We start from the raw sequence: 226320 nt of genomic DNA, 5'->3' as shown, positions 1-226320 counted from the left end.
CGAGCACCTGCCGGTCGCGGAGCTCGCGGCGGCCGGTGTCCGGGTCTGCAATGCTGCGGGCACCGCGGCCGGCGAGATCGCCGAGTTCGTGCTGGCCCGGATCCTGGCCGACGCCAAACGGCTGGCACAGGCGCGGGACGCGCAGGCCGAGCGGACCTGGCGTCCGGTCTACGGCGAGGGTCTGCGCGGCGCCGAGCTGCTGCTGGTCGGGTTCGGTGCGATCAACCGGGCGGTCGCCGACCTGGCGGGCGCCTTCGGGATGACGGTCCGGGTGGCCCGCCGCACGCCGGCGGCGGACCCGCTGCCCGGGGTGGCCGACCAGCGTGGCCTGGGGGAGCTGGCGGGCCTGCTGGCCGGTGCCCGCTACGTCGTCTGTGCGCTGCCCGACGTACCGGGCACCACGCACCTGCTGGACGCCGCGATGATCGACGCGCTTCCCGACGGCGCGCTGCTGGTCAACGTCGGGCGGGGCAGCGTGCTCGACGAGAGCGCGCTGGCCGAGGCCTGCGCGTCGGGCCGGATCCGGGCGGCCCTCGACGTCGCGACCGTCGAGCCGCTGCCGCCGTCGAGTCCGCTGTGGAGTACGCCGGGCATCGCGATCTCCGCCCACTGCGCCAGCGTCCCGGCGCGGGCCCTCGCGCGGGCCGGCGACCTGTTCGCCACGAACCTGTGCCGTCTCCGCGACGGCGTCCCCCTCATCAACCAGGTCGCCGGTCCCACCGGCGCGGTCAAGGAGTTCGCATGACGACGTCCCCCAGCGGTGTGGAGGCCTACCGGCTCGGCCGGACCTACGAGGTGATGCCGATCCCGATGGTGCCCGATCGCTGCGTCGAGGTGCCTGCGGGCGCCCTCACCTTCATCGTGGAGTCCCGCAACCTGTCCGACGAGGCGATCAACGCGAACGCCCTCGACCGCGGGCGGCCGGACCAGACGGTGGACACCGGGATAGACGACGGCGGCGCCTGCATCCACGTCGTCGGCACGGCCGACGGGTTGGAGTGGCTGCGCTTCGACTGCTTCGACAACGAGCCCCACTACCACTACGTGCGTCACGGGGAGCAGGCCAACCAGGTGGTCCGGTTCGACCAGTTCGCCGAGGGCGACCCCCAGGCGTGGACCCTCGAGCGCCTGCGCACCCGGCTGCCCGCGATGCTGCGCTACGCCGGGGCGGGCGACCTCGCGGACGCCGTGGCCGCTGCCGACCTCACCGGTGCGGTCGACGAGGTGGCGAGCGTGCTGGACCGGCTGGGTGCCTCATGATTTTCTTTTGGAACTTTAGATAGAAATTTTGGGCCTCTAGTGTTCGAAACGACCGTTCGGAGGCGGAAAAACCTTTAAAAGATCCATGGGATCTGTTGCTTTCGAGAATCGCAAAGTCCTACTCTCGGGACGTGGCGCCCGTCACAGGTTGACGGGGCGTCGGCCGGGCCCGCGACCATTCCGGGCCGGTCATCGACGAGCACTGCGCCGCGGCGCAGGACACACAGAAGGGTGGAGACGTGACGCGCAGACTTGGAGTGAGCCGGGTGACGAGGCGGGCGGCGATGGCGGTCGCCGCCGTCGGGCTCCTGGTGCCGCTGGCCGCGTGCGGCTCGGGCTCGTCGAAGGACGCCGGTGGCAACGGCGGCGGCCCGAGTGCGGACCCCTCGACCTACGACCGGACCGCGACCATCAGGGTCGGCACGCCGTCCCCGTTCTCCGCCCTCGACCCGGCCAAGCAGGCCAACATCGGCGAGAACACCTACACCTTCCTGATCTACGACACCCTGACCCAGATGGACGCGGACTACCAGGTGCAGCCGATGCTCGCCACCTCCTGGGAGTTCGCCGCGGACGGGTCCAGCCTCACCCTGAAGCTCCGCGACGACGTCACCTTCAACGACGGCGCGGCGTTCGACGCCGAGGTCGTCAAGACCAACATCGAGCGCGGCAAGACGATGGAGGGCAGCAGCCTGGTCGCGGCCCTGGCGCCGATCGACCGGGTCGTGGTCGAGGACCCGTACACCGTCCGGCTCGACCTGGTGCCCGGACTGGGCGCCGACCTGCCGGCCACCTTCGCCCTCAACGCCGGGATGATGGTCAGCCCCAAGGCCCTCGCCGAGCGCGCCGACGAGCTCGCCCTCGACCCCGGTACCGCCGGCTCCGGTCCCTACGTGCCGGTCGAGGTCAAGACCGGTGAGCAGGTGACCTTCGAGCGCAGCGACGACTACTGGAACGAGGACACGGCGTACGCCGCGACGCTGGTCGTGCGCACCGTGGCCGATCAGGCGGCGCGCCTCAACGGCGTGCAGACCGGCGCCCTCGACGTGGCCCAGATCTCCGGCTCGGCGCCGGTCCAGGAGGCGCTCGCCCTCGTGGAGCGGGGAGCTGTGCAGGGCGACAAGATCGCCCAGATCACCCCGGTGATCCTGATGGTCAACGCCGAGCGCGGTGACCTGGCCAAGCCCGAGGTGCGTGAGGCCATCGGGCTCGCCGTCAACCGCACCGAGATCGTCGAAGGCCTGTTCTCGGGCAACGCGAGCCCCGCGACCCAGTTCTATCCCGAGGACTACTGGGCCGCCGATCCCGATCTCGCCGCTCCGGAGCCCGATCTCGAGGCCGCCAAGGCGCTCGTCGAGAAGGCCGGTGGCGCCGAGATCAGCATCGCAGCGGCCACCGGGAGCACCGCCGAGCCGGTGGCCCAGGCGCTGCAGACCCAGCTCGGAGCGGTCGGGATCGAGGTCGACCTGCAGTCCATCCCGTTCGCGCAGATCGACGAGATGTACCGGCGCGGCGAGCTCGACGCCCAGGTCATCAACGCCTCGCCGGCCCCCGACCCCGCCTCGACCCTCTCCTACTACGTGACCGACGGCTTCGCCGCGGCGCGTGGTTTCGGTGACGTCCTCGGCACCCTGCCGGCCGAGGCCGCCGACCCGACGAAGTCTCTCGACGAGCGCGCCGCGAAGTACCGGGAGATCTGGAAGGTGATGGCGGACAACGACATGTGGACGCCGATCGTGCGCGGCGAGCAGGTCTGGGTCCGCTCGGAGAAGATCGCCAACGTCCCGAACCTGCCCTGGGTGCGCAGTGGCTTCCCCAGCTACCGCAACGTCGCGATGGTCAAGTGATCGGGCTCGTGCCGAGGAGCTGAGTCCCCGATGACCCGTTATGCCCTGCGCCGACTCGCCGTCGCGCTGCCGATCCTGGTGGCGGTCACCTTCTGTGTGTTCGTGCTCGTCGACCTCGCGCCCGGTGACCCCGCGGCGGCGATCGCCGGCGAGCACCCCACGGCGGAGCGGATCGCCGAGATCCGGGCGAGTCTCGGCCTCGACGAGCCCCTGCTCCAGAGGTACGGCTCATGGCTGCTCGACGCACTCCAGGCCAATCTGGGGTCGTCCCTGGCGAACGGACAGGCGGTCACCGATGCCATCGGTGACCGCCTGCCGGCGACGCTCTCCCTCGTCGTCGTCGCCATGCTCATCACCCTGCTCCTCGGACTGGCGGCCGGCCTGGCCGCCGCCCTCCGGCACGGCCGGATGATCGACCGCGCGATCACGGCGGTCGCGTCGGCGGCCATCGCGCTCCCACCGTTCTGGGTGGCGCTGGTGCTGGTCATGCTGTTCTCGGTGCAGGCGCGGTGGCTGCCCGCCATCGGCTACCAGCCGCTCTCGGCAGGCCTGTGGCCCTGGCTGTCCCATCTGATCCTGCCGGCGACGGCGCTGTCGCTGCTGCCGATGGCCGAGGTCGCCCTGCAGTTCCGCCAGGCGATGGTCACGGTGCTGCGGCAGGACTACATCACCAATGCCGAGGCGCGCGGTCTGACCCGGCCTCGGGTGCTCGGCAAGCACGCCGCGAAGAACGCCGCCGTCCCGGTCACGACCGTCTTCGCCTACCGATTCGCCCAGGTGCTCGGCGGGACCGTGGCGATCGAGAGCGTCTTCGACCTCCCGGGCATCGGCCGGCTCGCCGTGACCAGCGTGCTCAACCGCGACATCCCGGTCCTGCTGGGGCTGGTCGCCTTCACCACACTGATCGTCCTGGTCATCAACCTGCTGGTCGACATCTCCTACGGCTACTTCAACCCCAAGGTCCGCACATGAGCCAGACGTCAGCGCCGTCGCGCCCGCGACCCGGGAGGATGGGCCGGGCGGCCGCGGCCGCCCGCAGGGAGCCGTTGGCGACGGTCGCCCTCCTCTACCTGGTCCTGATCGTCCTGGGTGCCGTGCTCGCCCCGGTGCTTGCGACGCACGACCCCGACGCCCAGCAGCTGATGCAGCGCTTCCAGCCGTGGTCGGGCGAGCACTGGTTCGGCACCGACGACTACGGCCGGGACGTGTTCAGCCGGCTCGTCTACGGCTCGCGGGTCACCCTCCAGGCCGCCCTGGTGGCGGTCGGGGTGAGCGTGCTGATCGGCGTCCCGGCGGGCCTGCTGGCCGGGTTCCGCCGCGGTCTTCTCGACGCCGCGCTGTCGCGCGTGTTCGACGGCCTGATGAGCATCCCCGGGCTGATCCTCGCGCTCACCATCGTCGCCGTCCTGGGGCCGGGCCTCACCAAGGCGATGACCGCAGTGGGCCTGATCTTCGCGCCGCAGTTCTTCCGGGTGACGCGCGCGGCGACCCACGAGGTCATGGGCGAGACCTATATCGAGTCGTCGATCGCCATCGGCTGCCCGCCGGCCCGGGTGGTGCTGCGGCATGTGCTGCCCAACGTGGTCCCGGCGATCCTGGTCCAGGTCTCGGTCGCACTCGGCGTCGCGGTCAGCGCGGAGGCCAGTCTGAGCTTCCTGGGCCTCGGCGTTGAGGCGCCCACGGCGAGCTGGGGGTCGATGCTGAGCACGGCCGCCCAGACGATGACGTTGGCGCCCAACCTGGTCTGGCTGCCGGGGCTCCTCATCTTCACCGTCGTCTTGTCCTTCACCCTCGTGGGTGAGGGGATCCGCAGGTCGCTGGCCGCGACCGGAAGGAAGGTCGTCGATGAGTGACCCGACCCAGCCCTCCCCGCCCCTGCTCGAGGTGGAGGGCCTCACCGTGGAGTACCGCACCGGGAGGTCTTGGACGCGGGTCGTCGAGGACGTCAGCTTCACCCTGGACCGTGGTGAGACCCTCGCCCTCGTGGGGGAGTCGGGCTCGGGCAAGACCGTCTCCGCCACCGCTGTCCTGGGTCTCGCCGGTCGCAAGGGCGGCCGGATCGCCGAGGGCTCGATCCGGTTCCGGGGGCGCGAGCTGGTCGGCCTGCCCGAGCGCGAGCTGCGGCGGCTGCGCGGCCGTGAGGTCGCGATGATCTTCCAGAACCCCATGCGCAGCCTCAACCCGGCCTACACCGCCGGCGAGCAGGTCGCGGAGGTGGCCCGGGTGCACCTCGGCCTGGGCCGCCGGGCCGCCTGGGACAAGGCGGTCGAGATGCTCGACGCCGTCGGCATCCCCGAGCCGGAGCGCCGCAGCCGGGACTACCCGCACCAGTTCAGCGGTGGGATGGCGCAGCGGCTGGCCATCGCCGCGGCGCTGTGCAGCAGTCCCTCACTGCTCATCGCCGACGAGCCCACGACCGCCCTCGACGTCACGGTGCAGGCCCGGGTCCTGGAGCTGCTGCGCGACATCCAGCGGGAGACCGAGCTCGCGGTGCTGTTCATCAGTCACGACCTCGGCGTCGTCGCTGAGGTCGCGGACCGCGTCGCCGTGATGTACGCCGGCGAGGTCGTCGAGCACGGCGCGATCGAGGAGCTCTTCCTCGTGCCGCGCCATCCCTACACCGAGGGACTGCTGGGCTCCATCCCCGTCCTGGGGAGCGGTGAGCCGCTGCGGTCGATCCCGGGCACCATCCCGCCCGCCGGGTCGCACGGCGAGGAGTGCCGCTTCGCGCCGCGGTGCGCGCACGCGCAGCCGGTCGCCTGCGCCGTCGGCCATCCCGGTCTGTCGGTGGCCGGCGCGGGGCGAGACGTCCGGTGCCACCGGGCCACGGACCTGCAGCTGGAGGGGATCGCGCGATGACGACGCTGCTCGAGGTACGGGACCTCGGCAAGACCTTCTCCCGCAACCGTCGGCTGATCGGCCGCCCGGCACCCGTCCAGCCGGCCGTCGACGGGGTCTCCTTCACGGTGGCCCAGGGCCGCTCGATCGCCGTGGTGGGCGAGTCGGGTGCCGGCAAGTCCACTGTCGGGCGCCTGGTGCTCCGGCTGATCGAGCCGGACCGGGGCTCGATCACGTTCGACGGGATCGACCTGCGCCGCCAGTCCGCGGCGCGGATGCGCGAGCTGCGGCGGCGTATGCAGATGGTGTTCCAGGATCCCTACAGCTGCCTCAACCCCCGGATGACCATCGCCGACTCGGTCGCCGAGCCGCTGGTCGTCCACGAGCTCGGCTCCGCCGAGGAGCGCACGCGTCGGGCCGCCGAGATGCTGGACCGGGTCGGGCTGACCGCCCGCTTCGGGCGACGGCACCCCGCCGAGCTCTCGGGCGGGCAGCTGCAGCGGGTCGCCATCGCACGCGCGCTGATCGTCGAGCCGGACTTCGTGGTCTGCGACGAGCCGACCGCCGCGCTCGACGTCTCCGTCCAGGCCCAGGTGCTGGAGCTCCTCGCGTCGATGCAACGCGAGCTCGGGCTGGCCCTGCTCTTCATCACCCATCACCTCGCGCTCGTGGAGGTGATCGCGGACGACGTCCTCGTGATGAGGAGCGGTCGCGTCGTGGAGCAGGGGCCCGTGGCGCAGGTGCTGCGCGATCCTGCCGAGACCTACACCCGCGACCTGTTGGCCGCCGTACCGACACCGGTGCCCCGGGCGCTGCGCGGATGACCGATCACCCACCGAAGAGACGAGCGAAGGAGTCGACATGACGATGGACGTGGTCAGCTTCACCACGATGGACGACGCGACCCCCGAGGAGATCAAGCTGATCGCCCGCGAGGCGGCGCGGCACCGGACGGAGAACCTGGTGCCCAACCTGGTGAGGCAGCTCGAGGCGATGCAGGGTCACACCTACGGCTATCGCGTCGATCGCTACACCCACTCGCTGCAGAGCGCCACGCGGGCGCATCGGGAAGGGGCGCGGATCGACCTGGTCGTCGCGGCGTTGCTGCACGACATCGGCGACGACCTGTCGCCCGACAACCACAGCGAGGTCGCGGCCGCCATCCTGCGGCCCTTCCTCGACGAGGAGTCCGTGTGGGTCGTCAAGCACCACGGCGTCTTCCAGACCTACCACTACGGCGCGGCGATGGGGATCCCGACCGACAGCCGCGAGCGCTACCGCGACTCGCCGTACTTCGACACCTGCGCGCACTTCTGCGCGGCCTGGGACGCGCCCTCCTTCGACCCCGACTACGACACCCTGCCGCTGAGCTTCTTCCTCCCGATGCTGCAGGAGGTCTTCTCCCGAGAGCCCCACGCCTGGGGGGACCCGGCGATCGAGGGGAACGGCCCCGCCGATTGAGGGGCCGCGGTCCCGGGCCCCGCGGCACCGCCGCGCCGAGGGAGCCCGGGACTCACGAGGACGCGGCGATGAAGCGGGAGCGCACGGAGGCGGGGGAGACGAGGATCTCCCCGTCCTGGGGGCTCGGGTAGTTCTGCGACACCTCGAGGTGCCGCAGGGACGTCGCCCGGGCGCCGGCCGCGTCGCCGGCGGCGATCTGGTCGATCAGGACGCGGTGCTCCTCGAGCGCGTGCATGCGCTGGTCGCGGGGGATCGTGGAGGTGTCCCCGTCACGGCTCGCCCAGGCCGACTCGTGCGAGCTCCACAGGGACTCCAGTGCGCCCGCCAGGACCGAGAGCGAGTGGTTGCCGCACAGGTCGACGATGGCCTCGTGGAACAGGCGGGACAGCGCGGTGACCTCGACGAGGTTGTCCACGACCTTGACGCTGCGCTCGTGCAGGCGCAGCAGTACCGGCACGACCTCGCGGTCGCGGTCCTCGCGCAGGGCGCACGCCTCCGCGCACGCAGGCTCGACGGCCCGGATGGCGGCGGCGACGTCGGTCACGTCGACGCGACGGCCGGACAGCACCAGCCCGAGGCTGTAGGCGACGTGCTCGGCGTCGGGCCGGTGGACCACGGCTCCCCCGATCGCCCCGCGGCGCACCGTGATGAGCCCTTCGGCCTCCAGCACGCGCACCGCCTCGCGGAAGGTGGGCTTGCTGACGCCGTAGTGCAGGCGCAGGGTCTCCTCGACCGGCAGCTCGGTGGCGTCGGACAGGTCGCCGACCAGCAGCCGGGTCCGGAGGTCGTCGGCGATCTGCTCGGCCAGGCGGGCGAAGCGGACGCCGCCGCCGGGACGCGCGCCGCCGGGGCCGGCCGGGCTCACGACGTCGCCTCGTCGAACCAGTCCCACTGCCAGGGGACGATGGTCTCCAGGAAGCCGTGGAAGGCGACCTGGCCCGGCAGCGAGAGCGGCGGCCGCAGGCGCGGGGCATGCTCCCCGGAGCGGATCCGGTCGAGGACGACCGCGGGCGGGTCGACCTCGGTCCGGGCCACGATCAGGCGGATGGTCCGGTCCTCGGCGGTGCCCTGTGCCGCCTCGCGCGAAGCCCAGGTCGCCGGCGCCAGCGACGCGTCGCTCTGCAGGCACCAGACCCCGCCCACGCCGGGCACGGCGGCGAGCGCCGGCACCAGCTCGTCCAGCTCCCAGGCGAAGCGCGGGTGCAGGTCCGTGCGGGACCGGCCCGCGGGCAGGGACGTCGCGATCAGCACCAGCCCGGTGCCGGGGCGGTGGACCAGCCCGCGCTCGTTCATCCGGACGCCCGATGGCGCCGCGGCCCCGACGAGCCGGAAGAAGTCCATGTACGCGCGGTCGACGAGGGCCACGTCCGGCCGCCGGCCCTCACGGAAGGACTGCTCGGCGAAGTCGGCCCAGGTGCCGATGGCCGGGCCGTGCGGCTCGTCGAACCAGTAGAGCGTGGCGTAGTGGAAGTCGGCGAACTCGCCCCGGCGTACCGCCTGGTGTGCGGCCGCCGGCGGCAGCACGAAGCGCTCGCCCCAGGCCACGCCCCGCAGCGCGCGGTTCTCGGGCAGGTGGTCCAACTGGTGCCACTCGTTGACCGCCCGGTGCAGCACCGGCGAGCGGGCCCGGGACAGGCTGAGGAAGGCGATCTGCGGTGCGGGAAGCATCTAGCCCCTTCTCGACGTCCAATGTTATGGAAGATCTACATGAGTTGGGTGGCTCCTGGCAAGGCCGCGGTGCAGGTGCCGCGGCGGCTGACGAAGGGAGGGTCGAATAATCTTCATAAAGATCTTGATCTACGCGCTGCGGCTCTCTAAGTTGTGTCTGTCGCCACGACGAGGTGCGGGCAGGTCCCGCGGAGACGGAGCAGGAACGTGAAGAGCGAGGTCGCGAGCGGTCCGCTCGCGGAGATCCGCGCCGCCTTCGGCGGTCTCGGGGGGTGGGAGGCGGGGCAGGGCCCGGCCCTCGTGCTGCTGCACGGCTTCGCCCCCGGCGCCGACGGGCGCAGCGAGTTCACCGGTCAGGTCGAGGCGTTCGCCCGCGGCCGGCGAGTGCTCCTGCTGGACCTGCCCGGGTTCGGCGCCTCGGCGGAGGTCCCGATCGCCGACGACTACACCGGCGATGCCGTCCAGCGCCTCGGCCTCACCCTCCGCTCGCTCGGCGTCGACCGTGCCGACGTCCTCGGCCACTCGCTGGGTGGCTGGGTCGCGCTGCGCGCCGCCCTCGACGCCCCTGAGCTCGTCGACCGGCTGGTCCTGGCGGCGCCGGGCACGCTCGTCGTCGGCGACGACGGTCTCCGCGACAGCGAGGGTGTCCGCAAGCTGTCCGCCTTCCTGGCCCGGCCGACGGCGATGACCATGCTGGAGTGGCTGGAGACGCAGTTCGCGGACTCCGGGGCGATCACCGACGCGCTGGTCGAGAGCGAGCTCGCCCGCGCGGTGCAGCCGGGAGCGATCGCACGCCTGCGTGCGGTGCGGCGCAGCTTCGAGGCGGCCGAGAGCGACCCACCGCTGTGGAGCCAGTCGCGCCGGGTCCGCCAGCGAGCGCTGCTGCTGTGGGGACGCGAGAACGCGGACTTCCCACTCGACAGCATCCTGCACGGCGCCCGGCGCGTGCCCCACGGCGACCTGCACGTGATGGCGGGCTGCGCGCAGCGCGCCCACCAGGAGGACCCCGACAGGTTCAACCAGCTGGTCGGCCAGTTCCTGGCCAGCTGACGTCGGGGCGCCGCCCCGCACCCCACGCGATCAACCCGATCGACCCGATCAACCAGAGAGGTCAGGCATGGCAAGCATCGAAGAGCTCACGAAGGACACGAGCTTCACCAACGCGGTGAAGGGCAAGGTCACCTTCCTGCCGGAGCCGGACAAGGCCGACCGCGGGTTCCCGATGATCTCGGTCGACGACCACATGGTCGAGCCGCCCGACACCTTCGAGGGCAGGATGCCGGCCAAGTTCGCCGAGCAGGCCCCCCGCGTGGTCGACAAGGACGGCGCCGACGTCTGGGTGTACGACGGCAAGGAGCTGCCCAATGTCGGCTTCAACGCCGTGGTGGGCCGGCCGATCGACGAGTGGAGCTTCGAGCCCGCCCGCTTCACCGACATGCGACGGGGTGCTTGGGACATCGACCACCGGATCAAGGACATGGACCTGTCCGGTGTCTACGCGTCGCTGTGCTTCCCCTCGTTCCTCGCCGGCTTCGGCGGGGTCCGCCTGCAGCAGACGACCAAGGACCCGGAGCTCGCGCTGGCGGCGGTGCGTGCCTGGAACCAGTGGAACATCGAGGCCTGGTCGGGCGCGTACCCGGACCGGATGATCCCGTGCCAGCTGCCCTTCATGCTCGACCCCGAGGTCGGCGCCCAGGAGATCTACAAGAACGCCGAGCGCGGCTTCAAGGCCGTCACCTTCTCCGAGGCCCCGCACCTGCAGGGGTTCCCGTCGATGCACAGCGGACACTGGGACCCGATCATGCGGGCCTGCGCGGAGACCGGGACCGTCGTCAACCTGCACATCGGCTCCTCGGGCACCTCGCCCTCGACGTCGGCGGACGCCCCGCCGGACGTGGTCGGCGTGCTGTTCTTCGCCTACGCGATCCACGCCACCGTCGACTGGCTCTACTCCCGCCTGCCGGTCCGCTTCCCCGACCTCAAGATCTGCATGTCCGAGGGCGGCATCGGCTGGGTGCCGGCCCTGCTCGACCGACTCGACCACATGTCGACGTACCACGAGATGTACGGCACCTGGGACGGCATCGAGCTGACGCCCGCCGAGGTGCTCCAGCGCAACTTCTACTTCTGCGCGGTCGAGGACCCGTCGTCCTTCGCCCTCATCGACCGGATCGGCGTCGACCACGTCATGGTGGAGGAGGACTACCCCCACTCCGACTCGCTGTGGCCCCGGACGCAGGCGGTCGTGGCCGACTCCGTCGGCGGACTGCCCGCCGAGCAGATCCGCAAGGTGACCTGGGAGAACGCCTCACGGCTCTACCGGCACCCCGTGCCGGAGTCCGTGATCGCGGACCCCAACTCCTTCTGAGCGGGATCGGCCCCATCGACCCGGCGCATCTGAACGTCTGAGAAGCGCCGACCCGGCGCATCTGAACATCTGAGAAGCGCCGACCCGGCGCGTTTGAACGCGCCGGGTCGACGTTCCGGGTTACAGGGCCGGCACCTTCGCCTCCTCGGCGCTCGGTGGCTCGCCGACCGTCGTGCCCCCGCGGTCCAGCCTGCTCGGCCACCAGATCCGCCCGCCCAGGTCGAGGTTGATCGCCGTCACCAGGACCGAGCGGACGATCATGGTGTCGAGCAGCACGCCCAGCGCGACCGTCGTACCGAGTTGGAGGGTGAAGGTCATCGGCATGGTGCCGAGCATCGCGAAGGTCGCCGCCAGCACCAGTCCGGCCGAGGTGATCACGCCCCCTGTCGAGGACAACGCGATCAGCGATCCCCTGCGGGTGCCGCGGATCGCGGCCTCCTCCCGGACCCGGGTCATCAGGAAGATGTTGTAGTCGATGCCGAGGGCGACCAGGAACACGAAGGCGAACAGGGGGAAGCCCGGATCGGTGTGCTCACGGCCGTAGAGCAGGTCGAAGACCAGACCGGAGATGCCGAGGGCGGCGCCGAAGGACAGGATCACGGTGCCGACCAGGATGACCGGGGAGAGCACCGAGCGGAGCAGCCCGATCAGGATCAGCAGCACCGCGCCCAGCACGATCGGGATGATCACCTTGTTGTCCCGGGCCGACGCCTCCATGACATCGACGGTCACCGCCGACATGCCGGTGGTCAGCGCCTCGGCGTCCGGTACGCCGTGGACCGCCTCCCGCACGTCGTGGACCGCGTCGAAGGCGGCGTCGGAGTAGGGATCGCTGCGAAGGTCCGCGACGATGAGCGCGGTGCCGTCCAGACTGGCGACCTGGACCGGCGTCGCGATGCCCTCGACGCGGGACATCGCCGTGATCACCCGGTCGGCCCGGTCCGCCTTCGCCACGACCTGGATCGGCGTACTCGCATCGACCAGGCCGTGGTCGACCAGGATCGTCTGGCCCGTGACCGAGTCCTGGTCCTGGGTGTACTGCTCGTCGCTCGGGATGCCGCCGGTGTCGAGACGCAGGAACCCGAGGCAGAGGACGGCGAGCGCGGCGGCGGTGCCGACCCAGACGATCCGCGGACGCGGGGCGATGCCCCGCCCGACCTTCGCCCACAGGCCTGACGCGGTCGGCTCGGCGGTGCCGAAGTGGGGCACGAACGGCCAGAACACCCAGCGTCCGCAGATCACCAGCAGCGCCGGGAGCAGGGTCACCATGACGACGAAGGTGACCGCGATGCCCACCGCGTTGGCGGGACCCATGCCGGCGGTCGAGTTGAGGTCGGCGAACATCAGGCACAGCAGGCCGACGACGACCGTCGCGGCGCTGGCCAGGATCGCCGGTGCGGCGCGGTGCAGGGCGAACGCCATCGCCTCGTGGCGGTCCTGGTGGCGGCGCAGCTCCTCCCGGTAGCGGGCGACGAGGAGTAGCGCGTAGTCGGTCCCCGCGCCGATCACCAGCACGGTCAGGATGAACTGGGTCTGCCCGTTGACGGTGAGACCGGTGTGCTTGGCGAGGAAGTAGAGCAGGCCCATGGACGCGCCGAGTCCGACCACCGCGCTGATGATCGGCAGCAGCCACAGCACCGGGCTGCGGTAGGTCACCAGCAGGATCAGGATGACCACACCCAGGGTGATCATCAGCAGGTTGCTGTCACCCGAGGAGAAGATCGTCGCGGCGTCGGCGCTCTGACCGCCGGCGCCGGCGAGATAGGACTCGACGCCGTCGATCGCGATGATCTTGTCGATCTCGGGCTTGAGATCGGGGAGCTCCTCCCACAGCTCGTCGCCGAAGTTGAGAGTGAACTCGAGCTTGGCCACCTGCCCGTCGGCGGAGACGAAGGGCACCGGTACGCCGGCCGCCGCCGCCCCTGCGGGCGTGATCACGTCGCTGACGCCGTCGATCTTCGCGATCTCGACGGCGTCCTCCTCGATGGCGGCGAGGTCGGAGTCGGTGAGCCCGGCCGCGCGGTAGTAGACGACCGTCGTGCCGACGTCGTACGGGTCCTGGAAGGCCTCGAGCTTCTCGAAGGCCCGGGTCGACTCGGCGCTCTCGGGCAGCCAGGACTCGGTCTCGTTGTTCTGGACGTCGATCAGCTTCCCGGCGAACGAGCCGAGGCCGCCGGCGATCAGGACGACCGCGATGAGCACGATCCACTTCGTGACGGGGCCGGTCAGCGTGCCGGCGATCTGACGGTGCATGGTGGTCACACTTCTCCGGTGGGTGGGAGGGACGGCATCGGGATTCCTCCGGGTCTGACCCTGAGATCGCCCCTGATTCATCGTGGAGCGGGAACTCTTTGCCGTCATCGGAAGTCTGCGCCGACCACCAGACACACGACGACCCCGAAATGTGACATTTCGGGGTCGTCGTGGAACAGGACGTCAGAGGCCGAGGAACCGCCCGATGATCTCCTTCTGGATCTCGGTCGTGCCGCCGTAGATCGTCTGGATGCGGGTGTCGGCGTAGGCCCGCGCGATGGGGTACTCCAACATGTAGCCGTAGCCGCCGTGCATCTGCACGCCCTGGTCGACGATCTTCTTCTGCAGCTCGGTGGTCCACCATTTCGCCATCGACGCCAGCGCGGTGTCGACCTCGCCCTTGTTGAGCTGCTCGATGCAGTGGTTGACGAACACCCGGGCGATATAGGCCTCGGTCGCCATCTCGGCGAGCGTGAACCGGGTGTTCTGGAACTTCCCGATCGGCTTGCCGAACGCCTCCCGGCTCTTCACGTAGTCGAGGGTGAGGTCGAGGACGTGCTCGATGGCGGCGATCGCGATGCAGGCGATCGAGACCCGCTCCTGCGGGAGGTTCTGCATCAGGTAGATGAAGCCTTGGCCCTCCTCGCCCAGCAGGTTGGTCTTCGGCACCATGACGTTGTCGAAGCTGAGCTCGGCGGTGTCCTGCGCCTTGAGGCCCAGCTTGTCGAGGTTGGTGCCGCGGGTGAACCCGGCCATGCCCTCCTCGACCACGAGCAGGCTGATCCCGTGGGCGCCGGCCTCCGGGTTGGTCTTCGCCACGACGATGACGAGGTCGGACAGGATGCCGTTGCTGATGAACGTCTTCGACCCGTTGAGGACGTAGTGGTCGCCCTTGTCGACGGCCGTGGTGCGGATGCCCTGGAGATCCGACCCCGCGCCGGGCTCGGTCATCGCGATGGCGGTGATCGTCTCGCCGGTGACGGTGCCGGGCAGCCAGCGCGCCTTCTGCTCGTCGTTCCCGATGGCGATGAGGTACGGGACGATGATGTCGGTGTGGACCGCGAACCCGGGGCCGCTGGCACCGACCCGGGCGCACTCCTCGGCGACGATCGCGTTGTAGCGGAAGTCCTTGATGCCGAGGCCGCCGTACTCCTCGGGCACCTCGAAGCTGAGGATGCCGGCCTCGCCGGCCTTGCGCCACACCTCGCGGCTGACGACGCCGTCCTTCTCCCACTGCGCGTGGTGGGGGACGACCTCGCGCTCCATGAAGGCGCGGACGGTCGCGCGGAAGTCCTCGTGCTCGGTCTCGTAGATGCTGGGACGCTCGGGCATCAGCTCACCCACTCCTTGATCTGTGCGATGGTCGCGGCGGGGTCGTCGCTCGCGGGCGACACGGACAGATTGGTGACGCCGGACTCGCGGAACGCGGCGATCCGCTCCTGGACGTACGACGCGGGGCCGACCAGGTTGCCGGCCTCGAGCCACTCGAGGGGCACGAGGGCTTCGGCCTCCTTCTTCTTGCCCGAGAGGTAGAGGTCCTGGATCTCCTTGGCCTCCTTCTCGAAGCCGTACTCGCAGGCCAGCTGGTTGTAGAAGTTCTTGTCGCGCGCGCCCATGCCGCCGACGTAAAGGGCGTAGAGCGGGCGCATGAAGTCGAGCAGTGCCTTGGTCTCGGGCCCCTCGCCGATGGCGACCATGCCACCCGCGGAGATCTGCAGCGGGCCGAGGTCTGCCGAGCGCTTCGCGGCGCCGCGGGCCAGCGCCTCGCCCCAGACGCCCTGGGCCTTCTCGGGGTAGTAGAGGAAGGGCAGCCAGCCGTCGGCGACCTCGGCGGTCATCGCGACGTTCTTGTCGCCCAGCGCCGCCACCCACAGCGGCAGGTCGGCGCGCTCGGGGCGGTTGAGCAGCTTGAGCGGCTTGCCGAGGCCGAGGCCCTGGCCCTCCGGGAGGGGCACCTGGACGGTCTTGCCCTGGTAGTCGAGGCGCTCGCCGCGCAGGCCGGCGCGGAGCACCTCGATCACCTCGCGGGTGCGGGTCAGCGGGCGGTCGTACGGCAGGCCGTGGAAGCCCTCGATCACCTGCGGGCCGGAGGCGCCGAGACCGATGACCGCGCGACCGCCGGACACGTTGTCGAGGCCGGCCGCGGTCTGCAGCAGGGCGCCCGGGGTCCGGGAGTAGACGTTGAGGATGCCGGCGCCGATCTCGACGGTCTCGGTCTTCGCGGCGAGGTAGCCCATCAGGGTGGGGGCGTCGAAACCGTAGGGCTCCGCGACCCAGATGGTGTCGAGTCCGGCCTTCTCCAGGGCGACGACCTGGTCGGCCGAGGCGCGCGGGTTGCCCGCGTAGACGAGGGGCATCGACAGCTTCATGAAAGTCCCTTCCGGCCTCCCGGCCACGGTGACGTGCATCGGCGGCGCATCGCCGACAGCACAACTGTGACAGTAATACTGTCACAATGTCCATGGCCGCGGCGATGAGACCCGGCCCGGCGGGGTTCGCCGCCGTGATAGGAGGGAGCGTGACTTCTTCAGACACCCCCGACCGCTACACCGTCGCCGTCATCGGCGGCACCGGACCGCAGGGCAAGGGCCTGGGCTACCGTTTCGCCCGCCACGGCCACGACATCGTCCTCGGCTCGCGCGCAGCCGAGAAGGCCGAGGCGGTCGCCGCCGAGGTGACCTCGCGCCTGGCCGAGGTGGCCGGTGCGGGCACCGCCCGGGGCGCGGCCAACGCCGACGCCATCGCCGCTGCGGACGTCGTCCTCCTCGCCGTCCCCTACGACGGCCATGACGAACTCGTCGCCGCCCTCGCGGCCGACGGCGCACTCGACGGCAAGACCGTCATCTCCTGCGTCAACCCGCTCGCCTTCGACAAGCGCGGCGCCCACGGCCAGGTCATCGACGGCGGCGAGGGTTCGGCTGCCGAGTCCGCGGCGCGGATCGCCCCCGAGGCGACCGTGGTCGGCGCCTTCCACAACGTCGCCGCCCCCGCCCTGTGGGGCGAGGACGAGTTCCTCGACGAGGACGTCATCGTCGTGGGCGACTCCGTCGAGGGCAAGCAGGTCGCCATCGATCTCGCCGCCTCCGTGACCGGCCGGCCCGGCGTCGACGGCGGCAAGCTCCGCCTCGCCCGCGTCCTCGAGCCCTTCACCGCCGTGCTGATCTCGATCAACCGGAAGTACAAGACCCATTCGGGCATCCGGGTCACCGGTCTCGACCACTAAGGGGTGCGCGGGCCGCTTGTAACTAAGGGTTACAGCGCGAATTTCGCTGCAACAACGCCCGGGTAGTAGCAACAGCGCCCTGGTAGATGTCCGGGCCGCGGGCCCTGTGGTCGCCCATGAGGTGGCGTGGCCGATTCCGTTGGCCGTGTGACGGGTCCGGCCCGCCGGGCGCATCTACCCGGGCGTTGTTGCTACTACCTTGGCGTTGTTGCACCCGAAATCGTGCTGTAACCCTTAGTTACAAGAACGGGCGGCGTCAGCCGGCCAGGCCCGCCACGATCTCGGCCCCGGGGAGCCTCGGGAACAGGTCGCCGGGGACGAGGAGCTTCGAGCGGCGCAGCCCCGAGCCGATCACGGCGAACCCCATCTCCGGGACCCGCGCATCGACCAGCAGCCGCCAGCCGGCAGGCAGCCCGACCGGCGTGATGCCGCCGTACTCCATCCCGGACTCGGCCACTGCCCGGTCGAGCGGGAGGAACGACGGCTTGCGGACGTCGAGGAGTCGTTTCACGGTGTGGTTGACGTCGGCGCGGGTGTCGGCGCGCACCAGGCACGCGGCGATCCGCTCCTCGCCCTCCCGCTTGCCCGCGACCAGGACGCAGTTGGCGCCGGCGGCCATCGGCACGTCGTACGCCGCGCTCATCGCGGCCGTGTCGGCCAGCTCGGGATCGATCTCGACGACGGCGATCCGCTCCGCGCCCGGCCAGGCACCCAGGGCGGCCGCGACCGGAGGGGCCACCAGGTGCGGGTGGTCGAGGGCGACCAGTGAGGTCAGCCCGGTCAGGCTGGGGATGCCGGGCAGCGTCACTGCCAGCCTCGCAGCTGGTGCCCGTCCCAGCCGGTCTGGTCCGCGTCGTCGTCGCGGCGCCGGCCGCGCAGCACCGAAGCGAGCAGGCCGGCGGCACCGGCGACCAGCCACGGCAGGCCCATCAGCCAGCCGGCCTCCTCCAGCTCCACGGTGTCGCTGGTGACCAGCGCCCACACGACCACCAGGCCCGTGAAGGCGACGCCCATGACCAGATGACCGGTGTTGACCGTGTGCCAGCCGGTACGGCGCTCGCGGGCGCCGTCCGCGGCGGGCTGCTCGCGGGGGTACTCGGCGATGGGGTCGTCGTGGTCGTTCGTCGGGTGGCTCATGCTGCGCTCCGGAACTCGATCTGGCCGAGGTCGAGGTCGGCGTCGATGGTCAGGGTGGGGTCGCCGGCGACGGTGCCGTTGTCACCGCGGAAGTCGTCGCTCGTCGTCTTGCCGAACATGGAGACCTCGCCGGCGTCGATGGTCGCCCTGGCCTCGACGTTGAGACCGTTCTCGGGCACCAGGACCAGGATGTGGCCGACACCGAGCTCGAGGCTGAGGGTCTGGTCGTCGAGCTGATCCAGGTCGCGGATGTCGCGCAGGTCGATGAGGATCTCGCCGACCCCGAGGTCGTAGGAGCGGTCGAGGTCGGCGGCCTGCTGCAGCACCGGCTTGACCTGCCCCATCGCCAGGTTGCCGGTCACCGACGTCACCGCCGTGGCGGCCGCGGCGATCAGGCCGACCAGGATCAGCCCCCCGGCCCGGCCGTAGAACGCGCCGACGAGGAGCATCAGGCCGGTCACGCCCAGCACCGTGGCGGGGTATGCCGAGGGCTCGATGTCGACGCCCGCGAGGCGGAGGGTGACCAGGATGCCCACGCCGAGGGCCGCGAGCCCCAGCGTGAACGGGAAGAGCAGCGGGCCACGGCGCCGCGGGTCGCGCGGCCGGCGCGGCGCGGGCGGGGGACCGGGGCGGTACCCCGGGTAGCCCGAGTACCCCGGGTGGCCGGTGCCGCCCGCGGCAGGGCCGTCCGGCGGCGGGACGGGCGGTCCGCCCCGTAGCCAGGGATGGGTCGGGCCGCTCGGCTTGATCGCCTGCTTGCCGCCCAGCACCACGATCAGCACGAGTCCGGCGAGGAGCAGCGGCCACGGGAAGTCCGGGCCGCCGACGGTGTCGCCGACCACCGACGCGACGGTGATGATCCCGCCGACGATGAGGGCTGCCGTGCGCACGCCCTCGTCGACGCGGATCACCGTGTCCTCGGTGCCCTCCTCGGGCACGAACAGCCAGCACACGCCGTACAGGATGAGGCCGCCGCCGCCGAAGAAGGTGAGCACCACGAAGGCGATCCGCACGAGGAGCGGGTCGATGTCGAGGTGCCGCGCGACACCGGCCGCCACGCCGGCGACCTTCCGGTCGTCGCGGCTGCGGCGGATCCGGGCCAGGTCGCGGACCTCGTCGCGGGTCACGCGGGGGCCGTGGTCGCCCGGTTCCGGATCCCGGCCCGGACGCTCGCTGTCGGTCGGTGCGTTCATGTGATCCAGCATGGTGGCACAACCGGGCCCGGACCATCGGGGACAGCCCTGATCCGTGCCGCCGCCCCGGGGTGGGGCATCAGGGTCAGCTCAGGGTGCTTCCCCCTGCTCGCGTGCCTCGCGCTGTGTGACGATGGAGCCATCATGAGCACCGCCGCGACCACTCCGCTGCCGCCGCCCGGCGCACCCGCGCCCCAGGACGCGGGCACGGCCAGGGACGTCCGGCGGGCCTGGCGCGACCTGCGCGACCCGATGATCGGCGGCGTCGCCGCCGGGCTGGCCGCGCACCTCGGTGTGTCGGTCCGGATCGTCCGGGCGGCCTTCGTCATCACCACGGTCATCGGCGGCTTCGGTGTCCTCACCTACGCCGCCCTGTGGGCGCTGCTGCCCGCCGGCCCGCCGCCCGAGCTGCTGGCGCCCGGCCTCGCGAGCGCGTCGCGCGACGGCCGCCGCCCCGGCCGCTCCCGGCGCTTCTCCGACATCGGCCCGATCGTCACGCTCGCCGTCCTCGGCGTGGGCGCGATCTTCGCCACCGAGGCCGTCCTCGGCACCGGCTGGTGGGTCTGGCCCCTGGGCATCGCCGTGGTCGGCGTCGCCCTGCTGTGGCGGCAGGCCGACGAGGCGCAGCGCGAGCGCTGGCTCGACGCGACCGACCGGGTCGACCCGGTGCGGGTGTTCCTCGGCGGGGGCGGCTGGGCCGCCTGGGCCCGGATCGCGGCCGGCGTCGGCCTGGTCGTGGTCGCGCTCGTCCTCTTCACCCTGCGCGACGGCTCGCTGAGCGTGGCCCGCGACGCCGTCATCGCCGTACTGCTGGCCCTCGGCGGACTCGTGATCGTGCTCGGGCCGCTGGTCTACCGGCTGCTCACCGAGCTCAGTGACGAGCGGGCGGAGCGGGTCCGCACCCAGGAGCGCGCCGACGTGGCCGCCCACCTCCACGACTCGGTGCTGCAGACCCTGGCCCTGATCCAGAAGAATCCCGCCGACGCCACCCGCCTCGCGCGCGCCCAGGAGCGCGACCTGAGGGCCTGGCTCTACGCCGGCGAGTCGATGGACGAGGCCACGGTGGCCAGTGCGCTGCGGGCCGCCGCCGCCGAGATCGAGGACGCCTACGGCATCACCGTCGACGTGGTCGCGGTCGGCGACTGCGACTACGACGAGTCCGCCCGCCCGATCGTGCAGGCCGCGCGGGAGGCGACCACCAACGCCGCCAAGCACGCTGGGGTCCCGCGCGTCGATGTGTACGCCGAGATCACCGCGGCCGGGATCGACGTCTTCGTGCGCGACCGCGGCGCCGGCTTCGACCCGGACGCCACCCCGGAGGACCGGCTCGGCGTACGACGCAGCATCATCGACCGCATGGAGCGCCACGGCGGCCGGGCCGAGGTCCGGTCCGCTCCCGGCGAGGGCACGGAGATCCGGCTGCACCTCGACCACACTCCCGACCCGTCGAAGACCAAGGAGACCCATGAGTGACCCGGTGCGCGTGGTGGTCGTCGACGACCACGCCATGTTCCGCCGCGGTGTCAGTGCCGAGCTCGGTGCCACGGGCGCCGGCCGGGTCGAGGTCGTGGCCGAGGCCGCCGACGTCGACGAGGCCGTCGCGGCGGTGCAGGAGCACCGGCCCGACGTCGTCCTGCTCGACGTGCACCTGCCCGGCGGGGGCGGTGTCGAGGTGATCCGCCGGGTCAAGGACGGCGATGTGCGCTTCCTCGCGCTGTCGGTCTCCGACGCTGCCGAGGACGTCATCGGCACGGTTCGCGGGGGCGCCCGCGGCTATGTCACCAAGACCATCACCGGTCCCGAGCTGGTCGACGCGATCGCACGGGTGGCCGACGGGGATGCCGTCTTCTCGCCGCGGCTGGCCGGCTTCGTGCTCGACGCCTTCGCCGGCGCGGGTCTCTCCGCCGACCTCGCGAGCGTCGACGAGGACCTCGACCGGCTGACCGAGCGGGAGCGGGAGGTGATGCGACTGATCGCCCGCGGCTACTCCTACAAGGAGGTCGCCAAGGAGCTGTTCATCTCCATCAAGACCGTCGAGACCCACATGTCCTCGGTGCTGCGCAAGCTCCAACTGTCCTCGCGGCACGAGCTGACGCGGTGGGCATCGGACCGCCGGCTGCTGTGAGGCGGGTCGCCGCCCTCCTCGCGGCGACGCTGCTGCTCGCCGGGTGCGCCGAAGGGCCGACGGCCGAGCCTCCGGCGGACCCGTCCGCCCCGTCGAGCCCCCCGTCGGCGGGTCCGCGGCCCACCCCGAGCGACCCCGGTCCGGCGTACTCCGAGTGGGAGCTCGGCGTCCACGTCCTGCCCCGCACCCCCGACGGGTACGGCGAGATCCGGCCGACCCCGAAGCCGCTGCGGCACCGGCTGTTCCCGACGACGGACCTGCTGCCGCCGCCCGTCGACGGCGAGTTCCACGCGGACGTCGGCCCGGTCACCGAGGCGATCCGGGAGCGGATGGGGGAGACCTGGTCGCCGGCATGCCCGGTGGGGCTGGCCGACCTGGCGTATGTCACCGTCACCTTCCGCGGCTTCGACGGCGCGGCGCACACCGGCGAGCTGGTGCTCGCGGCGGCGGAGGCCGACGACGTGGTCTCGGTGTTCCGGGCGCTGTTCGCCGCCGGCTACCCGATCGAGGAGATGCGGCTGCCGACCACCGCCGACCTGGAGGCCGAGCCGACCGGCGACGGCAACGACACCGCCGCGCTGGTCTGCCGGGCCGCCCGCGGCCAGACCTCGTGGTCGGCCCACGCCTACGGCCTGGCGATCGACGTCAACCCGTTCCTCAACCCGTACCACAAGGGCGACGTCGTGCTGCCCGAGCGCGCGTCGGCGTACCTCGACCGAGCCCGGACCCAGCCCGGCATCATCCACGCCGGCGACCTGGTGGTCCGGGAGTTCGCCCGGATCGGCTGGAGCTGGGGCGGGTCGTGGAGCTCGCTGAAGGACTATCAGCACTTCTCGGCGACCGGTCGCTGAAAGGCCGGGCGCACCGCATAGAGTGCGCGCATGGAGACCCTGCGCCTGATCCTGCTCATCCTCCACATCCTCGGCTTCGCGGCCCTGATCGGTGGACTGCTGGCGCAGGCCGGCCCCGGCGACAAGAAGGTCACCGGGGTCATGCGCGACGGCGTCGGTACGGCGTTCCTCGCCGGGCTGCTGCTCGTGGGCGTGCTCGAGGGCGGCGACGACCCGGTCAACCACGCGAAGGTGGGCGTCAAGCTCGCCATCGGCCTGGTGCTCCTGGTCCTGGTGATGGCCAACATGCGCAAGGCGAGGATCCCCAACGGCCTGTGGGCCGGTCTGCTGGTCCTCGCGATCGCCGAGGTCTGCATCGCCGTGCTCTGGTCGCCGGTCCACAGCAGCTGATCGCGGGGTCGGCGGTTCAACTACCGAATTCGTCGTGCACGGCGGCGTTTCACGACAATTCTGGTAGGTGCGTGACGCCACCAGCCACGCCGTCGGAGCGGAGCCGTAGGCTGGCCGGAGCATGATCGACTCCGCAACGCCTCCGGCCCTCACCGCAGAAGCCCTCCTCGAGGGACTCAACGACCCCCAGCGCGAGGCCGTGCGACACGAGGGCGCGCCGCTGCTCGTCGTCGCCGGTGCGGGCTCGGGCAAGACCCGGGTGCTGACCCGGCGGATCGCGTGGACCATCGCCGTGCGCAAGGCGCACCCCGGCTCGATCCTGGCGATCACCTTCACCAACAAGGCCGCCGCAGAGATGAAGGAGCGGGTGGCCGAGCTGATCGGCAACCGCGCCCGGATCATGTGGGTGAGCACGTTCCACTCCGCGTGCGTGCGGATCTTGCGCAAGGAGGTCGAGCACCTCGGCTACGAGCGGCTCAAGTCGAACTTCTCGATCTACGACACCGCTGATCAGAAGCGCCTGATCCAGCTGGTCTGCAGCGACCTCGACCTCGACCCCCGCAAGTTCCAGCCGGGGCCGGTGCTGCACTGGATCAGCAACCAGAAGAACGAGCTGCGCGAGCCCGACGAGGTCGCGGCCGAGGCCAAGAACTCGATCGACGAGACGTACGCCGCGGCGTACACCTCCTATCAGCGACGGCTGCGCGAGGCCAACGCGATGGACTTCGACGACCTGATCATGGAGACGGTCCGACTGTTCCAGCTCAAGCCGGAGGTCCGCGAGACCTACCGGCGGCGGTTCCGGCACCTCCTGGTCGACGAGTACCAGGACACCAACCACGCGCAGTACGCCCTCATCCACCAGCTCTGCGGCCAGGACCTCGAGGAGCACGACCCGACCACCCTCGACGGGCTGCCCGCCCACCGGGTGCCGCCAGCCGAGCTGATGGTCGTCGGCGACGCGGACCAGTCGATCTACGCCTTCCGGGGCGCCGACATCCGCAACATCATGGACTTCGAGAAGGACTTCCCGGACGCGCGCACCGTCCTGCTCGAGCAGAACTACCGCTCCACGCAGACCATCCTCACCGCGGCCAACGCGGTCATCGAGCGCAACGAGAGCCGCAAGCCCAAGCGGCTGTGGTCCGACGCCGGCGACGGCGAGAAGATCGTCGGGTACGTCGCCGACGACGAGCACGACGAGGCGCGGTTCGTCTCCGGGGAGATCGACAGGCTCACCGACGACCGACAGCTGGGCCTGCGCCCCTCCGACGTGGCGGTGTTCTACCGCACCAACGCCCAGTCCCGGGTGTTCGAGGAGATCTTCGTCCGCACCGGCATGCCCTACAAGGTCGTCGGCGGGACCCGCTTCTACGACCGCAAGGAGATCCGCGACGCGCTGGCCTACCTGCGGGTGCTGGTCAACCCCGACGACCAGGTCTCCCTGCGCCGCATCGTCAACACCCCGCGCCGCGGGATCGGCCAGCGGGCCGAGGCCGCCATCGGGGCCTTCGCCGAGCGGGAGCGGATCACCTACTGGGAGGCGCTCCAGCGCGCCGGAGAGGCTCCCGGCCTGGCCACGCGCAGCCAGACCAGCATCGAGTCGTTCGTGAAGCTGCTGCAGGAGCTGCAGCAGATGGTCGAGGCCCGCGAGCGGCCCGACGTGATCCTCGAGACCGTGCTCGACCGATCCGGCTACCTCGTCACCCTCGAGAACTCCGACGACATGCAGGACGAGACCCGGCTGGAGTACCTCGCCGAGCTCGTCGCCGTGGCCCGCGAGTTCGCCGAGGACCCGGTCGCCGGCCCGTCGGCCGACCCCTCCGACGTCGACGCCGGCATCCTCGAGCCCGGTCTCGCCGACTTCCTCGAGCGGGTCGCCCTCGTCGCCGACGCCGACCAGATCCCCGATGCGCCGGACGACGACCCGGACGCCCCCGAGGACCAGGGCGTCGTCACGTTGATGACCCTCCACACCGCCAAGGGCCTGGAGTTCCCGGTCGTCTTCCTCACCGGCATGGAGGACGGCGTGTTCCCGCACTCGCGCGCCCTCGGCGACCGCCCGGAGCTCGAGGAGGAGCGACGGCTGGCGTACGTCGGCATCACCCGCGCCCGCCAGCGGCTCTACGTCTCGCGCGCCATGGTCCGCTCCGCCTGGGGCGCCCCCGCCATGAATCCCGGCTCCCGCTTCCTCGGCGAGCTCCCCGTCGACCTCGTCGACTGGCGCCGCACCGAGGCCGACCAGACCCGCTGGTCGCGGCCGTCGTACGACTCCGGGCGCTCGGGCGGCCCCGGGGGTGCGGGCGACTACGCCGGCAACCGCTTCGGCCAGCCGACCGCCGCCGGTCGTCGCAACTTCAGCTCCGCCGCCGCCCGCGCCGACGCCGCCTCCAAGTCCAAGCCGTCGCGCCCCATCCCCGTCCTCGCCCCCGGTGACAAGGTCACCCACGACTCGTTCGGCCTCGGCACCGTCGTCTCGGTCGAGGGCGCCGCGGAGAAGTCCGTCGCGTCGATCGACTTCGGCTCCGACGGCGTCAAGCGGCTGCTGCTCCGCTACGCGCCGGTGGAGAAGCTGTAGGTCAGCCGATCTTCTCGAGTGACCTGACGCGTCGCTGGAGTTGGTGCGCGTAAGCGGAGTTCAAGTGATCCTCCAGCCGTGGACCGAACGCCAGCGCCGCGGCCAGGGTCACTGTGACCCAGATCGAGGTGTAGTTGGTCGTCGCTGTGGCAATCAGGGCCAAGGCCCAGAGGGGAACGAAGAGCAGGACGATGCCGACGCTCAAACCCGAGACCCGGCGACCGACCCTGACCTGCTCCACCTTGCGCCTGACCCGCCAACTCCACGTGGCGAGGATGAGCGCGGTGAGGATGGCGTCGACGACAGCGAGATTGCCGACCCATCGATCCCAATGGTCCACGCCCGCAACCAGGTCGGCCGCGACCATGGGGAGGAGAACGACGGGTGCCGCGAGTAGACCGATCCGCCAAGGAAAGGTGCGACGACGGTTGGGTGGATACCGTGCAGTCCGGTCGATGCTGTCGTACCAGGCCTGACGTACCCGCTCGGTCCCTAGATGGGTCCGCCAAGCCCGGTGTTGCGATGCCTCGATCCGCTCCTCGGCGGATGCGGCCAGGCCGGCGAGCAGGAGGCCAGATAGTGCAGCCGTCGCTGCGCCGGCCACGCCGTCGGCAGTGCTCCAGTCTGATGCGAAGGCGGCCAGCCAACACGCGATCGATCCGACCAGGCAGGCGGCCAGTGCAAGGCCATCAAGCATCAGCCGGTTGACGATCGCCGGGCCGCGCGCCCGGTCCCTCTCCATGGCGGTCAGCACGGTCGCGACGAACAGGGTGATCAGAGCGGCCGATGTCCCGAGGGCGATCGCGATGGTCGCCGTCGATGAAAGAGACCACGCGGGGACGTCTTCGGACGAATAGGAGAACATCGTGCGGTCGGCGCGCGCATCCTCGTCCAGCAACCACACATAGCGCACCGACGAGATGAGGAACGCCACTAGGCAGGCAATCATGGGTGTGCCGATGACGGCGACCCACGTCGCCGCCCACCGGCGCTTCAGAGCGCGGTCCAACTCGACGAGGTCGGCGTCGGTCAATGGCCCTGCGTCGGTCACCCGGTCATCCTCGCCGAGCGCCTCGGACGGCGCTGGAGAACGATGATGCTGAAGCTACGGCGTGATGCCGTGCTGGCGCAGCGCGGCGTCGGGGTCGACCGGGTCGCCACCGCCGGGGCGGACCTCCAGGTGGAGGTGCGGGCCGGTGACGTTGCCGGTGCTGCCGACGTACCCGAGCAGGTCGCCGGTGCGGACGGTGTCGCCGGCGGAGACGTTGAAGGCGCTCTGGTGGCAGAACCAGAGCTCGGTGCCGTCCTCGAGGGTGAGCACCGTCTTGTTGCCGTAGGCGCCGTCGTAGCCGGCGGAGGTGACCGTGCCGTTGGTGATGGCGCGGATCGGGGTGCCGCTGGGGGCGGCGAAGTCGAGGCCGGTGTGGTAGCTGGACCACAGGCCGTACTCGCCGAAGGTGGCGGTCAGGCGGTAGCTGGCGAGTGGCAGCATCCACTTGTTCAGCACGATCTCGGCGGACATCTTCTCGGCGTCGGCGGCCAGGCTGGTGAGAGCGGTGTTCCGCTTGGCGGCGGAGCGCTCCGCCTCGGCGACGATGTCGGAGCCGGCGGCCTGGGCGATCGCGTCGCGATCGGAGTCGCGGCTCACGGTCTGCGCGCGGTCGCCGACCGCGGCGCTGCCGAAGGAGCCGGTGAGGGCGTTGGGGGAGGTGAGGCGGTCGGTCGCGGAGGCCAGCTGCGGGTCGGCCGAGGCGACGACGCCGCCGACCGCGACCGCGATCGTGGCGACCCCGACGGCGACGGGCAGTGTGGGCAGGCCGCGGAACAGCGGGCCGCGGGCACCGGCGTGCCGGACGGCGCGACGCTTGCCGGCGGGCTGGATCGCGCGCAGCGTCGTCGAGGAGTCGGACAGGCCGTCGGCCAGCGGGATGTCGCGCAGCGCGGGGAGCTCGACGGTGGGCATCCGGTCGAGGGTGCGTGCGGGGGTCACCGCCTCGACAGCCAGGGTCGGCTCGCTGATCGTGGCCGCCGGCTCGACGACCGGACGGGCGACGGGGACGACGGGCGCGATCGTGGCGGCCGGCAGGACCGGGGCGGGTGTCGCAGCCGGCTCGGCAACCCGGGCGACCCGCTTGCCGACGTACGTCGAGGGGGTCTCCTCGGTGACGCGGCGCGCGGCGCGCTTGCCGACGTAGCCGGGAGAGCTGGGGGAGGGGGAGCCGAGGGTCGTTTCCGGGCGCGGCGCGGTGTGGTCCGCTCGGTGGTTACCCATCGACTGCTGACTCCTTGGGGGGACGTTCGTGCAGGCGCATCTCACCTTGGTGTCCGGCCGGCGACGCCCCGAGCAGACCCCGGCCGAGGTGGCTGTCGGGTGACAGCCGGGTGAAACGTGCGTGCCGACGATAGCCGATGCCGGCACGGCCTCGAAATCGTACGTCCCGCCCCTGGGGATACGCAGGAGAACGCCGCAACCGGTGTCCACCGCCGCGACGCCCTCTCCGGACATGCCACGGCGAGCGCGTGAGCCCGGTCACGTCGGGACCCGTGAGCGGCTCGCGGACTCGTCCTACTCGTGGGTCAGGACTATCGTGCCCGGGGGTGTGCCGCTGTGCGCACCGAACCTCTGACCAAGACGTGAGGACGTATCAGTGGACCTGATGGAGTACCAAGCGAAGGAGCTCTTCGCTAAGCACGGCGTGGCCACCACCCTCGGCACGGTCGTCGAGACCGCCGAGGAGGCGCGGGCGGCGGCGGAGCAGATCGGCGGGGTGACCGTCATCAAGGCGCAGGTCAAGGCCGGCGGTCGCGGCAAGGCCGGCGGCGTCAAGCTCGCCAAGACGGCCGACGAGGCCTTCGAGCACGCCTCCAACATCCTCGGCATGGAGATCAAGGGCCTGACGGTCAACCGCGTCCTGGTCACCCCGGCCACCCCGCCGGAGGAGGAGTACTACTTCTCGTTCCTGCTGGACCGGTCCAACCGCCAGTACCTCTGCATCGCGTCGGTCGAGGGTGGTGTCGAGATCGAGGAGGTCGCGAAGACCAACCCCGACGCCGTCAAGAAGATCGGCATCGACCCGGGCCAGGGCGTCGACGCGGCCAAGGCTCGCGAGATCGCCACCGAGGCGAAGTTCCCCGAGCCCGTCTTCGAGCAGGCCGTGAAGATGATCGAGGACCTCTACAAGGTCTTCGTCGAAGAGGACGCCACCCTCGTCGAGGTCAACCCGCTCGCCCGCCTCGCCGGCGACAAGCTCGAGGCGCTCGACGGCAAGGTGTCGCTCGACGACAACGCCTCCGAGGTCCGCCACCCCGACCACGAGGAGTTCGAGATCCGCGAGGAGGCCGACCCGCTCGAGGCGAAGGCCAAGGACCTCGGTCTCAACTACGTCAAGCTCGACGGCCAGGTCGGCATCATCGGCAACGGCGCGGGTCTCGTGATGAGCACCCTCGACGTCGTCGCGTACGCCGGCGAGAACCACGGCGGCGTCAAGCCCGCCAACTTCCTCGACATTGGTGGCGGCGCCAACGCGCAGGTCATGGCCAACGGCCTCGACGTGATCCTCAACGACGAGCAGGTCAAGTCGGTCTTCGTCAACGTCTTCGGCGGCATCACCGCATGCGACGAGGTCGCCAACGGGATCAAGGGCGCCCTCGAGCTCCTCGGCGACAAGGCCACCAAGCCGCTGGTCGTCCGCCTCGACGGCAACAATGTCGAGCAGGGTCGCGCGATCCTCAACGAGCTGAACCACCCGCTCGTGACCCAGGTCGACACCATGGACGGCGCGGCCGACAAGGCCGCCGAGCTTGCCCACACCAGCGGCACGGTCGCCTGAGATAGAGAGCAGAGAACATGAGCATCTACCTCAACAAGGACAGCAGGATCATCGTCCAGGGCATCACCGGCGGCATGGGTGCCAAGCACACCGCCCTGATGCTCGACTCCGGCGCGACCATCGTCGGCGGCGTCAACTCGCGCAAGGCCGGCACCACGGTCACCCACAAGGACGCCAGCGGCGCCGACGTGGAGCTGCCCGTCTTCGGTACCGTCGCGGAGGCGATGAAGGAGACCGGCGCCAACGTGTCGGTGCTCTTCGTCCCGCCGGCGTTCACCAAGGACGCCGCGATCGAGGCCATCGACGCGGAGATGCCGCTGATCGTGGTCATCACCGAGGGCGTCCCGGTCCAGGACACGGCCGAGGTCTGGTCCTACCTGCAGGGTAAGTCCACGCGGATGATCGGCCCGAACTGCCCCGGCATCATCACGCCGGGCGAGTCGCTGGCCGGCATCACGCCGCACACCATCGCGGGCAAGGGCCCGGTCGGTCTCGTGTCGAAGTCGGGCACGCTGACCTACCAGATGATGTACGAGCTGCGTGACTTCGGCTTCTCGACCGCCATCGGCATCGGCGGCGACCCGATCGTCGGCACGACGCACATCGACGCGCTCCAGGCCTTCGAGGAGGACCCGGAGACCAAGGTGATCGTGATGATCGGCGAGATCGGCGGCGACGCCGAGGAGCGGGCTGCCGACTACATCAAGGCCAACATCACCAAGCCGGTCGTCGGCTACGTCGCGGGCTTCACCGCCCCCGAGGGTAAGACCATGGGTCACGCCGGCGCCATCGTGTCCGGCTCCGCGGGCACCGCCCAGGCGAAGAAGGACGCGCTCGAGGCCGTCGGCGTCAAGGTCGGCAAGACGCCGTCCGAGACCGCCGCGCTGGCCCGGGAGATCCTCCAGGCGCTCTGAGTCGCTGAGCGACACGAAGGCCCGCCATCCCCCCGAGGGATGGCGGGCCTTCGTACGTCGTGGGCGGTCGCAGCCCTAGAACCTCGGTGTGGTCGAGTGGGGCGCGCGCCAGGTCTCGACCTCGGCCTTGGTCGCCTGGTGGGCGCGCTCGATCGCCGCGGCCTGGCGGCCGTGGCGGCTGGCCCAGGTCCACAGGGCGCCCGCGGCGACGACGACGGCGATCACGATCAACCAGGTCATGGGCCGATGATGCGCCACCGCGGAGGTTTCGGCAAGGCCTCTTCCTGAGACGGGCCGGCTCAGCAGCCGGCATCGGCGAAGGCGCACATCGCCTCGACGACCTGCGCGGCGTCCGCCGTGATCGCGTCGACGACCTCCTGCTCGCGGCCCTGGGGGTTGCCCGCGTGGCCGCCGCGGGTCTCGAGGAGCACCGCCCGCCCGACCCGGACGACGAGCGTCGTGTCGCCGAAGGGAGTGGGTCCACCGGCGGTCTGCTGCCAGCCCAGCACGGCCTGGGCCTCGTCGCCCGTCGCCACCTCCCGGACCTCCCAGCGCTGGGTCGTGCCGTCCTCCTCGACCGGTCCCTCCGGGCAGTTGCGGTAGACCCGGAGGAACGCCGCGACGGCGTCGACCGCGTCGTCCTCGGTCGGGTACGTCGTGAGCTGGCGGTTGCGGACGTCCTCGACGTCGACCCACTGGGCGGAGAGCCGGTCGGACCGCGGCGGGCTCGGCGGCACCACGCCGCAGGCCGGCAGCACGATCGGGTCGAGCCCGCGCAGGGGTCCGGTGAGGGGCTCCTGGCTGTCGCTGCCGGTCGCCGGCCAGCCCGCGGCCAGCGGGAACTCGTCGGCGATCCTGGTGCCGGGCACCGTCGTGGGGTCGAAGGGCTCCTCGGAGCCCGGCTGGAGCCGGTCGGCCGCCACCGGCAGCATCCGCTCGACGGGCGTCCCGTCGACGAAGTCGTAGTCCTGGCCGACGATCACCGCGTCGAGGACGGCGATCCGGCTGCCGACCCGGACGATGCCGGTCTCGCCGAGATAGGCCTCCTGGCCGCTGGGGTCGATGTCCTCCGCCGGACCGGCCTGGATGTCGGTGACCTGTGCCTCGCTGTCCTCCAGGCCGACGTCGACCGGACGTGGCCCGAAGCCGCGGGGCACGGAGCCGGGAGCGGGGTCGGCGCAGTTCGCGATGAACCGGGCGATCGCGTCGTAGGCGGCCGACGCGCTGGCGACGTCCGGGAACTGGCCGATCGACTCGCGGAAGCCGTCGCCCTCGACGGCGATGGACGGCTCCAGGGTGTTGCGGAGCTCGAAGTCGCGCCACCGCGTGGAGGTCGCGCCGAAGTCGGAGAGGTTCTTGCGCTCGCAGAACCGGAACGCCGCGGTCCCGTCCTCAGGAGCGATCTGGAACCAGTCGGCTCCGTCGCTGTGGACGGTGTCGTCGTCGGTCAGCAGGTCGTGCTCGCCGAGCGGGGCGGCGGGGTCCCTGGTGACCAGGTCCCGGTCGCCGCCGTCGCCGCCGAGCGCGAGGATCGGGGTGAGGACGGCGGCGACCGCGAGGGCGGCGCCGCCCATGACGAGCGCCGTACGCCGGTGGCGGATCTGGTCGCCACGGCGGCGCACGTCGGCGGCAGCGAGCGGCATGTCTCCTCCTGCGCGTCCGAGATCGGCCCGGAACCGCGTGAGGTCGTCGATGGGGTCGTGTCCCGACTGGTCAGGCATGGGTCGCGCCTCCTCCCGTGAGGCCGGGCTCCTCGGTGAGGAGGGCGGCGAGCGCCGCCCGCCCCCGGCTCAGCCGGGCCTTGATCGTTCCCTCCGGTACGCCGACCTCGGCCGCGACCTGCTGGACCGGGAGATCGGCGATGTGGTGGAGGACCAGCGCCTGGCGCTGGGCCTCGGGCAGCCGGCGCAGCGCGGCGACGAGCGCCACGTGGGACTCGTCGACCGCGGCGGCGACGCCGTGGTGCTGCAGTGCCCGATCGGGGGACCGCTCGCCGCGCTTGCGGCGACGCCAGCGGCTCACGGCGAGCCGGTAGGCGGTGGTGCGGACCCACGCCTCGGGGTGGTCGGCGCGGTTCAGCCGGCGCCGGTGCGCCCAGGCCCGGGCGAAGGCCTCCTGCGTGCAGTCGGTGGCCTCGTCCAGGTCGCCGATCATCGCGTAGACCTGTCCGGCCACCCGGCGGAACGAGGCCGCGTAGAACTCGTCGAACTCGTGCGCGTCCACGCCGACCTCCTCTCGTGTCGTTCCGCTCGTGCGGACTCTCGAGGGGGATACGCCGGAGGGCCGTGCCCGGTTGCACGGGATCCGGAGGAAGTTCTGTCTTCCGTCAGCTCGGATCGTACGGAGCGGCGCGGGCCAGCCGTTCGAGGGCGCGCTGGGCCACGGCGACGAAGTCCTCGTTGGCGATGCGCGCCTTGGGGGAGGCCACATAGGCCAGGACCGAGACGGCCGTGCCCTGACGCAGCACGGCGACGTCGTACTCGACGGTCCGGTCGCCGGGCAGTGCCGTGCTGAGCCGCCAGGCGGTGAGTGCCTGCTTGCCCTGGTCGGTGGCGACGAGCTCCTCGACCTCGGTGCCGGCGGTGGCGTCGAGGTCCGGGCAGGCGGCCATCTGCTCGCGGAAGCGGGTGACGAAGCCGCCGGCCGCCGGACCGGGCAGGGCGCCGACGGTCTGGGTGAGGCCGACCTGCGGCGGCAGCTTGGCCCCGCTGAACACGAAGGTCCGGAACTCGTTGGCCTGGAAGGCCCGGTTGCGGAACTTGCCGTACAGGTGCACCGTGTCGCAGCCGATCGCGCCGACGTCGATCCGGTCCTCGGTCAGCTTGGCCGCCGGGGTGCCGACCCAGGGGCCCGGGTCGGGCGTGATCGGCGGGAGATCGATCTCCGAGAGCATCCACGGCGTCGACCCGGCCGGGTACGCCGCCCGCGGGGTCGGCTTCGGGTTCGGGTCCGCGCAGGCGCCCGCATCGGGCAGCGTGCACAGCCGGCCGACCGCGGTGGCCAGCAGGCGGGCGACGCCGGCCCGGTTGGCCCTGGCCGGCGGCGTGGTGGTGCTCAGCGCGGTCACCGTCGTGAGCAGGCCGGTGCGGGCGACGCCGACGACATGGGTCGTCGCGTCGGTGCGGGAGCGGAGCACGAACAGCGCGGACTGGTCGCCGACGCCGGGCAGGTCGGCGGTGCTGACCAGCTGCACCCGCGGCACGGTGGACTCGTCCTCGTCGGGCGAGGGACAGGTCGCGAACCAGCGCCGGGTGTGCCGGTAGGTGCGTGCGGCGCGCTCCTCGGAGGAGGACGCCTCGGCGACCTGGACGACACTGCGCGGGCTCTGGGCCTTGGAGCCGTCGCGGAAGGTGCGGACCCAGGCGGCGGTGCCCTGCGGGTCGGCGTACCGGGTCGGCTGGCAGGGGAGCACCAGGCCGTTGCCGGAGGAGTTGTCGGTGGTGGTGCCCTGGGTCCAGCCGCGACCGGTCACGGCCTGCTGGACGGCGTCGACCGGGACCAAGGTGGTGTCGGGCAGGGTGCTGATCGCCGGTCCGGCGGGGGCCGGGCCGGTCGCGGCCGGCGGGGCCTCGCGGTCGAGGGTCGGCCGGACGCCGGCGCTGTCGGTGGCCACGGCGCCGCCCGCGACGAGGGCGACCACGGCTGCGGCGCCGCCGATCACGGTGTGCGCGCGCCGCCGGGCCGCGCCGGCGCGGCGGATGATCGTCACCCGCGGCCAGGTCACCGAGCGGATCGCGTCGGAGAGCGCGTTGAGCGCGAGGGGGATCGCGGAGGTGGGGATCGCCAGGGCGGTGGCGAACTGCGCGGCACCCTGCTGCAGCTCCCGCTCGGCGGCCTCGGCCGGCAGCCCGATCTCCTGGGCCATCTCCTCCATGGTGACCGCGGCGAGCTGGGTCAGCAGCAGCGCCTTGCGCTGGACCACCGGCAGCGCGCCGAGCGCGTCGAGCGTGCGGCGGGTCTCCTCGTCGAGGTCCTTCTTGCGGTGCCACGGGCGGGTGCTGCTGCGCCGCAGCGCCTTGCGCCAGGCATCGGGACGGACGGCGGACTCGGGATCGGCGAGCCGGCCGGTCTTGCGCCAGTGGTGCCAGGACACGACGAACGCCTCCCGGACCGCGCCGCGGGCGACGGCCAGGTCGCCGGTGAGGGCGAAGGTCTGCAGCAGCAGCCGGTCGCGGGCGTCGCGGTAGAAGGAGTCGAAGCTGCTCATCAGGTCCGCGCTGCTGACGTAGGCGGACCGGTGCGGCTCGGTGCTGGGGGTCACCTGGTCCTCTGCGGTCATGGCCGCACCACCGTACGCCGAGGGTGGTGCCGGCCCCCAAACCGCCCGGCCCGGCATCAGCCGATTCTTCACTATCAGCATCCAGTAACATCACTTGGATCGATCGACAGGGAGATGTCGATCCACGGAGAGGGGTGCGCGGTGGCGCGTGGCAGGAGCGGCGAGCTGCGGGCGTCGCTGGCGCTCAGCGACTGGGCGCTCACCGGGCTCGACGATCCCGCGACGGTGCCCGCGCCGCGGCGCCCGGCGCTGACCCCGACCCCCACGCCGGCCTTCACCCGCACGGTGGAGCGGCCCAACGTGCTGCTGGTCACCGTGGACGACCTGGCCACGATCGACATGCCCTACCTGCCCCGGGTCCGCCGGCTGATGGAGCGGGGCGGCGTCGCCTTCGCCGACGCCCTGGCGCCCACCCCGCTGTGCGCGCCCTCGCGGGCCTCGCTGCTCAGCGGTCAGTACGCCCACAACCACGGGGCGCGCACCGTCAGCGGACTGCAGGGCGGCTACTCCGCGTTCTCCCACCACGACACCCTCGCCACGGCCCTGCAGGGCGCCGGCTACGACACCCTGTTCACCGGCAAGTTCATCAACGGCTACGGCGAGAACGGCACCGCCCACGAGGTCCCCGAGGGCTGGACCGACTGGCGGGCGACGGTCGACCCCTCGACGTACCGCTTCTTCGGGCCGCGGATGAACGTCAACGGTGTCGTCGGGAGATCGAAGGGCTACACCACCGATGTGATGACGGCGCACGCGCAGGAGATGATCAGCGCCGACCGCGACGGCCGCCCCTGGTTCGCCTGGGTCAACTACGTCGCGCCGCACGTCGGCTTCCCCGGCGGCAAGGACGACCCGAAGCGGCTCTTCCCCGGCACGCCGGCCGGCGAGCTCAAGACGACGGTGCCCGCCCCGAAGGACCGCGGCCGCTACCGCAAGGTGCCGCTCCCCCTGGTGCCCAGCTCGTTCCCCGACGGCGACCCGACCGTGCCCGCGCACGCGCCGGCCAACGCCCACCGGTTCGACGCACTGCAGAAGCGGGCGCTGAACATCGTCTACCAGCGGCGGATCGAGGCGGCCCGGGGCCTGGACCGGGCGATGGCCAAGCTGTTCCGCACCCTGCGCCGCACCGGGCAACTGGACCGCACGCTGGTCGTGTTCCACTCCGACAACGGCTACGCCATCGGGCCGCACAACATGAACGGCAAGCGGTTCCACTACGACGAGTCGCTGCGCGTCCCCCTCTACATGCGCGGTCCCGGCCTGCCGCGGGGCGTCGTGGTGCCCACGGCGGTCACGGTGCCCGACCTCACCGCGACCATCCTCGCGGCGACCGGCGTCACCCCGCCCCGACCGCTCGACGGCGTCGACGTGCTGCCCTGGATCGGCGCGCCGCCCCAGGTGCGCGTGGTGCCCATCTCCGCCTGGATGGGACGGGGCGAGGAGCGCCGGGCCCGGCGCGTCTACTCCGGCGTCCGCGTCGGCACCTGGACCTATGTCGAATACCGCCGCGGTGGCGCCGAGCTCTACGACCGCAGCCGCGACCCCTACGAGATCCAGAACCTCGCCGACGACCCCGCCCACGCACCGGTGCGCGCCGCGCTCGCCTCGCTCAACGCGCGCTACCGCGCCAGCGGCGGGGCGAGCGCACCGAACCAGCTGTACGCCGCCGAGCAGCTGGTCCGCTGAGACGCCTGGATCTCGGCGTGGCAGCCCGGTCCGGCCGCTCATCCGCGTGAAGATGGACGGACCATGACGTCGCTGCAGAGCCCACCGGCACGCCGTACCGGACCCGGACGCTCCGGGTCCGCCTCGGACGCCGACCTGCGCCGCCAGCTGGCCACCACCCGCCCGCTGGTGCCGACCGCCGGCATCGGCGGCGTGATCGCGGCGGGGGCCCCGCTGCTGGTCTGCATGGCCGTGGCCGTCGTCGGCTGGTTCCTCACCGACGCCGGCGGGGAGGGCGCCCCGAGCGGCGCGCTGCGGGTCGGCGCCCACGGCTGGCTGATGGCCCACGGCTCGACGGTCGCCGTCGAGGGCATCCGGATCACCGCGATGCCGCTCGGGCTCACCCTGCTGTGCGCCTGGGTGGTCTGGCGGGTCGGCCACCGGGTCGGCGAGTCGGTCTCCGGCCACGGCCCCGACGCCGACCGGATCGCCGACGGCGCGCGCGACCTCACCGTCCCGTACGCCGCCGGGCTGTTCACCGTCACCTACGCGGTCGTCGGGGTCCTCGCCGCCTCGGTCGCGGCCACCGCGGCGTCCGGCCCGGACCCGGCCCGGGTCGTGCTCTGGTCGGTCCTGCTCGGTCTCGGCGTCGGGGGACCGGCGATCGCCTTCGGCTCGGGGCGTGCGGCGATCTGGCTGCCCGTCGTCCCCCCAGCCGTGCGCGACGTCGCCCTCGTCGCTCGCCGGATCCTCACCCGCTGGGCGCTGATCTGCCTGGTCGCCCTCGTGGCCGCGCTGGTCCTGGACTTCTCCACGGCCGCCAACGTCGTCTCGCAGCTGCACGCCGACGCCGGTGCGGTGCTGCTGATGGTCGCGCTGACCCTGCTCCTGCTGCCCAACGCCCTCCTCTTCGGCAGCGCCTACCTCCTCGGCCCCGGCTTCACCGTCGGCACCGGCACGACCGTGTCGACGACCGCGGTCGTGCTCGGGCCGCTGCCGATGTTCCCGCTGCTCGCCGCGCTGCCCGACCAGGGCAACCAGCCGTGGTGGACCGACTGGCTGATGCTCGCGCCCGTCCTGCTCGCCGCGCTGGTCGCCGGACAGGTGCAGCGAGACCGACCCGTGCTCGCCTGGGACCGGGCCGCGATCCGCGGCTGCGCCGGCGGCATCACGGCGGGCGTGGCGCTCGCGGCCCTGACCGTGTTCGCCGGCGGCGCCGTCGGCCCCGGCCGGATGCAGGACGTCGGGCCCTACACCTTCGACGTGCTACTGCACGCGATCACGTCGTTCGGCATCGGCGGGGTGGCCGGCGCGCTGGTCGTGTGCTGGTGGCAGCGCGACAGCGACGGCCGGGTCCGCGGGGCGCTGCGCGCCGTCCGTGCCCGGCTGCCGCGTCGTTCCTGAGCGCCGGGACGCCCTAGAATCCCGGCGTGCCCGCTCGCCCTCGTCTCGTCGTCCTCGTGTCGGGCTCCGGCACCAACCTGCAGGCGCTGATCGACGCCTGTGCCGACCCGGCGTACGGCGCCCGCGTGGTCGCGGTCGGCGCCGACCGCGAGGACATCGAGGGCCTGGCCCGCGCGGAGCGCGCCGGCATCCCCACCTTCGTCGCGAAGGTCGGCGACTACAGCAGTCGGGGCTACTGGGACCGCGCCCTGGCCGACAAGGTGGCCGCCTTCGAGCCCGACCTGGTCGTGCTCGCCGGATTCATGAAGCTGGTGGGGGAGAAGTTCCTGGACCGCTTCGGCGGCCTGACCGTCAACACCCACCCGGCGCTGTCGCCGTCGTTCCCGGGGATGCGTGGCCCGGCGGAGGCGCTGGAGTACGGCGTGAAGGTCACCGGTGCGACGCTCTTCGTCGTCGACGCCGGGGTCGACACCGGCGCGATCGTGGCCCAGACCGTCGTCCCGGTGGAGGACGACGACGACGTCGAGAGCCTGCACGAGCGGATCAAGGTCGCCGAGCGGGCGATGCTCGTCGAGTCGGTCGGCCGGATGGCCCGGGAGGGGTTCACGGTCGACGGCCGGCGGGTTCGGCTGGGAGGCTGAACCTCACCTAGACTGACGCCACACGACTGGCGCAGGTGGGCCACCACCAGGGAGTGACGAGTCGGCATCGACCGCCTGGGTGCCCTCATCGAGATCGACCGACCGATCCCATGAGGAGACAACCATGACCGACCGGATCCAGATCAAGCGCGCACTGGTCTCCGTCTTCGACAAGACCGGCCTGGACGACCTCGTCCGCGGCCTGCACGAGGCCGGCGTCGAGCTGGTGTCCACGGGCGGCTCGGCCGCCCTCATCGAGTCGCTCGGCCTGTCCGTGACCAGGGTCGAGGACCTGACCGGCTTCCCGGAGTGCCTCGACGGCCGGGTCAAGACGCTGCACCCACGGGTGCACGCCGGCATCCTCGCCGACCGGCGCCTGCCCGACCATGTCGCGCAGCTCGCGGAGCTCGAGGTCGCCCCCTTCGACCTGGTCGTGGTCAACCTCTACCCCTTCGCCGCCACCGTCGCCTCCGGCGCCGGCATCGACGACTGCATCGAGAAGATCGACATCGGCGGCCCCTCGATGGTGCGCGCTGCCGCGAAGAACCACCCGTCCGTCGCCATCGTCACCGACGGCGCCGACTACGCCGCGGCCCTCGCCGCGGCGCAGGCCGGCGGCTTCACCTACGACGAGCGCAAGGCGCTGGCCGCCAAGGCGTTCGTGCACACCGCCACCTACGACGTCCAGGTCGCCTCCTGGATGGGCTCGGTCCTCACCGACTCCTCGGTCGAGGACGGGGCGAGCACCGGCTTCCCGGCCTGGATCGGCGGCACCTGGGACAAGGCGGCCGTGCTCCGCTACGGCGAGAACCCGCACCAGCCCGCCGCGCTCTACCGCTCCGGCTACGTCGATGCCGGCAACGGAGGCCTGGCGGCGGCCGAGCAGCTGCACGGCAAGGAGATGTCCTACAACAACTACGTCGACACCGACGCGGCCCGCCGCGCGGCGTACGACCACGGCGACCTGCCGACCGTGGCGATCATCAAGCACGCCAACCCCTGCGGCATCGCGGTCGGCGCCGATGTCGCCGGGGCCCACCGCCGTGCCCACGAGTGCGACCCGGTCTCGGCCTTCGGCGGAGTGATCGCCACCAACGTCCCCGTCTCGGTCGAGATGGCCCGCCAGGTCGCCGAGATCTTCACCGAGGTCATCGTCGCGCCCGGATACGACGACGGCGCGGTCGAGGTGCTGCAGGGCAAGAAGAACATCCGCATCCTGGTCGCCGAGCCGCTGGCGCCCGGCGGCGTGGAGACCCGCCCGATCAGTGGCGGGCTGCTGATGCAGCACACGGACCGGTTCCAGGCCGAGGGCGACGACCCCGCGAACTGGACGCTGGCGACCGGCGAGGCCGCCGACGACGCCACCCTCGCCGACCTCGCCTTCGCCTGGCGCTCGGTCCGCGCGGCCAAGTCCAATGCGATCCTGCTGGCCAAGGACGGCGGCGCGGTCGGCATCGGCATGGGCCAGGTCAACCGGGTCGACTCCTGCCGGCTGGCGGTCGAGCGCGCCAACACCCTGGTCGAGGGGCAGGAGCGGGCCCGCGGCTCGGTCGCGGCGTCCGACGCGTTCTTCCCGTTCGCCGACGGTCCGGGCATCCTCATCGACGCCGGCGTGAAGGCGATCGTGCAGCCGGGCGGCTCGGTGCGCGACGAGGAGACCATCGCGGCCTGCCGGGCGGCCGGGGTGACCATGTACTTCACCGGCACCCGCCACTTCTTCCACTAAGTCGATGGCGCGAGCGTGTCGCCTGTCGGCGAGAGCCGCACGGGCGCTCGCTGCGCTCGGCCCGCGGACCCTCGCCGACGCGGCTTCGCCGCGGGCGACACGCTGCCGCGCGCGGTTGGCTTGGGCGGATGGTGACGTGTGCGTGGCGGCAAGACAGACGGCTCGCGGAATGACTGTCGCGCCCCTCCGCTCCGTCGCTCGGCGTTCCCCACGACAGCCGGTGCGCTCCGTCGGCGTCGCTTCCCGCGATGACCGCCACGCATGCTCGCCAGCCGCGGCCCGCGTCTGCTGAAACCCCATCTGGAAGGATCATCCCGTGACTGCACGAAAGCTGGACGGCAACGCGACGGCGGCCGCGATCAAGGACGAGCTCCGCCTCCGGATCGAGAAGCTGCGTGAGCAGGGGATCACCCCCGGCCTCGGCACGGTGCTGGTGGGCGACGACCCCGGCTCGCGCTGGTACGTCAACGGCAAGCACAAGGACTGCGCCGAGGTCGGCATCGCCTCGATCCGGGTCGACCTGCCCGAGGTCGCCACCCAGGAGGAGATCGAGGAGGCGGTGGCCGGCCTCAACGCCGACCCCGACTGCACCGGCTACATCGTCCAGCTCCCGCTGCCGCGCGGTCGCGACGAGAACCGGGTCCTCGGGCTGATCGACCCGGCCAAGGACGCCGACGGCCTGCACCCGACCAACCTCGGGTGGCTGGTCCTCGGCAACGAGGCGCCGCTGCCGTGCACGCCGTACGGCATCGTCGAGCTGCTGCGCCGCCACGACGTACCGATCGCGGGGGCCGAGGTGGTCGTGGTCGGGCGGGGCATCACCGTCGGCCGCCCGCTCGGGCTGCTGCTCACCCGGCGCAGCGAGAACGCCACCGTCACGCTGTGCCACACCGGCACCGTCGACTTGGCCGCCCATGTGCGCAAGGCCGACATCGTCGTCGCGGCGGCCGGCGTGCCCGGCATCGTCACCGGCGACATGGTCAAGCCGGGCGCGGCCGTCCTCGACGTCGGGGTGAGCCGGGTCGACGGCAAGATCGCCGGCGACGTGGCCGCCGACGTTTGGGAGACCGCGGGCTGGGTGTCCCCGAACCCCGGCGGCGTGGGCCCGATGACCCGCGCGATGCTCCTCGCCAACGTGGTGTCGATGGCCGAGAAGGCAGCATCGACCATGGGGGAAGCGCTCACCAGGAAGGCAGCGCGCTGAGCGAGGAGACCCCGGAGGTGCCCGAGAGCACCGAGAGCACCGAGAGCCGTGACGCGGCGGAGGCCGCCGACCAGGAGCCGCGCCGGTACCCCTCGACGATCGGGGGCGCCTGCTATATCGCGGTGCTGCTCGTGGTCGGTGCCGGGCTGGTCGTCGCGGCAGCCTCGGACTGGCGGGTCGGCCTGCGGATCGTCTCCGGTGGCCTGGCGGTGGCCGGCGTGCTGCGCCTGGTGCTGCCGGAGCGGGACGCCGGCATGCTGGCGGTGCGCCACCGGCTCCTCGACGTCGCGATCCTGGTGGCCGTCGCGGCCGTGCTCGTCCTGCTTGCCGGGACGATCCCGGAACAGAGCTGACCGGCCGGCACCGGCCGGGTACGACGAAGGGCCGGTGCGCTGCACCGGCCCTTCGTCGTACGCGGGTGGGTCAGATGAGGCCCAGCTCGGTGACCGCGGCCTTCTCGTCGGCGAGCTCGGCGACGGACGCGTCGATCCTGCCGCGCGAGAAGTCGTCGATCTCGAGGCCCTGGACGATGCTCCAGTCGCCGTTCGAGGTGGTGACCGGGAACGAGGAGACCAGGCCCTCGGGGACGCCGTAGGAGCCGTCGGAGACGACCGCCATCGAGACCCAGTCGCCGGCCGGGGTGCCGCTCAGCCAGTCACGGGCGGCGTCGCAGGTCGCCGAGGCGGCGGAGGCGGCGGAGGAGGCGCCCCGCGCGTCGATGATGGCGGCGCCGCGCTTGGCGACGGTGGGGATGAAGGTGTCGGCGATCCAGGCCTGGTCCGCGACGACCTCGGCAGCGTTCTTGCCGGCGATCTCGGCGTGGAAGATGTCGGGGTACTGAGTGGCCGAGTGGTTGCCCCAGATCGTCATCTTCGTGATGTCGGTGACGGCGGCGCCGGTCTTGGCGGCCAGCTGCGAGATCGCCCGGTTGTGGTCGAGGCGGGTCAGCGCCGAGAACCGGTCGTTGGGGATGTCGGGTGCGTTGCTCGCGGCGATCAGCGCGTTGGTGTTGGCCGGGTTGCCGGTCACGCCGATGCGCACGTCGTCGGCGGCCACCTTGTTGAGCGCCTTGCCCTGGGCGGTGAAGATCGCGCCGTTGGCGGAGAGCAGGTCGCCACGCTCCATGCCGGGGCCGCGCGGGCGCGCGCCGACGAGGAGGGCGAGGTTGACGCCGTCGAAGATCTTCTCCGGGTCGGCACCGATCTCGACACCGGCGAGGTTCGGGAACGCGCAGTCGTCGAGCTCCATGACGACGCCCTCGAGCGCCTTGAGCGCGGGCTCGATCTCGAGCAGGCGCAGCTCGACGGGACGGTCGCCGGCGATCGCGCCACTGGCGATGCGGAAGAGCAGGCTGTAGCCGATCTGGCCGGCCGCGCCGGTCACGGCCACCTTGAGCGGGGTGGTGCTCACTGGGTCTCCTTCAAGGAACTCGATGGACTCCCGCGACGCTAGCAGCGCCCGGCCCGGCGCGGGCATCCGGGCGCTCCTGCGAGACGATGGCGCCATGCGGACACGTGTCCCCGCCGCGATCGCGGCCGGCCTCCTGGCGCTCACCGGCGCCCTCACCGCCTGCGGCTCCGGGTCCGCGCCCAGCCCGCCGTCGGGTGTCGACGGGCTGGTCGTCCCGACGCCGGACCCCGAGCCGGCCGACTTCGTCGCCGCGATCGACAACCCCTGGCTCCCGCTGGCGCCCGGCACCCGCTGGGAGTACGCCGACGAGGCGACCGGGCAGCCGGCGCTGGTCCTGACCGTCGAGGCCGGACCCGAGGTCGCCGGCATCGCCACGACGACCCTGGTCCGTACGCCGGCCGAGGGCGCCGAGGTCCGCGACCACTACGCGCAGGACCGGGCCGGCAACGTGTGGTGGCTGGGTCGCGTCGGCGCCTGGCAGGCCGGTGTCTCCGGTGCGCAGGCGGGCCTGGCCATGCCGGCCCGGCCGCGCTTCGGCGACGGCTTCCGCACGGCGCTCGCGCCCGGCGCGTCCGAGGTCGCCACCGTCCGGGCGCTGGGCGAGGAGGTCACGGTGCCGCTGGCGACGTACGACCGCACCCTCGAGCTCGAGGTCGCGGACGCCGCGGGGGAGAGCCGCACCGAGGTCTACGCGCGGGGCGTGGGCCTGGTCCGGACGGACAGGCTGGCGCTGGTCGGCGTCGAGGAGCCCCGCTAGCGCCGCGACCGGGCCAGGTCCTGCGGCTGGTTCTCGGCGATCCAGGCGTCGATGCGGCCCCACCAGTCGAACAGCCACGCGATCCGTTCGGCGCGGTCGACCGGGATCTCGGTCCGCGGCACGCGCCACCAGCCCATCAGGAGCCGTTTGTCCATCGGCAGCTCGTGCCACAGGCTGCCGAGGGTGTCCAAGTGGTCCAGGCCGGTGTGCGCGACGAGCAGCACGTCGGCGGTCGGCGCGGCGTCGAGCGCGGCGAGGACGCCGCCGGGCTGCGGAGCGAGGACGTGGGCCATCGCCTCGGCCTGCAGCGCCATGGCTTCGCGGCCCGAGCCACGCAGCCGGTCGATCGCGCGGCTGCGGCGGCCCGGGGTGAAGTTGCCGCCCTCGGGGAAGATCACGAAGGCGTCGTTCTCGTCGAGGTTGCTGGCGAGCTCGCCGATCTCCGCCACCAGGTCGCGTCCCCGGCCCTTGGCGATGAAGGTGCTCGGCAGCCGCGACAGCATCACGCCCAGCGCCGGGTCCCAGGCCAGCATCGCCTTCAGCACGATCCTCGGCTCGCGGTGGTACCAGTGCATGAGCGCGTACATGATCGAGAACGAGTCGCCGACCCCGGCGTGCCGGCAGAACACGAGCAGGGGCTGGCCGGGGAACGCGTCGGGGGTGGGGCCGACGGTCTCGATCTTCAGCCGCAGCACGCGCCGGGCCTCCCGGAAGAACACCACGAGGTACCACCGCACCAGGCGGTAGTGGGCGCGCTCGAACCACGGCCGGCGCAGCAGGAGCCCGCAGCCCGACCCGACCCACAGCCCGAACGCCGCGACGAGGACCAGGGACTCCAGGGTCACGTGCAGCACGGCGATCCACAGCAGCCGGACCGGTCGCAGCCAGCCGGGGACGAACGCCGACATCACCCCGGCCACGACCAGCGTCACAGGCAGGGTCGCCCACAGCCACAGGGCCAGCAGGATGGTCAGCGGGGCGACCACGAACCGCTGGAGGGCCCACGCGGTCGTGGGGCTCATCGGGACTGCTCGTCGAGATGGGCGGCGCTGGCGGCGTACGCCGCATCGACCCTGCGGAGCACGGCCGAGGCGTCGCGGTAGGACGTCACCCGGTCGTCGGACTCGGTGACCGCCGACGGCAGCAGGTGGACCCGTACGCCGGGCGGGAGCTGGCTCATCTCGCGATGGAAGCGGTGTCGGCGCGCGATCTCGAAGGACACCCGAGCAACCTCCCACGGGCGGCGCGGCGGCGACAGGGGACGCTCGATCCGGCCGACCTGCAGCACGTAGATCCGCTCCGCGCCGAGCTCGACGGCGCGCCCCACCGGAACCGAGTTGACGATGCCGCCGTCGAGGAAGTGCTCACCGTCGATCTCGGCGGGCGGCAGCAGGCCGGGGACGGCCGCGGACGCGATCACCGCCGGCACGACCGGCCCGTGGGGTGAACCAGTGCTCGGCCGCCCGTTCGATACTGGCCGCGCAGCACTGGAAGGTGATCGGCAGGTCGGCGAAGGTGAGCTCGCCGAAGAGTGCCTCCAGCCGGTCGCGCAAGGCTCGCGACGAGTGCAGGTGGGTGCCCGTGCGGACCGCCCGGCCCAGTTGTTTCCACGCCGGGTCGGCGTACACGTCGTTGCTCTCGGCCACGTCGCGCCACAGGTCCAGCAGCCGGGGGACGCACGCTGCCGTGGGATCGGCGGCGACGACCAGGCCGTTGAGCGCGCCGACCGACGTGCCCACCACGAGGTCGGGGACGATCTCGCGCTCGAACAGCGCGCGGAGCATCCCCACCTCGACGGCACCCAGCAGGCCGCCGCCGCCCAGGACGAACGCGGTGCGTGCCATCGGACGTCCCCCTGTCCGGCCTGGTAACACGTCGTCCACCCGACTGGTCGCCGGCTCTCAGCGGAGTTCGCCCCGATGCGGGGCTCCCTGCGCTGACGACCGCCGGGTGGTCGGGTGGACGGCGTGTTACTGCGTCACTGCGGCGGGCGGACCTGGGTCTGGTCGCTCGACGGGGGAGCCCACCCGCCCTGCTGGGGCGCCTGGGGCGCCTGCGGGGCCTGGGGCGCCTGCGGATCGGGGGCGGGGGCGGCCGGGGCGGCCGGGGCGGCCGGCTGCTGCTGGGCCGGGATCCACTGCTGGGCGGCGGGGTCCCACTGCCAGCCGTCCTGGATGATCGGCTGTGCCTGCTGGGCCTGCGGCTGCTGGGCGTAGCCCTGCTGCTGGTAGCCCTGCTGACCGAAGCCCTGCTGCTGGTTCCACTGCTGGGTGAAGGCCGGGTCGGAGGAGCCGCCGGCGCCGAAGTTCAGCCCGGAGCCGGCCACCGGGTCGGCGCCGTGGCCGAAGACCAGCGGGTAGAGCAGGCCGGCGACCGCGCCGCCGACGAGCGGGGCGACGATGAAGAGCCAGAGCTGGACGATCGCGTCGCTGCCGGAGAAGAAGGCCACGCCGATGGACCGGGCCGGGTTGACCGACGTACCGGTCGCGGGGATGGCCACGAAGTGGATCGCCGCCAGGGTCAGGCCGATCGTCAGCGGCGCCATGGCCGCGACCGCGCGGTTGCGCTCGTCGGTCGTGCCGAGGATGACCGTGACGAAGATGAAGGTCAGGATGATCTCGATGAGCAGGGCGCCGAGCAGCTCGACGCCGCCGTGGTCGCCGAAGCCGTTGGAGCCGAGCGGCTCGCCGAAGTCCCACCCGAAGTCGCTGGAGACCGCCGTCAGCGCGAGCAGCAGGCCGCCGACGAGGCCGCCGACGATCTGCGCGACGCTGTAGAGGCCGGCGTCCTTCCACGAGATCCGGCCGCCGAGCGCGGCACCCACGGAGACGGCGGGGTTGAAGTGACCGCCCGAGACCCGCCCGAAGGTGTAGGCCATCGCCACGATCGCGATGCCGAACGACAGGCCGATGGAGGTGATGGCGAACAGGCCGGAGAGCCCGGTCGTGTCGCTCGCGGCGTTGCTGAAGATGACCACGGAGCCACACCCGATGAACACGAGGACCGCCGTGCCGAGGGCCTCGGCGGCGATCTTCTGGATCAGGGTGGACGGTGCGGGTGCTTCCACTGCTGTGTCAGTCATGGACGTGACCTTCTCCTCGGTAGGACTCCCGAAAACCAGCCGGGTTACACAGGCCAGCCTAGTCATTACTGTGGCCACCGAAAGGGACCCGAGCCCCACCATCAGGTATCTTGACGTCAAGAATCCCATCACCGGCCCCAGGAGTGACGCCCGGACATGTCGAGCATCATCTACACCCACACCGACGAGGCGCCGCTGCTCGCGACGTACTCCTTCCTGCCGATCGTCGAGGCCTTCGCCGCCAAGGCCGGCGTCGCCTTCGAGACGCGCGACATCTCCGTCGCCGCACGCATCCTCGCCCAGTTCGGCCTCGCCGACGACGCGCTGACCGAGCTCGGCGAGCTCGCCAAGACGCCCGAGGCGAACATCATCAAGCTGCCCAACATCTCCGCCTCCATCCCGCAGCTCAAGGCCGCGATCAAGGAGCTGCAGGAGCAGGGCTTCGCCGTCCCGGACTACCCCGAGGCGCCGGCGACCGACGAGGAGAAGGAGATCCGGGCCAAGTACGACAAGGTCAAGGGCTCCGCGGTCAACCCGGTCCTGCGCGAGGGCAACTCCGACCGCCGCGCGCCCGCGTCGGTCAAGAACTACGCCAAGACCCACCCCCACACCAACAAGCCGTTCGCCGACGGGTCCAAGACCAACGTCGCGACCATGGACGCCCACGACTTCGCGAGCAACGAGAAGTCCGTGACGATGGCGCAGGACGACGTCCTGTCGATCGTGCTCGAGACCGAGGCCGGCGAGAGCATCGTGCTCAAGGACGGGCTCAAGGTGCTCGCCGGCGAGATCATCGACGGCACCAAGATGGACGCCGCCGCGCTCCAGGCCTTCCTCACGAACGCGCTGGCCGAGGCCAAGGCCCAGGACGTGCTGTTCTCGGTCCACCTCAAGGCCACGATGATGAAGGTCTCCGACCCGATCATCTTCGGCCACGTGGTCAAGGCCTACTTCGCCGACGTCTTCGCCCAGTACGGCGAGCAGCTCGCCGCCGCGGGTCTCTCGGCCAACGACGGCCTCGGCGCGATCCTGGCAGGCCTCGACAAGCTCGACAACGGCGCGGAGATCAACGCCGCCTTCGAGGCCGCGCTCGCCGCCGGTCCGCGGCTGTCCTACGTCAACTCCGACAAGGGCATCACCAACCTGCACGTCCCCTCCGACGTCATCGTCGACGCGTCGATGCCGGCGCTGGTCCGCAACGGCGGCCGCCTGTGGGGCGTCGACGGCGGCGAGGACGACACCCTCGCGGTCATCCCCGACTCGTCGTACGCCGGCGTCTACCAGGCCGTCATCGACGACGTGAAGAAGAACGGACCGCTCGACCCGGCCACGATCGGCACCGTGCCCAACGTCGGCCTGATGGCGCAGGCGGCCGAGGAGTACGGCTCGCACGACAAGACCTTCGAGATCGCCCAGGCCGGCACCGTCCGCGTGCTCGCCGGCAACGGCGACGTGCTCATCGAGCACGACGTCGCGGCCGGCGACATCTGGCGCGCCTGCCAGACCAAGGACATCCCGGTCCAGGACTGGGTCAAGCTGGCCGTCACCCGGGCCCGAGCCTCGCAGACCCCAGCCATCTTCTGGCTCAACGAGTCGCGCGCCCACGACGCCGAGCTGATCAAGAAGGTCAACGCCTACCTGCCCGAGCACGACACGTCCGGCCTCACGATCGAGATCCTGGCGCCGACCCTCGCGACGGCGTACTCGCTGGAGCGGATGCGCAAGGGCGAGGACACCATCTCGGTGACCGGCAACGTGCTGCGCGACTACAACACCGACCTGTTCCCGATCCTCGAGCTCGGTACGTCGGCCAAGATGCTCTCCGTCGTCCCGCTGATCGCCGGTGGTGGCCTCTTCGAGACCGGCGCGGGCGGCTCGGCGCCGAAGCACGTGCAGCAGCTCGTCGAGGAGAACTACCTGCGCTGGGACAGCCTGGGCGAGTTCTTCGCGCTCGTCCCCTCGCTGGAGAAGTACGCCGAGCAGGCCGGCGCCCCCGCGGCGCAGGTGCTGGCCGACGCGCTCGACCGCGCCACCGGCACCTTCCTCAACGAGGACCGCTCGCCGGGCCGCAAGCTCGGGACGACCGACAACCGCGGCTCGCACTTCTACCTCGCGCTCTACTGGGCCGAGGAGCTGGCCGCGCAGACCGAGGACGCCACGCTCGCCGCCGCGTTCCAGCCGCTGGCCGAGACGCTGCGGGCCAACGAGGCGACGATCGCCGAGGAGCTCATCGCCGTCCAGGGCAGCCCCGCCGACATCGGCGGCTACTACCGTCCGGACGCCGAGAAGACCTCGGCCGTGATGCGGCCGAGCGCCACGCTCAACGAGGCGCTCGCCGGGTTCTGATCGCCCGCTGCGCACGTCGACCCGTCCGGCTCACGTCCGGGCGGGTCGTCGCGTTCCCGGGGCGGCGCGGGAGCCTAGTCCGACCAGACTAAGTCCGGTACCGTGGAGGCATGTCCACCGTCAACATCCACGAGGCCAAGACGCATCTCTCGCGCCTGTTGGAGCAGGTCGAGCGGGGCGAGGTCGTCACCATCGCGCGTGCGGGCAAGCCCATCGCCGACCTCGTGCCGCACGTTCGCGCTGACATCGTCTTCGGTGCACTGGCCGGTCGGCTCGTCTACGACGACGCTGCCTTCGACGACGTGGACGACGAGGTCGCCGCGCTCTTCGACATCGCATGAGCGACCTCCTGCTCGACACCCACGTCGTCCTGTGGCTGCTCGACGACAGTCCGCGGCTCGGACCTGATGCGCGCAGGCGCATCCAGCACGCCCGACGGGTGCACATCTCGGCCGCCAGCGCCTGGGAGGTCGCGATCAAGAGCTCGTTGGGCAAGCTGGCCGTCCCCGACGACTTCGCCGAGGTCGTCTCTGCGTCGGGGCTCCACGACCTGCCGGTCACGCAGGAGCACGCACTGCGTGCGGACCACGCCGGGATGCCGCACCGCGATCCGTTCGACACGATGCTCGTCGCCCAGGCCAGGGCCGAGCGGCTGACCCTGCTCACGGCCGACGCCAAGATCCTCGACGCCTGGGACGATGCGGTCGATGCCCGTCGATGAGTCGCCGCTGCCGGCCGCGGTCCGCACCTCGCTGCGGGCCGCGGCCGACGCCTCCCTCGCGCCCGGCCAGCAGGCGTACATGAAGTCGGCGATGCCCTTCCTGGGCGTGCGGGTGCCGGACGTGCGCCGGCTGGTCCGCACGCTGGTCCGTGACCTCGGGATCGCCGACCCGGCCGAGCTCACGACGGCCGCCCGCGAGCTGTGGGACGACGCGACCCACCGCGAGGAGAGGTACGCCGCGGCTGCGCTGCTCGGCCTGCGGCCGCTGAAGGGCGACCTCGCGCTGGTGCCCTTCCACGAGCACGTCGCGCGCACGGGCGCCTGGTGGGACCACGTCGACGAGGCGGCGCACCGGATCGCGGACCTGCACGACGCCCACCCCGAGGAGACCGCCCGGATCGTGCTGCGCTGGTCGACCGACGACTTCCTGTGGGTACGCCGGCTGGCGATCCTCAGCCAGCTCGGCCGCAGGGACCGGGTCGACCGCGACCTGCTCACCACCTTGATCGAGCCGAATCTGGCCGACCCGGACTTCTTCATCCGCAAGGCGATCGGCTGGTCGCTGCGCGAGGTGGCCCGGCTGCACCCGGACTGGGTCCGCGCCTACGCCGACGGCCACGACCTGAGCCCGCTGAGCCGACGTGAGGCCCTCAAGCACCTCTGACCGGATCTTCCGGGCAGGCAGGCCCGCGAACCGCAAGATATTCAGAGGCGAACTGTCGGTGCCGGAACATACGCTGGTCCACGATGACCAGCACGCTGACCCGCACCGTGACCACCGACCGGCCCACCGTCAGCGGCGACCCGGCGCGGCGCGTCGACTGGCGCCGCCTGCGCACCCCGGCCGCGGGCTTCGCCGTGGGAGCGGTCGCGCTGGCGGCGCTCGGTCAGGCTCTCGGCACGGTCGTCGCCGGCCGGATCGCCGACCACCCGACCCAGACCCTGGTCGGGTGGCTCGCGTTCTTCGTGGTCGGCGCCGCGGTGGTCGACACCGCCGGCCGGGTGGTGTGGGCCGGGCAGGTCGACCGGGCCGAGGGCCGGCTGCGCGGCGACCTGCTCAGCGCCGCGCTCCAGCAGCCGCTGGCCCATCTCACCGAGCAGGCCGTCGGCGAGGTCCTCGACCGGGTCGACGACGACACCCACGAGGTCGGCACCCTGCTGCGCCAGCAGATCTGGATGGCGATGCGCACCGGATTCGCGTCGATCCCGATGTGGCTGGTGGCGGGATTCACCTGGTGGCCGGCCTTCCTGCTGTTCCCGGTCGTCGGTGCCATCACGGTCTGGGTGATGCGTCCGGCGCTGGTCGAGATCGCCCGCCGCAAGGTGATCGAGGAGGCGGCCTGGACCGACCACGCCGCCGCGCTCGAGGAGGGCGTCGCCGGTCGCGACGACCTGCGCACGAGCCTGGGCCAGGCGTTCGCCGTGCGCCGCCTGGCACGCCTCTCGGCCGACGTCCACGAGAAGTTCCGCCGGGTGCTGATGATCGAGGCGCGACTGGCGATCAAGGTCGGCCTGCTGCTCCACGGCCTGCTGGCCGCCATCGCGCTCTCCGGCGTCGCGCTGGTCAGCGGCGACCACCTGGGGGTGGCGCGCCTGGTGACGCTGTTCCTGGTCACCACGATCTTCGTCGGCCAGATCAACAACCTGGCCCACCAGCTCCCCGACATCCAGGCGGGGCTCGGCGCGGTGCTGCGGCTGCGTCAGCTGCTCGCGGTCGAGGCGGAGCCCGAGGGCGGCGCGTCCGTCCCGTCGGGTGCGCTGGACCTGCGCATCCGCCACCTCGACTTCTCCTACCTCGAGGGCTCGTTCGCGCTCGAGGACGTCACGCTGTACGTCGAGTCCGGCCACACCCTCGCCCTCGTCGGGCGCACCGGCTCGGGCAAGTCCACGCTGGCGTCGCTGCTGTCGCGCGCCGAGGAGCCGCCGCCGGGGACCATCTTCCTCGGCGGTGCCGACATCACGACGCTCGACCTCCACGAGCTGCGTCGGCGGGTCGGGGTCGTCACCCAGCGCACCGAGATCCTCGCCGGCACGCTCGCCGACAACATCACCCTGTTCGCCGCCGTCCCGCGCGAGGAGGTCGAGGCAGCCGTCGAGGAGCTCGGCCTCACCGACTGGGTGGCGGGCCTGCCCGACGGCCTCGACACCCTCCTCGGCCCCGGCGGCACGACGCTGTCCGCGGGGGAGGAGCAGCTGGTCGCCTTCGCCCGGCTGCTGGTCCGCCACGTCCAGGTCGTCGTCCTCGACGAGGCCACCGCGCGGATGGACCCGGTCACCGAGGCACGGGTCGTGGCCGCCGCCGACCGCCTGATCAGCGGCCGCACCGGCATCCTGGTCGCCCACCGGCTCAGCACGATCGAGCGGGCCGAGGCCGTGGCCGTGCTCGACCACGGCCGGGTCATCCAGCACGGACCGCGCGACGAGCTCGCCCGCGTCGACGGGCCGTTCCGTCGGCTGCTCGCCGCCAGCGACACCGACGGCTTCGCCGACGCCGAGGTCGACGCGGCCGCGACCGGCACGGCCGTCGGCGGTCGCCGCCGCACCGGCACGCCCCCCGAGCGTCCCGAGGTCGGCGCCGGCTCGAGCCTCGCCCGCGGCACCTGGAACGCCTTCTGGGTGCGCCCCTGGTGGGGCGCCTGGTCGGTGATCCTGTTCCTCGGCGGCACGATCTTCGCGCCGCTCGGCGCCATCACCGGCTTCGTGTGGGGCCGCGTCGTCGAACGGCTCGGCGCGGGGGAGTCGGTCACCGCCCTGATGGCGGTGCTGGTCGGCACCCTGCTGATCGCGCCCTTCCTGCTGGCCGACGCCTTCCGCCGCTACCCGCGCTGGTGGATCGAGGTCATGCTCCGGGTCCGGATGGCGGTGCTGGCCGGCCAGATCCGCGGCCACCGGCTGCCGCGCACGCCTCCCGGCGAGGTCGTGGCCCGCTCGATGGACGCCGACCGCTACGCCCGGTACGCCGACCGCTGGGTCGACTTCGTCAACGGCCTGCTCATCGCCGCCATCACCATGCTGGCCGGCGGCACCTGGCTGGCCGGCGGCATCCTGCTGATCGTGATGGCGACCAGCGCGCTCGCCTCCTCGCTCGGTCGTCCGATCGCGGGCCGCTCGGCGGCGCGCTCCTCCGCGGCCCGGGCCCGGTTCGGCCGCGCGGTCGTGTCGGCGGTGGAGTCGGCCCGCACGGTCAAGCTCGCCGGCCGCACGCCCCAGATCCACGCCCACCTGCGCCGGGTGGACGACGGCCGGGTCGAGGCGGCGGTGTTCGAGCACCGGGTGCAGGCGGTCCTCGACGGCGTCCCCATCGTGATGGTGCAGGTCGGCGTCGTCGCCGCCTGGGCGCTCTACCTGTGGGACGTCTGGGGACTGGCCACCGCGCTGCTGGTCGCGACCGCGGTCAACGGCTTCGACTGGTTCGGCCGGGTGGCCGGCGCCGTGGTCACCGAGGCGCCCGGCACCCGCGCTTGGCAGCGGGCCACCGCGCGGTTCGCCGGCGGCACCGACCTGATGACCCTGCCCGCCGGCGTCGACCTGGTGACCGGCGACGCGCCGGAGCCCACCGCGGTGACCCGGGTCCCGCTCGAGCGCCTCGAGCTCGCCGGCTACACCGCGGTCCACGACGACGGCACCATCGGTGCGGCCGGTGTCGACCTCGTCGTCGAGCGCGGCGAGCTGGTCCTGCTGGTCGGCCAGGTCGGCTCCGGGAAGTCCAGCCTGCTGTCGTCGCTGGCCGGCCTGATCGACCACCGCGGCGCGCTGCGCTGGAACGGCCACGACGTCGCCGACCCGGAGGCCTTCCTGCGGCCCGCGCAGGTCGCCCATGTCGCGCAGGTGCCGCGGGTGCTCTCCGGGACCTTCGCCGACAACATCCTGCTCGGCCACGACCGGCAGATCACCCAACCGGTCGAGACCGCCCGGATGGCCGAGGACGTCGCCGACGCCGGCGGTCCCGACGCCGTGGTGGGCCACCGCGGAGTGCGCCTGTCGGGCGGCCAGGTCCAGCGGCTGGCACTGGCCCGGGCCCTGGCGGCCGACGCCGAGCTGCTGCTCGCCGACGACGTCTCCAGCGCCCTCGACGCGGCGACCGAGATCGAGTTGTGGGCGGCGCTGCGCGAGCGGCACACCACGGTGATCGGTGCGACCTCCAAGCGCGCGGCGCTGGCCCAGGCCGACCGGGTCGTCGTCCTCGTCGATGGCGCGGTCGCCGCCGTCGGGCCGTGGGCGGACCTCGCCGGCGACTGGGGTCACCTCGCGGGCTGACCCCCGGGCCCCGGACCCGCTGTTTTCGGTTCAACTACCGAATTTGTCGTGAACAGGCGCCGACAGCGACGAACTCGGTAGTTGAACCGCGGACACCGGCCCCCGCGAGCCGGCGAGAGACATCCGACGTCCTGGAATAGACCGCGGTGCCGCCCGGTTACGATCCCCCGTGACCTCCTCGCCGACGACGACCCCGACCGAGGGGCGCCCGGCGGTGTCCCACCACCGACCCGCGCTGGCGATCCTGGCGCTCGCGGTCGGCGGGTTCACCATCGGCACCACCGAGTTCATGACGATGGGCGTCCTGCCCGAGATCGCGCATGGCGTCGAGGTGTCGGTGCCGAGCGCCGGCCACGTCATCTCGGCCTACGCGCTCGGTGTCGTGGTCGGCGTACCGATCCTGGCCTTCTTCGGCGCCGCCCTCCCGCGCCGGGGGATGCTCGTGGGCCTGATGGCCGCGTACGCCGCGTTCAACCTGCTCAGCGCCCTGGCGCCGAGCTACGAGGTGCTCGCGGTCGCGCGCTTCCTCGACGGCCTGCCGCACGGCGCCTACTTCGGCGTCGCGAGCCTGGTCGCGGCCAGCCTGGTCGTCCCCGAGCGCCGGGGCCGGGCCGTCGCGAGCGTGATGCTCGGCCTCTCGGTCGCCAATGTCGTCGGCGTCCCTCTGGCCACCTTCCTCGGCCAGCAGGTCGGCTGGCGCTCGACGTACCTCCTCGGCGGCCTGCTCGCGCTCGCCACCGCGGCGATGGTGCTGGCGGCGGTCCCGTCCATCCCCGGCGACTCCGAGGCCAGTGGTCGCAAGGAGGCCCGGGAGTTCTTCGGCAGCCTCCAGGTCTGGCTGACCATGGCGGTCGGCGCCGTGGGCTTCGGCGGCATGTTCGCGGTCTACTCCTACATCGCCAAGACGGTCACCGTCGTCGGCGGGCTCGAGCGCGGCACAGTGCCCTTCTTCGTGCTCGCGCTGGGGCTGGGCATGGTCGCCGGCACCTGGGCGGCCGGCGAGCTCGCCGCCTGGTCGGTCTACCGCAGCCTGCTGCTCGCCGGCGTCGGCGGCATCGTGCTGATGCTCGTCTACTACGCCGCGGCGCCGCACGGCTGGCTGTTGCTGCCCGTGGCCTTCCTGGTCACCGCCACCGGCTCGGTGCTGGTCGTCAACCTGCAGCTGCGCCTGATGGACGTCGCCGGCAATGCCGTCACCCTCGGCGCGGCGATGAACCATGCGGCGCTCAACATCGCCAACGCCCTCGGCGCCTGGCTCGGCGGCCTGGTCATCGCCGGCGGCCACGGCTACCGCGCGCCCGCGCTGGTCGGCGCCGCCCTCGCCGCGGTCGGTACGGCGATCCTGGTCGTCTCGGCGCTCACGCACCGCCGGACGGCCTCTCCGCGTCGTCCCTGACGCGGGTGCTGTGGAATCGCCGATTCCACAGCACCCATGTCCGGTACGACGACCCACCGGCCCGTCGTGCAGCGGGGGCTTTACGGACCGCTCCCGCTGCCTGAGAGAATCGCTCCCATGTCCGCCACCACCGAGCACCCGCCCGTGCCGGAGACCGCCCAGCCGGCCGTGCCCGAGGGGACCGCGCGCCCGCGCGTCCTCTCCGGCATCCAGCCGACGTCGGACTCCTTCCACCTCGGCAACTACGTCGGCGCGGTGCGGCAGTGGGTGGACCTGCAGCACGACCACCAGCCCTTCTTCTTCATCGCCGACATGCACGCGCTCACCGTCGACTGGGACCCCAAGGTGCTGCGTGAGCGCACCCTGCGCAGCGCCGCCCAGCTGCTGGCGGCCGGGGTCGACCCGGCGAAGTCGGCGGTCTTCGTGCAGAGTCACGTGCCCGCCCACGCGCAGCTGGCCTGGGTGCTCAACGGTCTGACCGGCTTCGGCGAGGCCCGGCGGATGACCCAGTTCAAGGACAAGTCGGCCAAGGGCGGTGAGGGCGCGGCGAGTGTCGGACTGTTCGCCTACCCGGTCCTCATGGCCGCCGACATCCTCGCCTACCGCCCCCACTACGTGCCGGTCGGCGAGGACCAGCGCCAGCACCTCGAGCTGACCCGGGACCTCGCGCAGCGGTTCAACAGCCGGTTCAAGAAGACCTTCCGGCTGCCCGAGCCCTACATCCTCAAGGCCACCGCGAAGCTCTACGACCTGCAGGAGCCGACCCGGAAGATGTCGAAGTCGGGCTCGGCGCCCGCGGGCATCATCGAGATGCTCGACGACCCCAGGATCACCGCGAAGAAGATCCGCTCCGCGGTCACCGACTCCGGCACCGAGATCCGCTTCGACCAGGACGAGAAGCCGGGCGTGAGCAACCTGCTGACGATCTACTCCGCGCTGACCGGCGAGAGCATCGCGGCGCTCGAGGAGCAGTACGCCGGCAGGATGTACGGCGATCTCAAGAAGGACCTCGCCGAGGTGGTGGTCGGGTTCGTCACCCCGTTCCGAGACCGCACTCTCGAGCTCCTCGACAACCAGGACCACCTGATGCAGGTGCTCGCCCAGGGGGCGGAGACCGCCGGAGCCGTCGCGGAGAGCACCCTGCGCGACGTCTATCAGCGCGTCGGGTTCGTGGCACCGGCGGAGCGTCGTACGGAGGCCGGCTGATGCCGGTGATCGGCGTCGCCATCGCCATCCCCGAGCCCTGGGCCGCGGAGCTGGTCGCCTACCGCCACCGGATCGGGGACCCGACCGCCCAGGGCGTCCCGAGCCACATCACCCTCATCCCGCCCACCGAGGTGACCGGCGCGCTCGCCGAGATCGAGGCGCATCTGGCCGCCGCGGCGACCGGGATCGCGCCCTTCCGGGTGCACCTGCGCGGAACGGGTACCTTCCGGCCCGTGTCGCCCGTGGTGTTCGTCAGTCTCGCGGAGGGGATCTCCCAGTGCGAGCAGCTCGCCGACGCCGTACGACGGGGGCCGCTCGCCGTCGAGCTGCACTTCCCGTACCACCCGCACGTCACGATCGCCCACCACCTCGACGACCCGACCCTCGACCGGGCGTTCGCCGAGCTCGCCGAGTTCGAGTGTGCCTTCGACGTCACCGACTTCCACCTGTACGTCCACCACGAGCAGGAGGGCTGGCGCTCGACGCGCATCTTCCCCCTGTCCTGACGGAACGGAGGCGCCATGACCCCGGTCGAACGCGCCAAGGCCATGATCGCCCGGCTCCGCGAGCGCTACCCGGCGGTGGACCACGCCGTGCGCACCCAGGAGCTCTACAGCGGGGTCCAGGGCAGCCAGCAGGCCGGCGGGGTCACCTACTTCGGCTTCCTGTCGGTGTTCCCGATCCTGGCGCTCGCGTTCTTCGTCGTCGGCTGGGTGGCCCAGGTCTTCCCCGACGCGCAGGACGCGCTGGTCGACGCGATCGACGCCGTGCTCCCGGGACTCGTCGGCGAGGGCACCGGGCAGGTGCGCCTCGCCGACGTCCAGGACGCGGCCGGGACCGTCGGCATCATCGGCCTGGTCGGCGTGCTCTACGCGGGGCTCGGTTGGCTCTCGTCCCTGCAGGCGGCCCTCGCCGTACTCTTCGAGCTGCCGGAGCGGCTGCGTCCCAACTTCGTCGTCGGCAAGCTCCGCGACCTGGTCACCCTCACCGTCCTGGGAGTGGTGCTGCTGCTCAGCGTCGTCGCGTCCGGCGTGCTCACCCGCACCTCCCGCGCCGTCCTCGACCTGCTCGGCGTGGGCGCCGAGCTCGGGTGGCTGGTGGCGGTGATCGCGGTCGGACTGGGCCTGGCGGCCTCGGCGCTGCTGTTCTTCCTGATGTTCCGCCTGCTCGCCCGACCGCCCCTGCCGGACCGCGCGCTGTGGTCAGGAGCGATGCTGGGGGCGGTGGGCTTCGAGGTGCTCAAGCAGCTCTCCGGCCTGCTGTTGTCCGGCACCCGCGGCCAGCCGGCCTTCCAGGCGTTCGGTATCGCGTTGATCCTGCTGGTCTGGATCAACTACTTCTCCCGGGTCATCCTGTACGCCGCCGCGTGGGCCCGCACCAGCCCGGCGGTCGAGCGCCCGCCGGTCCCCGTGCCGGCCGCCGCGGCGATCGCCGCGGCCGTCGCGCCGGAGCCCGGGCGGACGCCCGAACCGTCGCCCGCGCCCCGACTGCCGGGCCTCGCGACCTTCGCCGCCGGGGGCCTGGTTGGGGCGCTGCTCACAGCCGCGGGCCGGCGCCGACGGCCGCGGCGGGCGCGCGTGGAGGGGTCTGGGAGACTGTCGAGGTGAAGTTCGAGCGCAAGCACGCCCTCCTGCTCCTCGCCGTCGCCGCGTGGAACGTCTTCTCCTTCGGCAACTTCGCCAAGAACCTCTACCAGGCCTACGACGCTGGTGAGGACCGGGCCACCGGCTACTGGGTCGCCCACACCGTGCTGATCGTCGTCAACTTCGTGATCGCGGGCCTGCTCGGCACCCTGGGCTGGAAGGCACTGCGGGCCTCGAAGGACGCCTGAGCCTCGGCTGCGCCCGCCCCGACCTGGAGACCCTCTGATGACCACCGGACCCGTCGCCCGCGCGCAGGCGCGGGCCCGACGCTTCCGGCAGGTCCGGGGCACCGCCGCCGGCTGTGTGGCGGCCTTCGGCGCGCTCGTCGCCCACGTCGTTGCCGGTGGCTCGGTGGAGCCGGTCCCGGGTCTGGTGGTCACTGCCGTCGTGGTGCCGATGAGCATCGTGCTGACCCCCGGCAACGCGGTGGGTCTGCCGCGGATCGCCGCGACCGCGCTCGTCGCCCAGGTCCTCGGTCACCTCTGCCTCATGCTTGCGCCGTCCGGCGCTCCGGCGCACGCGCACGGCCACGCGCCTGGCGGCGCGGAGGGCCCGGTGCTGCCGACCCCGGCGATGCTGGCACTGCACGCGCTCGTCGCGCTGGTCACCATCGTGATCGCGGCCGGGCTCGACCGGGCCGCGCTCGACGTCGTCCGGGCCGCGGCCGGGTGGTTGCTGCCGCTGCTGCTCCCCGTGGCGCTCCCGACCATCGGCTACCGGGCCCGTGCGTCGCGCCGGGTCCGGCGGCTGCGCGGCCGGTTCGCGACCCGGCCGGGGCGGCCGCGGGCGCCGCCGTCGGCAGCGGTCGTCCTCAGCCCCTCCTGCGCGATGCGCTGACCGCTCCGGTGGCGCGCATGCGCTCCCTCGCGCGCCACGGCGCGCCCACCGAACGGAAGACAACGTGAAGAAGTACCTCGCGGCGGCCCTGACCGCCGCCCTCCTGCCCGCCCTCGCCGCCTGTGGCGGCGCCGACGACACCGGCGACACCGGCGACACCGCCACGGCGGGCGAGGCCGGCACCGCACCGGGCACCAGCGGCGGCCCGGCCGCCGGGGGCACCGCCGCCGACCGGCTGACCGTCACCGACCCGTGGGTCAAGGCGGCGCCCGACGGCATGACCGCCGCCTTCGGCACCCTGGCCAACACCGGGACCACCGACCTGACGGTGGTCAGCGCCGACACCGACCTCGCCGCGTCGACCGAGCTCCACGAGACGGTCGAGAACGAGGACGGCTCGATGGCGATGCGGCCCAAGGAGGGCGGTTTCGTCATCCCCGCGGGCGGCAGTCTGATGCTGCAGCCCGGCGGCGACCACCTCATGCTGATGGGCCTGACCGGGCCGGCCGAGCCCGGCACGACGCTGACCCTGACGCTGACGCTCGATGACGGCTCGACCACGACGATGGAGGCCACCGTCAAGGCCTTCGACGGTGCCGACGAGCAGTACCAGAACGGCGGCGAGCACTGATGTCCGGCGGTCCCCGGTGGGACCGCCGGCGCGTCCTCCGCACCGGCGCCGCCGCCTTCGGCGGCGCCGGGGTCGGGTGGAGCGGGTCCGCCCTCGTGGCGAACGGCTCCGCCGTCGCGGCGCCGACGGAGGGGCCGGCCCGCGTGGTCGCCCCGTCCGCCGGTGCGGAGACCGTGCCGGTGGTCGGCATCCATCAGGCCGGCGTCGACACCCACCCCCAGGCCCACCTGGCCCTGGTCGGCTGGCGGCTGCGGGCGGGCATCGACGCGATCGGGCTGTCCCGGATGATGCGACTGCTCAGCGACGACGCCGCCCGCCTGACCACCGGCACGGCCGCGCTGGCGGACACCGAGCCCGAGCTGGCCGCCCACCCGGCGAGGCTCACCGTGACCTTCGGCTTCGGGCCGCGGGTGCTGAACGAGCTGGTCCCTGTCGCCCGTCGGCCCCAGCTCGAGGAGCTGCCCGCGTTCGGCCGCGACCGGCTCGACCCGCGCTGGGGGCAGACCGACGTGGTCGCGCAGATCTGCAGCGACGACCCGACCACGCTGGCCCATGCCCGACGGATGCTGGTCAAGGACGCCCGTACCTTCGCCGAGGTGGGCTGGATCCAGTCCGGCTTCCGTACGGCGCGCGGCACCGTCCCCGACGGCACCACCATGCGCAACCTGATGGGCCAGGTCGACGGCACGGTCAACCCGGCCCCGGCCGAGCCGGACTTCGACACGCTGGTCTGGGCCGGGGGTGACCGGGGCGACTCAGGGTTCGCGGGCGGCACCTTCCTCGTGGTCCGGCGGATCCGGATGCAGCTCGAGAAATGGGACCGGGTGGACCGGGTCGGCCGCGAGGTCGTGGTCGGCCGGCGGCTCGACAGCGGCGCGCCGCTGACGGGGGAGCGGGAGTTCGACGAGCCCGACTTCGCCGCGACGGACCGCTTCGGCTTCCCGGTGATCGACCCGGCCAGCCACGTCGCCCGGGCTCGCAGCACCGACCCGGCCGAGCGCTTCCTGCGGCGGGCGTACAACTACACCGAGCCGGACCCGGGCCGCAGCGGCGGGGAGGACAGCGGACTCGTCTTCCTGGCCTTCGCCGCGGACCCCGCGCGACAGTTCGTCCCGGTCCAGCGCCGGCTCGACGAGCTCGACCGGCTCAATGACTGGGTCGTCACCATCGGCTCGGCCGTCTACGCCGTCCCGCCCGCGGCGCCGGAGGGCGGCTACGTCGGCCAGCAGCTGCTGGAGGGCACCGGCACCACCCAGGGGGAGGACACATGAGGAGCAGGCACGCGATCGTCGCGGCATCGATGGCGCTGGCCGCCGTCCTGGGGGCGGGCTGGAGCCTGCCCGCCGCGGCGCACGCGTCGCTGGTCGCCAGCGACCCGGCGGCGGGGCAGCGGTTCGACCGGCTGCCCGCCGGGGTCCGGCTCGAGTTCAGCGAGCCGATCAGTGCGCCGGCGTACGTCGTGGTCACCGCGCCCGACGGGTCCCGGGCCGACCAGGGCGAGGCCAGGATCGACGGGGGAGTGGTGAGCGTCGACCTCGGGGGCACGGCCCCGGAGGGCAGCTACGGGCTGGCCTTCCGGGTGGTCTCCGAGGACGGGCACCCGGTCACCGGTCGGATCGCCTTCGTCGTGGGCGACGGGCCGCTCGACGAGGCCGTGCCGTCGCCGACGCGCTCGGCGGAGCCGGCGCCGCCGTCCGCCGACGGCGATGCTCCCGCCCGTGGCGACCAGAACGAGGGAGCCGGTGGGGACGACGGCGGCCTCTCGCTGGGCCAGGTCCAGGTCGGCGTCGCCGTGGCGCTGTTCGCCGTCGCCGGCGGGCTGCTGCTGTGGAGCCGCCGGAGGTCCCGGTGAGTGACACCGCCGCCCGCCGGGGCCGCGGCCTGGCGCCGGTCGGGGCCGCGCTGACCCTGGCCGCCGCGGTCGCCTTCGTCGTCCTCGTGGCCGGCGGTGGCGCGCCCCAGGAGCCGATCCCCGGCCTGCCCGACCCGGGCCGGCTGACCGGCTGGGGACTGCCCGCCCTGCGCCTGGTGGCCGACGTGCTCGCGGTGGTCGTCGTCGCCGGCCTCCTCGTCGCGCCGCTCACCATGCGCCGCCCGGAGGCCGAGCTCGGCGGGACCGCCTTCCGGGCGCTGGTGCCGGTGCGCCGGCTGGCGGCCGCCTGGTGCGCGGTCGCGCTGGCGCAGGTCGTGCTGACCTACTCCGACCAGTTCGCCATCCCGGTGGCCGACATCCGCTGGCGTGAGCTGCACGGCTTCGCCACCGGCGTCGACCAGCCGCGGGCGCTGTTGGCCCAGGCGGTGCTCCTGGCGGTGCTGGCGCTCGCCGCCCGTTGGGTGCTCACCTCCCGGGGGGTGCTCGTCCTCCTCGGCCTCGCGCTGGTCGCCGTCGTGCCGCCGATCCTGACCGGGCACGCGTCCTCGGCCGGCAACCACGATGCCGCGATCGTCGCGATGGTGGTCCACGTCGTCACGGCGGTGGTCTGGATCGCCGGCCTGCTGGCGCTGTGGTGGCATCTCGCCGTCGCGGCCAAGGTGCGCGACCGCGCACTGCGCCGCTTCTCCGCACTCGCGGCCTGGTGCCTGGGGCTGACCGCGGTCTCGGGCGTGGTGAGCGCCTGGGTGCGGCTCGAGCGGCCGGCCGACCTGCTGTCGGCGTACGGCGCCGGGGTGCTGGTCAAGACCGCCGTCATCGTCGTCGCCGGCCTGATCGGGCTGACCCTGCGCCGCCGTGTCGTCGCGAGCGCGGCCCCGGACTGGGTGGTGCTGCTGCGGCTCACCGGACTCGAGCTGCTGGTGATGGCCGTCGCCGTGGGTGCCGGCGTCGGACTCAGCCGGACACCGCCCCCGGCGCCCGAGGACCTCTACACCTCACTCGCCGAGGGCCTCCTCGGTGGCCCGGTCCCGCCTGCCCCGACGCTGGGCCGGCTGCTGTGGTCGTTCACCCCGTCCGGCCTCGGCTTCCTCGTCGTCGGCCTCGGCGCCGCTGCCTATATCGCGGGGATCCGCGCCCTGCGCCGCCGCGGCGACCGCTGGCCGGTCGGCCGCACGATCGCCTGGTTCGGCGGGCTGGCCGTGGTCGGCTACGCCACCCTCGGCGGACTCGGCAGCTACGCCGGCGTCATGTTCAGCGCGCACATGGCCGCGCACATGGCGCTGTCGATGGTCGCGCCGATCCTGCTCGTCTCGGGCCGCCCGATCCAGCTCGCCCTGCGTGCGCTGCCCGGCAGCGACGTCCCCGGCGGCACCGGGCCGCGTCAGCTGCTGGCGGCCGCCCTCGACTCGCGCGTCGCGCGCCTCGTGCTGCATCCGGTGACCGCCGCGGTGCTGCTGGTCGGCAGCCTCTACGTCGTCTACTTCAGCAGCTTGTTCGACGTACTGATGCGCAACCACCTCGGCCACCTCGCCATGGAGCTGCACTTCCTGCTGGCGGGACTGGTGTTCTTCGAGGTGCTCGTCGGCGACCGGCCCGGCGCCGGCACGTCGTACGTCGGCCGGCTGATGCTGCTGCTGGTCACCATGCCCTTCCACGCGTTCTTCTCGATCAGCGTGATGAGCTCGGAACGGGTGATCGGCGGGGAGTACTTCCGGCTGCTCGACGTTCCCTATGTCACCAGCCTGTCCGACGACCAGCACCTCGCGGGTGCCATGAACTGGGCGCTCGGGGAAGTGCCGATGGTGATGGTCATCGTCGTCCTCGTCATCCAGTGGTGGCGCGACGACCAGCGCGAGGCCCGGCGCCGTGACCGCGCGGCCGACCGCGACGGCGACGCGGAGCTGACGGCGTACAACGAGATGCTGCGGCGAGCCTCCGGCCGGTCATAGCCGACCCGTCGCATCTGCACGCGAAAAACACGCCGACCCGTCGCGTTCAAACGCGACGGGTCGGCGCCTGGTGGGCGTTCAGATGCGCCGGGTCGGTCAGTGACCGTTCTTGAGCGCGGTGCGCAGGTCCTTGTTCAGCTGGGAGATCACGTCGAGCGGGATCTCCTTCGGGCAGGCCGCGGCGCACTCGCCGATGTTGGTGCAGCCGCCGAAGCCCTCGTGGTCGTGCTGGCCGACCATGTCCACGACCCGGGTCCAGCGCTCCGGCTGGCCCTGCGGCAGCTCGCCGAGGTGGGTGATCTTGGCGCCCAGGAAGAGCGACGCGGAGCCGTTGGGGCAGGCCGCCACGCAGGCCCCGCAGCCGATGCAGGTCGCCACGTTGAACGCGCGCATCGCCTTGTCGCGGGGGACCGGCGCGGCGTTGGCCTCCGGGGCCGAGCCGGTGTTGGCCGAGATGAACCCGCCGGACTGGATGATCCGGTCGAAGGCCGAGCGGTCCACGACCAGGTCCTTGATGACCGGGAAGGGCTCGGCTCGCCACGGCTCGATGGTGATCGTGTCGCCGTCGTTGAACGAGCGCATGTGGAGCTGGCAGGTCGTGGTGACCTCCGGGCCGTGGGCCTCGCCGTTGATCATCAGCGAGCACATGCCGCAGATGCCCTCGCGGCAGTCGGAGTCGAACGCGACGGGCTCCTCGCCCTTCTCGTTCAGCTGCTCGTTGAGGATGTCGAGCATCTCCAGGAAGCTCATGTCCTGCGAGATGCCCGAGACCTGGTAGGTGTGGATGCCGCCCTTGTCGTTCGGCCCGCTCTGGCGCCAGATCTTCAGGGTCAGGTTCATGCTGTCCGCGCTCACTTGTAGCTCCGCTGCTTCATCTCGATGGCGGTGTAGATCAGGTCTTCCTTGTGCAGGACCGGCTGGCCGCCCTCGAGCGAGTCACCGCCCCACTCCCAGGCCGCCACGTAGGCGAACTCGTCGTCGTGACGCAGCGCCTCGCCGTCCTCGGTCTGCGACTCGCCCCGGAAGTGGCCGCCGCAGGACTCGCGCCGGTTGAGGGCGTCGATGCACATGAGCTCGCCGAGCTCGATGAAGTCGGCCACGCGCCCGGCCTTCTCCAGGCTCTGGTTGAGGGTGTCGGCCGAGCCGAGGACCTTCAGGTTGCTCCAGAAGTCGGCCTTGAGCTCGCGGATGAGGTCGATGGCCTTGCGCAGGCCCTCCTCGGTCCGCTCCATCCCGCAGTACTCCCACATGATGTTGCCGAGCTCCTTGTGGTAGCTGTCGGCCGAGCGGGTGCCGTTGATGGAGAGGAACCTCGCGATCCGGTCCTCGACGTCCTTCTTCGCCTCGACGACGGCCGGGTGCGACTCGTCGATCTTCTCGAACGGGCCGTCGGCGAGGTAGTCGCGGATGGTGTTCGGGAGGACGAAGTAGCCGTCGGCCAGGCCCTGCATCAGGGCGGAGGCCCCGAGCCGGTTGGCGCCGTGGTCGGAGAAGTTGGCCTCGCCGGAGACGAACAGGCCGGGGATGTTCGACTGCAGGTGGTAGTCCACCCACAGGCCGCCCATCACGTAGTGCACGGCGGGGTAGATCCGCATGGGGACCTGGTACGGGTTCTCGCCCGTGATCCGCTCGTACATGTCGAAGAGGTTGTCGTACTTCTCGCGGACCGCGTCCTCGCCGAGGCGCTTGATCGCGTCGCTGAAGTCGAGGTACACGCCGCGGCGGAAGTCGCCGACCATCGGGCCGACGCCGCGGCCCTCGTCGCACATGTACTTGGCGGCCCGGGAGGCGATGTCGCGGGGGACCAGGTTGCCGAAGGACGGGTAGATCCGCTCCAGGTAGTAGTCGCGGTCCTCCTCGGGGATGTCCCGCGGGTCCTTGTCGCAGTCCTCCTTCTTCTTCGGCACCCAGATCCGGCCGTCGTTGCGCAGCGACTCCGACATCAGGGTCAGCTTCGACTGGTGGTCGCCGGAGACCGGGATGCAGGTCGGGTGGATCTGCGTGTAGCAGGGGTTGGCCATGTAGGCGCCCTTGCGGTGCGCGCGCCACGCGGCGGTGACGTTGGAGCCCATCGCGTTGGTGGAGAGGAAGAAGACGTTGCCGTAGCCGCCGGTCGCGAGCACCACGACGTCGGCGAGGTGGGTCTCGATCTCGCCGGTGACCATGTCGCGGGCGATGATGCCGCGGGCCTTCCCGTCGACGATGACCAGCTCGAGCATCTCGTGGCGGGTGAACTGCTCGACGGTGCCGGCGGCGACCTGGCGCTCCATGGCCTGGTAGGCGCCGATGAGCAGCTGCTGACCCGTCTGGCCGCGGGCGTAGAAGGTCCGCGAGACCTGGACGCCGCCGAAGGAGCGGTTGTCGAGGAGACCGCCGTACTCACGGGCGAACGGGACGCCCTGGGCGACGCACTGGTCGATGATGTTGGCGGAGACCTCGGCGAGGCGGTAGACGTTCGACTCGCGCGAGCGGTAGTCGCCGCCCTTGACCGTGTCGTAGAAGAGGCGGAACGTCGAGTCGCCGTCCTCCTTGTAGTTCTTGGCCGCGTTGATGCCGCCCTGGGCGGCGATCGAGTGCGCCCGGCGCGGGGAGTCCTGGTAACAGAAGGACTTCACGTTGTAGCCGGCCTCGCCGAGCGTCGCGGCGGCGGCGCCGCCGGCCAGGCCGGTGCCGACGATGATCACGTCGAGCTTGCGGCGGTTGGCCGGGTTGACCAGGCGGTTCTCGAACTTGCGGGTGGTCCAGCGCTCGGCGATCGGGCCCACGGGGGCGACCGGGTCGACGACGTTCTCGCCGAGCGTGTAGTAGCCGTGCGCGTCGTCGGACTTCTGAACGGAGGGCTCGTTGAGCGGCGTGAGGCCAATGTGTTGGTGGGTGCCCATGGGAGAGGTCCTTACTTCTCGATGATGCCGACGAGGACGGACAGCGGGACCAGCGAGAAGCCGCCGGCGATCACGATCGCGACGATCCAGCCGGTCGCCCGGGCCCGGGCGCGGGACACCGCCGAGTTGGTGAGGCCGAGCGTCTGCAGCGAGCTGAACGTGCCGTGGTGCAGGTGGAGGCCGAGCGCGATCATCGCGAGCAGGTAGACGAGCGTCATCCACCAGGTGTCGAACGTGTCGACGAGGAGGGCGTAGGGGTTCTCGCCGCCGGTCTCGCCGTTGCTGGGGTTGACCTTGACGATCGTGAAGTTGAGCAGGTGCCACACGATGAAGACCAGCAGCGTGACGCCGCCCCAGCGCATGGTGCGCGAGGAGAGCGACGAGCCGTTGTTCTTCTTGGCGACGTACTTCACCGGCCGGGCCTTGCTCGCCCGGGCCGCGAGGACGGCGGCGCACGCGATGTGGACGACGACGGCGACGATCAGGCCCACGCGCATGATCCACAGGAAGCCCTCGTGCGGGAGCATCGGCTCGCCGAGCTCGCGCAGGTGGTGCGCGTACTCGTTGAACGCCGACTCGCCGGCGAAGGCCTTGAGGTTGCCGTACATGTGCCCCAGGACGAAGGCGATGAACAGCAGGCCGCTCACGGCCATGAGCATTTTCAGGGCGATGGTCGTGCGCGCTGCACGGCTGCCCTTCACCAGTTGGGGACGCGTCGTCGTTGCCACGGGGGGCCACGCTACTCCCGCTACCGGGCAGTAGGTGACCGGGATCATGTGAGATACGCACGTAAGGCGACCCTTACCCGGTATTCCGGGAGGTCGCTCAGGCGTCGTCGGCGGCGCCGTCGAGGAAGTCGGTGGTCGGGACGAAGTAGAGGCTGCCGGTGGTCGCGGTGGAGAAGTCGAGGACCCGGTCGTGATTGCCGGGCGGCCGGCCGACGAACATGTTCTCCAGCATCTGCTCGACCACGCCGGGATCGCGGGCGTAGCCGATGAAGAAGGTGCCGTACTCCGCCGCGCCGACCCGGCCGAAGGGCATGTTGTCGCGCAGGATGGCCAGCTCGTCGCCGTTCGCGTCGACCAGGGTGTTGAGCGCCACGTGGGAGTTCGCGGGCTTCACCTCGTCGGCGAGCTCGACGTCGGCGAGCTTGGTCCGGCCGATCGCCCGTTCCTGCTCCTCGACGGGCAGGGCGTTCCAGCCGGCCAGGTCATGGAGGTACTTCTGGGTGACGACATAGCTCCCGCCGGCGTACGCCGCGTCCTCGTCGCCGATGAGCACGGCCGCCGCCTTCTCGGCGCCCTCGGGGTTCTCGGTGCCGTCGACGAAGCCGAGCATGTCGCGCTGGTCGAACGAGCGGAACCCGTGCACCTCGTCGACGACGCGGGCCACGCCGGCGAGCCGCTCGGTGAGGTGCTGGGCGAGCTCGAAGCACAGGTCCATCCGGTGCGCCCGCAGGTGGACGAAGAGATCGCCGGGGGTGGCCGGGGCGCGGTGCCGGTCGCCGGTGACCTCGCGGAAGGGGTGCAGCCCCGCAGGCCGGGGCGCGGTGAAGAGCCGATCCCAGGCGTGGGCGCCGATGCCGACGACGCAGGTCAGCTCGCCCTCGGGGATCCGGAACCCGACCGAGCGGCGCAGCCCGCTCACGTCGGCGAGCAGCGCGCGGACCGTGGTCGCGACATCGGCGTGCCGGCCGGCCGTGCTGGCGTGGAGCGTGTAGGTCAAGAAGATGGCCGCCTCGGTGAGGGGGGCGAGCACGGCCTGGGGGACGGGGATCGGCGTCGGATCGGGCATCGGTCCTCCGGTACGGCGTGGGCGGGCCTCGATCCTCATGCATCGCCGCGGCCGCCACCAGCCCTGAGGGGATCGGACCCGTGCCGGACCGCCCCGACCGACGGCCGCCGTTTGACGCCGCCGCGGGGGCACGGGATTCTGCAGGGGTGAGCAGGAAGCGGCCGGACGTGGACCCCCAGGACGATCTCGACGTGACGCCGCCGAAGACGTACGCCGCCGGCGTACCCGCGGTCGCGCACGCGATGGAGTACGCGCTGGCCCAGGCCGGGCCGAAGCGCACCCTGCTCTCCCTGCTCAGCCTCAACCAGGCCGAGGGCATCGACTGCCCGGGCTGTGCCTGGCCCGACCCGCAGCACCGGCACAAGAACGAGTACTGCGAGAACGGCGCCAAGCACGTCAGCGACGAGGCGACCACCCGGCGGGTGACCCGGGAGTTCTTCGCCGAGCACTCGGTGGCCGAGCTCGGCGCCGCGTCCGACATGTGGCTCAACCACCAGGGCCGGCTGACCGAGCCGATGGTCAAGCGGCCGGGCGCGACCCACTACGAGCCGATCGGCTGGGACGAGGCGTTCGGCCTCGTCGCCGACGAGCTCAACGGTCTGGGCTCGCCCGACGAGGCGATGTTCTACACCTCGGGGCGGCTCAACAACGAGGCCGCCTTCCTGCTCCAGCTCTTCGCCCGTGCGTACGGCACCAACAACCTGCCCGACTGCTCGAACATGTGTCACGAGTCGAGCGGTTCCGGCTTGGGGGAGACGCTCGGCATCGGCAAGGGCAGCGTCTCGCTCGACGACATCCACGAGTCCGACCTGGTGTTCGTCGTGGGCCAGAACCCCGGCACCAACCATCCCCGGATGCTCTCGGCGCTCGAGGAGACCAAGCGCAACGGCGGCCGGGTGATCGCGGTCAATCCGCTGCCCGAGGCCGGGCTGATCCGCTTCAAGAACCCGCAGAAGCCACGCGGCGTCGTCGGTCGCGGCACCGAGATCGCCGACCTGTTCCTCAAGATCCGGCCGGGCGGCGACCTCGCGCTCTTCCAGATGCTCAACCGACTGCTCCTCGAGGCCGAGGACGTCGCGCCGGGCACCGTGCTCGACCACGAGTTCATCGCCGCCCACACCATCGGCTACGACGACTTCGCGGCGCACACCCGCACCGTCACGTGGGAGCACGTGCTGGAGGCGACCGGGTTGACCCGCGAGGAGATCGAGGCCGTCCACCGCGAGGTCCTCGGCGCCCGCAAGGTCATCGTGTGCTGGGCGATGGGCCTGACCCAGCACCGCCACGGCGTGCCGACGATCCGCGAGATCGTCAGCTTCCTGATGCTGCGCGGCAACCTCGGCCGCCCCGGCGCGGGCGTGTGCCCGGTCCGTGGCCACAGCAACGTCCAGGGCGATCGCACCATGGGCATCTGGGAGCGGGTGCCCGACTCCTTCCTCGACGCCCTGGCCGCGGAGTTCGACTTCACTCCGCCGCGCGCGCACGGCTACGACTCGGTCGCCGGCGTCCGGGCGATGCGCGACGGCAGGGCCAGCGTCTTCGTCGGCGTCGCCGGCAACTTCGTGCGCGCGATGTCCGACAGCGACGTCACCGAGGCCGCACTGCGCAGCTGCCGGCTGACCGTGCAGATCTCGACCAAGCTCAACCGCTCGCACACGGTGTGCGGCGACACGGCGCTCATCCTGCCGACGCTCGGGCGCAGCGACCGCGACGTCCAGGCGACCGGCGAGCAGTTCGTGACCGTCGAGGACTCGATGAGCGAGGTGCACCAGTCCCGCGGCCGGCTCGAGCCCGCCTCGCCGCACCTGCTGAGTGAGGTCGCGATCATCGGCCGGCTGGCCCGTCGCACCCTGGGGGAGGGCGGCGCCGTCCCGTGGGAGGACTTCGAGGCCGACTACGCCCTGGTTCGCGACCGGATCGCCCGGGTGGTGCCCGGGTTCGCCGACTTCAACGCGCGGGTCGCCGTCCCCGGCGGCTTCCGGCTGCCCAACCCGGTCAACGAGGGCCGCTTCCCGACGCCGAGCGGCAAGGCCGTCTTCACCTGCAACGAGCTCGACATGATCACGGCGCCGAAGGGCCACCTGGTGCTGCAGAGCCTGCGCTCGCACGACCAGTGGAACACCATCCCCTACGCCATGAACGACCGCTACCGCGGCATCCACGACGCCCGTCGCATCGTCATGGTCAACCCCGACGACCTCGCCGAGCTCGGCATCGCCGACCGCGACCTGGTCGACATCGTGAGCATCTGGACCGACGGCACGGAGCGGCGCGCGGAGGGCTTCCGGGCGGTCGCCTATCCGGCGGCCCGCGGCTCGGCCGCGGCGTACTACCCGGAGACCAACGTCCTGGTGCCCCTCGACAGCGTCGCCGAGATCAGCAACACCCCGACCTCGAAGGGGGTCATCGTCCGTCTGGAGCCGGTGCCCGCCGGCTGAGGGCCGGGGGAGCGGGACCGGGCGGATGGACGGCGTGCACCACGACCCGGCGCGGCGGCCGCGGCTGGTCACGACCGCGTTGCCGCGCCTGCTCGGCGCGCTGGCCGCGGGAGTCCTCGTGGGCCTGCTCGGCGCGCTGGCGTCCCTCCAGTTGGGTGTACTGGCCGGCATCGCGGCCGCCGGCGCGGTGTACGTCGGGTTCGGCTGGGTGGTGCTGTGGCCGATGGACGCGGCGACCACCCGGGCCAATGTCACCCACGAGGACCTGCGGCCCCGGGTCGCGGAGGTGGTGGTCGCGGGCGCGGCGCTGGCCGGGCTCTTCGGCGTCGTCATGCTGCTACTGGCCGACGCCGGCAGCGCCCGCGACACGGCCGCCGCGCTGGCGCTGGCCGGGGTGGTGACGGCGTGGGCGTCCCTGCACTTCATGTACGCCACCCGCTACGCGCACCTGTACTACGGAGGAGAGCATGGTGGCATCGACTTCAACTCCGCCGAGGAGCCGGCGTTCCGCGACTTCCTCTACTTCAGCTACAACCTCGGCATGACCTACCAGGTCTCCGACACCGCGGTGCGGAGCTCGGCGATCCGGGCCGTCGTGCTGCGCCACTGCCTGATCGCCTACTTCTTCGGCGCGGCGATCATCGCGACCACGATCAACCTCGTCGTCGGCATCGTCGCCACCTAGGTAGCGCGGTCCAGGTGTTCTGACCACGGACGTGAGGTACGCCGGGCCGTCGGTCTCAGATGTCGTCGAACGATCCGCCACGCCCCCTGCCGGACGCGAACCGCCCCGCTCCGGCGACGCCGTCCGCGGCGAGCGACGCCAGGCCGATGGCGAGCTCGTGGCGCAGGGCCGACTCCTCGGTGTCCGACCACTGGGCGCGCGCCGAGCGGCGGTCGCCGCGCAGGCAGGTCTGCGGCATCCGCGCGATCTCGTGGGCGAGCGCCACCGCCGCCTCGCGCGCGGTCCCGGCGGGGACGACCCGGTTGACCAGGCCGAGGTCGAGCGCCTCGCGGGCGTCGACGGGCCGTCCGGTGAGGATCAGGTCCATGGCCCGGCCGTGCCCGATCAGCCGCGGGAGCCGGATGGTGCCGCCGTCGATGAGCGGCACCCCCCAGCGGCGGCAGAACACGCCGAGCGTGGTGGTCTCGTCGGCCACGCGCAGGTCGCACCAGACCGCGAGCTCCAGGCCGCCCGCCACGGCGTGTCCGTGGAGCGCGGCGATGACCGGCTTGTCGAGGTCCATCCGGGTCGGTCCCATCGGACCGTCGCCCTCGGGCGAGACCCGGTTGGATCGCTCGGTGCCGACGGACTTGAGGTCGGCACCGGCGCAGAAGGACGGTCCGTCGCCGGCCAGGACGGCGACCTTGGCGTCGGACGCCTCGAACTCCCGGAACGCGGCGGCCAGCTCGGCCGCCATCGGCCCGTCCACGGCGTTGTGCCGCTCGGGCCGGGCCAGCACGATGGTGGTGACGTCGCCGTCGGTCTCGATCCGGATGTCGTTCATCGGGTGCCCTCCCACAGCGGCTCGCGCAGGGCGCGGCGCAGGATCTTCCCGACCGCGGACTTCGGGACGGCGTCGACGAAGCGGACCGACTTGGGCGCCTTGTGCGCGGCGATCTGACCGCGGACATGGTCGATCAGCTCCTCCTCGGTGGCACTCGCGCCGGGGCGCAGCGCGACGAAGGCGGTGACCGCCTCGACCCACTTGTCGTCGGGCGCTCCGACCACGGCGCACTCGGCGACGGCGGGATGCGAGGCGAGGGCGTCCTCGACCTCGCGCGGATACACGTTGTAGCCGCCGGTGATGATCATGTCGCTGGTGCGGTCGACCAGGTGCAGATAGCCGCGGGCGTCGAAGCGGGCCAGGTCGCGGGTGCGCAGCCAGCCGTCGCCCGTCGTCGTCTGTGCGTTGAGCTCGTCGGCCTCGTAGTAGCCCTGCATCCGGAACGGTGCCCGGAGCGCGATCTCGCCGATCTCGCCTGGGGCGACGTCGTGGCCGTCCTCGTCGAGCAGTCGCAGGTCGACGTCCGAGGCGGGGAGCCCGCAGGCGCCCCACAGCGTCTCGTCGGCGTGGGCGTGCTCGTCGAGTACCGCGATGCACAGCGGCGCCTCGGTCTGACCGTAGTACTGGCTCAGGATCGGCCCGAACGCCTCGATCGAGCGCCGCAGCACGGGCTGCGGCATCGGGCTCGCGCCGTAGATCACCTTCCGCAGCGACGACAGGTCGGCGCCGTCGAGGGCGCCGGAGCCGTGGAGCATCGCGAACATGGTCGGGACCAGGTTGATCTCCGTGGCGCGGTAGGTCGCGATCGCCTCGACGAACGCCGCCGGCTCGAAGCCCGGAAGGATGGCGGAGGCGCCGCCGCGCACCCAGTACGGCAGCACGAAGGTGCCGCTCGCGTGGATGAGGGAGGCCGCGTGCAGCATCACCGAGTCGGGCTGGGGGTCGAGCAGGTTGGCGAGGATGTTGGTGCAGATGGCGCCGTAGTTGCCCTGGGTGTGCACGACGGCCTTGAGCCTGCCGGTGGTGCCGGACGTGTAGAGCAGCAGGGTCGGGTCGTCGGCGGCGAGGGCGACGTCGGGCTCGCCGACCGGTCCGTCGGCCGCGACGAGCAGCTCGTCCAATGCGAGGGCACGCAGCCCGGGGATCCGCTCCGCGAGCTCGGCGGCGCGGCCGGCCAGCGCGGCGTCGGCGATCACGACATCGGTGTGCGACCCGGTCAGCATGTCGGCGTGCTCGTCGAGGGAGAGGCGCGCGTTGAGCGGGACCCGCACGATCCCGGCCTTGATGGCGGCGAACTCCATCGGCACCGAGTCGAGACCGTTGTTGACCAGCAGCGCCACATGGGTGCCCTTGCCGATGCCGTGGGCGGCGAGCCGGTGGGCGATCAGGTTGGCCCGCTGGTCGACCTCGGCGAAGGTCAGCGACTCCGCCCCGAAGTGGACGGCGGTGCGGTCGGGGAAGGCGGCGGCGCCGCGTCGGACCAGGCTGGCGGCCAAGGCCATGAGAGCTCCTCTGGGGTCGAACCGAGAAACAGACCATATAGTCGGTTTCATGCCTGCGAGGATTCTGCCCGTGGAACCGGTACGACGTCAATCGCGGGCCGTGCGGACCCGGGAGCAGATCCTGGCGGCCGCGGTCGAGGTGATGGTTCGGCACGGCTATGCCGGGCTGACCATGCAGCGCGTCCAGACCCAGGCCGAGGTCACCCGCGGTGCGCTCACCCACCACTTCTCGTCGATGCGCGAGCTGGCCGTCGCGGCCGTCGACTACGTCGCCGCCGCGCAGGGCGCCGAGATCCAGGAGGCGGCGGGGGACGCCGGCCCGGACCGGCTGGTCGCGGTGCTGCACGAGGTGACCCGCCGGCCGACCTATGTCGCCGGGCTCGAGCTGTGGGTGGCCGCGCGGACCGACCCCGAGCTGCGCGCGGCGCTGCGCCCCGGTGCGCGGCTGCTCGGCCGTCAGCTGCGCGAGCAGCTGGTCCCGGTCGTCGGTGAGCTCGACGACGAGCGGCTCGAGGTGTTCGTCGACGGACTGCTCTCGCTGCTGCGCGGGCTGGCGATCGGCGGAGTGCTGCGCGACCGGCCGGCGCTGGAGCAGGCGGTGCTCCGGTCGTGGGTGGAGGCGTTCGGTCAGGCGACCACCGGCGCCGGTGCCGGGTAGGCGGCCGCGACCAGCTCGTCCACCGCGTCCACCCAGGTACGCCGCAGCGCCCGCTCCCGTCCCGCGGCACCCAGCAGCTGGCGGTGCGGGTCGGCAGCCACCGATGCCACGGCCCGGGCCAGGTCGCGGGAGTCCGCGGCGTCGTACAGGACGCCGGTCTCGAGGTGGCCGACGACGTCCCGAGCGCCGCCGCACCGCGGCGCGACGACGGGGACGCCGGCCGCGCCCGCCGCGCGCAGGGTGTGGCAGTCGGTCTCGTGCTCGCCGGGGTGCACCAGCAGGTCCAGGGTCGGCATCGCGATGGTGAGGTCACCGATGCCGAGGGGCCCGGTGAACCGGGCGTGCGGCAGGCGCCGCGTCAGCCACTCGCGCTCGGGGCCGGCGCCGATCACCACCACGCGGATGCCGGGGAGCGCGGCGAGGGCCGCCAGTCGGCGGACGCCGGCGCTCTTGTGCAGGCCGCCGACGTAGCCGACCACGACCCGGTGGTCGCCGGACCTCGCCCGCGACCAGGACCGGTGCAGCCAGGGGTCGCGCAGGGTCGGGGTGAAGGCGAGCGGATCGACGCCCGGCTCCCAGCATCCCGCGTCGACCCCGAGCTCGGCGGCCCGGTCGACCATCCACGGCGAGGTGACCAGGACCCGGTCGGCGCGCTCGGCGACCTTCGCCCGCCAGTAGTCCGCGGCGAGGTCGAGGACCGGCGACTGCTCGACGACGAGGGTCGGCACGCCGGCGCGCCCGGCGTGCTTGAGCGCCTTGCGGCCGACCGCACGGGGGGAGTGGACCTGGACCAGGTCGGGCGCGAAGCCCTCGATCGCCTCCCGGACCTGCGCGCCGGTCGGCTCCAGCGGGCGGACCCGGATCACGTCGCAGCCGCGATAGCTGGCGAGGCCGGGGCCGGGCGCGACGATGCGTACGGTGTGACCCCGGTCGACCAGCCGGTCGGCGGTCGCCTTCAGGGTCGTGGTGGTGCAGTCGGGTGCCGGGTAGAACGACTCGGTGGCCAAGACGATCCGCATGGCCCCACGGTGGATCGCCGAGGTGGCGGTCGTTGGCCGGGCAGGTGGCGGCGGGATGAACGCTGCGCGTGCGGACGGCGCGGCCGGCCGGTCCCGCGGGGTCGGCCTACGGCTCGGCGTCCTCCTTGGCGAGCTCGACGACGGCCTTGGCCTCCTTGTCCAGATCCTTCTCGATCGCCGCGTCGGTGGCCTTGAAGTCGGAGAGGATGAGCAGGCACCGCTCGCCGACGCTGTGCATCTCGTCGGCATTGCTCGTGAGCAGGGTCGCGACGAGGTCGACGAGACCGCTGAAGGACGCGTAGTGCCCGTGGCTCAGGCCGTGCGGGCCGGTGATGTCGCGCGACCAGACGCCCTGCTCGGGAGCCCCGGCGATCTTCGTCGCGAGGCCGCGGCAGTGGTCGCCGATCGCCTCGTAGCGTCCGGAGATCTTGCGCAGCGCGTCGTCGGTGACCACGATGTCGACGGTGTTGCCGTTGCTGTCCTTGTAGATGCCGTCGGCGCCCGCCGTCAGGAATTCCTCGGGGTTCTTCAGGTCGAAGGACGTCGTGATGACGCGGTTCTTCCCGGCCGGTTGCGAGGCTGTCTCGACGGCGCTGCTGGCACAGTCGGCGAACGCCAGCTCGGTGCTCTCGACATCGGTGATCAGGTCGACGACGGCCTGCCAGAACGAGTCGCTGAGCGCCTGGTACGACGACCCGTCGAGCGAGTAGTCGTGCGGCGGTGGCTCCGGCGGGAGGAAGCCCTTGACGATGCCGCCGAGCGTGGTGGCCTTGCCGATCACGGTGGCCACCCCCTTCGGGATGGACAGCAGGCCGCTGGCGTCGGCGACGGACTTCACCACGTCGAAGATCTCGCCCGCGCTGACCTCGTTGCCCTCGGAGTAGGCGTGGAAGTCCTTCGCGGCGCCGTCGATGAGCTTGTGGAAGTCGCGGTGGAAGCGGGCCCAGACCTGGGCCTCGCCGGCCACGAGCACGCCCGCGACGACGGCCAGCGCATGCTGACCGGTCATCACGTCCGAGATCCGGTCGGCGCCGTACACCTGGCGGAGCCGGACCATGGCCACGCCGTTGAGGTCGCTCAGCTCGTTGCCGATCTCCGCGATGTACTGGGGGACCAGCTCGTCGCCGACCTCGATCGTCGTGGCCGGGCCGGAGCCGGTGGTGCGCACCTCGCCGGTGACCGACAGATGCTGGATGACGTGCTGGAGGACCGCGATCTGGTCGTCGAAGTCGTCGGGGCGGGGCGCCTCCATCATCGGTGTCAGGTAGGTGTCCACCGACTGCTTGATCGGCTCGTAGACCTGGCCCACCGCGTCGAAGTAGTCGAAGCCGAGATCCGGGTCGCCGCCGATCAGCCCGCCGTCCTCGGTCCAGTGTCCACCCGGGTAGCTCACGTAGAGGCGCTTGGCCTGGTGGTTGATGGTGGGGCGCGGCGTGATGATCTCGAAGCGCCCCTCCTTGCACGAGCCGTCGACGACGTTCGGGACGGCCCGGCGCATGTAGGCGTCGATCATCGCCTCGATCAGGGTGTCCTTGAGGCTCGAGTCGACGTAGGTCACGCTCGTCTCGTAGTTGGCGAAGTCGGGTTCGTCCGCGGCCATGGCGAGGCCTCGCAATCCGGGGTCGGGCGCGTGTCAGCGCTTGAGGGAGAAGGTCTGGTCGATGCCGAAGGGGACCGTGGCCGGTCCGTCCGTCGCCGTCGAGGAGCGCACCGCGGTCATCGGCGCGGTGACGTGCAGGCTCAGGTCCGGGGGCTCGGCGGGGGAGTCGAACACCCAGGTGCCGCGCCAGGTGGTCGCGGCCGGGTCGGGCGCACGGGGCGTGCGGACGGCCTCGTCGCCGTCGAGCGAGACGGTGACGGGCTCCCGCTCGACCCGGTAGCGGCCCCCCGTGGGGAGCCACCGGAGCCGGCGCGGCGCCGTGACGAGGACGTCGACGGTGCTCCAGACCCGCCCCTCCTCGGCCCAACCGAGGTCGGGGAGGTACGGCGTGCGGGTGAGCGGCTCGATCCGGCAGTAGATCGAGTCGTGGCCGGCGTCGAGGGAGCGGGCGCCGTCGGTCGTCCGGGCGTCGCAGCGCTCGCCGGGGCCGTAGGAGACCGGCCCGTCGGGGTAGAGGGCCGCCGCGCGGCCCGGGGCGACGTCCTCGGTCGCCATGGCGGCGGTCTGGGTCTGGTCCTCGTAGGTCACCTCGACCGCGAGGTCCCCGCCGTCGCCGGCGACGACGGCGATGAGCGAGCCCTCCGGGAGCCGGCCGGAGTCGACGGCACCGTGCAGGTCGACGTCCTGCTCACCGAGCTCGGTGCGCTCACCGCCGGCGCTCAGGGCGAGCGAGAAGACCGCCGGGTAGCCCAGCAGGTCGTCGTAGGAGAGGGAGGGGCGGAAGCTCCACACGACGGGGACGATCGCCGCGTCGCCGGCCGCCCGGACGGAGCCGTCGCCGTCCCTGCCGACGCGCCGGGCCGCGATCTCGTCGAGGGGTGCCCCGGAGCCGAGCCGGACGGTGCCGATCGGCAGCTGCACCTCGACCTCGTGCTCCGGCGCCGTGCCGGACGTGCCTTCGGCGACGAAGCCGGGATCGAGGGAGTCGCCACCGAGCCGGACGACGACGAGGGCGACGCCGGCTGCGATCGCCAGCACGGCGACGACGGCGACCGCCCACGCGGTTCTCCTGCTCCCGAGCATCGAGCGACCTTCCTGATCCATGCGACCCCCATGCGGACCTGCCTGCGTTTGTTGCCGGACCGCGGGCCCGTCAAACCTGCCATCCTCCGGCACTTCGGTTACCTGGAGGTAGCCGGAGATATCTCACACCTCGCTGACACCGGCGATGTCACGGATAGGCTTGCCCCTTGTGACTGACTCGCCCCTGACGCTGGCGCAGCCCGAGGACGCGCACACGCGCGCCGAGTGGGAGGCCGCGACCGCCGCCGTACTGCGCAAACAGCGCAGGCTCGACGACAACGACCCCGACGGCGCCGTGTGGGACAAGCTGACCCGCACCACCCTCGACGGCATCGGCATCACCCCGCTGGGGCTGCCCGGCGGTCCGGCGACCGCCGTACGCCCGACCCGCCACGGCGCCTGGGACATCCGCAGCCTGGTCTCCGGCCCCGACGCCAAGCTCGCCAACGAGGCCGCCCTCGTCGACCTCGACGGCGGCGTCACCAGCCTGTGGCTGGCCGCCGACGCCGACACCGACGTCGCGGCGACGCTGAAGGATGTGCTGCTCGACCTGGCGCCCGTCGTCCTCGACGCGCCGTCGGCGACCACCGCGGTGGCGGAGGCCTTCCTGGCCCTGCCCGGCGCCAAGCACCCCGACAGCAACCTCGGCATCGATCCGCTCGGCGTGATGCTGCGTGACATCCCGCTGGCGGTCGACGAGGCCGTCGCCGAGCTGCAGTCCCTGGCCCGCAAGGCCGGTCAGCACGACATCCGTGCGCTCGTCGTCGACGCGACCGCCGCCCACGACCTCGGCGCGAGCGACGCCCAGGAGCTCGGCTGGTCGATCGCCGTCGGCGTCGCGTACCTGCGCTGGCTGACCGACCACGGCCTCTCCGTCGCCGACGCCGCGCGGCAGATCGAGTTCCGCTACGCCGCCACGGACGAGCAGTTCCCGACCATCGCCAAGCTGCGCGCGGCCCGCGTGATCTGGGCCCGCGTGCTCGAGGTGAGCGGGGTCGAGGCGCCGGTCGCGCAGCGCCAGCACGCCGTGACCAGCCGGCCGATGCTCAGCAAGTACGACCCCTACGTCAACATGCTGCGCGGCACGGTCGCGGCGTTCGCCGCCGGCGTCGGCGGGGCCGACGCGGTCACCGTGCTGCCGTTCGACAGCGCCAACGGCCGTCCCGACGGCTTCGGCCGCCGGATCGCGCGCAACGTCAACCACCTGCTCATCGACGAGTCCCACGTCGCCGCGGTCGCCGACCCGGCCGGCGGCGCGTACGCCGTGGAGCAGCTCACCGCCGACCTGGCGGCTGCCGGCTGGGTGGAGTTCCAGCAGCTCGAGTCCGAGTGGGAGGGCGGTCATGACTTCGATCCGTTCCGCGCCCGGATCGCGGCGGTCGTCGAGAAGCGCGAGACCGACATCGCGCGCCGCAAGCGCCCGCTGACGGGCGTCAGCGAGTTCCCGAACCTCGCCGAGACCCTCCCCGAGCGTGACGCGGACCCGCTCAACGACCGGGTCCGGCGCTACGCCGCCTCCTACGAGGCGCTGCGCGACGAGCCCGTCGCGGCGCCGGTCTTCCTGGCCACCCTCGGCACCATCGCCCAGCACACCGCCCGGGCCACCTTCGTGAGCAACCTGCTCGCCGCCGGTGGCATCGCGGTCGAGGTCGCCGGCGCCACCACGGGGGTCGACGAGCTGGTCGCGGCGTACGGCGGTCAGGCCGTCGTCTGCCTCGCCGGCACTGACGTGGCCTACGAGGAGTGGGGTGCCGCCGCCGCGGCCGCCCTGCGCGAGGCCGGGGCCGCCCACGTCATCGTCGCGGGCAAGCCCACCGACTACGTCGACGACAGCGCGGCGATGGGCGTCGACGCGCTCGCCTTCCTGAACCGTACGAGGGAGAAGCTGGCATGACCATCCCGAAGAGCTTCGCGGGCCTCCCGCTGGCCGCCGACCAGGCGGCCGCAGCGGCCCCGAACCCGCCGCAGGGCGAGGGCTGGAAGAGCCCCGAGGGCATCGAGATCGCGCCGTCGTACGGCCCGGAGGATCTCACCGGCCTCGACGCGCTCGACACCTACCCGGGCCTGAGCCCGTTCCTGCGCGGGCCCTACCCGACGATGTACACCACCCAGCCGTGGACCATCCGGCAGTACGCCGGCTTCTCCACCGCCGAGGAGTCCAACGCCTTCTACCGCCGCAACCTCGCGGCCGGCCAGAAGGGCCTGTCGGTCGCCTTCGACCTCGCGACCCACCGCGGCTACGACTCCGACCACCCGCGGGTGCGCGGCGACGTCGGCATGGCCGGCGTGGCCATCGACTCGATCTACGACACCCGGACCCTGTTCGACGGCATCCCGCTCGACCAGATGTCGGTGTCGATGACGATGAACGGCGCCGTGCTGCCCGTCCTCGCGCTCTACATCGCCGCGGCCGAGGAGCAGGGGGTGAAGCCGGAGCAGCTCTCGGGGACCATCCAGAACGACATCCTCAAGGAGTTCATGGTCCGCAACACCTACATCTACCCGCCGGCGCCGTCGATGCGGATCATCTCCGACATCTTCGCCTTCACCAGCCAGCGGATGCCGCGGTTCAACTCGATCTCGATCTCCGGCTACCACATGCAGGAGGCCGGGGCGACCGCCGACCTCGAGCTGGCGTACACGCTGGCCGACGGCGTCGAGTACATCCGCGCCGGTCTCGAGTCGGGCCTGACCATCGACCAGTTCGCGCCGCGCCTCAGCTTCTTCTGGGCGATCGGCATGAACTTCTACATGGAGGTCGCCAAGATGCGCGCGGCCCGGGCGCTGTGGAGCCGGCTGGTGCGCCAGTTCGACCCGCAGAACCCGAAGTCGCTGTCGCTGCGCACCCACTCGCAGACCTCCGGCTGGTCGCTGACCGCGCAGGACGTGTTCAACAACGTCGGGCGCACCGCGATCGAGGCGATGGCCGCCACCCAGGGCCACACCCAGTCGCTGCACACCAACGCGCTGGACGAGGCGATCGCGCTGCCGACCGACTTCTCCGCGCGTATCGCCCGCAACACCCAGCTGCTGCTGCAGCAGGAGAGCGGCACCACGCAGACCATCGACCCGTGGGCCGGCTCCTACTACGTCGAGAAGCTGACCCACGACCTCGCCGAGCGGGCCTGGGCGCACATCGAGGAGGCCGAGGCCGCCGGTGGCATGGCCGCCGCGATCGAGCAGGGCATTCCGAAGATGCGCATCGAGGAGGCCGCCGCCCGCACCCAGGCGCGCATCGACTCCGGCTCGCAGAAGGTCATCGGCGTCAACACCTACCGGCTGCCGGCCGAGGACCCGCTCGAGGTGCTCAAGGTCGACAACGACGAGGTCTACCGTCAGCAGGTCGCCAAGCTGGAGCGGCTGCGTGCCGAGCGCGACGGCGCCGACGTCGAGGCCGCGCTGCACGCGCTGACCCGCAGCGCCGAGAGCGGCGACGGCAACCTGCTCGATCTGGCCGTCGCGGCCGCCCGTGCCAAGGCGACGGTCGGCGAGATCTCCGACGCGATGGAGAAGGTCTACGGCCGGCACCAGGCCGTCATCCGTACCATCAGCGGCGTGTACAGGGACGAGGCCGACCTGGCCAACGACGGTGAGGGCGACTCCCTCGTCGCCCAGGCCCGTGCGGCCACCGACGAGTTCGCCGAGGCCGAGGGGCGCCGCCCGCGCATCCTGGTCGCCAAGATGGGCCAGGACGGGCACGACCGCGGGCAGAAGGTCGTCGTGTCGGCCTTCGCCGACCTCGGCTTCGACGTCGACGTGGGGCCGCTGTTCTCCACGCCCGAGGAGGTCGCGCAGCAGGCGATCGACGCCGACGTGCACATCGTCGGTGTCTCGTCGCTCGCCGCCGGCCACCTCACCCTGCTCCCGGCGTTGAAGAGCGCGCTGGCCGAGCAGGGCCGCGACGACATCGTGGTCGTCATCGGAGGCGTGATCCCGCCGGACGACGTCCCCACCCTCAAGGAGATGGGGGCCGCGGCGGTGTTCCTCCCCGGCACGGTGATCGCGGAGTCCGCGCTCGACCTGCTGGCGAGGCTGCGCGAGTCCCTCGGGCACTGAGCATGCGGGTCGACGACCTGCTCGACGGCCTGCGTGCGGGGCACCGCGCCACCATGGCGCGGGCCATCACGCTCGTCGAGTCGACGGCGCCGCGGCACCGCGCGGCCGCGCGGGAGCTGTTGCTGGCGCTGGCCGGCGACGCCGCGACCCGGGCCCCCGCGGTCCGGGTCGGCATCTCGGGCGTCCCCGGCGTCGGCAAGTCGACCTTCATCGAGGCGCTGGGCGGTCAGCTCACCGCCGCCGGCCACCGCGTCGGCGTCCTCGCGGTCGACCCGTCCTCGGTGCGCACCGGCGGCTCGGTGCTCGGCGACAAGACCCGGATGGCCACCCTGTCGGCCGATCCCCACGCCTTCATCCGGCCCTCGCCCTCGGCCGGCACCCTGGGCGGCGTCGCGCGCGCCACCACCCAGGCGATGGCGGTCCTCGAGGCCGGCGGGTACGACGTCGTCCTGGTCGAGACCGTCGGCGTCGGCCAGTCCGAGGTGACCGTGTCCGGCATGGTCGACACCTTCCTTTTCCTCACCCTGGCCCGCACCGGAGATCAGCTGCAGGGCATCAAGAAGGGGATCCTCGAGATCGCCGACGTCATCGCGGTCAACAAGGCCGACCCGGACGACCCGGCCCGGGAGCAGGAGGCCCGGGTCGCCGCCCGCGAGCTCGCCGGCGCGCTGCGCCTGGTCCGCGGCCGCACGGAATGGGCGCCCCCGGTCGTCACCTGCTCCGGCCTGACCGGTGCGCGGGTCGACGAGGTGTGGGGCCAGATCCTCCAGCACCGCGAGCATCTCGGCGAGGGGGGCCTGGCGCGCAAGCGCGCGGAGCAGCAGCTCGACTTCACCTGGGCGCTGGTCCGCGACGAGCTCGACCAGCGGCTGCGGCACAGCGCCGGCGTCAAGGCGGTCCAGGCCGACGTCCGGTCGGCCCTGCTCGCCGGCGAGCTGACCGCGCCGCTGGCCGCCGACCGCCTCCTGGCGGCGTACGACGGCTCCTGAGTGCCGTGTGCCGGCGTCCGCGCCTCGGGCATAGGCTGGCCGGGTGACCGCGCTGGCCCTGATCGACTCCGTCGTCGCCAAGTACGCCGACGAGCTGGTCGAGCTGCGCCGCGACCTCCACCGGCATCCCGAGGTGTCCTGGCAGGAGCAGCGCACCTCCGACCGGGTGGTCGAGCACCTGGAGCGCCACGGCTGGCGGATCAGCCGGATGCCGCGCAGCGGCGTCGTCGCCGACCTGGGGGAGGGCGGGACCACCGTCGGGCTCCGGGCCGACCTCGACGCCCTCCCGGTCGCGGACCTCACCACCGACCCGTGGCGCAGCGAGGTCGAGGGGGTGGCGCACGCCTGCGGGCACGACGTGCACACCAGCGCCCTCGTCGGCGCCGGCCTCGCCCTGGCCGAGCTGCATGCCCAGGGCCTCCTGGGCGGCCGGGTGCGGCTGCTGTTCCAGCCCGCGGAGGAGGTCATGCCCGGCGGCGCCCGGCACCTGATCAACCATGGGGCGCTCGCGGGCATCGACCGGATCTTCGCGCTGCACTGCGATCCCTCGGTCGACGTCGGCGCCGTCGGTCTCCGCTCCGGCCCGATCACCAGCGCCGCCGACCGGATCGACGTACGCCTCGAGGGCAACGGCGGCCACACCTCCCGGCCGCACCTCACCGGCGACCTGACCTTCGCGCTCGCGAAGATCACCAGCGAGCTCCCGGCCGTGCTGAGTCGCCGGATGGACCCGCGGGCGGGGGTCAGTGTCGTGTGGGGTGTGCTCCGCGCGGGCTCGGCCGCCAACGTGATCCCCGACCACGGGATCGCGAGCGGCACCGTGCGGATCCTCGACGCCGAGGCCTGGGCGTCGTGCGAGGCCGTCGTCCGCGAGGCCGTCCTCGACATCGTGCGGCCCTACGGCGTCACCGCCAGCGTCGACTACCTCCAAGGGGTCCCGCCGGTCGTCAACGACCGGGTCAGCGTCGCGATGGTCGCCTCGGCCGCCGACGAGATGCTGGGCCTGCACCACCGCACCGAGGTCGAGCAGAGCCTCGGCGGCGAGGACTTCGGCTGGTACCTCGAGCAGGTGCCCGGCGCGATGTTCCGGCTCGGCACCCGCAGTCCCGGCGGCGCCACCTTCGACCTGCACCAGGGCGACTTCGAGGTCGACGAGGCAGCGATCGGGTACGGCGCCCGGATGCTGGCCGGGGTCGCCGTCACGGCTCTCGCCGCGGGCTGATCCGTCCGGTCGGGCTTGGGGGTTTCGGCCCGGTCCGCCCCGGCAAGGGTGCAGGCATGACCCTCACGACGCCTCCGCGCGCCCGCGCCACCGTGCTCCGCACCTCCCTTGTCACCTCGCTCGCGACCGTCGCGCTCGTCGGCGCCACGGCGGCCCTGGCCCCCGTGCCGGCGCGGGCCGCGGTGACCCTCGACTGCACGAGCGGGCCGGTCATCCTGGCCGACAGCACCGAGGACTACGTGCTGACCGGTGCCTGCAGCGACGTCACCGTGACCGCCAGCGTCGTGACGGTGTCCCTGACCAGCGCCACCTCGCTGACGGTGTCCGGTGCCAACGTGGAGGTGACGGCGGCCGGAGCGGTCGGACCGGTCGCGGTGAGCGGCGCGAACTCGTCGGTGGAGGCGGCCGCCGCCCCGGTCGTCCGGGTCCGGGCCAGCAATGTCGACATCGAGATCCCGGTGCTCGGCAAGGCGGTCCTGGTCGGCTCCAACAACGAGGTCGAGGCCGTCAAGGGCACCAAGGCCAAGATCAAGGGCGCCAACAACGAGGTGACCTACCGCAAGCTGCGCAAGGTCGTCGTCCGCGGTGCCAACAACACGGTCAAGGTCCGCACCGGCACCACCAAGGTCCGGGTCAAGGGCGCCAACAACGTGGTGCGGGTGCACCGCCGCGGCTGAACCGGCCGGGCCCGCGCCCTGGCCGACGCGGGTACGCCACCAGTAGCCCGTCCCAGCTAAACCGCGCGCTGGGAGTCGCCCAGGCACGCACCTCGCTGCGTTGGCGAAGCTCGACAGACGACCCGGTATGCCAGCGCTCCGCCGCCTTGCGATGCACGCACCTGAACACCGCCCAACACCACGTTCTAGCCGCGACACGCTACTGGGTGGCCAGCGCCGCCATCTCGTCCACGCTCAGGGCCCGCCCCGCGGCGACGTCGGCGTCGTACGCCGCCCCGCGCGCGTCGCGGGCGACCTGGCCGGCGCGGGCGATCAGGTCCTCGTCGGGGCGGTAGTAGCCGTAGACGTTGCCGCCGGCACCGGCCCGGAGCTCGTCGGCCGCGCCGCGGAGGACGCCGACCCGGGCGAGGTCGCCACCGAGCGACTCGACCACACCGAGTGCGTCGAGCAGGTAGGCGAGGTTGGCGTGGTCGCCGGTGTCGCGGCTGAGCCGCACCCCTTCGGCGATCTGGCGCCGGGCCCGGTCCGGGGCGTCCTGGGCCATGGAGACCTGGATCGCGGTGAACAGCGCGATGTAGACGGCGAGCGGGTCGTTGCGGTGGCGGGCGGCGGCGAGGGCCTGGTCGACCAGCGCGCCGGCGCCGTCGGCGTCACCGCGGAGCAGCTCGACCGTGCCGAGCCAGACGTGCGACAGCGTCCACAGCCACTCGCCGCCGAGCCCGGCGTCCTCGCACAGCTCGATGGTCTCGCCGATGACCGCCGCGGCCAGGTCGAGGTCGTCGCGGGCCAGCGCGACGAGCCCGATGCCGCCGTGGGCGTAGGGCAGCCCCTCGATGTCCCCGATCCGGCGGGCGAGGGCGGCGCTGTCCTCCCAGATCTCTGCCCCGTCGAGGTCGCCCTGCGCGAAGGCGAGCGCGCCGACCACCGCGCCGGCGCGCACCCGGACCCGGTCGTCGACCTCGGCGTCGAGGACGCCCTGCATCAGCCGGCGTCCCTCGCGCAGGGCGCCGCGGATCCACCAGTACAGCCACAGGTGCCAGCCCAGCCAGCCGCCGAGGTCGGCCTGCCCCGAGGCCAGGGACCACTCGACGGCCGCGACCAGGTTGGCGTGCTCCTCCTCGATCCGGGCGAGGGTGTCGACGGTGCCCTCGCCCCGCAAGGAGGGCTCGTAGTGCGCGGCCAGGGACCCGAAGTGCCGCAGGTGGGCGTCCCGGGCGGTCCGCTCGGCGTCGGGGTCCAGCCGCCCGGCGGCGTACTGGGCCACCGGCTCGAGAAGCCGGAACCGCGGCCCCGGCGCCACGACCAGGAGCGATTGGTCGACGAGCGACTCCAGGAGCGCAAGGACGTCGGCGCGGGTCACCAGGTCCGCGAGCACGGCGGCCGCCGCGTCGATCCCGAAGCCGCCGCTGAACACGGCCAGCCGCGGGAACGCCGCCTGCTCGCGGGGGGACAGGAGCGCGAAGCTCCAGTCGATGGCCGAGCGCATCGTGCGCTGGCGCGGGGGCAGGTCGCGCGCGCCCTCGGCGGCCATCACCTCGCCGAGCCGGGCGAGGATCTCCGCCGGCGACATCAGCCGGATCCGGGCGGCGGCCAGCTCGATCGCGAGCGGGATCCCCGCGAGCCGCTGGCACAGCTGGCCGACGACGGGATCGTCGGCCGACAACGGGCCGGCGACCCCGGTCGCCGCCGCCCGGGTCGCGAACAGCTCGGTGGCGGCGGGCAGGTCCAGCGGCGTCAGCGGGAACAGCACCTCGCCGCGCACCCGCAGCGGGATCCGGCTGGTCACCAGGATCCGCAGTCCGGGGCACGCGGCGGCCAGGGTGGCGACCTCGGGCCAGGCGTCGAGGAGGTGCTCGGCGTTGTCGAGCAGGAGCAGCCGACCGCTGTCGCCGCGGAGCAGGTCCAGCAGGGCGGTGAACGGGTCGCCGCCCTCGGCGACCCCGACGGCATGGGCGATCGCGGGGATCACGGCCGACGGGTCGTGCAGCGGGGCGAGGGGCACCAGGGTGACGCCGTCGGCGAAGGACGACTCGGCCGCGGCGGCCACCGCCAGTGCGAGCCGGGTCTTGCCGCAGCCGCCGACGCCGGTGACGGTCACCAGGCGCGACGTCGGCGAGCGGAGTACGTCGACCAGGTGGGCCACGTCGCGCTCACGGCCCAGCAACGGGCCGAGCAGGTCGGTCGGCGGGACCGCGCTGGGAAGCGATGCCCGGGCCGGGCTCGCCGCCGGTGCGGGGGTCGCGGCGGCGGAGGCCGGCCCCGCCGGGCGCAGCGCCGGATCCTGCTCCAGGATCTGCACGTGCAGCCGCTGCACCGCGGGACCCGGGTCCACGCCCAGCTCGTCGACGAGCCGGGCACGGAGGTCGGCGTACTCCGCAAGGGCGTCGGCCTGTCGCCCGGCGAGGTAGAGCGCCCGCATCAGCTGTCCGCGCACCGACTCGCGCAGCGGGTGCTGCCGGGCCAGCCCGGTCAGCCGGGCGACGGCGGCCCCGGCGTTGCCGAGGGCGACGTCGAGCTCGGCCGCCAGCTCCTCGCCGGTGAGGCGCAGCCCGTCGAGCCGCAGCGCCTCGGTGCGGGCGAACGGCTGGGGGATGTCGGCCAGCGGGTCGCCGCGCCACCAGGCGAGAGCCGTGGTCAGGTGGTCCTGGGCGGCCCGCGGGTCGGCGGCCAGGGCGGTTCGGGCCGCGGCGATGCCGGCGGCGAGCCGGTCGGTGTCGACGGCGCCCGGCGGCAGGTCCAGCCGGTAGCCGGGCGGGGCGGTGGCGATGTCGGCCGGCACCCCGGCCTCGCGCAGCCGGGAGCGCAGCCGGGAGATGACCGCCTGCAGGTTGGCCAGGGTGCCGCCACGGGCACTCTCGCCCCAGACCCGGTCGAGGAGGGTGTCGGTCGAGACGACCCGGCCGGCATCGACGGCGAGGGCGGCGAGCGTCTCGCGGTGGCGCGGCGAGCCGATGTCGACAGGGGCGCCGTGCTGGTCGAACACCTCGAGGGGCCCCAGCAGGCGCAGCGGCACGACATCCCCACGGTCTGGCACGGGGCCAAGGGTAGGACGCCGGTGCGCCGCGCGTGGTCGATTTCTCCCGCGGTCGGGAGGACCGGGAGCGACTGGAAGGATGCGGGTCATGGAGCGACGCGCGCCGGCCGCGGCCCAGGCACTCGACGTGCTGCGGGTGATCTCGGGGAGCGTCGAGCCGGTCTCGGCCAGCCACGTCGCGCGCGAGCTCGGCCTGGCCCGGTCGACGACGTACTACCTGCTCGACGTGCTGATCGAGCACGGCTACGTCCGCCACCACGCGGAGCGGCGCCGCTACGGGCTCGGGATCGCGGCGCACGAGCTGGGGTCGGCGTACCAGCGCCAGGCGCCGCTGCGCCGGATCGCCCAGCCGATCGTCAACCGGCTCGTCGACGACGCCGGCCACAACGGGCACTTCACGATCCTGCACGGCAGCGATGTCGTCTACCTGATCGAGGAGCGGGCGCCCGGTCGGCCGGTGCTGATCAGCGAGGTGGGTGTGCGGCTGCCCGCCCACCTCACCGCCAGCGGACTGGCCCTGCTGGCCCGGCTGCCGGTGCCGCAGGTGCGCGCGCTGTTCCCGTCGAAGGAGTCCTTCTTCACCCGGCGCGGGCTCGGCCCGCAGTCACCGACCGAGCTGCGCCGCGCCCTGACGACGGTACGGCGCGACGGGTACGCCTTCGAGCAGGGCTGGATCATGCCCGACCTGGCCTCGGTCTCGGCCGCCGCGGTCGACGACAACGGTCTGCCGCTCGGGTCGTTCACGCTGACCTTCCCCGAGGCGCATCTCGACACCCTGCCCGCGCTGGCCGCACTCGCCGTCCAGGCCGCCGAGCGGCTGAGCGAGCGAGTGCGGCACTGACGCGCGGGCGGCTCAGGGCTGCCGGTAGAGCTTGCGGGCGAGCACCACGCCGATCACCGACAGCGGCGCGATCATCATGAAGTAGTACGCCGGCGCGCGCAGCGTCACGTCGCTCCACGCGGTCAGCAGCAGGGGTCCGAGACTGCCCATGAAGATCATCCCGACGTTGTAGGACAGCGCGATGCCGGTGGTGCGCACCTCGGTGTCGAACAGCTCGACCAGCAGCCCGGTCAGGGTGCCGAAGTAGGCCGCGATGATCACGCCGATGAACGCCTCGACCAGGATCAGCGCCCCGGTGGTGCGGTGGCTGAGGAGGAACGACAGCAGCGGGTAGATGCTGACGAAGCCGACGACGGCCGCGGTCAGCAGGATCGGTACGGCGCCGATCCGGTCGGCGAGCCGGCCGAAGCAGGGGGCCAGCACCGCGATCACCGCGCCGGCCGTCGCCGCGGCGGCGTACCCGGACCACTGCGCGAGGTCGAGGCGCAGCGCGTAGGCGGCGAGGAAGGTGATCAGGTAGACGCCCATGCCGGCCATGCCGACGCAGAGGGTGCCGACGAGCACCCGGCCCCAGTGGTCGCGCAGCGTGGTGCGCAGCGGGTTCGCGATCGGCTCGGTGGCGCGGAACTCCTCTGTGTCGGGGATCCGGTTGCGGATCCACAGCCCGATCGGGCCGATCAGGATGCCGAAGATGAACGGCAGTCGCCAGGCCCACGCGTGCATCGTCTCGGTGTCGACGGTCGTGAACAGCAGCCAGCCGGAGACGCCGGCGAGGATCATCGCCATGCCCTGGGTGGCGGCCTGCCAGCTCGCCAGGAACCGGCGGCCGACCTGGGCGCTCTCGGCCATGAACGTCGTCGCGGCGCCGAACTCGCCGCCGGCGGAGAAGCCCTGGATCAGCCGCGACACCATCAGGATCGCGGGTGCGGCCAGCCCGATGCTGGCGTAGGTCGGCGTCACGGCGATGATCGCGACGCCGAGCGTCATCAGCCCGATCGTGAGCGTCAGCGCTGCCTTGCGGCCGTGCTTGTCGGCCAGGTTGCCGATCACCATCGCCCCGACGGGACGGATCAGGTAGCTGATCAGGAGGCCGGCGTACGTGCTGATCAGACCGGCGGTCTGGTCGGACTTCGGGAAGAAGAGGACGGCCAGCACCGGCGCCATGTAGGCGTAGATGATGACGTCGTACCACTCCATGACGTTGCCGAGGCCGGCGGCGACGACGGAGCGCCAGGACGAGCGCGGTGCCGAGCGGCGCAGCCCGGCGGAGGGGGTGGGTGCTGTGGTCATGACGGGTGGACCTCACTGGTGAAGGGGTGCGCTGCGGGGCGGAGCGCGGGGATGACCTCCGCGCCCAGGAGCGCGGCGCTGTCCAGCAGGTCCTGCCGGCGTGCGTCGCGAGAATGACCGGCCACGATCACGAAGTCCAGCCCGAGGTCGATGAGGGGCTGGATCCGCGCGACGCAGTGGTCGGGGTCGCCGACGATGGCGAACCGCTCCCGCAGGATCCGGTCCTCCTCGCTCGGCGTCGTGCGGAGGTTCGCATGGGTGTCGATCCGGTAGTCGCCGTGGAGCTTCGAGCGCTGGTCGCGATCCGCGAACCTGGCGAGGACGCTGAGGCTGCCCGAGACGAGCTGGTTGGCGACGTCGAGGTCGCGGTGGGTGGCGACGTTGAGGTACGCGCCGTACCGGATGCCGTCGGGGTCGAGCCCCACGTCGGCGCGCGCCTTGCGCGCCGTCTCCAGCGCCTGCGCGATCGGCTCGGGCTCGACGCCGACGGTGAGCACCAGGCGGTCGGCGAGGCAGGCGCCGAGCTTGATCACGCGCGGTCCGGACGCGGCGACCTCGATCGGGACGGGCGGCAGGCCGGTCTCGGCGATCCAGTCCATCCGGCTCTCGAACTCGTCGATCTGGGTGCGGCCCTCGTTGAGGTAGCCGCGGAGCCGGGTCAGCACCTCCTCGAACTCGGGTACCGGCGCGGGACCGCGGCCGATGTGGGAGAGCGAGGAGTCGCCGCGGCCGATGCCGAGCACCATCCGCCCGTCCGAGAAGGCGTGCGCGGTCGCGGCTGCGGAGGCGAGCGCGGCGACGTGCCGGGTGACCGGGTTGGTGACGCCGGTGCCGAGCCGGATCCGCTCGGTGCGGGTCGCGGCGACCGAGATCGCGGCGAACGGGTCGCCGGTGAGGTTCTGGCTGTCGGCGGCGAGGAGGCCGTGCCAGCCCGACTTCTCGTAGTGGACGGCGAGGTCGGGGAACTCGGTGGCCGGCACGAAGCTCAGCGCGAAGACCTCCACGTCCGTGTCCTTCGGCGCGGTCTGCGGAGTGCTCATCGGGCGTCTCCCATCGGGATCTCGAGCCCCGTGCGCTCGGCGCACTCCCGGGCGATCGGGTAGCCCGCGTCGGCGTGCCGGAGCACGGCCGTCGCGGAGTCGTTGCGGAACACCCGGGCCAGCCGCGCAGCGGCCTGGTCGGTGCCGTCGGCGACGCAGACCTGACCGGAGTGGATCGACTTGCCCATGCCGACCCCGCCGCCGTGGTGGATCGAGACCCACGAGGCGCCGGAGGCGACGTTGACCAGCGCGTTGAGCAGCGGCCAGTCCGCGATGGCGTCGGAGCCGTCGAGCATCCCCTCGGTCTCCCGGTACGGCGACGCGACCGAGCCGCCGTCGAAGTGGTCGCGGCCGACCACGATCGGCGCGGCGACCTCGCCGCGTCGTACCAGGTCGTTGAAGGCGAGGGCCGCCAGGTCGCGCTGACCGTGGCCCAGCCAGCAGATCCGGGCGGGCAGACCCTGCTGGGGTACCCGGTCGCCGGCCAGCCGCAGCCAGCGCTGCAAGCCCTCGTCGTCGGGGAAGAGCTCGGCGACGGCCCGGTCGGTCCGGGCGATGTCGGCCCGGTCGCCGGAGAGCGCGACCCAGCGGAACGGGCCGCGGCCCTCGCTGAAGAGCGGGCGGACGTACTCCTGAACGAAGCCGGGGATCTCGAAGGCGTCGGCGCAGCCGCCCTGGGCGGCGAACGCGCGCAGCGAGTTGCCGTAGTCGAAGACCACCGCGCCGGCGCGGCGGAAGCCGAGCATCGCCTCGACGTGCGCGGCCATCGAGGCCAGGGCCTGCTCGTGGCAGCCGGCCGGGTCCCGGCGTACCTTCTCGGTCCACCCGTCGAGGTCCTCGCCGGCGGGCAGGTAGGTCAGCGGCTCGTGCGCCGAGGTCTGGTCGGTGACGACGTCGATGCGGGCACCGCTGCGCAGGTACGCCGGCAGCACCTCGGCCGCGTTGGCGCACACCCCGATCGAGAGCGGCCGCCGGGCCGCGGCCGCCTCCTCGGCCAGCCGCAGCGCGGCCTCCGGGCTGTCGGCGACCGTGTCGAGGTAGCCGAGCTCGACCCGGCGGGCGACCTTGGCCGGGTCGACGTCGAGGCAGATCGCGACGCCGCCGTTCATCGTGACGGCGAGCGGCTGGGCGCCGCCCATGCCGCCGAGGCCCGCGGTCACCGTGATGGTGCCGCCGAGGTCGCCTCCGAACCGCTGCCGGGCCACCGCCGAGAAGGTCTCGTAGGTGCCCTGCACGATGCCCTGGCTGCCGATGTAGAGCCACGAGCCGGCGGTCATCTGACCGAACATGATCAGGCCGAGCTCGTCGAGGCGGCGGAACTCGTCCCAGTTGGCCCAGTCGCCGACCAGGTTGCCGTTGGCGATGAGGACGCGCGGTGCCTCGGGCGTCGTGTCCAGGACGCCGACCGGCTTGCCCGACTGCACGAGCAGGGTCTGGTCCGAGCGCAGCGTGATGAGTCGGCGGGCGATCGCGTCGAACGACGCCCAGTCGCGCGCGGCCTTGCCCGAGCCGCCGTACACGACGAGGTCGGCGGGGTTCTCCGCGACGTCGGGGTCGAGGTTGTTGTGCAGCATCCGGTACACGGCCTCCTGCTCCCACCCGAGGGTGGAGAGCCCGCTGCCACGCGGGGATCGGAGGGTGCGGACGGGGGACACGACTGTCATGCGGGGCTCCTGCTCTCGACGCTTCGTGCCAGTCATCCTGGGTGCGCGAGGCAGGTGTGCGGGAGGTCACAGAGGACATTTGTGTCCCGCTGGCGGGACAATTCGGTCGGCGACTCAGTCGTGCGGAAGAGCGTCGACGGGCAGCATCACCCGGTCCATCTCCTGGCCGCCGTCGCAGGTCAGCAGCGCCACGGTGGCCATGCCGTCCCGCTCGCCGAGCACCTCCCAGTGGCCGCCGGAGATGATCCAGCGGTCGAGCGCGGCGCGGCCGTCAGGCGACACCGGAGGCCGCCCACGCCGTGCCGGCGACCGTGAACGGTCCGGGGCCGAGCTCGCGGACCAGGACGGCCTCCAAGCGCTCACGTGTCGGGTCGTCGAGGCCGGCGACGTAGGCGCCGGCGGGACCGACGCCGAGGGTGTAGGGCTCCCACCAGTCGTCGAAGCGGGCGAATCTCACGGCCACGGTCAGCTCGACCTCGGTGACCTCGCGCAGCCCGGCCGCGCCGAGCAGGGCCGTGAGGTCGCCACCGTGGGCGCCCGGCAACGCGCCTTCGCCGCCGACGGCGGGGTCGAGTGCCCGAGCGGCGCGCCAGAGGGGGGACAGTGGTCCGCGCCCGCCCGCGTGGTCCCAGACGCAGGCGCTCACCCGGCCCCCGGGCCGGGTCACCCGGCGCATCTCGCTCGCACCGGCCGCCGGGTCGCTCATGAAGTTCACGACGAGTTGGGCGAGGGTCGCCCCGAAGACGGCGTCGGCGAAGGGGAGGGTCTCCGCCGACGCCGCACGTACGTCGGCGCCCGGGTGGGCCGCGGCGGTCGCCGTCACGAAGGACGCGACGGGGTCGACGGCCGCGACGCGGGCCGCGCCCTGGCGACGGACCAGCTCGGCGGTGAGCATGCCGGGACCGCAGCCCACGTCGAGGACGGGTGCGGTCGGGTCGACGCCGGCCAGGCCGACGTCGGCGAACAGCCCCGCGAGGGGGCCGGAGAAGGTCCCCATGAAGCGGACGTAGGCGTCGGCCGCGACCTCGAACATGGCCACGTCGTCGATCATTCTCCGTCCGGCGGCGCCTGTCCATGGCCGCGCCCGACGTCGCGCCGTACGGCGACGCAGCAGCGACCCGCGGTCGGCTCGAGGTGGGCCGTCGTCGCGGTGCAGCCCAGGCCGTCGGCGACGCCCTGGACGAACGAGCGGTTGAGGCCGCACACGACCTCGGTGTGCTTCTGCGCGAGCGCGTCGAACGGGCAGTTCGACAGCAGCACGGCGTCGGGCTCGACGGCAGGCTCGTAGCCCTGGCCGGCCAGCACCGAGGCGAGCTCGCGGAGTCCGGCGGGGGCGGGGATGCCGCCGGCCGCGTCGGCCACCGCGCGCCCCTCGGCGTGAGCGGACGCCGCGAGTGCGGCGTCGAGGTCCTGCCCCGATCCGGCCCGGCTGACGGCGGCGGCGAGGATGTCGCCGACGAGGTCGTAGCGTCGCGGCGGGAGGGTGATCGCGAACTCGCGCTCGGCGCGGCGGTAGAGCTTGCTGGGCCGACCCGCGCCGGGGCCCGAGCGCCCGCTGAGCCGCCGGAACTCGACCTCCAGCAGGCCCTCCTCGGCCAGCCGGTCCAGATGGAAGCTCACCGTGTGCTTGGCCAGGCCCAGGGCGGTGGCCGCCTCATCCCGCCCGACGGACGTGGCCCGCCCGGCGACGTACGCGTAGAGCGAGCGCCGGGTCGGGTCCGCTAGCGCGCCGATCGCGGCGGTGCCGGTGTCGAGGTCCACGAGCCGATTCTAAAACAGAGATCACTGGATGGAAGACGGATCGATTCGGTCGCTCTGGGCGGCGCGACCCGTTGCTAGGGTGGCGCCGCCACTGCCCCGTCGGGAAGGACAGGTCGGATGTGGTCTCGGGTTCCTCGCGCCGCGCTCGCGGCCCTCGCCTCCGGTGCTCTGGTCGCGGCCCTCGCGGCGTGCGCCGACGAGCCGGGTCGGACGCCGGTCTCGACGCCGGTCACCCCGCCGTCCTCCGAGGCCACCGGCACGCCGACCGCGACGGTCGAGCCCGCCGCCGGCGAGATGCTCGAGGTGGCCGCGTTGCGCCTGCACCTGACCGAGGGGCCGCGGTGGCTCAAGCCGCCGGCGGGCATGCTGACGGTCTCGGCGACCTACGTGAGCGACACCGGGCTCCCCGTGACGATCACGCTCAGCGACCTCAGTGCCGTGCAGACCGACCTCGAGGCCGACGCCGCGGCTTTCCTGCAGGTCTCCAAGAACGACCCGCGCCCGCACCGGACCGACAACCGGGTCGTGGCCGGGGTCGAGGTCTGGGCCGCCGAGGGCAGCAACGCCGAGCTTCACTCCTCGTGGATCGGCGGGATCCACGACGGCCGGCAGTGGACGGTCCAGATCGAGACTCCGGTCGACCTCGACGGCGCCGACCGGCTGCGCGAGCAGGTCATCGCCAGCATCACCTGGAAATAGCCGCGGCCGACTCGGTCAGCCCGCCGCCCCGACGGTCCGCAGCGCGAGGTCGGCGTAGTAGTCGCCGATCTGGGTGGGCGACCACTCGCCGTCCTCGCGGTACCAGCGGGCGATGTCGACGCCCATCGACGCCAGTGCGGTGGCGGCCAGGGCCGGATCGGGGGTGTCGAAGACGCCGGCGGCGACGCCGTCGCGGACCAGGGCGCGCAGTTCGCGGTCGATGCCGGTGCGCAGCTCGTCGATCTCGGCGCGGTGCTCCTCGCTCAGTGCGGCGAGCTCGTAGTTGAGGATCCGGGCGACGGTGTGGTGGTGGGCGTGGAACTCCGCGAACGCCCGGCCGGCCGCCGCCGCCTGCTCGACCGGGTCGGTCGAGGACGCTCGGGCGGCGCGGACGACGTCGAGCGCCTGCTGGTGGCCCTCGCGGGAGATCAGGAAGAGCAGTTCCTCCTTGGACCGGTGGTGCACGTAGACGGCGGCCGGGCTCATCCCGGCGGCGCCGGCGATGTCGCGGGTGGTGGTGCCGTGGAAGCCCTTCTCCGCGAAGGCGGTCACGGCCGCCTCGAGCAGCCGGGCGCGGGTGGCCTCGGCGCGGGACGGGGTGCTCATCGTCGGGCCTCCGGTGCTGGGGTGCCGCGCCCTTGACGGCACGGGCGGTGCGCGTGCAAGGTAGGCTACACGCTAAGCAAGCGCTTAGTAACCTGATGGAGCGAGGCAGACACGTGAGCACGAGGTTCGACGGCAAGACCGCGATCGTCACCGGGGCGAGCCGGGGCATCGGCCTCGCGATCGGCGAACGGCTGGTCGCGGAGGGCGCCCGGGTCGTCCTCACCGGACGCGGCAAGGACGCGCTCGACGAGGCGGTCGCCGCGCTGGGCGGCCCGGACCGGGCGCTCGGCGTCGCGGGCAAGGCCGACGACGAGGAGCACCAGGCCGACGTCGTACGCCGGGCGATCGAGACCTTCGGCAGCGCCGACCTGCTCGTCAACAACACCGGCATCAACCCGGCGTACGGCCCGATGATCGACCTCGACCTCGCCGTCGCGCGCAAGGTCGTCGACGTCAACGTGCTGGCCGCGCTCGCCTGGACCCAGCGGGTGCATGCCGCCTGGATGAAGGAGCACGGCGGCGCGGTGGTCAACATCTCGTCGGTCTCCGGCGTCAAGCCCGCCCCCGGCATCGGCCTGTACGGCGCCAGCAAGGCGATGCTCATCTCGATGACCGAGCTGCTCGCTGTCGAGCTCGGCCCGGACATCCGGGTCAACGCGGTGGCCCCCGCGGTGGTGAAGACGAGGTTCGCGACCGCGCTCTACGAGGGCCGCGAGGCCGAGGTCGCCGCGCAGTACCCCCTCAAGCGGCTCGGCGAGCCCGAGGACATCGGCAGCGTGGTCGCCTTCCTGCTCTCCGACGACGCCGCGTGGCTCACCGGCCAGACCGTCGTCGTCGACGGCGGCGTCACCCTCACCGGAGGCGTCGAGTGAACCCGCCCGGCCTCGACCTCGACGCCCTCGGGAGCTGGCTGGCCGCGGCGGTGCCCGGCGCGGGCGCCGCGCTGACCGCCGACCTGGTCGCGGGTGGCAAGTCGAACCTGACCTTCGCGGTCTCCGACGGCACGTCGGAGTGGATCGTGCGCCGCCCGCCCCTGGGGCACGTGCTCGCGACCGCCCACGACATGGGCCGCGAGTACCGCGTCATGTCGGCGCTTCAGGACACCGCCGTCCCCGTCCCGCGGACCTACGCGTTCTGCGCCGACTCCTCGGTGGTGGGCGCGGAGTTCTACGTGATGGAGCGCTGCGTCGGCACGCCGTACCGCCGGGCCGGGGAGCTCGCCCCGCTCGGCGCCGAGCGGACCCGGGCGATCTCCGAGCGCCTGGTCGACATCCTCGCCGCGCTGCACGCGGTCCGCCCGGCCGAGGTGGGGCTGGCGGACTTCGGCCGGCCCGAGGGCTTCCTCGGCCGCCAGGTCGCGCGCTGGCGCAAGCAGCTCGACGCGTCGCACACCCGCGACCTGCCCGCGGCCGACGAGCTGCACCGCAGGCTGGCCTCCTCGGTGCCCGCCGAGTCGACCACCGGGATCGTGCACGGCGACTTCCGTCTCGACAACGTGCTGATCGACAGTGCGGAGGGGGCGGCGGAGCGCGACCGGGCGACCGCCGTACTGGACTGGGAGATGGCGACCCTCGGCGACCCGCTCACCGACCTGGCGCTCATGCTGACCTACCACCGGCTCGCCGAGACCATCGGGGACGCCGTCGCGGACGCGTCGACCGCGCCGGGCTTCCTGACCGAGGACGAGATCGTGGCCCGCTACGCCGCGGCCAGCGACCGCGACCTGTCCGGCTTCGGCTGGTACCTCGGCCTGGCGGCCTTCAAGCTCGCCGCGATCCTCGAGGGCATCCACTACCGCTTCCTCGCCGGCCAGACGGTCGGGGAGGGCTTCGAGGACATCGGCGCGGCGATCCACCCCCTGCTCGACGCCGGCCTCACCGCATTGAACGCACATTCCTGGAGGAAGAACTGATGGACTTCGGATTCGACGCCCGCACCGAGGAGCTGCGGGCCACGATGCTCGCCTTCATGGACGAGTTCGTGCATCCCGCCGAGAGGGTCTTCGAGGAGCAGCTCGCCGAGCTGGACGACCCGTGGGCCTGGGACTCGACCCCGGTCCTGCGAGAGCTGCGGGCCGAGGCCCGCGAGCGCGGCCTGTGGAACCTCTTCCTCCCCGGCGAGCACCCCGGGGTCGAGGGCGCCGGCCTGACCAACGTCCAGTACGCCGCCCTCGCCGAGATCTCGGGTCGCAGCGGCCACCTCGCCCCGGCCGCCATGAACTGCGCGGCCCCCGACACCGGCAACATGGAGGTGCTGCACCTCTTCGGCACCGAGGACCAGAAGAAGCAGTGGCTCGCGCCGCTGCTCAACGGTGACATCCGCTCGGCGTTCGCGATGACCGAACCCGACGTGGCGTCCTCCGACGCCACCAATATCGGGCTCTCCATCGTGCGCGACGGCGACGAGTACGTCCTCAACGGCCGCAAGTGGTGGATCACGGGCGCGATGAACCCGAACTGCGCGATCTTCATCGTCATGGGCAAGACCGACCCCTCCGCGGACCGGCACCGCCAGCAGTCGATGGTCCTGGTCCCGCGCGACGTCCCCGGCCTCGAGGTCGTGCGCGGCATGCACGTCATGGGGTACGACGACCACGAGCACGGCGGCCACGCGGAGCTGCGGTTCACCGACGTCCGGGTGCCCGTCGCCAACCTGATCGGCGAGGAGGGCGGCGGCTTCGGCATCGCCCAGGCCCGCCTGGGCCCCGGCCGGATCCACCACTGCATGCGCTCGATCGGCATCGCCGAGCGCGCCATCGAGATGATGTGCGAGCGTGCCGAGTCCCGGGTCGCCTTCGGCCGCCCGATCGCCGACCAGGGCACGGTCCGCACCTGGATCGCGGAGTCGCGGGTCAAGCTGGAGCAGTTGCGCCTGCTGGTCCTGAAGACCGCCTGGCTGATGGACACGGTCGGCAACAAGGGCGCCCACACGGAGATCCAGGCGATCAAGATCGCCACCCCCGAGACGGTCCAGTGGATCCTCGACAAGGCGATCCAGGTCCACGGCGCCGGCGGTCTCTCCCAGGACTTCCCCCTCGCCAACATGTACGCCGGCATCCGCACCCTGCGCTTCGCCGACGGGCCCGACGAGGTCCACAAGAACGCGCTCGCCAAGGCGGAGCTGCGACGCCAGGCCGCGCGCCGCGAGAGCCGCTGACCTCCGGCGACGCAGACTGGAGGGCATGAGCACCACCAGCGCTCCGACCTCGGGCCCGGGCCGCGACGCGCTCGCCCTGCTGCCGTTCGCGGTGGCGGTGGCGGCCGTCGCGGTGCTGGGCGGACTCGCCGCCGGCTCCTCGGGAGAGACCTACCGCGCCCTCGACCTGCCGCCGTTCGCGCCACCCTCGTGGCTCTTCGGCCCGGTCTGGACGGTCCTCTACGTCATGATCGCCGTCGCGGGCTGGCTGGCCTGGCGGGCCGGGGCAGGCGTGCCCGGGCTGGCCGCGTGGGCGGTGCAGCTGCTGCTCAACCTGGCCTGGACGCCGCTGTTCTTCGCGGCCGACCGCTACGGCTGGGCACTCGTCGACATCGCAGCGCTGCTGGTCGCGATCGTCGCGGTGATCGCACTGTTCGCGCGGGTCTCGCGAGCGGCGGCATGGCTGCTGGCGCCGTACCTGCTCTGGGTGGGCTTCGCGACGGCCCTCAACGCCGCGATCGTGATCCTCAACTGACTGGTCGGCCCGCCGTCGGGCGGTCGTCGGTCGTGGTTCACCGGCCGTTCTCCCGGTGCCGCGACGTTGGGTCTCGTCGACCCATCTCCGTTCACCCGAGGACACACCTGTCGTGACATCACCCTCCCGCGCCGTCGCGGTCGCTGCCGCCGGCGCCCTCGGCCTCTCCGGCCTCTCCTTCTTCGCCGTCGCTGCTCCCGCCAGCGCCGCTGACCCCGCCGGCGCACTCGGAGCCGTCGTGATCAACGAGTTCAGCACGAACGGCTGGAACGACAACACCGACTTCATCGAGCTCCACAACAAGAGCGCCGCGAACGTCGACCTGACCGGCTACCACCTGACCGACGACAAGGGCATCGCCGGCGGCGACGACATCGTCCTCGACGGCGTGCTCCCGGCGGGCGGCTTCGCAGTGATCCTCAACGACGACCCGTCGTACCCGAACGGCTTCGGTCTCGGCAAGTCCGACGAGGTGCACCTGCTGAGTCCGGACCAGGCCACGGTCATCGACGCGTACGTCGACCTTCCGGCCGACACGCACGCCGCGCCCAGCTATGCGCGCACCACCGACGGCACGGGCTCCTTCGCCCAGACCTCGGCGGCGACGCCCGGCGGCTCCAACGCCCTGTCGGCCGCGGACGCCGGTGTGTCGATCAGTGAGTACCTCTCCGACGGCACCGACTTCGTCGAGATCCGCAACAACGGCCTGGCGCCGGTCGACCTGACCGGTTGGACGCTCGCGGACGGCGAGGGCACGATGAACGTGGGTGACGAGATCACCCTCGGCGGCGCCGGCGCGGTGGTCCCGCCCGGCGGCTACCTCGTGGTCGAGACCGAGCCCGCGGTGCCGGTCGACGGCTTCACCTACGCCGGCGGCGGCTACGGACTGAACAAGAACGACCACCTCTACCTCACCAACGACGAGGGCGCGCTGGTCGACACCACGTGGGTCGGCTACGAGGCCGACGGCGTGACGACCCGCCACGCGTCGCCGTCGTGGGCGCGCACCGCCCCGGGCGTCGGGCTCTGGAAGCTGTCGTCCGTCGCCACCCCGGGCGAGGCCAACGCCTTCGGCGGTGGTGCGGAGGTCCCTGACCTCGACCCGAACTGGGACGACGTCGAGATCAACGAGATCGCCTCGCTCAACGCCGACGACCCCGGCAACCCGGGCTTCGGCGACGCCGTCGAGCTGCACAACACCGGCAGCAGCCCGGTCAGCATCGAGGGCTGGTACCAGGTCGACAGTGGCCCTGCGACCGGCGCGGCCCCGCTGTCCCTCGCCGACCTCAAGGTCTGGAACGGCTCCGCCCTCGCGGCGGCCACCGACATGGTGATCCCGGCCGGCGGCTATGTCGCGTTCAGCTCGAAGAAGGGGCTGTCCGGCGAGGGTGACGCGGTCAAGGTCTACGGCCCGGGCGTCGACCCGGCCGGCCGTCAGCTCGTCGACGAGCAGGGATACGGCGACGGCCAGGCGGGTGTCTCCGACAGCTTCGAGTCCGCCGCGCGCTCGTACGCCGCCTGCCCCGACGGCTCGGACGCCTTCGTCTCGGTCGCCGTCAACAGCTTCGGCCGCGCCAACACGGCCTCCTGCGAGACCGAGGTCGCGCCGCCCCTGGCGACCACGGTCGTCCTCAACGAGGTCTCCAACGTCTCCGGCAAGGCCGAGCTGCTCAACACCGGCAGCGCACCGGTCGACCTCTCCGGCTGGGAGCTCCTCGATGCCGGCGATGCCGTGGTGCACACGGTCCCGGCCGGCACCAGCCTCGCCGCGGGCGGGTTCTACGTCGCCGAGGGCATCGTGGGCCTGGACAGCGTCGACTCGCTGACCCTGCGCCGCCCCAGCGACGGTGCGCGCGCGCTCGGGCACACCTGGAACGAGGACGGCATCGCGTCGTACAGCCGCTGCGAGCTCTTCGGCACCGTGTCCTACGTCGAGACCCCGACGGCGACCTGGGGCGCGGCCAACGCCTGCCCGGGCGTCGTCACCGAGGCCTGGCCCGGCCCGGCGGAGATCACCACCGTCGACGAGGAGAACGGCTTCGGCGACGGTGACGGCAACGGTGAGGGCGACGTCTCCGGTGCGGCCTTCGACCCGGCCGACCCGAGCATCCTGTGGGTCGTGCAGAACAAGAACACCCTGCACAAGCTGCGCAAGGTCGGCGGCACCTATGTCGCTGTCGACGGCTGGGACGGCGGCAAGCGGCTGCACTTCGCCTCCGGCACCGGCGCCGTCGACTCCGAGGGCGTGACGGTCGGCCCGGACGGCTCGATCTACGTCACCTCCGAGCGCGACAACGACAACAAGAACGTCTCCGCCAACAAGATCGAGCGCTACGACGTCTCCGCGGTCACCCCGGCCACGACAGACCTGACCGCGGTCGACGAGTGGGATGTGAACTCCTTCGTCACCACCGGGGCGAACCTCGGCCTGGAGGGCATCACCTACCTCCCCGACAGCTTCCTGGTCGCCGCCGGCTGGCGGGCGAACGGCTCCGCGTACACCGCCGCCGCCTACCCGACCCCCGGCCTGTTCGTCACCGCCGTCGAGGCCACCGGCGACCTGCACTTCTTCTCCCTGGCCGCCGGCGCGCAGCCGATCGAGGTGAAGGTGGAGTCCTCCGGCTTCCCGTTCGCCATGGACACCGCCTTCGACCCCGACCGGCAGGCGCTGTGGGCGCTGTGCGACGACACCTGCGGCGGCGTCGCCAACCTGCTGAAGGTCGAGGGCGGCGACTTCGTGGTGAAGCGCTCCCTGGCCCGCCCGGCCGGGATGCCCAACCTCAACAACGAGGGCATGGCGATCAAGCCGCTGCGCACCGCCGTCGACAACAAGGTCGAGGTCGTGTGGACCGACGACGGCGACACCGACGGCTTCTCGCTGCGCGAGGGCCACCTGCGCGCGGACTTCGCCGTACCGGCCGTCGTCACGCCGCCGACGGTCACCCCGCCCACTGTGACCCCGCCGACGGCCGCCGAGCAGGCCCTGGCCCAGGCCGCGGCCAAGGTGGCGGCCACGAAGGAGAAGGTCTCCTCGGTCAAGGCCAAGGCCAAGGCTGCGAAGAAGGCGAAGCAGTCCGCCAAGGCGAAGCGCCTGGCCACGAAGCTGAAGAAGCTGAAGAAGAAGCTCAAGAAGCAGAAGGCCGCGCTCGCGCAGGCGGTCGCCGCCGCGAAGAGCTAGCGGCTAGGTCGACGACCGGGCCCGACGCCGTGAGGTGTCGGGCCCGGTGTCGTTTCTCGTGACGAAAGGCCACAGCGCGACGGGCGGTGTGTCAGCCTGACTCCGGTCAGGAACCGGGCGCTCAGAGGTGATGTGGTGAGGCGGGATGTCTTCGCTGCCGTGGTGGCAGTCGTGGTCGCAGCTGTCGTGGTGGCGTGGTCGTCCGGCTTCTTGCGCGAGCGCGCCGACCTGTCGGATGCGGGGGACGGAGGCGCATTGCCGACGCCGAACGGAGGACGGCCGACGACGAGCGACGTCGACCAGCCGCCCGGTTCGGACGGCGGCGACGACAGGGTCGCGTACTACGACACGGTGGTCGACGCGCTGCCCGACCAGGAGGCCTTCACCGTTCTGGTGGTCGCCGGGGCGACCCGCGAGGAGGTGGCGCAGGCGCTGGGAGTCGACCTGGCAGCACCGGTCGACGTGGACGACGTGTGGGACGACGACGAGACCACTGGCTGGGCGTCGATCGACATCGCGGGCGGCGTCCTCGCCGTCGAGCCCACCGGGTACGGCGATCCGGCACTGGACACCCTCCGTGCGTTGTCGGCCGAGGGCCGCGCCGCCGCAGTGCTGAGGACCAACATCCAGGCCCACGAGCGGTTCGGAGCGGCTCGCGACGGCGAGCTGCTGTTCGACGACGACGAGTTCATGTACGTCGAGGATCCCTCGATCGTGCCTGCGGAGATTCGGCCACTGTTCGACCTCGTATGGGACGACCTCGAGAGCGACGGCCCGATCGACCTGGACGGCCCGAACCCGACGGCCGTCGCCCTGGCGATGAGTGAGGTGGTCACCGGTGTCGTCGTCAGGGGGGACGACCTCGCCGAGGTCGGGGAGGCGCAGCACTTCAAGGCGCCGAGCCTCGTCTACGGGCAGTCCCTGGAGGACTGAGCGCCCGGCTCGATGGTGAGGGACGCCCACGGGCGCACGCATCAGTGAGCTGGCGGCGAACGAATGGCGAGCCTCAGGGCGGCCGGCTCGCAGAGCCGATGACCGTCCGAACGAGGAGTGGGGCAGAGTGCCGCCGTGACGAAACTCCTTCCGGCCGCGATGGCCGTCGTCCTGCTCGCCGGCATCGCCACGTCACTCGCTGCCTGTTCGTCCGAGAAGAACGCGTTGCCCACGTCCAGGGAAGGGCCGGTTTCCTTCCTTGCCGATGACGACTTCACTCAGGCAGCGACGATGCTGGCCGACAAAGGACAGCGGGTCGTATTCGGCGCACTCTCCGTTATCAACGAAGGCGATCATTCTGCGACCCTGGACAGGGCGATGTTGACTGGTCCCAGGTCGGAGGTCAGCGATGAAGGCGCCAAGGTTTCGGAGGTGAGAGTCCTCGACGTGACCGGCGGTCAGGATCTCGTCGGTGCAGGGCCATGGCCCTACGAGTACTACGAGCGCGACTCAGTCCCACTCAGCGGCTACGCAATCGCTCCGGACGCTCAGGCTGAACTGCTCTTCGTCGTTGACGTCGAGGAGAGCGGCAACTGGTCATGGCCTCAGACTCAGTTGACCTACCGGAGTCAAGGCGAGACCTACACGATCCGCGCCAATACCGGGTTCCTCATTTGCCCGACGACAGCGGGCCACTGCGCCCTCTCGGGGTAGGGCCGGCATCGAGACCGGCGACAAACGGAGGGGGAGGCCAGAACAGCTCTTTCCCCGTGTCGTTGTCCAAGCCGAATCGCTCCCGCGGCGTGTCGCGGGAGGTCAGAAGACCGGGGTATTCCCCCGTCTCTGTGGCACGCACGTGAAATCGGCGGACCCGGCGATTGTGCATCGGCTTCCTTTCGTCGCGTGCCGGGGTTTTCCACAGGAGATGAATTGCCCCTTTCCGATTCGACGACGGTGGCCTACGGTGCTGGCAGCCAGTGCCGTCCTATCTCGGGGAGTCGTCATGGCCCTGCTGCAGCCACCGGTCGTGGTCGCGCCGGCGTCCGACGACGTCGTGCTGCGTCTCGACGAGGACCTGCGCGCCGTCGTACGCCGCGAGGGGATCGACCCGCAGCGCGACGTCCCGGCCGTCCGTCGTCTGGCGACGACCCTCGTGCGCGAGCACGACGAGCGCAGCCTGACCGGCGTGGTGGCGCCGGTCGCGGATCCCGACGGGCTGGTCGCGGAGCTGGTGGCGCGGGTGGCGGGCTTCGGGCCGTTGCAGCCGTTCCTCGACGACCCGACGGTCGAGGAGGTGTGGATCAACAGTCCCGACCGGGTGTTCGTGGCCCGGCACGGGCGCCACGAGCTGACCAATCTGGTGCTCACCGAGGCTCAGGTGGCCGAGCTCGTGGAGCGGATGCTGAAGTCCACCGGCCGGCGCATCGATCTGAGCCGGCCGTTCGTCGATGCCATGCTGCCGGCGGGCCATCGCCTTCATGTGGTGTTGCAAGGCGTGGCGCGCGGATTCTCGGCGGTCAACATCCGCAAGTTCGTGGTGCGCGCCTCGCGGCTCGAGGAGCTGGTCGAGCTCGGCACGTTGACGGTGCCGGCGGCGCGCTTCCTGGACGCATCGGTGCGGGCCGGGCTCAACATCCTGGTCACCGGGGGCACCCACGTCGGGAAGACGACGCTGCTCAACTGCCTGGCTGCCGCGATCCCCGGAGGGGAGCGGGTGATCTCTGCGGAGGAGGTCTTCGAGGTGCGCTTCCCGCATCCCGACTGGGTCGCCCTGCAGACCCGTCAGGCGGGCCTCGAGGGCACCGGTGAGATCCGGCTGCGCGATCTGGTCAAGGAGTCCCTGCGGATGCGGCCGTCGCGGCTCATCGTCGGGGAGGTGCGGGCCGAGGAGTGCCTCGACCTGATCCTCGCCCTGAACGCCGGGTTGCCAGGGATGTGCACGCTGCATGCCAACAGCGCCCGGGAGGCCCTGACGAAGGCGTGCACGCTGCCGCTGCTGGCCGGCGAGAACATCTCGGCGCGCTTCGTCGTCCCCACCGTCGCGGCCTCGGTCGACCTCGTCGTCCAGTTGGCCCTCGATCCCCACGGCGCGCGCCGGGTGACCGAGATCGTCGCCGTGCCGGGCCGGATGGAGGGCGACGTCATCGAGACGGAACCGGTGTTCGAGTGGCGCGACGGGGCGCTGCGGCGGGGGATCGGGCTGCCCCCGCGGTTGGAGCGGTTCGAGCGGCTCGGCATCGACGTCGTCGGCCTACTCAACGAGGCGGGCTGAGCGATGGGTGCGCTGGTCGGTCTGGGGTTCGGGCTCGGCATCCTGCTCGTCTGGGCGGCTCTCCGCTGGCCGCGGGAGGAGCGACGGCCCGCGGCCGACGGCCGCGCGCGGCGGCTCCTCGCCGAGGCGGGGCTGCGCGAGGTCGCGCCCCGATCCCTGGCGCTGCTCTCCCTCGGCGCCGGGATGGCCGGGTTCGTGGTGGTGCTCGGCGTCACCCGGACCGTGCCGATCGCGGCGGTCCTCGCGATCGGCGCGGGGTACCTGCCCTGGGCGGTCGTCGCCGGACGGGTACGCCGCCGCCGGCGCGAGTTCGCCCAGGTCTGGCCGGAGGCGGTGGACGACCTCGCCTCGGCGGTCCGGGCAGGGATGTCGCTGCCCGACGCGGTCGCCGCGCTCGGCGTCCGCGGCCCTGACGCGCTGCGCCCCGCCTTCGACGCGTTCGCGCTCGACTACCAGGTGTCCGGGCGGTTCGGCGACTGCCTCGACCGCCTCAAGGACCGGCTCGCCGATCCCGTGGGTGACCGGGTCGTCGAGGGACTGCGGATCGCGCGCGAGGTCGGCGGGGGCGAGCTCGGCCGCCTGCTGCGCAACCTGTCGGGCTACCTGCGCGACGACCTGCGCACCCGCGCCGAGCTCGAGGCGCGCCAGTCCTGGGCGGTCAACGGCGCCCGCGTGGCCGTCGCGGCGCCGTGGATCGTGCTGGTCGTGATGTCGAGCCAGCCGACGGTCATCGAGCGCTACCAGTCCGCGGCCGGACTGGTCGTCCTGGTGGTCGGCGCGGGAGCCTGTGCGGTCGCCTACCGGCTGATGATGCGGCTCGGCCGGCTCCCCGCCGAGCGAAGGATCCTCCACACCACCCCACGACGTTCACCGGCTCCTCCGCTCCGCTCCTCCGCCGGACAACGCCGCAGGGACCCCGGGCGATGAGCGCGGCGGCCACGGGCGCCCTGCTCGGCCTCACCGCGGCCCTCGGGCTCGGCCTGGTCGCGACCCGGGTGGTGGCGATCCGCCGCCCGCGACTGGAGGACCGGGTGCTGCCCTACGTCCGGGACCTCCCCTCGGCCCGCCGTACGACGGCCCCGGTCGGCGCCCGGACCTCGGTCGCTGCCGTGTTCGGTCCGGTCCTGCGCCGGGCGGCCGACGCGGTCGAGCGCGTGGTCGGCGGCGCCACGTCGGTACGCCGTCGGCTGGTGCGCGCGGGCAGCCCGCTCACGCTCCACGAGTTCCGTGTCCAGCAGGTGCAGTGGGGCCTGGTCGGCTTCGCGCTCGCCGCGGCCTACGGCGTCCTGCGCACCTGGACCCGTCCCGGCAACCCGCTGCCGCTGTTGCTGTTGTGCGTGGGTGCCTTCGCGTGCGGCGTCCTACTGCGCGACAACCGGCTCAGCGCCCAGGTGCGCCGGCGCGAGGCGGCGATGCTCGCCGAGTTCCCGACCGTCGCGGAGCTGCTCGCGTTGAGCGTGGCGGCGGGGGAGTCGCCCGTAGGTGCGCTGGACCGGGTGGTCCGGCGCAGCGGCGGCGAGCTGTCCCGCGAGCTGGGCGACCTGCTCGCCCGGATCCGCACCGGCCAGCCGGTCGCCGACGCCTTCGACACCCTCGCCGCGACCACCGGGCTCACGGTCGTGGCCCGCTTCGCCCACGGTGTCGCCGTGGCGGTCGAGCGCGGCACCCCGCTGGCCGGCGTCCTGCATGCCCAGGCGGCCGACGTGCGCGAGGCGGGGCGCCGCGCGCTGATCGAGCAGGCGTCGCGCAAGGAGATCGCGATGATGCTGCCCGTCGTGTTCCTGGTGCTCCCCACGACCGTGCTCTTCGCCTTCTGGCCCGGACTGATCGGCCTGTCCCTCAGCTACTGACCCGCCACGGAATCTCGGAAGGAACCACCGTGCACCGACCACCTCGAACCCGCCGCCGCCCCGACGAGCGCGGCGACGTGCCCGGCTGGGTGCTGATCACACTCATGACGATCTCGATCGGCGTCGCCCTGTGGGGGATCGCGCAACCCCAGCTCGTCGGCATGCTGCAGTCGGCGCTCGACTCGGTGCGGTGAGCCGGGGCGAGCGCGGCTCGGCGCTGGTCGACTTCACCCTGGCGACCCTCGTGCTCGTGCCGCTGGTGCTCGGCATGCTCCAGGTCGCGCTCGTCCTCCACGTGCGGACGACCCTCGCGGCCGCCGCCTCCGAGGGCGCCCGGCTGGCGGCCACCGCGGACCGCGGTCCCGGGGACGGGGTGGCCCGGACCCGGGCCCAGATCGCCGACGCGCTCGCGGGGCGCTACGCCGAGGACGTCGAGGTACGGCGGGTCCTGGTCGAGGGTGCGCCGGGGGTCGAGATCGTGGTGCGCGCCCAGGTTCCCGCCCTCGGTCTCGGTGGCCCCGCGGTCGGCCTGACGGTCACCGGCCGGGCGGTCGAGGAGGATCCGCGGTGAGAAGGCACCTTCTGCGGGACGAGCGGGGCAGCGGCCTGGTGGAGGTGGTGTGGCTCGGCCTGCTGCTCCTGCTGCCGCTGCTGTGGATCGTGCTGTCGGTGTTCGAGGTGCAGCGCGGGTCGTTCGGGATCAGTGGAGCGGCCCGTGCCGCCGCCCGGGCCTACGCGCTCGCGCCCGACGACGTGGCCGGCGAGCAGCGGGCCCGGGCGGTCGCGCGGCAGGCGCTCGCCGACCAGGGCCTGGTCGACGTGCCGCTCGAGGTCACGGTCACCTGCTCGCCGTACCCCCGCAGCTGTCACGCCGGGACCTCGGTCATCACGGTCCGGGTCGCGTCGGCCGTCGCGCTGCCCCTGCTGCCGGACCTCTTCGGCCTCGGGCGGCCCACCTTCGCGCTCGACGCGCGGGCGACGGTGCCGATCGGCCGTTACCAGGAGACGGGTGAGGGGCGATGACGCGCGCCGCCCGCGGGAGCTCCGCCCCACTCGTGATCGCGTTCGCCGCGGTCGTGCTGCTGCTCGTGGCCGTCGTCGTCGATGCGAGTGCCGCCTATCTCGCCCGGCAGCGCCTCGACGCGCTCGCTGACGGCGCCGCGCTCCAGGGGGCCGACGCGGGCGCCCAGGGCGTCGACGCGTACGCCGGCGGGCTGGCCACCGGCGACCTGGCGATCTCGCGCGCGGAGGCCGAGGCGGCGGTGCGCGCCTACCTCCGCGACAGCGGCGCGGCGTCCGACCATCCCGGGATCCGCGCGACGGTGCGGGTCGACGGCGACCGGCTGATCGTCGAGCTCACCGCCCCGGTGGACCTGCCTCTGCATCTGCCGGGCGCCCCGGGGGAGTCCCTGGTGCGAGCGGTCGGTTCCGCGGTGGTCCACCCGGACACCGGCTGACGGCCCGCGCGGCGCGCCGCCGGCGCCCCGCCGGCGCTCAGTCGAGGACGCCGGGCGCGGCGCCCTCGTCGTCCACCCAGTCCTGACCGTCGTCGAACAGGTCCCGGTCCGCGCCCTCGCGCTGGTCGCGCCGGCGCCCGCGGCCCCCGGCGCCGCCCGCGGCACCGCCGCGACCGCCGGCTCCGCCGCGTCCACCACCGGCGCCTCGACCTCCGGCCCGGCTGACCGGGCTGCCGGCGGCGCCCATGCCGCCGCCGGCCCCGCGGCCGAGGGAGCCGGGTCCGCCGGCGCGTGAGCTGGCGCCGATCGAGCCGACGCTGTTGGCGCCGAGTCCCCGACCGCCGACGAGGCCCTTGATGCCGCGGATCAGTCCGGGAGCGCCGAAGGCGCCGGCCGCGAGGCCGCCGCCGAGCACGGCCGGTCCCATCTGTCCGAGGTCGGGGCCGCCGCCGGTGCCGACACCGGGGTCGTAGTCGAGCGGCGGGAGGTCGGGGTTCAGGGTGTGCACGATCGGCGGGGCGCCGACGGGGTGGACCCCGCCGACGCCGCCGACACCGCCCACGCCGGTCGGGTCCGGGAGCTCGGGGGTGTGCACGCCGGGCAGCGGGCCGGAGCCGACCCACTGGCCGGGCATGGTGCCGTTGGGGCCGGGGATCAGGGGGACGTGCGGGATGCCGGGGCCACCGGGCCCCTTGTCGTCGTTCTCGCCCGGCTTCTTCGGCTGGCCCTCGATCTTCTCGAGGGCGGTGACCGCCTCCTCGTAGCGGGTGAGCAGCGTCTTGATCTTCTCGCGGGCCTTCTCGTCGGCGTCGCCGTAGGTGGTGACCTTGCCGTTGTAGGTCGTGACCTTGTCGGCGTACTTCGCGATGGCCTCGGCGTCCTTGTCGATGTCGCCGGTCAGCTCGGGCGCGGTCGGCGCCGTCGCCGGGGGAGCGTCCGGCGCACCCTGCGCCGCCTTCTCCGCCTCGGCCATCGCGCCCGCGGCGGCGCTGAGCGCGGTCGACACCCCGCTCATCTGGTCGCGCCGAGTGCCGACCTTGGTGGCCGCCTCGGTGAACGCGGTCTTCGCCGCGTCACGGGTCTCGGGGCCGCCGATGCCGGCCGGGATCGCCTTGCTCGCCGTGTCGAGCGCCTCGTAGATCGTGCCGAGCGCGATCGTGGTGGCCGCCCACGAGCCCTGGGCGGTCGTCACGTCGTCGCTGGACATGCCCGTCGTGCGGCGCAGGAGGTCCTTCAGGTGCTCGCCGGCCATCACAGATCACCGTCCTCGTCGCTGTCGGTGCCGAGATCGAGGCCCACCGTGCGGTTCAGGGCCAGCCGCAGGTCGGCCTCCGCCTGCTCGTCGGCCTCGGTAATGGCGCCCTTGGCCGCGAGGATGGCGGCTTGGAACACACCGAGGTCCTTCCGCATCTCCACGAGGGAGTCGACGATGACCCCGTGCGCGCGGGTGTGCTCGGTGGCCAGCCGGGTCGACTCGATGCCCTGGCCGAAGGACCCGGCGGGGATCGCGCCCTGGCCGGTGAACTTCAGATCCTGGATGGCCGTGATCTGCTCGTCGAGCGTCTTGTAGACCGACGTGACCTGAGCCTCGATGATCCTCAGCTCGAGGTCCTTGAGTCCCACCAGGAACGCCGGGTTGAACAGGGGTGGGAAGAACGGCGGTAGGGGGAGCGGTCCGATGGTCATGCGCGTTCCTTTGAGGTTCCCGAGGGACAGGCGACACCAGGGGGCTACCCACCGCGCCGCCCGGGCAAACAGCCGCCGTGCGGGTTGCTACTGTCGGGGCGTCCGCCGGGGTCGGGAGAGGATGGTCGGATGATCTCTCGGGTGCTGCGTCCAGCCCTGTATCCGGCCCTGTATCCGTTCCTGCGTCCGGCCGTGGCCGGGCTGCTGGTGCTCACGCTGACCGCCTGCTCCGACGGCGACCCCGACGACCTTGGCGACCCGCGTGCGCCCGATGCCGACGCCACGGCGACCTCCGCGGCGACCGCCACCCCGACGCCGGCTCCACCCTCGGTGGTGCCCGCGACGGGTCAGGAGATCAGCGTCGCGTCGGTCCGGATGCGGCTCACCGCGTCGCCCGAATGGAAGGTCAGCCGGTTCGGGACGACGGTCACCGGAGCGCTGTACGTCGACGGCGCGGGCATCGTCAACGCGACGGTCACCGACATCCTCGCCGGCCCGGGGCTGGACACCGAGGACAAGGCGGTCTCCTACGAGCGCTCGCTGGCGGGGACGCCGCTCGCGCCGAGCCGGGTGGCCGACCGGGTGGTCGACGGGACGACCTGCTTCGTGCTCGAGGCGCGCGCCGCGGAGGGGCACCGCTACGTCCTCGGCGGGGTGAGCGACGGGCGCTTCTTCAGCGTCGAGTTCGTGGTGCCCGCTCAGGTGCCGGACGGCGACCAGCTGATCGAGCAGATGCTCGCCACCGTCGAGATCGCCGGCGGGGACTGAGGTCCCGGACCGGGCCGGAACGCCACGAGGGGCGGGTCCGACCGGACCCGCCCCTCACGGCTGTTCGCTCCTGCGCTGCTACCGGCCGCCGTGATCGGAGGTCGGCAGGTAGGTGGCCGTCCCGGCGAAGAACACGTCGAACCCGCTCGACGTCACCATCGACCGCCACCGCGAGTCGACCGAGCAGTGCCCGACACCGTTCTGGTCGGTGACCGTCTCGCAGATCAGCCGCTGACCGTCACCGCCCGGCAGCGACGCCGCCGTGCGGAAGACCAGCTGCTGGCCGGCGAGCGGACGGCCCTGCGCGTCGTTCAGGGTGGCGTAGACATCGCGCACGTAGCCGAGGACGAGCGCCGTGCGCAGGTCGTCGAGCTGTGCCACGGCCCGGTCGACCACCTGGGTCAGCTCCGGTGAGGTGCTGGCGGCCCGCGAGGCGCTCCCCGAGTACGTCGCCGTCAGCACATGGCTGCCGGTCGCCAGGCCCTCGACGTCGAGCGTCGCCTGCTGACCGCCGTCGACCGTGGCCAGCGGCGCCGTACCGAGCACGTCGTCCCCGGACCGGAAGGTCACCGTCCCGGTGGGCTTGCCCGAGGTCGGCGTCGCGTCGGCGACCGTCGCGGTCAGCGTCACCCGGTCGCCGTACGACGACGGGTTGGCGCTGGACGTGAGGCCGGTCACGGTGACGCCGGCGCCGACGACCTGGGAGGTCGTCTCGGTCGAGCCCTCGAAGGTGGCATTGCCGCCGTAGGTCGCGCGGATCTCGTGGGTGCCGGCCGACAGCGTGGCCGTCGTGTACGACGCCGTGCTGGTGTTGGCCGCCGACGCCGGGGTCAGGCCGACCGCACCGAGCAGCGTCTCCCCGGTCCAGAACTGGACGACGCCGGTGGGCTTGCCGGTCGCCGGGGCGACCGCGCGGACGGTGGCGGTGAAGGTCACCGCCTGGCCCTGGTCGGCCTCGGCGTCGTCGGACGCGAGCTCCGTCGAGGTCCCGGCCTTGCCGACACTCTGGCCGTTGCCCTGGTCGAGCAGGCCGGTGCTGCCCACGAACCGCGGCTCGCCGCTGTAGACCGCCGAGATCCGGTAGGTGCCGGGGGCCAGGTTGGCGAAATCGGGGCTGGTGGCCGTGCCGCCGGCCAGCGCCACCGGCGCGCCGAGGGAGGCTCCGTTGACCTTGAACTGGACCGTGCCGCCGGGCTCGCCGGCGCCGGGGGCCACCGGACTCACGGTCGCGGTGAAGCGGACCGCGGCGCCCGGCTGGGACGGGTTGGCCGTCGAGGTGACCAGGGTCGCGGTCTGCGCCCGCTGCACCTTCTGCGCGACCGAGCCGAAGCTGGCCGAGAAGCTGTCGTCACCGTCGTAGGTGGCGACGACGGCATGCTGACCGACACCCAGCGAGTCGACCGTGATCGAGGCGACCCCTCCGGTCGCGGAGCTGACCGGCGCCGTACCGAGCTCGGTGTCGCCGTCGGTGAAGGTCACCGTGCCCGAGGGGGAGCCGGCGCCGGGCGCCAGCACGGCGACCGTGGCGGTGAAGGTGACCGGCTGGCCGATGACCGCGACCGGTGCGCTGCTGGCGACCGTGGTCCTGGTCGCAGCCTTGTTCACCGTGTGGCTCACGGTGGCGGAGGTGCTGGTGACGAAGTTCGGGTCGGCGCTGAAGTAGCGGGCCCGGACCTGGTGGCCGCCGCGGGTCAGCGTGCTCGTCGACAGCTCGGCGACCCCGTCGACCAGGTCGACGAAGGTGCCGGGCTGGCCGTCGATCTCGAACTGGACCGCGCCCTCCGGGTCGCCGGTGGCGGGAGCGACGGGGGTGACCGTCGCGCGGATCGTGACCGGCTGACCGACGACCGACGGGCTCGGGGCGACGTCCACCGCGGTCTTCGTCGCGGCGGCGGCGACCTCCTGGTCGAGCGCGTCGGTGGCGCCGGCGAACCGGTCGTCGCCCTCGTAGTCGACGGTGATCACGTGGTCGCCGGCGTCCAGCCTGACCGGCGCCGAGACCGCACTGCCGCCGCTGAGCGCCACCGGAGCGCCGATCGCCTCGCCGTCGGCGAAGAAGCGCACCGATCCGCTCGGTTCGCCGGCGCCGGGCCCGACCACGTCGAGGTCCGCGGTGAAGGTGAGCGGCTCGCCCGCGACGGCGTCGGGGTTCGAGGTGCTCAGCACGACCGTCGTGTCGGCGCGGTTGACGCCGTGGGTGACGTCGCCCGAGGAGCTGCCGGCGAAGTCGGCGTTGCCGTTGTACGTCGCCTGGACGGTGTGGTTGCCGGGCGGCAGGTTGCTGATGGTGAGCTCGGCGGTGTCGCCGTTGAGCGGCACGGCGGTGCCGTAGGGGTCGCCGTCCACGTTGAACTGGACACCGCCCACGGGGTCGCCGACACCGGGGGCCACGACGCCGACGGTCGCGGTGAAGGTGACCGCCTCGCCGCTGACGGTCGGGGAGCCGGTGCTGGTCAGCTGGGTGCTGGTGGGCGCCTTGCCGACGCTCAGCTGCCTGGTCGACGCGGAGCTGTCCACCAGGTTCGCGTCGCCGCTGTAGCGGGCACCGATGGTGTGCTCGCCCGTGCTGAGGGTCGAGGTCGACGCGGAGGTCGCCGTACCGGCGGAGACGGGCACCGGAGTGCCGAAGTCGTCACCGTCGACCGTGAACTGGACGGTTCCGGTGGCCGTGCTCGTGCCGTTGAGCGGGGTGACCTGGGCGGTGAACGACACCGCCTGGCCGTGGACGACCGGTGCGGGCTGCGTCAGCGTGGTCGTCGTCGGGTTCTTCTGCACCGCGAACGGCGTCGCGGCCGACGATCCCCGGTAGTAGGCCGTCTGCGCGAACGAGGCGGTCACCGTGGCGGTGCGCGGTCCGCCGGAGATCGGCAGGGCTGCCGTGGCGACGCCGCTGCCGTTGGTGACGGCGCTGACCGACGTGCCGTTCGACAGCGAGAAGACCACCGTCTGGTTGGGCAGGACCGACGAGGAGAGGTGCGGATCGGTCAGGGTGGCCTTCACCGTCGCCGACGTGTTCTGCGGCGCCTCGGTGGCGCCGGAGTAGGCGAGCTGCGTGATGTTGTCGATCGTCACCGACCGGTTGAAGGTGCTCGTCGAGTTGCTGCACCAGGCGAAGCCCGACCGCTTCTGCTCGATCGAGCGCACGGTGTAGGCGCCGTTGGGGTAGTTGTGGGTGTCGATCGTGACCGACTTGGAGCCGGTGCCCTCCTGCTTCTGCGAGAAGACGACACCCCCACCGCTGTTGATCAGCTGGAGCGTGACGTTGGGCTTCGTGGCGTTCGCGCACAGCGTGCCGTCACCGACACCGCTGGACGAGAGCGTGGCATTGCCCCGGAGCACCGCCCCGTTGGCCGGAGCCGTGATGTCGGCCGCGGCCGAGGAGGCCAGGACGACGGGGACCCCGAGTCCCAGGGTGGTGGCCGCGAGGGCCGCGATCATGCGCCGCACAGAGGTTCCTTTCATCGGAGCGGGCCTCACTTCAGGAGGGCGCCGCGCGCCGTGGAGGAGAGATGGTTGGCGTCACCCGTGAAGGTGGCCGTGTAGCCGAGGGCGAGGGTGAGCGCGAGGATCTGCGAGCCCGCGTTGCACACGGCGATGCCGGACTCGTTCGTCGGCGCGACGCAGAGCAGCTTGGCGCCCGCCCGGAACTCGACCGGGACCCCCGCCACCGGACCGCTGCCGGTGCCGGTCACCGTCGCCCGGAGCTGACCGAGCGGCAGCATGAGCGGGAGCAGCTTCACCGCGGCCGGAGCCGCGACGATCGAGGTCGCCCGCTTCTCCACGGTGAGACCGGCGTTCGCCGAGCTGCTGCCCTGGAACTGCGCACTCCCGGCGTAGACCGCCTTCACCACGTGGGTGCCGGCCGGCAGCGTCACGGTCAGCCACGCGACGCTGGAGACCCCGTCGCTGGGACCGTTGACCGGCGTCGTCGACACCACGCCGATCGGGGCACCGTCGGCGAGGAAGGTCACCGGACCGGTCGGCTGCGGGAGCCCGCCCGGTACCGGCGTCACGATCGCCGAGAGGAGCACCGGGTCGCCGTACGTCGAGGCGTTCGGTGAGACGTGCAGGGCGGTCGTGGTCGCTGTCTGCACCACCGTCTGGGTCAGCTGCGCGGTGCCCGCGCCGTAGCGCAGGTCGCCGGAGTAGAGGACCGACACGGTGTGCTCGCCCGCCGCCAGGTCGCCGACCTGGGGGCTGATCGCGGTGCCGTCCACGAGGGCCACGGCGGCGCCGAGGGGCTGGCCGTCGACCGAGAACTGGACGAAGCCGGACGGGGCGAGCCCCGCGTCCGAGGTCACCTCGGCGGTGAACCGGACGTCCTCACCGGGGCCGGAGGCGGGCGCCGAGGACGTGAGGGACACCTCAGCGGTGCCGGTCGTCACCGTCTGGGTGAGGATGTCGCCGGAGCCGGAGAAGCCGGGGGCTGCCTCGAAGCTCGCGATGACGGTGTGGTCGCCGGGCTCGGCCGTGGCGACCGGCGGGCTGACCGCGAGGCCGTCCTCGACGGCCACCGGTGCACCCAGGTCCTGGCCGTCGACCGAGAACTGGACCGAGCCCACAGGGCTCTCGCCCTCGGTCGTGACCGTGGCACGGAACCTCACCTGCTGCCCGTACGACGACGGGTTGGCGCTCGAGGTCAGCGTGGTCGTGGTCGCCACGACCGCCGTGCCCGGGATCACCGTGTGCGCGACGGCCTCCGCCTCGCTGGTGCGGTAGTCGGTGTCGCCGGTGTAGCGCGCGGTGATCTGGTGGGTGCCCGGCGCCAGGTCGTCGACGTCGAGGGTGGCGACACTGCCCGACGGGGACGCGACGAGCGGGACGGCGCCCAGCGACTCGGAGCCGGCGTAGAAGGTCACCGTGCCGGTCGGGGACCCCGAGCCGGGGCTGACGGCGGCGACAGCCGCGGTCAGTTGGACGTTCTGGTCCTGGACGGACGGCGACGGCGTGGCCTGCACCACCGTGGTGGTGTCGGCCTGCCCCACGACCTGCTCGACCTGGTCGGACCCGCCCTGGTACTGCCCGTTGCCGGCGTACTGGGCCTCGACGGTGTGGGTGCCCGCACCGAGCGAGGTGAGCGGCGCGAACACGGCCACGCCGTTGTCGAGGGCGACCGGACCGCCGACGGCGCCGCCGTCGACCAGCAGCTGGACCGAGCCGGCCGGCGTGCCGCCGCCGGGGGCCTGGACCGCCACGGTCGCGGTGTAGGCGATCGCCTCGCCGCTCACCGTGGTGCCGGCGGAGGAGTCGAGCGTGACGGAGACCGACGCCTTGGCGACGGTCACGGTCCGCGGGGAGGCGGCGCTGCCGGCGTACACGTCGTCGCCGGCGTAGGTCGCGACCACCGGGTTGCTGCCCACCGTCAGGTCGTCGACGACGACCGAGGCCTTGCCGTCGGTGCCGACGCCGGCGCGACCGACCTCGGTCCCCTCGACGGTGAACACGACGTCACCGGTCGGGGTGCCGGCGCCGGTGGAGACGGTCGCCGACAGTGTGACCGGCTGGCCGTGGGCGGCGCTGGCGGGGGAGACCGCGGAGGAGGTGCTGGTGGCCAGCAGCGGCTCGCGGACCCGGAAGGTGACGGCGTTCGACGAGCTGCCCGTGTTGTCGACCGAGCCGCTGTAGACCGCGGTGACGGTGTGGTTGCCGAGGCCCAGCGTCGACAGCGGTGAGCTGGTGGCCTGGCCGCCGCTCAGGGGGACCGGGGCGCCGAAGTCCGAGCCGTCGACGACGAAGCGGACGGTGCCTGCCGGGGTGGCGCCGTGCTGCGGCGCGACCGTCGCGGTGAACCTGACCGGGTCGCCGATGGTGACGACGCCCGGGTCGGCGACCACGGTGGTCGTGGTGGCGATGGTGCCGACCGTGAACGGGGTCGAGGACGAGGCCGGCTCGAGCCCGCCGTCGCCGGCGTAGGAGGCGGTGAGGGACGTCGCGCGCGGCGGGCCGGCCACGGCGATCTGCGTCTGTGCGACGCCGGCCGCGTTCGTGGTGGCGTTCACCGAGGTGCCGCCGAGGGTGAAGGTGACCGTGCGTCCGCCGACGCCACCGCCGGCGAGGTCGGCGAGGACCGCCCGGACGGTGGCCGTGCTGCCCTGGGCGGCCGAGACATCGCCGTCGTAGGTCAGGGTGCTGCAGTTCTTCGGCGTGACGACGAGGGTGGCGGCCGTGGTGATGCCGCCGGCGGTCACGAGGACGCCCCAGCTTCCGCGGGCGCCGTTCTTCTGCAGGCCGTCGGCCTGGGCCGGAGCGGCCAGGGTGGCGGCGTAGTTGCCGCCGGAGGTGGTGGTCGTGGTGACCGTGACCCCCTGACCCGGCGCGATCTGGGACTTGTCCAGGGTGACGGTCACCGGGACGCCCGCCGCGCCGCTGCTGAGGCGGCCGGCGACGGTGACGTCACCGCCGGCGCAGCTCAGGGACGGGGTGATCGTGCCGGTCAGCGTGGTGGCCGCGGCCGGCGTCGAGGCCGAGGTCAGCTTGCGGTCGAGGGTCAGGGCGGCGCCGTCGAGGGGCAGCTTGAGGTACTGCTGCGCGTCGTTGCGGTGCGTGGGCGACCACCAGTCGGTGCTCACCAGCTGGCCGTCGGAGCTCTGCGAGTGGACCCGCCGGGTGGCGACGTTGCCGCCCGCGGCATTGATGGTCGCGTTGGTGACGTTGACCGGCGCGTCAAGCGCGAAGACGCCTTCGAAGGTGTCCGCGCCCGAGCCGTAGCTGCCGGCGTCGTAGGTGAAGCCACCGGTGTAGTCGACGTCGACGTCGTTCTGCCAGGACTGGCCGGCCTCCACCGGGAAGTCGATGACGCGCCAGCCGCCGCGCGGGGTCATCTCCAGGTCCACGGCCGCGGTGATGTTCACCGAGATGATCGAGACCGAGGCCTTCGCGCTGAGGTTCTGGTGCTGCTTCTCCTGCAGCAGGGCCAGGTCGGAGCGGCGGACGTACCGGGTGCCGCTCACGGAGCCGGAGAAGTTGCTGAGGTTGGCGGTGCCGACGCCGTCGACCTTGGCGCTGCCCGACCCGCCGGTGATGTTGCCGGTGATATTGAGCTTGTAGGCGCTCTGCCCCTGGAAGGTGTCGACGCCCACCACCGTGTAGGTCACGTTCTCGTTGATCGTGACGTCCGCGGTGTCGCCGGTGTAGCGGAACGCGGTCTGGTAGGTCCACGACCAGCCCGGGTTCCAGGCGGCGACGTCGTCGCCACTGGCCTGGGCGGCCTGGGTGGGTGCCACGGTCGCGACCAGGCTCGCGACGACGGTCGCGAGGACGCTGAGCCAGGCCAGCCGTCGTCGGAACGCGTGGGCCGCGCGGCGGCGGCCCCCGGGCAGGAGTGTGTTGTCGATCGGCGCAGGGAGCATGCGTCACCGTCCCGTGAGGAGGGGTGCCACCCGAGAAGGACGGCCACGGGGGACCATGTGGCGGAGGGAGTGTCCGGGATTCAAGCAGGTTGTGACGCGGCGCATACAGGTTTTGTGAGAAGGATTCATGTTTTCTTTACCCTCGGCCCTGCCGTGCTGCCCTCCTCCGGGCGGCTCCGGAGCGCCCCGGCTCGGTGATTCGTGCCGCGCGCCGTAACCTTGCTCCTTGTGGCGGGCCCCGACTTCGACTCCGAGATCAAGCAGCTGACTGCGACGATGCACACCATCGAGCAGGTCCTCGACCTGCCCCGGATGGAGGGGGAGATCGCCGACCTCGGGGTCCAGGTCGCCGCGCCCGACCTGTGGGACGACCAGGCCAACGCGACCCGGGTCACCGGGCGGCTCTCGTCGCTCCAGGGACAGGTGGAGCGCTTCCGCGGACTCCAGCAGCGCATCGACGACCTCGCGGTCCTCGCCGAGCTCGCCGCCGACGAGGGCGACGAGGACACCCTCGCCGAGGCCGAGGCGGAGCTGGGGAAGATCAAGCAGGCGGTCGAGGGGCTCGAGGTCCGCACCCTGCTCTCCGGCGAGTACGACGAGCGCGAGGCGATCGTCACGATCCGCTCCGGCGCCGGCGGCGTCGACGCGGCGGACTTCGCCGAGATGCTGATGCGGATGTACACCCGCTGGGCCGAGCGCAACAAGTTCCCCGTCGAGGTCTACGACGTGTCCTACGCCGAGGAGGCCGGCATCAAGTCGGCCGAGTTCGCGATCCACGCGCCCTACGCCTACGGCACCCTCTCCGTCGAGGTCGGCACCCACCGGCTGGTCCGGATCAGCCCCTTCGACAACCAGGGCCGCCGGCAGACCTCCTTCGCCGCGGTCGAGGTCGTGCCCCAGCTCGAGCAGACCGACGAGATCGAGGTCGACGAGAACGACATCCGCACCGACGTCTTCCGCTCGGGTGGTCCGGGCGGCCAGTCGGTCAACACCACCGACTCCGCGGTGCGTCTCACCCACATCCCCACCGGCATCGTCGTCTCCTGCCAGAACGAGAAGTCGCAGCTGCAGAACAAGGCCGCCGCGATGATCGTCCTCAAGGCCAAGCTCCTCGCCAAGAAGAAGGCCGAGGAGGCCGCGCTCAAGAAGGACCTCAAGGGCGACGTCGCCGCCAGCTGGGGCGACCAGATGCGCAACTACGTCCTCAACCCGTACCAGATCGTCAAGGACCTGCGCACCGGCTACGAGACGGGCAACCCCCAGCCGGTCTTCGACGGTGAGATCGACGGCTTCCTCGAGGCCGGGATCCGCTGGCGCCGCGGCGCCGAGCAGGCCGACGCGAGCTGATCGTCGGATCGTCCGTCCGGGGAGCTCCGTCCGGGGAGCTCCGTCTCTGGGCGCGGTGAGGTCTGCGGCCCTGCGCCGCACGCCGCTTCGCGACGCGTGCGCGCATCGCTGTCGGACGCGCCCCGACGCGTAACACGCTGTTACACAACATCGTAACACCGTGTTACAGTCCAGGCGCGCTCGGGCTCCTTCCTGCCATCGATCAGGCCAGGTGGACGGCGTCACGCCGCAGCGCTACCCCTCCACCCACGGAAGAGAGAACGATGATGCGAACCCTGCGAACACTCGCCGTCGGCGTGCTCCTGGCGTCGATCGGTGCCGTCTTTCCCCTGGCGCAGCCGGCGTCGGCCGCGTCGTGCGCCGGGACCTACACGATCGTCGTCGGCGGCGCCGGCGACAACAACTCGATGGTCTTCCACGGCAACGTCAGCCAACGGGTCGGCTATCCCGCCGAACCGACCGGATGGGGCGCTCGGCAGGGCACCAACGAGCTCAACCGTCTGGTCCGCAACCAGCGGGCCCAGTGCCCGGGGCAGCACGTGAAGATGATGGGGTACTCGCTGGGTGCGGCGGTCGTCCACACCTGGGTCACGGAGAACTGGACGACCTTCGGCAACGTCAACGCGGTGCTGATCGCCGACCCGAAGCGCCAGGGCGGTCCGCGCGGCAACGGCGTCTCGGGGGAGTGGTTCACCTACTTCGTGGGAGCCCCGCTCTCGGGAGTCGACCGCTTCTTCGGCAACATCCCGGTGGTGTCGATCTGCACCAACGACTACGTCTGCGACACCCAGGCGCCGTCCGGCGTGCCGGGATACATCTGGGGCGGCAACCACGGTGCCTACTCGTTCAACGTGGATGACTACTCGAACACCGGCCACGGACAGTGGTTCGACGGAGTGTTCATGCCCTGGTGAGGTCATCTGGTCGCCGGTCGCCGGTCGGCGACCGGCGACCGCCTCCCGAGGCGGTCAGCGCGCCCTCGCCGCCGAGGAGCGGGCGCTGAACCGGCCCCAGCCGAGGTCGTTGCGCGCCTTGATCCGCACCGACCAGCGGCCTTTGCGGGGCACGACCAGCTCGGTGCCGGTCAGGGTGCCGGGCAGCACCGCGGACCTGCGGCGGGTCAGCACCCGCCCGCGGCCGTCGACCCGGAACGCCTTGATCACATAGCCCGTGATGGCGCCACCGCCCGCCGCCGGCGGGGTCCAGGTGACCCCGATGCTCGGCCGGCCGCCGCGCACGCCCTTGCGCACGGCCGGGGCATGCGGCGTCCCCGGTCGCGACGTCGGCTGCCCGGCGCTGCCGGCGCCGGGCCCCGGTTCGGTGGCCCCCGACGGGTCCAGCGGGATCTCGGTGGGCGGCGGCACCGGTACGCCGGTGCCGCCCGCGCAGCCCGCCATCAGGAGCTGGTAGGACCCGAGGCTGCCGTAGGCGTCGTACCCGCCGCTGCCCCAGGCGCCGGTGCCGCCCGAGCCGGAGCCGCCGCCCGAGACCGCCAGATAGTAGGGACCCTCGCTGAGCGGGACGGTGAGCGAGGCGCCCATCCCGTTGATGGTGCCCATCGGCGTGCGGGTGGTGGGTGGGGCGTTGGCGGCCAGCAGGCCGCCGTCGGCGTCGCGCAGCTCGAGGACGACGTCGAGGTTGGGCCCGAGCGTCGCGGGGGTCGCGGTGGCACTGAGCGTGCCGGTGCACTCGGTCAGGGCGTACCAGTCGCTGTCGGCGGGGCTCGAGATCACACCGCGGTTGCCGGGCAGCGTGCTCAGGGCGGCCGCGGTCGCGGGGGTGCTCCCCGCCTCGTCGGTGCGGTACGGCAGCCCGTGCGACCGGATCACCGCCAGGTCGTCCTGGCGGTTGTTGGCCCCGGTGTAGTCGCCCTTCGACCACTGCGTGATCGCCGAGGAGTAGGGGCTGCCCATCAGCGGCCCCCACAGCGGGGTGCCGCCGTAGTAGCCGCTGCTCCCGACGCCGTCGTGCGACAGGCCGAGCGTGTGCCCGGCCTCGTGGGACGCGGCCTCGGCCATGTTCTTCGCCCGGTGGCCCAGCGAGCTCGGGAACACCCAGGCCGGGCTGCGGGTCTCGCCCGCAGTGACCGCGTCGAAGGTGCCGATCCAGGCGATGCCCCCGCACCCGCCGCTGCACAGCTGGGCCTGGACCGTGCTGTCGTTGGTGAAGGCCACCCGGGCGCCGTACGTCGGGTCGCTGACCGCGCCGCGCCACAACGCTCCCGGGGGCGGCTCCTGGGTCGTGACGTCGACGTCCCAGGGGGCGTAGTCCTCGGCCACCCGGGCCCAGACCTCGCGGATGATCGACTGCTCGCCGTCGGAGAAGAAGGGCGAGCCGTCCAGCGACCAGCCGCCGAAGAGGAGGCTGGTGAGTCCCTGCAGCAGCCAGGAGTTGGAGCCCAGCAGCCCGCCGCCGTCGAAGTCGAGGTAGATCGTGCGCGCGGCCCCGGGGCGGCTGTGCAGCGCGAAGGTGTCGGTGAGCGCGGCGTCCGCGAGCGCCTCCGCTGCGGCCGGACCGGGAGCGTGGTCGGCAGCGGTGGTGATCTCCTCGGCCGGCGGCTCCCAGGAGTCGACGGCGAACAGGGTGCCGTCGGCCGCGACGTCGACGGCGGGATCCGTGGCGAGCAGGTGCTGCTCGGCCGCGGTCAGCCCGGGGACGCCCGGGCCGGGCTCCGCGGCAGCCGCGGGGAGCGTCAGTGCCCCCGCTGCGAGGGCCAGGCCGGCGAGGCCGGTCCCCGCGCGCAGGAGATGCTGCATACGGGCCCGATCGGCCGCCGCGGTGCAGCCCTGAGCGCGGAGCGGTCAGCTCGGGACGATGGTCCCGGGGTGGCCGGCCGATCGGCGGTCCGGCCGGCGCCCGCTCAGGTGAGGGGGACCGAGGCCGCCTGGGCGACCGCCACGCACCAGCGGCCGGCCCGGTCGACCAGCTCGTCCTGCGCCAGGGTGGCGGGCAGGGTCAGGCTGCACGCGAGCCAGGCATCGCCGAACAGGCCTTGGAAGGTCACCGTCTGCACGCCGTCGCCGGGGCACAGCACGCCGGTCGACGGGCTGCCGTACGCCGGGGCGGCCGGCAGCGCGGTACAGGTCTGGGCGAGCGGCGCCGCGACCAACTGCTCCGCGGTCCCCGTGGTGACCGGTGGGGCGAACACCCACCCCCGGGCCTCGCCGGTCCCCGCGCCGGGATCGGCGGCCTCGGCGGGATCTGCGGCCTCGGGGGCGTAGCGGCAGCCGTACTCGTGAGCGACGTCGCCGCCGGGGAAGGCGTCGGACGTCTCCCCGTTGCCGTAGGCGGTCAGCGTCGCGTCCTCGCCGAGTGCCTCCTGCACGGCGGCGGCGGGCACCAGGTCGCAGAACGGCACCCGTTGCACGACCGCCTTCGCGGTGTCGAACTCGGCCAGCGGGGTGCCCTGGTAGGCGGCGGGGTCGCGGGACAGGGTCTCGTCGCCCGAGCGGGCCACGCCGACGGCGACGGGTACGAGCGTGAGCAGCGCTGAGAGGAGCAGCGCACGCAGGACCGTCGGCACGGTCGTCACCCTACCGACGCCGTGGCTGGACCCGGCGAGGTGACGTGGCCGACGCCGTCGCGACCCACCGAGGACGGGTCCGCCGGTCGCCATCGGCCGTCGCGTACCGTCAGGTCAGTGATTCGCTTCGAGAAGGTCACCAAGCGCTATCCCGGTCCCGGCCGGCCGGCGCTCGACCAGGTCACCCTCGACATCGACAAGGGCGAGTTCGTCTATCTCGTCGGCACGTCGGGATCCGGCAAGTCGACCGCGCTGCGCCTGGTCCTGCGCGAGCTGCGTCCCACGACGGGCCGGGTGCACGTCGCCGGCAAGGAGATCAACCGGATGGCCGGCTGGAAGGTGCCGCGGCTGCGGCGCCAGATCGGCACCGTGTTCCAGGACTTCCGGCTGCTGCCCAACAAGACCGTGACCGAGAACGTCGCCTTCGCCCAGCAGGTGATCGGGAAGTCTCGCCGCGAGATCGGCAAGGTGGTCCCCGAGACGCTCGAGCTGGTCGGTCTCAAGGACAAGGGCGACCGGATGCCCGACGAGCTGTCCGGCGGCGAGCAGCAGCGGGTCGCCATCGCCCGCGCGTTCGTCAACCGGCCGATGATCCTCATCGCCGACGAGCCGACCGGCAACCTCGACCCGGCCACGTCCGCCGGGATCATGAACCTCCTCGGTGACATCAACCAGACCGGTACGACGGTCGTGATGGCCACCCACGACCACGGCATCGTCGACCAGTTCACCAAGCGGGTGATCGAGCTCGACCACGGCAAGGTCGTGCGCGACGAGGCGTCCGGCAGCTACGGCTTCCAGCACTGACCCGGCATCGACTCAGCCCGATCCAGAGAGCCCTTCCTCATGCAGCTGCGCTACGTCTTCACCGAGCTCCGCACCGGCCTGCGTCGCAACCTGTCGATGCACCTCGCCGTGATCCTCACCCTCTTCGTCTCCCTGTCCCTGGCCGGCATCGGCATCCTCGTCCAGCGCGAGGCCACCGTCGCCCGCGACAGCCTGGGCGACGAGCTCAAGATCCTCGTCAACCTCTGCACCGACGACGACCCCTCCCACAGTCCCAACTGCGCCAGCGGCGAGGTCACCGCGGACCAGCGGCAGCGGATCGAGAAGGAGATCGACGACAGCGACGAGGTGGCCTCCTCCGCCTTCCAGTCGAAGGAGGAGGGCTACGAGCGGGCCTACGAGCAGGCCCGGCGCAACAACACCCAGGCCGCCTTCGAGGGGCCCGACCCGGTGGTGACCGTCGAGCGGTGGCCGGCGGCGTACTGGGTGACGCTCAAGACGCCGGAGCGCGCCGACGGCATCATCAGCGCGCTCGAGGGGCTCGACGGCGTCTCGGTCATCAAGGACCAGCGCAAGGCGCTGGGCCAGATCTTCGGCATCATGACGGTGCTCAAGTACGGCTCGTGGATCGGTGCCGGCTTCCTGCTGTTCGCGGCGCTGCTCCAGGTCACCAACACGATCCGGCTGGCGGCGCTGGCCCGGCGGCGCGAGATCGCGATCATGCGCCTGGTGGGGGCCTCGACGCTCTACATCGCGCTGCCCTTCCTCCTGGAGGCCCTGGTCGCGGCCGTCGTCGGCGTCGCGCTGGCTGCCGGCGTCCTGGCGGCCTTCCAGCACTGGGGCGTGGAGAAGGCGCTCTCCGACCACGTGCAGTTCCTGCCCTGGGTCGACTGGGGCGACTACACCCAGGCACTGATCGGGCTCTTCCCGCCCGGCATCGTGATCCTCGGCCCCGCGCTCACGCTGATCCCGACACTCCTGCTGACCCGCAAATACGTCAAAGTCTGATCGGCGGCGGATACGGTCGAGGGGTTCGGCGAGCGAGCGTCAGCGAGCGGACCGGGCAACTCTTCCCCGAACACTGATTGGTCTTACTGTGCGCTTCTTCCCCAGCGCCCCGTGGCTGCGCCGTGCCCTGCCCGATCTGCGCGACAGGCTGCCCGTGTGGGCCCACCCCCAGTGGCTGGTGACCGCGGTCGCCGTCGTGATCGCCGTCGCCGGACTGGCCGTCCCGCTGGCCCATGCCGACGACGGCGACGACCTCAAGGACAAGCAGAACGCCGTCAAGGGCGAGATCGCCAGCGTCAAGGGCAGCATCCACGAGGCCAGCCAGCAGGTCGCGAAGATCGCCAAGCAGCTGGAGAAGGCCGAGGCGCGGCTCGGTGACGCGCGGACCCACCTGGCCTCGGTGCGTGCCGACCTCGCGACCGCCCAGGCCGCGGCGGCCACGCTCGCCACCCAGCTCACCGAGGCGCAGGGCCGGCTGTCCGACGCCCGGGCGGCGCTGGCGCAGGCGCGCGCCGAGGTCGCCGTCCAGCGCGTCGCCAGCCGGGACACGCTGATCGGGATCGCCCAGCAGGGCGATGCGCGCCTGGCCCTCCTGGCGGCGTACGCCGAGGCCGGCACGATCGAGGACGTGCTGATGGGGGAGACGGCCAACGAGCTGGTCGTCGGCCGTCAGAACGACGCCCTGGTCCAGCTGAAGGCCGCCGAGGACGCGATGAACCAGCAGCGGACCGAGGTGCGCGTCGCGCGCGACCAGGTCGCCGACGCCAAGCAGGCCGCGGACGACAACGTCACGACCATCTCCGGACTGGTCGACGAGGCGGCCGCGACGGAGTCCGAGGTCGCCGGGCTGGTCACCCACACCGAGGGCGTGCGCGCGGCGGTCGTCGCCGCCCGCGAGGCCGACCGCAAGGCGCTGCGGCGCCTCGAGAAGCGCGAGGCGAGGATCCGCCAGAAGATCATCGAGCTGGCCCAGAAGCAGGGCGGCAGCTACGACGGCGACACCGCGGGCCTGCTCGCCCGTCCCGGCCCCGGGCCGGTCACCTCGCCCTTCGGCTACCGCATCCACCCGATCTACGGCTACTGGGGCCTGCACAACGGCACCGACTTCGGCACCGGCTGCGGGGCCGCGCTGCGCGCGGGCGAGGCCGGCACCGTGATCGACGCCTACTACGACGAGGTCTACGGCAACCGGCTCTACCTGGCGATCGGCAAGGTGAACGGCGCCGACATCGTGCTGGTCTACAACCACATGAGCAAGTACGCCGTCAGCAAGGGCGCGAAGGTCACCCGCGGCCAGGTCGTGGGCTACTCCGGGGCGACCGGCTGGTCCACGGGCTGCCACCTGCACTTCATCGTGATGCGCAACGGCGATCCGGTCGACCCGATGCCGTACCTCTGAGCGCACCTCCGCGGAAACGCGTTGCGCGCTCCTGAGAGAATCAGCCCATGGCCAAGTCGACGGGGAAGTCCGGTGCGAAGCAGGAGGACGCGAGCGGGCGCAGGCTCGTCGCGTCCAACAAGAAGGCGCGCCACGACTACCACATCGAGGACACCTTCGAGGCCGGCCTGGTGCTCCAGGGCACCGAGGTGAAGTCGCTGCGGCTCGGCCGGGCCAGCCTGGTCGACGGCTTCGTCGACATCGAGCGCGGCGAGGCCTGGCTGCACGGCGTCCACATCCCGGAGTACGCCCAGGGCACGTGGACCAACCACGCCGCGCGGCGCAAGCGCAAGCTGCTCCTCAACCGGGCCGAGATCGACAAGATCGAGCGCAAGGTCAGCGAGAAGGGGCACACCGTGGTCCCGTTGTCGCTGTACTTCGTCAAGGGGCGCGCCAAGGTCGAGATCGGACTGGCCAAGGGCAAGAAGTCGTGGGACAAGCGCCAGGCCATCGCCGAGCGCACCGCCGACCGCGAGAAGCAGGAGGCCGTCGGCCGCCGTCTCAAGGGCATGCGTGACTGACGAGGCACCCGAGGCCCCCGAGGTCCGCGCGTTCTGGGAGACCCTCGGCCTGCCCGGCCTGCTCGACCTCCACACCCACTTCCTGCCGCCCAATATCGAGCGTGCCGTCTGGGCGGTGTTCGACTCGGCGGGGCCGAAGATCGGGCGGCCCTGGCCGATCCGCTACCGCGGCCCGATGGAGGAGCGGATCGCCCAGTTGCGCGCCTTCGGCGTCCGCCACTTCCCGACCCACCCCTACGCCCACAAGCCGGGCGTGGCGACGTACCTCAACGACTGGTCGCGCACCTTCGCCACCACCGTGCCCGAGGTGCTGTGGTCGGCCACCTTCTACCCGGAGCCCGAGGCGGCGCGGTACGTCGCGGACCTGGTCGCGGACGGCGTCCGGATCTTCAAGATCCACCTCCAGGTGGGCGAGTTCGTCGCCGACGACCCGGCCCTCGACCCGGTCTGGGGCGTCCTCGAGGACGCCGGGACGCCGGTCACCGTGCACGCCGGCTCGGGTCCGGTCGGCAACGAGTACACCGGCCCGGACTCCGTCGCCCGTCTGCTGCGTCGCCACCCGCGACTGCGCCTGCTCATCGCGCACATGGGGGCACCGGAGTACGAGGACTTCCTCGAGCTCGCCGAGCGCTACGAGAACGTCCACCTCGACACCACGATGGTGTTCACCGACTTCTTCGATCGGGCCGCGGCCTACCCGGCCCACCTGCTCCCACGGCTCGTGGACCTCCAGGCCAAGGTGCTGCTCGGCTCGGACTTCCCGACGATCCCGTACCCGTACGTCACGCAGCTCGAGGGACTGGCCCGCCTGGGCCTCGGCGACGACTGGCTCCGCGACGTGTGCTGGCACAACGCCGCCCGGCTGCTCGGTGAGGCCCCGGCGCGTTCTTGACCCCGGACGGTCTTCCCCCGAGGACCGTGCAGTGCTGGACTGGGGACCGAGCTCGCGCCCGTGGGCTCAGCAAGGGGGGAAGCACCATGCGCACTCGTCTCCTGACCCTGGCCGTCGCCGCCCTGGCCGGTCTCGGACTCGTCCTACCGGCCTCGTCGGCGGTCGCCAGCACCGGCGGCACCGTGGATGGCGACACCCATCCGAATGTGGGCCTGATCGCGTTCTACGACGCCGAAGGCCGGTTCCGCTGCTCGGCCACTCTGGTCAGCCCGACCGTCCTGGTCACCGCCGCCCACTGCACCTCCGGGACGCTGGGCAAGACCCTGGTGACCTTCGAGAGCGTGGTCGCCGAGGCGCCGCCGTCGCCGCTGCCGGTGGCCGCGGACCCGGCGGCGGGCTACACCGAGGAGGAGCTCGCCGACGCGGGCTACCTGTCCGGCACGGCGTACACCCACCCGGAGTACAGCGACTTCACCGACCTGTCGAACTGGAACGACGTCGGGGTGATCGTCCTCGACGCGCCGGTCACGACCATCGCGCCCGCCCTGCTCGCGCCGGTCGGGACGGCCGACGCGATCCGGCAGCCGCGCCGGACGATCTTCCGGGCCGTCGGCTACGGCACCGAGGTGCGTCGGGCCGAGACCGGTCCGCAGAAGCCCACTCCGATGAGCTACCCGATCATCCGGCGCTACGTCGACATGCCGGGGCAGAAGATCACGCCGCAGATCATCCAGACCAACGGCAACGAGAAGGACCCCTTCGGCACCGGCGGCACCTGCTTCGGCGACTCGGGCGGCTCGCTGTGGCTCGGCGACGCGGTCGTCGCCGTGACCTCCTACGGCTACACGGAGAACTGCCGCTACCTCGACGGCTACCAGCGCATCGACATCCCCGTGGTGGCGGACTGGCTGGCCGACTTCCTGGACTGAACCTCCGGGACTGCCGGCCCGGCCCGGACACGACGAGACCGACGTGGTCCGCGCGTTGCGCGGGCCACGTCGGTCTTGGTCGTGCGTGGAGCTGCGGGGAATCGAACCCCGGTCCTCGAGCGCCGAGCCAGGTCTTCTCCGGGTGCAGTTCGTGGTGGCGTGTTCTCGGCCCCGATGCTCGCACGAACACGTCATCGACAGGCCCAGCCGGGTTTGAGTCCCGCGCCACCCTCCCGGCGAGAGCGACGCAGCGAGTCTCCTAGATGACGCCTGGATCCGGGACGGAGACGGATGCCCGGTCAGACGCTTCGATCACTGCTCAGGCAGCGAGAGCGAAGGAACTGCGCTTAGCGTTGGCAGTTATTGGTTTCCAGCGATCGTTTACGAGATGACGCTGGCTTCTCGACCCGCTTCCCCTGGAACAAACGTCCCAAGTCGAAACCGATCAGCCCCTCTTGAGTTGTGTCGACCTCAGTCTACCGGTCCTCAACCACGACGGCCCACCGGTTAATCCCGAGGAGCAGTCACCGCTCAGGCGCCGAGTGCCGTGGTGATCGCCTCGGCGACCGCTACGTCGCCGCCGTCCAGGTCCACGCGTGCCCGGCGGACTCGGGGCGGTTGAAACCGATCTGTCGGTCCTCGGACTAGCGTCACGTCGATCGACCCGGGGCGTTCCCGGGGTGCTGGAGGTGGTGGCGAGATGTGAAGGCCATGCTCACCGATGGACAACGGGAGCTCGGGCGTGCGGTGGTCGACTCGATCTGGGCATCGAGCGGGTGGTGCTTTCGGAAGGTCGAGAGCGTCGAGCTGCTCGAAGGAGTCCGTGCGCGCCGTCGGGTCTCGCTCGACTGCATGCCGCCGCCGGAGCGCCACCTCGCCTACGAGTCGGCGGAGCGGCGTCGTTGGCGTGGCCCCCGGGGCGCTGCGATGGTGCCACTGGCGTTCGTGGCCAAGGGGGTGGTGCGCAACCTCGACACCGAGGGTCCCGACGGTCAGCCACTGCCGGTCCTGGGGCGCGAGGAGAACGGTGAGCTTGCGTTCGCCGCCCTGGCCTACCAGTACGAACGCGAGGTGGGCGCCATCACCGCGCGGCTGCGCGATGAGCTTCGCGCGGTTGTGTTCGGGGACCCCGTAGAGGCGGAGGCAGCCGTCGGGAGGTTGTTCCCCGTCTCGACGGAGACGGACGAGGTCGAGTTCGGTGGTGTCTCTGGGCCGCTCATCGACCTGGCGATCGATCTCGCCAGGAACTTCCTCCTGGTCGTTCTCGTGCCGCGCGAACTCGTGGGGACGCGCACGGTGTTGAAGTTCTCGTTCGACTGGACAGCGCTGCGGAGCCGGGCTGGACTCGGGAGGTCGCTTCTCGCCAGCGCCGGCTATCGCACACAACCGTTTCGCCTGGACGTCGGCGATCCCAGCTGGGCAGCCTCCTACCACCTGGAGGTACGCGTGCAGGTCCCGCTGACCGCACGCTTCCTGCACCTGCCGCCCGCCGACGTCGGCGAGGAGCCTGCCGGAAGCGCGCAGGGCGCGGACACCTTGATCCACGCGTCTGCTTCCTATCCGGATGGTCCGCCGCCTGACCGCGAGGCGACTCTGGAGGTCAGAGTCGAGCCGACCTCGATCCGTCTTGTCGGGATCCTCGTCTCGCTCTTCACCTGCGCGGTGTTCCAACTCGCCCTGTGGCTGGATGGCGCACGAGACGCCCTGCTGGGCGCGCCGGACGGAGCGGTGGCGGTCCTGCTCGCAGCACCTGCCGTCGGGATCGCGCTCCTTGCGGGGGCGGGGGAGAGCCACCTTGGCGGCATCGTTGCTCCGCCCACTGCGGGCGATCACCCTCGCGTGCGCCGTACTGCTCGCACTGGGCAGCGCGAGTCTGGTCGGACACCTTCATGAGCCGTGGATGACATGGCTCTGGGCCTCTGCTGCCTGGCTCTCAGTCGGTACGGCGGGCTTCTTGGTCAGCCCCGTGATCGGCCGCGCCCTGCGTGCCGTGCCGGGCCTTGGGGAGCCGAAGGATGTGTCGGAGGGGTGATCTAATGTTCGGTATCAGGCACGGCAGCGGAGGAGGTCACGGATGAGCGAGCGCAAGCAGAAGGCAGCAGTCCGCATCACCACCATCGAGGGCCGCCGGAGCGTCACGAAGGGCACGTCGTCGATCGCCGCCTACGGGAAGAAGCGTCGGAGTCTCGTGTCTGAGGTCAGCAAGGTCGGCAAGTCCAAGTACGCCTGACATCCCGGGCGGAGAGGTCGGCCGACCGGGCGGCAGCTGGGCGGATCAGGCGTTCAGCGCCGTGGTGATCGCCTCGGCGACCGCTACGTCGCCGCCGACGAGGTTCCACTGGTGCCCGGTGGTCTCGGCCCGGACGAGCACTGCGGCCACCACGGCGGCGACGTCGGCGCGGGTCACGTCACCGCGCGCGACGTCAGGGCCGAGTGCGACGCGGCCGGTCGCGGGATCGTCGGTGAGCCGGCCGGGACGCAGGATCGTCCAGTCCAGGGAGCCGGCCCGCAGGGCGGCGTCGGCATCGCGCTTCGCGGCGACGTACGCCGCCCACACCTCGCCCGTGTCCGGCGCGACCGGGCGGTCGACGTCGATCGCGGAGATCTGGACGAAGCGACTGATGCCGGCGACGGGCGCGGCCGCGGCCGACTTCAGCGAGCCCTCGAGGTCGACCGTCTGCTTGCGCCGGGCGTTCCCGTCGGGGCCGCCGCCGGCGCTGAACACGACGGCGTCGCAGCCCGCGAAGGCCCGTGCGAAGGCATGGACGTCGTCGTTCTCGATGTCGAGCAGCCGGACCTCGGCGCCCACCGCCTCGAGCGCCGGTCGCTGCTCCTCGCGGCGCACCAGCGCCACCGGCCGGTGCCCGGCCGCCACCAGGAGCGGGTGCAGCAGGCGGGCGATCTGTCCGTGACCTCCGACGACGGCGACGCGCATGCCTCCAGGCTACGGACGCACCGTGAGGGTCTGGGCGATGGTGCCGAGCGGACCGGACTCGTCGTGCATCTTGGAGCTGGTGACGCCGATGCCGCCGGGGCCGTAGGACTGGGTGGTGTCGAGCCCGAGCCAGCCCTCGGCGGGGGTGTGCAGGAAGTGGGCGGTCAGGTCGAGGTTCGGGAAGGCGACCTGGGTGGGGTCGGTGCGCACGGCGATCCCGTTGGTGACGTCGACCAGGCCGGCGACGGCGGCGAGGCGGCTGACCGGCTCGTCGGCGACGAGCGCGTGGGGGGTGCGGACCCAGACCATCGAGCGGCCCGGGCCGAGCTCCTTGCGACGTACCTCGATCGAGGCGATGAACCCGCCGGGCCACAGGCCCGCCATGTCCCAGGGCTCCATCTCGTCCGCCGCCGGGATCGACGGCAGGTCGGTCCCGGCCAGGGGGGCGGTGTCGTAGGGCTCGGCCAGCCAGGCGCGCAACAGCACCACCGCGCGCCCGGCGTACGACGCCGTGGCCTGGACCAGCTCGATGGTGCGGCCGGGTCGGAGCACCTCGACCGCGACGTCGATCGGCTCGATCGGCACCGTCCCGAGGATGTCGTAGGAGAGCCGGCTCACGACCAGCCCGTCGGAGCGCCGCGCGTCGCGGTGCCGTTCGACCTCGTGGGCGAGGACGCCGAGGGCGGGCGCGATGTGCTGCGTCGCGCGGTCCCAGGCGCCGCCCACGTGCTCGGTGGGGGCGAAGGTGTGCGGTGCGGTCCGGTGCCAGTACGCCACCGGCCCATTGTCCCGGTCGCCCGCCCCGCGGACCTACCCTCGAAGGGAGGGTGGATCATGTGGTCATGGCCACTTCGCTCGCCGTCGTCGTCGCCGCGACCTTCGTCTGGCTCGGGATGGTGCTGGCGATCTCGTTCCTCGAGGCGCCGGTGAAGTTCCGGGCGCCCGGCGTGACGCTGCCGATCGGCCTCGGCATCGGGCGCCTGGTCTTCCGCGCGCTCAACGCGTGCGAGGTCGGGCTCGCCGTCGTGGTCGTCGCCGGCCTGGTCGCCGGCTCCCCGGGGCGGGGCGCCGCGGTGGCGCTCGCCGCCGCGGTGGTGGTCCTCGCCGCCCAGCTGTTGCTGGTCCGTCCCGCGCTCACCCGGCGCTCCGACGCTGTGCTCGCCGCACCCGAGGGGGTCGCGGGACCGGGCTCCCACGCCCACCTCTGGTACGTCGGCGCGGAGGTCGTCAAGGTGGTGGCGCTGCTCCTCGGCGGCATCCTCCTGCTCGCCCACTGACGTTCACCCCGACCTCTCCGCGGAGCCACCTGCGGCTGGTCGGCTGACGGCCATGACCTCTCGGACCACTCCTGCGCTGCGGCGCGCGCTGCTGATCGTCACGTCCACCGCCCTCGCTCTCGGCGTGGCCGCCGTGCCCGCCCACGCGGGCCCCGGCGCGGACCGCGACCACGGACCGGCCCACGACCGCCATCCCGCCGGCGAGCCGCTCGTGATCGCCCACCGCGGCGCCTCGGGCTACCGGCCTGAGCACACCCTGGCGGCGTACCGCCTCGCGATCCGGATGGGGGCCGACTACGTCGAGCCCGACCTGGTGTCGACCAAGGACGGCGTCCTCGTCGCCCGCCACGAGAACGAGATCGGTGGCACGACCGACGTCGCGCAGCGCTTGGAGTTCGCCGACCGGCGCACCACCAGGACCATCGACGGGGTCGCCGTCACCGGCTGGTTCACCGAGGACTTCACGCTCGCCGAGCTCAAGACCCTGCGCGCCAAGGAGCGGCTGCCGCGGGTCCGACCCGGAAACACCGCCTACGACGGCCGGTTCGAGGTGCCCACGCTCGAGGAGGTGATCCAGCTGGTCAAGCGGGAGTCCGGTCGCAGCGGGCGGACCATCGGCATCGCGCCGGAGACCAAGCACCCGACGTACTTCGCCTCGATCGGGCTCTCGCTCGAGGAGCCGCTCGTGCGGGCCCTGCGTCGCAGCGGCCTCGACCGGGCGAACGCGAAGGTCGTCATCCAGTCCTTCGAGACCGGCAACCTGCGCCGGCTCGACACCATGACCAGGGTCCCGCTCGCGCAACTGGTCGACGGCAGCGGCGCGCCGTACGACCTGCGGGCGGCGGGCTCCACGACCACCTACGCCGACCTGGTCACGCCCGCGGGCCTGGCCGACATCGCGAGGTACGCCGAGTGGGTGGCGCCGACCAAGAACCTGGTCGTCCCGCGGGACGCGTCCGGCACCCTGGCCGCGCCGAGTGCGCTCGTGCCGGACGCGCACGCGGTGGGGCTCAGGGTCGTCACCTGGACGATGCGCCGGGAGAACCAGTTCCTCCCGGCCGACCACCGGATCGGCAGCGACCCCGACGCGCCCGGCGACCTGGCCGGCGAGATCGATGCGTTCCTCGACGCGGGCGTCGACGCGCTGTTCTCCGACCACCCGGACGTCGCCGTCGCCACCCGCGACGCGTGGGCCGCCCAGGAGGGCGCGGCCTGACCTGCCGGCCGCGTCCTACCTCGGCTCCTCGGCGGCGATCCGCAGGGCGGCCACCAGCTCGGCGTACAGGTTGTCACTCCGCAGCAGCTCGGCGTGGCTGCCGACGGAGCGCACCCGGCCGGCCTCCAGGACGACGATCTGGTCGGCGTCCAGCACGGTCGAGAGCCGGTGCGCGATGGTGACCACCGCGCCGCGGGCCGCCTGGCGTCGGATGCCCTCGGCCACCGCCGCCTCGGTGATCCCGTCCAGCTGGGCGGTCACCTCGTCGAGCAGGAGCAGCTCGGGGTCGGCGACCAGGGCGCGGGCCAGGGCCACCCGCTGGCGCTCGCCGCCGGACAGGGTGGTCGGGCCGATCTCGGTGTCCAGGCCCTCGGGCAGCGCGCGCACGCGCCCGGCCATCCGCACCACCTCCAGGGCCCGCCACAGCTCCGGCTCGGGTGCGTCGGGGTCGGCGTAGCGGACGTTCTCGCGCAGCGTGCCCGGGACGAGCGGGGTGTCCTGCTCGACGTACGCGATTCGCCGACGCAGGTCGTGCAGCGGCCACCGGTCGTAGGGGACGCCGTCGAGGAGCACCTCGCCGGCGTCCGGGTCGTGGAAGCGGAGCAGCAGCGACAGCACGGTGGTCTTGCCGGCGCCGGAGGGGCCGACGATCGCGGTATGGCCGCGGCGCGGGATGACGATGTCGACGCCGTCGAGCGCCCACGGCGCGTGCGGCGCATAGCGGACCCGGACCCCGCGCAGCTCCAGGGCGGTGGTCGCGCTGTCCGGCGCGGGGAGCTCGGGGGTGGGCAGCCCGTCGTGCGCCTCCAGCTCCATGCTGGTGATCTCGTCGATCCGCGCCGCCGCCGCGAGCCCGGACTGCAGCGCGGTGAGCGCCATCGTGAGCATCATCACCGGCCAGGTCAGCCCGAAGAGGTAGAGCAGGAAGGCGATGAGGGCGCTGACCTCGAGTGCGTCCGCGCCGACCCGGTAGGCGCCGAAGCCCAGGACCAGCATCACGGCGAGGTTGATGCCGGCGCCGGTGATGGTCCACGCCACCGTTTCCAGTCGCACCGCGCGGACCGCCGACACCGCCGAGCGGCGGGCGAACTCGCTGATCCGATCCGCCTCCCGCTCCTCGGCCCGGCTGGCCTTCACCGTGCGCAGCGCCCGCAGTACGCCGGACAGCCGGCCGCCCATCTCGCCGACCTCGGCCTGGGACTCCTGGTAGGCGCGGGCCAGGCCCGGCATGAGCAACAGTGCCGCCACGGCGACCGCGACGACGACGGCCAGGGTCACCAGCAGCAGGCTCCAGTCGAGATAGGCCATCAGTACGAGCGAGCCGACGACGCTGATCAGCCCGTTGACGCCGTACACGACGCTGGTGGTGGCCGCCTCGCGGATGAGCAGGGTGTCTGAGGTGACCCGGGCGACCATCTCGCCCTCGGAGCGGTTGTCGAGCTCGCGGACCCGGACCCCGAGGAGGTGGCGCACCATCCCGGTGCGCGTCGCGAGGATGATCCGCTCGGCCAGGGTGCCGAGCATGATGCCCTGGACCAGCCCGACGAAGGTGCCGGCGACCAGCAGCACGCCGAGGACCGTGACGGGGGTGCGCAGCGAGGCGTCCACGGCCAGTCCGTCCAGCACCCACTTGGTGACCAGGGGAGTGGCGAGCTCGGTCGCGGTGCCGAGGAGGCCGAGCAGCACGCCGACGGTGAGCAGGCGGCGGTGCGGGCCGATGTAGCCCCACAGCAGCGCGAGCCTCTCGCGGACGCTCAGGTCCGGGGTGGCGCCGGGATCGGGTTTGACGGTCGGGACGGCGTAGGACACGGCTGCTCCAGGGGTCGGGCGACGGCGGTCCGCCAGTATGGGACATTGATGTCCTATTTTGCAACAGCAGAGTCCGACGATGGAGCATGTTGGTAGCGTTCGCGATCGTGACCAGCGGGATCGGACAGGCGGAGTCGGGGGCGTCCCTCTCGGGCGTCCGCGAGCGCACCCGCCGCGCGATCGTCGACACCGCCGTCGCGGTCTGGAGCCGCGACTGGAACGCCTCACTGGGCGACGTCGCCACCGGCGCCCAGGTCAGCCGCAGCACCCTGCACCGCTACTTCCCCGACCGGAGGAGTCTGGTGTTGGCGGCCCGCGAGCACGCGCTGCAGCTGCTCGCCGAGGCCGCGGGAGCGGCGGTCCAGGGCTGCGCCACCGCGGTGGAGGAGCTCGCGGCGCTGCTGCGGGCCATCGTCGAGGTCGGCGACGCGGTCATCTACCTCTATGCCGACCCCACGCGCTTCGGGGACGCCGTCGCGGAGGACCAGGACGACAGCGCGGACCTGCGTGAGGTCGTCGTACGCGCGGCCGAGGACGGGGCGATCGACGCCTCGGCCGGCCCGGACTGGGTGGTCTCCACGCTGTACGCGATCGGCTACTCCGCCGCCGAGGCCATCAACCACGGCATCCTCCCGCGCAACCGCGCGGGAGACGTCGCCGTGCAGACCTTCCTGCGCGGCCTGGGGCGTGACGACGGATGACGACCGACTGCGTCTTCTGCACGATCATCGCCGGTGCGGCCGAGGCCGACGTGGTCCTCGACGAGCCCGGGCTGCTGGCCTTCCTCGACCGGCGGCCGGTGTTCAAGGGCCACGTGCTGCTCGTGCCCCGCGACCACGTCGTCACGCTGCCCGACCTGCCGGCCGAGCAGCGCGACGGGTTCCTGGCCGCGGCGCAGCGGCTGGCGTGTGCCGTCGTCGAGGGGCTCGGCGCCCAGGGCAGCTTCGTCGCGATGAACAACGTGGTCAGCCAGTCGGTGCCGCACCTGCACCTGCACGTCGTCCCGCGCACCAAGGGAGACGGCCTGCGCGGGTTCTTCTGGCCGCGCACGAAGTACGCCGCGGGGGAGGCGGCGCACTACGCCGCCCGCCTGCGCGCCGCGCTGGCGTCGTAGGCTGCGGCCGAATCGGACGCGTGCCCGGGCCCGGCCCGGGCAGAGAGAGCTGAGGTAAGCACATGGGTCGTTTCGACGGGCGAGTCGCCGTCATCACCGGAGCCGCGCGCGGGATCGGCTTCGGCACCGCCACCCGCTATGCCGAGGAGGGGGCGTCGGTCGCGATCGTCGACCTCGACGAGGCAGCCGCGGCCGATGCGGCGGCGAAGCTGCCGCTGGTCGCGGGTGCGAAGGCTGTCGGCGTGGGTGCCGACGTCTCCGACGGCGCGTCGGTCGACGCCGCCGTCGCTCGGGTCGTCGCCGAGCTCGGCGGCATCCACATCCTGGTCAACAACGCGGGCATCACCCGCGACAACCTGCTGTTCAAGATGACCGAGGACGACTGGGACCTGGTCATGGGCGTGCACCTCAAGGGCGCCTTCTTGATGACCAAGGCCGCGCAGAAGCACTTCGTGGAGCAGAAGTACGGCAAGGTCGTGAACATCTCGAGCATCTCCGCGCTCGGCAACCGCGGCCAGGCCAACTACTCGGCCGCCAAGATGGGTATCCAGGGCTTCACCCGGACCCTCGGCATCGAGCTCGGTCCGTTCGGTATCAACGTCAACGCCGTCGCCCCCGGCTTCATCGCCACCGAGATGACCGATGCGACCGCGGCGCGACTGAAGATGGACGTCGAGGAGTTCCGCCGCCTCAACGCCGAGGCCAACCCGGTCAAGCGGGTCGGTGCGCCGGCGGACATCGCCGCTGCGGTCACCTTCCTGTCCAGCGACGAGGCGTCCTACATCACCGGCCAGACCCTGTACGTCGACGGCGGCATCTCGCTCGGCACCTGAGTGTCCGGAGTCGGGTGGGTGAGCGTGGTCCAGGGGTCACTCTCACCCACCCGACTCACTCGAACCAGAAGCCGGCGGTCGCCAGCTCGGTCACCTGGTCGAGGCTAAGCGGCGGCTCGTCGGAGACGACCTTCGGCTCTCCCTCTTCGGGCTCGGGGCTGTTGAAGGCGGAGACGTCGATCGACCAGCCGTCGGGCGTGCAGATCGAGGCCCAGTTGCCTGTGAAGCCGCTGGTGTCGGAGCCGTCCCCGCCGGCGCCGGAGCGCGGCCACAGCCAGGACCCGTCGGGGAGCTGACGGCCCTCGGGCCCACAGCTCTTCTTCGGCGAGTACGCCGTGCGCTTGGCCAGGCAGACCGGGTCCGCGGCGCACTTCTGCTCGCGCTTGATGGAGACCCAGGACCGGCAGATCATCTCGGGGGTGAGCTCGGGACCGGGCTCGATGCTGCGCATCGCCTGGTTCCAGGTCCTCTGGTCCGCGTCGACGAGCGACGCGTCACAGCCCTCGGGCTTTGCGCCCGGCTCGAGCGACCGGGCCCAGGCCTCGGGGTCGGCGCTCCCGTCGCTGATCCGCACCTCCACGGCCGCGCCGTCGACGAGCAGGCCGATCTCCAGGCCCCGCTCGTAGGGGGCGTCGGGCTCGTCGAACATCGGCGTGGTCGTGACATCGGTGACCTCGCCCGCCGGCAGGTGGTCGAGCAGGCGCTGCACCAGCGCGTCGTCGTCCGGGATCGTGCGCTGGTTCTCGGGGGTGAGCGGGCCGGGCGCGACCGTGGCCGGGTCCGCGACGGTGTCGCCACCGGACTGCCAGGGCTGACCGGCGAGGCCGCCGACGATGAGGGCGGCCGCGGTGCCGAGCGCCGCGACCGTTGCGGCGCGGCGGCGCCGCAGCCGGCTCCGGCCGCGCTGCGCGGCGCCCGCCACGAGCGCGGCGACATCGGGGTCGAGCCGGTCCGCGGCGCGCTCCAGCACCGTGCTGAGCTCGTGCTCGTTCATCGCAGGACCTCCTTCCGCATCCGCGCCAGCGCGCGCATGCATCGATTGCGCACCGCCCCAGGAGAGAGGCCGAGGACGTCGGCGACCTCCTCGACCGACCGGTCCTCCAGGTGCCGCAGCACCACCACCGCCCGGTCGACCGGGCCGAGGTCGGCCAGCGCCTCGACCAGCGCGACCCGCAGGTCGGTCGTCTCGGCGTGATCCGCCCCGCCCGCATCCGGGCCCGGCAGGTCGGCGTACGGCGTCTCGGTGCTGCTGCGCCGGCGCCGGGAGCTGATGAAGGTGCGGGTCAGCACGGTCTGGGCGTACGCCGCCGGGTTGTCCAGCGGCGGGCCGAGTCGGCGGCTCATCCGCACGTAGACCTTCGCCAGCGTCTCCTGCACGAGGTCCTCCGCCTCCGCGCGGTGGCCGCACAGCAGCCAGGCCGAGCGGTAGAGCTCGGCCGCTCGGGCGCGGGCGAGCTCCTCGAACGGGTCCGGCACGGGGTCGATCATGGCTCTCCTGGGTCGATGCTCTGTCACCGGTCTCGACGCAGCCCGACCCGCCCGCGTCACAGGTCGTCGCGTCGGCGACACGCGGCACCGGCTCCAGCCTCGGAGCGCGGTGTGGGTCAGACTGACCGCGTGCGTGTTTCCACCCTCCGCAGCGCCCTGCCCGCCTCGCTCGTCGTGCTGAGCCTCGTGCTCGCCGGATGCGGGGGTGGGGACGACGGTGACAAGAAGTCGGACGGTGACAGCACGTCCGAGGCGAGCCCGACGCCGGAGGTGCCGCAGATCTGGCCGCTGACCGGTCTCGAGGCGGAGCCGGGGCAGTCCGTCGAGCTGGACCGCCCGGTCGTGGTGACCAAGATCGACAACTCGCCGGCCAGCTCGCCGCAGGTCGGGCTGAGCAAGGCCGACCTGGTCGTCGAGGAGCTGGTCGAGGGCGGCATCACCCGCCTGGCCGCGTTCTACTACTCCCAGCTGCCCGGCGACATCGGGCCGGTCCGCTCGATGCGGGCCAGCGACATCGGCATCGTCTCGCCGGCCGGCGCGGTCATCGCCACCAGCGGCGGCGCCCGCGAGACCCTGCCCCGCATCGACCGCGCCAAGATCAAGTACTTCAGCGAGGGTGGGCCGGGCTTCTACCGCAACAGCGGCCGCCGCGCGCCGTACAACCTCTTCACCGACCTGAAGAAGGTCGCCAAGGCGGCCGAGGACGGCAAGACCGCGCGCCCGGCCGACTACCTGCCGTGGGGCACCGAGGCGGACTTCGCGGGCGGTACGCCGGCCCCGACCCTCTCCGCGCACTTCGGCAGCCGCACGACGAACTGGCGCTTCGAGGACGGCAGCTACACCAACACCAACTCCAACGCCGCCCAGGGCGACCACTTCCAGGCCAGCTCGGTGCTGGTACTGCGGGTGAAGGTCGTCGACGCCGGCTACAAGGACCCGGCCGGCAACTTCGTGCCGGAGAGCAAGTTCGAGGGCACCGGTGCCGCGCAGCTGTTCCACAACGGCCAGGTCGTCGAGGGCACCTGGACCAAGGACGAGGTCGGCTCGACGCTGAGCCTGGCGACCGCGGACGGCGCCGAGCTCAAGGTCCCGGCCGGGAAGGTCTGGATCGAGCTGGTGCCCGTCGAGGCCAACAACGGCTCGGTCACCGTCGGTCAGTAGCGCAGCACCCGCCGCGCGGGCTCGATCTTGTCACGTGGATGACGAGATCGGGTGCACTCCCGAGAGGGCCCGAGGAGCACCCGCGGCCTCGTCGCGGATCCGTCTAGTTTTCTCGACGACAGACGACCGCGACGGGCGACACGAGATGTGACATGAGGCGCAACGAGGAGCCGAGGGCTCACCTCCCGGCGATCATCGCGTCGCTCGTCCTCGCACTGGCCCTCGCCGTCGCCGCGATCGGCGTCGCGCTGGCCACCGGCCACGAGAAGGTCGAGGGCGACCGGACGGCCGCGCCTGCGACCGTGGTCCGGGTGGCGCCGGTCTACCGGGACGACCGGACGGCGTGCCGGGCCCTGTTGACCGCGACCCTGGTCCGGTCGGTCACCCCCGCGGTCGCCGACGCGGACCGGGTGGCCCTGGCCGCCTCGCTCCTGGGGGCCGGCGCGGACGGCGGCGTGCGGTCGATCGGGCTCGGCAGCTGCGGCAACGCCGCGGTCGTCGTGGTGGGCGTCGCGGACGACGCCGTACGGGTGCCCCGCGAGGGGCCGGGCGGCACGCCGGTGCTCGTCCACCTGCAGTCCGGGATCGTCGCCTTCTAGACGCCCTCGCGTCGATGACCGGCGTCACTCCCGGTCGGCGGCCCCCTCGTCGTCGGCGCCGCCGAACGCGCTCGGCATCGCGACGCCCTGCTCCACCAGACTCTGCACGCCGGCGAGCAGGAAGCCGATCGCGCTCTCGACCCGGCGGGCCGCGGCCTCGGGATCGGCCGCCATGGCGACGGACTCGCCGGCGGAGGACATGGCGCCGAAGAAGATCCGCGCGAAGGTCTGCAGCATGTCCTCGTCGAGGTCCCAGGCGCCGGCGTCGAGGGTGGCGCGGACGATCTCGACGATATTGGCGAAGGTCGAGCGTTCCTCCTGCTCGCGGTAGCGCTCGTAGCCGAGCACCGCGGGCCCGTCCTGGATGACGATGCGCCGGTACGGCGACTCCTGGACGACGTCGAGGAAGGAGCGTAGGCCCTCGGTGGCCTTGCGCCACGGGTCCTTCTCGCTGCGCAGCGACTTCTGGATCCGTTTCGCGGCCTGCTGCTCGACCCGCTCGAAGACGGACTCGAACAGTGCCTGCTTGCCCGAGAAGTGGTGGTAGAGCGCGCCCTTGGTGACCCGGGCCCCGGACACGATCGCGTCGAGGGAGGTCGCGGCGTACCCCTTCTCGGCGAACAGCCGCTCCGCGACGTCGACGAGGGCCCGCTTGGTCGAGGCGGAGTACGACGCCCGGCGGGATCCGCCCGGGACGCCCGGCACGGGGACCTTGGGGACGAGTTTCGACACCGATGCCTTCGCCACCGACTCAGCATAGGCGCGTGGTCGGGTCCGGCGTGACACCGGTCACGGCCCGGGGTGGGCGGGATCACGGTGTCGCGCCGTTGGGCGTACCGACGGTCTGCTCCATACTCGTAGTACGTACCAGCGGTATGTCGGAGCTCCCGAATCCGGCGGCCGCCGATCGAACGAGGAGTGCTGACCATGACCTGGACGGCCTTTCACAACCGGGGCGAGACCCTCCGCTCCGTCATCGCGACCTCCGCCGTCCGCCGCGACGGCATCCTGCCCATGGACGTCGACGGCGTCGCCGCGGCCTTCCGCGACGAGCTCGACCTGCTGGCGGCCCTCACCCTGAAGTGGCACACCCGCCTGTCCGGCCAGGCCGAGCGGATGCTCGCCCACCAGCCGATGGACCTCGACGAGGCCGTCGCGATCGCGTGGAGCAACACCGCCCACGAACTGCCCGGCGTGCGGCTGATCATCGACCACTACCGGGCGCACCCCCTCGACGACGCGATGGCGTCGGCGATGGTCGCGGCCGGCTTCAAGGAGCACCACCTGCTCGCCGTGATGGCTGGCCGGTCGGGCCTCGGCGACGCGGCCGCGGGGCGGATCGGCGCCGAGCTCGAGGAGCGGGCCCGCCTGCTCCACCGCGGCCTGCCGATGATCACCCCGGACGCGGCGTACGCCGAGCCCGAGGTCCGCGGGTCGCTGTTCGAGCGCCTGCGCGCCGTCGTCGCCGCGTGACCGCTTGTAACTAAGTGTTACGGCACGGTTATCCACCACACCAGCCTCATGGGTCCCAAATCCGTGCTGTAACACTTAGTTACAAGTGCGGTGCCTCCTTCTGCCCGAGGGATGATGGAGGCATGTCGAGCGAGTTGAGTCTCGGTGCCGGACGCCTGTTGCTGGCATCGGCCGAGCTGATGGATCCGAACTTCGTCGACACGGTGGTGCTGCTGCTCGACGTCAACGACGAGGGTGCCCTCGGCGTCGTCCTCAACCGGCCCACGGCGCTGCCCGTCTCCGAGGTGCTGGGGGAGTGGGGCGAGGTCGTGGAGGAGCCCGAGGTGCTCTTCCAGGGCGGCCCGGTCGCGACCGACGGCGCTCTCGCCGTCGCGCTCGCGGCACCGGGTGGTGAGGACGCCGCGGGCTTCCGGCCGGTGTGGGACCGGGTCGGGCTGCTCGACCTCGACACGCCGCGCGAGCTCGTCGACGGCACGGTCGACCGGCTGCGGATCTTCGCCGGGTACGCCGGCTGGGGCGCCGGTCAGCTCGAGGCCGAGATCGCGGAGGGCAGCTGGTACGTCGTACCGGGGCAGGTCGACGACGTCTTCGGCGGCGACGCCCGTGATCTGCGCCGCCAGGTGCTGCGTCGCCAGCCCGGTGATCTCGCGCTGCACGCGACTCGCCCGCAGGACCCGGAGCTCAACTGACGATCCTCTCAACTTGATACTCCGATGTCTCATATGAGACATTTGAGTCTCATCAAGGAGGAATCAATGAGTACCCGGGACACGGTGCTGGCCGCCGCTCAGCGCCTGCTCGCGACGGACCCGACCGCGCCGATGGCGCAGATCGCCGCTGCAGCCGGCGTCGGCCGCGCGACCGTCCACCGTCACTTCGCCAGCCGCGAGGACCTGCTCCACGAGATCGGTCGCCGCTCACTCGACCGCTGGGCCGAGAGCATGGCCGAGGCGGGCCTGGCCGCAGCCGTCGCCTCCGCCGACCCGGCGCAGATCCGTGCCTGTCTCGACGACATGATCGGCCGCTTCGTGGTCGACGCGGACGAGTACGGCATCGCGCTGACCGACCCCACCGTCGTCAACGGCCCCGCCCTGCGTGAGCGCGCCGACGAGCTGTTCGCGGAGGAGGTCGCCCTGTACGCCGCCGCCCAGGCCGCCGGCGTGCTGCGCTCCGATGTCCCCGCCCGCTGGCTGGGGCACTCCCTGTTCGGCCTGCTCGTCGCCGTGCGCGACGCGCTGGTCGCCGGTGACATCGCGACGCGCGACGCCCAGGACCTGGTCCGCTCGATGTTCCTCCAGGGTGGTGTCGTCCGATGACCGCCACGACCCCCCGCGCCGCCACCGGACCCGCCGCGGCGCAGGACCTCCGCCGCTGGGGCGGTCTGGCCGTGCTCGCGGCCAGTCTGCTCGTCGTCGTGATGGACATGACCGTCCTCAACGTGGCGCTGCCGGACCTCACCGCCGACCTCCACGCCGGCGCCCTCGCCCAGCTGTGGATCGTCGACGTCTACTCGCTCGTCCTCGCCGGCCTGCTCGTCCCGGTCGCCGCCCTCGCCGACCGGTGGGGTCGACGCCGGATGCTGCTCACCGGCTTCGCCATCTTCGCCCTCGCCTCCCTCGGTGCGCTGATCGCCCGGAGCCCGGGCGACGTGATCGCCGTCCGGGCCCTGCTCGGCATCGGCGGCGCGATGATCATGCCGGCCACGCTCTCGCTGATCCGGGCACTGTTCCCGGACGCCCGGGAGCGGGCCTTCGCCCTCGGCCTGTGGGCCGCGACCGCCGCGGTCGGCGGCGCCATCGGCCCGATCGTGGGCGGCGCGCTGCTCAGTGCGTTCAGCTGGCACGCGGCCTTCCTGGTCAACGTTCCCCTCATGGTCGTCGCGCTCGTCGCCGGCCTCCTCCTGCTGCCCGAGAGCCGCTCGGACAAGCCGGGCCGGGTCGACGCGCTCGGCGTCCTGCTCTCGGTCGGCGGCATGGTCGCGGCCGTCTACGGCATCAAGCACCTCGGCAAGGGCGACCTCGACCTCGGCACCGTGCTGAGCCTGCTCGTGGGCTTCGCGCTGTTGACCGCGTTCGTGCGCCGCTGCCTGCGCCAGGACGAGCCGATGCTCGCCGTCCGCCTCTTCGCCAACCCGGTCTTCCGCTCCGGCGTCGCCACGGCCCTGGCGAGCAGCACCGCGATGATGGCGCTGCTTTTCGTCGGGTCGCAGTGGCTGCAGCTGGTGCAGGGGTGGAGCCCGCTGGTCGCCGGTGTCGCGCTGCTGCCGATGGCCCTCGGCGGCCTGATCGGCCCGCCGCTGGCGCCGGCGGTCGCGGCGCGCTTCGGCGCCCGCAACGTGATCGTCGCCGGTCTGGTCGTGCTCGCCGCCGGGCTCCTCACGCTGTGGGTGCTCCCGCGGCCCCTGGCCTACGTCGGTGTCGCCGTCGCGCTGCTCCTCGTCGGCTTCGGTACGGCGGCCCTGGGCCTCGCGTCCGCGCTGATCATGGGCTCGGCGCCGGTCCACCAGGCCGGCTCGGCAGCCGCTGTGGAGGAGATGTCCTACGAGGTCGGCGGCGTCCTCGGCATCGCCGTGCTCGGCAGCCTCGCCGGCGTGGTCTACCGGCACGGTCTCCCGGCGGGCGCCGACGAGGCGGCCGTCGAGTCGGTCTCCGGCGCGCTCGGGACGCCGTTCGAGCCCGCCGCGCTGGCGTCGTACACCGACGCCTTCGGCGTGGTGGGCCTGGTCGGCGGTGTGCTCACCCTGGTCGTCGCGGTCCTGGTGTGGTTCGGGCTCCCGAAGGACGTCGATGTGTCCGGCAGCCACTAGACTGCCCGGCGTGACCACGATCGGCTTCTCGACCGAAACGGACGTCCGCGAGGACCGCCGTACCGTCCCGACCGACGAGGGCGACCACGAGCGTTTCTCCCACTACGTGGAGAAGGACAAGCTGACCGAGGCGATGGTCATGGGTACCCCGGTGGTGGCCCTGTGCGGGAAGGTCTGGGTGCCCAGCCGAGCGCCGGAGAAATTCCCGGTCTGCCCGGAGTGCAAGGAGATCTGGGAGGGGCTCGGCGACGACAAGGGCGACGACAAGGGCGGCAAGGGGCCGGAAGGGTCCGGTCCCGACGCATGACCTCGCTCGGTCCGGCGTGGCCGGAGCGGGCAGCCTGGGGCACGGCGCCGTCGCTGCGTGCCTGGCAGTCCGCCGCGCTCGCCGACTACCTCGCCCGCACGCCGCGTGACTTCCTCACCGTCGCCACGCCCGGCGCCGGAAAGACGACCTTCGCCCTCACCGTCGCCGCCGAACTGCTCGGCCGGCGCCTGGTCGACCGACTGATCATCGTCGCGCCCACCGAGCACCTCAAGATGCAGTGGGCCGAGGCCGCCGCGCGAGCGGGGCTGCCGATCGACCCGACGTACTCCGCGGGCTCGGGCAAGATCTCCAGCGACTACGTCGGCGTCGCGGTCACCTACGCCGGCGTCGGCGTCAACCCGCTCGCCATGCGGATCCGCACCGAGCGGTTCAAGACCCTGGTGATCCTCGACGAGATCCACCACGCCGGCGACTCGCTGAGCTGGGGCGAGGGGGTACGGGAGGCGTTCGAGCCGGCGGCCCGGCGGCTGGCGCTGACCGGCACGCCGTTCCGCTCCGACATCAACCCGATCCCGTTCGTCACCTACGCGCCCGGGGAGGGCGGCGTACCGACGTCGGTGGCCGACTACACCTACGGCTACGCCGACGCGCTGGCCGACCACGTCGTGCGCCCGGTGCTGTTCCTGGCCTACTCCGGACAGATGAGCTGGCGCACCCGCGCCGGCGACGAGGTGGCCGCGTCGCTGGGCGAGCCGCTCACCAAGGACATGACCTCGCAGGCGCTGCGCACCGCGCTCGACCCCAACGGCTCGTGGATCCCGTCCGTGCTGGCCGCGGCCGACAAGCGGCTCTCCGAGGTGCGTCGCCATGTCCCGGACGCGGGCGGCCTGGTGATCGCCTCCGACCAGGACAGCGCGCGTGCCTACGCCAAGCTGCTCAAGCAGATCAGCGGCGAGTCGGCGACCGTCGTCCTGTCCGACGAGAAGGCGTCGTCGAAGAAGATCTCCGCCTTCAGCGAGAACGACAGCCGGTGGATGGTGGCGGTCCGGATGGTGTCCGAGGGCGTCGACGTGCCGCGCCTCGCGGTCGGCGTGTGGGCCACGACGACGTCGACCCCGCTCTTCTTCGCGCAGGCCGTCGGCCGCTTCGTGCGCGCCCGCAAGCGCGGCGAGATCGCCTCGGTGTTCCTGCCGTCGGTCCCGAACCTGCTCACCTTCGCCGCCGAGCTCGAGGCGCAGCGCGACCACGTGCTCAAGCGCCGGGTGAACGACGAGGGCGACATCTTCGCGGCCGAGGACGACCTGCTCGCCCAGGCCAACGCCGGTGACGCCGCCTCCGACGAGCTCGAGGCGCTGCCCTTCGAGGCGCTCGGCTCCGAGGCTCGCTTCGACCATGCCCTCTACGACGGCGCGCAGTTCGGCCACGAGGGCGAGGTCCACGTGGGCTCGGACGAGGAGATGGACTTCCTCGGCATCCCCGGGCTGCTCGAGCCCGACCAGGTCAGTGCCCTGCTCCAGCAGCGGCAGGCGGACCGTCGTCGTACCCGACGCCCGGAGGCGGGCGAGCGCGCGGGCGAGCGTCCTGCCGACACGGTCGCCGAGGTGACCACCCACGAGCACCTCGGCCTGTTGCGCCGCGAGCTCAACTCGCTGGTCGCGTCGTGGCACCACCGCACCGGCCAGGCGCACGGGATCACCCATGCCGCGCTGCGCAAGGAGTGCGGCGGCCCGGCCGCCGCCGTCGCCAACGGCGAGCAGCTGCAGAAGCGGATCGACCGGATCCGGGAGTGGGCGGTCCGCAAGACCTCGTGAGCGGCGGCTGCAGGAATAACCGGTCGACCGGTTGTTCCTGCACTTGTCGGGCGTTGCAATGGCCGACAAGTGCAGGTTTCGCCGGTCGACCGGTTATTCCTACGACGCGTGACATCCCCCATAGGCAAGGCTGACCTAACTTAGGCTACGCTGCGTTCTCGTGACGACGGTGCTCGAAGGACGCGACCTGGTGCTGGGCTACCAGCGCGCCGCGGTGGTGCACGGGGTCTCGGTGCGTCTCGAGCCCGGCCGGGTCACCGCACTCATCGGACCCAACGGCAGCGGCAAGTCCACGGTGCTGCGCTCGCTGGCCCGGCTCCATCCCGTCGCGGAGGGCCGGGTGACCCTCGACGACGCCGACACCGCCCCGCTGAGTGCGAAGGAGTTCGCCCGGCGGGTGACCCTGCTGTCCCAGTCGCGGCCGCATCCCTCGGGACTGGAGGTCCGCGACGTCGTCGCCTTCGGGCGGCACCCCCATCGCGGCCGCTTCGCCGGCGCCACGGACGCCGACCGGGCCGCCGTCGACCACGCCATGGCGGTCACCGGGATCGCCGACATGGCCGGCCGGCCGGTCGACCAGCTCTCCGGTGGCGAGCTCCAGCGGGTCTGGCTGGCCACCTGCCTCGCTCAGGACACCGCGGTCGTGCTCCTCGACGAGCCGACCAACCACCTCGACCTGCGCTACCAGGTCGAGACCCTCGACCTGGTCCGCGACCTCGCGGACCGGCACGGGACGGCGCTCGGCGTCGTCCTCCACGACCTGAACCATGCCGCCACCGTGGCCGACCAGGTCGTGCTGCTGCACCAGGGCACGGTGCGCGCGGTCGGTACGCCGGTCGACGTACTCACTCCCGCCCACCTGTCCGCCGTGTACGGACTGCCCATCCGCTGTCTCGTCGACCCGGACACGGGCGCGGTGCGGGTGGAGGCCCAGGGCAGGCACCGACGGCACCGCTCCCGCTGACACGCGCCGACCGCTGGCGCGCGCCGACAGCTCCGAACCACAGTGAGGAACCCGATGAAGACCCGACCGATCTCCGCTGTCCTGATGCCGGTGGTGGCGCTGCCGCTCGGCCTGCTCCTGACGGCCTGCGGCACGACTGACACCGGTGCCGACAAGGAGGCCCCGAAGGCCAACGAGTCGGCCGACTGCTCGGCCGACGAGACCGCGACCGCCACCGGGCCGGTCAGCCTGACCGACAGCTACGGCCGCACGGTCGAGCTCGACAAGCCCGCCGAGCGCGTGGCCGTGCTCGAGTGGCAGCAGGTCGAGGACGTGCTCACCCTCTGCCTCACCCCCGTCGCGGTCGCCGACGCCGAGGGCTACACCACCTGGGACACCGCCGAGAAGCTGCCCGGCGGCGTCACCGACGTGGGCACCCGCGGCGAGCCGAACCTCGAGACCCTCTTCGGCACCGACCCCGACCTGGTCATCGTCGAGGCCTACACCGCCGAGGACGAGATCCTCCAGCAGCTGGCGAAGTACGACGTACCGGTGCTCGCCACCAAGGGCGCCGACGCCGCCGACCCGGTGGCCAACATGCTCGGCACCTTCGAGCTGATCGCGCAGGCGACCGGTCGCGAGGAGCGGGCGAAGGTCGTGGTCGACGACTTCAACGCCCACCTCGCCGAGGCGAAGGAGGAGGTCGCCACGGCTGACGCGACCTCGTTCGTCTACTTCGACGGCTACGTGCAGGGCGGGAACGTCTCGATCCGTCCCTTCGGCCAGGGCTCGCTCATCGGGGAGCTCGGCGAGGCGCTCGGCCTCACCAACGCCTGGACGGGCGACGTCGACGAGGCGTACGGCCTCGGCCAGACCGACATCGAGGGCATGAGCGAGCTCGGCGACGCGACCTTCCTCTACACCGGCACCGTCGATCCCGAGGGCGACGTGAACGCCACCCTCGCCGAGAACGCCGTCTGGCAGAAGATCCCCGCCGTCGCCGAGGGCCGCAGTCACGCGTTCCCCCCGGGCGTGTGGACCTTCGGCGGCCCGCGCTCGGCCGAGCAGATCATCGACGCGTACGTCGACCTGCTCACGAAGTAGTCCGCGCAGGCAACCAGGCACACATCGATGACCGTCGAGCAGCAGCCCGCCACCGCGGACCGGGCCGAGCCGGCCGGGGCGAGGCCGCGGCTCGGGACCTCCGGCCTCGCGGGCGCCACCGGCGCGCTGCTGCTGCTCGTCGTCGTCCTGCTGGGGGCCTCACTGTGGCACCTGACCCAGGGCACGTCGGCGATCGGCGCGGGCGACCTGGTCCGCTGGCTGTTCGGCGACCGTGACCGCTCGGGGCCGGGGGCCGACGCCGGCGACGTCCTGATCGGCTCCCGGGTCCCGCGGCTCGCGGCGGGCATCGCGGTCGGCTTCGCGCTGGGCGTGGCGGGTGCGCTCTTCCAGTCGCTGGCGCGCAACGCGCTCGCGTCGCCTGACACCCTCGCGGTCACCGGCGGCGCCTATCTCGCGGTGACCGTCGTCGCCGCCTTCGGCCTCACGGTGCCGGTCTGGGCATCGGGGCTCACCGCGTTCGTGGGCGGTGCCCTCGCCGCCTTCCTCGTGCTCGGCCTCGCCGGCGGCGCCGGTACGGCGACCACGCGGCTGGTCCTCGCCGGCTCGGCCGTGGCGCTGGCGCTGCAGGCCGGCACGTCCACGCTGCTCATCCTGTTCGAGGAGGAGACGACCAGCCTGTTCGCGTGGGGGAGCGGCTCGCTCAGCCAGCTCGGGCTGCGTGCCTTCCAGCAGGCGGCGCCGGTCGTGGTGGTCTGCACCCTCGCGGCGCTGCTGCTCGCCCGGCGCCTCGACCTGCTCGGCCTCGGCGACGACAGTGCCGCCGTACTGGGCGTCCCCGTCCGCTCCACCCGCGCCGCGGGCACGGTGCTCGCGGTACTGCTCACCGCGGCATCGGTGACCCTCGCCGGGCCGATCGGCTTCGTCGGCCTGTTCGCCCCGGTGATCGTGCGGCTGTGCGGCCGGGTGGTGCCGGCGCTCAACCGGCATGCCGTGCTCATCCCCGCCGCCGGGCTCACCGGCGCCGTGGTGGTCGTCCTCGCCGACGCGCTGATCCGTGCGGTGCTCGGCGCCGACCGGGCGATCTCGATCCCGACCGGCATCACCACCACGCTGATGGGTGCGCTGGTGATGATCGTCCTGGCCCGCCGCAGCCGCGACTCCGGCCCGACCCGGCAGACCGCCGCGGCGCGGGTCCGGGTGGGCGGCCGGATCCGCTTCCTCGTCGTCCTGGCGGTGGTCGCCGTGGCCACGGCCGCGGTGACCTTGCTCAGCCTGCTGGCCGGCGACACCTGGTTGCGCGCCGGCGATCTCTCCCTGTGGCTGCGCGGGGAGGCGGCACCGCTCATCCAGTTCGCGCTCGACGAGCGGGCTCCCCGGGTCGCCGCGGCCGTGCTGGGCGGTGCGGCGCTGGCGCTGTCCGGTGCGCTGGTGCAGGCGACCTGCCGCAACCCCCTGGCAGAGCCGGGCATCCTCGGCATCACCGGCGGGGCCGGCGTGGGGGCCGTGGTCGTGGTGACCGGGGCCGGCGTCTCGCAGGCCGCGAGCAACGGCGCCATCCTGGTCGGAGCGGTGAGCGGCGCCCTCGTCGCCTTCGCCCTGGTCTACGGCCTCGCCTGGCGGCACGGGCTCGACGCCGACCGGCTCCTGCTCATCGGCATCGGCACCTGGTACGGCGGCGCCGCGCTCACCACCTTCCTGCTGGTGCGCTCGAACCCCTGGGACACGCCGCGGATCTACACCTGGATGTCCGGGACGACGTACGGCCGCACCTTCGAGCAGGTGCTGCCGGTCGCCGTCGTCCTCGCCGTCGCGCTGCCGCTGGCCTGGCTGGTGCGCCGTGAGCTGGACCTGCTCGCCCTCGATGAGGACACCCCGCGGCTGGTGGGTGTCCGCCTGGAGACCGTCCGGCTCGTCGTCCTGGTCACGGCCGCGCTGCTCGCCGCGACGAGTGTCGCCGCGGTCGGCGTGGTCGGCTTCGTCGGCCTGGTCGCGCCGCACATGGCGCGGGCGCTGGTCGGCGGGCGCCACGCGCGCTCGGTGCCGGTGGCGATCCTGCTCGGGGCGGCGCTCCTCGGCGTCGCCGATCTCGTCGGCCGGACCGTGATCGCGCCGGCCCAGATCCCCGCCGGGCTGGTCGTCGCGCTGGTCGGTGCGCCGTACTTCGTCTACCTGCTCGCCCGCTCGCGCGCCTGAAAGGGCCGCACGCCCGGACCCGGACGTGTGGCGACCCCGCGCGGGTCGTCGACCTGGTGGCCCGCGGCGCACCGGACCTCGACGTGCACCGGCTCCTCACAGTCGCGGTGCACGAACACCGTCGGCGGACCGCCCGGGTCGGCCAGGTGGCGGTCGCCCCAGTGGCTGATGGCGAGCAGGATCGGCTGCAGCTCGAGCCCCTTCGCGGTGAGGCGGTACTCGTGCCGGGTGCGGGCGCCGTCCTCGCGATAGGGCTCCTTGCGCAGGATGCCCTCCTCGACCAGGGAGGCGAGCCGGTCGGTGAGCACCTGGCGGGGGATGCCGGCGTGGCGGCGGATGTCGTCGAAGCGGCGTACGCCGAGGAACACCTCGCGCAGCACGACGACCGTCCAACGCTCGCCGAGGATCGCCATCGCCCGGCCGAGCGTGCAGTTGTCGACCGACCAGGCGAGCGCTGGCGGGGAGCTCGGGGGTGCGTCGGGGGCGACCATCGGTCCAGCATAGGGCGACCCAGGTCTCATTGACAGACTCAGCCTCGCGCTGGTCTGATGGGCGCATGACTGAGTCCGCGACCAAGACCCAGCTCGCCGCGGTCGACCCGGCGACGCTCGACGGCTTCGAGCAGCTGCACGCGATGCTCGAGGGCCGTCTGCCGGCTGCACCGATCGCAGACACGCTGGGCTTCGTCGGCTTCGAGGTCCCCGAGCGGGGCACCGCGGTCTTCGAGCTCGACCCGGAGCTGCGCCACTACAACCCGATCGGAAGCGTGCACGGCGGCGTCTTCGCGACCCTGCTCGACTCCGCCTGCGGCTGCGCCGTCCACTCCACCCTCGCTGTCGGCGAGGGCTACACCTCCCTCGACCTGACCGTGAAGTTCCTCAAGGCGGTCACCGTCGACTCCGGCCGCCTGCGCGCTGTCGGCACGGTGCTGCAGCGCGGCCGGCGTACCGCCCTCGCGGAGGCGAAGCTGTACGACGGCCGCGAGCGGCTGGTCGCCTACGCGAGCTCGAGCTGCATGATCTTCTCCTGACCCGCCGACTCCGCCCCCCATCGACCCGGCGCGTTCAAACGCGCCGGGTCGGCGTCTCTGGGGCGTTCAGATGCGCCGGGTCGGCGTCTCTGGGGCGTTCAGATGCGCCGGGTCGGTGTCAGGCGAGATCCCCCAGCGCCTCGGCCTGGGCCTCCGCGGGGGAGTGCGGGGCCGGAGCGGACCCGCCGTGCAGGGCGGCGCCGATGGTGCGGGCGCCGGCCACGAGGACGACGACCCCGACCGCGACCGCGATCCCGCCGAACCAGAACGGCGCGGCCGAGCCCTGGTGCTCGGCGAGCTTGAGGGCGACGTACGGGCCGACGGCGCCGCCGGTGAACCGCACGAAGGAGTACGCCGCCGACGCGACCGGCCGCTCGACCGGGGCCGCGCCCATGACCGCCTCGGTGACCAGGGTGTTGATGACGCCGAGGAAGGCGCCGGCAGCCACGATGCCGACGATGACCACGGTCGAGGTGGAGGCGCCGAGCGCCATCATCACCAGGTCGAGCGCGAAGAGGCTGAGCGCCCCGATCAGTGCGGGAACGGTGCCGATCCTGCGCTGCACCCACGGGGCGAGTGCGACCGACGCGACGGCCAGCAGCACGCCCCAGCCGAAGAAGATCCAGCCGATCTGCATGATGCCGGCCTCGGGTAGCGCGAACGGGCCGGCAGCGAGCAGTGAGAAGAAGCCGAGGTTGTAGCAGGCCGCGACGACGGCGATCACGGCGAGCGCCGGATGGGTGAGGGCGCGGAACGGGTCGAGCAGGGTCGTTCGACGCGCGGCCGGCGGCGTGGCCGGCAGGAAGATCGCGGTGGCGACCAGGGCGATCGTCATCAGCACGGAGACGCCGAAGAACGGGCCGCGCCAGGACTGCTCGCCGAGCAGCCCGCCGACCAGCGGGCCGGATGCGATGCCGAGCCCGAGCGCGGCCTCGAACAGGATGATCGCCTGCGCGAGCGATCCCTTCGAGGAGCTCACGATCGTGGACAGCGCGGTGGCGATGAAGAGGGCGTTGCCCAGACCCCAGCCGGCGCGGAAGCCGATCACGGCGCCGACCGAGCCGGACATGCCGGCGAGCCCGGCGAAGACGATGATGAGGGCCAGGCCGGTGAGCAGGGTCCGTTTGGCGCCGATCCGGCTGGAGACGACGCCGGTGATCAGCATCGCCACGCCCATCACCGCCATGTAGCTGGTGAACAGCAGGGACACCTGGCTCGGCGTCGCCTCGAGCTTGGCGGCGATCTCCTTGAGGATCGGGTCGACCAGGCCGATGCCCATGAACGCGATGACGCAGGCGAAGGCGACCGCCCACACCGCACGCGGCTGGCGCAGGAACGATCCGCCCTCGGCGGCATGGGTGGGGGTGTGGGTGCCGGCGGTGGCGGTCACGAGAGTCCTTCCGGAGTCGTCGGGGGAGTGGGTTCGAGGACGGCCTGGAGCACGGCCACGGCGGTCGCGAGGTCGTCGGCGGTGAGATCGGTGCGAGCGAGGCGCTCGGAGACGAGCGCGGCGCTGAGCCGCCGGATGCGGCGCAGCTCGGCGCGCCCCGCGTCGGTGAGGTCGACGAGGCTGCTGCGGGCGTCCTCGGGATGGGGCGCCTTGGTCACCCAGCCCAGCTCGACGAGCTGGCGGACCTGGCCGGTCATCGTCGGCTGCGAGCAGCGGTCGACCTGGGCGAGCGCGGTGATGCCGAGCGGCCCGGTCTCGTCGAGGATCGAGAGCACCCGGGTGCCGGCGCTGGGGGCGTGCGCCCGCCGGACGAGCCGCACCAGCCGGGCGGCGTACACGGTGAGGTCGCTGCTGGCGGCGTCGACGTCGGGAGTGCTCACGTCCGGCCAATCTACATAGGAAACCTATGTAAGTCGAGTGGGGATGGCGCACGACACAATCGAGGTCATGCCCACCTACGTCGCCTTCCTGCGCGCCATCAACCTCGGCGCGAAGCGGAAGTTCCCCAAGGCCGAGATCGTCGCCGCGACCGAGGCCGCCGGCGGGGCCGACGTGCTGACCCACATCAACACCGGGAACGTCCGGCTCACCACATCGCTGCGCTCGCGGGCGAAGGTGGAGGCGGCGCTGGAGCGGGCCTACGCCGAGCAGGTCGGCTTCGAGGTGCCGACCATCGTCTACACGCCCGCCGAGCTCGTCGCGATCGCCCGCGACGCCCGTGAGCTCACGGCCGCGCGCACCGACCTCGAGCGGCACTACGTCTACCTGCTCAAGGACGAGCCCGACCCGGCACTGGTCGCCGAGATCGAGGCGCGCAGCGACGAGGTCAACGCGGTCGTCGTGCGCGGCCGGGCGGCGCACCTGCTGCTCGGTCCGGGCTACCAGGCGGGCGGGGTCGACCCCTACAAGACCGAGAAGGCGCTGCGCGTGGTCGCCACCAACCGCAACTTCAACGTGGTCACCACGCTGGCCGACATGTGGTGCTCGTAGTCGCGCCGACGGCTTGTGACACGATGGGGCCGTGACGACCGCGAGCCCGGAGAAGGTCGATCCGGGAGTCCAGAAGGACCTCGCCCCGGACGACATCACGCTCGCCGACACCCCGTGGGTGACGGTGGTGTGGAACGACCCCGTGAACCTGATGTCCTATGTCACCTTCGTCTTCCAGAAGCACTTCGGCTACGGCAAGAAGAAGGCCGAGAAGCTGATGATGGAGGTCCACGAGGACGGCCGGTCCGTGGTCAGCAGCGGCACCCGCGAGGAGATGGAGCGCGACGTGCAGGCGATGCACGAGTACGGCCTGTGGGCGACCCTCTCGAAGGCCGACTGAAGGCGGCGGAGTGACCTCTGGATTCGTCCGGCACCGCCGGAGCAAGCGCGCCATCGCGACCTTCTCGGTCTTCGAGGCCGACCTGCTGCGCTCGCTGGCCGCCCAGCTCGTCGAGCTGCTGCACAATGAGTCCGCCGTCGCCGCGACCGAGCGCGACCCGCTGGAGGCGCTGCTCGACTTCTCCGGGCCGACGACCGAGCCCGACGATCCGGTGTTGCGTCGTCTCTTCCCCAACGCCTACCGCGGCGACGACGAGGCCGCGGGCGAGTTCCGCCGCTTCACCGAGGGGACGCTGCGCGACGGCAAGGCCCGCGCGGCGGCGTCGGTCATCGACGTCCTCGAGGAGGCGGGCCTGCCGTCGGAGCCGACCGGCGAGGACCTCACCATCGACGTCGAGCTCGACGAGGAGACCGCGCTGGTCTGGATGCGCTCGTTCACCGACCTGCGTCTCGCGCTCGGCACCCGGCTCGAGGTCGCGGAGGGCGACGAGGACTACTGGTACGGCCTGCCCGACGACGACCCTCGGGCCCAGGCCCACCACATCTACGAGTGGCTGGGGTTCCTTCAGGAGACGCTGGTCCACGCCGTGCGCTGAGCCGGATCCAGCGGCAGGTGGCTCATATGGGCCACGCAACGACCGAAATTGTCACCGTGTCCGGCCGGAGGCAGCAATTCCGGTCGTTGCGTCGTCCACATCAGCCGGCGGGCTTGACCGCCAGCACCGGGCAGTGCGCCTCGAGGATGATCCGCTGGGCGACGCTGCCGAGCAGGAGCTTGCCGACCGGGGTGCGGTGCCGGATGCCGACCACGATCAGGTCGGCGCGCTCCTCGTCCGCCGCGGCGATGACGGCATCGGCGACGTCGTCGACCACGTCGTGGCGGACCACGACGTCGAGACCGTCGGCGGCCAGCCGGTCGCGCAGCGCGGCGATGTCCGCGTCGTGGGCGAACCGGGCGTCGACCAGACTGCTGCCGAGCGACGCGTTGACGACCACGAGGCGCGCGCCCTCCTTGCGGGCGAGTGCGGCGGCATGCTCGACCGCCGCCTCGCCGTACCGGTCCGCGCTGTAGGCGGCCACGATGCTCCCGGGAGTGCTCATCGCTCGACCAGCTCCTTCTCGGTGTCGGTGGGAGTCGGGTCCGGCGCCGCTGGCCTGCGGAGGCCGGCGACGGTCATGGCGACGAGCAGCAGCGCCATCACGGCGTACACCACGACGGCGACCGGTTCGCTCCACAGGGTGCTGACGTCGCCCTGCGAGATCTTCAGGGCGGTGGTCAGCTGCTCCTCGAGCTTGGGGCCGAGGATGACGCCGATGATCAGGGGCAGCACGGGGATGCCGAAGCGGCGCATGACGAAGCCGAGGACGCCGATGACCAGCAGCAGCGCCAGGTCGAACGCCTGGAAGTTCACGCTGTAGGCGCCGAGGGAGGCGAAGAAGAGGATGCCGGCGTACAGGTAGGGCCGGGGGATCCGCAGCAGCTTCGCCCACAGCGGGGCCATCGGCAGGTTGAGGACCAGCAGCAGCGCATTGGCCACGAACAGGCTGGCGAGCAGGCCCCAGACCAGATCCGGGTGGTCGTCCATCAGGGTCGGTCCGGTCTGGAAGCCGTAGCCCTGCAGCGCGACCAGCATGATGGCGGCGGTCGCGGTCGTCGGCAGGCCCAGCGCGAGCAGCGGCACCAGGGTGCCCGCCGCCGAGGCGTTGTTGGCCGCCTCCGGCCCGGCGACGCCCTCGATCGCGCCCTTGCCGAACTCCTCGGGATGCTTCGAGAGCTTCTTCTCGGTCGCATAGGACAGGAAGGTCGGCAGCTCCGCGCCCCCCGCCGGCAGTGCGCCGAACGGGAAGCCGAAGGCGGTGCCGCGCAGCCACGGCTTCCACGACCGGCCCCAGTCGTCCCGGCTCATCCACGGCTGGCCCACGGGGATGATCTCCAGCGGCTTGCGGCGCAGGTGCGCGGCGACCCAGAGCGCCTCGCCGATCGCGAACAGCGCGACCGCGACCACCACGATGTCGATGCCGTCGGCGAGCAGGGGCTCGCCGAAGGTGAGCCGGGCCTGTCCGGTGCTGGTGCCGACCAGGCCGACGGCCAGGCCGAGGAAGAGCGCGATGAAGCCGCGCAGCTTGGACGCGCCGAGCACCGCGGTGACGGCGAAGAGTGCCAGCACCATCAGCGCGAAGTACGACGGGGAGCCGAGGGTGACGACGATGTCGGCCACCTGCGGGGTGACGATCCACAGCAGCACCGTCGCGATGCTGCCGGCCACGAACGAGCCGATCGCCGCCGTGGCGAGGGCCTGCGCCGCCCGTCCTGCTTTGGCCATCTTGTTGCCCTCGATCGCCGTGATCACCGACGAGGACTCACCGGGTGTGTTGAGCAGGATCGAGGTGGTCGAGCCGCCGTACATGCCGCCGTAGTAGATGCCGGCGAACATGATGATCGCGCTGTCCGCGCCGACGCTGTAGGTCACCGGCAGCAGCAGAGCCAGGGTCATCGCCGGGCCGATGCCCGGGAGCACGCCGACGGCGGTGCCGAGCAGGACGCCGAGCGCGGCGAAGAGCAGGTTCTCGGGGGTGAGGGCGGTCTGGAAGCCGTCGAGGAGCAGGTCCATCAGAGCACTCCGTCCAGGATCCCGGCGGGGATCGGGATCCCGAGGCCGACGTAGAAGCCGTACCAGCTGCCGACCGACAGCGCGGCGCCGACGGCGAGATCGCGGACCCAGCTGCGGCTGCCCAGGACGACGGCCGAGCCGGCGAACAGCAGGGCCCCGGTGATCGCCCAGCCCAGGACGTCGATCAGCGCGATATTGGCGACCAGCACGAGGACCAGCAGGCCGACGGTGCGGACGTCGGTGCCCTGGGTCAGGTCGACGTCCTCACCGTCCTCGGCCTCGGGACGGTCGCCGCGGGCGGTCGCGAGCGCGAGCAGGACGCCGAGGAGCACGAGCGCCGCGCCCACGACGTAGGGGAGGGTGTAGGGCTGGACCGGTTGGTCGGCGAAGCCGTCCTCCAGCCCCGCGGCGTCGATGAGCACGTAGCCGCCGGCCAGCACCAGGAAGGCGGCCAGGCCGTACTGGGCCTTGTCGACGACCCGGGCTCCCGGCTCGTGGATCACGTCGTTGCTCATGCGAGTCCCAGCTCCTTCAGCGTGTCGGCGACACGGTCGTCCTGCTCGGCGAGGAAGTCCTCGAACTCCTGGCCGGTGGCGAAGTTGTCGGTCCAGCCGTTGGCCTCGAGCGCCTCGCGCCATTCAGGGGTGTCGTGCATCTCGGTGAGCAGCTCGGTGAGGTAGTCCCGCTGCGCGTCGGAGATGCCGGGGGGCGCGAGGACGCCGCGCCAGTTGGTGAAGACGAGGTCGACGCCCGCCTCGGTGAGGGTCGGCGCGTCGATCCCGTCGAGGGGCTCGGCACCGGAGACCGCGAGGACCCGCAGCTTGCCGTCCTCGATCTGGCCCTCGAACTCGCCGAGGCCGGACATGCCGACGTCGATCTTCGCGCCGAGCAGCGCGGTCGTGAGGGGCCCGCCGCCGTCATAGGAGATGTAGTTGACCTGCTTCGGATCCACACCGATGGCGTCGGCGAGCTGCATCGGGAACAGATGGTCGGGACCGCCGTTGCTGGAGCCGCCGCCGACGGCGAGGCCGCCCGGGTCCTCCCGCCAGGCGGCCACGAGATCGTCGATGGTCTCGAACGGCGAGTCGGCGGGCACCAGGATGCCCTCCTGCTCCTCGACCAGCCGGGCGATCGGCGTCATCTTGAGCGGGGTGGCGCTCGACTTGTTGGTGTAGACCGCGCCGACCACGCCGAGACCCATGAGCATCATGACGTCGTCGGCGCCCTTCTCGTTGACCAGTCGCTGCATCGCGACGGTGCCGCTCGCGCCCTGCACATTGGTGATCTCGAAGCGACCGGTGAGGTCGTTGTCCTCCATCGCCCGGGCCGCGGCGCGGCCGGTGAGGTCGTAGCCGCCGCCGACGCTGTTGGGGATCATCATCCGCAGCCGCCGATTGCTCGGGTCGTCCGAGCCGCGGGTGACCCCGCAGCCGCCGACGGCCACGGCGAGCGCCAGGGCGAGGAGGAGCGCGACGAGGGCGGAGCCCCTCGGTCGACTCGCGTGCATGGGAACCTCCGGATCGGGTGGTGACCGCCGTCACGTGCGATCCGTGCCAGCATGGCGGTGGCTGTGGCGGCCGTCACGCTTGCGGACGCAAAGGAGGTTGTGGTCGTTGTGGTCGCATCCATCGGGCGGTTGAGCTGGCGGCGCGGGGAGCTGACGCTGGCCGCGAAGGTGCTGCTCCTGCAGCTCCTGGTGATCGTGGTGCTGCTCGTCGCGGTCGGGGTGCTGAGCATCCGGCAGTCCAACGCCGACTTCGCCGACGAGCGCGGCGCGCAGATGCGCTCCGTGGCGGAGTACGTCGCCGTGCAGGACTTCGTCCGCACCGGGCTCGAGGACGTACGCCGGGGCGCGGAGCTGTGGCAGGTCTCCGCCGACCTGACGTCGTACGCCGAGCGCGGGGTGCGCCTCTCCGGTGCGACCGACGTCCTCGTCGTCGGTGCCGACGGCACCGTCCTCGCGGCGACCGACGCCAGCCGGGTGGGCCAGCGGGCCGACCTCGGCGGCGCCGAGGTGGCTGCCGGGCGCGGCGGGACCACCGATGTCGAGGCCGCGGGCGAGCGGCGGGTGGCGGCCTACGCCCCCGTCATCGCGGACACCCCGGGCGACAACGGCGCCGTCGGCGCCATCGTCGCCGAGGCGGCCTACCCGTCGCTGCGCGACCAGCTCGCCGAGGCGGTGCCCGAGCTGGGCCTCTTCCTGGGGCTCGGTGCGGTGCTGGGCCTCCTCGGCACCGGGCTGGTCGCGCGCGTGGTCCGGCGCTCCACGCGCGGTCTCGGCACCTCCGAGCTCACCCGTCTGGCCGACCACCGCGAGGCGCTGCTGCACGCCATCCGGGAGGGCGTGGTCGGCGTCGGCACCGACGGCCGGGTGACGGTCATGAACGACGCGGCCCGCGCGACCCTCGGCCTCGACCGCGGGCCGGACCCGGTCGGCCGGCGGGTCGACGACCTCGGCCTGGACCCCCACGTCGTGGCCCTGCTGACCGGCGAGGGCGCCGACGTCCGCGACGCGCTCGCGCTCGTCGGCACCCGGGTGGTGGTCTTCAACCGGGGCGACGCCTCCGCCGAGGGCCGGGGGATCGGCACCGTCACGACCCTGCGCGACCGCACCGAGCTGGTCTCGCTGCAGCGCCAGCTCAGCTCCAACCTGTCGATCACCGACACCCTGCGCGCCCAGACCCACGAGTTCGACAACCGGCTGCACACCATCTCGGGCCTGGTCCAGCTGGGGGAGTACGACGAGGTGGCGAGCCTGGTCGGCACCTTGACCCGGCACCGGGCGGAGGTGGGGGAGCACGTCGCGCAGCGCCTGGCCGACCCGGCCGTCGCGGCGCTGGTCGTCGCCAAGCACGCGGTCGCCGAGGAGCGCGGGGTCGTCCTCGAGCTCGATCCCGGGTCGCGGCTGCCGGTGCTCGCGGCCGACGAGAGCGCGGACCTGACCACCGTCCTGGGCAACCTCGTCGACAACGCGGTCGACGCCTGCGCCGGCCGGCCCGGCGCCCTGGTCGAGGTCTGGGTGCACGCCGAGCGGTCGTCGGCCGGCGCGGTCCGGGTCCGGGTCCGCGACAACGGCCCGGGCATCCCCGGCGACCTGCGTGAGGCGATCTTCGTGCGCGGCTTCTCCACCAAGGAGGAGGTCCTCGGCGGCCGGGGCATCGGGCTCCCGCTGGTCCGGCTCATCTGCGTGCAGCGGGGCGGCGAGGTGGTCGTCGACGACGCCGAGCCGGCCACCGGCGCCGCGGGCGGGACCGGGGCCGAGTTCCGGGTGCTGCTCCCCATCGGCGTCGGCGTCGGACAGGATGGGCGACCGTGAGCCGGGTGCTGCGCGTCCTCGTGGTCGACGACGACTTCATGGTCGCGCGCATCCACGCTCGCTTCGTCGAGCAGACCGACGGCTTCGAGGTCGCCGGCACCGCCCGCACCGGCGCCGAGGCGCTCGAGCTCGCGGACGCCCTGCAGCCCGACCTGGTGCTGCTCGACGTGCACCTGCCCGACCTGTCCGGGCTCGAGGTGCTCGAGGGGCTGCGTGCCCGGTCCCGCGAGCAGGGGCGCGACGTCGCCGTCGTCATGGTCACCGCCGAGCGCGGGGCCGCCGCGGTCCGGGCCGCCCTGCACGGCGGCGCCCTGCAGTACCTCGTCAAGCCCTTCGAGTACGACGACCTGGCCGAGCGCCTGCGCCGGGTCGCGACCACGCTCGCCACCCTCCCGGGCAGCCCGGGCGAGCAGGAGCAGGAGGTCGACCAGGCGACGATCGACCGGGCCTTCGGGACGGGCCGGCAGGCCGTCGTACCCCACGAGCTGCCGAAGGGGCTGAGCCCCGAGACCGCCGACCTCGTGCTGGAGGCGGCCCGGGCGGCGGGGGAGATCTCGGCGTCCGAGACCGCCGACGCCGTGGGCCTGTCGCGGGTGACCGCGCGACGCTACCTCGAGCACTTCGTCGACATCGGGACCGCCGAGGTCCGGCTGCGGTACGGCGGCACCGGACGCCCCGAGCGCAGGTACCGGGTCACCGCCTAGTCTGGTCGCGTGACCGCGATCGACGAGCGTCCGCAGCCGCCGACCCCCAGGGCCACCATGGGTGGCGACACCCAGGGCTTCTGGGAACGGTTCGCGCTCGGGCTGTTCATCGCCGTCCCGTTCGTCGCCTTCCTCGCCGCGATCCCCGTCGCCTGGGGCGGCTGGCTGGGCTGGAGCGACGTCGCGATCACCATTGTCATGTACGGCCTCACGCTGCACGGCATCACCGTCGGCTTCCACCGGCTCTTCACGCACAAGTCGTTCAAGCCCAACCGGCCGGTCAAGATCACCCTCGCGGTCCTCGGCTCGATGGCGATCGAGGGGCCGGTCATCCGCTGGGTCGCCGACCACCGCAAGCACCACAAGTTCTCCGACAAGGACGGCGACCCGCACTCCCCGTGGCGCTACGGCAACAGCCTGGGCGGCCTGACGAAGGGCTTCGTGTGGGCGCACGTGGGCTGGCTGTTCGACCCCGAGCAGACGCCGATCGACAAGTACGCCCCCGACCTCGCCAAGGATCGCGACCTGGTCCGGATCTCGCGGCTGTTCTGGCTGTGGGTGCTCACCTCGATCTTCCTGCCGCCGCTGCTCGGGTTCCTGCTCACCTGGTCGTGGCAGGGCGCGCTCACCGCGTTCTTCTGGGGCACCGTGGTCCGCATCGGCCTGATCCACCACGTCACCTGGTCGATCAACTCGATCTGCCACACCCTTGGCGAGCGGCCCTTCGCCTCGCGCGACTTCTCGGGCAACGTGTGGTGGCTGGCCATCCCGTCGGGCGGCGAGTCCTGGCACAACCTCCACCACGCCGACCCGACCTCCGCACGTCACGGGGTCAAGCGCTTCCAGTTCGACACCTCCGCCCGGGTCATCTGGGTGCTGGAGAAGCTCGGCTGGGTCCGCGACGTCCGCTGGCCGACGCCCGAGCGGATCCGGGCGAAGTCGGTCACGCCCGCCGCCTGAGTGGTGGAATGACTCGTCAGTAATTGCTGCGGTTTGGGACCAAACCGTGAAGATTCGGGGCCACGGCGTGCGGTTTGTGCCCAAACGACGCCCCTGTCGTGGCCGCCCCTCGGGCCGGTGCCGGCCGAGCCCGTCCGACGCCCTACCCTTGAGCGCGTGTTGCGCATCGACCAGGCGACGTACGACGCCATCGTGGAGCATGCCCGGCGGGACCACCCGGTGGAGGCGTGCGGGATGGTCGCGGGCCCCCTCGGCAGCGACCGGCCCGTGCGGCTGATCGAGATGGTCAACGCCGCGGGCAGCCCGACCTTCTACGAGTACGACTCGACGGACCTGCTGCGTCTCTACCGCGAGCTCGACGACCGCGACGAGGAGCCGGTGGTGATCTACCACTCCCACACCGCGACGGAGGCGTACCCCAGCATCACCGACATCAACCTGGCCAGCGAGCCCGGCGCGCACTATGTGCTGGTCAGCACGCAGGAGAACGGGAATAACCCGGGCCCCGTGGAGTTCAGGTCCTACAGAATCATCGACGGTGTCGTGACCGAGGAAGAGGTCGCCGTCACGGCGGCAGCCGACATCAATGACGCAGCAGAGGAGACCAGCTGACATGGCCATCGAGGTCCGGATCCCGACCATCCTGCGCACCTACACCGGTGGCGAGAAGGCGGTCAGCGCCGACGGCGCCACCCTGAGTGCGCTGATCGACTCCCTCGAGGCCAACCACCCCGGCATCAAGGACCGCCTCATCGAGGGCGCGGACCTGCGCCGCTTCGTCAACATCTACATCAACGACGAGGACGTCCGCTTCATCGGCAGCCTCGAGGCCGCGCTCTCCGACGGCGACCAGGTCGTCATCCTGCCGGCCGTCGCCGGTGGCGCGCGCTGATCCCGCTGCGATGACGCGCTACGACAGCCTGCTCGCCTCTGTCGGCAACACGCCGCTCGTCGGGCTCCCACGGCTGTCGGCGCCGTTCAACACCGCGGGTGCGCCCGACGGTCGGGGGGTGCGGATCTGGGCCAAGCTCGAGGACCGCAACCCGACCGGCTCGATCAAGGACCGGCCGGCCCTGAAGATGATCGAGGAGGCCGAGAAGGACGGCACGCTGCGTCCCGGCTGCACGATCCTCGAGCCGACCTCGGGCAACACCGGCATCTCGATCGCGATGGCGGCCAAGCTCAAGGGCTACCGCACGGTCTTCGTGATGCCCGAGAACACCTCGGAGGAGCGGCGCCAGCTGCTGCGCATGTGGGGGGCCGAGATCGTCTCCTCGCCGGCGGCCGGCGGCTCCAACGAGGCGGTCCGGGTAGCCAAGCAGATCGCCGCCGAGCACCCCGACTGGGTGATGCTCTACCAGTACGGCAACGCCGCCAACGCCCTCGCCCACGAGGAGGGCACCGGGCCCGAGCTGCTTGCCGACCTGCCCTCGATCACCCACTTCGTCGCCGGCCTCGGCACCACCGGCACGCTCATGGGCGTCTCCCGGTTCTTCCGCCGTGCCCGGCCCGAGGTCAAGATCGTGGCCGCCGAGCCGCGCTACGGCGAGCTCGTCTACGGCCTGCGCAACCTCGACGAGGGCTTCGTCCCCGAGCTGTACGACGCCGAGTTGATCGACAGCCGGTTCTCGGTCGGCCCGCGCGACGCCGTACGCCGGGTGCGCGAGCTGCTCGAGCTCGAGGGGATCTTCGCCGGCATCTCGACCGGCGCGATCCTGCACGCCGCGCTCGGCCAGGCCGCCAAGGCGGCCAAGGCCGGCGAGAGCGCCGATATCGCGTTCGTCGTGGCCGACGGCGGCTGGAAGTACCTCTCCACCGGTGCCTACGAGGGCACCGTCGACGAGGCCGAGGACCGGCTCGAGGGACAGCTCTGGGCGTAGGGACGCACCGGCCGAGGCATGATCGGGCGGTGAAGATCCTCATCGGGCTCCTGCTGGCGCTCTCCGGCGCACTCGTGCTCCCCGCTCCCGCGTCCGCGCAGGACGAGCTGCCCCCGCTCGTGCAGGTCCAGCCCCCGTCGTACGACGGGGCGCGCAAGTACGGCCGCACCCTGAAGGCCGACCCCGGGGCCTGGTCGCCGGTGCCCGAGCGGATCGGCTACCAGTGGCTGCGCGACGGCGTACCGATCCCCGGCGAGGTGCGGCGCAAGCACGAGATCGCGCCCGAGGACGTCGGCCACCGGCTCGACCTCGTGGTCGTCGTCGGCGCGACCGGGTACGCCGACACCGTCGTCCAGCTCCGGGTCGGGAAGGCCAAGCACCGGGTCGGCGTGCGCCGTACCGTCCGCTACAGCGTCCGCACCCGCGGCGGCACCGGCGGCGTCGACGTCGCGGACTTCCGCCGTCTGGCCCAGGAGACGTACGACGACCCGCGCGGCTGGCGGGCCCGCGGGGTCCGCTTCCGCCAGGTGCGGCACGGTGGCGCGTTCACGCTCTGGCTCTCCCAGGCCGCGCTGGTCCCGTCCTTCTCCGGCTCCTGCAGCGCCACGTGGTCGTGCCGGGTGGGCCGCAACGTGATCATCAACGTCGACCGCTGGCGCGATGCCTCCCCGGCGTGGAACGGCGCCGGCCGTTCGCTGCGCGACTACCGGCACATGGTGGTCAACCACGAGACCGGGCACTGGCTCGGCCGCGGCCACACGTCCTGCCCGCGCCGGGGCGCGCTCGCGCCGGTGATGATGCAGCAGTCGAAGGGCACCCAGGGCTGCCGCTTCAACCCCTGGCCGACGCCGCGCGAGCTCGGCCGCTGACGACGCTCACTTCCAGTTCAGGTCCTGGGCACGGTTCCACAGGCTGTCGGGCACTGCGCCGACGCCGAGGATGTCGAGGCTGACGTTGGCGACCTCGCCGTTGCGGATCGGCTGGGGCACGGCCTTGAAGCCGGGGCGGGTGCGGCCGGGCTTGGCCCGGTCCGGGTTGAGCTTGTAGAGCTCGGTGTTGGGGACCCCGGCGCCGGGACCCCAGAAGGCGAACGCCACCCGATAGTTCTCGCGGTTCGTCTTGATGGCGTGGTTGCGGGTGCCCGGGATGCCGCCGTGGTCAGAGGTCAGCACGATGATCGTGTTGCTGCGCAGCGACGGCGTGGACTCGATCTGGGCCATGATCTTGCCGACGATCCGGTCGACCTTCGCGACCGCCTTCAGGTACGTCGGCGACATCCAGCCCTGGTGGTGCCCCACCTGGTCGGGCTTGCCGAGGTGGAGGAACGAGAACGACGCGGGGTCGGTGGCGAGGTCGGCGCGCAGGGCCTTCGCGACGGCGCCGTCCTTCTCGACCTGGATCACGTTGGGCTCGATCGCGGCGGGCCAGGACCGCTCGAACAGCCAGAACTTCGACTTGGTCGCGTAGACCGCCGTGGTCCCGCCGGCCGCGCGGACCTGCGAGAACACCGAGTCGACACCGTGACCCGCCGCCTGCTGGACGGTCTTGGTGACGGTGTCGTCGTTCCAGGTGACACCGTGGCCGCCCTTGGCCGCCTTGATCCGGCGGCCGGTGACCATGCTGGTGTGGTTGGGCAGGGTGACCGTCATCTCGAGCTGGCTGCGGGCGTTGACGGTGCCGGCGCCCTCGTCCTTGATGATCCGGTGCAGGTTCGGCGTGCCGGCCCGGCCGAGCCGCTTGAGCGCGCGCGGGTTCAGGCCGTCGACCGAGATCGCGACGACGTGCTTGTTGTTGACCGTGTCGCGGGCCGCCTCCGCGCGGTCCGCGGTGGCGGTGCCGGGGCCGGAGAGCCCGAAGCCCGCGAGGGCGGCGGCGACGGCGACGGCGAGGACGGCGGGACGGCGCAGGTTGATCACCCGAGGAGCCTACGTCGCGCTCGCGCGGGGGACGTGATCTCGGTCCCGGAATGCCGACTGCGGACACCTCGACGCCGTAGTCTGACCGGGTGCGGCAGGTGAACCATCCCGATCTCGACGGCCCGATCGGGATCTTCGACTCCGGATTCGGGGGTCTCACCGTCGCGCGCTCGGTCATCGACCAGCTGCCGCACGAGTCGATCACCTACGTCGGCGACACCGCGCGCCAGCCCTACGGCCCCAAGCCGATCGGCGAGGTCCGCGAGTACGCCCTCGAGTGCCTCGATCACCTCGTCGCCCAGGGCGTCAAGGCCCTCGTCATCGCCTGCAACTCCGCGTCGGCCGCGATGCTGCGCGATGCCCGGGAGCGGTACGACGTCCCGGTGGTCGAGGTGATCTACCCGGCCACCCGGCGCGCGGTGGCCGCGACCCGCAACGGCCGGATCGGCGTCATCTGCACCCGATCGACGGCCGAGTCGATGGCCTACGACGACGCCTTCGCCGCGGCCCCCCAGCTCTCCCTCACCACGCGCGCCTGCCCGCGGTTCGTCGACTTCGTGGAGGCGGGCGTGACCGGCGGGGACGAGCTCATCGCCGTCGCCCACGAGTACCTCGACCCGCTCACCGAGCTCGGCGTCGACACCCTGATCCTCGGCTGCACCCACTACCCGCTGCTGACCGGCGTCATCTCCTATGTCATGGGCGACGACGTCACCCTGGTCAGCAGCGCGGAGGAGTGCGCCAAGGACGTCTACCGGATGCTGGCCGACACCGGTCTCATGCGGCCGGGCGGCGAGCCGTCGTACTCCTTCGCGACGACCGGCTCACCGGCTGAGTTCGAGACGATCGGGCGGCGCTTCCTCGGGCCCGAGCTCGTCGCGGCAGGTCAGTTCGCTGGGGGTGTGCGTTGACGGGTGACAGGATCGATGCCGGGACGGCACCGGAGACGACGGCCCTGCGGGTGCCGCCGGACCCGAGCACCCTGCGGGTGACGATCGTCGGCTGCTCCGGCTCCTACCCGGGCCCGGACTCCCCGGCGAGCTGCTATCTCGTCCAGGCCAGTGACGGGCAGCGCACCTGGAGCCTGGTCCTCGACATGGGCAACGGCGCGCTCGGCACCCTGCAGCGCTACGTCGACCCGCTCCAGGTCGACGCCGTCTTCATCAGCCACCTGCATGCCGACCACTGCGTCGACATGACCAGCTACTACGTCCTCCGCAAGTACCACCCCACCGGCAGCCAGCCGAAGATCCCGGTCTGGGGGCCCAAGGGCACCGCCAAGCGGCTCGCCAAGGCCTACGACCTGCCCCGCAAGCCCGGCATGGAGGAGGAGTTCTCCTTCCGCGTCTACGGCGACCCGGTCGACATCGGGCCGTTCCGCGTCGAGCCGTACGAGGTCGACCACCCCGTCCCGGCGTACGGACTGCGGGTCTCGGCCTTCGGGAAGGTCCTCGCCTACAGCGGCGACACCGGCCCCACCCCGGCGCTGATGGACATCGCGGCCGACGCCGACCTCTTCCTCTGCGAGGCGTCCTTCCGCGCCTGCGACGACAACCCCCCGAACCTGCATCTGACCGGTGTCGAGGCCGGCGAGGTCGCCGCCAAGGCTGCGGTCAAGCGTCTGGTCGTCACCCACGTCCCGCCGTGGCACGATGCGCAGACCATGCTGGCCGAGGCGGCGAGCGCCTTCGACGGACCGACCGAGCTGGCCGCGCAGGGCACTGTCTACGAGCTCTGAGATGGGCGGGGCCGAGGAGAGCCGTCTCCTGACCCTGCTGCCCTACGCGTCGGCTGCGGAGCGGCAGCCCCTGCTGTTCCGGCTGGGCCAGGTCGAAGGCGACCGCGCCCTCGCGGTGCTGGTCCCGATCGTTGACGGCTCCGTCAAGCGGACCGCGTCTGAGCGGGAGGCGCTGCTGCAGCGGCTGGAGCGGAGACGTGCGGCGTCGCCCTGAGCGAGGGATCCGAGCGAGGCCGCGATGAATCCGGGTCGTCCGGGAACCGGATGCCCACCCTCGGGCGTCCCTGAGGTGAAGGCATGGTCGAGTCGAGAAGAGCCGCCGTGGAGTTCGCTGAGTTCGTGGTCACCCGCCGGCCGGCGCTGGTCCGGGCGGTCGTGCTCATGGGCTCGCCGCTCGCCGATGCCGAGGACATCGTCCAGAGCGCGCTGACCACGTGCTACCGACATTGGACGAAGGTGCGGCGCGCGGGCTCACCGGAGGCGTACGTCTACCGGATCCTGGTCAACACCCGTGCGAGCACATGGCGACGGAAATGGCGCGGCGAGCTTCCGACCGACGACCTGCCCGACGGCATCACTGACCCGGACCTCACCACGGGCATCGCCGTCCGGCAGGCGCTGGCCGCAATGCCGGCGGCGCAGCGAGAGGTCCTGGTCCTGCGCTACTACGCCGATCTCACCGAACGCGAGATCGCCGACGTCCTGCGGATCGCGCCCGGCACGGTGAAGAGCCGCGCCGCCCGCGGACTCGCCGCGCTCGCGACGACCCTGAGGAGCCCCGATGCTCACGGATGATGAGGCCCGCGACCTGCTCGCGCGCGCCGCCCGGACGATCGACGTCCCCCCGGCCCTTGCCGTGGTGAGATCGCGACGGTGGCTCGCGGTCGCGGCGTCAGCGGCGGTGGTGGCGATCGGCGCCGCCGGCGCCATGGGCATCGCCCGCGGGGGTGGTGGCGACCCGGACGGCGCGAAGGATGTCGCGACGGCCGGCTCGCCGAGCCAGACCGGCACGCCCTCCCTCGACCAGTTCCTCGATCCGCGCTCGGCACGGCTGCCCCGCCCGGTCCGGCTCAGTGATCCGGTGACCACGCACGGGTCCGGGACGGGGACGATCGAGGTCGGTCCGGCGCCCGAGGGCGCCACCGGCGTCGAGTTCCGTATCGCCTGCCTCACCGCGGGGCGGTTCGTCTGGCCCAACGGTGGATCCGTGGAGTGCACCGCGAAGGAGGCACGCGCCTTCGTGCGCGACGCGGACATGCTCGGGGGAGGTGGGGTCGCCGACCTCGAACCGGGCGGGACCTCGATCACCATCGCCGCCGACCCCGGCCGGGCCTGGCGGGTCGTCACCGCCTTCGTCCGGTTCGAGGAGCCCACCGACGCCGGCACCATCGACATGGAGGAGCTGAACCGGCAGCTGGAGGCCCGTTCGGTCCCCTTCGACGAATGCACCGACGCGGTCGCCTTCTTCGAGCGATCCGACGTCATCGAGTTCTACACGCGGTACTTCGGGCCCGACCACGTCGCGAACATGGGCAAGGGCCGTTTCATCGACTGCCCGACCGCCGCCCAGCTGGACGAGGGCTTCGCCCGGATCCAGGAGCAGGCCGCGACGGGCGAGCTCCAGAAGTCACTGGCGAAGGTCGAGGAGGTGAGGAGGCGGGGCGAGCGCGGCGCGGGCCGTTGACCCACCGGTGTCGCCGCCGCGGGACCCGGTCAAGGAACCACGATGTCCGCATCGCTGTGGCCCGATGCGCCCCGGCGCAGCCGCGCGTCGCAGGTGATCAGGGTGGCGTCGAGGCTCTCGGTCAACGCCAGGTAGGTCGCGTCGTAAGCGGTGAGGTTGTCACGCAGCGACCAGATCCGAGGGAGCAGGTCGTCGACCGCCCATCGACGTGCGGGGAACGCGGCGAGGTCCTCCAGCGCCGCGGCGGCCCGTGCTGCGGTGATCTGATCGCTGCGTGCCCAGCCGCGCAGGACCGAGGCCGTCTCGACCACGGCGAGATGGGGGAGGTGCAGGTCGCCGGCATGGCCGACGAGCCACTCGTCGATAGCGACGGCTCGCGGGGTGTTCGCGACGATCTCCGCGAGAGCCGAGGCGTCGAGGACCGCGGTCACCGCTCGCGCTCGGCGCGCAGGACGTCGGCCGCGCTGGTGGTGGGTGCCGTCGCACCGCGGAGTCGGACCCGGTCGCGCCACTCGTCGTACGTCGGCTGGGAGGCCGTCCTCTCGAGCTCTTCGCGGACGTAGTCGGACAGGCTCATGCCCCGGCGAGCAGCGCGCTCCTTGAGAATGCGGCGCAGGTCGTCGGAGACGTTGCGAACTTGAAGAGTTGACATGCATTCCAGTCTATCTGCATGCGTTGTGCATGTCTGTCTGCGACGAGCTCAGTCCGGGACGGTCGCGAGTCGTTGCTGGCCCCAGCCGAACCGGGTCTCGCACGCCCAGTCCTCGAGGTCGCTCGCGAGCTGATGGAGTTCGCCCTCCCCATCCCGATAGGGCGCCGGTCCCCAGATCTCCTTCTGGAAGATCTCGTCGTCGACCGTCACGACCGTCAGCCGCATCGCGACCCACCCGGCGTCAGGCTGGTCGAAGTGATGCGCGTGGGGAGTGACCCACTCGAGCCGCACCGTGCAGAGCTCGGCCGGGCCCAGCAGGCTCGCGACCAGGCAGTGCAGGCGCCACTCCACACGCTCGGGGCTCTCGGGCCAGGGGAACTCGGGCAGGGACACACCCCCACCCAAGCCCACCGCGGCGGGGCAGGCGAGCGGATTACTCCACGGGATGCCCGGCGTCGCGGATCGTCAACGCGATCTGGACCCGGTTGGTGGTCTCCAGCTTCTCGAACAACTTCGAGACGTGGCCCTTGACGGTGGGCACCGAGAGGTGGAGCTCCGCGGCGATCTCGGCGTTGGAGAGGCCACGGCCGACGGCGCCGGCGACATCGAGTTCCCGCTCGGTGAGCCGGTCCAGCCGGCGCTGGGCGTCGGCGGCGCGCTGGTCCCCGGAGCCGGTGCGGACCCGCTCGATCAGGGTGCGGGTGACTGACGGCGAGAGCATGGGGTCGCCCGCGGCGACCTTGCGGAGGGCGGCGACGATCTCGGGCGGCGCGGTGTCCTTGAGCAGGAAGCCGTCGGCCCCGGCGGCGAGCGCGCCCACGACGTAGTCGTCGGCGTCGAAGGTGGTCAGCACGATCACCCGCGGCGGCAGGGAATCGGCGTGCAGGATCCGGGTCGCGGCGAGCCCGTCGAGGACGGGCATCCGGATGTCCATGAGGACGACGTCGGGGCGCAGCTCGCGGGCCAGGGCGATGCCGGCGCGACCGTCCGCGGCCTCGCCGACGACCGCGATGTCGGCCTGGCCGCCGAGCATGAGGGACAGCGCGGAGCGCACCAGGGGGTCGTCGTCGACGACGATGACACGGATCTGCTCGCTCGACGGGTCCGTCATGAGGCCTCCTCGTGGCCGGCTTCCTGCTCGGCGGCCCACGGTAGCCAGGCGTGCAGCACGAAGACGTCGGCCCCCGGCGTGTCGGGACAGCGCTCGATGCGGTGCTCGAGGGTGCCGCCCCGCAGCTCGGCCCGCTCGGTCAGGCCGACCAGGCCGAGGCCGGCGCCGGGCGTCCGGGTGGGCCCGAAGCCGAGTGCGTTCGCGAGGACGACGTCGACGCCGTCCGCGGGCGAGCCGCTGACCCGGATCCGCAGCGTGGCGGCCGGAGCGTGCTTGCCCGCGTTGGTGATGCCCTCCTGCACGATCCGGTACACGGTCCGGCCGACGGCGTCGGGCAGCTCGCCGTCGCCGGGGACCAGCTCGTCGTCGTACTCGATGACGGCGCCGGCCGCGCGGGCGTCCGCGACGAGGGCATCGAGGTCACGGTGGGTGGGCTGCGGGCCGGTCAGCGGGCCTCCGGCGCCGTCGGTGTCGCGCAGCACGCCGAGCACCTCGCGCAGGTCGGTGAGGGCCTCGTGCGCCTTGGCCTGGATGACCGCGACGCTGCTGCGCATCTCCTCCGCGGAGAGGTCCTCGCGGTAGGTGAGGGCACCGGCGTGCATGGAGATCTGCGAGATCCGGTGGGCGAGGACGTCGTGCATCTCCCGAGCGATCCGCGCCCGCTCGGTCGAGCGGGCCTGCGTGGCGCGCAGGTCGCGCTCCGCCTCGGCGGTCTCGGCGCGCTGGCGCAGCGTCCAGACCAGTTCGCGGCGCGAGCCGATGTACATGCCCCAGGCCATGATCGCCATCACGACGGCGACCGTGACCGAGAGGTTCACCCACCACGGATCGACCGTCTCGTCCGGCTGGATCTCGTAGTAGACCAGGCTGACCACGACGTTGAGGGCGCCCGCGGTGATCACCTGCCACCACCGGCGGCGGGTGGCCAGCGACACGGTGGCGAGAGCGGAGGCACCGGCGGACAGCGAGCTGACCGGCCCCATGAGCAGCGTGAGGATGGCGATCGTGAACGGCCACCGCCGCCGGAAGCCGACGAGCCCGAACGCGATCAGGCCGACCACGAGGTCCACCCAGAACAGCACCGGGTTGCGGTCGAGCTGCGCGTCCATGATCGGGAGCCACGCCACCAGACCGATGAAGGCGGCGAGGAGGTAGCGCCAGACCTGGCTGTACCAGCGCAGGCGTGGCTGGTAGTCGTCGGGCGTGGGCGCGTCCATGGTCCGAGGCTAGTGTCACCGGTCGGGCTCCGGGCAGCGCCCGGGGACCGGACCGACACCTACTTTGGTCGGTGCGACTCGCGACGCGGGTTCGATGTGCGGAGGCGGCCGTTCGGGCAGGCTGGAGCCATGATCACCGTTGATCGACTCACCAAGACCTACGGCGCCTACACCGCCGTGGACGACGTCAGCTTCGTCTGCCAGCCCGGCCGGGTGACCGGCTTCCTCGGCCCCAACGGCGCCGGCAAGACGACCACCATGCGGGTGATGGTCGGCCTCACCCTCCCGACCCGTGGTCAGATCACGATCGGTGGTCTGCGCTACCACGACATCCCCAACCCGGGCCGCCACGTCGGCACCCTGCTCGACGCCTCGGCCCAGCACGTCGGCCGCTCGGGTCGGGAGATCCTCTCCATCGCCGCGCAGACGATGGGCCTGCCGAAGACCCGGGTCGACGAGATGCTCGCCCTGGTCGGGCTCAACGACGACGAGGCGGGCCGCCGTCTGCGCAACTACTCGCTCGGCATGAAGCAGCGTCTCGGCATCGCCCACGCCCTGCTCGGCGACCCGTCGGTCCTCATCCTGGACGAGCCCGCCAACGGCCTCGACCCGGCCGGCATCCGATGGATGCGCGGCCTGCTCAAGGGGTACGCCGACCGCGGCGGCACGGTGCTGCTGTCCAGCCACCTGCTGCACGAGGTCGAGCAGATCGCCGACGAGATGATCCTCATCGGGCGCGGCAAGATCGTCGCCCAGGGCAACCGGGAGACGCTGCTCGCCGGCGCGAGCGGCACGCCGACCACGATGGTGACCTCGCTCGACAACACCGCGCTCGGCGCCGCGCTGACCCACGCGGGTCACGCCGTGGAGCCGGCGGGTGCGGGCCTCAAGGTGCAGGCGAGCCCGGAGCAGGTCGGTCGCACCGCCCTCACCGCCGGTGTCGTCCTCACCGACCTCCGGTCCGGCGGCGCCGGCCTGGAGGATCTGTTCCTCGAGCTGACCTCGGCCGACGCCCGCGAGGCCGTCCCCGGATTCGGCGCCCCCACCCCCGGAGGTATCCCCGCATGAGCACCACGACCACCGTCCCCACCCTGGATGTCTCCGGTACGCCGCGCACCCCGCTGAGCCGTCTCGTCGGCGTCGAGATCCGCAAGGCGATCGACACCCGCGCCGGCTTCTGGTTCGCGACCTCGATCGTCGGCCTGGTCCTCGTCGTCCTGCTGATCTACACCCTCGCCGCACCCGACGACTCCAAGAACTTCGAGGACCTGCTCGGCGTCGGCGGCGGCGTACTCGGCTACTTCCTGCCGATCCTCGTCATCATGCTGGTCACGAGCGAGCAGTCGCAGCGCAACGGCCTGGTGACCTTCACCCTGGAGCCTCAGCGCTCGCGCGTGGTCGCCGCCAAGTTCCTGGCCGGCATCAGCCTGGCCGCGACGGTGATGGTGCTGGCCGCGCTGCTCGCGGTCGTCTTCACGCTGATCGCGTCGGCGACCGGTGCCTCGCCCGAGTGGTCGGTCGACGGCAACCTGCTGTTCAACGGCTTCGTGCTGGCCAACCTGATCGGCATCCTCGTCGGCTTCGCCATCGCGACGTTGCTGATGAACACCCCGGCGGGCATCGTCGTCTACTTCGTCTACGGCCTGATCCTGCCGACCGCGGTCGGCATCCTCAGCGCGCTGAGCTCCGGCTTCGAGAAGGTCGCGCCGTGGATCGAGTTCAACACCGCGCAGATGCCGCTGTTCAGCGGCGACTACCAGCCCTCCGGTGAGGAGTGGGCCCAGATCGCGACCTCCGGCGTGATCTGGCTCGTGATCCCGTTGGTCCTGGGCACCATGCGGCTGCTGCGCATCGAGTTCAAGTAGCACCACCCCGGCGCTTCACCGAAGATTGCCGGACACGTCACCGTGGCGGAGCCTGCAGGTAGCGGGCTCCGCCACGGTTGTTTCTCGTGGGCAACGGATACCTCCGCTTCGCCGCCCTCGGCGACAGCACCACCGTCGGGCTCGGCGACCCGCTCCCGGGCGGCGGTTGGCGGGGGTGGGCCCGGCTGCTGGCCGAGTCGCTGCGGACGTCGTACGACGTCTCGTTCTGCAATGTCGCCGCCTCCGGCGCCACCGCCGCGATCGTGCGCGAGCGCCAGCTCGAGGAGGCGCTGGCCCACCGGCCCGACCTCGCCTCCCTGCTCGTCGGCGTCAACGACACGCTCCGTTCGACGTGGAACCCCGACCGGCTGCACGCCGACCTGCATCACGTCGCCGGAGCGCTCGTCGACGGTGGCGCCACGCTGATGACGGTGCGGTGGCACGATCACGCAGCGCTGCTCGGGCTGCCGCGGATCCTGGTGCGGCCGATGGCGGACCGGATCGCTCTCGTCAACGAGGTGTACGACGACCTGCACGCGAGGTACGGCGGGCTCCGGCTCGACCTCGCGCTGATGCCCGAGGTCACGGACCGGGCGTGCTGGTCGGTCGATCGCTTCCACCCCTCCGAGGTGGGACACCGCGCACTGGCCCGGGCGTGGGCCGAACGGCTGCGGTCGGCCGGCTACGACCTCCCGTTGCCGAGCCTCGAGCCCGGTGGCGGCTGCCCTCCGAGCTGGCGCCGCGACGTGGCCTGGATGGTCACCGAGGGTGCTCCGTGGTTCGGGCGGCGCGCGCGGGACCTGGGGCCGTGGGCGGTCCGTCGGGCCTGGACGGTCGCTCGGTAGGTTGCTCTCATGAGCACCCGCGAGGACGGCCGCGCCGACGACGAGCTGCGCCCCATCACGATCACCCGCAACTGGCTCGACCACCCCGCCGGCTCGGTGCTGGTCGAGTTCGGCCGGACCCGCGTGCTGTGTGCCGCGTCCGCGTCCGAAGGCGTCCCGCGGTGGCGCAAGGGCTCGGGCCTGGGCTGGGTCACGGCCGAGTACGCCATGCTCCCCGCCTCCACCAACACCCGCTCGGACCGTGAGTCGGTCAAGGGCCGGATCGGCGGCCGCACCCACGAGATCAGCCGCCTCATCGGCCGGTCCCTGCGCGCGGTGATCGACGACAAGGCGCTGCGCGAGAACACGATCCAGATCGACTGCGACGTGCTCCAGGCCGACGGCGGCACCCGGACCGCGGCCATCACCGGCGCCTACGTCGCCCTCGCCGACGCCTGTGCGAAGCTCGGCGTCCCGGGCGCGCTCACCGGCTCGGTGGCCGCGGTGAGCGTCGGCATCATCGACGGCGTACCCCGCCTCGACCTGCCCTACGTCGAGGATGTGCGGGCCGAGACCGACATGAACGTCGTGATGACCGGCGACGGCAGGTTCGTCGAGGTCCAAGGCACCGCGGAGGGCGCCCCCTTCGACCGGGCCGAGCTCGACGCGCTCCTGGCGCTGGCCGAGAAGGGCTGCGCCGACCTGACCCGCCTGCAGCAGGATTCGCTGCGCTCGTGAAGGTGCTCGTCGCGTCCCGCAACGCCAAGAAGGTCGAGGAGATGCGCCGGATCCTCGCCGAGCACATGGGCACGGTCGAGGTCGTCGGCCTCGACGACGTCACCCCGTTCGACGAGCCGGTCGAGGACCAGCCCACCTTCGAGGGCAACGCCCTGCTCAAGGCCCGGGCGGGCGTCGCCGCCACCGGCCTGCCCACCCTGGCCGACGACTCCGGCCTGTGCGTCGATGCCCTGAACGGCATGCCCGGCGTGCTCTCCGCGCGCTGGTCGGGCCCACCCAAGAGCGACCAGCGCAACAACGAGCTGCTGCTCGCCCAGCTCCACGACGTCCCCGACGAGCGCCGCTCCGCCCACTTCGCCTGCGCGGTCGCCGTCGTCCACCCCGACGGCCGCGAGCTCGTCGTCGAGGGCCGCATGGACGGCCGCGTGATCCGCGAGGTGCGGGGCAGCGGCGGCTTCGGCTACGACGTCCTCTTCGTCGCCGACGACCACCCCGGCCTGACCACCGCCGAGCTGTCTCGCGCCGACAAGGACGCCATCTCCCACCGCGGGAGGGCGCTGCGCGAGGTCGCGCCGCTGGTCGCCGACCTGCTGGCCTGACCACGTGTGCTCCTGCACGAGACTGGAACCAATCCACTAGGAACCGGTGGGACGGTTGGAAATCCGACGGAGCGTGCCGCACGAGGACCTGATTCGACCGATGAGGCGCCCACGTAGGTAGCGGCAGCGCCGGTTGCCGATCGAGGAATGGACAGAGCGATCGGCGCCTCCCTAGCCAGGCGGAGGAATGGTCTCGCGACGGTAGGACGTGTCCGTCGGAGGCTTTGCCGTCGTCGGAGCGGGCCGGCCGCGGTGCCCGACAGGAAGCGGGGCCGCCCAAGCCGGCGACAATGAGCCCAGAAACGGCCCGTCACGATGCCCCGGGCGGCGCTGCGAAGCCCCGCTGAGCTCCCGCTCGTCCGGGGATTCAACGTGACCCATGTGGTGCCGAAGGCGGGACTCGAACCCGCACACCCGAAGGCACGGCATCCTAAGTGCCGCGTGTCTGCCAGTTCCACCACTCCGGCGTGAGCGGGCACGAGTCTAGAAGGCATTGCCCGCGCGCGTGTCGCCGGGAAGGATCGAGCCATGCCTGCCACCCTCGACGACCTGGTCGCCATCTACGAGGACCTGCACCGTCACCCCGAGCTCGGTCGCCAGGAGCACCGCACCGCCGGCATCGTCGCCGAGCAGCTGCGCACGCTCGGGTACGACGTCGCGACCGGCGTCGGCGGGACCGGCGTCGTCGCCACCCTCACTCGCGGGGAGGGGGCGACGGTGCTGCTGCGGGCCGACATGGACGCCCTGCCGGTGCGGGAGGCGACCGGACTGCCGTATGCCAGCGAGGCGACGGCGACCGGCGCCGACGGCACCGAGACTGCGGTGATGCACGCCTGCGGCCACGACATGCACACGACCTGCCTGCTCGGTGCCGCGGCGACGCTGGCCGCGGACACCCACTGGCAAGGACGCCTGCTGCTGGTGTTCCAGCCCGACGAGGAGGGCGGCGGCGGGGCGCAGGCGATGGTCGACGACGGCCTGTTCGCGCGGTTCGGTACGCCGGACGTGGTGCTCGGCCAGCACGTGGCGCCCGTGCCGGTGGGGGTGCTCGGCGTTCGCTCCGGCCCGGCGTTCGCGGCGTCCGACGCGCTGCGGATCACCCTCCACGGCGCCGGCGGGCACGGCTCGCGGCCCGAGACCACGGTCGACCCCGTCGTGTTGGGCGCGTCGGTGGTGCAGCGGCTGCAGACGGTCGTCTCGCGCGAGGTCGCGGCCACCGAGACCGTCGTCCTCACCGTCGGCTCCTTCCACGCGGGCACGGTCGCCAACGTCATCCCCGACCGGGCCGTGCTCGACCTGAGCATCCGCACCACGGACCCCGACGTGCGCAGGCGGGTGCTGGCCGCCGTCGAGCGGATCGTCCGGGGAGAGGCGGCCGCGGCCGGAGCGCCGCGGGAGCCGGAGATCGAGACGCTCAACAGCTTCCCGGCGGTCGTCAACGACGCCGCCGCCTGCGACCGGGTGCGCGAGGCCTTCGCGGGGGAGGGCCGCTGGGTGGTCGTCGACCCCGGCCCGGTCACGGGAAGCGAGGACGTCGGCATCCTGGCCGATGCGGCCGGTGCCCCCTGCGCGTACTGGCTGCTCGGCGGAGCCGACCCGGCGCTCTTCGCGAGCGCCACCTCGATCGACGAGATCCGGCGGGTGGTCGACGGCCTGCCGTCGAACCACTCGCCGCGCTACGCCCCGCTGGCAGGCCCGACGCTCGAATCCGGCGTGGCCGCGCTGGTCGCCGCGGCCCGGTCCTGGCTGGCCTGAGCGGACCGCTGGACCGCGCCGCCGTACGCATAGACGCACATCAGCGCCACGAACGGCCACACGACGCCGAGCACCACCGACGGAACGACGTTGAGGACCACGAACGGCAGCGGCACGACGACGAACAGCAGCGCCGCGACCACGGCGCCGATGGTGGTCAGCAACAGCAGGCCGAGGGCGAGCACCGGCACCAGGGTGGCGAAGGAGTGCCGGACCAGGCGGATGCTGCGCGGGAGACCCGCCAGCCCGGAGCGGCGTTCGAGCACCACGACGGGGACGAGCAGTACGCCCGCGGCGAGCACGACCAGCGCGAGCGGCGCCAGCACGATCGACGTGCTGAGGAGCACGATGAGCACGCCGGCCACTGCCACGGCGGGCGAGCCGGTCGCGAGCCGGCGGATGCTCTCGGCGTACGCCGCCCGCAGGTCCACGGGCGCCCCGAGTCCGTCGGCGTCGAGGGTCCGCAGCAGGACGGCGAGCGCGCCGGCTGAGACGGGCAGGGACAGCGCGCCCAGCAGGACCGCGACGCCGCCGACCCAGCCGGGGACCGCGCTGGCGACGGTGACGCCCTGCAGGACGGCGGCCCCGATGCTGAGCAGCGCCGGCGGCGCGATCGCCCGGGCGAAGAGGGCCGGTCGCTGTCGCAGCACCTCCAGGGACGCGGCGACCACCTGGCCGCTGGAGCGCTGGGCACGCAGCGGCAGGCTGGTCGTCGTCCACGGGGTGCGCCGGACCAGCCAGCCGGCGACCAGTAACGCCGCGACCAGGATGACCAGGCCGCGCCACGGGTCGTCCACGTAGCGCCGGAACAGGTCGCTGCCCCGGCCGACCAGGTCGCAGTAGGTCTCGGCGACCGCGTTGTTGCTGGCAGATCCGCCCGGCAGGGCGATCGACGAGGCCCGCGCCTTCGCCGACCAGGTGAACGGCTTGGTCCAGGCCTGCTTCCGGTTCGGGCCGGTCGGGCCGTCGTAGAACCGCTTCGGGCCGACCTCGCCGTAGTGGCCCTCATAGCTGATCCACGGGTACGCCGCGCGCGCCGTCTCGGGGTCGGACGGGATCGACCTCACCACGGGTCGGATCACGTCGTGCTCACCGGCGGTCGTGTCGCACCCGAAGCCGGTGGTGGCGCTGTTGCCCATGAAGACGCCGGCCGAGAACTGGCTGGCGTGGGAGCCCGCGGAGACGTACACGACCGGGTGCGTGTCGTCCTCGAGCTCGAGCTTGGCGCTGCCCCAGGTCGCCTTCTCGGCGCCGTAGTGCTGGGAGTAGACGGCGAGGTCGGGCTCGACCTCCTCGGCCAGCGCGGTCGCGGCGTCGGGCGCCTCGAACTCGAGCTGGATCCGCTCCCAGTCGGTCTCGTGCTTGTTGTTGTAGTCGTTGAAGGCGTAGAAGAAGAAGTACTGGAGCGCAATCCGGTCGCTCACGCCCTTCTCGGTGGCGACGTGTGCGTAGATCGTCGGCTCCGTGCCCCGCCACTGACGGTTGGCCCAGCGCTCGTAGTCACACCCGGGAGCGAGTGGGTTGCCCGGCAGGTCCAGCTCGTAGCCCGGCAGCCCGGGCACGACGTCCGTCGCGGACGGCCCGACCCGGACCAGGTCCCGCGGTGTCCACGGACCACGCAGGGCCACGGTGGGGTTGTCGAAGAGGACCTCGACGTCACTGGGCGGGTACGGCTCGCCGGGGCCGCACGGCTCCTCCTGGTGCACCAGCATCAGGACGGGCGCGAAACGCTCGGCGAGAGCCGCCTCCGCGGTCGCGGCCGGGTCGACAGTGGGGTCGACAGTGGGATCGACGACTGCGGGGGCTGGGGCGCCGGGGTCGTCGTCCGCATGGGCCGGCGCCGCCCCGAACAGCAGCGCGACGAGGGGCGCGGCCAGCAGGCAGCGGACCCGCCACCGCCGGCCGCTCACCTCAGCTCACTCGGTCCACTGCCAGGCGCCGAGGATCTCGGTGAACCTGTCGAGCACGTCGTCGTCGCCGTCCTTGAGTGAGACGGTGATCGAGTACGCCGTGTCGCCGCTGATCACCAGGTAGGACCGTTGGGCGACGTCGACGTCGTTGTCGTTGGTGCGGCTGATGTCGACGCCGAGCGCGGTCTGCCCGTCGATCGTGGTGTCGTCGATGTCGGTCGTGAACGCAGTGTCGTCGCCGGCGGTCAGCGCGTTCTTCCACTCGTCCTTGATGTCGGCCGGGTCGGTGCTGCCGTAGGCCGACTGGATCTCGACGATCACGTTGCCGCGTGCGGCGTTGAAGGTCGCGCCCCAGATGAAGACCCGGTCGAGGGTGGTCGCGTCGGGACTCTGCGCAGTGAACTCGTCGGTGCCGTCGATCCACCCCTTCGGCAGGTGCGCCTCGTAGCCGGTGCCCGCGACGGACGGGCCGCCGAGGTCGGTCGGGGTGCTCTCGTCGTCGGTGGGCTGGTCCGTGGAGTCGGTGGGGTCGGTCGGGTCGGTCGGGTCGGTCGTCTGCGACGCCGGGTCGTCGGCCGACTTGTCGTCGTCGCGACCGGTGACCGCGATGATGCCGATGATGCCGGCGACGACCACCACGAGGGCGACGGCGATGGCCGCGACGATCAGCCCGGTGCGGGACTTCTTCGGCGGCGTCGGCTGGGACCAGCCCCCCGGCGGCGGGGGCGGCGGCGTGGGGGCGCCCGGGGCGGCGTACGACGGGGCGGCCTGCTGCGGCGGGACCGGCTGCTGCGGGGGCGGCGCCGGCGAGGCCCCCTGGCTCATCGGCGGGCTCATCGGGGACGACACCGGCGAGGTGAGCGGCGCCTGCGTGGGCGCGGTGCCACCGGGCCCGTAGCCCGGCGGCGCGGCCGTGCCGGCGTCGGGGTCGAGGCCGGCGACGAGCGGCTCGGGCACCCGGCCCAGCGCGTAGCCCAGCACCGCGACCGCCCACTGGCAGCCGCGGACGTCGGCGCTGCCGCGGTCGCGCGCCAGGCGCTGTCCGGCCGACTCGACCGCGTCGGCAGCGTTGGCCCCGCTGTCGAGCATCGAGAGGAGTGCGTCGAGGGCACCGAGCCGCACTGCGTCGGTGAGCAGGTTGATGGTGCCCCCGGACGCCTGGCCCTCGTCGAGGTAGTCGTCGAGGGAGCCGCGGAACGCCGCGGCGTCGCGGAACAGCGCCGAGCCGTGGTCGCAGGCGAGCTCGGCGAGGGACTGGTGCAGCTTCATCGGGTGTCCTTCGGATCCGGTTCAGGCAGGCGGGACGGGAAGGCCGAGATCCTTGCGGAGCTTCGCCACGTGTCCGGTCGCCTTGACGTTGTACTGCGCGAGCTCGATGCCGCCGTCGGTGTCCACGACGAAGGTCGAGCGGATGACGCCCTCGACGACCTTGCCGTAGAGCTTCTTCTCGCCGTAGGCGCCGTAGGCCCGGTGGACGGCCAGATCGGGGTCGGAGAGCAGGGTGATGCTGAGGCCGTCGCGCTCGCGGAACTTGGCCAGCTTGGTCGTGGTGTCCTTCGAGATGCCGACGACGGTGTAGCCCGCCGCCTGCAGCGCGTCGAGGGAGTCGGTGAAGTCGCACGCCTGCTTGGTGCAGCCCGGGGTCATCGCCGCCGGGTAGAAGTAGACGATCACCTTCCGGCCCTGCTTCAGCAGGTCGTAGAGGTCGACCTCCCCGTCCTGGTCGGACGCGAGGCAGAAGTCCGGCGCACGGTCGCCGGCGGACAGCCTGGCCTGGTCGCTCATGGGATGCGTACTCTCCTGGTGGACAGATGCTGTTGCAACAGCAATGCAATAAAGTGGCCGAAGAATGAGTCAGTGCTCGTGACCATCTAACTACCCCGGTGGCCGACGACCGAACACCGGACCGAGTACAGGAGCAACCATGCACGTCCCGGACGGCTTCCTCGACGCCCCGACCTCGGTCGCGACCGGCGTCGTCGCCGCGGCCGGCGTCGGCATCGCCCTGCGCCGGGCGCGCGCCGAGCTCGACGACCGCACCGCCCCGATGGCCGGCCTCGTGGCCGCCTTCGTCTTCGCGGGCCAGATGATCAACTTCCCGGTGGGAGCCGGCACCAGCGGCCATCTCCTCGGCGGCGCGCTGGCGGCGGTGCTGGTGGGCCCGTGGACCGGGGCGCTGTGCATCAGCGTGGTCCTGCTCGTCCAGGGCCTGTTCATGGCCGACGGCGGCCTGACCGCACTCGGCACCAACATCACGCTGATGGGCCTGGTCGGCGTCTTCGTCGGGTACGCCGTGTTCCGGCTCGTGCTCGCCGTCCTCCCGCGCCGGCTCGGCTCGGTGCCGGTGGCCGCCGCCCTCGGAGCCCTGGTGTCCGTCCCCGCCGCCGCCACCGTCTTCACCCTGCTCTTCGCCGTCGGCGGCACCGCCGACGTGTCGGTCGGCAAGGTGCTGACCGCCATGGTCGGCTGGCACACCGTCATCGGCGTCGGGGAGGCCGTGGTGACCGGCCTCGTGGTCAGCGCGGTCGTCGCGTCGCGCCCGGACCTGGTCCATGGCGCCCGCGGCCTGGCCCGACGCACCTCCCTGCGCACCGGGGAGGTCGCGGCATGAGGAGCCGTCGCTTCCTGCTCGCCGGCCTGCTCGTGGCCCTCCTCATCGCCGGTGTCGGCAGCTACTACGCCAGCAGCCACCCCGACGGCCTCGAGTACGTCGCTGGGAAGACCGGCTTCAGCGACTCGGCGAAGGACCCGGTCGACACCGGCAGTCCGTTCGCCGACTACGGCACCAAGGGGGTCGACGACGAGCGGCTCAGCGGCGGCATTGCCGGCGTCGCCGGTGTCGGCCTGACGCTCCTCATCGGCGGCGGGCTCTTCTGGGTGCTCCGCCGGCGCACCCCGCAGGAGTGACGGGGGCCGGCATGGGCGCGGGGCACGGTCATCGGCTGCACTTCCACGGACATTCCGTGGTGCACCGGGCACCGGCACACCTGAAGATCCTGCTGCTGCTCGGGTTCGTCCTGACGGTCGTCGCGACGCCCCGGGAGTGGTATCCCGTCTTCGGCGGCTATCTCGCCTTGCTGCTCGGCGTGGTGCTTCTCGCCCGGGTCCCGCTGACCTACCTGCTGCCGCGGATGGTCGTGGAGGTGCCCTTCCTGCTGTTCGCCGCGCTGATGCCGTTCGTCGCCGAGGGCCCGCGCGTCGCCGTACCCCTGGGTTGGTCAGGGCTGGGCGGCTGGGAGCTCTCCCTGTCGGAGTCCGGCCTGATGGCCGCCTGGGGCCTGGCCGTCAAGGGCACCCTCGGCGTGCTGGCCTCGCTGACCCTCGCCGCGACCACCGAGCCGACCGACGTGCTCCGCGGCCTGCAGCGGCTCCGGCTGCCTGACCTGCTGGTGCAGATCATGGGGTTCATGATCCGCTACCTCGACGTCGTGACCAGCGACCTCGGCCGGATGCTCACCGCCATGCGCTCGCGTGGCGTCGACCCCCGCTCGCCGCGGCACTGGCCGGCGCTGGCGCGTACCCTCGGAGCGCTGTTCGTGCGGTCCTACGAGAGGGGGGAGCGGGTGCACCTCGCGATGCTGTCCCGCGGGTACGACGGCCGACTGCCCGGAGACGGACGATGACGCCCGTCCTCGACATCCGCGACCTGGCGTTCGCCTACCCCGACGGGCATCAGGCGCTGTTCGGCGTCGACCTCCACGTGCACCAGGGCGAGCGGGTCGCGCTGCTCGGGCCCAACGGCGCCGGCAAGACCACGCTGGTGCTGCACCTCAACGGGATCCTGTCCGGCGAGACCGGCCACGGCGAGGGCAGCGTCGCGGTCAGCGGCCTACCGGTGACCAGGAAGAACCTGCTCGAGATCCGGCGCCGGGTCGGCGTGGTCTTCCAGGACCCCGACGACCAGCTGTTCATGGGCTCGGTCCGCGCCGACGTCGGCTTCGGGCCGGCCAATCTCGGCCTCAGGGGCGCCGCGCTCGAGCAGCGGGTGCTGGAGGCGCTCGACCGGGTCGGCATGGCCGACTTCGCCGACCGGCCGCCCCACCACCTCTCCTTCGGCCAGCGCCGCCGGGTCGCGGTCGCGACGGTGCTGGCCATGGAGCCCGAGATCCTGGTGCTGGACGAGCCCAGCTCCAACCTCGACCCCGCGTCGCGCCGCGAACTCGCCGACATCCTGCGCGGACTCGACGTCACCCTGCTGATGGTCACCCACGACCTGCCCTACGCGCTGGAGCTCTGCCCCCGCTCGGTGGTGCTCAGCGACGGCCGCGTGGTGGCCGACGGCCGGACCTACGACGTGCTGACCGACGAGCCCCTGATGCGTGCCCACCGGTTGGAACTGCCCTGGGGTTTCGACCCGCGCTCGATCGCGGTTGATAGCCTGCCCCGGTGAGTGAGACTCCCTCTGACATCGAGCGTGAGATCGAGGAGGCCCGTGAGCGCCTCGCGGGCACGATCGACCAGCTGCTCTACCGCTCGCACCCCAAGACGATCGTCGGTCGGGAGGTGGCGCAGGTGAAGGCTCACTTCGTCGACCCCGCGACCGGGGAGCCGCGCACCGACAACATCCTCAAGGCCGTCGGTGGCGTCGTCGGTGTGATCGCGCTGTTCGCCGTCCTGCGCAAGATCACCCGCTGAGACCCGCGGCCCGCGGTTGAAGGCGCACATGTCCGACAAGACCCCCATCAAGATGCTGCACGACCGCATCCTGTGCGAGGCCGACACCGAGGCCGGCGAGCGTCGCTCCTCCGGTGGCATCGTCATCCCCGCGACCGCTGCCATGGGCGCCCGCCGGCTGGCCTGGTCGCGCGTGGTCGCGGTCGGCCCGCACTGCCGCTCGGTCGTGACCGGCGACAAGGTGCTCTACGACCCCGACGACAAGGCCGAGGTCGAGGTCTCCGGCGAGGTGTACGTCGTCATGCGCGAGCGCGACATCCACGCGGTCGCCGCCGAGCGACTCGGCGACGAGGCCGCGGGCCTGTATCTCTGAGGCATCTCTGGGGCTGACGTAACGCAGGTCACATCGCCGGCGTTGGGCGTGTGTGAGGTCGTCACGTCTGCTCAGCCTGCTCGCCGCCGCTCTCGTGCTGCCCGCCCTGGCGGTGGCGGGTCCCGCCGGCGCCGGCTCACCGGAGACGGCGGCGGTCCCGGCCGTCGTACCCGATGAGCTCGCGACGAAGCCGACGCGACCCGGCAAGTACCGGGCCACGGTCTCGATCACCCAGCACGGCATCCCGCACGTGGTGGCCAAGGGGTGGGCGTCGCTCGGCTACGGCAGCGGCTACGCGGCCGCCGCCGCGTCGATCTGCAATCTCGCCGACACGGTGCTCACCGCCCGGGGCCTGCGCTCGCTCCATCTCGGTCCCGAGGGCCGCTACCGCGACGGGGTCTCGCTGGACGCGAGCAACCTGCAGGTCGACGCCTTCGTGACCGACCTGCGCAACCGGAGGGTGGTTGAGGACCTGCTCGCCTCCTCGGCCGGACCGAGCACGCGCGCCCGCAAGCTGGTCCGCGGCTACGCGGCCGGCGTGAACCGCTGGCTGCGCACCAACAAGGTCACCGACCCGGCCTGCCGGGGAGCCGCGTGGCTGGTGCCCGACGCCACCGAGCTCGACCTCTGGTACGGCGTCTACCTCGCCAACCTGATCGCCTCCTCCGGCGTGTTCGTCAAGGAGATCGTCGAGGCGGACCCGCCGACCCTCCAGGACCCGGGCCTGCCCGACCTCGGCATCCCGCTGTCCCTGCCGCGGACGGAGGCCGAGATCCCGGCGTACGCCGCCCAGGTGGACCGCGACGCGTTGCTCGCCTCGCTCGGCCGCGATCCCGCCTTCGGGTCGAACGCCACCGCCATCGGCGGCGACGCCAGCTCCACGGGGCGAGGCATGCTGCTGGGGAACCCGCACTTCCCGTGGGTCGGCCGCTACCGGTTCACCCAGCAGCACCTGACGATCCCCGGGAAGTACGACGTCGCCGGCGGGTCGCTGATCGGGTCCCCGGTCGTCAACATCGGCTGGAACAAGGACGTCGCGTGGAGCCACACCGTCTCGACGGCGTACCGGTTCACGCCGTACGAGTACCTCACGCTCGGCCCCGGCACCAGCTATCTGACGCCCCGCGGGATCGAGAAGGCCGAGCGCCGGGTGGTCGACATCCCGGTGCGCCGCGCCGACGGCTCGGTCGGGACGGTCCAGGAGGACCTGTACCGCACGCCCCAGGGCTACGTCATCGACAGCCCCGCGCAGTTCATGGGCTGGTCCCCGCTGAGCTTCTGGGCGATCCGGGACGCCAACGCCGAGCAGCTGCGGACCATCGACACCTTCTTGGAGATGGGCCGCGCGACGAGCAGCCGTGACCTGCTCGCCCGTCAGGACGCCGCCGGCGGGATGCCGTGGGTCAACACCACGGCCGCCGACCGCCGAGGCGAGGTGCTCTACGCCGACCACAGCGTCGTGCCGCACGTCACCGACGCCCTGGCCAACCGGTGCATGACCGTGGTGGGGCGGCTGATCCAGTCCGTGGCCGGGCTGCCGGGCCTCAACGGCAACCTCGCCGACAGCAGCTGCGCCTGGGGCGCCGACGCGGACGCCCAGCGGCCGGGGATCCTCGGACCGCAGCACCTGCCCGCCGTCGTACGCCGCGACTGGGTGATGAACGCGAACGACTCCTACTGGACGCCCAACGACAAGGTCCGGCTGGAGGGCTACCCCTCGATCATCGGGTGCGAGCGGTGCGAGCGCACCATGCGGACCCGGATGGTCTCCCAGTACGTCCTGGACCGTCTCGCGGTCGGCAAGGAGACCCCGAGGACCCTGCGCGGCCACGAGTACGCCAACCGGCTGCGGGCCGCCGAGGTGATGCGCGCCGACGGCCGGCTCGACGCCGTGTGCGCCGCAACGGGGGAGACCGAGGCCTGCGCGGTGCTGCGTGCCTGGGACGGACGCTCGGACGTCACCTCGGTCGGGACCCACCTCTTCGAGGCCTTCGTGCAGCGGGCGCCGACCGGGTCGAAGCTGTGGCAGGTGCCCTTCGACCCCGCCCATCCCTTCCACACCCCGCGGGAGCTGCGGACCGGGCCGCCGGTCGTCGCCGCCATGAAGGCGGCCATCGACGCCGTACGTGCGGCGGGGGTGCCCTTCGGCGCCACCTGGGGCTCGCTCCAGGTGGCCGGCGACCGCGGCGCGCCCGCCTTCCCGCTCGGTGGCGGCGAGGGTGACCTCGCCGGGAACGCCAATGCCCTGGCGTCGATCGCGCCGGCCGCGAACGGAGACCGCTACAAGGCGGTCAGCTACGGCTCCTCGCACATCCAGGCGATCGCCTTCCGCGGCAAGCGCAAGGTCAACGCGCGCACCATCCTGACCTACTCGCAGTACGAGGATCCCGGCTCGCGGTGGTCGCGCGACCAGACCCGGCTCTTCTCGGCCGAGTCGTGGGTGCGCTTCCCGTGGACCGAGCGGCAGATCGCCCGGGACCTGGTGCGGACGGTGGTCCTGCGGGGCAAGTAGCGTCTGCCCGGGAGCTCACACACCGAGCGGCGACCGACGGGAGGAGCAGGCGTGGCCAGCGTGCCGGGACGGGACCAGCGCGGACCGATGGAGCGGCTCGTGCGCATCGCCGCCGTGCTCCAGGCCTACCCCCAGGGCGGCGTGAGCGCCGCGCGGCTCGACCGGGTCGCCGGGTTCCCCGCGTCGCAGGGCCATGATCAGCTCAAGCGTGAGATCCGGCATCTCGAGCGGCAGGGCTGGCGGATCGAGAACATCGCACCGGCGGGCTCGCCCGCGGTCTACCGAATGACGACCGTCGACAACCGCCTGCGGGTGCGCCTCACCCTCGGCCAGCAGGCCGCGCTGCGGCGCGCGGTGCTGCTCGCCGACCGCGGCGACCTCGCCCAGCGGCTCGGCCTGACCGACGACGACGCGGCGACCCCGGCCGAGTCGGGTGGCTCGGGTGTCTCGGGTGCCTCCGTCCCGGCTGCCGTGCAGGTGGCCGCGCCGGCGGCGCTGGGGGCGGTGGTCGACGCGGTCCGTGACCAGCGGGTGCTGCGTTTCGGCTACAAGGGGTCCCCACGCGTGGTGCACCCCGCGTCGGTCCGCAACCAGGACGGCGTCTGGTACCTCCGCGGCATCGAGGACGGCGATCTCGACGCCGCGGACGGGCCGATCGTGAAGACCTTCGTCGTCTCCCGGATGCTCGGCGTCGCATCGGGCGAGGCCCGCAGCGCCCAGCCGCCGCCGCAGGTGCGCCACCCGGAGCTGCACCCGATGTCCTGGGAGATCGACCCGCCGGTCGAGGTGACCCTCCGGGCGCCGGCCGGCTACGCGCCCGACGTACGCCGCTGGCTCGGCGAGCCCCTCGGGGTCGAGGCCGACGGCGACGATGTGCTGCTGCGCTACCGCGTGACCCATCGCGCCGCGCTCCACGCGCGGCTGGTCGAGCTCGACGACCGGGTCCGGATCGACGGTCCCGCGCAGGCCCAGGCGGACCTGGTGGCCTTCCTGGGCGCCGCCCGCGGAACGGAGACCGGCCGGTGAGCGACGTCCCGAAGTACGTCAGCCGGATCGCCCGGCTGCCCGAGGTGTTCGCCCGGCTCGCGGCCAGCCCCGACGGGATCGCCCTGCGCGACCTCGCCGCGGCCTTCGACACCTCGGTCGCCGAGCTGCGCCAGGACCTGCTGGCCTTCTACACCGCCGACATCGGCGGCGAGTGGCTGCTCTCGCGGCCCGAGGTGCTGGAGTTCCTCGGCCCCGACGGCGACGCCGAGGACCCGGGCACCGCGGAGGTCGTCCGGCTCGTCGCGGAGAGCCCGATCGACCTCGGTGTCGAGTACGTCGACGCCGGCGAGCTGGGCCGCGTCCACGCCGCGGGCCAGGCGCTGCTGGAGATCGAGCCCGACAACGCCGAGCTCGCCGAGGCCCTCGACGTCCTGGCCGAGACGCTCTTCGGGCAGCCGGTGGAGCCGGTGGAGCCGGTGGAGCCGATGGAGTCGGTGGGCGACGCAGCGGGGGAGGTGGCCGGCGTGGCTGCCGACGGGTCCGGCGGCCGGCCCGCCGGTGCGACGGCACCGGACGCACTGCTGCCCCGCCTGCGCCGCGCCCAGGGCGAGGGCCGCGTCGTGCGGATCGTCTACTCGCGCGCCTGGGAGCCGGGCGTCACCGAGCGGGAGATCGAGCCCTGGCGGCTCGTGCAGACCCGGCGGGGCTGGGAGGTGGACGCCGGCCCGGTCGATGACCAGGGCCGGATCCGCACCTACCTGATCTCCAACATCCGCTCGGTCGAGGTGCTGGACCGCACGTTCGTCGTACCCGACGACGTCGACGACCTGCTGGCCCGCCAGCGCGCGACGACGCGGGTCCGGGTGCTGCTGCCGCAGGAGTCGCGCTGGGTGGCCGACTTCTACGCCGAGCAGGTCGGCTTCGTCGAGGACGACGAGCAGGATGTCGTCGTCGACCTCGACCTGCTCCCGCCGGTCGAGGACCGGATCGGCCGGCTGCTGCTCACCGCCGGCCCTACCGCGACCGTCCTCGACCCTCCCGAGCTCGACCGCGCCGGCGTCGTCCTCGCCGGCGAGCTGCTCCAGCACCACACCTCCGGCCCCCACCCGGCGTGACGGCGCGCGGCGCCTTGTAACTAAGGGTTACGTCACGTTATCCACCGCAATAGCGCCCGGGTAGTGGTCACAACGCCCGGGTAGTCGCGGTGGACACGGCGAATCGACGTACGCCGGCACCCGCGCCGGTCCCCGCGCACCTACCAGGGTGTTGTGGCTACTACCCGGGCGCTATTGCACCGAATTTCGTGCTGTAACCCTTAGTTACAAGCGGCGGTGGGGCCGTGAGGGGGAGATCAGCCCCGTTCGACGTGCTCCTTGAGCTGGCGCAGGACGTTGGTCCAGTTCTCGCGGGCGGGAGCCTCGTCCTCGTCCCCGGTGAGCGACTGCTCGACGGTGACGTCCGTGTGGTCGCCGTCGTCCTCGAGCCGCCAGGCCACGCGGTGATAGTTCTCCGGGATGTCCGGCCGGCCGGACAGCGGGCTGTAGTGGGTGACCACGAGCAGCTGCTCGGGCGCGACCTCCAGCACCTCGCCCTTGTCCTGGTACGGGCGGCCGTCGTACTCGCCGCGCCAGGTGATCGGCGACCCGGGCTCCCAGGTCGTGTCCACCTCGGCGCCGAAGAAGTAGGACTTGATCTGCTCGGGCTCGGTCAGTGCCCGCCACACCTGGGCGGGGGAGGCCGAGACCTGCACGCGTGCGCTTGCCGTCGATGTCTCCATCCTCGAGCGTTACCCGGCCGCGATCCCGGCATCCGGCCCCGCCGACCCTGACGGTAGGGTGGATCGCGCTGCTCAAGACGCGGGCTGCCACGGGGGTCGGTCGACCCCGCAGCACCGCAGGAGCCCGCCATGACCGAACAGGTCGACGTCCAGATCACCGTCGACGGTCCGTCCGTTCCCGGATTGGTCCTCAAGTGGGACCGCAGCCGGGCCCGAGCACTGGTCACCTACGAGGCCGACGGCCGCGTCCACACCCAGTGGGTCCCGGCCGACCAGGTCCTCGCGGCCGAGGCCTGACCTCAGCCGCCCTCGGCCGGCGGTGCGGCGTAGTCGCGGCTCGCGGTGTCGACGACCTCCTGGGCGATCGTGCGGAGCTTGACGTTGCCCGTGCTGCTGGCACGCACGAGGAACCGGAACGCCCGTTCCTCCGGGATCCGGTAGCGCTCCATGATGATCCCGACCGCGGTGCCGATCGCCTGGCGGGTCGTGACCGACTCGTTGAGCTGATGCTCGTGCTTGGCCCGGCCCAGGGCGATCGACGCGTGGGCGGCGAAGAGCTCGGCGAGCTGGACGGCGTCGGGGTCGATGCCCGGCTCCCAGGAGTAGAAGTTGAGGCCGCCGAGGGCGCCGTCCTCGCTGTAGAGCTGGAGTCCCATCTGGGCGTGCAGGCCGCGCCGGGCCGCCTCGTCGACGTACCGCGGCCAGCGCTGCTCGGTCGCGATGTCCTCCATGATCGTGACGCCGCCGGTGCGGATCGCGTCGTAGCACGGCCCCTCGCCGAGCTTGTACTGGAGCTCGTCGATCTCCCACACCAGTGGCCCGGTCCCGGACCGGGTCTCGATCCGCCGGTCGCCGTGGGTGATCGAGATGCCGACGTGCTCGAACCCGGGCACGGTCTCCTGGGCGGCGCGGACGATGGCGTCGAGCGTGTCGTCGAGGGAGCGGTGGCTGTTGATGGTCAGGGCCGCCTCGGTCAGCGCGGCGGCGACGCTGCTGCGGTCGTGGAGCATGCGGAGATACCTCCTGGCTTCGGGCGCCCCGTGGTACCCGGTGGGCAGGCGGTCAGACCGATGTCCGGAGCGGCCGGCGTCGCCTCAGGAGGTCAGGCGTGCCAGGCAGGCGAACCAGCGCTGGCCCTGGACGTACGCCGTACCGCTCGGTGGCAGCACGAACACGTCGTACTCACCCTCGGGGCGGGTGCCGCCGGTGTCGGCGTCGTAGGCACGCAGGGTCTCGGCGGTGCAGGTCGCCCGGGCCTCACCGTCCGCGTCGACGGCGTCGGTGGTCACGTCCGTCGTCGCGTCGGCGAGCTGTCCCACCGCGAAGGTGAACCAGTTGCTCTGGGTGCACTCGCCCTTCGTGGCGCTCAGCGCCTGGCCCAGCTGCTGCACCCCGCTGTAGCACGAGCCGAGCTCGGGCGCCCCGATCATCGGGTCGACGGCGTCGCCGTCCGCGGGGTCGCCGTCGGCCGACACGCCACCCGCCGCGTCCGGGTGGGCACCGGCCGAGGGGGCGGCGCCGTCGGGCGCGAGCAGGACGCCGCCGAGGCCACCGAGGCCGAGGCCGGCCACCGCGGCCGCGAGGGCGAGCGGCCAGCGCCGCCGGGGGCTCCCGGTGGAGCGGGGAGCGGGAGGCGGGGGCGGCGGGCGCAGTTGCGTGAAGCTGGCTTCGGGACCGCCGATGACGACCCCGCCGCCGCCCGCGCCGTCGGTCCGGATTTCGCGCAGCGCGTCGTGCAGCTCTCGCGCGGACGGGTAGCGGTCGGCGGCGTCGTACGCCGTGGCGACCCGGATCACCTGCATCAGCTGCTCGCTGCCGGGCAGGCCCGGGTCGGGGAACTCCGCGCGCAGGCTGGCCAGCACCTGGTCGATGGGGACCGGACTGCCGTCCGTCGAGCGCCGCGGCGATGCGCCGGAGATCATCGCATGCAGGGTGGCGCCCATCGAGAACACGTCGGACTGGGGCGTGGGGGCCGAGAACGAGAATGCCTCCGGCGAGGCGTACGCCGGGGTCAGCGCCTCGAGGCTGACCGACGGATCGCGTCCCGGCTGGGGGAGCGCCGCCAGGCCGAAGTCGGAGAGCCGGGGGGTGCCCCACGCGTCGATCAGGATGTTGCCGGGCTTGATGTCGCGGTGCAGGATCCCGGCCTCGTGGGCGGCGGCGAGGGCGCTGGTGACGGCGAGGCCGACCTCGATCGCCTCGGGCACCTGCAGGGGCCCGTGCCGGGTCAGGTACGACGCCAGGCTGCCGTGCGCGCACAGCTCCATCACCAGGTAGGGCCGGTTGTCCCGGGTGACGCCGACGTCGATCAGCGAGACCACGTGCGGGTGCCCGCTGATCCTGCTGACGGCCGTCGCCTCGCGCACGAACCGCCGCCGGTTGCTGTCCTGGTCGAGCACCCGGTTGTCGATCTTGACGGCCACGTCGCGGTCGACCGCGAGCTGCCGTCCGCGCCACACCGTGGCGAAGCCGCCGTGGCCGATCTGCTCGAGCAGCTCCACGCCGGGCAGGAGGAGGGCGTGCTGGGTCGGATCCACGTCGAGAATCGTAGTGAGATCGGGCGCCGCGGCGATGGCAGGTCAGTCGGCGGCGGGTTGGCGTCGGTGCCGCCACGTGACCAGGCCGGCGATGCGGTCGGTGCTGCCGCTGTCGACGCCCGCGTGCAGATACCGCTGCCAGTCGCTACGCCGATTGGAGACCTGCCCGAGGACGAGGAGCCCAGCGACCTGCAACCGCCTGACCAGGCGCGGCGTCACGAACCGCGCGTCGATCGACACTCCGTCGGCGATCCGGGCGACCTGTCGGATGTTGGGCCGGAAGTGGTGCGCGATCCAGACCGTCGAGGTGTCGGGGAGCGCCTTGGCGGCCCGGCGTAGCAGCGCCGGGTGGAATGACAGCAGTCGCACTCGGTCGGCGTCGTGGAGCGCATCGACGGTCTCGCGCAGGTACCGCCAGGTCTTGTGCCGCCAACCGGGCGCCTGCTTGAGCTCGATGAGCAGGCCGACCTCGAGTCGGCGAGCCTCGGTGACGTAGAGCTCCAGTGAGGGGACGTCGCTGCCGTCGCGGAGCCGGCAGGACCGCTGGATCCGGGCCAGGGTCCAGGCGCTGACCCGACCCCTGCAGTCCGTCGTCCGATCGAGTCGGGCGTCGTGCATCACGACCAGGCGACCGTCTGCGGTCGGCCGGACATCGAGCTCGACCCGGTCCGCTCCGAGCGCGGCGGCGTGGCGCAGCGACCGCAGGCCGTTCTCGGTGCGGTGGCGTCCGATCGCGCCCCGGTGAGCCACCGCCTCGAAGGTGCGGACCCCGGCCGGCGCCGTACCTGCTGTGTCCTGCGTCGCCTCGGCCCGAGCCATGCTCGGGGCGGAGCCGAGGATGCCGAGTGCCAGCACGACGGCGACGAGCAGGGAGGTGGTGCGCACGGGTTCCTTCGGCGGTCGGCGGACATGCAGAAGGGCCCGGTCGTGGACCGGGCCCTTCTGTGCGGTACGCCATCAGGGACTCGAACCCCGAACCCGCTGATTAAGAGTCAGCTGCTCTGCCAATTGAGCTAATGGCGCCTGCGTCGAACGCGAGATGGAACATTACCAGCGTACGCCGATCCGGGTGAAATCGCCGACGGCCCCGGCGCCCTCAGCGGGACTCGAGCACCGCCCGTGCCGCGTTGTGCCCGCCGAGTCCCGACACCGCGCCGCCCCGTCGGGCCCCCGAGCCGCACAGGAGGACGCCGGGGTAACCGGTCTGCACGCCCCACCGCTCGGCGGGGCTCTCCAGCCGGGCACGGGCGGGAGCCCAGGGCCACTCGAGGTCCCCGTGGAAGATGTGACCGCCCGGCATGGCGAGGTCCGCCTCGATGTCCTGGGGGATCTTGGCCTCGATGCAGGGGGTGCCGTCGGGCGCGCGCAGCACGACGTCCTCGAGCCGGTCCTCGAGCACGGCGTCGAGGGAGGCGATCGCCCGGCGGACCGCCTCCTCGCGCATGCGGTCCGGATCGGCGTCGAAGAGACGGGCCGGGGTGTGGAGGCCGAAGTAGGTCAGGGTGTGGGTGCCGGGCGGGACGTCGCCGAGGATGCTCGGGTCGGTGAGCGAGTGGCAGTAGACCTCGCCGGGCAACGGGTCGGGGAGTTCGCCGCGCTGGGCCGCGGCCCAGGCGACCTCCAGGTCGGAGGCGGTCTCGGCGAGGTGGAGGGTGCCGGCGAAGGCGACCTCCGGGTCGATGCCGGACCGCAACCGGGGCAGCCGGGAGAGCAGGAGGTTGACCTTGAGCTGGGCGCCCTGCGGCTTGCTGACGGGGTCCTCCTCCTCGCCGAGGAGGATCCGCAGCACCCAGGGCGCGACGTTCGCCAGGACGAACGATCCCTCGACGGTGTGCTCGCGGGCGCCGTCGTGCCAGCGGACCTCGACCGGCGCGGCCGCACCGCCGAGGGGCCGGATGGTGCTGACGCCGGCCCCGGTCACGATCTCGGCGCCCGCCTCGGTCGCGGCGCGCGCCAGCGCGTCGGTGACGGCGCCCATCCCGCCCACCGGCACCCGCCACTCGCCGGTCCCGTTGCCGATGAGGTGATAGAGGAAGCAGCGGTTCTGGGCCAGGGAGCGGTCGTGCAGCGACGCGAAGGTCCCGATCAGCGCGTCGGTGCCGACGACGCCGCGGACCAGATCGTCGCGGAACCGGCGGGCGATGGCGACGCCGATCGGCTGTTCCACGACGTCGCGCCAGATCTCCGGGTCGACCTGGGCGCGCAGCGCCGCGTCGGTGGCCAGCGGCTCGGTCAGGGTGGGCGCCACGGCCCGGGCGAGGGTCGCCACGCCCGCGTAGAACGCCCGCCAGGCGTCGTACTCGTCGTCGCTGCCGGTCAGCTCGCGGAAGGAGGCTCGGGTGGCGGCCCCCTCGATGCGCTCGACCAGCAGTCCGGTGGGTCGGCCGTCACGCACCGTCGGCGAGTACGACGCCGTCGGCCTGCTCACCAGTGCGAGGTCGAGGCCGAGGTCGGCCACGATCCGGTCGGGCAGGAGCGAGACCAGGTAGGAGTAGCGCGAGAGCCGGGTCGGGAAGCCGGGGAAGGCCGGCGCGGAGACCGCGGCGCCGCCGACCCTGCCGAGCCGCTCGAGCACCAGGACCGAGAGTCCGGCACGGGCCAGGTAGGCCGCCGCGGTCAGGCCGTTGTGGCCGGCACCGACGATGACGACGTCGTAGTTCCCCCGGGTCATGGCTCGCACTCTAGGGGTGGGGGAATGCTCCGCGGTGGGTTATGGTTGACATGGCAACCAATCCGACCAGCCACCTGGAGGTGGATGAGATGCCCGCCATCACCGTCGACGACCTGACCGTCCTGTCGCGCCTGAAGGCGCCGGGGCTCGGGGACCAGCCCCGCCCGGTGTGGCAGGTGACGACCGCGCCCCAGGGCTACGAGGGGGAGGGCTTCCCGGTGCGCCGCGCCTTCGCCGGCATCGACCTGCGCCATCTCGACCCGTTCATCATGATGGACCAGATGGGCGAGGTGGAATACGCGCCCGGTGAGCCCAAGGGCACCCCGTGGCACCCGCACCGCGGCTTCGAGACCGTCACCTACATCATCGACGGCGTCTTCGACCACCAGGACAGTCACGGGGGCGGCGGCACCATCACCAACGGCGACACCCAGTGGATGACCGCTGGCAGCGGGCTGCTGCACATCGAGACGCCGCCCGAGTGGCTGGTCCAGGCCGGCGGTCTGTTCCACGGCATCCAGCTCTGGGTGAACCTGCCCAAGACCGACAAGATGAACGACCCGCGCTACCAGGACATCCGCTCCGGCGAGGTCGCGCTGCTCACCAGTGACGACGCCGGCGCGCTGGTCCGGGTGATCGCGGGTAGCGTCGGCGGGCACGCCGGCCCCGGCTCGACGTACAGCCCGATGACGCTCGTGCACGCCAGCATCGAGCCCGGTGCCCGCCTCGACCTGCCGTGGGACGTCGACTACAACGCGCTCGTCTATGTGCTCAACGGCTCCGGGACGGTCGGCGCCACCGAGCCGAGTCCCGTGCACACCGGCCAGACCGCCGTGCTCGGTGCCGGCGACTACCTGACGATCACCGCCGACGGCGCCCAGGAGAGCCGTTCGCCGAAGCTCGACGTCATCGTCGTCGGCGGCCGCCCGATCCGGGAGCCGATCGCCTGGGCCGGCCCGTTCGTGATGAACACCAAGGCCGAGGTGATGACGGCCTACGAGGACTTCCAGAAGGGCCGGTTCGGATTGCCGATCGGCGGCTGAGCCGAAGGCCGCCTCACAGGGACTTGGCGAAGAACGCCTCGGCGTAGCGGTTGTCGTTGTAGCGCTCGATCCGCTCGTAGCCTGACCGCTCGTACATCGCGATCGCCTCGAGCAGGGTCCCGTTCGTGTCGAGCACGACGCGACGGCGACCCTGTGCGGCGGCGAGTGCCTCCAGGTGGCGCAGCATCCGCGCTCCCAGGCCGGCCCCGCGCCATTCGCCGTGCACCCACATCCGCTTGATCTCGGCGGTCCCGTCGTCGAGGACCGGGCGGATGCCGCCGTAGGCGACCGGCTCGCCGGCCGAGGTCGCGAGGACGTACGTCGCCCCCGGCTCGGGCGCGTCCGGTCCGCCCGGGTCGAAGCCGCCCCGGAAGCGGGCATCGAGCTCGGCGACGTAGCGCCGCGTCGCCTCCCGGGCCAGCGGGTGGTCGGTCGGCACCTCGTCGAGCCGGACCGTCGCCGCGCGGACCAGCAGGTCGGCGGTCCGCAGCGCGTCGGCCAGGCGCTCCTGCTGTCGGGCGGTCAGGGGTGCCACGAGCTCCGCCGCCCGCTGCTCGGAGCGACGCTCCAGGTCGTCGTACGCCTCCTGTCCGGCGGGCGTGAGCCGGACCCGACGTCGACGGCGGTCGGCCTCGTCGGGGACCGTCGCGACCAGGCCGTCGGCCTCGAGTCGGCGCAGCATCCGGGACAGGTGACCGGAGTCGAGGTCGAGCCGGTCGCGCAGGGCGCGCACGGTCGCGTCCGGCGCGCTGCCCACCTCGAAGAGCAGTCGTGACACGGCGAGCGGCCGGCCGGTGCCGAGGAAGGACTCGTCGAGCACCCCGATCCGCTGGGTGTAGGTCCGGTTGAAACGCCGCAGCACGTCCGTAAGCATTCTCTGACTTTAGTCAGAAGAATTATCGCTGTCGACCGAGCCGCTTCGCGTGCTACGTTGCTCCACTTTTTCCGGACCGATCCGATGAGACCCCAAGGACGACGACGTGCACGCGCAAACCGAGCTTCTCGAACGACTGACGGCCGCCATCCGGCGAGACGAGCGGGTGCTCGGACTGGGGCTGTCCGGCTCGATGGCGGACGGGACGGCGGACGAGCACTCCGATGTCGACCTCGTCGTCGTCGTGCGCGACGAGGCGTACGACGAGGTGATGGCCGACCGGCTCGGTCTGATCGGCTCCTGGGCGTCCCTGGTCGACGGGTTCACCGGCGAGCATGTGGGGGAGCCACGGTTGATCATCGCGCTGGTCGGCCCGCCGCTGCTGCACGTCGACTTCAAGTTCGTACGGATCTCCGACCTCGGCGACCGCGTCGGCGACCCGGTCGTCGTCTGGGAGCGCGACGGCAGCCTCACCCGGGCCCTGGCGGCGCGGCCGGCCGCGGGGGAGGGGTACGACGCCGCGTGGGTCGAGGAGAGGTTCTGGACCTGGATCCACTACGGCGCGACGAAGCTCGCCCGCGGGGAGCTGTTCGAGGTGATCGGCTTCCTCGGCTTCCTGCGCGAGGTCGTCTACGGACCCCTGGCCGCTGCACTCGGCGGTGCGGCCCCCCGCGGCGTACGCCGGTTGGAGACGCTCGCTCCGGACCGGGCGCGCGCCCTCGAGGCCACGGTCTGCGGGTACGACGCCGCGGAGGCCGGCGCAGCGCTCGTCGCCTGCGTCGACCTCTACCGGGCCTGGACCGCTCGCCTGGCCGTGCCCCCGCGGCGCAATGAGCGCGCCGCGCGCCTGGTCGAGGACTACCTGCGCGATGTCGTCGCGCCGGAGGCCCCGCGCTGACGGACAGGGACGCTCACCGTCATGGAACGGGGCCTTCCGGTGGGCGCGACGACAAGGTCTCGCCTTCCAGGAGGAGCCTCGGTGGGCTCAGCGGTCGTGACGCACCTGGTGGGTGCGCGCCCTGTCTTGCCGCCATGGAGTCGTCGTGTTCACCCCTGGGTGGATCCCGGTCGACCGCTCGGCAGCAGCGAAGCCGCGAGGTCGCGCGCCGTGCGCATCCGCCGGTCGTCGTCGTCGAGGCCCCGCTGTGAGACCGCGCCCTCGAGGAGCAGGAAGAGGTGCTCGGCCAGCTCGTCGCGCCCCTCGAGGTCCGGGTGGTCCAGTGCGAGGAGCTCGCCGAGCCGTTCGCGGACGGCGCGCTTGTGTGCTCGCGCGAGGACGTGCGCGGGGTGCTCGCGCGGCAGCTCGGCGGCGGCGTTGAGGAAGGCGCAGCCGCGGTCGATGTCGCGGGTGTCGAGGTAGCAGTCGAAGGCCGCGAGCACCCGCTCGCCGCTGAGCTCGGCCAGTCGGGCGTCCAGGCGGGCCCACCAGAGCCGGTTGCGCTCGTCCAGGCAGCTCGCCACCAGCGCGTCCTTGGATCCGAACCGGTCGTACAGCGTGCGCTTGGTGACGCCCGACTCCGCGGCGATGGTGTCGACGCCCACCGCGGTGATCCCTCGTGCGTAGAACAGGGCGGAGGCGACGTCGAGGATCCGGCGCGCTGCGGGCGTCAGGACGATCTCGTCGGGCGTCCTCCCGGTGTCCACTGACTTCACAGATCTGTATGTTACCGTACCGACCATGCTATACAGATCTGTGAAGTCTGCGTCGGAGATCTCGCTGCGCCGAGCGCTCACCGCGCTCGTCGGTGTCGTCGCGGAGTTCGCACGAGGCGTGGACACGGGCCACGCGCTCCGGCACGGCCTCCCGGTGCCGGAGCACTCCCGCGGGGCGGCGGGAGGACGTACGCCGGCCGGCGTGTGCCTGGAGAAACGAGCAAGGCCCGGACCGAAGTCCGGGCCTTGCCGAGTGGGGTGAGTAACGGGACTCGAACCCGCGACATCCGCGACCACAACGCGGCGCTCTACCAGCTGAGCTATACCCACCACGGCTCTCGAAGAGCCGGGGACGAGTGTAGAGGCAAGCGGCCCCGAACGAGGAATCGGTATCCGCTCAGTGGGTGCCGAGGCCGGTGATCGAGCCCCCGTGGCGCGCCGCGGCCTCCTTCGCCGCGTCGGAGTCGGGCCCAGGGAGCGGCACGAAGACCGTGTCGCGGTAGTAGCGCAGCTCCTCGATGCTCTCCTGGATATCGGCCAGGGCGCGGTGGTTGCCGCGCTTCGTGGGCGCGTTGAAGTAGGAGCGCGGGAACCAGCGCTTGGCGAGCTCCTTGATCGAGGAGACGTCGACGATCCGGTAGTGGAGGAAGGCGTCCAGCACGGCCATGTCGCGGGCGACGAAGCCGCGGTCGGTCGCGACCGAGTTCCCGGCCAGCGGCGGCCGGCTGTCGGGCGGGCAGTGCTCGCGCAGGTAGCCCATCACCTGCTCCTCGGCCTCCTGCAGCGTCACGCCGTTCTCGAGCTCGGCGAGCAGGCCCGAGGACTCGTGCATGTTCCGCACGAACTCGATCATCTGGTCCAGCGCCTCCGCGGGCGGTTTGATGATGACGTCGACGCCGTCACCGAGCACGTTGAGGTCGAAGTCCGTCACCAGCGCCGCGACCTCGATGAGCGCGTCGGCCCCCAGGTCGAGGCCGGTCATCTCGCAGTCGATCCAGACCAGTCGTTCGTTCACGAGCCTGCACCCTACGCCGTACGCCGTCGCGGCGCGGGGTACTGGTGGCCGGCTTCTCAGGAGTCGCTCAGCGGGGACGGTTAGCCTCGCCGGCATGAGAGGGACGCTGGCCTGGGTGGGTCTTGTCGCCCGGCTGGTGACCGGTGGCGTGTGGATCGTCGCCGGTGGGCTGAAGATCACCGAGCCGGACGCGAGCATCGACGCCGTGCGCGCCTACCAGCTGCTGCCGTCGTCGGTGGCCGAGGTCGTCGGCCTCGCGCTGCCCGCGGTCGAGCTGGTCGTCGGCCTGGCGCTGGTGCTGGGTGTGTTCGCCCGGGGCGCCGCGGTCGTGTCGGCCCTGCTGTTCGCGGCCTTCATCGTCGGCATCGCGTCGGTGTGGGCGCGCGGCATCGAGATCGACTGCGGCTGCTTCGGCGGCGGCGGAGCCAAGGCGGGCGCCGCGTCGGCGTACCCGTGGGAGATCGCCCGCGACGTCGCGCTGCTGGCCGCCTCCCTCCTCGTCGCGTTCCTGCGCCGGACGCGACTGTCCCTCGATTCCCTACTGTTCACCTCGGGGCCCGACGAGCGGGCCGCCGTCACCGAAGGAGCCGTGCACTGATGTCGTCGAACTCGAAGGCCAAGGCCCGGGCGGAGAAGGCCGCCGCAGAGCGGGCCGCGCAGGCTCAGCGCGAGAGCCGGCGCCGGATCTTCACGATCGTGGGCGTGCTCGGCGTCATGGTGCTCATCGTGGGCGGTTCGATCCTCGTGAGCGTCCTCAACAAGGAGGAGGTCAAGGCGGTCGGTGCCGGCTCCAGCGACTACGGCGTGACCATCGGCGATCCCGACGCACCCCACTCGGTCATCGTCTACGAGGACTTCCTGTGCCCCTTCTGCGGACAGCTGGAGTCCGCGACCCGCGCCGACTTCGAGAAGCTGGCGGCCGACGGCAAGGTGTTCGTCGAGTACCGCCCGTTCGACCTGCTCAGCCAGAGCTTCGGCGACTACCCGATCCGCGCGGCCAGCGCCTTCGCGCTGGTGCTGGAGAAGTCCGGGCCCGAGGTCGCGAAGAAGTTCCACGACCTGCTCTACGAGAACCAGCCCTCCGAGGAGGCGCCCGACTCGGTCAGCGACGACGACCTCGTCGACCTCGCCGTCGAGGCGGGCGCGACCGAGAGCGACGTCCGTGACGGCATCGAGAGCGTCTCCCACAAGGACTGGGTGACCGCAGCCACCGCCGAGGCCGACAAGGCCGGCATCCGGGGCACGCCCACCGTCCTGCTCGACGGGGAGGTCTACCAGGACGGCCGCACCATCCAGGACCTCGCCAAGAACCTGGTCGCCGAACTCGGGTGACCGGGCCGCGGTCGGCTGGCAGGATCACCCCGTGCTGAGCAACTTCGTCGCGGGTCTGCCGAAGGCCGAACTCCACGTCCACCACGTCGGCTCCGCGTCGCCGCGGATCGTGTCCGAGCTGGCCGAGCGCCACCCGGGCACGGTCCCGTCCGACCCGGACCTGCTGCGGGACTTCTTCGCCTTCCGCGACTTCGCGCACTTCATCGAGGTCTACCTCGCCGTCGTCGACCTGGTCCGCACGCCGGAGGACGTCCGGTACCTCACCTACGAGATCGCCCGCGAGCTCCACGAGGGCCAGTCCGTCCGGTACGCCGAGCTCACCTGTACGCCGTACACGTCCGTGCTGCCCGGCGAGCCCGGTCGCGGCATGGCGATCGAGGCCTACACGGAGGCGATCGAGGACGCTCGGATCGCCGCGGAGCGTGACTTCGGCCTGGTGCTGCGCTGGATCTACGACATCCCGGGGGAGTCCGGCGTCCCGGCGGCGGACGCGACGCTGGGCTTCGCGCTCGACCACGGGCCCGACGGCCTGGTCGGGTTCGGCCTCGGCGGACCGGAGATCGGGGTGCCGCGCGAGTGGTTCGTGCCGCACTTCGCGGCGGCCCGGGCGGCCGGCCTGCGGTCGGTTCCCCACGCGGGCGAGACGACGGGGCCCGAGACGATCTGGACCTCACTGCGCGACCTCGGCGCCGAGCGGATCGGGCACGGCACCTCGGCCGCGCAGGACCCGGCCCTGCTGGCCCATCTCGCCGAGCACCGGATCCCGCTGGAGGTCTGCCCGTCGTCCAATGTCGCCACCCGCGCGGTCGCCTCCCTCGACGAGCATCCGCTGCCGGTCTTCGTCGAGGCGGGTGTCCTGGTGACGATCAACTCCGACGACCCGCCCATGTTCGGCACCACGCTCAACCAGGAGTACGAGGTCGCGGCCGGACTGCTCGGTCTCGACGAGAGTGGCCTGGCCGAGCTCGCCGTCGCCGGCGTGGACGCCTCCTTCGCCCCCGAGGACGTCAAGGAGCGGCTGCGCGCCGAGATCGCGGCGTACGCGCCCCCGGCGTGACGCGGTGACGCAGCGCCCGGGAAGGCGTCAGCCCCACGGGGCTCATACCTCCCGCGGGGCTCCGTCCTTTGTACGGCGGGCGCGGGGTCAGCTGGGGGAGGCGCGCCGCAGCCGGCGGGCCGTGGCGTAGGACTGCTCCCGCAGCCGCTCGACCCAGGCGTACTGCCGCAGGCCGGGCAGCGGGTTCACCACCGGATCGAAGGACACCTCGTCCTCCGCCGGCAGCGGCATCTCCAAGGTGAGCTCGCCGAGCGGGTGCCACGCCCGGCCCACCGTCGCCCAGGACAGGTGGTAGCCGCGGACGTCGACGGGCCGGGCACCGATCACCAGCGGGCCGACCGGGCTGCGGTACGGCAGCAGGGTCGTCAGGGGCGAGTCGGCGCTCCAGGCCGGCAGCAGCAGGTGGCGAGTGAGCGGGTCCCAGCCGGTCGTGGCGAGCAGCAGGTCGCCGTACCGGGTCTGGCCCTTGCGCAGTCGCAGGGCCAGGCCCTGCACGTCCGGGAGGCGGCCGGGCAGCCCGATCGCCCGGGAGAGACGGACCGCCACCTCGTCCTCGCCCGGCTGGTCGATCCAGGGCACTCCGATCGGGGTGTCCGAGCCGGCGCGGACCAGGCGGCCGGCGTACATCTCGCCGTCGGGGTGGAGCGGCTTCTCGGAGGGCGACCGGAGCGCGGCGACGCCGCGGGTGATGGTCGCCAGGGCCTGTCCGGTCAGGTCGGCTGCGGTGGTGATGACGGGGATCGGCATGCCCGGGAGGTACCCGGGCCGTCGCGCCCTACGCGCTGTGCAGCCGGGTCGGCGGCAGCGCGCGGGCCCGCCAGCGGCCGGCGTCGTGGTCGACCTCGATCGGGTGCTCGAAGGTGCGGGTGATGGTCTCGGTGGTGACCGCCTCGTCGACCGGACCGGCCACCACCACCTGTCCGTGCGCGAGCAGCAGCGCGTGGGTCGTGGTGGTGGGCAGCTCCTCGAGGTGGTGGGTGACCAGCACCGAGGCGACCTCGGGGGCCGTGTGGGCCAGCCGGTCGAGGACCGAGAGCAGCTGCTCGCGGGCGGCGACGTCGAGACCGGTGGTCGGCTCGTCCAGCAGCAGCAGCTCGGGCTGAGCGATCAGGGCCCGGGCGATCAGGGTCCGGCCGCGCTCGCCCTGGGAGAGGTTCGGCCAGCGGGCGTCGCGCCGGTGGGTGAGGCCGACCTCGGCGATCAGCTCGTCGGCGGTCCGCGCCTGTGCCTCGGTGGGGGACCAGCGCATCGGCAGCTCGATGGTGCCGGTGATCCCGGTCAGCACCACCTGGTGGACGCTCAGCCCGGACTGGAGGGGGTGGCGTGGGTTGACGTGTCCGATGTGGCGGCGCAGCTCCTGCAGCTCGACCCGGCCCAGCCTCTTGCCGAGCACGTCGACCGTGCCGGACGTCGGGTGCACCTGTGCGCTGCAGAACCCGAGCAGCGTGCTCTTCCCGGCGCCGTTGGGGCCGAGCAGCGCCCAGTGCTCACCGGCGCGCACGGTGAGGTCGACCCCGTGGAGGATCTCGTTGCCTCCGCGGCGGAAGACGACGTCGTGCAGGTCGAGGACGGTCGAGCTCATGTCAGGCGGTTCCTTGCTGGTCTGCGCTTGTCTACTTGTCTGAGGAGTGGTTAGAGTCTAGGCCATGCGGACCACCGGCCTCCTCCTTCCCCGCCGCGGCGGGGCCTGGTGCGGCTGGCTCCCCGTCGTGGAGTGATGCGTGCGCCGGCCACACCCACGACCGGCAAGGAACCCCGCATGACCGTCACCACCTGGAACCGCCAGCGTCCCTCCGGGATGCCCTCCCACCGCTACCGCGACGTCTACGACCGCGTCCCCGTCCCGCTCGTCGAGCGCACCTGGCCGACGCGTCGGCTCACCACCGCCCCGCTGTGGGTGCCCGTCGACCTGCGCGACGGCAACCAGGCCCTCGCCGAGCCGATGGACCCCGCCCGCAAGCGCCGGTTCGTCGAGCTGCTCGTCGCGATGGGCTACAAGGAGATCGAGGTCGGCTATCCGTCGGCCTCGCAGACCGACTTCGACTTCGTCCGGCTGCTCGCCTCCTCCGACCTGGCGCCGCCCGACGTGACCGTCGTCGTGTTCACGCCCGCGCGCCGGGATCTGATCGAGCGCACCGTCGAGTCCGTGCGCGGGATGCGCAATCCCGTGGTCATCCATCTCTACACGGCCACCGCCCCGACCTGGCGCGACGTGGTGCTCGGCCACTCCCGAGCCTCGCTGAGAGACCTGGTCCTGGCCGGCGCGAGCGACGTCCTCGAGCTGGCGGACGGGCTGCCCGACGTGCGCTTCGAGTTCTCGCCCGAGGTCTTCAACCTCACCGAGCCCGACTACGTCCTGGAGATCTGCGACGCGGTGACGACCCTGTGGGACGCGACCCCGGAGCGGCCGGTGATCCTCAACCTGCCCGCCACCGTCGAGGTCGCCACGCCCAATGTGTACGCCGACCAGATCGAGTACATGCACACGTCCCTGGCCCGCCGGGACTCCGTGATCCTCTCCGTGCACCCGCACAACGACCGCGGCACCGGCATCGCCTGCGCGGAGCTGGCGGTCCTGGCCGGCGCCCAGCGGGTCGAGGGCTGCGTCTTCGGCAACGGCGAGCGCACCGGCAACGTCGACATCGCCACCCTCGCCCTCAACCTGCACGCCCAGGGCATCGACCCGATGATCGACTTCTCCGACATCGACGAGGTCCGCCGCACGGTCGAGCACTGCACGCGGATCGAGGTGCACCCTCGGCACCCCTACGCCGGCACCCTGGTGCACACCGCCTTCAGCGGCACGCACCAGGACGCGATCCGCAAGGGCTTCGCCGAGCACCGGGCCCGGGCCGCGGAGCTCGGCAAGCCCGAGGACGAGGTCGAGTGGCGGGTGCCCTACCTGCCCGTCGACCCGGCCGACCTCGGCCGCAGCTACGACGAGGTGATCCGGGTCAACTCCCAGTCCGGCAAGGGCGGCATCGCCCACCTGCTGGAGGCGGAGTACGGCGTCGAGCTGCCCCGCCGGCTGCAGATCGACTTCAGCCGGCGCGTCCAGCAGCACACCGACGCCACCGGTGGGGAGGTCACCGCCGCGCAGCTGTGGGCGCTGTTCGAGGCGGCCTATCTCAGCGCCGCCGCGAGGGAGTCGGGCGCGCGGGGGACCGTGCTGGCGTCGTACCGGACGGGGGTGGGGGTCGGCGCCGACGCCGTCCCCCTCACCCTCGTCGAGTACCGCTCCGACGACGGCTCCACCGCCTGGGCGGCGAGCCGGTCGGACGATGGGCGCCCCCGGCAGGAGTCGAACCCGCAACCATCGGAGTAGAAATCCGCTGCGCTATCCATTGCGCCACGGGGGCCTGGCCCGAGGGTATCGCTCGATTCCCGCGCGCCCTGCGCCGCCTGGGGAGGACCCGCCGGTCGTGTCGCCCCTGTTCCGGTGATGGGCCTGCCGAGGCGCACGGACCGGGTCAGCCCCAGGCGGCCTTGATGCCCGCGAGCAGCTCGGGCGGCGCGTCGAGCACCCCGCCCACGACGCCGGGAGCATCCGAGGGCCCTGCGTCGCCCGGGGCGGTGTCGAACGGCTCGCCGGTGAGGCGGACCTGCCGGCAGCCGTAGTCGTCGACCACCACGCCGGTCAGGTCGTCGCGGTGACGGAGCACGAGGAGCCACCGGGGGCCGAGGTCGGACGTGCAGATCAGGTCGTCGTGCGCGGGCCGGAGGCCCGCCAGCGACATCGTGAGCGGGTCCAGGGCGTCGGCGGCGACCGGCTGTGCGGCACCGTCGCGCTGCCACCGGTAGGTCACACCCGACCCCTGCGCCGCGGGGCCCGCCTCGAGCGGGAGATAGCGGCAGACCCACGCCCGGTCGGGCGCCCGCAGCGACGGTGCCGACGCGGCCGGCCGGTCCGTGCCGAACCCGTGACCGCCCGGGTCCGCGCCGAGCGGCAGCTGGTCGGGGCAGGTTAGGTCGTCGGGGGCGGTCGATTCCTGGGTCTCGATGGCGGGGGCCTCCGGGCCGTCGGCACACCCGCCGAGGATCAGGAGTGCCGTCACGAGGACGGGGACAGCGACCGGGACACGCGCGAGGAACTCCATGTCGTTGCGACGGTCGCGACGGCGGAAAGGTTCCGGGCTCAGTGCCCCGCGATCGCGGCGGCGACCGCGTGGTGCACCTCCGGGTGGAACACCGACGGCATGATGAAGCTGGCGTTCAGCTCGTCGTCGCGTACGACGAGCGCGATGGCCTCGGCGGCGCGCAGCATCATCTCCATCGTCACCTCGGAGGCCCGGGCGTCGAGGAGGCCCCGGAAGACACCGGGGAAGGCGAGCACGTTGTTGATCTGGTTGGGGAAGTCCGAGCGGCCCGACGCCACGACCGCGGCGTGGCGGGCGGCCGCGGCGGGGTCGACCTCGGGATCGGGGTTCGCGAGGGCGAAGACGACCGGGTCGGCCGCCATGGTCGGGATCCACTCCGGATCGAGGATGCCGGGGGCGCTGACGCCGATGAAGACGTCGGCGCCCTCGAGCACCTGCTGCAGGCCGCCGGTGCGGCGCGCGCGGTTGGTGAGCGCGGCCAGCTCCTGGTGGGCTGCCGACAGGCCGGGGGCGTCGGCGACGAGCGCGCCGTCGCGGTCGACGACCACGACGTCCTGGACGCCCGCGGCGAGCAGGAGCTTCACGATCGCGGTGCCGGCCGCGCCGCCGCCGGAGACGACGACGCGGGCGGTGCCGAGCTCCTTCTTCACCACGCGCAGCGCGTTGGTGAGGGCGGCGAGCACGACGATCGCGGTGCCGTGCTGGTCGTCGTGGAAGACCGGGATGTCGAGCCGCTCGCGCAGGCGGGCCTCGATCTCGAAGCAGCGCGGGGCGGCGATGTCCTCGAGGTTGATGCCGCCGAAGCCGGGGGCGATCAGCTCGACCGCACGCACGATCTCGTCGGTGTCCTGGGTGTCGAGGCAGATCGGCCAGGCGTCGATCTCGCCGAACCGCTTGAAGAGCGCGGCCTTGCCCTCCATCACCGGCAGTGCGGCGCCCGGTCCGATGTTGCCGAGGCCGAGGACGGCCGATCCGTCGGTGACGACGGCGACGGCGTTGCCCTTGATGGTCAGCCGGCGGACGTCCTCGGGGTTCTCGGCGATCGCCATCGAGACCCGGCCGACGCCGGGGGTGTAGGCGAGCGACATGTCGTCGCGGGTCTTGAGCGGCACCTTGGAGGAGACCTCGATCTTGCCGCCGAGGTGGATGAGGAAGGTGCGGTCGGAGACCTTGTGGACCTCGACGCCGGCGACCGCCGCGACCGCGGCCTGGAGGTCGGCGGCGTGCTCGGCGTCGGCGGCCGAGCAGGTGACGTCGACGGTGAGCCGGTGCGCGCTGGAGTCCGCGACGTCGATCGCGGTCACCATCCCGCCGGCGCCGGCGATCGCCGTGGCGACCTCACCCACGACCCCGTGGTCGACCGTGGTGTGCAGACGCATCGTGATGGAGTACGACGAGGCAGTGGCAGTCCTGGTGGGCACGGACCCAGTCTCGACCCGCCCGGGGGTTACTCGGAAGTCGCCGGACCTCCGAGCCCCCGGACGGGCCGGGGGAGCGGCTACTTGCGCTCGTGCGTGTGCGCGACGTACACGTCGCAGGAGGCGTGCGCGGCCACGTCGCGGGCGATGCTGCCGAGCACCCGACCGGCGATGCCCTGGACCCGCTTGTTGCCGACGACGATCAGCTCGGCGCCCAGCTGGTCGGCCGCGGCCACCATCGCCTCGCCCGGCTTGCCGTCGGCCGCGGCCGTGGTGACCTCGAGCCCGGGGAACGCCGTACGCAGGGTGGTCGCGACCTTGGCGGCCACCTCCTCGGCGTCCCGCTCGGAGCTGAGGATGAGGGTGTCGCTGCCGATCTGCACGGTCTCGGACTCGTACTTGCCGAAGGCGGACACCACGTGCAGCCGGGCGCCCAGCGCCTGGGCAAGCGTCGCTGCCCTCTCGGCCGCCGCCATCGCGGTGTCGCTGCCGTCCACACCGGTCACGATCGTCTTGTCCGCCATCGCTCTCTCCTGTTCGAGCTCACCGAGTACACCGAATGCACCGAGTTGTCAGGGCAGCAAGGTAGCGCAGCGCGCCGTCGCTCCCCGGCCTCGGGGAACCACGGGCCGATCTCGCCTGCTGCGCGCCGCGACGCTCGCGACGGCGACCGGCACCTCCCCGGATCGTCGCCCGGCTCAACCGCGGAGGGTGGCCATCCACTCCTCGATCGCGTCGGGGGTGCGCGGGAGCGCGGCCGAGAGGTTCTCGATGCCGTCGGCGGTCACCACGACGTCGTCCTCGATCCGGATGCCGATGCCGCGCAGCTCCTCGGGGACGAGCAGGTCGTCGGCCTGGAAGTACAGGCCGGGCTCGACGGTCAGCACCATGCCCTCGACCAGGTCGGCCTCGCGGTACGCCTCGGGCGCGGCCTGGCCGCAGTCGTGGACGTCCATCCCGAGCATGTGGCTGACGCCGTGCAGCGTCCAGCGGGCGTAGACCCGGGAGTCGGGGGAGAGCGCCTCGTCGACCGACACCGGCAGCAGGCCGAGGTCGTCGAGACCGTGGGCCAGCACGCCCATCGCCGCGTCGTGGCCGGCCAGGAACCTCGCTCCCGGCCGCAGGGCCCCCAGCGCGGCGTCCTGGGCGTGCAGGACCAGGGTGTAGAGGTCGCGCTGGAGCGGGGAGAAGGTGCCGGCGACCGGCAGGGTGCGGGTGACGTCGGCGGTGTAGAGGTTCGCGCCCTCGACGCCCATGTCGAGCAGGATCAGCTCGCCGGGGACGACGGCGCCCGAGTTCTCGATCCAGTGCAGGGTCGTCGCGTGGGAGCCGTTGGCGACGATCGACTCGTAGCCGAGGTCGTTGCCCATCGTCCGCGCGCGGCGGAAGAAGGTGCCCTCCAGCCAGCGCTCGCCGTGCTCGATCACGCGGTCCCACTCGCGCGCGCAGTCCTCGAAGCCGAGCGTGGTCGCGTCGACCGCGGCCTGCAGCTCGGCGACCTCCCAGGCGTCCTTGACCAGGCGCATCTCGGAGGCGACCCGGGCCAGCTCGCCGTCCCGGGCGTCGTCACCGGCGACGAGGCCGTCGACGGTGGCGGACACACCGCGGTGCACGCGGGTCTTCGCGCTGCGCGCCAGGTCGGCCTCGAGCTCGTCGACGTGCTTGACCGTCAGCCCGAGTGCAGCCTCGAGCTCGCCGGCCGACGGACGCTTGCCGGCCCACAGGGCGCCGTACTGCCGGTCGCGGAAGAACTCGTCGGTGTCGCGGCCCGAGCGCGGCCGCGCGTAGAGCACCGAGGATCCGTCGGGCTCGACGACCAGGACGGCGTCGGAGGTGTGGTTGCCGGAGTAGTAGGCGTGGGCCGTGTCGGCGCGGAACCGATAGTCGGTGTCGTAGGCGCGCACCTGGTAGCCGCCGCCCGGCAGGACCAGCCGCTCACCGGGGAAGGCCTCGGCCAGGCGGGCGCGGCGGGCCGCGGCGCGGTCGGCGACGGGGTGGCGCGCGACGTCGTCCTCGCGCTCGTCCCAGCCGGTCCGCATGAACGCGGCGTAGGCCTCGGGGACGGCGGGGTCGTGCTGCTCCGTCTTGGGGGCGTTCTGGGCGCTGTCGTCGGTGATGTCCGCACTCACATCGTCACTGTACGCTCGCCGGCACACCCGGCGATCGGGGGCGCGGCCGTCGCTCCGGATAGGGTTCCCCCATGCCTCCAGCCCGCCGCAACAGTGTTGCCTTCACGGTCGTCGTGACCGTGGCGGTGGTGCTCGGCGCGCTGCTCACGCTGCTGATCCTCGCCCTGTCGGGCGCCCCGGGCATCACCCTGCTGGCGACCGCGCTCGCCGCGCTACCGGTCGGCCCGGTGCTGGCGGCGTACCTCTGGCTGGACCGCTACGAGCCCGAGCCGCGCATGCTGCTCGTCGGCGGTCTCGCCTGGGGCGCGTTCGTCGCGACCATGGCCGCGATCGTCGTCCAGGGCCTCGGCGGCCTGCTGGTCGGCTTCACCGACGACTTCTCGCTGGCGGTCGCCGCGCCGGTGATCGAGGAGGCGAGCAAGGGCCTGTTCCTGGTCCTGTTGCTGTGGTGGCGCCGGGCCGAGGTCGACGGGATCCTCGACGGGATCGTGTACGCCGGCATGGTCGGCGTCGGCTTCGCCTTCACCGAGAACATCCTCTATCTCGCCGCCGCCTGGAACGGCACCGACGGCATGGGCCCCGGCGGCATCGAGGCCGTCACCGGCACCTTCGTGGTCCGCTGCGTCTTCAGCCCCTTCGCGCACCCCCTGTTCACCGCGTTCACCGGCATCGGTGTCGGCCTCGCGGTCGCCTCGCGCAGCCGCACGGTCCGCTGGCTCGCGCCGCTCGGCGGCTATCTCCTCGCCGTGCTCGCCCACGCCGTCTGGAACGGCTCCACGGTCTACGGGTTCGGCAGCTTCGCCGTCGTGTACGTCGTCATCATGGCGCCCGCCTTCATCGGCATGATCGCGCTGGCCTGGTGGGCCCGCGAGACCGAGGCCCACGTGCTGCGGATGGCGCTCACCGACGCCGCCCAGCGCGGCCTCCTGCCGGCCACCGACATCGGCTGGGTCGTCGACCTGCGCGCCCGCCGCGACGCGCGGCGCCACGCCCGCCTCCAGGGCGGCCCGGAGGCGGAGCGCGCGATGCGTGACTACCAGCAGGCCGCCATCGAGCTCGGCTACCTGCACCATCGGCTGCTGCGGGGGACCGCCCCGGCCGACTGGCAGGTACGCGGTCAGGACTTCCTCGGTCGGATCCAGGCGGCCCGGCCGCGGATCGCATTTCCCGGACAGGTGGTACCCCAGCGATGACCCTCGGCGCCGATCTCAGCGACAACTTCCTCGGGAGCAGGATGCTCACCGAAGTGGTCCGCCTGCACGGATCTCTGCTCAACGCGCCGCTCCCGCTCGATCTCCCCGGCGTGGACGCGCTGCGGGTCGGCCGCGAGCACATCATCGAGCAGCTCGAGGACTACATCATCCCGCGGCTCACCGAGATCGACGCCCCGCTGCTGGTGGTCGTCGGCGGCTCCACCGGTGCCGGCAAGTCCACGCTCGTCAACACCCTCGTCGGCAGCCGGGTCACCGTCCCGGGCCTGCTGCGGCCCACGACGCGCTCGCCCGTCCTGGTCCACCACCCCGAGGACGGCCGCTGGTTCGGCGCCGACCGGCTGCTGCCGGAGCTGGCGCGGGTCCAGCAGCCCACCAACGACCAGTTCGCGATCCAGCTCGTCCCGAGCACCGCCGTGCCGCGTGGCCTGGCGGTCCTCGACGCCCCCGACGTCGACTCCGTCGACGAGCGCAACCGCGAGCTCGCCGCCCAGCTGCTCGCCGCCGCCGATCTGTGGCTCTTCGTCACCTCCGCCGCGCGCTACTCCGACCAGGTGCCGTGGGAGCACCTCAAGAACGCCGTCGACCGCAACACCGCCGTGGCGCTCGTGCTGAGCCGGACGCCGGAGGAGGACGTCGCGACCGTCTCGGTCCACCTCGCCCGGATGATGGCGGCCCGCGGGCTCAAGGACAGCCCGCTGTTCGCCGTACCCCAGGGCACGGTCAGCGAGGAGGGGCTGCTGCCGGCGTCGTACGGCACCGAGATCAAGGGCTGGCTCGCGGCGCTCGCCGCCGACGCCGCCGCGAAGCGCGATGTCGTCAACCAGACCGTCGCCGGAGCCGTCCGCACGGTGACCCGCAAGGCCTTCCCGATCGCCGACGCCGTCGCCCAGCAGGTCGAGGCCGTCGGTGAGCTGCTGACCAGCGCCGACCAGGTGTACGACGGCGCGCAGACCGCGCTGCTCACCGCCGGTGCCGACGGGACGCTGCTGCGCGGCGACCTGCTGGCGCGCTGGCAGGAGTTCGTCGGCAGTGGCGAGCTGACCCGCACCCTCGAGGCCAAGGTCGGCTTCGTGCGCGAGCGGCTGGTCAACGCGATCAAGGGCAAGCCGCAGCAGGCCGAGCGGGTCGGCGTGGCGATCGAGATGGGCCTGGAGGCCCTCGTCGCCGACCACGCCGAGCGGGCCGCCGCGGCGGCGGCCGCCGCCTGGCGCGAGCGGTCCTACGGCGAGGCGCTGCTCCGGTCGACGACCGACGACCTCACCCGGGCCGGTCGCGGCCTGCGCGCGCAGGCGGAGCAGGAGATCCGGGGCTGGCACGACGAGTTGCAGGAGTTCGTCAAGCACGAGGCCGGCGACGCGCGCCACAGCGCCCGCTTCCTCGCGCTCGGCGCGCGCGGGCTCGCCGTCACGCTGGGCGTCGTGGCCCTGGCCGGCCCCGACCCGCGGGGCGCCGCGGGCGAGTCGGTACGGCTGGGGCGGACCCTGCTGGAGAGCACCCTCGGCGACGCCGGGGCGACCCGCGTGGTCGACCAGGCCCGCGGCACCCTCGCCCGCCGGCTGACCATCCTGATGGGCGCCGAGCGCGCCCGGTATCTCGCGCCGGCCGCACAGTGGGAGCTCAAGCCGGACGCTCCGGACCAGCTCCGCCAGGCGGCGCGACGAGTGGACGACCTGCGGTTCGCCGCGGCGAAGAAGGGGACGGGTGGACACCTGTGACTGCACCGTTGGCTGAAGGACCCGACGACCGGATCCCCGGGGACCTCGCGACCCGGGGCACACCGATCGGCGCCCGGGTCGCCGGGCTCGGAGCCGCCGTCGAGGCCGCCCGCGGCCGGGTGGCCGACGCGGTCCTCGACGACGTCGCCACGGGTGTGGACAGGTCCACCGGACGGCTGCGCCTCTCGGCCCGGCACACGGTCGTGGCCATCGCCGGCGCGACCGGGTCGGGCAAGTCGTCGACCTACAACGCGCTGACCGGCCTGGAGCTGTCCTCGGTCGGCATCCGCCGGCCCACGACCTCCTGGGCCACCGCCGTGGTGTGGGGGAGCGAGGGCGCCGGCGAGCTGCTGGACTGGCTCGGTATCCCGCCGCGGCACCAGACCATGCGCGACTCCATGCTCGACACCCGCTCCGAGTCGGAGTTCGACGGCGTCGTCCTGCTGGACCTCCCCGACCACGACTCCACCGAGGTCGCGCACCACCTGGAGGTCGACCGGCTGGTGGCCGTCGCCGACCTGATGGTCTGGATCCTCGACCCGCAGAAGTACGCCGATGCGGCCGTCCACGACCGCTACTTCAAGCCGATGGGCACCCACCAGGGCGTCATGCTCGTCGCGCTCAACCACATCGACACCGTGCCGCCCGAGCGGCGGCAGGCGATGATCGACGACGTGAGGCGGCTGCTCGCCGAGGACGGGTTGCCGCAGGTCCAGGTGCTGCCGATCTCGGCGAAGGAGGGCATCGGCATGGCCGAGCTCCGCGCCGAGATCCTGCGTCGGGTCAACGACAAGCGCAGCACCAGCCTGCGGGTCGAGGCCGACATCGCGGCTGCGGCGGGCCGCCTCGAGCAGGCGGGTGGCACCGTCCCCGCGACCGAGCTCTCCGCGCGCCGGGTCGAGGAGGTCGAGGACCGGCTCGCCGACGCCGCCGGCATCTCCGCGGTGGTCGAGGGCATCGAGCGCACCGTGGGCGAGCGGGCGCGCGCGGCGCGGTCACGTGGCCGCCCCTCGCACTGCTGGGGCGTGGCGCGGACGGGCCCGGGGCCGACCCCGAGGTCGCGCCGCTCGACCGGGCCGCCGTCGACACGACCGTGCGGGCGCTCGCCGACGAGGCCTCCGACGGCGTCGGCCCGGCCTGGGCGCCACGGGTCCGCGACGTCGCGTCGGCCCGGCTGGCCGCGACCGGCGAGCGGCTCGAGCAGGGCCTGCGCGGCGTCGACCTCGGCGGTCGACTGCCTGCCTGGGTCGGCCTGGTCCGGCTGCTCCACTGGCTGCTCCTGCTCGCCGCCGTCGGCGGGTTCGCCTGGTGGGCCGTGGCGGCCGTCCAAGGCACCACCGCGGACCTGACCGAGGTCGCGGGCCTCCCGCTGCCCGCGGTCCTCGGCGTCGGCGGCCTGCTGCTCGGGCTGCTGCTCGCCGTCGTCGGCCGGATGCTGGTGCGCGGCCTGGCTCGCCAGCGCGCCGACCAGGCCGACGAGCGGCTGCGGGGCGTCGTGCACCAGGTGCTCGACAGCGACGTCGTGCAGCCGATCGGCGCCGAGCTGTCGTCGTACGCCGCCTTCCGGCGCGGCATCGAGACCGCCCGCGGCTGAGGTCGCGAAGCCGCGTCTCGACACCTCGGTCCCGTCCGCATCAGACGTCCCCGGAGAGGCCCTCGATCCTCCACAGCCCCGGTGCGGGCGCGCGTCCGTCCACAGCCGCGCGGCGTACCGAGGCCGTCGGTCGGCCCGGTGGCGTGGACTCCCCGTGACCGGTCGCCCCCGCGGCCGGCACGATGAGAGGAGTCCGAGATGTCCCACCAGACGATGGTCACCGTGCAGGGCTGGATCGGCACGACGCCGATGCTGCGCGAGGTCGGCGGTGTGCCGGTCCTCAGCTTCCGGCTCGGCTGCACCCCACGTCACTTCAGCCGGGCCTCCGGCGCCTGGGTCGACGGCCAGCCCCAGTGGTACGGCGTGAGCGCATGGCGGCGCCTCGCGACCCACGGCGGGCCGTCCCTGCGCCAGGGCGACCCGGTCCTCGTGCACGGCCGGCTCGAGCACCGCACCTACGTCAACAAGAACGGCGTCGAGGTGCTCGCGCTCGAGATCGAGGCGCTCACCATCGGCCACGACCTCACCCGCGGGGTCGCGACCTTCGTCAAGGCCGCCCCGCCGGCCGCGGCGGGCGAGCCCGAGCGCGCCCCTGAGCGTGAGCCCGAGCGTGACCCCGAGCGCGACCCCGGGCAAGGACGGAGCGCCGCCGCTGCGTAGCCTGGGGGCATGGCTGAGTACGTCCTCTCTCTGCGCAATGTGCGCAAGGCCCACGGCGACAAGGTGGTCCTCGACAACGTCACGCTGTCGTTCCTGCACGGCGCGAAGATCGGCGTCGTCGGTCCCAACGGCATGGGCAAGTCCTCGCTGCTCAAGCTGATGGCTGGGTTGGACGTGCCCAACAACGGCGACATCGTCCGCGACCCCGACGCCACCGTCGGCATGCTCCAGCAGGAGCCGCCGCTGACCGAGGGCAAGACGGTGCTGGAGAACGTCGAGGAGGCGGTCGCCGACACCAAGGCGAAGATGAAGCGCCTCGAGGACGCCTACATGGAGATGGGCGACCCCGACGCCGACCAGGACGCACTCATGGCCGAGACGGGCGAGCTGCAGACCGAGCTCGACAACATGAACGCCTGGGACCTCGACAGCCGCCTGGAGCAGGCGATGGACGCGCTGCGCTGCCCGCCGTCCGACGCCCTCGTCGACAACCTGTCCGGTGGCGAGCGCCGCCGCGTCGCGCTGTGCAAGCTCCTGCTCCAGCAGCCCGACCTGCTGCTGCTCGACGAGCCCACCAACCACCTCGACGCCGAGTCGGTCCAGTGGCTCGAGGGCCACCTCAAGTCGTACCCCGGCGCCGTCCTGGCCGTGACCCACGACCGGTACTTCCTCGACAACGTCGCCCAGTGGATCGCCGAGGTCGACCGCGGCTCCATCCACGGCTACGAGGGCAACTACTCGACGTACCTCGAGACCAAGAAGGAGCGGCTCAAGGTCGAGGGCGCCAAGGACGCCAAGCGCGCCAAGATGCTCGAGAAGGAGCTGGAGTGGGTGCGCTCCAACGCCAAGGCCCGCCAGACCAAGTCCAAGTCGCGTCTGGCCCGCTACGAGGAGATGGCCGCGGAGGCCGACAAGGCCCGCAAGATCGACGCCGCCGACATCAACATCCCGCCGGGCCCGCGGCTCGGTGACGTCGTCCTCGAGGCCGAGCACCTCACCAAGGGCTTCGAGGGCCGGGTGCTGTGGAACGACATCTCCTTCACGCTCCCGCGCGCGGGCATCGTCGGCGTCGTCGGACCCAACGGCGTCGGCAAGACCACCCTGTTCCGGATGATCACCGGCAGCGAGGAGCCGGACGCAGGCAAGCTCAACGTCGGCCAGACGGTGAAGATCTCCTACGTCGACCAGAGCCGCGGCGGCATCGACCCCGACAAGAACGTCTGGGAGGTCGTCTCCGACGGCCTGGACTTCATCAAGGTCGCCAACTTCGAGATGAACAGCCGCGCCTACGTCGCCTCGTTCGGCTTCAAGGGGCCGGATCAGCAGAAGAAGGCCGGCGTGCTCTCCGGTGGTGAGCGCAACCGCCTCAACCTGGCGCTCACGCTCAAGCAGGGCGGCAACATGCTGCTCCTCGACGAGCCGACCAACGACCTGGATGTGGAGACCCTGTCCTCGCTCGAGGACGCGCTGCTCGACTTCCCGGGCTGTGCCGTCGTCACCTCGCACGACCGCTGGTTCCTCGACCGGGTCGCCACCCACATCCTCGCCTGGGAGGGCACCGAGGAGAGCGAGGGCGAGTGGTTCTGGTTCGAGGGCAACTTCGCCTCCTACGAGGAGAACAAGATCGAGCGCCTCGGCGTCGAGGCGGCCCGCCCCCACCGGGTCACCCACCGCCGCCTGACGCGAGACTGAGCTGGATGACGCGAGCGCGTCGCCGCCGGGCGGGACTCCCGCTCCGGCCGGCGGCACGCTCGCTCGGGTCTGCGCGGCTCGTCCCTGGCGGCGCCGCGCTGCCGCGCGCGCGGTTGGCTCTCGTAGACCCAGCGTTGCGAGGCGGCCACACTGTCGGCATCGACGGTGGGACGCTCGTGTCTAGGAGCGGATCTCGCGCTCCGGGTGCGCGCAGATCAGCTGGTCGCAGACCGCGTTCATCACGCGGCCCAGCGCCAGCAGGTCGTTGCGGTCGACGAGGTCGATGAGCGACTGGCGAACGGTCTCGACGTGGTCCGGGGCCGCGGTGCGCAGCATCTCCTGACCGGCGTCGGTGAGCCGACAGTCGACGCCGCGACCGTCGTCCGGCGACTCCTCGCGGACGACGAGGCCGGCCGCCTCCATCCGTTTCACGGTGTGGGTGACCCGGCTGCGGCTGTGGGCGAGCGCGGCGGCCAGCTGGGCCATCCGCAGCGTCCCGTCGGCCTCGGAGAGCCGGACCAGGATCTCGTACTCCACCGCGGAGAGCCCGTGCCCGCGACGCAGGTCCTCGTCGAGGCGGTCCAGCAGCAGGGTCGTGCCGAGGAGGAAGGAGCGCCAGGCGCGCTGCTGGTCCTGGTCGAGCCACCGCGGCTCGTGGCCGGTCGCCACCCGCGCAGCGCTCTCGTCAGTCACCGCGTCAGTCTAAGGCGAACCTCATCAGCACCCGCGGGTGTCCGCTCAGGACGGACGTGGTGTCGGCGGCATGGCGGAAGCCGGCGGCCTCGAAGTTGGCCCGCAGGCCGGCGTACGCCATGGTCTGGTCGACCTTCGCGTCGCCGTTGTCGAGCGGGTACGCCTCGACCGCCGGCGCGCCCTGCTCGCGGGCGAAGGCGACGGCGCCCTCGATGAGGTGGTGGGAGATGCCCTGGCCGCGGTGCCCGGGACGCACCCGGATGCACCACAGCGACCAGACCGGCAGGTCGTCGACGTGGGGGATCTTGCGATTGCGGGCGAAGGTCGTGGCCGATCGAGGCGCGACCGCCGCCCAGCCGACGGGTACGTCGCCGTCGTAGGCCAGGACGCCGAGCGGTCCCTCCTCGAGCAGTCGGGCGACGAACTCCCCGCGCTCCTGCCCGCGCATGGCGTTGTTGACCGTCGACGGGATCCGGTAGCTCAGGCACCAGCACACGCTGGCGTCGGCCCGCTTCGGCCCGACCAGTGCCTTGACGTCCTCGAAAGCGGTCGCCGGCCGCACCTCGATACTCATGGTCCGCAGGCTACGACTCCCGACCGACACCGACCCGTCGCATCTGAACGTCCAGAAAGCGCCGACCCGGCGCGTTCAAACGCGCCGGGTCGGTGGTCCAGGCAGGCCGTGGCCCTGGGATTCGTCGCAGGCTGTCCCTTGTCCCGGGTTTCCGCGAAAGGGCCGGCCTCGCCTGGATCCATCTAGATTTCCGCCGACGACTCCGTGGTCTCGGACCTGAGGAACTCATCGAGACAGAGCCCGATGGGGTGGTGGGCTTTGCCTTCGGGTCGTACGAGCGGGCATTCGCCTCCGACGCGGGTGTGTTGGCATGGAGGAAAGACGGTCGAGATTGTTGAGATCACCATCGTCAACCGCGCGGCCCTTCGCGGAGTATCGAGTCATGAAGCCCTCCGACGTCGGTATGCGATTCGACCACGTGAGCGTGTGTGTCTCAGACCTGGATGCCGCTCGTCAGTTCTACTGTGAGCTGCTGAAGTTCGAGGAGATCGAGCGTCCCGCGTTCGATTTCGACGGCGTTTGGCTGAAGGTCTCAGGCATGCCGGTCCATCTGACGACCGGCGGTTTCCGGCGCGGCGGTGGGGCGCCACAGAGTCCGGCCGATCCCCATTTCGCGGTTGCCGTTCCCGCGCCAGGAGATCTTGATGAGCTCGTCGACTCGTGGCGCGAGCAGGGCGTGGACGTGTTCGAGCTCGAGGACTCGCCGGCTGCGGAGCGCCAGTACTTCGTGACCGATCCCGACGGCAACATGATCGAGTTCTGTTCGTACGGCGCGTAGTCGCTCGATTCTGCCAACACGCGACACCCATTTGCTCGGACTTTTCTGTCCGGGCCCAAGAGAAGGATGAAAGCACATGTCAGAAGAGCTTCTGCCCGAGCTGTCGGAGGCGTATCAGCTTCCTGACGGCACCCTCGAGCACCTCCGGTCACAGAGCTGGGCGCCACTTCCGGGACTGTTGAGCGCCGACGCCGTGCAAGCCATGCTCGACCAGGTGCAGAGGTACGCCGCGCCGGTCCAGCCGTCTGAGTCCGAGAAGTGGATGACGTCGGAGGAGTACGCGCGGGTCCTGCAGAGTTACGACGGCATGGCGTGGACGGACAACTGGTTCCGCGAACTCGCGTTGTCGCCCCGCCTCGCCGGGCTGGCGCTCGATCTTCTGGACGAGCCGGAGGGCCTGTTCATCCATGACATGACGTTCACGAAGCCTGGCAACGACGGCGGCCCCACCCCCTTCCACCAGGACTACCCGTTCTGGCCGTTCGACCGTAAGGGCGCCTTCACGATCTGGATCGCGCTGACCGATCTCACGGCGGACATGGGGATTCTCAAGTTCATGCCCGGCTCGCACAACGAAGGGCCCCTTGGGCGGTTCAGCCGCGCACCCGGAGACGACATCCGCAAGGCGTACCCGTACCTCGAGGGCAAGTATGGATTCGCGGGGGGCACCGACCTCAAGGCCGGCGACGCCACGGTGCACTACGACTTGACCGTGCACGGTGCCGACGGCAACAAGACCACACAGGGGCGTGCGGCGTACACGTTGCGCTACATGCCGACGGACGTGATCTACACCGGTGCACCTCACCGCCACTTCGACGCGTTCGAGATGACGCCGGGTGAGCTGTTCAGCGACAGCCCCCAGGTGCCGCGCATCAGCCGGCTCGGCTGAGCGCGCTCAGCGCTCGGCAGGTGTGGCGAGCTTTGAGAGATCGGGTCGTCGCGACGCTGGTTCGAGGTCGCGCCTGCGATGCGACGACCCGATCGTCGCGTGTCTCATCCGGTCGAGTCAGCCAAGGTGAGGGAGGTTCGTCGTGGTGGGTCACGTACTGGTCGCTGGGGCGAGTGGACTCGTCGGGACCTCGGTCGTCGACAGCTTCCTCGCTGACGGCTGGAAGGTCATCGCCGTCTCCAGGCGGCGACCCGAGATCCAGTCGTCAAGAAGCTTCCACTGGATCCCGGCGGACCTGCGTGACCCCGCCGCCCTCGACCGGCATGCGGACCATCTCGAACGAGTGAGTCATATCGTGTTCGCAGCGCTGTACGAGATGCCCGGCCTCGTGTCCGGCTGGACGTCCGTCGACCACGGTCAGATCAACCTGGACATGCTTCGGAACGTGGTCGAACCGACGACGTCCGTGGCCGACCTGACCCACGTCGGCCTCTTGCAAGGGGGCAAGGCCTACGGCGTCCACCTTCACGACGTGCCCATCCCAGCCCGTGAACGCATGCCGCGAGATGATCACCCCAACTTCTACTGGCTCCAGGAGGACTACCTCAGGTTCGAGGCGGCACGCCTGGGGTTCGGCTGGACGATCTACCGGCCCGCCGCCATCTTCGGAGCGACGGCCGGCGTCGCCATGAACAGCCTCATTCCGATCGGCGTCTATGCGGCCATCTGCAAGGCGACGGGTCGACCGTTCGCATACCCGGGTGGCGCTGAGGCCATCCGTCAGGGGTGCGACGCAGGTCTGCTTGCGCGGGCGATCTTGTGGGGAGCCACCAATCGCTCGGCGAACGGCGAGCAGTTCAATGTGACGAACGGTGAGGTCTTCTCCTGGCCGGACCTGTGGCCCGCCCTCGCCGAGTGCTTCGGTGTACCCGACCCGGGGCACGCGGTGCCGACGAGGCTGGCTGAGTTCCTGCCCGCCCACGAGGACGTGTGGCGCGAGATCGTCGTCGCACACCGCCTCCGTCCGATGAGCTTGGGCGACCTGCTCGGGGAGTCCCATCACCTGGCGGACTTCGCGCTGAATTACGGACAGGATCAGGTGCCGCGCCCTGCGGTGATGAGCTCGGTGAAGATCAAGCGGTTCGGATTCCACGAGGCCGTCGAGACCGACGCAAGTGCATGTCACTGGATCAAGCTGATGCAGCGGCGACGACTACTGCCCCTCCCATGAGCCCCGGTGGTCGTCCGCACTCCGACCCCGACGATGTCGGGGTTATCGTCACGGTCGCCGACATCGTCGAGGTCCACCAGCTCATCGGTCTCTACTGCATGCTGGCGGACAGTGGAACGACATGCGACTGGACGCGGGTCTTCGATCCCGAAGCCTCGCTGGACATGACAGCGCTGGGCGGATCCCATCTGCAGGGGGTGGCCGAGATCGCAGCGTTCTTCGCTCTGGGGAGTCCGCCCCATCCGCCGGCACACCAGACAACCAACCCGTACGTGTGGCTCGAGGACTCCGTGCTTCGCTCGACTTCTACCTACCACTCGATCGACCGAGCGAGCTCCGACGTCCGCGTGGGGCAGTACGACGATGTCTACACTCGCGCAGGCGCTCGCCTTCGCATCCTCCGTCGAGTGCTGACCCCTCGATGGATGGTCGGTCCATCGCTGAGTGAACGTGGACTTGTCTAGCGCCGGCAGAGATCAGTGCGGGGATTTCGCGGGACCGAGCTGGGCGCTTTGTGAACGCCGGCCCGGCGTTGTTGCGCGAGCCGTCTGTCCGAGGTGACCGGCCGTGACGCGCGGTCAGCGGCGTCCTCGTCGCGATCGTCGACTTCGATCCTGGCTGGTCAACCGACCACCCAGCGCTGTTGACCATCGGATGCCGGGCCCGGCGTCGCCACCGGGATGCTGAAGTGCGGAGGACGAGATGAGTGCTTCCTCACCATCCTTCATCCGACAGGGTTTGTCGCACGCGACGAGACGTCGGAGCTCACGCTGTCGGGTGAGGTGAGACCGAGCCGGAGCTTCCTGAGCACTCGAGGTCGCCGACTATGTGTCGCCACGGCGAGGACGCCGACATTTGGGGGAGACCACATTGGAACGGCCGGGACTTCAGGGCAGGGTCGCTGCGAGGCCGCTGGCCCGATACTCGATGCAAGGAGACGCTCTTGCCCGTCACACCGTCCACGTTCCGCTCCGTCCTCTTCGCCGCGCCGAACGACGATGCCCCTACCGCAGGTTCCCAGGTTCCGAGACTTTCGGAGGCGGTCGCCTCGGCGGCGTCGATTCTGTTGTTCGACCTCGAGGACACCGTGCCGGAGTCTGAAAAGGCCGCGCGCCGCGAACAGATCCTGCAGGTGGACGTGCCACGTGCACGGACCTGGGTGAGGATCAATCACGAGGACCATGCCGGCTGGGCGGATGACATCCGCGTCGCGGCTGCGACAGCCTCGGCAGTGATGGTCCCGAAGGTCGAGAGCGCTGAGCAGCTGGCGCGGGTGCGGACCGCTCTGCTCGAGACGGGGGTGGAGGCGGAGCTCGTCGCCCTGGTCGAGACTGCGCGCGGCCTACTCCATCTCGACCAGATCTGCGGCCAGGGCGAACCTCCGCACGCCCTCGTCGTGGGTATCGGTGACCTCACCCGTGACACGAACACCCTGTACACCGGCATGGGGGAGTTCGAGAACCACGTGCGCGCGCGGTTGGTGGAAGTGTCCGCGGCGTACGGTCTCACCGCCCCCATCGACACGGCTTCGCTGATCGTCGGCGATCTGGACTTCGTGCGCGAGGAATGTCGTCTCGCGAAGCGCATGGGATTCACCTCCAAGCTGTGTCTGACACTTCAGGACGTCGACGTCGTGACGAGCGAGTTCGGCTTCACCGAGGCGGAGATCGATCATGCCCTCGCCATCGTGGAGGCCTATCAGGAGGGCCTCGAAGCGGGACAGGGGCAAGTGGTCGCTCGCGGCGTGATCGTGGACGTCCCAACAGTCGGCAGGGCACTGGACGTCCTTCGCGCCGCGGGACGAGACGACGCGGGGATCGGCGCTCGCTGAGACGGAGTACGGCGAGCCTGTCGTCAGGTCCCTGACCGAGCTAGGGACCTGGCGATCCGACGTGCCCGGCGTGCGGTCAGACACTCGCCTCTCCGGGCTGGTGGGTGTGTGTCTCTCGCGCCAGGAGCGAGCCAATTGTGTGAGCACACATTGTGGCCTGGATCACCGGCAGACATCGTTCGGTATGGCAGAGGTCACATCCTCGCCAGGAGAGCGGTCGAACGTTCTTGACTGATCGGTCGGCGCTTTTACCTTACGAGAAGGGGCAGATCTTCATGATTCCACACGCAGCACTCGGCAAGAAGGCGGCCATGGGAGCCACCGCGCTGTTGACCGCGCTCAGCCTGACCGCCTGTGGCGCTGACGCCAAGGCGGACAGCGATGATCTCGAGATTGGCTATCTCGCCCACCTGACGGGCCCGACGGCGGGCCCGTACGGGCTCCCGTTCGACAAGGGGATCAAGCTGGGTGTGGAGGCCGTCAACGAGAGCGGCGTTCTCGGCGACCTCAAGCTCAGGCTCGACAGCCAAGACGTCGGAGGCGAGGTGCCGTCCGCCATCACGCAGTACAACAAGTTCCTTCGCGACGACATCTCGATCTTCATCAGTCCGAGCTCGACGCCGATCCAGCGGGCACTGCAGCCGTACATGGAGAAGGACGACGCCGTGCTCCTGAGCTCGTCGGTCGGTGACGAGACGAAGTCGGAGCCGGGCGGCGTGTTCGCGCTTCCCGACGCCATCACGCCCAACGAGAACTTCGGCAAGTACGTCGCCACCGAGGGGGCGAAGACGGCCGTGATGCTCGTCGATGGAGAGAACCCGGCGTTCAAGGACATTGCCGCAGCCCTGCAGGAGGGGTACGAAGAAGCGGGCGGAGAAATGGTGGAGGAGATCGACATCTCCGCCAAGGACAACGACTTCGCGCCGGTCGTCACGAAGATCAAGGCAGCGTCCCCGGACGCCGTGTTCTTCTCAACGCTGTCTGAGACCGCGGGCAACCTCATGGTCCAGATGGAGCGCTCCGGAGGATTCGAGGACGTCCAGATGGCGGGAGGCGTCTCCTGGGGCAAGCAGGTCTACGACGTCGCTGGTGATGTCGCCGTCGGCGCACAGTTCGCGGCCTACTGGGCCCCGGCCGAGGGTGGCGAGTTCGAGAAGCGTTTCATCGAGGAGTACGACGTCCCGCCCGAGTCCGTCTCAGCCACCGGCTACCAGACTGCTTGGCTCATCGCTGGCGCTGCGTCCTTGGCGGTGGAGGCCGACGAAGACCTCGATGGAGCGGCGATCGCCAAGTACATGCCGCAGGCCGCTGAGACTGACATCGTCAAGGAGAACGGAACGTACGAGTCCTGGGCCTTCCGCGACAGTGGGACAGCGATCTACCCGGGCGTCGTCATGGAGTTCGACGAGACCGGAACCATCGTCCCTGTGGGCAAGTGATCGGCTCGGGGCGGAGACGGCACCATGGACTTCTTTCTTCAGCAAACTATCAACGGTGTGGCGTTGGGGTCGTTGTTCGCGCTCTATGCGCTGGGCTTCAGCCTGGTCTTCGCCAATATGAAGGTCTTCCACGTCGCCCACGCAGCGATCTTCACCTGGGGAGCTGTGTTCGCGTGGGAGCTCACGGACGGTCTCGGATGGTCGTTGCTCGTCGCGCTGCCCGTGGTCGCGCTCCTCGCAGGGGTCCTCAACGTGCTCGTCTATCTCCTGGCGATCCGGCACCTGCAGGGGCGAAAGAACAGTGACATGTTCATCTTCGTCTCCAGTCTGGGGGCAGGAATAGTCCTGACGGAGTTCGCACTCCACCACCTCGAGAACACCGTGGTGCGGCTGCCCTTCGATCTGATCGGGACGCGGAGCTGGTCGGTCCTCGGTCTTCAGCTCTCGAATCTGCAGTTGATCATCGTCGGCACCGCGGTAGCCATGTTCGTCTTCCTGAAGTGGCTGCTGGCGTCCACCCAGTTCGGGCGCGAGGTGAACGCGGTTGCCAGTGATCGGGAGGTGGCGGCGGTGATGGGGATCAACGCGGAGCGCGTGAGCGTCCTGGTGTTCTTCATGTCCGGCGCCTTGGCGGGCCTTGGGGCCACCTTGGTGTCGCTCGCGTTCAACATCGTGGAAGGCAACATCGGTCACAACTACCTGGT

General features: G+C 72.2%; 222 protein-coding genes, 4 tRNA genes, 1 other RNA gene and 1 riboswitch (2 of these 228 running past the window's edge). Of the genes, 142 read left to right on the top strand and 85 right to left on the bottom strand.

The genetic code is table 11. The features are described 5' to 3' along the window. The 8 genes from QJ852_20565 to QJ852_20530 all read left to right on the top strand — a co-directional run. Positions 1-745: the 3' portion of an NAD(P)-dependent oxidoreductase gene (locus QJ852_20565; GenBank protein WGX95535.1), read on the top strand. It extends 224 nt beyond the left edge of the window; the window shows 745 of its 969 coding nt (coding positions 225-969); its start codon lies beyond the left edge, outside the window; the stop codon is at positions 743-745. Beyond that, positions 742-1260: a hypothetical protein gene (locus tag QJ852_20560; protein ID WGX95534.1), complete on the top strand. Its 519-nt coding sequence runs from the start codon at positions 742-744 to the stop codon at positions 1258-1260. The genes QJ852_20565 and QJ852_20560 overlap by 4 nt, the downstream gene beginning before the upstream one ends. Before the next feature lie 239 nt (positions 1261-1499). Continuing rightward, positions 1500-3107, top strand: coding sequence for an ABC transporter substrate-binding protein (locus QJ852_20555; GenBank protein WGX95533.1), 1608 nt, complete (start codon positions 1500-1502; stop codon positions 3105-3107). 30 nt (positions 3108-3137) lie between these two features. Continuing rightward, positions 3138-4079: an ABC transporter permease gene (locus QJ852_20550; protein WGX95532.1), complete on the top strand. Its 942-nt coding sequence runs from the start codon at positions 3138-3140 to the stop codon at positions 4077-4079. After that, positions 4076-4960: an ABC transporter permease gene (locus tag QJ852_20545; GenBank protein WGX95531.1), complete on the top strand. Its 885-nt coding sequence runs from the start codon at positions 4076-4078 to the stop codon at positions 4958-4960. The genes QJ852_20550 and QJ852_20545 overlap by 4 nt, the downstream gene beginning before the upstream one ends. Beyond that, positions 4953-5966 (top strand): ABC transporter ATP-binding protein, encoded by a 1014-nt coding sequence (locus QJ852_20540; protein ID WGX95530.1) that lies wholly within the window; start codon positions 4953-4955, stop codon positions 5964-5966. The genes QJ852_20545 and QJ852_20540 overlap by 8 nt, the downstream gene beginning before the upstream one ends. Then, positions 5963-6769, top strand: coding sequence for an ATP-binding cassette domain-containing protein (locus QJ852_20535; GenBank protein WGX95529.1), 807 nt, complete (start codon positions 5963-5965; stop codon positions 6767-6769). Before QJ852_20540 ends, QJ852_20535 begins: the two co-directional genes overlap by 4 nt. Before the next feature lie 37 nt (positions 6770-6806). After that, the gene (locus tag QJ852_20530) at positions 6807-7406 is read left to right on the top strand and encodes an HD domain-containing protein (protein WGX95528.1); all 600 of its coding nucleotides are present in this window, start codon (positions 6807-6809) and stop codon (positions 7404-7406) included. Positions 7407-7458: 52 nt separating this feature from the next. On the opposite strand, the gene QJ852_20525 is transcribed toward QJ852_20530, so the two are convergent. Next, on the bottom strand, positions 7459-8271 hold the full coding sequence (locus QJ852_20525; GenBank protein WGX95527.1) for an FCD domain-containing protein: 813 nt from the start codon (positions 8269-8271) through the stop codon (positions 7459-7461). After that, positions 8268-9074: a hypothetical protein gene (locus QJ852_20520; protein ID WGX95526.1), complete on the bottom strand. Its 807-nt coding sequence runs from the start codon at positions 9072-9074 to the stop codon at positions 8268-8270. The genes QJ852_20525 and QJ852_20520 overlap by 4 nt, the downstream gene beginning before the upstream one ends. 207 nt (positions 9075-9281) lie before the next feature. Between QJ852_20520 and QJ852_20515 the strand changes: the two genes are divergently transcribed. Next, a complete protein-coding gene (locus QJ852_20515) occupies positions 9282-10124 on the top strand; it encodes an alpha/beta fold hydrolase (protein ID WGX95525.1) in 843 nt (280 codons plus the stop codon). A 67-nt stretch (positions 10125-10191) separates the two neighbouring features. Continuing rightward, a complete protein-coding gene (locus QJ852_20510) occupies positions 10192-11442 on the top strand; it encodes an amidohydrolase family protein (GenBank protein WGX95524.1) in 1251 nt (416 codons plus the stop codon). Between the two features lie 120 nt (positions 11443-11562). Here the strand turns inward: QJ852_20510 and QJ852_20505 are convergent, their stop codons facing one another. From QJ852_20505 to QJ852_20495, 3 genes are all read right to left on the bottom strand, one after another. After that, entirely contained in the window at positions 11563-13695 is a 2133-nt protein-coding gene (locus tag QJ852_20505) for an MMPL family transporter (protein WGX95523.1), read from the bottom strand. Between the two features lie 183 nt (positions 13696-13878). Further along, positions 13879-15027, bottom strand: coding sequence for an acyl-CoA dehydrogenase family protein (locus tag QJ852_20500; GenBank protein ID WGX95522.1), 1149 nt, complete (start codon positions 15025-15027; stop codon positions 13879-13881). Further along, positions 15027-16064: an LLM class F420-dependent oxidoreductase gene (locus tag QJ852_20495; GenBank protein ID WGX95521.1), complete on the bottom strand. Its 1038-nt coding sequence runs from the start codon at positions 16062-16064 to the stop codon at positions 15027-15029. The genes QJ852_20500 and QJ852_20495 overlap by 1 nt, the downstream gene beginning before the upstream one ends. A 149-nt stretch (positions 16065-16213) precedes the next feature. Between QJ852_20495 and npdG the strand changes: the two genes are divergently transcribed. Beyond that, positions 16214-16918 (top strand): NADPH-dependent F420 reductase, encoded by a 705-nt coding sequence (gene npdG, locus QJ852_20490; GenBank protein ID WGX95520.1) that lies wholly within the window; start codon positions 16214-16216, stop codon positions 16916-16918. A 256-nt stretch (positions 16919-17174) separates the two neighbouring features. On the opposite strand, the gene QJ852_20485 is transcribed toward npdG, so the two are convergent. Genes QJ852_20485 through QJ852_20475 form a run of 3 tightly spaced genes read right to left on the bottom strand, consistent with a single transcriptional unit; the run spans position 17175 to position 19248 of the window. Then, the gene (locus QJ852_20485; GenBank protein WGX95519.1) at positions 17175-17726 is read right to left on the bottom strand and encodes a YbaK/EbsC family protein; all 552 of its coding nucleotides are present in this window, start codon (positions 17724-17726) and stop codon (positions 17175-17177) included. Continuing rightward, the gene (locus tag QJ852_20480; protein ID WGX95518.1) at positions 17723-18055 is read right to left on the bottom strand and encodes a hypothetical protein; all 333 of its coding nucleotides are present in this window, start codon (positions 18053-18055) and stop codon (positions 17723-17725) included. Before QJ852_20480 ends, QJ852_20485 begins: the two co-directional genes overlap by 4 nt. Then, positions 18052-19248, bottom strand: coding sequence for a PspC domain-containing protein (locus QJ852_20475; GenBank protein WGX95517.1), 1197 nt, complete (start codon positions 19246-19248; stop codon positions 18052-18054). The genes QJ852_20480 and QJ852_20475 overlap by 4 nt, the downstream gene beginning before the upstream one ends. A gap of 144 nt (positions 19249-19392) precedes the next feature. Here QJ852_20475 and QJ852_20470 point away from each other — a divergent pair, with 144 nt between their 5' ends. The 5 genes from QJ852_20470 to pcrA all read left to right on the top strand — a co-directional run bounded on the left by QJ852_20470 (position 19393) and on the right by pcrA (position 25192). After that, positions 19393-20721: a PspC domain-containing protein gene (locus QJ852_20470; GenBank protein WGX95516.1), complete on the top strand. Its 1329-nt coding sequence runs from the start codon at positions 19393-19395 to the stop codon at positions 20719-20721. After that, positions 20714-21373, top strand: coding sequence for a response regulator transcription factor (locus QJ852_20465; GenBank protein ID WGX95515.1), 660 nt, complete (start codon positions 20714-20716; stop codon positions 21371-21373). The genes QJ852_20470 and QJ852_20465 overlap by 8 nt, the downstream gene beginning before the upstream one ends. After that, positions 21370-22224, top strand: a complete 855-nt coding sequence (locus tag QJ852_20460; GenBank protein ID WGX95514.1) for a M15 family metallopeptidase — start codon at positions 21370-21372, stop codon at positions 22222-22224. The genes QJ852_20465 and QJ852_20460 overlap by 4 nt, the downstream gene beginning before the upstream one ends. A gap of 30 nt (positions 22225-22254) precedes the next feature. Beyond that, positions 22255-22614 carry a hypothetical protein gene (locus QJ852_20455; GenBank protein WGX95513.1) on the top strand — a complete coding sequence of 120 codons (360 nt, stop codon included), beginning with the start codon at positions 22255-22257 and terminating at the stop codon, positions 22612-22614. Between the two features lie 121 nt (positions 22615-22735). Beyond that, positions 22736-25192 (top strand): DNA helicase PcrA, encoded by a 2457-nt coding sequence (gene pcrA / locus QJ852_20450; GenBank protein WGX95512.1) that lies wholly within the window; start codon positions 22736-22738, stop codon positions 25190-25192. A gap of 1 nt (position 25193) precedes the next feature. Here pcrA and QJ852_20445 read toward each other — a convergent pair whose 3' ends face one another. Then, the gene (locus QJ852_20445; protein WGX95511.1) at positions 25194-26243 is read right to left on the bottom strand and encodes a hypothetical protein; all 1050 of its coding nucleotides are present in this window, start codon (positions 26241-26243) and stop codon (positions 25194-25196) included. Between the two features lie 54 nt (positions 26244-26297). Beyond that, complete coding sequence (locus tag QJ852_20440; GenBank protein WGX95510.1) at positions 26298-27464, bottom strand: peptidoglycan DD-metalloendopeptidase family protein; 1167 nt, start codon at positions 27462-27464, stop codon at positions 26298-26300. A gap of 376 nt (positions 27465-27840) precedes the next feature. On the opposite strand from QJ852_20440, the gene sucC reads away from it, so the two are divergent. Beyond that, a complete protein-coding gene (gene sucC, locus QJ852_20435; GenBank protein ID WGX95509.1) occupies positions 27841-29022 on the top strand; it encodes an ADP-forming succinate--CoA ligase subunit beta in 1182 nt (393 codons plus the stop codon). 17 nt (positions 29023-29039) lie between these two features. Beyond that, the gene (gene sucD, locus QJ852_20430) at positions 29040-29936 is read left to right on the top strand and encodes a succinate--CoA ligase subunit alpha (protein ID WGX95508.1); all 897 of its coding nucleotides are present in this window, start codon (positions 29040-29042) and stop codon (positions 29934-29936) included. 75 nt (positions 29937-30011) lie between these two features. On the opposite strand, the gene QJ852_20425 is transcribed toward sucD, so the two are convergent. The 4 genes from QJ852_20425 to QJ852_20410 all read right to left on the bottom strand — a co-directional run bounded on the left by QJ852_20425 (position 30012) and on the right by QJ852_20410 (position 34215). Further along, on the bottom strand, positions 30012-30176 hold the full coding sequence (locus QJ852_20425) for a hypothetical protein (GenBank protein WGX95507.1): 165 nt from the start codon (positions 30174-30176) through the stop codon (positions 30012-30014). Positions 30177-30235: 59 nt separating this feature from the next. Beyond that, on the bottom strand, positions 30236-31657 hold the full coding sequence (locus tag QJ852_20420) for a hypothetical protein (GenBank protein WGX95506.1): 1422 nt from the start codon (positions 31655-31657) through the stop codon (positions 30236-30238). Then, complete coding sequence (locus QJ852_20415) at positions 31650-32159, bottom strand: SigE family RNA polymerase sigma factor (GenBank protein WGX95505.1); 510 nt, start codon at positions 32157-32159, stop codon at positions 31650-31652. The genes QJ852_20420 and QJ852_20415 overlap by 8 nt, the downstream gene beginning before the upstream one ends. 103 nt (positions 32160-32262) lie before the next feature. Then, positions 32263-34215 carry a hypothetical protein gene (locus QJ852_20410; GenBank protein WGX95504.1) on the bottom strand — a complete coding sequence of 651 codons (1953 nt, stop codon included), beginning with the start codon at positions 34213-34215 and terminating at the stop codon, positions 32263-32265. 141 nt (positions 34216-34356) lie between these two features. On the opposite strand from QJ852_20410, the gene QJ852_20405 reads away from it, so the two are divergent. The 6 genes from QJ852_20405 to QJ852_20380 all read left to right on the top strand — a co-directional run bounded on the left by QJ852_20405 (position 34357) and on the right by QJ852_20380 (position 41208). Further along, a complete protein-coding gene (locus QJ852_20405; protein ID WGX95503.1) occupies positions 34357-35901 on the top strand; it encodes a sulfatase in 1545 nt (514 codons plus the stop codon). A gap of 63 nt (positions 35902-35964) precedes the next feature. Then, complete coding sequence (locus tag QJ852_20400; GenBank protein WGX95502.1) at positions 35965-37284, top strand: DUF6350 family protein; 1320 nt, start codon at positions 35965-35967, stop codon at positions 37282-37284. 26 nt (positions 37285-37310) lie between these two features. After that, positions 37311-37925, top strand: coding sequence for a phosphoribosylglycinamide formyltransferase (gene purN / locus QJ852_20395; GenBank protein ID WGX95501.1), 615 nt, complete (start codon positions 37311-37313; stop codon positions 37923-37925). Between the two features lie 12 nt (positions 37926-37937). Beyond that, positions 37938-38013, top strand: a riboswitch (ZMP/ZTP riboswitch). A gap of 36 nt (positions 38014-38049) precedes the next feature. After that, on the top strand, positions 38050-39651 hold the full coding sequence (purH, locus tag QJ852_20390) for a bifunctional phosphoribosylaminoimidazolecarboxamide formyltransferase/IMP cyclohydrolase (protein WGX95500.1): 1602 nt from the start codon (positions 38050-38052) through the stop codon (positions 39649-39651). A gap of 316 nt (positions 39652-39967) precedes the next feature. Continuing rightward, positions 39968-40855, top strand: a complete 888-nt coding sequence (locus QJ852_20385; GenBank protein WGX95499.1) for a bifunctional methylenetetrahydrofolate dehydrogenase/methenyltetrahydrofolate cyclohydrolase — start codon at positions 39968-39970, stop codon at positions 40853-40855. A 17-nt stretch (positions 40856-40872) separates the two neighbouring features. Beyond that, positions 40873-41208, top strand: a complete 336-nt coding sequence (locus tag QJ852_20380; GenBank protein ID WGX95498.1) for a DUF3017 domain-containing protein — start codon at positions 40873-40875, stop codon at positions 41206-41208. Positions 41209-41278: 70 nt separating this feature from the next. Here the strand turns inward: QJ852_20380 and QJ852_20375 are convergent, their stop codons facing one another. Next, positions 41279-42265 (bottom strand): malate dehydrogenase, encoded by a 987-nt coding sequence (locus tag QJ852_20375; GenBank protein ID WGX95497.1) that lies wholly within the window; start codon positions 42263-42265, stop codon positions 41279-41281. A gap of 94 nt (positions 42266-42359) precedes the next feature. On the opposite strand from QJ852_20375, the gene QJ852_20370 reads away from it, so the two are divergent. Then, positions 42360-43022 carry a hypothetical protein gene (locus tag QJ852_20370; protein ID WGX95496.1) on the top strand — a complete coding sequence of 221 codons (663 nt, stop codon included), beginning with the start codon at positions 42360-42362 and terminating at the stop codon, positions 43020-43022. On the opposite strand, the gene QJ852_20365 is transcribed toward QJ852_20370, so the two are convergent. The 4 genes from QJ852_20365 to QJ852_20350 all read right to left on the bottom strand — a co-directional run bounded on the left by QJ852_20365 (position 43019) and on the right by QJ852_20350 (position 46104). Continuing rightward, positions 43019-44044, bottom strand: coding sequence for a 1-acyl-sn-glycerol-3-phosphate acyltransferase (locus QJ852_20365; GenBank protein ID WGX95495.1), 1026 nt, complete (start codon positions 44042-44044; stop codon positions 43019-43021). The two genes, QJ852_20370 and QJ852_20365, sit on opposite strands and share 4 nt — an antisense overlap. After that, positions 44041-44442: a patatin-like phospholipase family protein gene (locus QJ852_20360; GenBank protein WGX95494.1), complete on the bottom strand. Its 402-nt coding sequence runs from the start codon at positions 44440-44442 to the stop codon at positions 44041-44043. Before QJ852_20360 ends, QJ852_20365 begins: the two co-directional genes overlap by 4 nt. Then, a complete protein-coding gene (locus tag QJ852_20355) occupies positions 44387-44866 on the bottom strand; it encodes a patatin-like phospholipase family protein (GenBank protein ID WGX95493.1) in 480 nt (159 codons plus the stop codon). The genes QJ852_20360 and QJ852_20355 overlap by 56 nt, the downstream gene beginning before the upstream one ends. A gap of 134 nt (positions 44867-45000) precedes the next feature. Continuing rightward, the gene (locus tag QJ852_20350) at positions 45001-46104 is read right to left on the bottom strand and encodes an MIP family channel protein (protein WGX95492.1); all 1104 of its coding nucleotides are present in this window, start codon (positions 46102-46104) and stop codon (positions 45001-45003) included. Positions 46105-46260: 156 nt separating this feature from the next. Between QJ852_20350 and QJ852_20345 the strand changes: the two genes are divergently transcribed. The 15 genes from QJ852_20345 to QJ852_20275 all read left to right on the top strand — a co-directional run bounded on the left by QJ852_20345 (position 46261) and on the right by QJ852_20275 (position 62963). Then, positions 46261-48450: an NADP-dependent isocitrate dehydrogenase gene (locus QJ852_20345; GenBank protein WGX95491.1), complete on the top strand. Its 2190-nt coding sequence runs from the start codon at positions 46261-46263 to the stop codon at positions 48448-48450. Positions 48451-48560: 110 nt separating this feature from the next. Then, positions 48561-48791 (top strand): type II toxin-antitoxin system prevent-host-death family antitoxin, encoded by a 231-nt coding sequence (locus QJ852_20340; protein ID WGX95490.1) that lies wholly within the window; start codon positions 48561-48563, stop codon positions 48789-48791. After that, the gene (locus QJ852_20335) at positions 48788-49171 is read left to right on the top strand and encodes a type II toxin-antitoxin system VapC family toxin (GenBank protein WGX95489.1); all 384 of its coding nucleotides are present in this window, start codon (positions 48788-48790) and stop codon (positions 49169-49171) included. The genes QJ852_20340 and QJ852_20335 overlap by 4 nt, the downstream gene beginning before the upstream one ends. Beyond that, positions 49158-49835: a DNA alkylation repair protein gene (locus QJ852_20330; GenBank protein WGX95488.1), complete on the top strand. Its 678-nt coding sequence runs from the start codon at positions 49158-49160 to the stop codon at positions 49833-49835. Before QJ852_20335 ends, QJ852_20330 begins: the two co-directional genes overlap by 14 nt. A gap of 83 nt (positions 49836-49918) precedes the next feature. Continuing rightward, complete coding sequence (locus tag QJ852_20325; GenBank protein ID WGX95487.1) at positions 49919-53428, top strand: ABC transporter ATP-binding protein; 3510 nt, start codon at positions 49919-49921, stop codon at positions 53426-53428. A 169-nt stretch (positions 53429-53597) separates the two neighbouring features. Continuing rightward, a complete protein-coding gene (locus QJ852_20320) occupies positions 53598-54824 on the top strand; it encodes an MFS transporter (GenBank protein ID WGX95486.1) in 1227 nt (408 codons plus the stop codon). Between the two features lie 117 nt (positions 54825-54941). After that, positions 54942-56030: a tryptophan--tRNA ligase gene (trpS, locus tag QJ852_20315; GenBank protein ID WGX95485.1), complete on the top strand. Its 1089-nt coding sequence runs from the start codon at positions 54942-54944 to the stop codon at positions 56028-56030. Beyond that, positions 56030-56536, top strand: a complete 507-nt coding sequence (locus tag QJ852_20310) for a 2'-5' RNA ligase family protein (GenBank protein ID WGX95484.1) — start codon at positions 56030-56032, stop codon at positions 56534-56536. Before trpS ends, QJ852_20310 begins: the two co-directional genes overlap by 1 nt. A gap of 15 nt (positions 56537-56551) precedes the next feature. After that, the gene (locus tag QJ852_20305; protein ID WGX95483.1) at positions 56552-57637 is read left to right on the top strand and encodes a YihY/virulence factor BrkB family protein; all 1086 of its coding nucleotides are present in this window, start codon (positions 56552-56554) and stop codon (positions 57635-57637) included. Continuing rightward, complete coding sequence (locus tag QJ852_20300; protein ID WGX95482.1) at positions 57634-57861, top strand: hypothetical protein; 228 nt, start codon at positions 57634-57636, stop codon at positions 57859-57861. The genes QJ852_20305 and QJ852_20300 overlap by 4 nt, the downstream gene beginning before the upstream one ends. 37 nt (positions 57862-57898) lie before the next feature. After that, positions 57899-58510, top strand: a complete 612-nt coding sequence (locus QJ852_20295; protein ID WGX95481.1) for a hypothetical protein — start codon at positions 57899-57901, stop codon at positions 58508-58510. A gap of 64 nt (positions 58511-58574) precedes the next feature. Further along, the gene (locus tag QJ852_20290) at positions 58575-59141 is read left to right on the top strand and encodes a copper chaperone PCu(A)C (protein ID WGX95480.1); all 567 of its coding nucleotides are present in this window, start codon (positions 58575-58577) and stop codon (positions 59139-59141) included. Next, positions 59141-60412, top strand: a complete 1272-nt coding sequence (locus tag QJ852_20285; GenBank protein ID WGX95479.1) for a Dyp-type peroxidase — start codon at positions 59141-59143, stop codon at positions 60410-60412. The genes QJ852_20290 and QJ852_20285 overlap by 1 nt, the downstream gene beginning before the upstream one ends. Further along, complete coding sequence (locus QJ852_20280) at positions 60409-60993, top strand: copper resistance protein CopC (GenBank protein ID WGX95478.1); 585 nt, start codon at positions 60409-60411, stop codon at positions 60991-60993. The genes QJ852_20285 and QJ852_20280 overlap by 4 nt, the downstream gene beginning before the upstream one ends. Then, the gene (locus QJ852_20275; protein WGX95477.1) at positions 60990-62963 is read left to right on the top strand and encodes a bifunctional copper resistance protein CopD/cytochrome c oxidase assembly protein; all 1974 of its coding nucleotides are present in this window, start codon (positions 60990-60992) and stop codon (positions 62961-62963) included. The genes QJ852_20280 and QJ852_20275 overlap by 4 nt, the downstream gene beginning before the upstream one ends. A gap of 96 nt (positions 62964-63059) precedes the next feature. Here the strand turns inward: QJ852_20275 and QJ852_20270 are convergent, their stop codons facing one another. Genes QJ852_20270 through QJ852_20255 form a run of 4 tightly spaced genes read right to left on the bottom strand, consistent with a single transcriptional unit; the run spans position 63060 to position 67639 of the window. Beyond that, complete coding sequence (locus QJ852_20270) at positions 63060-63803, bottom strand: succinate dehydrogenase/fumarate reductase iron-sulfur subunit (GenBank protein WGX99488.1); 744 nt, start codon at positions 63801-63803, stop codon at positions 63060-63062. Positions 63804-63814: 11 nt separating this feature from the next. After that, positions 63815-65845 carry a fumarate reductase/succinate dehydrogenase flavoprotein subunit gene (locus QJ852_20265; protein WGX95476.1) on the bottom strand — a complete coding sequence of 677 codons (2031 nt, stop codon included), beginning with the start codon at positions 65843-65845 and terminating at the stop codon, positions 63815-63817. Positions 65846-65856: 11 nt separating this feature from the next. Beyond that, the gene (locus QJ852_20260; protein ID WGX95475.1) at positions 65857-66621 is read right to left on the bottom strand and encodes a succinate dehydrogenase cytochrome b subunit; all 765 of its coding nucleotides are present in this window, start codon (positions 66619-66621) and stop codon (positions 65857-65859) included. A gap of 49 nt (positions 66622-66670) precedes the next feature. Beyond that, the gene (locus QJ852_20255; GenBank protein WGX95474.1) at positions 66671-67639 is read right to left on the bottom strand and encodes a Dyp-type peroxidase; all 969 of its coding nucleotides are present in this window, start codon (positions 67637-67639) and stop codon (positions 66671-66673) included. Between the two features lie 146 nt (positions 67640-67785). On the opposite strand from QJ852_20255, the gene QJ852_20250 reads away from it, so the two are divergent. Further along, positions 67786-70077 (top strand): FdhF/YdeP family oxidoreductase, encoded by a 2292-nt coding sequence (locus QJ852_20250; GenBank protein ID WGX95473.1) that lies wholly within the window; start codon positions 67786-67788, stop codon positions 70075-70077. Between the two features lie 34 nt (positions 70078-70111). Then, positions 70112-70762, top strand: coding sequence for a DUF1345 domain-containing protein (locus tag QJ852_20245; GenBank protein ID WGX95472.1), 651 nt, complete (start codon positions 70112-70114; stop codon positions 70760-70762). A 55-nt stretch (positions 70763-70817) separates the two neighbouring features. Here QJ852_20245 and QJ852_20240 read toward each other — a convergent pair whose 3' ends face one another. After that, positions 70818-71585 (bottom strand): crotonase/enoyl-CoA hydratase family protein, encoded by a 768-nt coding sequence (locus tag QJ852_20240; GenBank protein ID WGX95471.1) that lies wholly within the window; start codon positions 71583-71585, stop codon positions 70818-70820. Beyond that, the gene (locus QJ852_20235) at positions 71582-73087 is read right to left on the bottom strand and encodes an AMP-binding protein (protein WGX95470.1); all 1506 of its coding nucleotides are present in this window, start codon (positions 73085-73087) and stop codon (positions 71582-71584) included. Before QJ852_20235 ends, QJ852_20240 begins: the two co-directional genes overlap by 4 nt. A gap of 49 nt (positions 73088-73136) precedes the next feature. On the opposite strand from QJ852_20235, the gene QJ852_20230 reads away from it, so the two are divergent. Next, positions 73137-73745, top strand: a complete 609-nt coding sequence (locus tag QJ852_20230; GenBank protein ID WGX95469.1) for a TetR/AcrR family transcriptional regulator — start codon at positions 73137-73139, stop codon at positions 73743-73745. Here the strand turns inward: QJ852_20230 and QJ852_20225 are convergent. The 3 genes from QJ852_20225 to QJ852_20215 all read right to left on the bottom strand — a co-directional run bounded on the left by QJ852_20225 (position 73715) and on the right by QJ852_20215 (position 77468). Further along, on the bottom strand, positions 73715-74764 hold the full coding sequence (locus tag QJ852_20225; GenBank protein ID WGX95468.1) for a glycosyltransferase: 1050 nt from the start codon (positions 74762-74764) through the stop codon (positions 73715-73717). The two genes, QJ852_20230 and QJ852_20225, sit on opposite strands and share 31 nt — an antisense overlap. Positions 74765-74870: 106 nt before the next feature. Then, positions 74871-76364, bottom strand: coding sequence for a hypothetical protein (locus QJ852_20220; GenBank protein WGX95467.1), 1494 nt, complete (start codon positions 76362-76364; stop codon positions 74871-74873). 33 nt (positions 76365-76397) lie between these two features. Then, on the bottom strand, positions 76398-77468 hold the full coding sequence (locus QJ852_20215) for a hypothetical protein (GenBank protein WGX95466.1): 1071 nt from the start codon (positions 77466-77468) through the stop codon (positions 76398-76400). Between the two features lie 148 nt (positions 77469-77616). On the opposite strand from QJ852_20215, the gene QJ852_20210 reads away from it, so the two are divergent. The 5 genes from QJ852_20210 to QJ852_20190 are packed head-to-tail and all read left to right on the top strand — an operon-like array spanning position 77617 to position 84391. Next, on the top strand, positions 77617-79341 hold the full coding sequence (locus QJ852_20210; GenBank protein WGX95465.1) for a methylmalonyl-CoA mutase family protein: 1725 nt from the start codon (positions 77617-77619) through the stop codon (positions 79339-79341). Next, complete coding sequence (gene scpA / locus QJ852_20205) at positions 79338-81503, top strand: methylmalonyl-CoA mutase (GenBank protein ID WGX95464.1); 2166 nt, start codon at positions 79338-79340, stop codon at positions 81501-81503. Before QJ852_20210 ends, scpA begins: the two co-directional genes overlap by 4 nt. Positions 81504-81505: 2 nt before the next feature. Further along, positions 81506-82492 (top strand): methylmalonyl Co-A mutase-associated GTPase MeaB, encoded by a 987-nt coding sequence (gene meaB, locus QJ852_20200; protein WGX95463.1) that lies wholly within the window; start codon positions 81506-81508, stop codon positions 82490-82492. Positions 82493-82535: 43 nt separating this feature from the next. Then, positions 82536-83714, top strand: coding sequence for an amidohydrolase (locus QJ852_20195; protein WGX95462.1), 1179 nt, complete (start codon positions 82536-82538; stop codon positions 83712-83714). A gap of 56 nt (positions 83715-83770) precedes the next feature. Further along, the gene (locus QJ852_20190; protein WGX95461.1) at positions 83771-84391 is read left to right on the top strand and encodes a DUF3060 domain-containing protein; all 621 of its coding nucleotides are present in this window, start codon (positions 83771-83773) and stop codon (positions 84389-84391) included. A 199-nt stretch (positions 84392-84590) separates the two neighbouring features. On the opposite strand, the gene QJ852_20185 is transcribed toward QJ852_20190, so the two are convergent. Continuing rightward, a complete protein-coding gene (locus QJ852_20185; protein ID WGX95460.1) occupies positions 84591-87425 on the bottom strand; it encodes a BTAD domain-containing putative transcriptional regulator in 2835 nt (944 codons plus the stop codon). A gap of 88 nt (positions 87426-87513) precedes the next feature. On the opposite strand from QJ852_20185, the gene QJ852_20180 reads away from it, so the two are divergent. Next, positions 87514-88266, top strand: a complete 753-nt coding sequence (locus QJ852_20180; protein WGX95459.1) for an IclR family transcriptional regulator — start codon at positions 87514-87516, stop codon at positions 88264-88266. Between the two features lie 12 nt (positions 88267-88278). Here QJ852_20180 and QJ852_20175 read toward each other — a convergent pair whose 3' ends face one another. From QJ852_20175 to QJ852_20150, 6 genes are all read right to left on the bottom strand, one after another. Then, entirely contained in the window at positions 88279-89556 is a 1278-nt protein-coding gene (locus tag QJ852_20175) for an MFS transporter (GenBank protein ID WGX95458.1), read from the bottom strand. Continuing rightward, positions 89553-90596, bottom strand: coding sequence for an LLM class flavin-dependent oxidoreductase (locus tag QJ852_20170; GenBank protein WGX95457.1), 1044 nt, complete (start codon positions 90594-90596; stop codon positions 89553-89555). The genes QJ852_20175 and QJ852_20170 overlap by 4 nt, the downstream gene beginning before the upstream one ends. Continuing rightward, positions 90593-92260, bottom strand: a complete 1668-nt coding sequence (locus tag QJ852_20165; GenBank protein ID WGX95456.1) for a urocanate hydratase — start codon at positions 92258-92260, stop codon at positions 90593-90595. The genes QJ852_20170 and QJ852_20165 overlap by 4 nt, the downstream gene beginning before the upstream one ends. A 114-nt stretch (positions 92261-92374) precedes the next feature. After that, positions 92375-92542: a hypothetical protein gene (locus tag QJ852_20160; GenBank protein WGX95455.1), complete on the bottom strand. Its 168-nt coding sequence runs from the start codon at positions 92540-92542 to the stop codon at positions 92375-92377. Next, positions 92532-93293: a methyltransferase domain-containing protein gene (locus tag QJ852_20155; protein ID WGX99487.1), complete on the bottom strand. Its 762-nt coding sequence runs from the start codon at positions 93291-93293 to the stop codon at positions 92532-92534. Before QJ852_20155 ends, QJ852_20160 begins: the two co-directional genes overlap by 11 nt. Positions 93294-93307: 14 nt before the next feature. Further along, a complete protein-coding gene (locus tag QJ852_20150) occupies positions 93308-94021 on the bottom strand; it encodes a helix-turn-helix domain-containing protein (GenBank protein ID WGX95454.1) in 714 nt (237 codons plus the stop codon). Positions 94022-94138: 117 nt separating this feature from the next. On the opposite strand from QJ852_20150, the gene QJ852_20145 reads away from it, so the two are divergent. Beyond that, a complete protein-coding gene (locus tag QJ852_20145; protein WGX95453.1) occupies positions 94139-94720 on the top strand; it encodes a hypothetical protein in 582 nt (193 codons plus the stop codon). Between the two features lie 15 nt (positions 94721-94735). On the opposite strand, the gene QJ852_20140 is transcribed toward QJ852_20145, so the two are convergent. Beyond that, entirely contained in the window at positions 94736-95326 is a 591-nt protein-coding gene (locus tag QJ852_20140; GenBank protein ID WGX95452.1) for a TetR/AcrR family transcriptional regulator, read from the bottom strand. Between the two features lie 95 nt (positions 95327-95421). Between QJ852_20140 and QJ852_20135 the strand changes: the two genes are divergently transcribed. The 14 genes from QJ852_20135 (at position 95422) to QJ852_20070 (ending at position 108686) form a co-directional block, all read left to right on the top strand. Beyond that, complete coding sequence (locus QJ852_20135; GenBank protein WGX95451.1) at positions 95422-96198, top strand: SDR family oxidoreductase; 777 nt, start codon at positions 95422-95424, stop codon at positions 96196-96198. Further along, the gene (locus tag QJ852_20130) at positions 96195-97238 is read left to right on the top strand and encodes a phosphotransferase family protein (protein ID WGX95450.1); all 1044 of its coding nucleotides are present in this window, start codon (positions 96195-96197) and stop codon (positions 97236-97238) included. Before QJ852_20135 ends, QJ852_20130 begins: the two co-directional genes overlap by 4 nt. After that, positions 97238-98482 (top strand): acyl-CoA dehydrogenase family protein, encoded by a 1245-nt coding sequence (locus QJ852_20125; GenBank protein WGX95449.1) that lies wholly within the window; start codon positions 97238-97240, stop codon positions 98480-98482. Before QJ852_20130 ends, QJ852_20125 begins: the two co-directional genes overlap by 1 nt. A 25-nt stretch (positions 98483-98507) precedes the next feature. Then, entirely contained in the window at positions 98508-98996 is a 489-nt protein-coding gene (locus QJ852_20120) for a tryptophan-rich sensory protein (GenBank protein ID WGX95448.1), read from the top strand. Positions 98997-99108: 112 nt separating this feature from the next. Continuing rightward, positions 99109-102174: a lamin tail domain-containing protein gene (locus QJ852_20115; protein WGX95447.1), complete on the top strand. Its 3066-nt coding sequence runs from the start codon at positions 99109-99111 to the stop codon at positions 102172-102174. A 162-nt stretch (positions 102175-102336) separates the two neighbouring features. Beyond that, entirely contained in the window at positions 102337-103107 is a 771-nt protein-coding gene (locus QJ852_20110; GenBank protein ID WGX95446.1) for a DUF6461 domain-containing protein, read from the top strand. A 135-nt stretch (positions 103108-103242) separates the two neighbouring features. Beyond that, positions 103243-103821 (top strand): hypothetical protein, encoded by a 579-nt coding sequence (locus tag QJ852_20105; protein WGX95445.1) that lies wholly within the window; start codon positions 103243-103245, stop codon positions 103819-103821. 289 nt (positions 103822-104110) lie between these two features. Further along, entirely contained in the window at positions 104111-105379 is a 1269-nt protein-coding gene (locus tag QJ852_20100; protein WGX95444.1) for an ATPase, T2SS/T4P/T4SS family, read from the top strand. 3 nt (positions 105380-105382) lie between these two features. Beyond that, positions 105383-106306, top strand: a complete 924-nt coding sequence (locus tag QJ852_20095) for a type II secretion system F family protein (GenBank protein WGX95443.1) — start codon at positions 105383-105385, stop codon at positions 106304-106306. Next, positions 106303-107229 (top strand): type II secretion system F family protein, encoded by a 927-nt coding sequence (locus QJ852_20090; GenBank protein ID WGX95442.1) that lies wholly within the window; start codon positions 106303-106305, stop codon positions 107227-107229. Before QJ852_20095 ends, QJ852_20090 begins: the two co-directional genes overlap by 4 nt. 29 nt (positions 107230-107258) lie before the next feature. Then, complete coding sequence (locus QJ852_20085) at positions 107259-107423, top strand: hypothetical protein (GenBank protein ID WGX95441.1); 165 nt, start codon at positions 107259-107261, stop codon at positions 107421-107423. After that, positions 107420-107800, top strand: a complete 381-nt coding sequence (locus QJ852_20080; protein ID WGX95440.1) for a TadE/TadG family type IV pilus assembly protein — start codon at positions 107420-107422, stop codon at positions 107798-107800. Before QJ852_20085 ends, QJ852_20080 begins: the two co-directional genes overlap by 4 nt. After that, positions 107797-108252 carry a hypothetical protein gene (locus QJ852_20075; GenBank protein ID WGX95439.1) on the top strand — a complete coding sequence of 152 codons (456 nt, stop codon included), beginning with the start codon at positions 107797-107799 and terminating at the stop codon, positions 108250-108252. The genes QJ852_20080 and QJ852_20075 overlap by 4 nt, the downstream gene beginning before the upstream one ends. Next, positions 108249-108686: a pilus assembly protein TadG-related protein gene (locus QJ852_20070; GenBank protein ID WGX95438.1), complete on the top strand. Its 438-nt coding sequence runs from the start codon at positions 108249-108251 to the stop codon at positions 108684-108686. The genes QJ852_20075 and QJ852_20070 overlap by 4 nt, the downstream gene beginning before the upstream one ends. A 37-nt stretch (positions 108687-108723) precedes the next feature. Here the strand turns inward: QJ852_20070 and QJ852_20065 are convergent, their stop codons facing one another. Together QJ852_20065 and QJ852_20060 are read right to left on the bottom strand one after the other, a co-directional pair. Beyond that, a complete protein-coding gene (locus tag QJ852_20065; protein ID WGX95437.1) occupies positions 108724-109938 on the bottom strand; it encodes a hypothetical protein in 1215 nt (404 codons plus the stop codon). After that, positions 109938-110372, bottom strand: coding sequence for a hypothetical protein (locus QJ852_20060; protein WGX95436.1), 435 nt, complete (start codon positions 110370-110372; stop codon positions 109938-109940). Before QJ852_20060 ends, QJ852_20065 begins: the two co-directional genes overlap by 1 nt. Positions 110373-110501: 129 nt before the next feature. Here QJ852_20060 and QJ852_20055 point away from each other — a divergent pair, with 129 nt between their 5' ends. Continuing rightward, positions 110502-111140 carry a hypothetical protein gene (locus tag QJ852_20055; GenBank protein WGX95435.1) on the top strand — a complete coding sequence of 213 codons (639 nt, stop codon included), beginning with the start codon at positions 110502-110504 and terminating at the stop codon, positions 111138-111140. 78 nt (positions 111141-111218) lie between these two features. On the opposite strand, the gene QJ852_20050 is transcribed toward QJ852_20055, so the two are convergent. Both QJ852_20050 and QJ852_20045 read right to left on the bottom strand, forming a co-directional pair. Next, positions 111219-114578 (bottom strand): Ig-like domain-containing protein, encoded by a 3360-nt coding sequence (locus QJ852_20050; GenBank protein ID WGX99486.1) that lies wholly within the window; start codon positions 114576-114578, stop codon positions 111219-111221. A gap of 35 nt (positions 114579-114613) precedes the next feature. After that, positions 114614-118489: an Ig-like domain-containing protein gene (locus QJ852_20045; GenBank protein WGX95434.1), complete on the bottom strand. Its 3876-nt coding sequence runs from the start codon at positions 118487-118489 to the stop codon at positions 114614-114616. A 228-nt stretch (positions 118490-118717) separates the two neighbouring features. On the opposite strand from QJ852_20045, the gene prfB reads away from it, so the two are divergent. After that, on the top strand, positions 118718-119836 hold the full coding sequence (prfB, locus tag QJ852_20040) for a peptide chain release factor 2 (protein ID WGX95433.1): 1119 nt from the start codon (positions 118718-118720) through the stop codon (positions 119834-119836). A 266-nt stretch (positions 119837-120102) separates the two neighbouring features. After that, entirely contained in the window at positions 120103-120750 is a 648-nt protein-coding gene (locus QJ852_20035; GenBank protein ID WGX95432.1) for a cutinase family protein, read from the top strand. Between the two features lie 54 nt (positions 120751-120804). On the opposite strand, the gene QJ852_20030 is transcribed toward QJ852_20035, so the two are convergent. Next, entirely contained in the window at positions 120805-122592 is a 1788-nt protein-coding gene (locus QJ852_20030; protein ID WGX95431.1) for a zinc-dependent metalloprotease family protein, read from the bottom strand. A gap of 104 nt (positions 122593-122696) precedes the next feature. Next, the gene (locus QJ852_20025) at positions 122697-123359 is read right to left on the bottom strand and encodes a hypothetical protein (GenBank protein ID WGX95430.1); all 663 of its coding nucleotides are present in this window, start codon (positions 123357-123359) and stop codon (positions 122697-122699) included. Positions 123360-123476: 117 nt separating this feature from the next. Here QJ852_20025 and ftsE point away from each other — a divergent pair, with 117 nt between their 5' ends. The 6 genes from ftsE (at position 123477) to QJ852_19995 (ending at position 128933) form a co-directional block, all read left to right on the top strand. After that, entirely contained in the window at positions 123477-124166 is a 690-nt protein-coding gene (ftsE, locus tag QJ852_20020) for a cell division ATP-binding protein FtsE (GenBank protein WGX95429.1), read from the top strand. A 39-nt stretch (positions 124167-124205) separates the two neighbouring features. Continuing rightward, positions 124206-125153, top strand: coding sequence for a permease-like cell division protein FtsX (gene ftsX, locus QJ852_20015; GenBank protein ID WGX95428.1), 948 nt, complete (start codon positions 124206-124208; stop codon positions 125151-125153). An 88-nt stretch (positions 125154-125241) separates the two neighbouring features. Further along, a complete protein-coding gene (locus tag QJ852_20010) occupies positions 125242-126552 on the top strand; it encodes a peptidoglycan DD-metalloendopeptidase family protein (protein WGX95427.1) in 1311 nt (436 codons plus the stop codon). 47 nt (positions 126553-126599) lie between these two features. Then, positions 126600-127112 (top strand): SsrA-binding protein SmpB, encoded by a 513-nt coding sequence (gene smpB / locus QJ852_20005; GenBank protein WGX95426.1) that lies wholly within the window; start codon positions 126600-126602, stop codon positions 127110-127112. Beyond that, the gene (locus tag QJ852_20000; GenBank protein WGX95425.1) at positions 127105-128004 is read left to right on the top strand and encodes an amidohydrolase family protein; all 900 of its coding nucleotides are present in this window, start codon (positions 127105-127107) and stop codon (positions 128002-128004) included. Before smpB ends, QJ852_20000 begins: the two co-directional genes overlap by 8 nt. 86 nt (positions 128005-128090) lie before the next feature. Next, the gene (locus QJ852_19995) at positions 128091-128933 is read left to right on the top strand and encodes a trypsin-like serine protease (protein WGX95424.1); all 843 of its coding nucleotides are present in this window, start codon (positions 128091-128093) and stop codon (positions 128931-128933) included. A gap of 83 nt (positions 128934-129016) precedes the next feature. On the opposite strand, the gene ssrA is transcribed toward QJ852_19995, so the two are convergent. Further along, positions 129017-129386: a transfer-messenger RNA gene (gene ssrA / locus QJ852_19990) on the bottom strand. 249 nt (positions 129387-129635) lie between these two features. On the opposite strand from ssrA, the gene QJ852_19985 reads away from it, so the two are divergent. Together QJ852_19985 and QJ852_19980 are read left to right on the top strand one after the other, a co-directional pair. Further along, positions 129636-130826 carry a hypothetical protein gene (locus QJ852_19985; GenBank protein ID WGX95423.1) on the top strand — a complete coding sequence of 397 codons (1191 nt, stop codon included), beginning with the start codon at positions 129636-129638 and terminating at the stop codon, positions 130824-130826. Between the two features lie 181 nt (positions 130827-131007). After that, the gene (locus QJ852_19980) at positions 131008-131163 is read left to right on the top strand and encodes a hypothetical protein (GenBank protein WGX95422.1); all 156 of its coding nucleotides are present in this window, start codon (positions 131008-131010) and stop codon (positions 131161-131163) included. 45 nt (positions 131164-131208) lie between these two features. Here the strand turns inward: QJ852_19980 and QJ852_19975 are convergent, their stop codons facing one another. Beyond that, complete coding sequence (locus tag QJ852_19975) at positions 131209-131868, bottom strand: SDR family oxidoreductase (protein WGX95421.1); 660 nt, start codon at positions 131866-131868, stop codon at positions 131209-131211. Positions 131869-131877: 9 nt separating this feature from the next. Then, positions 131878-132645 (bottom strand): thioesterase family protein, encoded by a 768-nt coding sequence (locus tag QJ852_19970; protein WGX95420.1) that lies wholly within the window; start codon positions 132643-132645, stop codon positions 131878-131880. A gap of 65 nt (positions 132646-132710) precedes the next feature. Here QJ852_19970 and QJ852_19965 point away from each other — a divergent pair, with 65 nt between their 5' ends. Together QJ852_19965 and QJ852_19960 are read left to right on the top strand one after the other, a co-directional pair. Then, positions 132711-133145, top strand: coding sequence for a hypothetical protein (locus tag QJ852_19965; GenBank protein ID WGX95419.1), 435 nt, complete (start codon positions 132711-132713; stop codon positions 133143-133145). A gap of 52 nt (positions 133146-133197) precedes the next feature. Continuing rightward, positions 133198-134361: a glycerophosphodiester phosphodiesterase gene (locus QJ852_19960; protein WGX95418.1), complete on the top strand. Its 1164-nt coding sequence runs from the start codon at positions 133198-133200 to the stop codon at positions 134359-134361. A 15-nt stretch (positions 134362-134376) separates the two neighbouring features. On the opposite strand, the gene QJ852_19955 is transcribed toward QJ852_19960, so the two are convergent. Then, positions 134377-136170 (bottom strand): ABC transporter ATP-binding protein, encoded by a 1794-nt coding sequence (locus QJ852_19955; GenBank protein ID WGX95417.1) that lies wholly within the window; start codon positions 136168-136170, stop codon positions 134377-134379. Between the two features lie 86 nt (positions 136171-136256). Here QJ852_19955 and QJ852_19950 point away from each other — a divergent pair, with 86 nt between their 5' ends. The 3 genes from QJ852_19950 (at position 136257) to QJ852_19940 (ending at position 138117) form a co-directional block, all read left to right on the top strand. Further along, positions 136257-136871, top strand: a complete 615-nt coding sequence (locus QJ852_19950) for a TetR/AcrR family transcriptional regulator (protein WGX95416.1) — start codon at positions 136257-136259, stop codon at positions 136869-136871. Then, complete coding sequence (locus QJ852_19945; GenBank protein ID WGX95415.1) at positions 136868-137284, top strand: HIT family protein; 417 nt, start codon at positions 136868-136870, stop codon at positions 137282-137284. Before QJ852_19950 ends, QJ852_19945 begins: the two co-directional genes overlap by 4 nt. A 62-nt stretch (positions 137285-137346) precedes the next feature. Then, positions 137347-138117, top strand: coding sequence for a glucose 1-dehydrogenase (locus tag QJ852_19940; protein WGX95414.1), 771 nt, complete (start codon positions 137347-137349; stop codon positions 138115-138117). A 55-nt stretch (positions 138118-138172) separates the two neighbouring features. Here the strand turns inward: QJ852_19940 and QJ852_19935 are convergent, their stop codons facing one another. After that, on the bottom strand, positions 138173-139111 hold the full coding sequence (locus tag QJ852_19935) for a hypothetical protein (GenBank protein ID WGX95413.1): 939 nt from the start codon (positions 139109-139111) through the stop codon (positions 138173-138175). Further along, complete coding sequence (locus tag QJ852_19930; GenBank protein ID WGX95412.1) at positions 139108-139605, bottom strand: SigE family RNA polymerase sigma factor; 498 nt, start codon at positions 139603-139605, stop codon at positions 139108-139110. The genes QJ852_19935 and QJ852_19930 overlap by 4 nt, the downstream gene beginning before the upstream one ends. Positions 139606-139734: 129 nt before the next feature. Between QJ852_19930 and QJ852_19925 the strand changes: the two genes are divergently transcribed. Then, the gene (locus QJ852_19925) at positions 139735-140766 is read left to right on the top strand and encodes a DUF3048 domain-containing protein (protein WGX95411.1); all 1032 of its coding nucleotides are present in this window, start codon (positions 139735-139737) and stop codon (positions 140764-140766) included. A 152-nt stretch (positions 140767-140918) separates the two neighbouring features. Beyond that, a complete protein-coding gene (locus QJ852_19920; protein ID WGX95410.1) occupies positions 140919-141365 on the top strand; it encodes a hypothetical protein in 447 nt (148 codons plus the stop codon). A gap of 24 nt (positions 141366-141389) precedes the next feature. Here the strand turns inward: QJ852_19920 and QJ852_19915 are convergent, their stop codons facing one another. After that, complete coding sequence (locus QJ852_19915) at positions 141390-142112, bottom strand: TetR/AcrR family transcriptional regulator (protein WGX95409.1); 723 nt, start codon at positions 142110-142112, stop codon at positions 141390-141392. Between the two features lie 180 nt (positions 142113-142292). Here QJ852_19915 and QJ852_19910 point away from each other — a divergent pair, with 180 nt between their 5' ends. The 9 genes from QJ852_19910 to QJ852_19870 all read left to right on the top strand — a co-directional run bounded on the left by QJ852_19910 (position 142293) and on the right by QJ852_19870 (position 151924). Then, positions 142293-142838 carry a hypothetical protein gene (locus QJ852_19910; GenBank protein ID WGX95408.1) on the top strand — a complete coding sequence of 182 codons (546 nt, stop codon included), beginning with the start codon at positions 142293-142295 and terminating at the stop codon, positions 142836-142838. A gap of 122 nt (positions 142839-142960) precedes the next feature. Next, positions 142961-143527, top strand: a complete 567-nt coding sequence (locus QJ852_19905) for a YqgE/AlgH family protein (GenBank protein WGX95407.1) — start codon at positions 142961-142963, stop codon at positions 143525-143527. Positions 143528-143593: 66 nt separating this feature from the next. Continuing rightward, positions 143594-144154 (top strand): TetR/AcrR family transcriptional regulator, encoded by a 561-nt coding sequence (locus QJ852_19900; protein ID WGX95406.1) that lies wholly within the window; start codon positions 143594-143596, stop codon positions 144152-144154. Then, positions 144151-145644, top strand: coding sequence for an MFS transporter (locus QJ852_19895; GenBank protein ID WGX95405.1), 1494 nt, complete (start codon positions 144151-144153; stop codon positions 145642-145644). The genes QJ852_19900 and QJ852_19895 overlap by 4 nt, the downstream gene beginning before the upstream one ends. Positions 145645-145663: 19 nt before the next feature. After that, on the top strand, positions 145664-145951 hold the full coding sequence (locus QJ852_19890) for a DUF3039 domain-containing protein (protein ID WGX99485.1): 288 nt from the start codon (positions 145664-145666) through the stop codon (positions 145949-145951). Further along, on the top strand, positions 145948-147723 hold the full coding sequence (locus tag QJ852_19885; protein ID WGX95404.1) for a DEAD/DEAH box helicase: 1776 nt from the start codon (positions 145948-145950) through the stop codon (positions 147721-147723). The genes QJ852_19890 and QJ852_19885 overlap by 4 nt, the downstream gene beginning before the upstream one ends. 160 nt (positions 147724-147883) lie before the next feature. Beyond that, positions 147884-148687: an ABC transporter ATP-binding protein gene (locus tag QJ852_19880; protein ID WGX95403.1), complete on the top strand. Its 804-nt coding sequence runs from the start codon at positions 147884-147886 to the stop codon at positions 148685-148687. Positions 148688-148741: 54 nt separating this feature from the next. Next, entirely contained in the window at positions 148742-149770 is a 1029-nt protein-coding gene (locus QJ852_19875; protein ID WGX95402.1) for an iron-siderophore ABC transporter substrate-binding protein, read from the top strand. 27 nt (positions 149771-149797) lie between these two features. Continuing rightward, positions 149798-151924 (top strand): iron ABC transporter permease, encoded by a 2127-nt coding sequence (locus QJ852_19870; GenBank protein WGX95401.1) that lies wholly within the window; start codon positions 149798-149800, stop codon positions 151922-151924. Here the strand turns inward: QJ852_19870 and QJ852_19865 are convergent. Then, positions 151897-152415: a helix-turn-helix domain-containing protein gene (locus QJ852_19865; protein ID WGX95400.1), complete on the bottom strand. Its 519-nt coding sequence runs from the start codon at positions 152413-152415 to the stop codon at positions 151897-151899. The genes QJ852_19870 and QJ852_19865 overlap by 28 nt on opposite strands. Positions 152416-152480: 65 nt before the next feature. Between QJ852_19865 and QJ852_19860 the strand changes: the two genes are divergently transcribed. After that, complete coding sequence (locus tag QJ852_19860; protein ID WGX95399.1) at positions 152481-152954, top strand: PaaI family thioesterase; 474 nt, start codon at positions 152481-152483, stop codon at positions 152952-152954. Between the two features lie 118 nt (positions 152955-153072). Here QJ852_19860 and QJ852_19855 read toward each other — a convergent pair whose 3' ends face one another. Next, complete coding sequence (locus tag QJ852_19855) at positions 153073-154344, bottom strand: MFS transporter (GenBank protein WGX95398.1); 1272 nt, start codon at positions 154342-154344, stop codon at positions 153073-153075. Next, positions 154341-154784, bottom strand: coding sequence for a MarR family transcriptional regulator (locus QJ852_19850; protein WGX95397.1), 444 nt, complete (start codon positions 154782-154784; stop codon positions 154341-154343). Before QJ852_19850 ends, QJ852_19855 begins: the two co-directional genes overlap by 4 nt. A gap of 67 nt (positions 154785-154851) precedes the next feature. On the opposite strand from QJ852_19850, the gene QJ852_19845 reads away from it, so the two are divergent. The 3 genes from QJ852_19845 (at position 154852) to QJ852_19835 (ending at position 156329) form a co-directional block, all read left to right on the top strand. Beyond that, positions 154852-155394 carry a DUF1697 domain-containing protein gene (locus QJ852_19845; protein WGX95396.1) on the top strand — a complete coding sequence of 181 codons (543 nt, stop codon included), beginning with the start codon at positions 154852-154854 and terminating at the stop codon, positions 155392-155394. A 94-nt stretch (positions 155395-155488) separates the two neighbouring features. Next, a complete protein-coding gene (gene clpS / locus QJ852_19840) occupies positions 155489-155734 on the top strand; it encodes an ATP-dependent Clp protease adapter ClpS (protein WGX99484.1) in 246 nt (81 codons plus the stop codon). Between the two features lie 10 nt (positions 155735-155744). Beyond that, complete coding sequence (locus QJ852_19835) at positions 155745-156329, top strand: DUF2017 domain-containing protein (protein WGX95395.1); 585 nt, start codon at positions 155745-155747, stop codon at positions 156327-156329. 100 nt (positions 156330-156429) lie between these two features. Here QJ852_19835 and QJ852_19830 read toward each other — a convergent pair whose 3' ends face one another. The 4 genes from QJ852_19830 to QJ852_19815 are packed head-to-tail and all read right to left on the bottom strand — an operon-like array spanning position 156430 to position 159852. Then, entirely contained in the window at positions 156430-156834 is a 405-nt protein-coding gene (locus tag QJ852_19830; GenBank protein ID WGX95394.1) for a universal stress protein, read from the bottom strand. Next, positions 156831-158345: a tripartite tricarboxylate transporter permease gene (locus QJ852_19825; protein WGX95393.1), complete on the bottom strand. Its 1515-nt coding sequence runs from the start codon at positions 158343-158345 to the stop codon at positions 156831-156833. Before QJ852_19825 ends, QJ852_19830 begins: the two co-directional genes overlap by 4 nt. Then, entirely contained in the window at positions 158345-158860 is a 516-nt protein-coding gene (locus tag QJ852_19820; protein WGX95392.1) for a tripartite tricarboxylate transporter TctB family protein, read from the bottom strand. Before QJ852_19820 ends, QJ852_19825 begins: the two co-directional genes overlap by 1 nt. Beyond that, entirely contained in the window at positions 158857-159852 is a 996-nt protein-coding gene (locus tag QJ852_19815; protein ID WGX95391.1) for a tripartite tricarboxylate transporter substrate binding protein, read from the bottom strand. The genes QJ852_19820 and QJ852_19815 overlap by 4 nt, the downstream gene beginning before the upstream one ends. A 108-nt stretch (positions 159853-159960) precedes the next feature. Here QJ852_19815 and QJ852_19810 point away from each other — a divergent pair, with 108 nt between their 5' ends. The 7 genes from QJ852_19810 (at position 159961) to QJ852_19780 (ending at position 166074) form a co-directional block, all read left to right on the top strand. After that, positions 159961-161661 carry an ATP-binding protein gene (locus QJ852_19810; protein WGX95390.1) on the top strand — a complete coding sequence of 567 codons (1701 nt, stop codon included), beginning with the start codon at positions 159961-159963 and terminating at the stop codon, positions 161659-161661. Then, the gene (locus QJ852_19805) at positions 161658-162365 is read left to right on the top strand and encodes a response regulator (GenBank protein WGX95389.1); all 708 of its coding nucleotides are present in this window, start codon (positions 161658-161660) and stop codon (positions 162363-162365) included. The genes QJ852_19810 and QJ852_19805 overlap by 4 nt, the downstream gene beginning before the upstream one ends. A gap of 9 nt (positions 162366-162374) precedes the next feature. Continuing rightward, positions 162375-163325, top strand: coding sequence for an acyl-CoA desaturase (locus QJ852_19800; protein ID WGX95388.1), 951 nt, complete (start codon positions 162375-162377; stop codon positions 163323-163325). Positions 163326-163481: 156 nt separating this feature from the next. After that, positions 163482-163937, top strand: coding sequence for a M67 family metallopeptidase (locus QJ852_19795; protein ID WGX95387.1), 456 nt, complete (start codon positions 163482-163484; stop codon positions 163935-163937). A gap of 1 nt (position 163938) precedes the next feature. Continuing rightward, complete coding sequence (locus QJ852_19790; GenBank protein ID WGX95386.1) at positions 163939-164217, top strand: MoaD family protein; 279 nt, start codon at positions 163939-163941, stop codon at positions 164215-164217. Positions 164218-164227: 10 nt separating this feature from the next. Continuing rightward, positions 164228-165205 carry a pyridoxal-phosphate dependent enzyme gene (locus QJ852_19785; GenBank protein ID WGX95385.1) on the top strand — a complete coding sequence of 326 codons (978 nt, stop codon included), beginning with the start codon at positions 164228-164230 and terminating at the stop codon, positions 165203-165205. Between the two features lie 29 nt (positions 165206-165234). Next, positions 165235-166074, top strand: coding sequence for a DUF3152 domain-containing protein (locus QJ852_19780; GenBank protein WGX95384.1), 840 nt, complete (start codon positions 165235-165237; stop codon positions 166072-166074). A gap of 6 nt (positions 166075-166080) precedes the next feature. On the opposite strand, the gene QJ852_19775 is transcribed toward QJ852_19780, so the two are convergent. Next, positions 166081-167121, bottom strand: coding sequence for an alkaline phosphatase family protein (locus QJ852_19775; protein ID WGX95383.1), 1041 nt, complete (start codon positions 167119-167121; stop codon positions 166081-166083). A gap of 89 nt (positions 167122-167210) precedes the next feature. On the opposite strand from QJ852_19775, the gene murI reads away from it, so the two are divergent. The 5 genes from murI (at position 167211) to QJ852_19750 (ending at position 170543) form a co-directional block, all read left to right on the top strand. Further along, positions 167211-168032 (top strand): glutamate racemase, encoded by an 822-nt coding sequence (murI, locus tag QJ852_19770; protein ID WGX95382.1) that lies wholly within the window; start codon positions 167211-167213, stop codon positions 168030-168032. Then, the gene (locus tag QJ852_19765) at positions 168029-168859 is read left to right on the top strand and encodes an MBL fold metallo-hydrolase (GenBank protein WGX95381.1); all 831 of its coding nucleotides are present in this window, start codon (positions 168029-168031) and stop codon (positions 168857-168859) included. The genes murI and QJ852_19765 overlap by 4 nt, the downstream gene beginning before the upstream one ends. A 1-nt stretch (position 168860) precedes the next feature. Continuing rightward, the gene (locus tag QJ852_19760; protein ID WGX95380.1) at positions 168861-169073 is read left to right on the top strand and encodes a hypothetical protein; all 213 of its coding nucleotides are present in this window, start codon (positions 168861-168863) and stop codon (positions 169071-169073) included. Positions 169074-169180: 107 nt separating this feature from the next. After that, entirely contained in the window at positions 169181-169654 is a 474-nt protein-coding gene (locus QJ852_19755; GenBank protein WGX95379.1) for a SigE family RNA polymerase sigma factor, read from the top strand. Then, positions 169641-170543 (top strand): hypothetical protein, encoded by a 903-nt coding sequence (locus QJ852_19750; protein ID WGX95378.1) that lies wholly within the window; start codon positions 169641-169643, stop codon positions 170541-170543. Before QJ852_19755 ends, QJ852_19750 begins: the two co-directional genes overlap by 14 nt. A 29-nt stretch (positions 170544-170572) precedes the next feature. On the opposite strand, the gene QJ852_19745 is transcribed toward QJ852_19750, so the two are convergent. Genes QJ852_19745 through QJ852_19725 form a run of 5 tightly spaced genes read right to left on the bottom strand, consistent with a single transcriptional unit; the run spans position 170573 to position 173523 of the window. Next, positions 170573-170974 carry a type II toxin-antitoxin system VapC family toxin gene (locus QJ852_19745; protein WGX95377.1) on the bottom strand — a complete coding sequence of 134 codons (402 nt, stop codon included), beginning with the start codon at positions 170972-170974 and terminating at the stop codon, positions 170573-170575. Then, positions 170971-171195 (bottom strand): antitoxin, encoded by a 225-nt coding sequence (locus tag QJ852_19740; GenBank protein ID WGX95376.1) that lies wholly within the window; start codon positions 171193-171195, stop codon positions 170971-170973. Before QJ852_19740 ends, QJ852_19745 begins: the two co-directional genes overlap by 4 nt. A gap of 48 nt (positions 171196-171243) precedes the next feature. After that, positions 171244-171588: a hypothetical protein gene (locus QJ852_19735; protein WGX95375.1), complete on the bottom strand. Its 345-nt coding sequence runs from the start codon at positions 171586-171588 to the stop codon at positions 171244-171246. A 40-nt stretch (positions 171589-171628) separates the two neighbouring features. Then, entirely contained in the window at positions 171629-172306 is a 678-nt protein-coding gene (locus tag QJ852_19730; GenBank protein WGX95374.1) for a response regulator transcription factor, read from the bottom strand. Then, positions 172303-173523, bottom strand: a complete 1221-nt coding sequence (locus QJ852_19725; protein ID WGX95373.1) for a histidine kinase — start codon at positions 173521-173523, stop codon at positions 172303-172305. The genes QJ852_19730 and QJ852_19725 overlap by 4 nt, the downstream gene beginning before the upstream one ends. A 129-nt stretch (positions 173524-173652) precedes the next feature. Here QJ852_19725 and QJ852_19720 point away from each other — a divergent pair, with 129 nt between their 5' ends. The 5 genes from QJ852_19720 to rdgB all read left to right on the top strand — a co-directional run bounded on the left by QJ852_19720 (position 173653) and on the right by rdgB (position 177549). After that, positions 173653-174591, top strand: a complete 939-nt coding sequence (locus tag QJ852_19720) for an ATP-binding cassette domain-containing protein (GenBank protein WGX95372.1) — start codon at positions 173653-173655, stop codon at positions 174589-174591. Then, positions 174588-175388: an ABC transporter permease gene (locus QJ852_19715; GenBank protein ID WGX95371.1), complete on the top strand. Its 801-nt coding sequence runs from the start codon at positions 174588-174590 to the stop codon at positions 175386-175388. The genes QJ852_19720 and QJ852_19715 overlap by 4 nt, the downstream gene beginning before the upstream one ends. An 86-nt stretch (positions 175389-175474) precedes the next feature. Further along, positions 175475-176233 (top strand): SGNH/GDSL hydrolase family protein, encoded by a 759-nt coding sequence (locus QJ852_19710; GenBank protein WGX95370.1) that lies wholly within the window; start codon positions 175475-175477, stop codon positions 176231-176233. Positions 176234-176242: 9 nt separating this feature from the next. Next, a complete protein-coding gene (rph, locus tag QJ852_19705) occupies positions 176243-176950 on the top strand; it encodes a ribonuclease PH (protein ID WGX95369.1) in 708 nt (235 codons plus the stop codon). Next, a complete protein-coding gene (gene rdgB / locus QJ852_19700) occupies positions 176947-177549 on the top strand; it encodes an RdgB/HAM1 family non-canonical purine NTP pyrophosphatase (GenBank protein WGX95368.1) in 603 nt (200 codons plus the stop codon). Before rph ends, rdgB begins: the two co-directional genes overlap by 4 nt. Before the next feature lie 382 nt (positions 177550-177931). Here rdgB and QJ852_19695 read toward each other — a convergent pair. Beyond that, positions 177932-178016: transfer RNA gene (locus tag QJ852_19695), tRNA-Leu, on the bottom strand. Positions 178017-178077: 61 nt separating this feature from the next. On the opposite strand from QJ852_19695, the gene QJ852_19690 reads away from it, so the two are divergent. Continuing rightward, positions 178078-179304 carry an amidohydrolase gene (locus tag QJ852_19690; GenBank protein WGX95367.1) on the top strand — a complete coding sequence of 409 codons (1227 nt, stop codon included), beginning with the start codon at positions 178078-178080 and terminating at the stop codon, positions 179302-179304. Here QJ852_19690 and QJ852_19685 read toward each other — a convergent pair. The 3 genes from QJ852_19685 to bcp are packed head-to-tail and all read right to left on the bottom strand — an operon-like array spanning position 179226 to position 182999. Further along, positions 179226-181214 carry a hypothetical protein gene (locus QJ852_19685; protein ID WGX95366.1) on the bottom strand — a complete coding sequence of 663 codons (1989 nt, stop codon included), beginning with the start codon at positions 181212-181214 and terminating at the stop codon, positions 179226-179228. The two genes, QJ852_19690 and QJ852_19685, sit on opposite strands and share 79 nt — an antisense overlap. A gap of 6 nt (positions 181215-181220) precedes the next feature. Beyond that, on the bottom strand, positions 181221-182483 hold the full coding sequence (locus tag QJ852_19680; GenBank protein ID WGX95365.1) for a hypothetical protein: 1263 nt from the start codon (positions 182481-182483) through the stop codon (positions 181221-181223). Positions 182484-182504: 21 nt separating this feature from the next. Next, complete coding sequence (gene bcp / locus QJ852_19675) at positions 182505-182999, bottom strand: thioredoxin-dependent thiol peroxidase (protein ID WGX95364.1); 495 nt, start codon at positions 182997-182999, stop codon at positions 182505-182507. Between the two features lie 139 nt (positions 183000-183138). Here bcp and QJ852_19670 point away from each other — a divergent pair, with 139 nt between their 5' ends. From QJ852_19670 to QJ852_19630, 9 genes are read left to right on the top strand one after another with little or no spacing between them, the layout of a single operon-like run. Beyond that, a complete protein-coding gene (locus QJ852_19670; protein ID WGX95363.1) occupies positions 183139-183825 on the top strand; it encodes an energy-coupling factor ABC transporter permease in 687 nt (228 codons plus the stop codon). Next, positions 183822-184121: a PDGLE domain-containing protein gene (locus tag QJ852_19665; GenBank protein ID WGX95362.1), complete on the top strand. Its 300-nt coding sequence runs from the start codon at positions 183822-183824 to the stop codon at positions 184119-184121. The genes QJ852_19670 and QJ852_19665 overlap by 4 nt, the downstream gene beginning before the upstream one ends. Positions 184122-184132: 11 nt before the next feature. Beyond that, complete coding sequence (cbiQ, locus tag QJ852_19660) at positions 184133-184837, top strand: cobalt ECF transporter T component CbiQ (GenBank protein WGX95361.1); 705 nt, start codon at positions 184133-184135, stop codon at positions 184835-184837. Next, entirely contained in the window at positions 184834-185604 is a 771-nt protein-coding gene (locus QJ852_19655) for an ABC transporter ATP-binding protein (protein ID WGX95360.1), read from the top strand. The genes cbiQ and QJ852_19655 overlap by 4 nt, the downstream gene beginning before the upstream one ends. Then, entirely contained in the window at positions 185601-185849 is a 249-nt protein-coding gene (locus QJ852_19650; protein ID WGX95359.1) for a DUF3618 domain-containing protein, read from the top strand. Before QJ852_19655 ends, QJ852_19650 begins: the two co-directional genes overlap by 4 nt. 28 nt (positions 185850-185877) lie before the next feature. After that, positions 185878-186201: a co-chaperone GroES gene (locus QJ852_19645; protein WGX95358.1), complete on the top strand. Its 324-nt coding sequence runs from the start codon at positions 185878-185880 to the stop codon at positions 186199-186201. A gap of 52 nt (positions 186202-186253) precedes the next feature. Beyond that, complete coding sequence (locus QJ852_19640) at positions 186254-188713, top strand: penicillin acylase family protein (protein ID WGX95357.1); 2460 nt, start codon at positions 186254-186256, stop codon at positions 188711-188713. Positions 188714-188764: 51 nt separating this feature from the next. Continuing rightward, on the top strand, positions 188765-189739 hold the full coding sequence (locus QJ852_19635; protein ID WGX95356.1) for a WYL domain-containing protein: 975 nt from the start codon (positions 188765-188767) through the stop codon (positions 189737-189739). Then, positions 189736-190815 (top strand): WYL domain-containing protein, encoded by a 1080-nt coding sequence (locus tag QJ852_19630; protein WGX95355.1) that lies wholly within the window; start codon positions 189736-189738, stop codon positions 190813-190815. The genes QJ852_19635 and QJ852_19630 overlap by 4 nt, the downstream gene beginning before the upstream one ends. 236 nt (positions 190816-191051) lie before the next feature. Here QJ852_19630 and QJ852_19625 read toward each other — a convergent pair whose 3' ends face one another. Further along, positions 191052-191477 carry an SRPBCC domain-containing protein gene (locus tag QJ852_19625; GenBank protein WGX95354.1) on the bottom strand — a complete coding sequence of 142 codons (426 nt, stop codon included), beginning with the start codon at positions 191475-191477 and terminating at the stop codon, positions 191052-191054. Positions 191478-191606: 129 nt separating this feature from the next. Here QJ852_19625 and QJ852_19620 point away from each other — a divergent pair, with 129 nt between their 5' ends. Continuing rightward, the gene (locus QJ852_19620) at positions 191607-191774 is read left to right on the top strand and encodes a hypothetical protein (protein WGX95353.1); all 168 of its coding nucleotides are present in this window, start codon (positions 191607-191609) and stop codon (positions 191772-191774) included. Positions 191775-191776: 2 nt separating this feature from the next. Here the strand turns inward: QJ852_19620 and QJ852_19615 are convergent, their stop codons facing one another. The 5 genes from QJ852_19615 to QJ852_19595 all read right to left on the bottom strand — a co-directional run bounded on the left by QJ852_19615 (position 191777) and on the right by QJ852_19595 (position 196685). Continuing rightward, on the bottom strand, positions 191777-192487 hold the full coding sequence (locus tag QJ852_19615; protein WGX95352.1) for a GAF and ANTAR domain-containing protein: 711 nt from the start codon (positions 192485-192487) through the stop codon (positions 191777-191779). A gap of 84 nt (positions 192488-192571) precedes the next feature. After that, on the bottom strand, positions 192572-194014 hold the full coding sequence (locus QJ852_19610; protein ID WGX95351.1) for a serine/threonine-protein kinase: 1443 nt from the start codon (positions 194012-194014) through the stop codon (positions 192572-192574). A gap of 42 nt (positions 194015-194056) precedes the next feature. Next, entirely contained in the window at positions 194057-194899 is an 843-nt protein-coding gene (locus tag QJ852_19605) for a glycerophosphodiester phosphodiesterase family protein (GenBank protein ID WGX95350.1), read from the bottom strand. A gap of 65 nt (positions 194900-194964) precedes the next feature. Beyond that, positions 194965-195037, bottom strand: a tRNA-Lys gene (locus QJ852_19600). Between the two features lie 73 nt (positions 195038-195110). Beyond that, complete coding sequence (locus QJ852_19595; GenBank protein ID WGX95349.1) at positions 195111-196685, bottom strand: NAD(P)/FAD-dependent oxidoreductase; 1575 nt, start codon at positions 196683-196685, stop codon at positions 195111-195113. An 89-nt stretch (positions 196686-196774) separates the two neighbouring features. Between QJ852_19595 and QJ852_19590 the strand changes: the two genes are divergently transcribed. Beyond that, a complete protein-coding gene (locus QJ852_19590; GenBank protein WGX95348.1) occupies positions 196775-197728 on the top strand; it encodes a pirin family protein in 954 nt (317 codons plus the stop codon). A gap of 13 nt (positions 197729-197741) precedes the next feature. Here QJ852_19590 and QJ852_19585 read toward each other — a convergent pair whose 3' ends face one another. Next, complete coding sequence (locus QJ852_19585; protein ID WGX95347.1) at positions 197742-198602, bottom strand: bifunctional helix-turn-helix transcriptional regulator/GNAT family N-acetyltransferase; 861 nt, start codon at positions 198600-198602, stop codon at positions 197742-197744. A gap of 106 nt (positions 198603-198708) precedes the next feature. On the opposite strand from QJ852_19585, the gene QJ852_19580 reads away from it, so the two are divergent. Then, positions 198709-199500 carry a nucleotidyltransferase domain-containing protein gene (locus QJ852_19580; GenBank protein WGX95346.1) on the top strand — a complete coding sequence of 264 codons (792 nt, stop codon included), beginning with the start codon at positions 198709-198711 and terminating at the stop codon, positions 199498-199500. 149 nt (positions 199501-199649) lie between these two features. Here the strand turns inward: QJ852_19580 and QJ852_19575 are convergent, their stop codons facing one another. The 3 genes from QJ852_19575 to orn all read right to left on the bottom strand — a co-directional run bounded on the left by QJ852_19575 (position 199650) and on the right by orn (position 201270). Then, the gene (locus QJ852_19575; GenBank protein ID WGX95345.1) at positions 199650-200255 is read right to left on the bottom strand and encodes a helix-turn-helix domain-containing protein; all 606 of its coding nucleotides are present in this window, start codon (positions 200253-200255) and stop codon (positions 199650-199652) included. A 254-nt stretch (positions 200256-200509) separates the two neighbouring features. After that, positions 200510-200585, bottom strand: a tRNA-His gene (locus QJ852_19570). Between the two features lie 67 nt (positions 200586-200652). Next, positions 200653-201270, bottom strand: a complete 618-nt coding sequence (gene orn / locus QJ852_19565; protein WGX95344.1) for an oligoribonuclease — start codon at positions 201268-201270, stop codon at positions 200653-200655. Between the two features lie 94 nt (positions 201271-201364). On the opposite strand from orn, the gene QJ852_19560 reads away from it, so the two are divergent. Genes QJ852_19560 through QJ852_19550 form a run of 3 tightly spaced genes read left to right on the top strand, consistent with a single transcriptional unit; the run spans position 201365 to position 203659 of the window. After that, on the top strand, positions 201365-201868 hold the full coding sequence (locus QJ852_19560) for a MauE/DoxX family redox-associated membrane protein (protein WGX95343.1): 504 nt from the start codon (positions 201365-201367) through the stop codon (positions 201866-201868). Beyond that, on the top strand, positions 201868-202602 hold the full coding sequence (locus QJ852_19555) for a thioredoxin domain-containing protein (protein ID WGX95342.1): 735 nt from the start codon (positions 201868-201870) through the stop codon (positions 202600-202602). Before QJ852_19560 ends, QJ852_19555 begins: the two co-directional genes overlap by 1 nt. Positions 202603-202633: 31 nt before the next feature. Then, positions 202634-203659, top strand: coding sequence for an adenosine deaminase (locus QJ852_19550; GenBank protein WGX95341.1), 1026 nt, complete (start codon positions 202634-202636; stop codon positions 203657-203659). Between the two features lie 87 nt (positions 203660-203746). On the opposite strand, the gene QJ852_19545 is transcribed toward QJ852_19550, so the two are convergent. Further along, complete coding sequence (locus tag QJ852_19545) at positions 203747-204406, bottom strand: hypothetical protein (protein WGX95340.1); 660 nt, start codon at positions 204404-204406, stop codon at positions 203747-203749. Positions 204407-204434: 28 nt separating this feature from the next. Then, positions 204435-205241, bottom strand: a complete 807-nt coding sequence (locus tag QJ852_19540) for an ATP-binding cassette domain-containing protein (protein ID WGX95339.1) — start codon at positions 205239-205241, stop codon at positions 204435-204437. Positions 205242-205457: 216 nt separating this feature from the next. Here QJ852_19540 and QJ852_19535 point away from each other — a divergent pair, with 216 nt between their 5' ends. After that, complete coding sequence (locus tag QJ852_19535; GenBank protein ID WGX99483.1) at positions 205458-206984, top strand: 2-isopropylmalate synthase; 1527 nt, start codon at positions 205458-205460, stop codon at positions 206982-206984. On the opposite strand, the gene QJ852_19530 is transcribed toward QJ852_19535, so the two are convergent. From QJ852_19530 to QJ852_19510, 5 genes are all read right to left on the bottom strand, one after another. After that, positions 206946-207018 (bottom strand) — tRNA-Arg (locus QJ852_19530). The two genes, QJ852_19535 and QJ852_19530, sit on opposite strands and share 39 nt — an antisense overlap. Before the next feature lie 111 nt (positions 207019-207129). After that, positions 207130-207756 carry a hypothetical protein gene (locus QJ852_19525; GenBank protein WGX95338.1) on the bottom strand — a complete coding sequence of 209 codons (627 nt, stop codon included), beginning with the start codon at positions 207754-207756 and terminating at the stop codon, positions 207130-207132. 38 nt (positions 207757-207794) lie between these two features. Then, a complete protein-coding gene (locus tag QJ852_19520; GenBank protein WGX99482.1) occupies positions 207795-209135 on the bottom strand; it encodes an NADP-dependent malic enzyme in 1341 nt (446 codons plus the stop codon). 119 nt (positions 209136-209254) lie between these two features. Further along, positions 209255-209698, bottom strand: a complete 444-nt coding sequence (locus tag QJ852_19515; GenBank protein ID WGX95337.1) for a universal stress protein — start codon at positions 209696-209698, stop codon at positions 209255-209257. Positions 209699-209872: 174 nt separating this feature from the next. Continuing rightward, on the bottom strand, positions 209873-211303 hold the full coding sequence (locus QJ852_19510; GenBank protein ID WGX95336.1) for an aminopeptidase P family protein: 1431 nt from the start codon (positions 211301-211303) through the stop codon (positions 209873-209875). Between the two features lie 71 nt (positions 211304-211374). Between QJ852_19510 and QJ852_19505 the strand changes: the two genes are divergently transcribed. The 6 genes from QJ852_19505 to ettA all read left to right on the top strand — a co-directional run bounded on the left by QJ852_19505 (position 211375) and on the right by ettA (position 218178). Then, a complete protein-coding gene (locus QJ852_19505) occupies positions 211375-212496 on the top strand; it encodes a PrsW family intramembrane metalloprotease (protein ID WGX95335.1) in 1122 nt (373 codons plus the stop codon). Continuing rightward, a complete protein-coding gene (locus tag QJ852_19500) occupies positions 212493-214232 on the top strand; it encodes a GTPase domain-containing protein (GenBank protein ID WGX95334.1) in 1740 nt (579 codons plus the stop codon). Before QJ852_19505 ends, QJ852_19500 begins: the two co-directional genes overlap by 4 nt. An 8-nt stretch (positions 214233-214240) precedes the next feature. Continuing rightward, on the top strand, positions 214241-215581 hold the full coding sequence (locus QJ852_19495; GenBank protein ID WGX95333.1) for a 50S ribosome-binding GTPase: 1341 nt from the start codon (positions 214241-214243) through the stop codon (positions 215579-215581). Then, positions 215548-215826, top strand: a complete 279-nt coding sequence (locus tag QJ852_19490; GenBank protein WGX95332.1) for a hypothetical protein — start codon at positions 215548-215550, stop codon at positions 215824-215826. The genes QJ852_19495 and QJ852_19490 overlap by 34 nt, the downstream gene beginning before the upstream one ends. A 198-nt stretch (positions 215827-216024) precedes the next feature. Next, on the top strand, positions 216025-216486 hold the full coding sequence (locus tag QJ852_19485; protein ID WGX95331.1) for a single-stranded DNA-binding protein: 462 nt from the start codon (positions 216025-216027) through the stop codon (positions 216484-216486). Between the two features lie 9 nt (positions 216487-216495). Further along, positions 216496-218178 carry an energy-dependent translational throttle protein EttA gene (ettA, locus tag QJ852_19480; protein WGX95330.1) on the top strand — a complete coding sequence of 561 codons (1683 nt, stop codon included), beginning with the start codon at positions 216496-216498 and terminating at the stop codon, positions 218176-218178. 180 nt (positions 218179-218358) lie between these two features. Here the strand turns inward: ettA and QJ852_19475 are convergent, their stop codons facing one another. Together QJ852_19475 and QJ852_19470 are read right to left on the bottom strand one after the other, a co-directional pair. Then, on the bottom strand, positions 218359-218871 hold the full coding sequence (locus QJ852_19475; GenBank protein WGX95329.1) for a MarR family transcriptional regulator: 513 nt from the start codon (positions 218869-218871) through the stop codon (positions 218359-218361). A 4-nt stretch (positions 218872-218875) separates the two neighbouring features. Continuing rightward, positions 218876-219445, bottom strand: a complete 570-nt coding sequence (locus QJ852_19470) for a GNAT family N-acetyltransferase (protein ID WGX95328.1) — start codon at positions 219443-219445, stop codon at positions 218876-218878. Between the two features lie 382 nt (positions 219446-219827). On the opposite strand from QJ852_19470, the gene QJ852_19465 reads away from it, so the two are divergent. The 7 genes from QJ852_19465 to QJ852_19435 form a co-directional block, all read left to right on the top strand. Then, positions 219828-220223: a VOC family protein gene (locus QJ852_19465; GenBank protein ID WGX95327.1), complete on the top strand. Its 396-nt coding sequence runs from the start codon at positions 219828-219830 to the stop codon at positions 220221-220223. Between the two features lie 76 nt (positions 220224-220299). Next, positions 220300-221115: a phytanoyl-CoA dioxygenase family protein gene (locus QJ852_19460; protein ID WGX95326.1), complete on the top strand. Its 816-nt coding sequence runs from the start codon at positions 220300-220302 to the stop codon at positions 221113-221115. Between the two features lie 145 nt (positions 221116-221260). After that, positions 221261-222346: an SDR family oxidoreductase gene (locus QJ852_19455; protein WGX95325.1), complete on the top strand. Its 1086-nt coding sequence runs from the start codon at positions 221261-221263 to the stop codon at positions 222344-222346. Beyond that, entirely contained in the window at positions 222343-222810 is a 468-nt protein-coding gene (locus tag QJ852_19450; protein ID WGX95324.1) for a nuclear transport factor 2 family protein, read from the top strand. Before QJ852_19455 ends, QJ852_19450 begins: the two co-directional genes overlap by 4 nt. A 479-nt stretch (positions 222811-223289) precedes the next feature. After that, positions 223290-224177, top strand: a complete 888-nt coding sequence (locus QJ852_19445; protein ID WGX95323.1) for a CoA ester lyase — start codon at positions 223290-223292, stop codon at positions 224175-224177. 311 nt (positions 224178-224488) lie between these two features. Then, positions 224489-225616 carry an ABC transporter substrate-binding protein gene (locus QJ852_19440; GenBank protein ID WGX95322.1) on the top strand — a complete coding sequence of 376 codons (1128 nt, stop codon included), beginning with the start codon at positions 224489-224491 and terminating at the stop codon, positions 225614-225616. 24 nt (positions 225617-225640) lie between these two features. Beyond that, positions 225641-226320: the 5' portion of a branched-chain amino acid ABC transporter permease gene (locus tag QJ852_19435; GenBank protein ID WGX95321.1), read on the top strand. Its footprint extends 211 nt past the window's final position; the window shows 680 of its 891 coding nt (coding positions 1-680); it begins with the start codon at positions 225641-225643; its stop codon lies beyond the right edge, outside the window.

This window comes from Nocardioides sp. L-11A (assembly GCA_029961745.1).
Lineage (GTDB): Bacteria > Actinomycetota > Actinomycetes > Propionibacteriales > Nocardioidaceae > Nocardioides.
This window is presented reverse-complemented; position numbering and strand designations above follow the sequence as displayed.

What these genes read in the sequence shown, in the direction of transcription:
- QJ852_20560 (WGX95534.1), top strand. Translation starts at nt 742, where the DNA reads ATGACGACGTCCCCCAGCGGTGTGGAGGCCTACCGGCTCGGCCGGACC.
- QJ852_20550 (WGX95532.1), top strand. Translation starts at nt 3,138, where the DNA reads ATGACCCGTTATGCCCTGCGCCGACTCGCCGTCGCGCTGCCGATCCTG.
- QJ852_20545 (WGX95531.1), top strand. Translation starts at nt 4,076, where the DNA reads ATGAGCCAGACGTCAGCGCCGTCGCGCCCGCGACCCGGGAGGATGGGC.
- QJ852_20540 (WGX95530.1), top strand. Translation starts at nt 4,953, where the DNA reads ATGAGTGACCCGACCCAGCCCTCCCCGCCCCTGCTCGAGGTGGAGGGC.
- QJ852_20535 (WGX95529.1), top strand. Translation starts at nt 5,963, where the DNA reads ATGACGACGCTGCTCGAGGTACGGGACCTCGGCAAGACCTTCTCCCGC.
- QJ852_20530 (WGX95528.1), top strand. Translation starts at nt 6,807, where the DNA reads ATGACGATGGACGTGGTCAGCTTCACCACGATGGACGACGCGACCCCC.
- QJ852_20520 (WGX95526.1), bottom strand. Translation starts at nt 9,074, where the DNA reads ATGCTTCCCGCACCGCAGATCGCCTTCCTCAGCCTGTCCCGGGCCCGC.
- QJ852_20510 (WGX95524.1), top strand. Translation starts at nt 10,192, where the DNA reads ATGGCAAGCATCGAAGAGCTCACGAAGGACACGAGCTTCACCAACGCG.
- QJ852_20505 (WGX95523.1), bottom strand. Translation starts at nt 13,695, where the DNA reads ATGCACCGTCAGATCGCCGGCACGCTGACCGGCCCCGTCACGAAGTGG.
- QJ852_20500 (WGX95522.1), bottom strand. Translation starts at nt 15,027, where the DNA reads ATGCCCGAGCGTCCCAGCATCTACGAGACCGAGCACGAGGACTTCCGC.
- QJ852_20495 (WGX95521.1), bottom strand. Translation starts at nt 16,064, where the DNA reads ATGAAGCTGTCGATGCCCCTCGTCTACGCGGGCAACCCGCGCGCCTCG.
- QJ852_20480 (WGX95518.1), bottom strand. Translation starts at nt 18,055, where the DNA reads ATGAGCCACCCGACGAACGACCACGACGACCCCATCGCCGAGTACCCC.
- QJ852_20475 (WGX95517.1), bottom strand. Translation starts at nt 19,248, where the DNA reads ATGAACGCACCGACCGACAGCGAGCGTCCGGGCCGGGATCCGGAACCG.
- QJ852_20470 (WGX95516.1), top strand. Translation starts at nt 19,393, where the DNA reads ATGAGCACCGCCGCGACCACTCCGCTGCCGCCGCCCGGCGCACCCGCG.
- QJ852_20465 (WGX95515.1), top strand. Translation starts at nt 20,714, where the DNA reads ATGAGTGACCCGGTGCGCGTGGTGGTCGTCGACGACCACGCCATGTTC.
- QJ852_20455 (WGX95513.1), top strand. Translation starts at nt 22,255, where the DNA reads ATGGAGACCCTGCGCCTGATCCTGCTCATCCTCCACATCCTCGGCTTC.
- pcrA (WGX95512.1), top strand. Translation starts at nt 22,736, where the DNA reads ATGATCGACTCCGCAACGCCTCCGGCCCTCACCGCAGAAGCCCTCCTC.
- QJ852_20440 (WGX95510.1), bottom strand. Translation starts at nt 27,464, where the DNA reads ATGGGTAACCACCGAGCGGACCACACCGCGCCGCGCCCGGAAACGACC.
- sucD (WGX95508.1), top strand. Translation starts at nt 29,040, where the DNA reads ATGAGCATCTACCTCAACAAGGACAGCAGGATCATCGTCCAGGGCATC.
- QJ852_20425 (WGX95507.1), bottom strand. Translation starts at nt 30,176, where the DNA reads ATGACCTGGTTGATCGTGATCGCCGTCGTCGTCGCCGCGGGCGCCCTG.
- QJ852_20420 (WGX95506.1), bottom strand. Translation starts at nt 31,657, where the DNA reads ATGCCTGACCAGTCGGGACACGACCCCATCGACGACCTCACGCGGTTC.
- QJ852_20410 (WGX95504.1), bottom strand. Translation starts at nt 34,215, where the DNA reads ATGACCGCAGAGGACCAGGTGACCCCCAGCACCGAGCCGCACCGGTCC.
- QJ852_20400 (WGX95502.1), top strand. Translation starts at nt 35,965, where the DNA reads ATGACGTCGCTGCAGAGCCCACCGGCACGCCGTACCGGACCCGGACGC.
- purH (WGX95500.1), top strand. Translation starts at nt 38,050, where the DNA reads ATGACCGACCGGATCCAGATCAAGCGCGCACTGGTCTCCGTCTTCGAC.
- QJ852_20370 (WGX95496.1), top strand. Translation starts at nt 42,360, where the DNA reads ATGCGGACACGTGTCCCCGCCGCGATCGCGGCCGGCCTCCTGGCGCTC.
- QJ852_20365 (WGX95495.1), bottom strand. Translation starts at nt 44,044, where the DNA reads ATGAGCCCCACGACCGCGTGGGCCCTCCAGCGGTTCGTGGTCGCCCCG.
- QJ852_20355 (WGX95493.1), bottom strand. Translation starts at nt 44,866, where the DNA reads ATGGCACGCACCGCGTTCGTCCTGGGCGGCGGCGGCCTGCTGGGTGCC.
- QJ852_20350 (WGX95492.1), bottom strand. Translation starts at nt 46,104, where the DNA reads ATGACTGACACAGCAGTGGAAGCACCCGCACCGTCCACCCTGATCCAG.
- QJ852_20345 (WGX95491.1), top strand. Translation starts at nt 46,261, where the DNA reads ATGTCGAGCATCATCTACACCCACACCGACGAGGCGCCGCTGCTCGCG.
- QJ852_20340 (WGX95490.1), top strand. Translation starts at nt 48,561, where the DNA reads ATGTCCACCGTCAACATCCACGAGGCCAAGACGCATCTCTCGCGCCTG.
- QJ852_20335 (WGX95489.1), top strand. Translation starts at nt 48,788, where the DNA reads ATGAGCGACCTCCTGCTCGACACCCACGTCGTCCTGTGGCTGCTCGAC.
- QJ852_20330 (WGX95488.1), top strand. Translation starts at nt 49,158, where the DNA reads ATGCCCGTCGATGAGTCGCCGCTGCCGGCCGCGGTCCGCACCTCGCTG.
- QJ852_20325 (WGX95487.1), top strand. Translation starts at nt 49,919, where the DNA reads ATGACCAGCACGCTGACCCGCACCGTGACCACCGACCGGCCCACCGTC.
- trpS (WGX95485.1), top strand. Translation starts at nt 54,942, where the DNA reads ATGTCCGCCACCACCGAGCACCCGCCCGTGCCGGAGACCGCCCAGCCG.
- QJ852_20310 (WGX95484.1), top strand. Translation starts at nt 56,030, where the DNA reads ATGCCGGTGATCGGCGTCGCCATCGCCATCCCCGAGCCCTGGGCCGCG.
- QJ852_20305 (WGX95483.1), top strand. Translation starts at nt 56,552, where the DNA reads ATGACCCCGGTCGAACGCGCCAAGGCCATGATCGCCCGGCTCCGCGAG.
- QJ852_20295 (WGX95481.1), top strand. Translation starts at nt 57,899, where the DNA reads ATGACCACCGGACCCGTCGCCCGCGCGCAGGCGCGGGCCCGACGCTTC.
- QJ852_20285 (WGX95479.1), top strand. Translation starts at nt 59,141, where the DNA reads ATGTCCGGCGGTCCCCGGTGGGACCGCCGGCGCGTCCTCCGCACCGGC.
- QJ852_20280 (WGX95478.1), top strand. Translation starts at nt 60,409, where the DNA reads ATGAGGAGCAGGCACGCGATCGTCGCGGCATCGATGGCGCTGGCCGCC.
- QJ852_20270 (WGX99488.1), bottom strand. Translation starts at nt 63,803, where the DNA reads ATGAACCTGACCCTGAAGATCTGGCGCCAGAGCGGGCCGAACGACAAG.
- QJ852_20265 (WGX95476.1), bottom strand. Translation starts at nt 65,845, where the DNA reads ATGGGCACCCACCAACACATTGGCCTCACGCCGCTCAACGAGCCCTCC.
- QJ852_20260 (WGX95475.1), bottom strand. Translation starts at nt 66,621, where the DNA reads ATGATCCCGGTCACCTACTGCCCGGTAGCGGGAGTAGCGTGGCCCCCC.
- QJ852_20255 (WGX95474.1), bottom strand. Translation starts at nt 67,639, where the DNA reads ATGCCCGATCCGACGCCGATCCCCGTCCCCCAGGCCGTGCTCGCCCCC.
- QJ852_20240 (WGX95471.1), bottom strand. Translation starts at nt 71,585, where the DNA reads ATGAACGACATCCGGATCGAGACCGACGGCGACGTCACCACCATCGTG.
- QJ852_20235 (WGX95470.1), bottom strand. Translation starts at nt 73,087, where the DNA reads ATGGCCTTGGCCGCCAGCCTGGTCCGACGCGGCGCCGCCGCCTTCCCC.
- QJ852_20230 (WGX95469.1), top strand. Translation starts at nt 73,137, where the DNA reads ATGCCTGCGAGGATTCTGCCCGTGGAACCGGTACGACGTCAATCGCGG.
- QJ852_20225 (WGX95468.1), bottom strand. Translation starts at nt 74,764, where the DNA reads ATGCGGATCGTCTTGGCCACCGAGTCGTTCTACCCGGCACCCGACTGC.
- QJ852_20220 (WGX95467.1), bottom strand. Translation starts at nt 76,364, where the DNA reads ATGGCCGCGGACGAACCCGACTTCGCCAACTACGAGACGAGCGTGACC.
- QJ852_20215 (WGX95466.1), bottom strand. Translation starts at nt 77,468, where the DNA reads ATGGATCAGGAAGGTCGCTCGATGCTCGGGAGCAGGAGAACCGCGTGG.
- scpA (WGX95464.1), top strand. Translation starts at nt 79,338, where the DNA reads ATGACCATCCCGAAGAGCTTCGCGGGCCTCCCGCTGGCCGCCGACCAG.
- meaB (WGX95463.1), top strand. Translation starts at nt 81,506, where the DNA reads ATGCGGGTCGACGACCTGCTCGACGGCCTGCGTGCGGGGCACCGCGCC.
- QJ852_20190 (WGX95461.1), top strand. Translation starts at nt 83,771, where the DNA reads ATGACCCTCACGACGCCTCCGCGCGCCCGCGCCACCGTGCTCCGCACC.
- QJ852_20180 (WGX95459.1), top strand. Translation starts at nt 87,514, where the DNA reads ATGGAGCGACGCGCGCCGGCCGCGGCCCAGGCACTCGACGTGCTGCGG.
- QJ852_20175 (WGX95458.1), bottom strand. Translation starts at nt 89,556, where the DNA reads ATGACCACAGCACCCACCCCCTCCGCCGGGCTGCGCCGCTCGGCACCG.
- QJ852_20170 (WGX95457.1), bottom strand. Translation starts at nt 90,596, where the DNA reads ATGAGCACTCCGCAGACCGCGCCGAAGGACACGGACGTGGAGGTCTTC.
- QJ852_20165 (WGX95456.1), bottom strand. Translation starts at nt 92,260, where the DNA reads ATGACAGTCGTGTCCCCCGTCCGCACCCTCCGATCCCCGCGTGGCAGC.
- QJ852_20155 (WGX99487.1), bottom strand. Translation starts at nt 93,293, where the DNA reads ATGTTCGAGGTCGCGGCCGACGCCTACGTCCGCTTCATGGGGACCTTC.
- QJ852_20145 (WGX95453.1), top strand. Translation starts at nt 94,139, where the DNA reads ATGTGGTCTCGGGTTCCTCGCGCCGCGCTCGCGGCCCTCGCCTCCGGT.
- QJ852_20140 (WGX95452.1), bottom strand. Translation starts at nt 95,326, where the DNA reads ATGAGCACCCCGTCCCGCGCCGAGGCCACCCGCGCCCGGCTGCTCGAG.
- QJ852_20135 (WGX95451.1), top strand. Translation starts at nt 95,422, where the DNA reads ATGGAGCGAGGCAGACACGTGAGCACGAGGTTCGACGGCAAGACCGCG.
- QJ852_20125 (WGX95449.1), top strand. Translation starts at nt 97,238, where the DNA reads ATGGACTTCGGATTCGACGCCCGCACCGAGGAGCTGCGGGCCACGATG.
- QJ852_20120 (WGX95448.1), top strand. Translation starts at nt 98,508, where the DNA reads ATGAGCACCACCAGCGCTCCGACCTCGGGCCCGGGCCGCGACGCGCTC.
- QJ852_20100 (WGX95444.1), top strand. Translation starts at nt 104,111, where the DNA reads ATGGCCCTGCTGCAGCCACCGGTCGTGGTCGCGCCGGCGTCCGACGAC.
- QJ852_20095 (WGX95443.1), top strand. Translation starts at nt 105,383, where the DNA reads ATGGGTGCGCTGGTCGGTCTGGGGTTCGGGCTCGGCATCCTGCTCGTC.
- QJ852_20090 (WGX95442.1), top strand. Translation starts at nt 106,303, where the DNA reads ATGAGCGCGGCGGCCACGGGCGCCCTGCTCGGCCTCACCGCGGCCCTC.
- QJ852_20070 (WGX95438.1), top strand. Translation starts at nt 108,249, where the DNA reads ATGACGCGCGCCGCCCGCGGGAGCTCCGCCCCACTCGTGATCGCGTTC.
- QJ852_20065 (WGX95437.1), bottom strand. Translation starts at nt 109,938, where the DNA reads ATGGCCGGCGAGCACCTGAAGGACCTCCTGCGCCGCACGACGGGCATG.
- QJ852_20060 (WGX95436.1), bottom strand. Translation starts at nt 110,372, where the DNA reads ATGACCATCGGACCGCTCCCCCTACCGCCGTTCTTCCCACCCCTGTTC.
- QJ852_20055 (WGX95435.1), top strand. Translation starts at nt 110,502, where the DNA reads ATGATCTCTCGGGTGCTGCGTCCAGCCCTGTATCCGGCCCTGTATCCG.
- QJ852_20050 (WGX99486.1), bottom strand. Translation starts at nt 114,578, where the DNA reads ATGATCGCGGCCCTCGCGGCCACCACCCTGGGACTCGGGGTCCCCGTC.
- QJ852_20045 (WGX95434.1), bottom strand. Translation starts at nt 118,489, where the DNA reads ATGCTCCCTGCGCCGATCGACAACACACTCCTGCCCGGGGGCCGCCGC.
- QJ852_20035 (WGX95432.1), top strand. Translation starts at nt 120,103, where the DNA reads ATGCGAACCCTGCGAACACTCGCCGTCGGCGTGCTCCTGGCGTCGATC.
- QJ852_20030 (WGX95431.1), bottom strand. Translation starts at nt 122,592, where the DNA reads ATGCAGCATCTCCTGCGCGCGGGGACCGGCCTCGCCGGCCTGGCCCTC.
- ftsX (WGX95428.1), top strand. Translation starts at nt 124,206, where the DNA reads ATGCAGCTGCGCTACGTCTTCACCGAGCTCCGCACCGGCCTGCGTCGC.
- smpB (WGX95426.1), top strand. Translation starts at nt 126,600, where the DNA reads ATGGCCAAGTCGACGGGGAAGTCCGGTGCGAAGCAGGAGGACGCGAGC.
- QJ852_19995 (WGX95424.1), top strand. Translation starts at nt 128,091, where the DNA reads ATGCGCACTCGTCTCCTGACCCTGGCCGTCGCCGCCCTGGCCGGTCTC.
- QJ852_19980 (WGX95422.1), top strand. Translation starts at nt 131,008, where the DNA reads ATGAGCGAGCGCAAGCAGAAGGCAGCAGTCCGCATCACCACCATCGAG.
- QJ852_19975 (WGX95421.1), bottom strand. Translation starts at nt 131,868, where the DNA reads ATGCGCGTCGCCGTCGTCGGAGGTCACGGACAGATCGCCCGCCTGCTG.
- QJ852_19965 (WGX95419.1), top strand. Translation starts at nt 132,711, where the DNA reads ATGGCCACTTCGCTCGCCGTCGTCGTCGCCGCGACCTTCGTCTGGCTC.
- QJ852_19960 (WGX95418.1), top strand. Translation starts at nt 133,198, where the DNA reads ATGACCTCTCGGACCACTCCTGCGCTGCGGCGCGCGCTGCTGATCGTC.
- QJ852_19950 (WGX95416.1), top strand. Translation starts at nt 136,257, where the DNA reads ATGTTGGTAGCGTTCGCGATCGTGACCAGCGGGATCGGACAGGCGGAG.
- QJ852_19945 (WGX95415.1), top strand. Translation starts at nt 136,868, where the DNA reads ATGACGACCGACTGCGTCTTCTGCACGATCATCGCCGGTGCGGCCGAG.
- QJ852_19940 (WGX95414.1), top strand. Translation starts at nt 137,347, where the DNA reads ATGGGTCGTTTCGACGGGCGAGTCGCCGTCATCACCGGAGCCGCGCGC.
- QJ852_19935 (WGX95413.1), bottom strand. Translation starts at nt 139,111, where the DNA reads ATGAACGAGCACGAGCTCAGCACGGTGCTGGAGCGCGCCGCGGACCGG.
- QJ852_19930 (WGX95412.1), bottom strand. Translation starts at nt 139,605, where the DNA reads ATGATCGACCCCGTGCCGGACCCGTTCGAGGAGCTCGCCCGCGCCCGA.
- QJ852_19920 (WGX95410.1), top strand. Translation starts at nt 140,919, where the DNA reads ATGAGGCGCAACGAGGAGCCGAGGGCTCACCTCCCGGCGATCATCGCG.
- QJ852_19910 (WGX95408.1), top strand. Translation starts at nt 142,293, where the DNA reads ATGACCTGGACGGCCTTTCACAACCGGGGCGAGACCCTCCGCTCCGTC.
- QJ852_19905 (WGX95407.1), top strand. Translation starts at nt 142,961, where the DNA reads ATGTCGAGCGAGTTGAGTCTCGGTGCCGGACGCCTGTTGCTGGCATCG.
- QJ852_19900 (WGX95406.1), top strand. Translation starts at nt 143,594, where the DNA reads ATGAGTACCCGGGACACGGTGCTGGCCGCCGCTCAGCGCCTGCTCGCG.
- QJ852_19895 (WGX95405.1), top strand. Translation starts at nt 144,151, where the DNA reads ATGACCGCCACGACCCCCCGCGCCGCCACCGGACCCGCCGCGGCGCAG.
- QJ852_19885 (WGX95404.1), top strand. Translation starts at nt 145,948, where the DNA reads ATGACCTCGCTCGGTCCGGCGTGGCCGGAGCGGGCAGCCTGGGGCACG.
- QJ852_19875 (WGX95402.1), top strand. Translation starts at nt 148,742, where the DNA reads ATGAAGACCCGACCGATCTCCGCTGTCCTGATGCCGGTGGTGGCGCTG.
- QJ852_19870 (WGX95401.1), top strand. Translation starts at nt 149,798, where the DNA reads ATGACCGTCGAGCAGCAGCCCGCCACCGCGGACCGGGCCGAGCCGGCC.
- QJ852_19865 (WGX95400.1), bottom strand. Translation starts at nt 152,415, where the DNA reads ATGGTCGCCCCCGACGCACCCCCGAGCTCCCCGCCAGCGCTCGCCTGG.
- QJ852_19860 (WGX95399.1), top strand. Translation starts at nt 152,481, where the DNA reads ATGACTGAGTCCGCGACCAAGACCCAGCTCGCCGCGGTCGACCCGGCG.
- QJ852_19845 (WGX95396.1), top strand. Translation starts at nt 154,852, where the DNA reads ATGCCCACCTACGTCGCCTTCCTGCGCGCCATCAACCTCGGCGCGAAG.
- QJ852_19830 (WGX95394.1), bottom strand. Translation starts at nt 156,834, where the DNA reads ATGAGCACTCCCGGGAGCATCGTGGCCGCCTACAGCGCGGACCGGTAC.
- QJ852_19825 (WGX95393.1), bottom strand. Translation starts at nt 158,345, where the DNA reads ATGGACCTGCTCCTCGACGGCTTCCAGACCGCCCTCACCCCCGAGAAC.
- QJ852_19820 (WGX95392.1), bottom strand. Translation starts at nt 158,860, where the DNA reads ATGAGCAACGACGTGATCCACGAGCCGGGAGCCCGGGTCGTCGACAAG.
- QJ852_19815 (WGX95391.1), bottom strand. Translation starts at nt 159,852, where the DNA reads ATGCACGCGAGTCGACCGAGGGGCTCCGCCCTCGTCGCGCTCCTCCTC.
- QJ852_19790 (WGX95386.1), top strand. Translation starts at nt 163,939, where the DNA reads ATGGCCATCGAGGTCCGGATCCCGACCATCCTGCGCACCTACACCGGT.
- QJ852_19785 (WGX95385.1), top strand. Translation starts at nt 164,228, where the DNA reads ATGACGCGCTACGACAGCCTGCTCGCCTCTGTCGGCAACACGCCGCTC.
- QJ852_19760 (WGX95380.1), top strand. Translation starts at nt 168,861, where the DNA reads ATGGGCGGGGCCGAGGAGAGCCGTCTCCTGACCCTGCTGCCCTACGCG.
- QJ852_19750 (WGX95378.1), top strand. Translation starts at nt 169,641, where the DNA reads ATGCTCACGGATGATGAGGCCCGCGACCTGCTCGCGCGCGCCGCCCGG.
- QJ852_19740 (WGX95376.1), bottom strand. Translation starts at nt 171,195, where the DNA reads ATGTCAACTCTTCAAGTTCGCAACGTCTCCGACGACCTGCGCCGCATT.
- QJ852_19730 (WGX95374.1), bottom strand. Translation starts at nt 172,306, where the DNA reads ATGACGGACCCGTCGAGCGAGCAGATCCGTGTCATCGTCGTCGACGAC.
- QJ852_19725 (WGX95373.1), bottom strand. Translation starts at nt 173,523, where the DNA reads ATGGACGCGCCCACGCCCGACGACTACCAGCCACGCCTGCGCTGGTAC.
- QJ852_19720 (WGX95372.1), top strand. Translation starts at nt 173,653, where the DNA reads ATGATCACCGTTGATCGACTCACCAAGACCTACGGCGCCTACACCGCC.
- QJ852_19715 (WGX95371.1), top strand. Translation starts at nt 174,588, where the DNA reads ATGAGCACCACGACCACCGTCCCCACCCTGGATGTCTCCGGTACGCCG.
- rph (WGX95369.1), top strand. Translation starts at nt 176,243, where the DNA reads ATGAGCACCCGCGAGGACGGCCGCGCCGACGACGAGCTGCGCCCCATC.
- QJ852_19690 (WGX95367.1), top strand. Translation starts at nt 178,078, where the DNA reads ATGCCTGCCACCCTCGACGACCTGGTCGCCATCTACGAGGACCTGCAC.
- QJ852_19680 (WGX95365.1), bottom strand. Translation starts at nt 182,483, where the DNA reads ATGAAGCTGCACCAGTCCCTCGCCGAGCTCGCCTGCGACCACGGCTCG.
- bcp (WGX95364.1), bottom strand. Translation starts at nt 182,999, where the DNA reads ATGAGCGACCAGGCCAGGCTGTCCGCCGGCGACCGTGCGCCGGACTTC.
- QJ852_19670 (WGX95363.1), top strand. Translation starts at nt 183,139, where the DNA reads ATGCACGTCCCGGACGGCTTCCTCGACGCCCCGACCTCGGTCGCGACC.
- QJ852_19665 (WGX95362.1), top strand. Translation starts at nt 183,822, where the DNA reads ATGAGGAGCCGTCGCTTCCTGCTCGCCGGCCTGCTCGTGGCCCTCCTC.
- cbiQ (WGX95361.1), top strand. Translation starts at nt 184,133, where the DNA reads ATGGGCGCGGGGCACGGTCATCGGCTGCACTTCCACGGACATTCCGTG.
- QJ852_19655 (WGX95360.1), top strand. Translation starts at nt 184,834, where the DNA reads ATGACGCCCGTCCTCGACATCCGCGACCTGGCGTTCGCCTACCCCGAC.
- QJ852_19645 (WGX95358.1), top strand. Translation starts at nt 185,878, where the DNA reads ATGTCCGACAAGACCCCCATCAAGATGCTGCACGACCGCATCCTGTGC.
- QJ852_19625 (WGX95354.1), bottom strand. Translation starts at nt 191,477, where the DNA reads ATGGAGACATCGACGGCAAGCGCACGCGTGCAGGTCTCGGCCTCCCCC.
- QJ852_19620 (WGX95353.1), top strand. Translation starts at nt 191,607, where the DNA reads ATGACCGAACAGGTCGACGTCCAGATCACCGTCGACGGTCCGTCCGTT.
- QJ852_19615 (WGX95352.1), bottom strand. Translation starts at nt 192,487, where the DNA reads ATGCTCCACGACCGCAGCAGCGTCGCCGCCGCGCTGACCGAGGCGGCC.
- QJ852_19595 (WGX95349.1), bottom strand. Translation starts at nt 196,685, where the DNA reads ATGACCCGGGGGAACTACGACGTCGTCATCGTCGGTGCCGGCCACAAC.
- QJ852_19590 (WGX95348.1), top strand. Translation starts at nt 196,775, where the DNA reads ATGCCCGCCATCACCGTCGACGACCTGACCGTCCTGTCGCGCCTGAAG.
- QJ852_19585 (WGX95347.1), bottom strand. Translation starts at nt 198,602, where the DNA reads ATGCTTACGGACGTGCTGCGGCGTTTCAACCGGACCTACACCCAGCGG.
- QJ852_19560 (WGX95343.1), top strand. Translation starts at nt 201,365, where the DNA reads ATGAGAGGGACGCTGGCCTGGGTGGGTCTTGTCGCCCGGCTGGTGACC.
- QJ852_19555 (WGX95342.1), top strand. Translation starts at nt 201,868, where the DNA reads ATGTCGTCGAACTCGAAGGCCAAGGCCCGGGCGGAGAAGGCCGCCGCA.
- QJ852_19545 (WGX95340.1), bottom strand. Translation starts at nt 204,406, where the DNA reads ATGCCGATCCCCGTCATCACCACCGCAGCCGACCTGACCGGACAGGCC.
- QJ852_19540 (WGX95339.1), bottom strand. Translation starts at nt 205,241, where the DNA reads ATGAGCTCGACCGTCCTCGACCTGCACGACGTCGTCTTCCGCCGCGGA.
- QJ852_19535 (WGX99483.1), top strand. Translation starts at nt 205,458, where the DNA reads ATGCCCTCCCACCGCTACCGCGACGTCTACGACCGCGTCCCCGTCCCG.
- QJ852_19525 (WGX95338.1), bottom strand. Translation starts at nt 207,756, where the DNA reads ATGGAGTTCCTCGCGCGTGTCCCGGTCGCTGTCCCCGTCCTCGTGACG.
- QJ852_19520 (WGX99482.1), bottom strand. Translation starts at nt 209,135, where the DNA reads ATGCGTCTGCACACCACGGTCGACCACGGGGTCGTGGGTGAGGTCGCC.
- QJ852_19515 (WGX95337.1), bottom strand. Translation starts at nt 209,698, where the DNA reads ATGGCGGACAAGACGATCGTGACCGGTGTGGACGGCAGCGACACCGCG.
- QJ852_19505 (WGX95335.1), top strand. Translation starts at nt 211,375, where the DNA reads ATGCCTCCAGCCCGCCGCAACAGTGTTGCCTTCACGGTCGTCGTGACC.
- QJ852_19500 (WGX95334.1), top strand. Translation starts at nt 212,493, where the DNA reads ATGACCCTCGGCGCCGATCTCAGCGACAACTTCCTCGGGAGCAGGATG.
- QJ852_19485 (WGX95331.1), top strand. Translation starts at nt 216,025, where the DNA reads ATGTCCCACCAGACGATGGTCACCGTGCAGGGCTGGATCGGCACGACG.
- ettA (WGX95330.1), top strand. Translation starts at nt 216,496, where the DNA reads ATGGCTGAGTACGTCCTCTCTCTGCGCAATGTGCGCAAGGCCCACGGC.
- QJ852_19470 (WGX95328.1), bottom strand. Translation starts at nt 219,445, where the DNA reads ATGAGTATCGAGGTGCGGCCGGCGACCGCTTTCGAGGACGTCAAGGCA.
- QJ852_19465 (WGX95327.1), top strand. Translation starts at nt 219,828, where the DNA reads ATGAAGCCCTCCGACGTCGGTATGCGATTCGACCACGTGAGCGTGTGT.
- QJ852_19460 (WGX95326.1), top strand. Translation starts at nt 220,300, where the DNA reads ATGTCAGAAGAGCTTCTGCCCGAGCTGTCGGAGGCGTATCAGCTTCCT.
- QJ852_19450 (WGX95324.1), top strand. Translation starts at nt 222,343, where the DNA reads ATGAGCCCCGGTGGTCGTCCGCACTCCGACCCCGACGATGTCGGGGTT.
- QJ852_19440 (WGX95322.1), top strand. Translation starts at nt 224,489, where the DNA reads ATGGGAGCCACCGCGCTGTTGACCGCGCTCAGCCTGACCGCCTGTGGC.